This is a genomic window from Sphingobacterium micropteri, from assembly GCF_014692515.1.
In the GTDB taxonomy this organism is placed as follows: Bacteria; Bacteroidota; Bacteroidia; order Sphingobacteriales; family Sphingobacteriaceae; genus Sphingobacterium; species Sphingobacterium micropteri.
In genome coordinates this window covers 115,344-346,029 of the sequence record NZ_JACOIK010000004.1, presented here as the reverse complement: position 1 = coordinate 346,029, position 230,686 = coordinate 115,344, and the positions used below count along the sequence as shown (strand labels likewise).

Sequence of the window (230,686 nt, the reverse complement as noted above, 5' to 3'; positions counted from 1 at the left end):
TTGGATGATGAATATAAAAGGGATTTGGAGAAGGGGCTAAATATTGATATGCCTTTAGACTATTATGTCGATAATAATCCTGATAACCCCCCGTTGGTGCGTTGGACAAGCCATGCAAACTTGTTGTTCAATAACTGGTTGAATTATTTTGTATACCAAGAAACACCGTTTGACTTGAAAGATGTTCCGAATCTGGGCGAAATAAAGTTAACGGTTTAATATATACTTCAAAGAACGGTCGCGAACGAAACGAAAAAGGAAGTAAAGTCAGGCTTGCATCGCCCGGTAAGCAATACCTGACTTTTTTTTACTTCCACATGAGATGTTTCTATAAGGATGCCTAATCTCCAGATTCATAATCCAGTCTTCGCCTGTTTTGGCATCAGAAACTACTGAATAGCTTTGTTCCGCGATGTCGGCAAATTGGATAATTATATTTTTATCGCCAAAAAAAACTGTAGAAAGCAGGTTTTTCGGGGTGAAAGGTTAATTTTTGGGGGTGAAAAATGTCGTGATGTCCAAATTTGCTACATTTACGGTTAGGACAAGTAGTATAGAATTAGTGACTAAAAGCCTTTTTTAAGGTACATATTATTTTGTCGCGTTCTTTTATACTTTCATCACGAATGTCATCTTCATTATCCCTAGATATCTTTATCTTCAAAATATTTATTTAATTTTTTGCCATATTTCATGGAACTCTGATCCGGACGGAGATATGGGCATAGGAACTGACCCTAGCATGAAAGCTTAATAGTTAACATTTAATTTGAAAAACATGAAGATTTTAAAAGTATGGTTACGTAAAGTACAAGGGCTTACAGGACGTCGTACACAAGTGGCTTTGCCCACTATGGTCGCATTTTGGGATTTTGAAGCTTCATCCAGGAAAGAGCCTAAATGTTTTTTTAGAACGTTCTAGACTTGAAATAGAAAGCCTGCTCTCGGCCAATTCAGGGCAGACTTTCTTTTAATGATTAAATTTTGGATCTTTAAAGAATCTCTATGATCATGGATTTTTTGGAAAGAAGTACTGCAAGCGACAGCGATGTCGCCACATCTTGGCTTTATGCTTTATTCGCCGCGAATCTGTATAGATTCTGTCCACAGATAGATACGGTCAGTTATCCTGATATTTATCGTCGTTTAGTTACTTCTAGATACCGTGCTTCGGACGATCAATTAGCAGACGTGTTGCCAGTCAAACAAGAAGTTCTGACCAGTCTGACATCATGCATTCAACAAATAAAAGATCGACCGGGTATTGTGGCTACCTTTCACACCGGTTCGTATCGTTTGCTCAGCAGAGTGATGTATATGCAAGGATTAAACGTGGCGGTGGTCATGTCTCGGGAGATCTTAGCTGAGCAGGGTGAGTATCTGTTTGCACAACATGCGAAAATGGAAGACGTAGGGGGATTACAGTTGATTGATGCCGACGCAGGTAACTGCCTTCTTAAAATGTTAGTTGCGTTGCGCGATGGCTATCATATTGTTGTTTATATGGATGGTAATCATGGTGCAGCGCCTACCAAGGATGAGTCGGATCATGAAGAAGTTTCCTTTTTCCATTGTAATCTTGTCGTACGTAAAGGTTTAGCGGTATTGTCCCATAAACGGAATATTCCCATTTATCCTATTCTTTCTTCCTTGGATGAAGCAGATGATACGTTTTATAAAAGCTATCCTACTATCTTTCCCAATAAGGAGGAGCAATTGGAAGATTATACAACGCGTGTATTTCGAACATTATATGATCATTTACAAGAAGTTATTTCTGTAAAGCCGGAGATGTGGGAGGGATGGCTATATGTCCATACGATGCCAGGAAAGAGAGAACGGAGCAACAAAAGAAGACGAAATCAGTCATACTGGCCTTGTCGTGTCGGGACTCGATATTATATGATGATCAGTCCGCGGTACACCTGTCAGGAGATTGGTAAATTGTCTTTTTTGTGTATGCGTAAGTGGAAACGTTTAACAAGACAGATGAAGAGTTAAATTTTTTTTAGTAATTTTAGCGGGAGAAGCACTACCTTATTCAACCGCGATGAAGAAAATTGCTGAACTTAAAGTTCCTACCAACGTCCTTATCCATCTTTTAGGGTGGGTTGCCCATTATTGGCTAACCGCTTCACGTAATCAAACGAGCGAATTCGAAGGCAATATATACTTGGCAGCTGCGAGTTTCTTTTTGCTTTACATTCCACTTTTTTATACCGTGTGGTTTATAGTAGGCTACTGTGCTGTCCGACGTGCATGGAAATTCTGTTTTTTGCTATTGCTTTTATTCTATCCCACATTGGTGAGTATCACGTACCTTATGATTTATAAGATGTTCCCATTGTACGATATTGTGTTCTACAACAGTGAGTATAGACTTACATGGATCGATCTCTTTTCTACCTTAATTGTAGAATATTGTAAATTATTGGTACATGTTTTTCTGTTTAGGTTAATCCTGTGGGGAATCCGGTCCATTGCGATCCTCAAAAAGCAAAAAAATGAAAATAGTGAACTCAAAGAGCAACAATTACGCTTTGTTTTGGATGGACACTTTCAATACAATGTCCTTTCTTCGATTGCGAATCAACTGGCGTTGAAAGGGAATTGGGAATTCGCAAGATCATTGGGTAGATTGGGAAGTGTTCAGCGTTATAGTTACGAGAAAACGCACGCTCGGCTGACAATGATCAGCCTGCGGGAGGAAGTTAATCAAGTGGAAAGCTTAATCGATGTCTTACGTCTCCAATATGGAAATAATGATGTGGTAGAATATGTGAAAAAGGGAACAGTGGATGGACATAAGGTGCCTCCTGTTTTACTCTTGAGTTTCATGGATAATGTCTTAAAATATGCATCCGTGAACGATACTGGACGCTCCATTAAAATAAAAATAGATTGTCAAGACGATGTGTTCACCTTTGTTGCTATCAACAAATTCGAAAACAAGCGTGGATTTAGACGTAGTAGCGGTATTGGATTATCTAGTGTCCAGGAGCGTTTAGATCTTTTAGCACAGCAACGTTATAGCTTGCGTTACGGCGCGCGCTTAGGGTATTTCTTTGTAGAATTAACCATTAAAAAAAGCGAACATGGATCAGCCTAGCGCTAGATTACGTGTGTTTCTTTTGGATGACGATCCCGTCATGTTACGTGTATTATATGCTTATTTACAGACGGATAGCCGTTTGATCGTGGTAGGTACAGAAACGGATAGTATTCGCGCCCTTCATTATATGCGAAATAATCCCGTAGACCTATTGATTTCAGATATCGTTATGGAAGGGTTTGACGGTATTTCTTTAATTAGGACGATCGATCCTCGTCCGGCAGTCATTTTGGTAACTGCATATGGCGAACGCGCTATGGATGCGTTTAGTGCAGAGGCAGATGATTGTATTCCCAAACCGGTTGACTATGCCCGCTTAGCGGAAGCTATAAACCGGGTGATAAAAAAAGCGAATCAATACGAAGTGTCTGGAAGTGATTTTATCTTTGTGAAAGACGTTAAGGAAGGTTTTGATGCAAAGATTATCTTTTCTGAGGTAGGTTTGGTGAAAAGTGACAAAAATTATGTCTGTTTTTACTTATCCGATAAGCGTAAGATAAGAGCTCGTACCACACTCAGAGAATTACTGTCGATATTGCCATGCAATATATTTATCCAAGCGCACCGTAGTTATGTTGTTAATATCCACAAAGTCATGAAATTTTCCCGTGCGATGAAACAGTTTTATCTGCTGGATGATGATACACCTCTTCCTATTGGTGCCGAATACCTAGACGATTTTGTCAACGCGTACTATCCTTCGGAAAAGTCTAGTATTTAAGGTCTGTACTGACTCGGATTTTAATTTTAAAAAATATATAAACTTTTCCTGTTTTTGGTTACATTTGTTTATACTTCAATTTATAAACCGTTCCAAATATTATTATGCACGTTAACAACACGTCTACAGAAAAAGAAAGTCTGACCAAGCGAAAATCCATTCTGGGTATACGCTTATTTTTTATTTATCTGATTTGCTATGCAGGTTTTGTATTGATTGGTGTTTTCCAATACGAATTGTTGGCCTTCCAGGTGCTCGGAGGGCTTAATCTGGCTTTGGCATATGGGATTGGGCTTATTATTTTTGCCGTTATTCTGGGTGTCGTATACAATTATTATTGTACAAAATATGAAGATGAGGCAGAAATCGAACAGTCCGATGAGGCCAAAGAGGGAGGTACTGTATGATTTATGAAATTTCGTACATAGCACTGTTGTTCTTTTTTATTTTTGTTGGGTTGGTTGTAGGACTTTCTTTTTATTTTGGAAGGAAGACCCGTTCGTCCGCTTCTTATTATGCAGCTGGCGGGCAGATCCATTGGGGAGTCAACGGAATTGCTTTTGCCGGAGATTATTTATCGGCGGCCTCTTTTCTAGGGATATGTGGGATGATTGCCATATCGGGTTTTGATGGCTTTTTGTATGCTATCGGTTTTCTGGGGGGCTGGGTTGTCGCTTTATTTCTTATTGCCGAACCATTCAAACGCTTGGGGAAATACACCTTTACCGATGCGCTAAATGCCAAGTTCAATTCGCGGGCAATAACGTTGTCCGCATCCATCGGAACCTTGATTGTATCTATATTTTATCTTATACCTCAAATGGTAGGAGCGGGCGATTTGGTGATGCCTCTTCTTGGTATGCCACATTGGGCAGGCGTGCTGTTGGTCGGTGCTATTGTGATTGTTATCGTAGCTAGTGCCGGGATGGCTTCCACGACCTATGTGCAGTTTTTAAAAGGAGGGTTATTAATTGTGCTATCATTGGTGCTAACATTCTTTATCCTCAAAAACGGATTGACCTTAACACCGGATTTCAAAGGCAGTAGTAGCCATTATACCTTCATGGAACTTACCCCGCAAGTGGAAAATGAAAAAGTGACGACCGTATCCGGTTGGGATGTCGTTACCCAGCAGGCCGTAGGTGATAAAACATTTGTCAAGCTTTCGCAAGATGGAATCGAACGGTGGTTTGATTGGACCCAAGATCAGAATGGGCATCGGTTGAAAGAGGCACTGACGGTTACACAGCAGGGGAATGGACAAATATTATACAACGGAGAACCAAAAGAAAACCGTCGTTTTTATCAAGTGGGGCACATGAGCAAAATTGTGGTCAATGGGCAGGAAGTGCAAAAAACGGGATCAGTCAGTCCATTTGAGTTCTTATCTGCATTGCAAGAAAGTGAGATTGTTCGGTTTCTACAAGTCAAATTTTCGGATGGAGAGGATCAAGTATCCCTTTATTATCAAGAGCCTACAGCTGGTGCAACCTTTATGCTTCCAGGACTTAAATATAAAATTGGTCGTGATGCGAACCTGTGGAGTAAACTGGATTTCATATCCTTGATGTTAGCGTTGTTTTTGGGCACAGCCGCTTTACCACATATTCTGATACGTTATTATACCGTTAAAACACCTCGTGATGCCCGGAAGTCGACTATCTTGGCGATAGCTGCTATCGGAGGTTTTTATATCTTGACACTGTTTATGGGACTTGGTTCGGCGGTGAATGGTGTTTTGGACGTGGAATCCAGTAATATGGCGGCACCGCTATTGGCACGTGCATTTGGTGCCGTGCTGTTTTCCATTATCTCGGCGGTGGCCTTTGCTACTGTATTAGGTACGGTAGCCGGATTGATTGTAGCCTCCTCCGGCGCGATCGCACACGATTTTATTGATGTCTATCTAAAGAAAAACCTAAGCGACCACCCGAAAGTTCAAGTTGGAAAAATTGCGGCATTTGCCGTTGGGATTTTTGCTATTCTGTTGGGGATGGCATTCAAAGGAATAAACGTTTCTTTTTTGGTGGGATGGGCATTTGCCATCGCAGCATCAGCCAATTTACCGGCGATTTTGTTTTTACTTTTTTGGAAGAAAACCTCCGAAACAGGAATTGCCGCGTCTATTATTGTCGGTATTGTCTCCTCTTTATTGATCATTCTTACTTCGCCCACCATGTGGGATAAATATGGGTTAGATGCTGCGGGCGCATGGCATCAATTGGAAAATCCGGCGCTGATTTCTTTTCCGCTGGCAGTACTGACTGTATATTTGGTGTCGTTATGGTATCCGAAGCGGAATGGAGGAAAGGCGATCGAAAACAATGTCGCTAAGTAAGGCGTGATATGGGAAATAAAAAAAGCTCGATTCTATTTTAATGGGAATCGAGCTTTTTTTTATATAAAATTTTAGGTCAGATTTGTGCCGATTATTTAATTAACCCCGCCCGCTTCAATAAAGCGTCTACGCTAGGTTCTTTTCCGCGGAACCGCTTATAAAGCGTCATGGGATGTTCGATCCCTCCTTTAGAAAGGATGTTCTCTTTGAATTTGTTGGCTACCGTCTCGTTAAAAATCCCTTTTTCCTGAAAATAAGCAAACGCATCAGCATCTAATACCTCTGCCCATTTATAGCTGTAATAACCTGAAGAATATCCACCATTAAAAATATGTGAAAACGAAGGACTCATGGCATTTTCTGTAACATCGGGAAGCAGTTGTGTAGAAGCAAAACAGCTACTTTCAAATGCCTTGATATTGTCGACAGGTGTCGGGTCTTGCGCATGCCAGCCCATATCTAATAATCCGAATCCAAGTTGACGTAAAGTGGCCATGCCTTCCATAAACGAGGCCGAAGCCTTAATCTTATCAATGAGCTCCATGGGGATCGTTTCACCTGTTTGATAATGTTTAGCAAAAAGTTCGAGCGCTTCTTTTTCGTAACACCAGTTTTCCATGATTTGGCTCGGTAGCTCCACAAAATCCCAAAAAACCGATGTTCCGGATAAAGTAGGGTAGGTGGTATCGGCTAGCATCCCATGTAGGGCGTGGCCAAATTCGTGGAAGAGCGTCGTAACCTCGTTGAACGTCAGTAAAGAAGGTTTCGTAGCCGTGGGACGCGTGAAATTGCATACAATAGATATATGCGGTCGCTCATGCTGACCATCCTTACGATATTGTGGTTTAAAAGATGTCATCCAAGCACCGTTACGTTTACCTTTTCTCGGAAAGAAATCTGCATAAAATATAGCCACTAAATGTTGGTTATGATCGGTGACTTCAAATGTGCGAACCTCTTCATGATATTTATCGATATGCTGCACTTCATGAAAGTGCAGGTTATAAAGTTTCTGGGCGATGGTAAAAACACCATCCATTACTTTTTCAAGCTGGAAATAAGGTTTTAATAACTCATCATCTAAACTAAATTTTTCCTGTTTCAACTTCTCGCTATAATAGGCTGTATCCCATTTCTCAAGTTGTGCTATGCTATGCATATTGTTTGCAAAAGCACGGAGTTCCTGAAGCTCTTGTTCGGCAGCTGGTTTTGCTTTATGTAGCAAATCATTTAAGAAAGCTTCTACATTTTCGGGTTGCTGTGCCATGCGCTCTTCCAATACAAAATGGGCGTGTGTATCATACCCCAGCAATTGGGCACGTTGGAAACGTAAGCGCACTATTTTAAGGATATTCTCCGTGTTGTTGTATTCGTTATCTTGAAACGCTTTACGTCCGGCAGCAATGGCAATTTCACGTCGAAGCGTCCGGTTGTCTGCGTAGGTTATAAAGGGGATGTAACTTGGATAATCCAGTGTAAATATCCAGCCCGTTTTTTCTTGTATTTCAGCTAATCCTCGTGCAGCTTCTATTGCGCCTTCCGGTAAACCGACCAAATCCTGTTCATTGGTTATGTGTAATTGATACGCGTTAGTTTCCGCCAATACATTTTCTCCAAATTTTAGCTTTAATACAGAGAGTTCTGCATCGATCTGACGTAATATTTCCTTTTTCTCCTCCGCTAACAAAGCGCCGTTTCTAACGAAATCACGATAAGATTTTTGTAACAAAGTATGTTGCTCGGCATTTAACGAAAGCTGATCTTTTTGATCATATACTGCTTTTACTCGCTCGAATAGTTGCGGATTCAATGTGATGTCGTTAGCGAGTTTGGATAGCTTCGGAGCGACTTCCTGGGCTATCTTGTCAAGTTCATCGTTTGTTTCTGCGGAGTGCAGGTTGAAAAATATGTTGGATATGCGATCCAATTCCATACCGGAATAGGCCATTGCCGCGATGGTGTTTTCGAAAGTCGGCTTATCGGAATTGTGGATAATAGCATCGATTTCGGCCTTTGTCTTTTCGATGGCGATGTCAAATGCCGGAATATAATCTTCGTTTTTTATTTGTGAAAATGGCGCAGTATCATGCGCCGTATTGAAGTTTTGATTTAATATAGACATACGCAAAAATACGCGTTATTTTTTTCCTTTGGGTGTTTTTTTCTTTTCGGCATCTTCAAAATCCCGAAAAATCAATCTTTCCATAGTCTTTTCGATGCGTTCCCGGCCTTCGTCTTCGTTAATATCAATGCCACCGACTGTACTGCCATTATTTTTGGCATGTAATGTCAAATAGTAAATTCCACCAAGAATAATAGCCAGTGTAGCTTGAATATCTACATCGGTATTTTTAAACTGGGTGGAAATAAGGTCAAGGGCATTCTTACCAACTTCTTCGCGTTCGTCTGCAATTTTTCGCAATAGCTTATTTTTTACACCCATTTCCCAGTGGATAATACGCTGCATGGATTTGTCTTTCAGGAAGGAATCAAACTGTAACTGGAATAAATCATTAGCGTCTTTTGCACGAAGCGATTTTGAACTTTCGACAAGCTCGGTAATCTGTGTTTTAAGCTTTCCTGCCCAAAAATCCTTTTCTAGGATATATTCCTCTATCAGCCCATCTAAATTTCCAAAATAAAGATAGATAAGCTTAGGGTTCAGACCAGACTCTTTCGCTATATTGGTAATGGTAAGCCCTGCATACGTATACTTTTGCAATACCTTGCCTACGGTCGCTATTAATCTACGCTTGGTTCGTTCTTTATCGCGTATGGGGCCAGCTACAATTTTACGTGTTTTTTTTGCCGGAATAATTTCTGATTCTTCAATCACTTTATTTTTCTTTTTCGCCATGGGTTGGTAGGTTTTTTTTAATCGATTGTTATACTCTATTTTTGTAAAGTTGGCTATTTATATTGGAAATATCAAATAGATAAAATTCTTTTTTACGTATTTTTTTAATTGTATATTAAGGTGTTATTGCAATTATTTAGATAAAATTTGATGTATTAATTCTCAATTTATTTCTTCTATTGGCAAGGGGCAGCGCATAAAAAATAAGAAAGGCAGTAAGAATGATGATCCTACTGCCCTTATCTATTTATTTAATAAATTTTTAGCTAGTCTTTAATACTGGGTATGTTGACGACTTCCTGGGTATCCTTATCGTAATCTACCGCGTCGAAATTAAAACCAAACAAGTTAAAGAAATCGTTACGGTAACCGGCGATGTCAGATATCTGCTCTAAATTTTCGGTCGTAATCTGTTCCCACAGTTTAGCCACTTCTGCTTGCACGTCTTCCCGCATTTCCAAATCATCTACCCGAATACGTCCTTTTTCATCTAATGGAATTTCGCGGTTCGCATAGAGACGGTCAGCAAATAGCCGTTGCATTTGTTCGATGGTGCCCTCATGGATGCCTTTTTCTTTCATGACTTTATAGAGCAAGGAGATGTAGAGTGGAACAACGGGAATAGCCGAACTTGACTGCGTTACTAAAGCTTTATTTACCGAAACATAACTAATACCACCTATATCCTGTAGTAGATCGTTGAGAACCGGTACAGTACCTTCTAAATCATCCTTTGCTCTACCGATTGTGCCATTTCTATAGATCGGATAGGTAAGTTCTGGGCCGATATAAGAATAGGCTACTGTTTTCACGCCATCTGCTAATACACCTGCTTCTTTCAGCTGCGCTATCCAAAACTTCCAGTCTTCACCGCCCATTACAGCGACAGTGTTATGGATATCTTCTTCACTTTCTACAGGTTGGATGGAAATATCTGAAACAACACCGGAATGGAAATCTACCGTTTTATCCGTAAAAGTTTGTCCGATAGGTTTCAAAACGGATGCGTGGGCTACTCCCGTTTTTGGATGAGTACGACGTGGGGAAGCTAATGAATATACCACCAAATCCACCTGTCCAAGGTCTTCCTTTATAAGATCAATGGTTTGTTTTTTGATTTCATCTGAAAAGGCATCTCCATTGATACTTTTTGCATAAAGTTCAGCAGCAGAAGCTTCCTTTTCAAAGGCGGCAGTATTATACCAACCGGCCGTACCTGGTTTACCAGGAGCAGCGGGTTTTTCAAAAAACACACCAATGGTAGCGGCATCTGAACCAAAGGCCGCGGTAATCCGTGAAGCCAAACCAAAACCGGTGGAAGCACCAATTACTAGGACTTTTTTAGGGCCATTCTCGATTTTACCTTTAGATTTTACATAATCTATTTGCTGTTTAACATGTTGAGCTGTTCCTTCCGGGTGGGAAGTCAAGCAAATAAAACCTCTTACACGTGGTTGTATAATCATATCGTTTTTTTATCTTTCCAAATAATGATGCAAACCTAAATAAATTCATTTTTATATGCAATTTAATTGCTTATAATATAAAATGAACTTATTTCGCTCTCCTCTGCCATCAGGGCTATTTTAGAGAGGAAATATAACAATAATTAGCTATTGCTTCCTACCAACACCGATGCAGGAATAACGGATCCAAAAAGGACTATCGAAGACAGTTATAACAAATTAATGTTTTGCGATGCCAATATATCTCGTTGCTCATTATCCCATATACTTACTTGTACTTCTCCGATGTGGGCTTTTTTGAGCATAAACATACAAACACGCGACTGGCCGATACCACCGCCGATAGATGGCGGCAACTGATCGTTGAGTAACATATTATGAAAGGAAAGCTGTGTTCTTTCCATGCTTTGTCTTAGCTCCAACTGATGTAGCAGCGCTTTTTTATCGACGCGGATCCCCATAGAAGAAAGTTCAAAAGCAGTGTGTAGAATAGGATTCCACACGAGAATATCTCCGTTCAACCCTTTGTATCCATTTTCGTTATCGGTGCTCCAGTCATCATAATCGGCTGCACGACCATCGTGTGGAAAGCCGTTACTTAGTTCTCCGCCGATGCCATAGATAAAAACAGCGCCATATTCTTTAGCTATTGCGTTTTCGCGTTCCTTTGGTGTAAGATCGGGGTATTTTGCCAGTAGCTCTTCTGAAGCGATGAAGTGTATATCTTTTGGTAAAACGGCCTGTTTAGCCGGATATCGTTGTTCTACTTCGCGCTCAGTCTCATAAAGAGCCTGATAAATCTTTAATACGGTGTCTTCTAGATAAGTGAAGGTTCGGTTTTCACTATTTATATGTTTCTCCCAGTCCCATTGGTCAACATAGATCGAATGAATAGGACTGTAGTCTTCGTCAGGACGTAAAGCCCTCATATCGGTTAAGATACCCTCTCCCGATTCAATTTCTAGTTCTTTCAAACGTAGTCTTTTCCATTTTGCGAGCGAATGGACGACTACAGCACGTTGCTCATTTAATGATTTGATCGGAAATCCAACCGGACGTTCGATGCCATTTAGGTCATCATTAATGCCTGTTCCATCCAGTACAACAAGTGGTGAAGAAACAGGAATAAGGTTCAATGCCTGAATTAATTTCTGTGAAAAAGTATGCTTAACAAACGTAATCGCTTGTTCTGTCTTTAGTAAGTTACGTCCCATAAAAATGCTAGCCCTCAAAATACCATAATCCAGATTTTGAAGATTGATATTTTTTTAAATTTTATCAGCAAAAATAAAGGTTTTAATAACAAAACAAAGGATGTTTTGAAAATTTTACTAAAAAATAGCTTAGGATTTTGTCACCCGTTTATACACAGGCGTTTATTATTCTTTTATACAGAGAAGCTTTCACCACAGGCGCAGGTACGTGACGCATTCGGGTTATGAAATTCAAACCCTTTTCCGTTAAGTCCATCGGAGTAATCTAACTCTGTTCCTGCTAGATAAAGATACGATTTGATATCCAGACAAATTCTTACGCCTTTATCTTCGCAAAACTGGTCTCCTTTTTTTTCTTCATTGTCAAACGATAACTTGTAAGAAAGACCGGAACATCCACCACTTTCTACGGCAACCCGCACAAAGTAATTGTCGTCATAATTTTCTTTTTGCATGATCTGTTTGATGCGTTGCTTTGCTTTATCTGTGATCGTTACCAATTCGTTCATCGTTTTTCTTTCTTGCTTTTACAAAAATCGTTATTCTTTTGTAGACTTCCAATTTTTCGTGGTTTGCTGAATGTCAAAAAATACACTCTTAGAGCAATCCCTTGTTAAAAAGCTGCCAGATGGGCGAGGAGGAGCGTAACTTTTGGACGACATCAACCAGGCTGTCCGTGGTTTGTTGGATATCTGCTGCCGTAGTATATTTACTTAAGCTGATACGGATACTGCTGAATGCATCTTCGTCGCTAACAGCCATCGCTTTTAATACATGCGAAGGGTCTAGAAAACCCGAAGTACAGGCAGAACCAGAGGAGAGTGCAATATCGGGAAGGCTGGTCATGATTTCCGCAGCTTTGATGTGCCGGAAAGCAATGAAACTAGTGTTATCTAATCGTAGAGCCTGCTCACCATGGATGATGACTTCGGGTATCAGCCGCTTGATTTGCCTTTCAAGGTCGTCACGGTAATGCCGGGTTTCTGGATGTGTGCCGGCAATCTCCAACGCTTTTCCACAGCCTATAATACTCGGTACATTTAAGGTTCCACCGCGAAAACCGTTTTCCTGTTGCCCGCCGGATATTAACGGAGGTATCTGTATGGGTTTACGTTTACGACGCACATATAGTGCACCTACACCTTTGGGACCGTGGAATTTATGTGCGCTAAAGGTTAAAATGTCAATAGGGATCTGCTGTAAATTGATATCTTGTTTACCGACCAATTGTGTAGCATCGCAGAAAAACAGCACATCTTCTTCTTGACAGATTTGCGCTATCGCCGAGATGGGGTGAACCACGCCTGTTTCATTGTTAGCTGCCATGATACATACCAAGATGGTATCAGGCCGAATACTGTCTTGGAGAAGCTGTAAATCTATTGCGCCGTTATGGTCAACAGGCAAATACGTTATTTCTATACCAGCTCGTTCCAATTGAGCACAAGTTGCCAAGACCGCCTTGTGTTCCGTTTGGCAAGTAATTATATGTTTTCCCTTTCGGGCATACGCGTAGGCAATTCCTCGAAGTACCGTGTTAATACCTTCCGTTGCACCGGAATTAAAGAAAATTTCGCTTTCCTTCACCTGAAACTTCTGTGCCACCTGTTGTCGTGCCAACGCGACGGCTTGATTCGCTTCACGCCCAATCCGGTGCTGTACACTGGACGCGTTTCCGTATGACTCCTGTAGAAAAGGAAGCATAGCGTCCAAAACCTCGGGGGTTATCTTTGTAGTAGCATTATTGTCCAAGTATATCCATGACATAATTTAAAGATAGCGTAAAAAAGATAAAAACGAGGCTTTGTAAAAGCTATTTTTGTTTAGGATACCAGAATTCGGAACCGACAATTAATCGAGGGAGCGTGTAAGGACATAATAGCGGTAAGCAAGTATAGCTTGTTCCCATTTAGTCAATTTACCAGGATCCTTGCCCGACAATTTCGGCAATATAGTTCTGTTTAGTTTGTTCAAAAGACGGAATATGCTTTTTGTCATGGCATTTTCTTTATGGAGTACTACATATAGTATAAACACACCACCCGACAAAACGTTTTATCGGACGGTTTTAAACGTCTTACCGTTGTAAAAGAACTTTCTCCCTGTTCCAGGTAAAGGCCGTGAACAAAATAGCCAATCCACAGGATAATAATACAATTTCAAAACTCGCATTCCATCCGCTGTGATCCACGACAGCACCTAGAGCTGCATTCGCCAATAGGTCGCCGATAAAATAACCAAACAATCCGGTTAAACCTGCTGCGGTACCTGCTGCTTTTTTAGGAACAAGGTCCAATGCCTGAACACCGATAAGCATAACCGGCCCGTAGATTAAAAAGCCAATAGCCCATAAAGAACCGTTTACCAGCCAAGCTGTTTCTCCGGGCGTGATCCAATAAAGAAATACGGCCAGGAATGTCGCGGCCATATAGATGATCGTGACAGGTGCGCGACGTCCCTTAAAGAGCTTGTCGCTCATTAATCCACATAGGATGGTACCCGGTATAGCTGCAAGCTCATAGATAGAAGCCGACCAAGTTGCTTCGGACGCGGTAAAGTGCTTGGCTTCCTGCAGATAAGTAGGTGCCCAGTTGATAATGCCGTTGCGGACCAGATAAACAAAAGCATTGGCAACAGCAATAAACCATAGCATTTTATTGTTAAAGATATACTTGAAAAAGATATCTTTCGCGCGAAATTCTTTTTCCTGCGATTTGTCATACGTTTTCGGGTAATCGTTGTTGTATTCCTCAATAGGGGGAAGGCCACAAGATTGCGGTGTGTCGCGTACCAGTAAAATCGATATAAAAGCGACCAATATAGCCGCTAAGCCTGGAAAATATAAGCGGGCCTGCCAATCTACAAATAATTCAACCCCCAATATAGCTAACGGACCGACTAGAAAACCGCCAACGTTATGCGCAAGATTCCAGATAGACATTGTTGTGGCTCTTTCCTTGATAGAGTACCAGTGTACCACCACGCGGCCACAGGCTGGCCAACCCATACCTTGTACCCAGCCGTTTATAAATAGAAGTGCGAATATAATGCCTATAGATGATGTGGCAAAAGGGGAGAAGCCCATGAATATCATGGTTAATGCAGAGAGGGTTAGACCCGTGGCCAGAAAATACCGGGCATTACTTCGGTCCGAAACATTGCCCATCAGAAATTTGCTCAAGCCATAGGCGATTGATATGGCAGACATGGCAAAACCCAATTCGGCCTTACTATAGCCCAGCGAATCCTGTAAATCTTTGACGGCAAAGGAAAAATTCTTGCGAACAAAATAATAAGCAGCATATCCTATAAATATGCCTATGAATACCTGTAGACGTAATTTTTTATATTCTGGGTCTATTTTATCGGCCGGTAGCTGAGGCTTGTGTGCCGCTGGCTTGAAAATATTAAACATAGATTTTTCGGTGCTTGTTAAAATAAATTAGGGTAATCACTGATGATGCCATCCACTTGGAAAGTTCCCAATTTTTCTATTTCTTTTTGATCATTCACTGTCCAGGGGACGATCTTGATGCCAGCTTTATGAGCCTCTTTGACAAATTTAGGTGTAACCAACGAATAATGCGGGCTAATAATGAAAGGACGGTAGCCTAGCTCGGCTACCAGTTCCGAGATCGACTTCTTGTTTTCTCCTCCAATCAGAAACGATGTTTTTATCTGGGGATAGACCCGATTAATATATTGGATGGTGCGTTTATCAAAGGATTGTATAACGGTTCTCGATGCGATTCCTTTATCGATGATGACCTGCAATAAGAGATCCGAAAATTCCCGTGGATCCGGATGGTAATCGCCATCTTTTCCTGCTTTGCTCTTCGTCTCGATGTTATAGAACATGGGGGTATTCCTTTTTCCCTGCGCGTAGTTTTCCACTTCGTCGATAAGATCGGACAATAAGGCGATGGTCGTGGGCACTTTCTTTTGCTGAGGAAAGTCCTCATAGAATTTACTTCCAATATCAAATTGTGCTAATTCGGCATAGTTGTAATGATAAATTATTCCCTTATAGTCTTTCCCAGCAAGTGGTTTCCCGTTGGTATATTGGACAAACTTTGGATTCAAATAATGGTCATGATAGACCACAACGCGATTATCTTTCGTGATGTGGCAATCCATTTCCAGGGTTGTGACTTTTGGTAGGTCAATTGCCGTTTTCATAGCGCCAATGGAATTTTCCGGATAAAGTCCACGTGCCCCGCGGTGCCCTTCGTAAGAGAATGTGGGAAACGTATCGTTATACTGCGCTGGTTTATTCCAGGAAGATAAAGAACCACAAGCGCTGGATAATATTAGTGTACTCATAGCAAGAATGGTCTTGAAATAGGGCTTTTTTATTGTCATACTGAAGAATATTTAGATTGATATGGATATGTTGCCCTAATAAATAGTAAGATACAGCGTAGCGGCTATAAGCGCACCGATGATAGGTCCGATGACGGGTACCCAGGCGTAAGCGGCATCAAAAGACGCTTTGTTCCGGATAGGCAATATAGCGTGCATGATACGCGGCCCTAAATCGCGGGCCGGATTGATCGCATAGCCCGTTGTACCACCCAGGGAGAGGCCAATTACCCATACCAGAAAGGCAACCGGAATAGCGCCTATAGAGCCTAAACCGATAGGTGTACTGTCGTCCGCTCCACCCAAGGAGGCATCAGTGAAATGCAAAATGGTGAATATAAGAACAAATGTGCCCACTATTTCACTGATTAGATTAATAGGGAGGTTTCGGATAGCCGGTGCCGTACAGAACACCGCCTGTTTTGCTCCGGCATCTTGTGTTTGAGCGAAATGATCTTTATATACGACCCATACCGTAAAAGCACCGACCATGGCACCGATTATCTGTGCGGCCATATAAGATAAAGAAGTAGCCAGATCAAGTTTTCCTAGGGCGAGGTTTGCGATGGTAACCGCCCAGTTCAAATGTGCGCCGCTATACGGGCCAGCAATAGTCACGCCGACAAATACCGCCATGGCCCAGGCAGTCGTAATGACCATCCATCCACTGTTATTGCCTTTGGTGTCTTTCAACACGACATTTGCTACAACGCCTCCACCTAATAAAATCATGGACGCTGTACCGATCAACTCTGCTAAAAAAGGTGTCATAATAATGATGTTTATATTTTAAAAAAGTGAGAAAGTTAAGAAGTGAGAAAGGCTCTAACTATATAACCTACTCTAACCTTATAACTATTACCTTTTATAATCTGCCCAGAATTTTACGGTGTCTGTCGCTCTTTTCCACGCTTGAAGTAGCGGTTTATATTTCTTTTTCTTGTTAGCAACAAACGTTCTTTCCTCTTGCCACAAAGATTGCAATTGGTCAATGTCTTCCCAGAAGCCGACCGCCAAGCCCGCTAAAAATGCAGCTCCCATAGCCGTTGTTTCGGTGACGGCTGGGCGAATAACATTGGTTTTTAAAATATCAGCTTGGAATTGCATAAGAAAACTATTCTGTGTGGCACCTCCATCCACCCGTAGTTCCCGGATTTTAGATTGGGAATCTAATTCCATCGCTTTGAGTATATCGTAGGTTTGGTAAGCAATACTTTCTAATGCGGCTCGTGCAATATGTGCATTATTTGAGCCGCGGGATAGTCCGAGAAGTGTTCCTCTCGCGTCGGGATTCCAATGCGGTGCACCTAAACCCGAAAAAGCCGGGACGAGGTACACGCCGTCTGTACTCTCTACACTCATGGCCAATTGCTCAATATCACTTGCCTTTTTGATAATGCCCAACTCATCGCGTAACCATTGGACAACTGCTCCGCCGATGAAGATACTTCCCTCTAACGCATAATTAACTTCTTTGCCAATTTTCCATGCGATGGTCGTTACCAATTTGTGCGTGGAGATTACAGGCTTTTTGCCAATATTCATCAATAAAAAACAACCTGTTCCATACGTGTTTTTTACCATACCTTTTTGGGTGCACAGTTGGCCAAACAAGGCAGCCTGTTGATCGCCGGCAATCCCCGCAATAGGGATTGGTCGAGCCCCTAATGTCGTGCTGGTTTCTCCATAGACTTCCGAGCTATCACATACGGTAGGCAACATGGGTGCCGGAATATCAAAGATATCTAGGAGTTCTTCGTCCCAAGCTAACGTATGTATGTTGAAGAGCAGTGTACGCGATGCATTGGTGACGTCTGTAATATGTTTGTTGCCGTCGGTCAGGTTATAGACGAGCCAGGAATCTATTGTACCAAACGCCAATTCCCCCTTTTCGGCCAATTTGCGAGCACCTTTGACGTGGGTAAGGATCCAATTGATTTTGGACGCAGAAAAATAAGCATCGATTAAGAGACCAGTCTTCTCTTGTATCGTTTTTGCCAAACCTTTTTCCACGATCGACTGGCAATAGGCTGCGGTACGCCTGTCTTGCCAAACAATAGCATTATGGATAGGTTCGCCGGTTTTTCGATTCCAAACAACCGTTGTCTCGCGCTGGTTTGTAATACCTATGGCTTTGATGGCGTCTAGTTTTATGTTGGCTTTTGCAATAACCTCCGTTACGACACTAAGCTGTGAGGACCATATTTCCTGCGCATCATGTTCGACCCAGCCCGACTGGGGAAATAATTGTGTAAATTCCTTTTGGGCGATGTTTTCAATTTCACCTTTCTTATTGAAAAGGATAGCTCTGGAACTTGTCGTACCTTGATCTAGCGCTAAAATAAATTCTTTTTTCATTCGAATAACATGTTTAAGGCTTTATCCCCGTGTGGGGCTACTATGGTTGCTTATTTCGGAAGACAATGTATAATTTTTTACTAAGAGTTCATAATCTACCAACTCACTATGTAACCATTCATTGTCTTTATCTAATTGTTCTGCCATGATTTTAGCGACCAGTGGAGCAGCTTCTAAGGAAGCCTGTGCGTCCAATAGTAATAATCGGATCCGTCGGGCAAGAAAATCTTCCACTTTTACAATCATCTCATTTTTGCAAGCCCAGATTACTTCGGCAACGGTGAAATCGTAGTCTTTATGGAGCTTTTCGGCAAAGGCAGGGTTGTTGTCCATTAATTTTTGAATAGCCACCATGTCGGAACCATACACTTGCCAATGTCCGGCATGTTTATCTTCCGTGTATCCATGCAGCGGTAGTTGATTAGTCTTGCAAGGACTTTGGGGTAGTTTCCCTGTTTTAATAGCCAAATTCACCGTTTCTTCTCCCATTTTTCGATAAGTAGTCCATTTACCTCCCGTGATGGTAATAAGTCCCGAATCACTTTTGATGAGTTTATGATCTCTCGAAATTTCTTTTGTACTGTTGCCGTCGCCGTTGGTAGGAGCCGCAAGAGGTCTTAAACCGGCAAATACACTACGTATGTCTGCGCGAGTAGGGGCATCTTCCAGGTATTCGTTGGCGGTAGAAAGGATAAATTCGATTTCTTCTTCCAGCGGTCGAGGTTCAATTTGATGCTCGTTTAATGGGGTGTCTGTGGTTCCCAGTAAGACTTTTCCATGCCAAGGAACGCCAAAAAGAACACGCCCGTCACTTGTCTCCGGTATCATAAGCGCATCTTCATTTCCCAGAAACTTCTGATCAATGACAATATGGGCACCTTGGCTCGGGCGTACCAGGTTTTTATGCGTGGGCGTATCCAATTTAAGAATATCGTCTACAAAAATTCCGGTAGCATTAATAACTACCTTTGCATGTACGTCATATGTTGTCCCGCTTACGCGATCTACGAAAGAAAGCCCGTTTACCTTTCCGTTCGCATCTTTCCGTATGGCAGTTGCCTCTGCGTAGTTAAGTGTAACCGCATCGTATTCGGTAGCTGTTTGGGCGAGGTTTATAGCTAGACGAGCATCATCAAATTGTCCGTCGAAATACTGTATGCCCCCGCGTAACCCTTTCGTTTTTACCTTAGGAAGTTTCTCCACTACTTCCTTTTTACTTAACAACGAGGATTTGCCGATGCGTAGACCACCTGCCATCCAATCATATAGTTTAAGGCCGACAAGAAACTTAAGTTTGCTGAACAAACTATACGACGGGATGACGAAACTCTGTACAAAAGAAACATGAGGTGCGTTTTGGAAAATCAAACCACGTTCTTTCAATGCCGAATATACCAGTTTGATGTCGCCATTCGCTAAATACCGTACGCCTCCATGTACTAATTTCGTGCTTTTGCTTGACGTGCCTTTGGCGAAATCGTACTTTTCTATCAAAAGTGTTTTATAACCTCGAGCGGCGGCATCGACTGCAATGCCTAGTCCAGTTGCCCCGCCACCGATGATGGCGATATCCCATGTACTGCTGTTTTCTATTGTATGTATCGCTTCGGTTCGTGTGAATATCATTTTGATTTGTTTCGTTGGTATTTTTATTTAACGGTAAAAATAATAAAAAACGTAAACAAACGAAACTTTTTGAAGTTTTTATACTATTTTGATTTACTATTCGGATGGAATGCGTATCTTGGGACTATGAATAATGTAGAACGCCACCAGTTTATAATCAAGCAAATTGAGAAAAATGGTCATGTTTCTGTAGTTGATTTATGTGAAGAACTGAAAGTTTCTTCTGTTACTATCCGCAAAGACCTACAGTTTTTAGAAGATGAAGGTATGGTATTTCGTACCCATGGCGGAGCAACCAATGTGAATCCCTATCAAAAAGACCGTACCATAAATGAAAAAGCACTCTTATATTCGGAAGCAAAGAAATGTATAGGGGTGGTCGCTGCCAAATTGGTAGAACCAAACGATTCCATTATTATCGCTTCGGGTACAACGATGCAATATTTTGCACGAGAGATTGTACCGCAAGAACGATTAACGGTGATCACATCTGCTATCAATGTAACGATGGAACTGATCAAGCACGAAAGTGTGGATATTATTCAGTTAGGAGGCCCGGTGAGAAAGACATCTTCTTCTATTAATGGACGTTATGCAGAAGACTTATTGGGAGACTTCTTTTGTTCTAAGTTATTTATAGGTGTAGATGGTATCGATGCGGAATTTGGAATTACGACAACAAACGCGCAAGAAGCTTTATTGAATCGTAGGATGATGGAATCAGCACATAAGGTCATCGTTTTGGCCGACTCTTCGAAATTCGACCGAAAAAGCTTGGGTAAGATTTCCGCCTTATCCAAAGTAGACATGATTATCAGCGATAGCATACCTGCTAAATATCAACAATTGTGTGAGAATCTAGGGATTGAATATAAAACATGTTAAGCTTAGCTACTTGCTTTCTTCATCTGTGCTTCTAGTATGCCGTCGATCACAATGTAGATGTTTCCTGTTAAACTTGCATCGCGCCGTAGTTCCGAAAGCGTGACTTTCGTGTCTTCTCGAATCTTCGCCATGCTATACGTGTTGATCGATTGGATAATGGGAATCGTAATGTACTGCTTGGCCTCTGCAATTTTCCCGCCGAGTATGATTACTTCTGGATTGAACAGCTGTATAAGGGTAGCAATACCTTTGCCCAAGCTGTTTCCGAGTTTGGACAACATGCTTATCGCAAATTGGTCGCCCTGATTAGCAGCTTCGATAACGATATGTGGCTCTATTTCATTGATTTCCTGCCCCGATAAGCGGTTTAGCAGAGAGTGCTGTCCCGACTTGATGCCTTCTTTTACCATTCTGGCAAGTGCGATTCCAGAGGCTACAGTCTCCAGGCAGCCTCGCTTCCCGCAGTAGCACAAAGCGCCGTCATCTACAAAAGGCATGTGGCCTATCTCACCGGAAAATCCTTTAGCTCCCTTTCTGATTTTTCCATCCATGATAATGCCTAAACCAATTCCCCAATCCAATAAGACGACCAGTGCGTCTTTTCGGTCCTTGGCCAATCCGTGACGAGATTCTGCAATGGTAGCTGATTTGACGTCGTTTTCAATAAATACCGGATAGGGAAACATTTGTTCGAGATTCTCTTTCAAGTTAAAATCCCCTTCGGAAAGATAGGTGTAATTGATGTATTCCTTGCTATTAATCAAGCCGGGCATACTCATTCCGATTCCAAGTATTTTGCTGGTATCAATGTCTGAATCCCGGATCAGCGCATCAATAAAATCTCGAATCGTATTTAGGACGGATATATCTTTGGAAATGGAAAGCGGCAGTTGTCTAATGCCGCTAACATTATTGTTGTTGTTGTCAAAAATGGCCGCCCGTACGTGGAACCGCTCCATGTCTATGCTAACAACATAGTAAGAGTCATCCTTCAATCCATAGAGGTCCGGTTTTCTTCCGCCGACAGATGTACCCTTCCCTTTTTTTTCTATGAGGCCAAGATCGATAAGTTCTGCCACTAGATTTTGACACGTGGGATGGCTTATACCCAGTTTCGTAAAAAGTTCTAGTATAGAGGATGCACCATTTTCGTATAACTGTTTTATTAAATTGATTTTTTGAACATATTTTTTCCGGTCGACATTCCCCATGTCAACAATGTCTTGATTAATAGTACCAAGTATAGGGTCGGCTAGTGACATCTGATGTAATTAGAAGTTATTGTTCTTTAAAATTTTTAATAAAGATAGTTCTTATTTTTAAATTTTGTGTTAACTGGGTAATTTTTCTACAAAAAATAATTTATCTTTTTGTTTTAGTGAAAAAAATAGCATAATTTGGCTTTTAAGAATTCAAAATATAGCAGTTGGATATCAAAGCATAGAGAATATTTAAGACCTAATTTAATCAATAAACAAGCATGAGTGAAAACAAAACATCAAGACGTAATTTTCTTAAGAAGACGTTGATTGGTGCGGCAGCTTTTACCATAGTCCCTCGACACGTGCTCGGCGGTAGTGGCTTTTTGGCGCCCAGTGACCATTTAACAAAAGGAATAATCGGTGTAGGGGCTATGGGAAGAGGGCATTTTAAGTATGCCGGTACAAAAACCGTAGCCATTTGTGATGTGGACACCAGGCACTTGGCATTGGCGCAGAAAGCTCTCGGTGGTGGCGTGACAGAACATCATGACTTCCGGGAATTAATTCAAAACCCCGAAGTGGACATTGTACATATTGCGACACCTCCGCACTGGCATGGTATCATGGCTGTGGAAGCAGCCCGTTCGGGTAAAGATATCTGGTGTGAAAAGCCGATGACGCGTACCATTGGGGAAGGCAAAAAAGTGAAAGAAGCTGTAGCGCAACACGGAAATATTTTTAGGTTAAACACTTGGTTTCGTTTTGATGCTGACTTTTACGGAATGAACGTGCCTGTCAAAAAGATCAAGAAACTAGTGGACACGGGTATGTTGGGGTGGCCATTAAAAGTAACGATCAGTAAACATACAGGGTTTGACTGGAAGTTCTATTGGGTAGGACGGGAAAATCTACCTGTAGAACAAGCACCTCAGGAATTGGATTATGAGATGTGGTTGGGGCCAGCTCCATATAAACCTTATAGTACGCACCGCGTACATACCACATTCCGTGGATATTGGGATTATGACGGAGGCGGGTTAGGTGATATGGGGCAGCATTATCTGGATCCTGTGCAATATTTTTTAGGCAAAGATGAAGAAAGTCCGGTAACGATCGAAGTGGATGCACCTCAACAGCATTCGGACGCTGTAGGAACCTGGCGAAAAATTACCTACACCTATGCTGATGGATGTCAGATTGTATTGGATGGGGCTGGCACAGAAAAAGGATTAGCCTATATAGAAGGACCGAAAGGGAAGTTGTATAAAGGTTTCGTTTCAGACATCCCAGATATGGAACGAAAACTAGCACAATATCCAGATCCTGCTCCGCAGATGACCGATTTCGTCGAGGCTTGTCGGACAAGACAGAAATTCGCATTGAATGAACAAAACGGTTATTATTCGGCTACGTTGGTAAATCTAGGGTTAGCGGCATTACGCCTAAACCGTACGTTGAAATTTGATTCCGACAAACAAGCGTTTGTGGATGACGAAGCAGCGAACAGATTAATTGATCAACCTATGCGTGGCCCTTGGATTATTTAGATTAACCTATCGGAAAACAAATGAAGAAAGTATTTAATACATTATCAGCACTGTTGGTTATACAGATTGCGGCATATGCCCAGCAACCGGCAAACAGAACTTCCGCAACAAAAATTGCAGATGTGTTGGCGCAACAACCTGCTGACGAAATAAACAAATTTACCGCTGCCATGAAGGAACTCCAAAACTTCACGGCCGAGGATATAGCAAATCTACTCACCGGCTTGAAACCGCAGGGAGGGAGCAACGCGGCAACGGAATATGCCGCCAATTCTTATTCCTTTTATGTGATGCAACCGGGTATGGAAGCGCAACGCGAAGTCTTTTCTCAGGGATTGATATTAGCGTTGGATAGGCTGCAAGATAAAGACAACAAAGGTTTTGTATTGCAATTGATGAAGCAGGCGTCAAAAAATGAAGCGATCGAGGCGCTTGTTCCGTACTTAAAAGACGAATATTTGGTTGATAAAGCAGCGATAGCGTTAAACGGTATCCGCACGCCGGAAGCGGCACAGGCATTGTCCAATGCCTTGGCGTCTTCGGCATCTGAAAAAACAGCGACAGCTATCGTGGGCGCCTTAGGCGATTTGCGTTCAAAGAGCGACGAAGAAGCTATTATTGCTACGTTAGCGCAATATACCTCAGAGAATTACCAACGCAATGCTTATACCGCATTAAGTAAAATTGCGGGAACGAAATCGGCTCCAGTGTTTCTGACAAAGCTGAAAGAAGTCAATTATCAATTTGATAAAACCAATATCGGGGGACTCACATTAGACTATGCCAATAACCTGTTGGATCAAGAGCAGCAAAAGCAGGCAATTTCGATAGCGAATACCGTCGCTAAAGAAGCCGCAAAAGCAGAAGCTCCAACGTTACAAGTCGGCGCATTAACACTATTAACAAGAGCGAATCCTGCAAAGGCACGTAAACAGCTTATGAAGGCTGCAACAAGCAGCGAACCCTTATATCGCGCAGCTGCGTTGGATCTGTTGGCAGAAAATGGAACAGCCGCAGATACCAAGAAACTCATCGGTACGTTGCGGAAATCTTCACCAGAGGTACAGGAGAGTATCCTCCATTACCTGGCAGCGGAAGGTACGGAAGCACTGGTGCCCGATATCGAAAAATCACTAGGCAACTTAAAATACACAAGAGCAAAAATTGCGGGTTTAAATACACTCTCTAAACTGTCTAATGACGGTAATACAGATTATCTGATTTCTGAGCTGTCAAATGCCGATGAAGCGACGATACAAGCTATTGAAGCGTTGCTCCGTTCGTCAAAAGATCGGGAGATAGTTGATAAAATAAACAGTGCGATTCCCGGAGCTGATACAAAAACACAGTTGGCACTACTTAACGTCTTGGCGACCCGAACCAATGCAAATTCATCTAAAGTGGTTTTACCGCTGTTGACGGCCAGCGATAACAACGTGAAAGTCGCTGCATTGAAGGCATTACCCAATGTGGTGAATCCCGAAGACGTAGATGTGTTGATTGACGTATTGGCAAATACACCAGAAAGTGATGCGCGTTATGTGCAGGAGGCCTTGGTCATTGCCTTGAACACACGCAGTGACAAGGATGCGAAAATAAGTCAGTTAGCGGTAGAGACATCACAAAATCCTTTGCCAACTTCCGCTAAAATTTTCCCGGTATTTGCAGGTTTAGGTGGAGCGGAATCATTGCGAACTGTCGAAAGCTTTTTGAAAAACAAAGAACTCAAAAATTCGGCCCTGCTCGCATTGGCGAATTGGTCTAATCCGGAAGTATTACCGACATTGATCAAGTTATCCCGGTCGGAACGTGTTAGTGAACATTTTGGTGCTATTTTTAACGGTCTCGTCAAGCAGATCAATGCGAGCGACCATACCAATGAACAGAAAACGCTGCTGTTAAAAGATGCGTTTGAGTTGGCGGAAAATGCGGCACAAAAGCGTACCGTATTGAGCAACCTCCAAGCAACTGGTACTTATCAGGCGATGATGTTTGCAGCCCAATACATGGACGACAAAGACTTGAAAGGTGCCGCCACCAATACCGCATTGAATATCGCTACGGATAGTTATGCGTTTATCGGAACAGACGTCCGTAATATCCTAAATAAAGCGATGGAGAATTTGACAGGGAACGAAAGCTCTTATTTACGGGAAGCTATTATCCGCCACCTCACCGAAATGCCGGCAGGAGAAGGCTATTCGTCTATCTTTAACGGGAAGAACCTTTCCGGATGGAAAGGATTGGTTGAGGATCCTATTAAGCGTGCAGCGATGACTCCACGGGAGCTGGAGCAAAAACAAGCAGCGGCCGATAAAAAGATGCGCGATAGCTGGAGTGCTATAAATGGTGAACTGGTTTTCTCGGGAGAGGGGGATAATATCGCTACGGTAAAGCAATATGGCGATTTTGAGATGTTGGTGGACTGGAAGCTGGATCCAAATGGGAGAGAGCCTGATGCCGGTGTTTACCTGCGCGGTACACCGCAGGTACAGATATGGGATATTTCACGGACTGACGTCGGTGCGCAAGTTGGATCTGGTGGTTTGTACAACAACCAGAAAAATCCATCTACGCCATTGAAAGTCGCCGACAATGCATTGGGCGAATGGAATACCTTTAAAATCCGTATGATAGATGAGGAAGTGAGTGTATGGTTAAATGGTGAATTAGTGGTCGACAAAGTCATCCTTGAAAATTATTGGGATCGCAACCAATCTATTTTCCCGGTTGAACAGATCGAGCTCCAAGCACACGGTTCCCGGGTATGGTATCGGGATATCTATGTAAAAGAATTAGCCCGTAAAGAAAACTATACGTTAAGCAATGAAGAAAAAGTAGCGGGTTTTATGATGCTATTCGACGGGCGTGATCTTGATCAGTGGACAGAAACATCGGCTTACGAAATAACGCCCGAAGGCTATGTTAGGGCAAATCCGGATGCGAAGTTTGGTAAAAATCTGTACACCAAGGAGGAGTACGGTGATTTTGTCTATCGTTTTGAATTTAAACTGACCCCTGGTGCCAATAATGGTGTCGGTATCCGTACACCGTTAGAGGGAGATGCCGCCTACGTAGGTACCGAGATCCAGATTTTAGATAACGATGCAGCGGTTTATAAAAATCTAAAAGAACACCAGTATCATGGATCTGCTTATGGCATCATCCCGGCGAAACGCGAAGGTATGAAGCCGGTGGGGGAATGGAATACACAAGAAATCCGTGTCCAAGGGGATAAAATTAAAGTAACACTTAACGGTGTCGTTATCCTCGATGGCAACCTTGCGGAAGCTTCAAAAAATGGAACGTTGGATGGTAAAGATCATCCAGGATTAAGTAGAAAATCTGGTCATATCGGTTTCCTCGGCCATGGTTCGGAAGTTTTTTTTAGAAATATACGGGTAAAAAGACTTTAATAGAGCATATTTGTTAACCCAAGAGAAGGAGCTGTTCTGTTGCAGCTCCTTTTTTTGTGCAAACTATTTTGTATCTATGTTGTCTTATTGATAATAGTAAATAATATATGTTTGGTATTGACTTCAAAAACATGCTTATAGGAAGTAGTGAATGGCTTTTTCTTGCGGAAATCATCGTACGTACCGCCATCATGTTTTTAATGATTTTATTAGTGCTCCGTATCTCGGGAAAACGAGGTGTACGCCAACTTACCTTATTTGAGGTGGCGATTATATTAGGGTTAGGATCGGCTGCGGGTGACCCGATGTTTCAAGAAGATATTCCTATTTTTTACGCTTTAGTTGTTTTTGCGGTCGTCATCGCGATCTATAAGATATTGACGTGGTTAGCGGCGAGATCAATTTCTGTGCATCGAATTTTGGAGGGTAAAGAGATGACGGTGGTTAAAAACGGCATGTTTAATGTAAAAAGTGAAAAAGATGACGATTTTTCTACCATGGAATTTTTTGCGGAATTACGTAATCAATCTATCGAACATTTAGGACAGGTCAGAACGGCGGTATTGGAAATAGATGGTACGATGAGTGTGCTGTTTTATGCCGATGCGGAAATGAGGTTTGGTTTGCCATTATTTCCAGATGCTTATCAGGAAGTCGATATAGCGACCTTTGGCGGCGGAGTATTGGCTTGCATGCACTGTGGGTGTATACAGCAGCATGGTACTGTTCTGGAAGATCCGGTATGCCCACGTTGTAAGCATGATAAATGGGCTATTGCATTGAATACAAAACGGATAGCATAACGCTAGTCATCTTGTATAGCTTTTTTTAGGTAAATACGTAAACTATTAAGGGCGTTTAGTTGTTGATGAAGCAGTATCCATAAAAAAGCGATGAGAAGTAAAGGTTTAAATTAAAAATGGAAAAGACGAAAATTTTATTGGCCGAAGATCATTTGGTGGTTCGAAACGGGATTAAGCTTCTTTTGGACGCGCAAGCTAATTTTGAAGTCGTAGCAGATGTAGGCAGTGGTAGGGAAATATTGGATTTGATAGCAGCTGGTGTAGAAGGGGATATTTTAATTACGGATTTGACCATGGATAATGTGGATGGATTGCAGTTGATTAAAGAATTGAATCAGCGAGGTATAAAGATGTATGTGATTGTATTGTCTATGTTGGATGAGGAACACTATGTCGCACAAAGTTTCCAATATGGGGCGAGAGCCTATTTGGTGAAAAATGTCACAGCAGACGAAATGCTTTTTTGTATAAATCATGTGGCTAAAGGTGGACGTTACTTGTGTGAGGAGCTTACGATGAAACTGGTGGATAAACTTATTAATAAGGAAGAAGCCCAATCCTATAAAATGGATCCAGCAGAGTTGTCACTCTCCTCACGCGAGATGGAAGTGTTGGAATTGCTGGGTGAAGGATTAACTAATCTGGAGATATCAAAAAAATTGTTTTTGAGTAAACGAACGGTGGAAGGGCATCGCCAAAGTTTAATTGATAAAACAAAATCGAAGAATACACCTGCCTTAATCAAATTTGCTATTCAAAACGGATTACTGAAATAGAGTTATGGTGGATATAATAGCAAAGCCGGTTATGCAAATAGACGACGAAGCGCTGGCGGCGTGTGGAGAATTTCTGCAAGCCCATGGTTTGAAACTCTTGTGTGCGGAAAGTATGACTGCAGGATATTTAAGTTCACTATGGTCATTGGAGTTTCACAGCGGCGATTATTTTTTGGGTTCGCTGGTCTGTTATGATGATCAATGCAAAACACAATTACTTGCTGTTCCAAAAAATAAAATCGAAAAATATTGTGCTGAATCGGCCGTGATAACCTTGCGGATGTTAGATGGATTAACAAGAACTTCCATCACCAATGCCGATGTATTCATTAGTATAACAGGCTTGGCTTTTAAAACAAACAATCCAAAACAAAAAAGAGAAATAGGAACTGTTTATTATGCATTTCGGTATCAGCGGGAAAAAAGAATCTATAAAAAGAAGTTTTCGGGAGATCCGAGCGCTATACTTATCCAGACCTGTAACAGCCTGTTTCGGGATTTAATTACTTGGCTTCCTCTTGTAACATCTAAAAGATAAATACATAACGTAACGAAAATTGGTAAAGGGGTAAAATTGAAAAGGTAATTTTTAAAAATTCCAGAACAAAAACAAGATATGTTGGTTCTATAAATAGACAGTAAATTTAAAAGGAGGAAACAATGAATAAATTAACATGGAAAGGTCGTTGGAACGAAGTAAAAGGAAAAGTTAAACAGCAATATGCCGATTTAACAGACGACGATTTGTTATATGCAGAAGGTAAAGAAGACGAATTGTTAGGGAAATTGCAGAAGAAAACAGGCAAAACAAAAGAGGAAGTAGAGGATTGGTTAAATAATTTGGATTAATACACCATCCTGTTTTTAATTGCAAAACCAACAGTAAGTTGGATGAAAAGAGGCTGTCTCTCAAAAGGGACAGCCTCTTTTTGTATAGCTACATTATCAAAAAATAATGGAATTACGCGTTTATACGGTTGGTTCTAAACTTTTTACGTTTTTAGCCGGGAATTCTACGGGAAATAAAAAAACAAGGAACTATCGCGTTTATGAGCTGTTATATTGACAAATAAACAATAAACGTTATGGCACAGACAAAAGAAAACGGCAACATGCCAAATGCACACCTACACGAACTTTTAGTTGATGAAATGCGGGACATTCTGGGCGCAGAACGTCAATTATTAAAAGGATTGAAGAAATTAGCAAACGCTGCTGAAAGCCCTACACTTAAGAAAGCCTTTGAAGAACATTACGGACAGACGGAAAACCATATTGAACGTCTAAAGTCTGCTTTTTCAAATCTGGGACTCAGCGGTCGAGGAAAAAAATGCAAAGCCATGGAGGGTCTTCTAAAAGAAGCGGAGGAGATTATCGAAGAGTTTGAAGATAGTCCCGAAGTGGTAGACGCCGCCTTGATCGCCGCTGCACAAAAAGTAGAGCATTATGAAATCGCGAGCTACGGCTGTATTGTTACCTACGCGAAATTAATGGGACACGATGAAGTAAAAGAGTTGCTGGGACAAACGTTAGCGGAAGAAAAAGAGACCGATGAATTGTTGACGGAAATAGCAATGTCCGAGGCGAATGTCGGTGAAACCGCTTAAAATTTTTAATAAAAAAGCCAGTAGAAACTGGCTTTTTTATTCCCTTAGCAATTTCATTAACCTGTTTAGTACCGTTTTTCCATTGATCTCAGGTTTCCGCTGCAGCGTCTTTATCCACTTATCTAAGGCCGAATCTTCGTAGGCAGCAAGGATTTTTGGATGGATATAATAATTACGGGTGACCGTTCTCGTATTGCCCAACTCTTGAGCAACCTGATCGATAATATGGATTGTATTCTTTTTCCGTTCTGTAACATTGCGAGGAAGAGGCAATGCGGCCATGTAGGACAATGCCAATAGGCAACCATTCCAAGTCCGAAACGTTTTACAACTAACTTCTGCTAGCATAGCCTCCTTTAGGTATTCGTTGATTGTGCCGGAGTCCAGAGGCCTTATATTACCTTCCTCGTCATAATATTGGAAAAGTACTTGTCCGGGGATATCTTTGACTTTCGCCAAAGCCTTAACTAAAGCTTTTTCCCGTAAATAACATTGTTGTGCAACACCTTTTTTGCCGACAAATTTAAAGAATATTTTGTTCGCCGAGATTTGTTGAATATGCTTATTACGTAAAGTTGTCAACCCATAAGAACCATAGTTTTTTTCATAATATTTATTTCCAGTGCGGAAAGATGTTTTATCCATAATAGCTATAGCCAGCGCACACACTTTATCGCAAGATAATTTCTTTTTTCGTAAATCTTTTGATACCCGTTTTTTCAAAAGGGGGAGTTTATTACCGAATGTGAATAGGTCGGCGAATTTTTTTTCACTGCGTAAAGCCACCCACTTGGGGTGGTATTTGTATTGCTTGCGGTTGTTAAGGTCGAGTCCGGTTGCTTGTAAATGCCCATTTGGAGATGCACAAATCCAGACCTCCCGCCAAGCAGGAGGTAATACCAAGGAACGGATACGGGATAATATCTGCTTATTTCTAATCGGATGACCTTGTTTGTCTAAATATATAAAAGAGTCCCCCTTAGCCTTTCGACTATATCCTTTTTCTTGAGAGGAGGAATAGCGAAGACCCGATTCTGCTAATTCCTCCAATAACGTCTCCTGTTTTGTATCCATTGTAGTCCGTCAATGGTTTCGAATAGCATCAATGAGTGCAGACTTGTTCATCTTATGACGGCCTGAAATACCAATTTTTTTTGCTTCTTGCAGTAATTCTTCTTTTGTACGGTCATCCAAAGGATTTGCTTTGCCACCTTTTTTACTCGCATTTGGTGTATTGGCAATACGTGCGGCTTTTTCTTTACTCATTCCTTCATCCCGTAATGCCTCATACTTCTTGTCGTCTTTAATAGACTTTCCGTGATTTTTTGCCATAACAATTTTATTTTATGCTTATCGTTGAGATCTTTTAGATTGAACCGCTGTAAATCTGAATATGTTTTGGGTTTTTATACGGTTTGGATCGATAAAAATACGTGTTATGCATATCTAAATATGTTTATAAAGGGTATAAATACTCGTTATCCTGTCGTTTTCAAACCTAAATGTCCAACTGTTTGTTTTTATATCAACGAACAAAAACAATCTTATGGAAGATAACAGAGATCAAAATGAAATGGAAATGGATGAATCCATGCACGGCGTGCCACGGAAAGAGGTGCCAGAAGTTGCAAAAGAGGAACCTGATGATAAGCCCGCGGCTCGGACCATTCAATGGACAATTGTTATTGCCGTCATCATCCTCGCCATCATTTATTTTGTGTTTTTCTACTAATGCCTTGTAGAAAAGTATGAACACGAAGATACAATGTAGAACTAAAAATTAAACAGATGAACGGCATGAATTTCTATGCATAAAAGACAGTATAATCCATGCAGCTTCATCGCCATTAAAACAAATCCTCATGAAACAGCTTATTTTTTATACACAGTTATTTGTAGCGGCCGGCTTGTTATATGCTTGCGGTGGCAACCAGCGGGAAAATATCCAGGATACACCAATAGAGCAAGATATGCCATTAGATGAGGGTATTGTGCCTATTGATTCGCTGGAACGAGATAGTTTGGATACCATGCAACAGATGATGCCCACACCGCCACTAAATTAGGAATGTTTAAACGGATAGCATATGAACACATATAAAAAAGGTAATCCAAAGGACTTATATCCTAAACCGCCTTTTCCCAAACAAGATCAACAGCCGCCGGGTGTGACTTCGGCTATGCAGCCGCGGCCTGATCACGGGGAAGAGAGTTATATAGGATGTGATACATTAATAGGAAAAGTAGCGATAATAACCGGTGGAGATTCTGGAATTGGTAAAGCGGTTGCGATAGCGATGGCGCGTGAGGGAGCAGATGTCGTTATTTCTTATAAAGATGATATCGAGGACGAAGACGCATTTGATACACGTGATTGGGTAAGACGATCGGGACGTACCGCATTGCTTTTTAAAGGAAATATAAGGAATGAATTGTTGTGTAAACGAATCGTTGACGAGACAGTAGCGAAATTCGGTAAAATCGACATATTGGTTAATAATGCAGCTTATCAAATGAGTTACAATGGTGTGGAGGATATTTCCGAAGAAGAATGGAATAAAACCTTTCAAGTCAATATGAGCGCCATGTTCTATTTTGTGAAATATGCAAAAAAGCATATGCCTCCTGGCTCGTCGATTATTAATACAACATCAGTAAATGCGTATAATCCCAACCCTAGTTTGCTGCCTTACGCCGCGACGAAAGGAGCTATTCAAAATTTTACGTCCAGCTTGGCCCAAATGTTTTTACAGGATGGGTCCGGGATACGCGTGAATGCCGTGGCTCCCGGACCGGTGTGGACCCCCTTAATTCCAAGCACCATTCCCGATCATGAGAATTTTGGACAGGATACCCCGATGGGGCGGCCAGGACAACCAGCGGAAATAGCTCCGGTATACATATTCTTGGCATCCGATGCGGCTTCCTACGTTTCGGGAGCAACTATACCCGCAACTGGAGGACGAGCAACGATTTAAATAAATTGTTAGGTAGTTAGAAGAGGTTAGAGCGTTAGAATAGGTTAGGGAGTTAGACTTTTCTCACTTCTTAACTCTTTAGCTATCTAACTTTTTTAAAATAAAATTTTGAAAATAAAACGAATAACTATGATCAAGACGATAAAATACAGCATCACATTTTTGGCCGCAGCCCTGTTTTTCTCCTGTTCTGGGGGAAATGGAAGTTCTACAGATACCGATACTGTACCCACTCCAGGGCCAGTGGGTGAGATGGACCGTTCGCGCTATAACCTCAATGAACCCGATGAAATGCTGCATGAAATGCAGGATTCGGTAGATATGGGAGCGGATACATCGGGTTTGCCAGCAAACAAAAATAAGGTAGATTCGCTGATCGACTAACATATAGAGCCTAAGCGGTGGCTGTTGTTATCCTTTACGGAGGTATTTGGTTAAGATAACAATCGTCTGCCCTTCTATTTTACCTTCGATTTGTTCGGGATTGTCAGGTACTAAACGAATGTTTTTAACGACAGTTCCCAGCTTAGCCGAAAGAGAAGATCCCTTCACATCTAGCGTTTTAACAAGAACAACGGTATCTCCCTCGTAGAGGCGGGTACCGTTACTATCTACATGAAATTGTACGGTTCCTTCTTGTTCGTGATCGCCCGTTTTTTTTGCCCATTCCAGGTTTTCATCATCGAGGTACAAAATGTCAAGATTGTCGGAGGCCCAACCCTCATGCCGTAACCTACTCAACATGCGCCACGCCACGACCTGTACCGCTGGGTATTCGGACCACATCGTTTCAGAAAGTACTTTCCAATGTTCTGCGTCCAATTGCTCTCTCTTCTCAATTTGATCTAAACAAGTATTACATAGATAAATAACGTTATCTGCTGTTTGCTGATCGGTTGGCGGTACGGTATATATCGTTAATGTTGCTGTGCTATTACATAGTTCGCACGTATTGTTACTTCTTGCTATTAACTGTTGTTCTAAAGACATGATAATCGGGTTGAGCCGCAAAAATACGAAGATTTTCTTTATATAGCTTTTTATCCATTCGTTTTTGTTTTTTTAGGTATGGATGAGCACTCCGTGGTTTTAGAAAAAAGTTGTGCAAAAAATCGTCCTTCAAATGTTTTACATATGGGATAATACTAAAATAAGTTTGTGCAATTGTAAAACATTTGGATGCGACATCGAGTGTTAAGGGAAGGGTTGATACAATTGTACAGCCTCTTCCTTAACTTTTTAAGGCCGCATCCGGATGGTTGAGGTAGATAGAATTGTTATGTTAGCACTATATTTTGCCTCAATTATCCGAAGCGGCGAGGTTTTTGCTTAGTGTTCCCGGAAAAAGAAGATAAAAAATTATGAAGTGGCAAGGCGGCCGTAGAAGCGGCAATATCGAAGATAAAAGAGGTATGAGTGGTGGGCAGAAACTGACACTCGGCGGCATTGGTGGTGTCATCGTACTGATTATTGGTTTTTTATTAGGGGGAGACCCCGAGCAGCTGTTGAATCAGATGCAGCAAACTGCTCCCACCGAGCAGGGAGAATACCAGTCTACGCCCGAAGAAGACAGGCTAATGGATTTTGCCGATGTCGTTTTAGGCAGTACGGAGGATGTATGGAAAAGCATTTTTGCAGCCAATGGATCCGATTACCCCGTCACCAAGTTAACCGTTTATAATGGTGCCGTGGAAACAGCTGGTTGTGGAGTGGGACAAACGGCTTTTGGACCATTTTACTGTCCGGGAGATCAAAAGATTTATCTAGATTTAAGCTTTAATGAAGAGCTGTCAAAAAAATACGGTGCAAAAGGAGAATTTGCTTTAGCCTATGTTATTGCCCATGAAGTGGGACATCATATACAAAATGTACTGGGGGTATTAGAACAGACCAACGCTATGCGAGCAAAAATGAGCGAGCGAGAGTATAACAAGATCTCCGTCATGACGGAATTACAGGCGGATTTTTATGCTGGTGTTTGGGCGCACCATGTCAAAAATTATTCTGATATCGAACTGACCTATGACGATATCGTAGATGGTATGCGTGCGGCGGCGGCAGTAGGCGATGACCATTTGCAGGAGCAAGCACATGGACATGTTAATCCCGAATCATTTACCCATGGCTCTTCCGAACAACGTGTGCAATGGTTTAAAAAAGGTTACGACACCGGAGATATGGAAGCGGGGAATACGTTTAATGATCCGAGTTTGCAATAATTTTAATCACTGTACCAATAAATTGCATCCGCGGATATCACTATTGTCGAAGCGTCCCAAGATTTCAAAGGAACTGTCTGTATACAATTTCCCGAGGTCTTGTGTAGCAATAAAGGAGCAAGAATAATAATTGGCGAGGTCAATCACATTGATGGCACCGGTTTTTCCGTGCTCTACAAGGCTAAGCGGATCGTCTGTATCCCGTATCAAAACTTTCATCCAAGGCGGTGTTTGAAAAATTCCTCCTCCAAAAGAATAACCCTGTGAGAGCAGTTCGGTCATGCCGTATTCGGAATGTACTTTTTCTACGCCAAAACCCCTGGTTAAGATTTGATGTAGCTCTTCCCGAATCATTTCTTTTCGTTTCCCTTTCATGCCGCCGGTTTCCATCACCATAAGTTCAGGAAAATCGATTTGGTACTGCTCGCAAAAATCTAGCAAAGCGTACGTCACGCCGATCAACAATGTTTTTATGCGCTTCTGTTTTAGTTCATGAAGCGTGTTATATAGGTCTTCGTGGTTGTATAAAAAATAACCCGATGAAGGATGCTGACTTCGAGTGATGAGATCGTCAACCATATAGATGAGTGAAGATCCGGAGCGCTCCAAATAGGAGGGGAGAAGTGCTAACACAGCGATATCTTGTATCTCGCCATAAAACTGTTGGAAACAAGCGCGAAAGCTCTTTTCATACCAAGAGATGTCTGCGACATGGTGCTGACTTGTAACCATACCGGTTGTACCCGAACTGGTAAACGTAATTTCAGTTTGACGCCCTTCTGCAAGTATCTGTTGCGTTTTAAAAAAATCGATCGGTAAAAAAGGAATTTGTGTGTAGTGGCTAACGCTTGCTTTTCCTTTGCCCAGCAGGTCTACGTATTTGCCATATACCGCACAATGATCTTTTTGATAGTGGTATACTTCTAAACAAACCTCGTTAAATGCTGCCTCGCTATCAATCGAAAAAATACGTTCTTGTATACCCATATCGTTACGCAAATATACGTATCACTTATAACTTATCCCTCATCACCCCAAATACTATTCAGCTTTTGCGTAGCTTTCATCAGTTGTTCTATTTTTTGTAGGCTTGCGCTATAATGCTGGGAAAATTCACTGTATAGTTGGACGTATTCGTCCAAAATAGCATATACCGCGTTAAGCGTTTGGAGAAATTCCTGTAAATCTTTATCTAAGGATTTTATATTCGTTTCCCGGTCTTCATGGAATTTAAAAATATCGTCTAGTATGCTAAAATTGAGTGGGTCGATGGGTTTACCCGATCTAAAGTAAGTGTCAATCAGTTCGTTGTATTCGGATTCCAGTGCAGCTACATGATCGTAGAATTTGATGATGCGTTGATGCAGTTTACGTACCTGGAGATAAAAGTCTCGCAGTTCCACTTGAAACCGGATTTCTATGGTATGGGCGATGTCGACATCCGTGAGATCAATCTGTGTCGTGTAATATTCCAACATCTCTTCCAGCTCCTCTCGATCATAATCGATATCATGCAGTAGGTTTTGTGTCAGATGTACATCTCCTCTTGCCTTTTCGAAGCGTAGTTTCATCCGCCAGGTGTCGTCGTGTGCCGTGCGGTAATCCAGTAGTGCCTGTCGCTCCGAATCCATGAAATAACGTTCGTTCTTGGATTTGTAGGTGATGTCACGTAATGGATGATGTATATAGATGGTTTTCATGTCGGTTGTTTGAGTTTTAAAAATACGTAAATAAAATCGAAATAGGAATATGCTAACCTTTAAATAAGGTATTCTGGTGCATGTCTGGCACCAGAATACCTTATTTACGTACTAAACTACGAAACAACGTACCGTTTCGCTGTAATTGGGCCTAGGATCGGTACCCAGATAAGTCACACGGAACTCATACTCTTGTCGTTCTTCCAGACCCTCGATCACGGTTCTGGATTTGGTGCTTAAAATAGGTGTCCATCCATTCATGCTTTCGGCCTTACGAAATTCAAATTGATAAAACCTTGCCGGTTTCCAGGGATCGACACGAAGATTTACCGAGTTTGTACCGGTGTGTTTCACTTCGGCTCTTAAGTCGTTCGCTTTGGGCGACATACCGATTGCCGGCTGTACGGTACTTCTGTTGGGTACAAATCCCGAAGCCAAAATAAGGTTCGGATCGCCATTGGCTACTGTTTCCACATAGAGCGAATAGCGGTAAAGCACCTGTTTCAGTACCTCTGCCTGTTGATTTTTGATGACCACCTGCCGCATATCGCGGTAAGCAGATTCGGTTAGACCATTTCTGTAGGCTGCTATTGCGGCTTCCAGTTCGATAATAGTTTCTGCAGCATCTGTGAAAAGATCCGCATTGTCTTTGGATTTTTGGAGTACGTTTTCTGCGTACGTCAACAGCTTTGTCGCTGTTCCAATTTTTGAAGATAAAGTTGGCTTTGCCATAGTCATAAAAATTAAAGTGTTAAAAAATTATTGTTTACAGCGTCAAATATAGAACAGGTGCTCAGTGAACTTGGGGTCTGTGTGTGCAAACTTTTCCGCACAGGTGCACTTTTTGCTTGCACAAATAGTCACCTTGAGGCAAAATCCGTTCAAAATATTTGTTTAAAGCTTTAAACGGCTGTTTTTATGGTAAGTATATACTTACTGTTAAGTATACCTGATGAAGCAAAAGTTATACTTGATGAGATAAAAGTAATACCTAGTGAGACAAAAAGTATACAGCATGCGTTAAATGGAATACTTGAAGCAGCAACGCATATACCTGATGTTCTTACTGGTATTCGTGATACCGTAAAAAGTAGATGCAATCGGCTAACGGGTATACCTTTCGTGATAACGTTTGTTCCCCATGCGATAAACAGTATACGTTCTGGTTGGGGAGATATACACGACGAAGGAACAGTTGTTCTTTGCGACTTAGCGTATATACGTGATGTGATAAATAGTATACCGGACAGAACAGAAGATATACATAACGGTTGGATAGGTATATCGAATGTGATAATCAGTAAGCTTTAACCCGGGATCTGCGACGATTTATCGCTTATATTTAAAGGAAATATTGCCCTGAATAGCGATGCGGTATTCGTTTGGCCCCTTGCCAAACCGCTTTTTGAATAGGCGGCTGAAATGTTTGTCAGAAGAAAAATGACAGACGAAGGCGATGCTCGCGATCGTTTCCTGCGAATCTGTCAGGATATTGCGCGCGAGTACAAGGCGCAGTTCCTGCACATAGCCCATGACAGAAAAGCGTCTGTTTTCAAAACTACTGTACAATTTCCGTACGCTGACATGCATAGCGTTTGCAATCATCTTGACACAGAGTTCCTCTTCCCGAAAATTTTCCCGGATATAATTTGTCGCTTTATGGTACAATGTAATTAATGTGTCTTCTTGCGGCTTCTCGGGAGCTTTCAACTCCTGGAAAACGAGGTTGAACAAACGCAAATTCCAAGCGGCCAAGCGGAAGGAAAGACTGAAAGAGCGGAATTCAAAGCGACGCAGGGAATCCAACGCTGCCATTAATTTGGCTTGAATAGCGGTCTGACCGACTAATTGTTTATGTTCCATTCCATCCGTCGTTTCGAGCTTGCCTATATCTTGCAGTAATGGATACTCGGCAGCTAGGTCGGGCCAATGGTGTTCAGCGATACCAAGCAGGAAGAACCAATTCTTGCCGGGGTCTAACGAAAGAGCTTTTGTGCGGTTCGGTGCGTAATAGCAATAGACGATACCGTCTTTTACATAAAGGGTAGGTGTTATCTCGATTTTTCCGCTACCTAAAAGTTGAATGAGGATCCACAGATAGTTGTCTTTTGTTTCGATTTTAAATGGGTAGGGTTGGTCGGTAAGGGCATGCTTAAATTCAAACCAGCAAAAATCACGATTGTGGTATTTTCTGTAATGGTTTTGCGAAGCTTGATCTATGTGTATCGTAAGAGGCGATTCTTCTTGCGATATCGTATCCGAAGGAGGTAAAAAAGAGAGGTAACCATTGTATTTTTTAGTTTCGACGTTTTTTCTTGCTGAAGAATCGATCATGCACGTATACGTTTTTCAATTGTTCGTTTTGCGTTCGTTGCTTATAGTTGTTAAGTAAGTTTTCTTGGCTTATTATTTCCTAATATAGAGAATATATTTTATTTTTAGAGTAGGTAAACGAAAATTATAAACTTTTTATAGCAAAGGGGGAGATTCCCCCTTTTTAGCACCGAATTTCCTTACGCATGAAAAAATAATAAGAAGCCGCAAAACACACAATAGTACAGGCGATCAACGCTACCATCTGCGACCAGGCCACTTTAATACTTTCCCAGATAGGCAGCGGTGATGGAATGGCTCCCTGCAATTGCTCCATGTGCAAAGGACCAAGACTTCTGATGGATGGCATGAGCAACATATTGGTGCCATCGCTATAGAGCTGGCTAGGCGCAAAGCGCATGAGTGTCAGCATAAAATGTTGATATTGCATGATTTCGGCCTCCGAAGCATACGGATTCGGTTGTACCGCTTTTGCTACGATATTGATAATGATCGGATAGAACACCGTGAAGAACAACCAAATCGCAATGGCTACTAAAGCAGATGTTGCGGTGTGTCTAAAACGAACTGAAAACAGGATAGATAAATTGAGCCAAAAAGCAACATATACGATGGTTAACAGCGTGAAGAGGAAAAGCCTGTTGCATTCCATAAGGGTTGGTGGAAAACCGACCAGTAACGTTGCCGTCCCTATGGTTAGAAGAACAAGGGAAGTAAATAAAACACCTATCACCGTTAACGCACCAATAAATTTAGCGTTGAGGAAATAATCCCGGTGGATAGGTTGTGACAGGATGCGACCCAAGGTACGTCCGTTAAATTCGGAGTTGACAGCGTCAAACCCCAAACAGATACCGAGCAAAGGCCCCAAAAAACCAACGAATAGATGGAACGATGGCATCGTACCATCAGATGTGGTAAAAATCTTGAGGAAGAAAAATGCTGCATCCGGATCGTTCGGACCAGGCGCCGTGTTTTTCAATGCCTGCAAAGCCGTGTATAAAGAGGCTACACACGTCAACAGGATGATAGCCAACAGGATAATAAATTTCCAGCTTCGAATATGATCAGCAATTTCTTTCTTCACTAAAATGGAGAAAGCATACAGATTATTATTTTTATTTAGCGTCATTTGTAGACCCTCCTTCGAAATAATGTGCATAAATATCTTCTATACCATAGGTGCGCTGCTGCAGCTGTATTATATTAATATCGTGTTCAACCAGCTTCTTGGCTAGATGATGTACGATGATTTCATCGGCATCGATATGGAACAGATCATTTTGTTGTTCGATTGTCTTGACATCTTGCGTCTCTTCCAAAATCTCGCGGGCTCTTTGTGTATCCGTTTGATGTACTTTGAGTTGGATATGACGTGGTTTGTCTTGAAACAGGCGTGAAGCTAAATCTTGAATAGGACCGTCGGCAACCAATCTACCTTGGATAAACAAGCCAACCCGATCACAAATCTGTTGTACTTGATAAAGCTGATGGCTGGATAGCAAGACCGTCAGCTTCTCTTCACGGCTCAAACGCAATATCAACGAAGTAAAATCTTTGACGCCCATGGGATCTAAACCTAATGTAGGTTCGTCTAGAATTAATACTTTAGGGTCTTTGATCAAACTGTCTGCTAAGCCGAGGCGTTGCCGCATCCCTCTGGAAAATTTACCTACTTTTTTTCCAGCAACGTCTTGAAGCCCCACTTTTTCCAATAAGGAAAGGGAACGTCGTTTAGCTTCCGTATAAGAAATTCCATTCAATTGTGCTGTCAAGATTAAATTTTCGAGTGCAGTCCAACTCTCATAAAAGCCGATATTGTCGGGTAGATATCCTACCAAGTGCTTGACGGCGATGGGTGATCGTACGGGATCGGTACCGCAAACTTCTATTTCGCCTGATGTTGGTTCACTTAGACCGAGAAGCATCAAGATCGTGGTCGATTTTCCGGCGCCGTTTGGTCCCAGTAAACCAAAAATCTCACCGGTGGCTATTTCGAGATCCAGATGATCTACTGCCGTGAAGTCCCCATACTTTTTCGTCAATTGCCGTACACGAATAATAGGGTTATCCATTTTATCTCCTTCCATATTTGCGGATCAAAAAATACACGAGTGCCACGGCGATAGCGATAATAAAAATACCCACCCATCCCCATAATAATGAAGTTTCAACGGTTACGCGGAATTTAACACTGTCGCTTGTTTCGTTATTTTTTACATCCAATGTAATTTGGTAATCGCCGGCAACGGCTTTCTTAGCGGGTTTAATGATCGCCGTAACGGTTTGGCTCTCGCCGGCTTTAAGGCTGCTGATCCGGCTAGGCTCAAAATGAGCTTCCCATTGCGAAGGAGCGGAGGCATGGAGATTGATTTGATTCAGATCGGAACTACCGTTATTTTTAACCAGAAATTGGATCGATTTGTTTCGGTTGGCCGTTGCGGTTGTACTCAATAACCCTTCCGGCGTGGTCAGTTGTATTCCGTAAGAACCAGTAATGACGACTTCCAAAGAAAGATCCGATTGATTGAGTGGACTTTGAGCAAATAATGGAATTGTATATTTTCCTTTTTTAATGTTTTCCGGAGGAAGGATTTCGATTAAGATATCTTTTCGTTGGTTACCTTCTATATTAACCGAGGATACCTGCTTTCCGTCTACTTTGAATGTCGCTCCCCATCCCGGTTGGAGATTGGCACCCAAGCGATACACCTGTGCATCCGAAGAACGGTTTAACAGAGAAGCATTGAAGGTAAAAGTTGATTTTGCTGAACCCTCCATATTTGTTTGCGGACTGTTGAATTCAGATGATGATTTCCCATCTGTGGTGACATCCACGGTTAGTGGTAAGGATGATTCGCCTTGTGCAACCAGTCGGAATCGATACTGCCCTTTCTCTATTTTAGACGGTACGATAACTTTTAGATTAAGGGATTTCCGTTCTTTGGGTAAAACGGAGATTTCTTCTGCACTGTAGTTTCCAGATTTCATTTCATAATCCCAGTCTTTTGGGAAGTTTTGCAGACTGATTCTTCCGTTCCGTGTAACTGAGCTATTGTTGATCAGTTCTACATTGTAGTCAATGACTTCTCCCGGAGATACTGAAATCTTCGGATAGGTCGTGTACAGTTGCAAATGTTGAGCAAAGGCAATGTTAGATGCCAAAATTATGCCCAATAAACAGATTATTCGACTTTTTAGCATAAAGTAAAAATTTTAAAAAGAGTTGGTTTTATTAATTATCGGCATAAAAATAAAAAGCCCTCGACATTCCTGTCAAGGGCTTTAACATTTTTTTACAATTCTTATAATTCGTAATCCGGAATAGATTGTCTTCGGTGAGCACTTACTAAAGCATTCCGCCATCAACGGGTAGAACCTGCCCATTGATGTAGGTAGATAAATCAGACGCTAAAAATAAGCAAGCATTCGCAATATCTTCTGTTTCGCCGGCACGTTTTAATGGGATATTTGCCTCCCAGCCTGCAACAACTTTTGGATCAAGCACATCTGTCATTTCTGTACGGATAAATCCGGGAGCAATTACATTGGTACGAATATTCCGGGATCCCAGTTCTTTTGCGACAGATTTCGAGAAACCGATAATGCCCGCTTTAGAGGCTGCATAGTTTGCTTGTCCGGCATTTCCCTGCACACCGACCACCGAACTCATGTTGATAAACGAACCTTTACGGTTTTTCATCATAATTTTCGAGGCGGCTTTGGTCACATTGAAAATGGATTTTAAATTGATGTTGATGACATCATCCCAATTTTCTTCCGTCATACGCATTAACAGGCCGTCTTTTGTAATCCCTGCGTTGTTGACAACGACGTCGATTGTTCCAAATTCAGCGACAATATCTTCGATTAATTTTTCTGCTTGGTCAAATTTTGAAGCGTCGGAGCGAAAACCCTTTGCCCGTGCACCAAAAGCCTGTAATTCTTTTTCTAGCGCTTCTCCCTTTTCTACAGAAGATAAATAAGTAAACGCAACGTTTGCTCCCTGTTGCGCAAAAACTTCAGCGATTTTTCTGCCGATGCCTTTTGATGCTCCCGTAACTAGAGCTGTTTTGCCTTCTAATAATTTCATCTCATTATTTTTTGTTAAATTTTAATTCCACTGTTCAATATTCAACAAAGATGTTAAATATCCTGAGGTATCGCAATTTTTATAATATTATAACCCCAAGAATTTCATAAAGTCCGTATGATTGACGACGGATGTTTTGTGACTGGGGTATGCGGCTCCATCGGCTGTACGCAAAATAGCGATTGAGGTAATTACAAAATATTATCGCTTATCGCACATTCCCTAAAAGATGTTAAATACGTGCAGCTCGTCAGTACCGTGGCTTATTTTTTGTGTATTCGTTATAGATAATTGAAATTTTAACGAAATACGAGTGAAGATGAATTTAAACACATTTATGATGCAGAAACTGAAAGTAATGTTATTAGCCGTTGTGATGATAGGTAGCTTAGGCGCTATGGCGCAAGCTCCGGATGCCGCGCAGACACCAAAATTGAAAGAAGATTTCAAAAAAGACGAACTAGTATCATTCGTGAAAGCAAGCTCTAACGTGGAGGCTATACAGATGAGCGTACAGCAGGATATGGCCAAAGCGATTAAAGACGAAGGAATGACGGTGCAGAAATTCAATGAGATGGCACAGGCGCAGCAAGCTTCTGAAGAGGGGCTGTCGGCCGAAAGCGCCGAAGACCAGCAGATGTTTGCTAAAGCTTCAGAGAAAATTATAGCTATCCAGCAAGAGATCGGAGGCGATATCGAGGCTGCGATAGAAAAAGAGGGATTAGATGTTCAAAAATTTGAGCAGATTGTATATGCTTATCAAAATAGTGAAAAGATAAAAGGTGAGTTAGATGGTGTTGTGTTAGAATTACAACAGGAACAAAGTACGCAACCTCAGCCATAAGATTTACCAGTCAACAACACGAACATCACAAAGCCCGTGAATATCAAATATTCATGGGCTTTTTTATTAAGCAGTAGATTATCACGCTCATGATCTTACAAAGCTCTAGAAATCGAACCGGAATATTCTCCGCGGCACTTTAATTACCCTATTATCTCTACTTTAAAAAAATATCAACAATAATGAAAGAATTTTGACATTTTCATTCGGTTATAACCGATTTGAATGTTAATTTTGTACGCAATTTTGAAACTATGGGTAAAAAAGCTAAAAAATCTGAAGTCGATGTCGTATTGATTGGTGCAGGTATTATGAGCGCTACATTGGGAACCTTAATCAATGAGTTAAGTCCTGACATCAATATCGAAATCATCGAGCGGTTGGACGTTGTCGCGGCCGAAAGTTCAGATGCCTGGAATAATGCCGGTACAGGACATTCCGCTTTATGTGAGTTAAATTATACGCCAGAACAACCCGATGGCAGTGTTAAAATAGATAAAGCAATTAATATTGCGGAGCAATTTGAGATTTCTAAACAATTTTGGGCTTATTTAGTTGAAAAGGGTATCTTAAAAAATCCTACTGAATTCATCCGCCAAGTACCACACATGAGTGCCGTGTTCGGCGAAAAGGATGTTCAGTTTCTGAACACGCGTTATAAGGCGATGGAAAAAGAAAACTTATTCAAGGGAATGGTGTATACAGAAGATAAAGCTGTATTACGAGATTGGATTCCCTTGATGATGGAAAATCGTGCCGATGACGAGGTGATGGCTGCTACGCGTATGGAGATTGGGACTGACGTGAACTTCGGTGCGTTGACGCGTGATTTGGTTCGCCATCTGCAAACAAAAGATAATATTAACCTTTCCCTCAATCAGGAAGTACGTGATATCGAACGTGAAGACGATGGACGTTGGGAAGTGGAAACCAAGGACTTGAACACCGGCGAAAAGCGAAAAATAAAAGCAAGATTCGTCTTTATTGGTGCGGGAGGTCGCTCACTGCTTCTTCTGGAAAAATCTGGTATTCCGGAAGCAAAGGGATATGGTGGATTCCCCGTTGGCGGACAATGGTTGCGTTGTACCAACAAGGAAATTATTGAAAAACATCATGCTAAAGTATACGGAAAGGCTTCGGTAGGTGCGCCTCCAATGTCTGTTCCGCACTTAGATACACGGTATATTGATGGTGAACAGGCTTTGTTATTTGGTCCATATGCAGGTTTTTCGACGAAGTTTTTAAAGAAAGGTTCGTATTTTGATCTGCCGGCTTCTATTAAACTATCGAATATCAAACCGATGATTTCTGCGGGTTTACATAATCTGGATTTGACAAAATATCTGATTACTGAGGTAATGAAAAGCCCGTCGGATAAGTTGGATTCCTTAAAGCAATTTATGCCAACGGCAAAATTGGATGATTGGAAAGTAGAAGTTGCCGGACAACGCGTACAGGTCATCAAAAAAGACCCGAAACACGGCGGCATCTTAGAATTTGGTACAGAGGTCGTATCCAGTGCTGATGGTTCTATAGCTGCTTTACTGGGTGCATCCCCGGGAGCTTCCACATCTGTGCCTATTATGATCAATCTGCTTAAACGTTGTTTTCCGGAAAGAGCAAAATCAGACGAATACCGCAAAAAGCTTCGTGAACTTATCCCGTCATGGGGTAAAAGCTTGAACAATGATCCGGCCTTGTGCGAAGAGGTTAGACGTCGCTCAAAAGAAGCTTTGCAATTAGCGTAAGCTGAAAACATAATTTATGGGGTGCTTTCAAGTGATTCATGAATCACTTGACTTACAAGGCTGAGAATATACCCGATCCCGTTATTTTTCGGGACGAACCTGATCCAGGTAATGCTGGCGTAGGAAGGATAGCATATGCAGATAGCTGAGTTTATTGAACAAATACAAAACGGTTTTCTTCAAACCTCATGGTTAGAGCGGCTTGCGGTGCTTTTTGGCATTGTACAGGTGCTGCTATCCCGTAAAAACAAAATATCTAATTATTTCTTTGGTATCATCGGCATTTGCCTGACTATTTCTGTGCTATATCATGCGAGACTCTACGCCGAGATTTTACTGAATGCGTATTATCTGATTATGAGTGTTTATGGTTTATGGTATTGGAAATTTCGAAACCAAAGTCAGCAACAGGTTTCTATTACTCGGTGTAGTAAACAAGACTGGTCTGTTGTTGCTGGGATTGTCATAGGTGGCTACGTTCTCCTGTTCGTTTTTTTGACATACTTTACCGATTCTGATGTACCCATAATGGACGCGTTTGTGTCCAGTACCGCGTGGGCAGGAATGTGGCTGCTTGCTAAACGTAAAATCGAAAACTGGATATTATTGAACATAAGTAACTTTGTAGCCATCCCGTTGTTGTTCCACAAAGAATTATATCTTTTTGCCTGTTTAACCATATTCCTGTTTATCGTCGCTATATCCGGCTATATCAAATGGAAGAAAATAATGTCTACTCAATTTTAATAGCATGATGCTTCATACCGATATCCGATACATTATTAGAGATAACGTACACGCCAGCATCGAAAGAAAGGCGTTGACGCCTGAATTGCTGGAATTGATATATCAGCAAAATTGGTTTAACTTATGGGTGCCTCATGTTTATGGAGGATTAAATGCTGCATTGAAAGAAGGTTGCCAATTATTGGAGGAATTGGCATACGTCGATGGTGGATTCGGATGGACGGTAACCCTCTGTGCCGGTGCTAATATGTTCGCGGGATTTATTGACCCTACATTAGCAGAAATAGTTTTTAAGCAAGCTAAAGTGTGCTGGGGCGGAAGTGGTCAGCCTTCCGGAAGGGCCGATAAAGTCGGCGGCAGCTTTATGATCAGTGGAACATGGAAATACGCTACGGGCGCCCCTCATTTAACGCATTTTACCTTGAACGCTTGGGTATACGAAGACGGAGAACCGGTCTTCGATGCAAACGGAAATCCGATCTATCATTCTTTTTTTGTAGATCGGAACGATGTACTTATACACTACGATTGGGCTACCTTTGGATTAGAATGTACAGCAAGCCATAGTTTCTCTATTAACGAATTGACAGTTTCTAAAGAACGCGCATTTGACCTACGTCCCGAAAGCCGTACAAGTCATGAACCTGTCTTTTATTACCCGTTTATGACCTTCGCCGAATGCACATTAGCCGTGAATTATGTCGGCATGTTTCGACGTTTTCTTGACCTGTTCGAAAAACAACTTCTTGTGAAGTCTTCCGATCCGGAATGGGCGACGGAGAAAGGAAAAACATTATTTAAAAAAATCGATGTTGTAAGAAGTGCCTTTGAAAAGAAACGTGATCGTTTTTATGAACTCATAGACGAAACATGGGATAAGATAGAGCCGGATGCAATACTATTGTCTGAAATAGCTAATTTAAGTAGGGAGCTTGTGCGTGATATTCGAATAGGAACAGTGGATTTGTTTCCTTATGCTGGCATTGCCGGCGCACAGCGTGATAACGAGTTGAATATTGTTTTTCGTCATATTTTCACGGCTTCGCAACACGCTTTATTAAATATTTAGTCTTCTACATTTCGCATATAGAAATTATCAAAACAACCTTTTCCCGTGTTTGTTCTTTAATTGATAGGTGGGGTAAAGATAAATAGTGACGAAATAGCTATATGATGCAAAGACGGACATTTTTAAAGCATACAGGTTTGGCAACAGCCGGAATGGCAGCTTCTGCACTGCTCCCTGTATTTGCGACAGATTTAGGTATTAATAGTAAGAATAAGACAATGGAACAAGTTCAAAATTCAGGATATCATAAACGATTTAGACCGAACAGTAAAGTAGGATTTGGTGGAGTAGCATTGGGAAATGGCTTTAATGTCAATCCCGATGTGGAGTGTTTGCAATCCATGGAAGCGGCGTGGGATGCTGGCGTTCGTTATTTCGACACCTCGCCGTGGTATGGATTAGGTATAAGCGAACGCAGAATGGGTTTGTTCTTGAAGGACAAACAAAGAGAAGACTATGTAATTTCTACCAAAATCGGACGAATCCTGCATCCGCATGATGACTTTAAATTGGAAGAGAACTGGAAAGGGCAATTGAATTTTTCCTATGAATACGACTATACGGCTGCGGGTGTCCGCAGAAGTGTGGAAGCTAGTTTGCAACGCTTAGGTATCGGCTCTTTGGATATTGTCTTTATCCATGATCTGTCTCCCGACAATGGCGATATGAAAGATGATTGGTTAACATATTTCGAAATAGCCGCCCGAGGTGCCATGCCGGAATTGACAAAGATGCGGGAAGAAGGACTAATTAAAGGATGGGGATTGGGGGTCAATATGATTGAGCCTATTTTGAAAACAATCGAAGTTGCCGATCCCGATATCTTTCTTTCAGCTTGCCAATATTCCCTTATTCATCATCGGGATGATTTAAACCAAGTATTTCCGAAAGCCGTAGAGCGCGATATTTCAATTGTAGTAGGCGCTCCGCTTTGCGCGGGATTTCTGGCCGGTAAAGATCGTTACCTATATAGCGGTGATTTTCCGGCTGGGGTAAAAGAAAAGCTTGCTGCTTTGCAACGCGTAGCAGATAATCATCGGGTAGATTTACGTACAGCAGCATTACAGTTTGCCGCTGCTCCAGAGGTTGTCTCCGCTGTTATTCCAGGCGCACATACCGTTCAGCAAGCCCAAGAAAATGCGGCATCTTTTGAAGAAAAGATATCGGCCGCTTTTTGGGAGGAGTTGAAACAGGAAAGATTGATCGAAGAAAATGCGCCTGTACCGAAATAGGTAATAGGCGCACTATCTAAAAGACATCTTTAAGGTGTTTATAGTTACTTTTAATGATATTGGCAACATCTTTAAAATCACCATGGAGCATCATTTTACCCATGGAAGAAGCCATTCCTTTCAACTGTTCAAATTCTATTTTTGGAGGCATAGCGAGTGAATCGGGGTTAGTGTATACATGAATCAAAGCAGGCCCGTTAATAGTGAATGCATGCTGTAATGTTCTTTCCACGTCATCGGGTGAATCTATAGTAAAGCTATGCATCCCCATGGCATCACCTATTTTAGCGAAATCAGGGTTGTACATATCGGTTTCGCCATCGGGCAATCCCTCTACTTGCATTTCCAATCTTACCATGCCTAATGATCGGTTATCGAATACGACAATTTTTATTGGCAGTTTATATTGCACGACGGTAGCCAGATCGCCCATCATCATGGATAGCCCACCGTCACCACAAAGTGCAATAACCTGTTGAGCGGGTCTGGCTAAAGCAGCTCCTATCGCATGTGGCAAGGCATTAGCCATCGATCCGTGTGTAAACGACCCTAATAATACCCGTTTCCCGGTTGCGTGTAAGTATCGCGCTCCCCACACACAACACATTCCGGTATCTACGGTGAAAATAGTGTCGTCATCTGCTAACCGATTAATGGTGTCCGTCAAAAACTCAGGCGATATGGCATGGTGCTTTCCTGTATCTTCTACGTAGGTTCGAAGCGATTTTTTAACATCTTTATATTTCTCCAATTGTTTTTGTAGGAATGCATCATCCTTTTTTTCTTCAACTAAAGGGAGTAGTGCTTCCAACGTGTCTTTTATGTTTCCGGCTAAACCTAATGATACCTTAGCCTTCCGTCCGAGACGCTCTGCGCGTTTGTCCACTTGTATAATTTCGAGATCATCTGGCATAAATTCCTTATAAGGAAAATCTGTTCCCAATAGCAACAACAGCTCGGAATGATGCATGGCATAAAAAGCGGAAGGTAACCCAAGTAAGCCGGTCATGCCTACCTCAAACGGATTGTCATACTGTATGCCCATCTTGCCTCGAAAGGAATAAGCCACCGGTGATTTTAGCAGGCCTGCCAAGGTGATGATTTCTTGATGTGCTTCTGTTGCACCAAATCCACAAAAAATAGTGATTTTAGACGCTTTATTTAAGCGTTCGGCAAGTTCGCGAAGCTCACTGTCCGAAGGTCGGAAAATAGGCTGTTGTTTAAGTAAATAGGGAGAGGTGCTACTTTCTTCGGCTTTTTCCTTCGTGAGATCCCCTGGAAGTCCCAAAACGGCTACTTCTCCATTGGTATGGGCATATTGTAAGGCCGCCTGCAACATACGGGGAAGTTGTTTCGGCGTGGTGGCGATCTCGTTATAGCCACTGCAATCGGCAAAAAGCTTTATCGTGTTGGTTTCTTGAAAATAGCCTGTGCCAAATTCTTCCGTTGCACAGGTTGAAGCGATCGCTAATACAGGCACATTGTTTCGTTGTGCCTCATACAGCCCGTTAATAAGATGTACATGTCCGGGACCGCTGCTTCCTGCACAACAGGCAATTCCATTGAGCTCCGCTTCTGCAGCAGCGGCAAATGCACCGGTCTCTTCATGCCTTACGTGTATCCATTCGATATCACTAGATCGGCGGACGGCGTCATTTACTTCATTTAGGCTATCGCCGGCAACGGCATAAATACGTTTAATGCCCGCCTGCGCGATTGTTTCTACGAGTTGGTCTGCTATAAGTTTTGCCATAGTATTTCTGTAAAAGGGTTGACTATAAAACACGATTTGCAGCAAATGGTTTTTTTCTAAAAAGTGTCGTTGTAATTTTTTGTTCCCTATTTCTTATGGAAAAATGTCGCGGAATACATGTCATATACAAGACTTTTGAGTAGTTTTGTTAGTGTAGATAAAATTTTAACCTTTAACGTGGCATTAATATTTAAAGATGGACGCCCGGTAGTCCGACTCAGAGCATTCCGAGCTATTGATGATCCTAAAACGTGTGAACGTTTTATTGAAGGACATGAGCACGTATTGACGGCAATAGGCGTAAAGAAAGTAACCTCTTCAAAAAATGACTGGATGTATAATCCGGCTGCTTTCGTGTTAATTGTAGAATCTTTGGACGGAGAGCGTGTGTATGGTGGTGCGCGGATACATGTGTCTGGAGGTACGCAACCCTTGCCTATTGAGGAAGCAACGGGAAAAATGGATCCCAAAATTTTCGACCTGGTGTGGGAATATGCACAGGAAGGAACGGGTGAGGGTTGTGGCTTGTGGAATTCCCGGGAGATAGCCGGATATGGCATCGGAAGTATCTTTCTTACACGAGCAGCGATTGCTATTGCGCCTCGGATAGGCATAAAATCACTATTTGCACTTTGCGCACCCTATACTATAAATTTAACGAAAAGTGTGGGGTATCGTCAAGAAACCAGCGTGGGAAATAATGGTACTTTTTATTATCCGAAGCTCGATTTGGTGGCAACAACTATGATCTTGGACGATGTACAGCATCTACCGTTGGCATCGGAGATGGATAAAAATGCTATTATGGACTTAAGGGCACAAGGTGAGGTTATACGTATAGAAGAACTACGTTCTAAAGAAATTGAGATTCACTACAGTCTGCAGTTAGATAGTTTGAAAAATTGGGACATTAAAAAACTGATACAAGGCATGTCCCGTTACAATATCAATGATCAATCGTTTAACGACACGGAACCAAGTATATTCTGAAAATAAAACAATGGCTGAAAAACACTATAACATAGATTATTTATCGGAAACGATGAAGCTACTTCAGGGGGTCAAACATAAATCGTATACCTATTTTGAATCCACACCTGATGGGGGAACGATTGTTGACTTAGGGTGTGGAACGGGACAAGATTTATGCCATATGGCTCGTGCTTTCCAGGGGAACAATCTCCATTTTATCGGTATAGACCATGATCCAAAGATGATAAGTAAAGCGAAGGAGCTGATTGAAATATATAATAATGTAGAGTTCTTTGTGGGAGATGCTCTTCATCTTCCATTGGATGACGAGGCCGTTGGTGGGATACGTATGGAGCGATTAGTTCAGCATATTGCCAAACCCGTCGCACTTTTTAAGGAAGTATATCGTGTAGTGAAGATTGGCGGTAGGGCGGTGATCGTAGAATCTGACTGGAAAAGTATTTCGTTTTATAATGGAAATTTATCCGTGTCAGATAAGCTTAATAATTATCTATCAACAAAAAAAGTAAATAATGGAAAAGCAGCACAATCTTTAACAACCTATTTGAGAAACATAGGTTTTCGGGAAATTACGCTGGAAGTTACGCCTTTTGTCCTAAGCAGCTACAACGATGCATGTACTTATTTGTGGATCGATAAGATGATCGCGGAAATGTTGACGCTTGATTTGATTACGCAAGCCGAACATGACGATTTCGTGGCTGCACAGAAATATGCGGATGAACAAGGCTTTTTTTCTTGTAGTATGAATATAGTGGTGGTATCGGGTGTAAAATGATATGAATGTTCGGCTCTTTATTCTTTTTATACTATTTCCGTTAGGGATATTTGGTCAAATAAGATTAACAGATGATGTTACATTAGTTGGACTGGATTCCGGTCTTTATATCTTGAAGCCAGATCGACAGATAGGTGCGGAAGAGATCAGTTCGCTGCGTGACGAATTTATACACAGCCAAGTCGTAAATCCGAATCTTGGCTTGAGTCGTCACAACACTTGGGTGCGGTTTGAGGTAAAAAACGAGAGCCGACGGTCACGTTTTTTATTAAACGTTGCGTATCCGTTGTTAGATGATGTGGAACTTTATCAAGTGGACGCAATGGGGCGTTTAAATTCTATCGCCCATTTAGGAAGCTTTAAAAAATTTGCTGATCGACTTTATAAACATCCTAATTATGTCTTCGATGTGTATGTTCGTCCATTTGAATCGAAGGAATATTATCTGCGTGTTAGAAGTGCTGAACAAATTATCCTACCACTTTCGTTAGGTGTACAAGAGCATGTTTGGCAAGAAATACGTGTGACAGATATTTTATTGGGACTTTATTTAGGTGTTGTGCTCATCATGGCACTTTACAACTTTTTCTTGTTTCTTTCTGTCCGTGACTATTCGTATCTACATTATGTAATTTATGTCGTCTTTTTAGGCTTGACACAATGCGGTATTGCGGGATTTAACTTTCAATTCCTTTGGCCCAATAACCCCATGTGGGAAGAAATAAGTGTAATTCTTTTCGCATGTATCAGTGGGATCGCGGTACTCTTTTTTGCCGATCATTTCTTAAATCTCAAGAAAAATTCACGACTCTCGAGGTTAGCACTATTTGGTCTCTTTTTGTTGTTCGCTACAGGTTTTATCGCTACAATAGCAGGGTTTGAACGATTGGGGTTCCAAATCATGCAAATCGCAACAACGTTAGAAGCCGTGACGCTATTCGCGGTTTCCATGTATCTTCTCCTGAAAAGGTACCGACCAGCCGTATACTTTTTTATGGCCTGGGCGATCTTGTTGATAGGTGCATTAATTTTCCTTTTGAAAGACTATGGTGTTCTACCTTACACAACGTTTACGAGCAATTCCTTTAGACTGGCATCTATCATAGAAATGGCTTTACTTTCTTTTGCCCTAGCAGCGCGTATCAATATCTTGAAGAAGGAAAAGGACGCCTCTCAAGCACGGGAATTGGCAATTTTGCTTGAAAATGAGCGGCTAGTCCGTGAGCAAAATATACTTCTGGAGCAGAAAGTAGACGAGCGGACGCAAGAACTTACAGCTTCCAATGTGTCCCTTCAAGAAACATTACTCCATTTAAAAGAAACGCAATCGCAACTTGTAGAGGCAGAGAAGATGGCTTCGTTAGGTCAACTTACAGCTGGAGTCGCTCACGAAATTAATAACCCGATCAACTTTGTGACGTCCAACGTTGCTCCACTTAAACGGGACATAAAAATGATCTGGGATACATTGGATGAGGTGGAACGGATAGCTTTTTCTCCGAACTTGTCCGTCGAAGACAAGCAAGAGCGTATTCAGGCATACAAAGAAGATATCGATATTGTGTATTTGAAGACTGAAGTCGACTTTTTACTTAAAGGCATGCATGATGGTGCTCACCGAACGGCCGAAATCGTCAAGAGTTTGCGTATTTTCTCCCGAGTAGATGAAGGCAGCTTCAAATTTGTCGATATAAATGAAGGCTTAGAGTCGACTATGGTTATTTTGAATACACTAATCAAAGAAGGGATAGCCGTAGAGAAAAGATACGGAGATCTACCAAAAATAGAATGCGATGCAGGGAAGATGAACCAAGTATTCTTGAACATTTTAAATAATGCTATTTTCGCTATCAATCAGAAATTTGACAGCAAACCGGGTGGTCAGCTAAAAATCGAGACGGGTATTCATCAAGAACCTACAAATATTTATATTCGAATAGCTGATAACGGTGTTGGTATACCTGAAGATATTCGGGAAAAGATTTTTGAACCGTTTTTCACCACTAAAGACGTGGGTGAGGGGACTGGTTTGGGCATGTCCATTACGTACAATACGATTGCAAAGCATCACGGAAAAATTGAAGTCGAATCGGAAGAAGGCAAAGGAACAGTATTTACGATCATTATTCCCATTCAACAAAACTTTATTGAAAATAGCCGTTAATTGGTAGAATATCGCTAATTTCGTTGTTAGGGTTATTCCCTTTATTTTTACGCTACCAAATCATGCTAGAAGAAGCAAAAATATTATATATCGATGACGAAGTAAACAATTTGATTAGCTTTAAAGCTAACTTTCGGTATCGTTATGAGATTTTTACAGCCTTAGATACGACAGAAGGCTTACAGATTCTGCGTCAGCATCCGGATATACGTATCATCTTTTGTGATCAACGAATGCCGGGTGAATTGGGAACGGACTTTTTCAATCGTATAAAAAGCGATTTTAACCGACCAATTCGTATTTTGTTGACAGCTCATGCTGACATGGAAACGGTGATAGAGGCGATCAATAAGGGGCATATCTTCCGATTTGTCCGCAAACCTTGGATGGAAGAAGAGATTATTTCTGCTATTGAAGAAGCGAATAAATTTTATATTGCCACCTCCTTGCTGGATATCCGAAATGAGGAATTGGAAAAGGCCTACGACGAGCTGGATAAGTTTGCATACAGTGTAAGTCATGATCTTCGGGATCCGCTTACGGGCATTTTATCGGCTACCCAGTTGGCATCGACTTTAGATAGCATAGATGAAATACGCGAGTTGTTAGGCTTGATGGAAAGTTCTGTGTCGATGCTTGATGATTATATCAATAGTTTACGCGACTATTACCTGCTGCGAAGAGGAGAGCTTACTATTTCTCCGATTAATTTTAAAGAGCTTTCTGAAAATATCCGACAATTCTATAAGATATATACGCAGAATGATGAGACGATATTTAATATTACTGTTAGTCAGCAGGAGACTTTTCGAGGGGATAAAGCGGTGTTGGAATTAATTTTCCATAACCTGCTATCGAATGCCTTTAAATATCAAAAAAAGGATGCTAAAGTAAAAGAAGTCGATCTTTCTGTGGAAGTTACGGATGGTTATGCATTTATAGAAGTAAGTGATAAAGGCATTGGTATTTCTCCTCAAAATATACATAATATTTTTAAACTTTTCTTTAGAGATAGTGATCAGGCAGAGGGCATGGGCTTCGGTCTTTATAATGTACAGGGGGCTGTTTCAAAAATACAAGGTTCTATTGAGGTGGAATCGCAGCTTGGCGTAGGCACTTGTTTTAAAGTGAAAATCCCCAGTAAATAATTAAGGGATCTAAAAACAGATATCTGCGTTAGGAAAGTAACTTTTGGCGGAGTAAAAATTCTAATTGTTCGTTAGAAACCTCAAGTTTAGAATATGTTTCTAGTATCTTTTTCTTCTCCGCATAAATATCGTAAGCTCGTTGTATGGTTTCATCGAGCTCTTCTTCGCTCCAAGGTTTGTTGAGGTAGTGAAAAATCTTTCCCTTGTTGACAGCGTCAATGACAGCACTCATATCTGTATAACCCGTCAGTAGAATACGCATCGAATCGGGATTAATTTTAATGATCTCTTCCAGAAATTCTACTCCCGTCATTCCAGGCATACGTTGATCAGTAATGATGATGTCAATGGGTTTTGTTTTCACAATGTCTATGGCTTTTGCTCCACTAATAGCCGTATAAACTTTGTATTTTATCCGAAAAGTCGCCTTAAAAGAAATTAAGTTATTTTCCTCATCATCAACGTATAGTACAGATATTTTACCGCCTTTGTCTTCCATTTTTTGTCTTTTTACACAGAGAAAAATATATGTAAAATTAGCGAAAATATTGAATAATAAAAATGTCGGTATTCCATTTTTGTTACAACAGCGTTATTCGGGATGGTGTTCTCTAAAAAAAACATAAATGTTGCTTTTCCGATAAATGCAGAATTTGATTTGTAAATAAAAATATTTAATATTGCCTTTACAGTTATAATCCTGTTCTTAATGGAATATTTAAACGGCATTAATGCGCTTACCCTAGTATTTGTAGCACTATTACTATTTGCAATCGCTTACCGCTTTTATGGCATTTTTATGGCGAATAAAGTGTTACGCCTCAACGCAAAGAATGTAACCCCCGCGATAGAATTTGCCGATGGTAAAGATTATGTGGCAACCAACAAGAATGTCCTTTTCGGGCACCATTTTGCGGCCATTGCCGCGGCTGGACCGCTTGTGGGTCCGGTGCTTGCTGCACAGTTTGGCTATCTTCCCGGAACATTGTGGATCTTGATAGGTTGTGTATTAGCGGGGGGAGTACACGACATGGTGGTGCTTTTCGCATCCGTAAGGCATAAAGGGGAAAGCTTGGCTACGATAGCAGGAAAGGAAATTGGCAAGGCCACGGGCTTGATCACAGGTTTTGCTGTACTGTTTATTTTGATTTTGACCCTCGCCGGACTGTCGCTGGCTTGTATCAGCGCGATGCACGAAGCTTCCTGGTCGCTGTTCACCGTCATTGCCACCATGCCGATAGCTATCCTCATGGGATTAATTATGCGTTATCGCAAAAATAGCGTCACGTTTGCCAGTATTATCGGTGGGGTCTTACTGATTGCCAGCATCGTGGGCGGACACGAACTCATGCAGATTGCTTCCATCAGTAACCTGTTTCATTGGCGGGTAGAGACGATATCGATTGCCATCACCGTGTATGGTTTTTTGGCATCGGTTCTGCCCGTATGGTTGCTCTTGGTTCCACGGGATTATTTGTCCACCTATTTAAAGATCGGTACAATCCTGATGTTGGCTATCGGGATTATCTTTGTACAACCAACGATTGAAATGCCCGCCGTTACGGCATTTATCCATGGGGGAGGTCCGGTAATCGGAGGTCCCGTTTTGCCTTTTATCTTTATCGTTATAGCCTGTGGAGCGATTTCGGGTTTTCATGCGGTAATCGCGACAGGTACGACACCTAAGATGTTGACCAATGAGAAGGAAATTCTTTTCGTAGGATACGGCGCGATGCTTGTGGAAGGGTTTGTGGCATTGATGGCATTGATAGCTGCTTGTACATTGGTTCCCGGCGATTATTTTGCCATCAATACCCCAAAAGAAATGTACGAATCGTTTATTGCGGCCAATCCCCATCTTCAGCCTGTAGATTTAGCACATTTTAGCGAGAAAATCGGTGTAGACCTGCAGGGTAGGACAGGAGGGGCAGTTTCACTGGCAGTGGGTATGGCCCATATATTCAATAAAATACCGTTTATGGATGATGTGATGGCGTATTGGTATAACTTTGCCATCATGTTTGAAGCGGTTTTTATTTTAACAGCAATAGATGCGGGTACGAGAGTAGGCCGATTCTTCTTGCAGGAAATGTTGGGTACGGTGATGCCGAAGTTTAGTGACAAAACCTGGATGCCGGGCATCATTATCAGCAGCTTGATGTTTACATTTGCATGGGGATATTTGGTTTATACGGGGAATGTCAGTAGTATATGGCCGTTATTTGGTATTAGCAACCAGTTACTGGCAGCTTGCGGACTTATCGTTTGTACAACGATGTTGATCCGTATTAATCGTGGAAAGTATGCACTTTGTGCGGCAATTCCTGGTGTATTTATGGCGATCATTACCTTTTGGGCGGGTTATGAACAAATCCGATATATCTACCTGCCAGAAGGTCAATATTTATTGGCATCACTAGCATTGTTGGCGATGGTTTTAATGCTCATTGTTTTTTTGAACACCTTTAAAAGATGGCACCGTTTAACCAAAATGGAAGCTGATAAGGTAGATAGTTACGGTGATACCGTGAAGGAACTGGTGGAACGTTAAATAAAATAAATCTGTAGATAAAAAAACTAATATTTTTAGTATTTTTGTCTATGGACTCAAATGAAGAAACATATTTTAAGGGGCGGGGCGCACAGGTAAATCCTAATAACAAATTTTTTGAACAACGCTATGTGCAAGAATATATAGAGGGATTGGATGAAGTCTTTCTATCGTCTGCGTCCACAAAAATTATAGCGACCTATCCGAAAGCGATTTTGTCTAAGGTAAATAGTCCGGATCTAGGGTTTTACCGATCTTTAAATCCATATCAGGGTTGTGAACATGGCTGTATTTATTGCTATGCCCGGAATTCACATGAGTATTGGGGATATAGTGCAGGGTTGGATTTCGAACGAAAGATTTTGGTGAAGTATAATGCGGTGGAGTTGTTGGAAAAAGAATTTGATCGAAAGAGCTATGTTCCAGAACCCATCTTCATGTCGGGAAATACGGATTGTTATCAACCTGTCGAAAGAAAATTGAAGATCACCCGCCAGCTGTTAACTACTTTTCTAACCTATAAGCATCCTGTTTCTATCATCAGCAAGAACGTACTGATGCTGCGTGATTTGGATATCTTGGCAGCACTTGCTGAGGCGGAGTTAGTTAGCGTATCGGTCACGATCAATAGCCTGCGCGAAGAGGTGAGAAGGAGGATGGAACCACGGACTGCGACGGCAGCAGCAAGATTAAAGCTGATTGAAAAATTGGCAGAGAAGAATATACCCGTCTCCTTGATGATTGCCCCCATTGTGCCGGGAATAAATAGCGATGAGATGCCAGCATTGATAAAACGCGCAGCAGATGTAGGCGCCAAATGGGCTAGCTATACCATTGTACGACTAAATGGGGCGATAGCCGATATCTTTACAGACTGGGTTTACAAAAATTATCCTGATGGGGCGGAAAAGATCATACATGGTATAGAAGCTTGCCATGGTGGTAAACTCAACGATAGTCAATGGGGCAGGAGGATTCGAGGGGATGGTGAAACCGCAGAAGGAATACGGCAATTATTCAAGGTAGCAGTTAAAAAGTATATGGGACTACAGGCTTATCCCGTTTTACGTACGGATTTATTTGAAAGGCCCAATCGCGATGCACAAATGCGGTTATTTTGATAGTAGTGGAGACGCATGGTTGCGCCTCCAACTTATTTTTTATTGCTGAATCGGTTCCGGAGCGTCCTCATTAAATAAAGGAAGCTCTTTGATGATATTGTACCAAGATATAATTTTCTTCATGTCAGAGGCATATACCCTCGACTCATCATGTCCAGGCGCTACTTCGCGAAAGAATGCGCGTAAAGCTTTCCCGTCTTTAATATCGGGCATATCTCCACCTTTTTCTTTAATGGTTTCGAATACATCCAATAGCCGTATTTCGTCCTCCTCACCATAGATGGTAATATCTTCCAAAGTGGCCATCTTGGTTGTGGATAGGTTGACCGTGGATTTGATTTTCTTATCGTCTAATGTTTCTAAGATAAATCCACTTTTACTTTGTCCGATCAATTTAAAAAGACCTGGTTTTCCCGTAACTGATACTAAAGCTCTTAAGTTCATGTCTATTTAGGTTATTATTCTTCAATAACTTCCACTCCTAAAATGCGATCTCCCTGACGGATATCATCCACAACATCTACATTCTCAATAACTTTGCCGAAACATGTATGGTTGCGGTCTAGATGTGCCGTGTTGTTGCGGCTGTGACATATAAAAAATTGTGAACCACCTGTATTTCTACCAGCGTGTGCCATCGATAATACACCCCGATCATGATATTGGTTCTCGCCGGTCAATTCACAGTCGATTTTGTAACCAGGACCTCCCGTGCCGGGCACACCGGTTGCTCCCTCACGTGTGTTGGGACAGCCACCCTGAATCACGAAATCGGGGATAACCCTATGGAATGCTAAATCGTCATAATAACCTGATTTTGCTAATTTGATAAAGTTGGCTACCGTATTAGGAGCGTCTTCCGTGTAAAACTGCACGGTCATGTCGCCTTTTTCTGTCTTGATAATCGCTTTACTCATTGTTTTGATATTTATATGGAATTGCAAAGATAAAATTTCTCAACGAAATGCGGGCTCGAATCGGTTAAGAATTGTTAATGCGTTTTATATGAATGGATTTGTTTTTACTAAAAAAAGTAGTAATTTTAACATACCGTTATATACTTGTTGACATGGAAAAACTAATTATTCGGGAATGGTCAGAAGCCGACCGTCCACGTGAAAAATTATTGGAACAAGGTCGAAGAGCCTTGTCAGATGCGGAACTGATGGCGATACTGATCGGCTCTGGTTCAAGAAAAGAAACTGCTGTCGAACTCTGTCGGCGGATACTATCCGATGCCCAAAACAATTTAAATAATATCTCCAGATTAGAGGTGCCAGATTTATGCCGTTATCGCGGCATAGGAGAGGCAAAAGCTATTAGTATCATTGCCGCCTTGGAATTGGGCCGCCGCCGAAAAGAGATGGAACCCGAAGCGATTCCCGTCTTGAATAGTAGCCGGAAGGTTTACGATTATTTTGGAGCCTATATCCAGGATTTGCCCCATGAGGAGTTTTGGGTACTTTATTTAAACACGGGCTGCAAATTGTTAGATAAGAAAATAATAGGGCGCGGAGGCAATGATGCGACACCAGTAGATGTGCGGGTTATTCTACGATTTGCTTTGCAAGTACAAGCTAACTCCCTTATTTTGATTCACAATCATCCATCGGGTACGCTGCGGGCCAGCAATGCGGATAAAATAATTACAAAAAGAATTGTTGCAGCCGCAGAGTTGATGGAAATCCGGGTGAACGATCATATTATCTTCACGGATACTTCTTATCTCAGTTTTCGTGATGAAGGATTGTTGTAAAAATGTTGGGCTAAAATAGCCCGAACATTTCCGCTTCTATTTTTTGGATAATATGGCCTAAGTCTTCAGGCTTGCTAGCGAAGTCGAGGTTGTCCTTGTCTAAAACTAACAGCTTTCCATCGTTATAATTGCCTATCCACTTTTCATATTTTTCATTGAGTTTGGATAGGTAATCTAAACGGATAGCCGATTCATAATCGCGTCCCCTCTTTTGGATATTGCTGACCAATGTCGGTACAGAAGCCCGTAGGTAAATCAATAAATCAGGAGGTTTGATGTAATGAACGATACTTTGGAAAATATTGCTATAGTTCTCAAAATCACGCGCACTCATCAGCCCCATGTCATATAGGTTCTCTGCGAAAATATAGGCATCCTCATAAATTGTCCGATCTTGAACCATATGAATGCCCCGGTTCTGTAAATCCACAATATGCCTAAAACGGCTGTTTAAAAAGAATATCTGCAGATTAAATGCCCACCGTTTCATATCCGCATAGAAGTCCTCTAGATAAGGATTGTCTTCCACAGCTTCAAATTGTGCTTCAAAATTAAGATGACGTGCAATCAATTCTGTTAAAGTGGTTTTTCCTGCTCCGATATTTCCTACAATTGCTATGTGCATGTTGAATGAATGACGAATTATAAATTATGAGTTTTGCATGATGAATCATCAAGTTCCTCGTTACAAAAAATGAACCAAGAATCGCCGAACTCAACTTTTAATACAACTTCTTGATCCCAATGATTTCGCGCACTTCCCTAATTGTTTTACGTGCGCTTTCACTTGCCTTCTCCGCACCCATCCGAATGACTTTTTTGACGTATTCGTCGTCGTTTGAAATTTCATGGATGCGTGAACGAACGGGTTCGGTTGCCAGCACCATATCTTCGGCAAGCTGTTTTTTGAAATCTCCATAACGAATTTCACATTTGTTGTACAGATCTTCGAAATGTTGTAAAGTGTCCGGTGTCGATACAACTTTCATCAAATCAAACAAATTCTGTATAGGCTCTGGCTTTACTTGATTCATTTCGGTAGGTCCAGCGTCAGATACCGCTCGCATCACTTTTTTACGGATAACCTCAGGAGAATCACTTAGATAAACGCAGCTAGCTTCACCATTTGATTTTCCCATTTTTCCGTTACCATCCAGCCCTGGAATTTTAACCAATTTATCACTGTAAGAAAAAGCAAAAGCCTCCTTAAAATATTCTACGTTATATAATCTGTTAAAACGGTTACCAAACGTACGTGTCATTTCTAAATGCTGTTCCTGATCTTTTCCAACGGGAACCTTGGTGCCATGATGAATTAAGATATCACATGCCATAAGCACTGGGTACGTTAAAAGTCCAGCATTAACATTGTCCGGATTAGCACGAACTTTATCTTTGAATGCAGTAGCTCTCTCCAATTCGCCCAAATACGCATTCATATTCATGTATAGGTAGAGCTCCGCTACTTCCGGAACATCCGATTGTACATATATGGTGGATTGTTCGGGATCGATACCTGCTGCTAAATATTCTACCGCAACTTCTCTTACCGTACGGTTGAGGTGTTCGGGAGTAGGATGTGTCGTTAAAGAATGTAAATCAGCTATAAAAAAGAAGCAGTTGTATTCGTGCTGCATTTTGACGAAATTACGCAATGCTCCATAGTAGTTGCCCAAATGTAACTTACCGGTACTTCTGATACCGCTAACAACAGTTTCTTTCATGTCGCGAATTTACGGATTAATTGGTAATTAAAGGCAAGGTCAGTATATTAGTTTTTTAAATGGAGATTATGCGGATTAAACGAATTTCAATAGGAATGTTCATGTTAATGTCTGCGATAAACGGGGCATTAGCACAAACCAAAACGTGGACATTCGACGATGAGTTGTGTACATATAAAGGCTATTACGACAACCAAAAATATACCGAGAAACAACTCGCCGATACGTACAATCTTTTTCGTACCAGTCATTATGTTCATGATAGCGGTACATTCGAAGAGTTAACTGCCCGATATGATAGTGCGATACATTATGTCAAAGATTTACAGATTGTTCAAACACATTATTTCCAAGGTTTAAAGAAAGACGTATTGCAGTATCTGCAAGAGACGTACGCGTTAAAGAAGGTACAAAAGAACGCGAAACAAGATACTAAATCTTTAATAATGGCCGTGAAGGAAGATACGAAAGCCCGGCAATATGCGGAAGCCTTGCACAAGGGAGGAGATGATTTACTGGAAGCCTACGAACAAGTGATAAAAATGCAGATGGAAAATAATAGTACACCGGAATATTTATGGCATAACTATGAAACGACCATGAAACATGCAGATAGACTAGATCGTGCGTTTGATTATGTATTGGTGTACGGTTGGTGGAATAGTGCGAACAACTTAGTGCATCATATCAATTATGATGGTACACAAATGAAACAGTTTCAAAGACTGTTTATTAAAACAGAGACGTTAGACTGTGACGAGCCTTGATATCTCCAATTTATAATTTTTTCGCTTCGTTCCAATACACGTCCATTTCATCCAAAGTCATTTCTTTGAGATGCTTTCCATTTTCAGTGGCCCGTTTTTCCAAATGACTGAATCGCTGTATAAATTTTTTATTTGTACGTTCTAGTGCATTTTCAGGATTAATGCCGAGGTGCCGTGCGTAATTAATTAAGGAAAATAGCAGATCACCAAACTCCGCTTCCGCCTTTTCCTGATCAACGATCACGTCTTCTGTGAGGTTGAATTCGTTTTTAAATTCGGCTAGTTCTTCTTCTACTTTTTTCCAAACTTCTGTTTTATCATCCCAATCAAAGCCGACACCGCGGACTTTATCCTGTATACGATATGCTTTAACAAGTGCAGGTAATCCCTTTGGTACACCGGATAGTACCGATTTACTACCTTCTTTTAATTTGATGGCCTCCCAGTTGTTTTTAACATCGTCCTCATTTTCGACCTGTGTATCAGCATAGATGTGCGGATGCCGTACCACCAGCTTGTCACAGATTGCGTTCAATACGTCTACTATATTAAACTGCTGTTGCTCATCGGCAATCTTGGCGTAGAAAATAAGATGTAGCATCACATCGCCAAGCTCTTTTTTTATCTCATTATAATCTTTTTCCAGAATCGCATCGGTAAGCTCATAAAGCTCTTCCATAGTGAGATGTCGTAGGGATTCCATCGTTTGCTTGCGATCCCAAGGGCAGGCTATACGGAGGGTATCTAAGATAGTGATTAACCTTTCGAAGGCTTTTCCAGAAGTGTATTGCGGTTTGGGTACAGGGTATGCCATAATTGTTTTTTCGACCTAATTAACAATGCTGCTCAAAGCTAGCCAAAAAAATACGAAAACAGAACAGCCCTTTGGCGTGTTATCTTAATAGATGTTATAAAATAAAATTCGTTAAACCGCGAAGCAGTTAAAAATAGATATTATGGAAACAAAACACAATTATGAAACAACAGATGTTGCATTGGCCAAATTAAAAGAAATGGGGTATAGTGTAGATTTTAATGTGGAGTTTGACGAAATATTAGCGGACGCCGAAAATTACCAAATTGATCATCTTTATCGTTATGAAGGAGAATCCAATCCCGATGATGAGTCAACCGTATATGGTATTTCAAATAGTAACAATGGCAAAAAAGGGGTGTTTGTTGCCGGAAATCTGTCCTTAATAGAAGGTAAAAAAAGAGATATTATATTAGCCTTAGAAATTAAATATAAAGCCGGGCAGCAAGTATAGGTTTTTTTATACAAAAAACCTTATTTTAGGGAATGCAGTTAATTCCCTATTTAAAGACTACGTTCGGGCTGACAGATGATTTGCTGGAACATCTTGAACAGGTGTCAATCACGAAAACATATGTTAAAAAAGATATTATTTTAGATGCGGGGCACTATTCGCGGAATATCTTTTTCATTGAGCAGGGGCTTGTCCGGATGTTTTATTATAAATCAGGTAAGGGTATAACCCATTATTTTTTTTCAGAACATACTTTTGCCGCAGGTACCGAAAGTGTATTCTATCACAAAAAATCAATGTATGGTATGGAAACGCTCGAACCTTCAACTATTACCCTGATCCCCTTTGACGCCATCGAGAAGCTCGCATCTCATTCCATAGCCATGAATAGATTGATACAAACGATACTGTTACAGGCATTGATTGGATTCTCTACCCGATTACAGAGTCTGCAATTTGAAACAGCACAAGAACGTTATCAAAAATTGATGGAGCAGCATCCCGATATACTCTTGAGAGCCCCATTGGGAGATATCGCTTCTTATTTAGGGATTTCCCAACCGACACTCAGCGTCATTAGAGCACAGCGTTAGTTTGATACCGCGTGTTGATCTTTTTTTAAGATATCTTAAAAAAAGCAAACCGTATTAACCGGATATTTGTTTCGCAATAAATACATAAAGGTTATGCACAAAAAATGGGTATGGATCTTTATCCTGTCTAGTGTGATTTTTCAGCAAACAGGACGAACACAATCCAATATAGATCCAAAAGTTAAAGAAATTATCCAGCAGTCGTTCCAGACCAATAAGGATTTGCAGCTCAAAAGTTACGAAGTTGACAAAGCCAATCTGGAAGCGGAAGGAGTGAAGGCCAATAAGCTGCCGCATGTTTCGGCTACAGGCTTGTATGGCTTCATGTACAATAATGGAAGTCTCGACATTCCGACATTAAATCTACCGGTATTAAATCTAGGGCTGTTTGAAGGGGCAACAGATTTCAATCTCCGGTCGCAGGCAGCGTATGCAGGTGTGTCTGTAAAACAGGTTATTTTCTCGGGATTGCAGATTCCTAACGGCGAACGGGCTTTGAAAGAAAAGGCCCGCGCACAAAGCTATCTAGCGGAGGCGGGAAAAGAGGGAATGGCTAAGGAAATTGCGACTACGTTTGATCAATTGATGTTGTTGGACGAAGTGGATAAGCTAATTGAAGATTCCGAGCGGAGGTTGAAAAAAGAGCAGGCGAAAGTGAATAGGGCTATCGAAAATGGTTTGGCTATTCCGTATGATCGCGATAAGCTAAAACTTGCCCTATTAGAGTTGGAAGAAAAGAAAGTTGAGCTTACTGGTAATCGTGCATTACTGGTTAAAAAAATACAACAGGAAACAGGATTACGCGCATCAGCGGTGGAAGAAGTCGGGTACGACCTTTTGCCCATCTACTTATCGGATGTGCCAGCAGGCGTAGAAGAACGGTCCGAATTAAAAGCATTGGGTGCGTCATCTAAAGCCTATGAATATTTATATAAAAAAGAAAAAGGAGCTTCGCTACCTACCGTTTTTGCTTTTGGTTCAGCCAGCTATTTAAATCTCCACAATACAAGTTTAACGATTAAAGACAGACCCGTAGTCGGTGATATAGGCCTTTCTACCAACTATTTAAAAGGTAGACCTAACTTTATGGTTGGGGTAGGCGTAAGATGGGATATCTTTAATGGTGGGGAACACCGAAATAAAGTTAAGCAAGTGCAGTTAGACCAAACTATTAACGACATGAAGCTCCTTGATGCAACGGAAAAACTGAATTTATTATTGGATAAAAACAAAGTTAGCTATACCACTGCAAATCAGAAATTAAAAGTAGGAAGCCAGCAGATAAAGGTTGCCGAAAATAATTTACAGATAGCTGCAAAACAGTACGAGGCCGGATTGATTGACGTAACAGAACTATTGGCTACCGAAAATGAATGGTATAAAGTCAATCTCAATTTTTATAGCCATGTTTTGCAGCAACGTGCTGTAGCATTAGAACTATTACACACATCCGGAAAACTATTACAAACCTTATACGAATGAGTGATGAGTAGTGGGATGTTAGACATTAGAAATTTGTAGCTTATAGGGCAGTTTGAGACAGATTATCGATTTTTATAAATACTTGAAATGAAAAAGTTATATTTTTTTCCGCTGATGTTTTTATTTTTTGCTTGCAAAAATGAAATTCGGGAAAAGCCCTTGGAGGGAAAAGTAGAACGCGAGCAGCTAACGATCGTGACCAAAGTTCCCGGAAAAGTAGCAGAAATCCGTGTTCAAGAAGGGGATTTCGTACAGGCCGGCGATACATTGGCAATATTGGATATACCCGAAGTGGATGCAAAAGCAGAACAGGCGCAAGGGGCACTCCAATCTGCAGAAGCACAATATCATATGGCAACAAAAGGTGCTACACGCGGACAATTAGTGCAGTTACAGGCTAAAGTAGATGGCTTAAAAGAGCAATATGATTTCGCTGAAAAATCCATTAATCGGTTGAAAAATCTATTAAGGGACAGTTTAGTATCGCAACAACAATATGATGAAACGTATGCCAAATACCAGGGGGCAAAGAACCAATATCTTGCGGCGCAAGCGGAAATGGAAGAAGCGCGAAATGGTGCTCGTTACGAGCAACAGATAATGGCATTGGGGCAAAAGGAGCGGGCTTTAGGTGCCGTCGCGGAGGTTAAGGTAGCTGCGAGGGAAAAATACCTTATTGCTCCACAGGATATGAGTGTGGAAACCATTAATTTAAACGTTGGCGAGCTGGCTACCGCAGGATATGCTATTATCAATGGTTACATTCATAATAGCACTTATTTCCGCTTTACCGTACCGGAAAATAGAGTGGGTAAATTAAGTAGAGGTAGTGAAGTTACCCTACATGTTCCTTATCTAGATAATAAGGAGATTAAAGGCAGGATAGTAGCCCTGAAAGCACTGAGCTCTTATGCCAATATTTCTACTGCTTATCCCGATTATGATAACCAACTGACCGTATTTGAGGTTAAAGTGGTGCCGTCAGATCATGCAGCCGTACGCGATTTGTTAACGAAAACGTTGGTTGTTCTTCAAATACAATAGAAAGGATTAGAACGTGAAAAAATTTATAAAACTCATTCAACGCGAGTTTAAGCTGTTTTTCAACAATAGCGTGCTGATGATGCTTTTTATTGGGGCGCCGATTCTATACGGCGTATTGATAGGGCATGTATATCAACAAGGGAAAGTAACCGAAATGCCTATCCTCGTTGTAGATGAGGACAATAGCCCACTAAGTGCCACCTTTGTCGACATGATGAACGATAACGAAAATATCAAGGTTATACGTATGTTGCCGTCGCTGTTTGATTCAAAAGAGATTGCCATCGAACACGATGCCACGGTTATCGTGCATATTCCCAAAGGTTTTGCGGCCGGTGTCCAGCAAAAACGGGTTCCGGAAGTGACCATTTTTGTGGATGGATCGAATACACTGACGTCTAATACAGCAGCCATGGCGGTGAATGTTTGTGCGATGACGCTGAAAGCCGGAGTACAAATCGAAACGCAGATGAAGCAAGGTGTTCCTGCTAAGATTGCGTCCGAACAATACGAACCTTTTAAAACGACCATGGTCAGGCAGAATATACGAAGTGGAAACTATCTGTATTTCATGCTGCCAGGCGTGCTAATTATAGTGTTACAGCAGGTGCTGTTATTAGGGTTGGCGTTATCTTTTTCTTCCGAGTTTGAAAATGGAACCTTCGTCGAATTAGCACAGCAAATGCGAAATCCTGTCGGGCTTATTCTTGTAAAGATTATTCCCTACGTGCTCATGTCTATTGGTATCCTTGTTCTGTATTGGGGTTTTGGAAAATGGTATGATATGCCGCTACATACAGATTTTTGGTGGTTTGCCTTATGTACGTTCGTGTTTATGTTGGCCGTATGTTTTATCGGGATTCTGGTGAGCATTGTTTTGCCATCCCAATTGAAAGCTACGGAAATATTGATGGTGATTGCCACACCCGCCTTTATACTCAGCGGTTTTACCTGGCCATCTAGTTTGATGCCGACATGGGTACAGTTTATTGCGGATGTCATTCCATCTACGCATTACTTACGCATTTTTAGAGTTATGTTTATCCAGCATGGTGAAAATTACCATACCTATAACGGTTTGATAGCGATGGCCATTATAGCTATAGTATGCTTTATTGTAGCGACCGTCGTGCTAGCCGTGAAGATACGGAAAGTAAAAGCTGTCAAATTCCCATTTCCTTCAAAATAAATTGCGCATCATCGATTTTGTCCGCTATCCACAACACGTAACGGATATCCACGCCAATAGAACGACTGTAATCTTCACTCCAGGCAAAATCGTTGATGGTTGCGTCATAAGCGCGGTCAAAGTTGACTCCGATTAATTCGCCATGGGCGTTCATAATCGGTGAGCCTGAGTTTCCGCCAGTGGTATCCATATTATAGAGGATATTTATCGGAACATCATTCAGGTCTTTTTTTAGGTATGCCCCGAAATTTTTTGCCAACCAAGCCGTTTTTATACTTTCGGGGTATTCATATTCAGGTAATCCCGAATTTCCTTTTTCTATAAGTCCTTTTATTGTTGTAAAAGGACGCATATAGGTGGCATCAGCTGGACTATACCCTTTAATGTTTCCGAACGTAAGACGTAGCGTGGAGTTGGCATCTGGAATAAAGTTTTTTGCTTGATATTGTTCTTTGACCACCACATAATCCCCCATAAGTCTGTTCAGCATGCCCTCACGTCGTTTCTGCTCCGCATCGAATGTCTCCCGCTCAACCGCCAACCCTTTTTGCGTCGTTAACAGCTCATCTTTATAATTCTTTAGCGATTGTATATCTTTTAAGATCGTATCGTAGAGCGTCTCTTTACGGTTTAGTTTGGATTTGTCTAATGCGGCAACAATATAATCTCCTGCTTCCTCTTTACGGGTGAAGTTTTTCTTGACAAAATAGTTAAGTTGGTTCGATCCATCCAACTGATAGGCATCTTCAAACATCCGACGAGCTATATTTTTATCGACCGTAAGATCATAACTCCCGTAGATGTTATCCAGGTATTCCTTTACCTGATTGATGTTTAATGCGAATACCTCTTCCTGTGCTTGAAGTCCATTTTGTTTAAGAATGGCTTCTTTAAAATCTTGTATCGTATAGGCTATGCGGAGTAGGGACATACTGCTATAGATATTATTAAACCAAAGTTCTTTGGGGGCCATTTCAAAAACAACCTGATAATGCTTGTCGATATCAGCCATCAATGTACCGTATTTCGCCTGGAGATCGGGTTTGCTCGCAATGAATTTCGTCAATGCCTCATCTTCTTTTCTTTTGCTACCCACTAGATCCAGATTTTGCAGACCTTTTAGTTTCCCGCGATAGTTTTTCATGACGTTCGCATTTCGTTTGATGCGTGTTGCGAGTGCTAATTCTGTTTTTGGATCCTCTTTTCCTGCCGCAAGCATTTGTTGATTTTGAAAATCATAGAGTTCTGAGGTATAGGGTAATAAATATTTTTGTTGATATTCTACGTACTGGGCAGGGCGGTGTCTAAAGGTTTTGCCGGGATATCCCAATATGAAAACAAAATCATTTTCATTGACGCCTTTGGGATTCACCTTAAGGTGTTTTTTAGGTTGGTATGGCACATTCTCTTTTGCATATTTCGCCGATGAGCCATCTGGGGCTACGTAAGCTCGGAGAAAAGAAAAGTCTCCCGTATGTCGAGGCCACACCCAATTATCTGTTTCCCCTCCAAACTCTCCAATATCTTGCCGGGGAACGTAGACTAAACGTACATCTTCAATAGTTTGATATCGGAAAAGCACATAACTTTTGCCGATAAACATTTCGGATACTTCGGCCTTAATGGTCGGATCTTCCGCTTCCGCCCGCTTGGCAATTTCAGATCGCATTTTATGGATGACATTGATGCGTTCTGCCGGATCGTCAATGGAAGCTACCGCATTTAGTATTTCTTCAGATACATCTTCATAAGATTTTGTAATTCGGATAGTTAAGCCTTGCGCTTCAATTTCTTGTTCGTATGTATGCGCAACAAAACCATTTTTTAAGTAGTTAAATTCTGGTGAACTCGCAAGCTGCACCGCACTAAATGCGCAATGGTGGTTCGTAATGATAAGACCGTTGGGGGATACAAAGGATCCTGAACAACCACTTACCTGCACCAATGCATCTACCAGTCCAATTTGTCCCGGGTTATAAATGTCTTTCTCCGCTATTTTTAATCCAGCTTTTTTTAATCCTGCACGGCTAAGCTCGCTAAGCGGAAACATTCCTTCATCAGGAATGGATGCCGAAAAGTTAAATACGCTGGCACCCAATAAAAGAGCACATAACAGACTGCCTTTTGCTTTTAGTTTGATCATAAACTTCTAAATTTTAGCGTTCTCTGCAAAGTTAACAAACATTTCCAATTAGGGTTCTACAGCATAGGAGATTCCCGAACAAGACCCCGCTAACATTTTTTGAAAAAGACTGTTCATTGTCGGATTTCGCTCTCGAAATGACTACCTTTGCATAATTAAAATTGATGGGATGACACTTGTGCAATTGGAATATGTTATAGCTGTAGATACTTATCGTAGTTTTGTTTCCGCAGCGGAGCACTGCTTTGTAACACAGCCTACATTAAGTATGCAGATTCAGAAATTGGAAGAATCGTTAGGAGCGAAAATATTTGATCGGAGTCGGCAGCCTGTTATACCTACTGAAATAGGAGAGAAGATCATCCGACAGGCGCGTTTGGTGCTAAATGAGAGTAAAAAAATAGAAGAGCTATTGCAAACGGAAAGAGGGGTGATTTCTGGTGAATTGAAGCTAGGGGTTATTCCAACGGTGGCACCTTATCTGCTTCCTGACGTGCTAACCAGTATATTGCAACGATATCCTCAATTGCAATTACAAATTTGGGAACATACGACCGAACGAATCATTCAGGATCTTAAAACGGGACGTTTGGATTGTGGGATTGTTTCTACTCCTTTGCAAGAGACAGGTATTGAAGAAACACCGCTATATTACGAGACTTTTGTAGCCTATGTTTCGGAAAAGAGTCCGTTGTTTGAAAAGAAAGTTGCAACGGCCGATGAAATCGCTAATGAAAAGTTGTGGCTTCTTAATGAAGGGCATTGTATGCGCGGACAAGTGCTTAATATTTGTCATTATAAGCATAATCAAGCCGCGAATGGGACATTTGAATATAATACCGGTAGTGTGGAAACACTGAAGCGGATGGTGGATATCAATGGAGGCGTTACTATCCTACCCGAAATGAGTGTGTTGGGCTATGATGAGGACCAGCTTAATCACGTTAGGTATTTTAAGGCACCGGAGCCCGTTCGGGAGATCAGTTTGGTAACGACATCCAACTTTGTACGAAAGCAGGCGGTGAATGCCTTGAAAAATGAAATTTTAGAGGTTATACCTGAGCGTTTTAAAACAAAAAAGAAAAGAGAAGTAATGGGTTTTGACCTCTAGAGGAGGCCATATCGATATGAAGATAAACATTAGGAAGAAATTAGATGAATTAAACCGGTGGCGGATGCAGAAGATTTCAAATCGAAATTTTTTGATCATACTCGCTTTTATCGTCGGAATTATAGGAGGGCTGGCCGCGGCCCTATTGAAGGGTTTGACACATTTTATTGCAGCTACGTTACAGAATGATATTGAGTGGCATTATAAGTATTCTTTTTATCTGATCCTTCCGCTTCTTGGTATTTTGCTGAGTGTGCTGTATGTCCGCAAGTTTCTCAAAAATAAAAAAATGGAACACGGCATCACACCGATTATTTATGCCATATCAAGAAAATCCAGCCGTATAGAACCCCATAATGTTTATTCCCAAATTGTGACAAGTGCGATCACTGTAGGTTTCGGTGGATCGTGTGGCTTGGAAGCACCAATCGCATACAGCGGTTCCGCTATTGGTTCCAATACCGGCCGTTTCTTCGGGCTGCAATACAAGGAAGTTACGATGTTGTTGGCCTGCGGTGCTGCGGCTGGAATAGCAGGAGCATTTAATAGTCCTATAGCCGGGATGATTTTTGCCATTGAGATTTTATTGCCCGAGTTTTCTATACCTGTGTTTATTCCGTTGTTGATTTCTGCGGCATTGGCGTCCGTCGTTTCTCGGTGGCTATACAGCGAACCTCTTTTTCATACAGCGAGTACCGAATGGGAGATAGGAGCACTTATTTTCTATATATTATTGGCGGTCGTTGTTGGGTTGTATACCGTTTATTTTGCAAAAGTAAGCACAACGGTAAAGTCCTGGTTTTCGAAAATCCGTAATCCTTATAACAAAGTGTGGTTTAGTGGTGTATCACTGGGATTGATGATTTTTATTTTTCCAGCGTTATATGGAGAAGGGTACCTTACCATTCAACAAATGTTAGATGGGCAATTTGATGCTATCGTAAAGAACAGCCTTTTTGCAGATTATAGACACATGGGGGGGGTAATTGTATGTTATACCGTATTGACACTATTTGCAAAATCTTTTGCTTCCCTTTTCACATTGAATGGAGGTGGAAACGGTGGGATATTCGGTCCGAGTTTGGTAATGGGGGGGCTTCTGGGGTTCGCTTTTGCCTATGGTATTAATCAGACTGGTATTGTGATGCTCAATGTGCCTAATTTTGTGGTGGCAGGTATGGCAGGGGCATTGGCAGGCATTATGCATGCACCGTTGACAGGTTTGTTTCTGATAGCAGAAATTACCGGAGGATACACACTCATGGTGCCGTTGATGTTGGTGGTGTCGATATCCTACCTTATCAACCGTTCGATACTTAAACATTCTGTTTATACGAAAGTACTGGCTGACTCGGGCGATTTGCTTTCTTATGAAGATAAGGATCGAACGGTACTGAGTATGATGAAGCTTCGGTACGTGTTGGAGACAAATTTTATCATATTGCGACCGCAAGAAACGCCATTAGATAAGAAATCGGATATTATTCATTCAAAACGGAATATATTCCCTATCGTAGACGGCGAAGGAAAGCTGGTCGGGACTATTTACAGCGAACGGCTTTTTTCTATTCTATTGGGAGAAGAAGAAGGAGTTGATAAAACTTTCGACCAATTGGCTCAAAAGCCAAACGACGTGGTACGCGACAAGGAGAATATGGAAATCGTGATGACGAAGATGAATAAAGACGATGTATGGATATTGCCCGTTGTGGACGAAAATGATCGCTATCTGGGATTTATTTCAAAATCCAGCGTATTCAACAAATATAGGGCCTTATTAGTTCGGCAAGGGCATTATTTGGAATAGGAAGTTAAGGGGTTAAGAAGTTAGACTTTTCTAACTCTCTAACATTTAACTCTCTAACCTCTTAATATTTTCGCTACATACTTTCCTATAATATCAAATTCCAGATTAACGGTGTCACCCACGTTAACCTGTTGCAGGTTGGTATGTTCAATTGTGTATGGAATAATAGCTACAGAAAATTGATTGATTAATGAATTGACCACAGTCAGACTAATTCCGTTTACCGTAATGGAGCCTTTTTCCACCGTGATGTTTTGTTCTTGAGGTTCATAGGTAAAGGTGAAAAGCCAGCTACCGTGTTGTTCTTCCTTTGCAATACATCGTGCTGTTTGATCTACATGTCCCTGCACAATGTGACCGTCGAATCGACCATTAGCGGGCGTACAACGCTCTAGATTAACCAAATCACCAATTTTTAACGCACTTAAATTGGATTTCAGCAATGTTTCCTGTATCGCTGTTACTTTGTGAACGTCCTCTTCGATTCCTACAACCGTTAAGCATACACCATTATGAGACACGCTTTGGTCAATCTTCAGTTCATTAGAAATATGGGATTGTACAAAAAAGTGCAGATTCCCTAATTCTTTTTCGATCTTGGTAACTGTTCCTACAGTTTCAATAATGCCGGTAAACATAATCTTCGTCTTTTTGCAAAGGTAACTTTTTTATATGGGATGTTGTAGAAACTTGGCCTCCTCAGCGACAAGATTCTTCTTTCTCGGAAAAAAAGAAGCAGAAAATTTGGGAGGTATAATAATTATATTATACCTTTGTGACAGGTTTAGGTTGATTATCCCGTTTACGGGATCATATTTTTAAAGCTTGGGAAATCGCCAGATTATTCCCAGGCTTTTTTATTTTATAAAGTGAGAAAGTTAAATAGTTAAAAAGTGAGTAGAGTTCTAACTTTATAACCTACGCTAACTTTATAACTCTTTTTAAAAAAGCTAAAAAATGAAAATAACGTTATTGTGTATCGGAAAAACGGATGAGAATTTTGTCAAAACAGGTATAGAAAACTACGTGAAGCGGCTAAAACATTACATTCATTTTGATATTTCCGTTATTCCCGACATTAAAAATGCTAAACACCTCACGCAAGAGCAACAAAGGGCTAAAGAAGGGGAGCTTATCTTAAAACAATTGAACAATGGAGATTTTGTGGTACTCTTAGATGAACGTGGAAAAACCTTCAGTTCTGTGGAGTTTGCGAAATTTGTGGAACAAAAAATGATTGGTTCGGTTCAGCATATCGTGTTTATTATTGGCGGGCCTTATGGTTTTTCGGAAGACCTATATCATCGGGCAAATCAACAATTATCGTTGTCGAAAATGACATTTTCCCATCAAATGGTTCGTCTGTTTTTTGTAGAACAGCTTTATCGGGCATTTACTATCCTGCGAGGCGAGCCCTATCATCACGAATAAATAATTTTTTATGTAAATTTACGTTCAATATCATCATTGTAGAAAAAGGAGGCTGTTATGGATATGGATAAATTCAAAAGAGACTATAAATTTAAAAGTGCGGAATCGGAGACGGATAGTAAGCGAAATCTGATTATTATTATTGTCGGTATTGTCGTCGTTATCGCACTGGCGTATTTTTTAAGATAAAGTAGATAGACGCGATTATCTTTTATGAACCCGCCAGGGGGTCGGCTAATTGCGTCTCTACAAAATCAATTCTCTGAATTGATGCCATGCCATCTTGTCTGTTTTGAATGTGAGATCTGCCTCCCGTAGACTATCAACTGGCATAAACCGAAATACTTCCATTTTTTCCTGTTGTTTTTCTTTGGAGAAATCAAACGGACTTGTTTTGATATCAAATAAAATAGGACTTTTTGCTTGTACTTGATAATAGATAGAAATAATCTGGCTGTCATTAAAGCTGGACTTTTCGTAGAAATCCGTCGTGTATATATGACGAACGATATCTATTTCTAATTGGCATTCTTCCATGAACTCCCGTTTTAGCGCATCGATTAATCCCTCGCCATATTCAAGTCCGCCCCCCGGAAATTTAGTGAAGGAAACATTAAGCGCTTTTTCGTCACTAATTAAAATTTCCTTGGTATCTGTAGTCAATAAGCCGTAAACACGTACGTTAAAATACATCTGCGTTTTTTTGTTAAAGGGGTTGAAATCCATTTTCGATAGCAAGCTCATCTACGCCAAAAAAGGAGTAATGTTTGGGTAAAAACCATCGTATGGTATTCATGATCGTTGTGAAATCTTTTTCCGACGGAAACTGTATCGGCATGATGTTGAACACTAAATCCTGTGACGCGCGCTCTTCGTCCGTATAATTGCGGGCAATTAACATGATTTTCGGGTTTTTGACCCCGGAATAATGTAAAAACTCGCGAATGTGTCTTCGGAGAAAATTGGGGAAAATCTCTTCAGAAGGTTGCCCCACTAAAATTTCCTCGTCTTTATCGATACCCATGTAGTCTTCCGGATTGGAAAAAACGCTGTTGTCGGTGTAAAAAGAGCCATTTAATTTAAGGTTTACTAAATCGCCGTATGAAAAAATCCAATCCGGTCGCTCCAAATGCGCATTGATTGCAATGCCAAAGCCTTGTTCTAATATGATGTCCAGTTGGTTTTTAATAACGAAAGCCTGAAAACTCTTACCGGTGGTTACCGTTTGAAGTTGAATATAGGGGAAGCCATCTTTATTAATAGCCACTTCTGGCTCACCAAGCTCAAGATTTGCACCATCGATATGATTCAGAAATTGATCGCGCCACTGCGCATCGCGCGCTGAAAAAGGCGTACGCATCAATTGGTTGATGGTGATGGTTTTTTCGAGGTCCCCCAATAAACTCTCCTGCTGATTGTTGTTGCTTATACTCATTATTTCTCTACCTCTAAAAAAGAGCCTAAAAGTAAGGATTAAATTTGATTTTACTATATTGCTACGTAATTCTTCACCCAAAGATGAAAATGTAAGCGTTAGATAATACCGTATGATTACTAAAGAAAAAGCGATATCTTATATCCAGAAGCATCAAAGGATTGAATGCACCGAGGAGAGTTTCAAAGACTTCAGCAACCTGTATCAAACATTGGGTTTACTCCTCAGCAACCAGTACCAAAATCATTCACACGGAGAGATCGCCTGGGAAGATTATTATCGGCAACTGCAGGAGCATACGGCAGGTAATCCGTGGACAAGTGACGAGGGGAAGAAGCTTGCCGAGATACTTTTCGGTTCGGTTATCGCCCCTTTGGTTGCTGACATTTGGACACTGATGGATCAGTTGCCTTATCAAAACGGTTATTACCGCCGTCCGTTCCGGATAGATCCTAAAAATGGTTATATCACGACTAAAATCCAACAGTTGGTCAACCTATATTACGGTGGTGGAAATGGGTTCAACTCCATGTCGATTACCGATCAAATACAATATGCCGTTTATTCTAACCACGGTGGATTGTCGCTGTTTTTAGCTACGGTTTTGGCAAAAGATCAAACTATATATTATCCGTTATTGGAGGAAATCTTTTTAGGCGAACATGAGATTGGAGGCGTTTCGGGCGAGTTGATTAAAGCACTGCTTATCTCGGAAGATAGCGTCAACCACGAGTTGGTCGAAAAGCTGCTGTTGGCAGCCCAACAGCAGGAGGGACTGCGACAAACTATTTTGGAAGCACTGGATTTCACTTCGGTGAAAGCGTTAAAGCGGTTTATCAACGTTATACTGGAACATAACCTGGTGCGGTTCAGTAGTGTCGTCAGAGCGGTGGATACTTGGTTTGGGTTTTCTTGGGATGCTCCCAAAGCTAGCACTATTCGAAGGGTTTTGGAATTGGCTGACAAATATCTGAATAATCCCGGTGAAATAGAACAAGGTCTCAAAAGCCAGGACAATATGGAGGTGTATATCGCATTGTGGGCAAAAGGGATTGAGGAAGTAGATGCAGCAAATTTATTGGCTTTCCAGCTTGTTTTTGATGAAAACACAGAACATATAAAGAAACTTATTGCGCTGTTCTTTGTTTGCGAGACCCAAAGAACACGACATGATCTTGTTCCTTATGCAGAGAAAAACTTGGGTAAAGATATTGAATTGGATTATTGGATGACCGTGAATTTCCCTGCATTTGATCTGAGCGAAAGCCTGTTTCAAAAAATATTCGCGATAGCACAACAGTTGCCATCAGCGGGCAAAACTTTTGAAGGGCGTGGTTTTTCATGGAAGAGTTATGTCATCAAACCGGAATATTTCTTCGATATATTGATAAAAAATGCGAACCCTGCGCAAGTAATAGCATTGTCTAAAGAGCTACACACTATTCCCTCTAATTCCAGGGAGCAGTTGATGCGGAAGGTATTTCCGGACCATTATACGTACAGTTGGTCTAGCCGAACGGGTAATAACAAGAGTGCAAAGACGTTCGATCTGGAAAAGGATGCCTGGCAAAGACAGGTAGCACGGCAAGCGTTTACGGATCGGAACGCGAGTGTTGCCGCTACCGGGATGACGGTATTGAGATCCGTCACCTTATACCCGGAAGATATCGATGTGTTGGAAAATGTGCTTAGCCGGAAAGGTAAGGACCTCCGGAGTACAGCTATCGGACTTTTAGCAGATCAGGCAGATGAAAGGGTAAAGGAAAGTGTTGAAAGGTTGATCCACTCGGGAAATATCGACCAGCGATTGGCAGCCTTAGAAATATTAGTGCTGTTGCATGAATCAGAACGTGTGTCCGATTTTGTACATACGCAAATCGAAACGTACAAAACCCGTCAGCTGACGAAGAACGAGCGGATATTTGTGGAGAAGTTTTCTGATAAGACCACTGCGTATGGTTTCGAGAACGGATTCGGAGCGATAGACTACAATCAGTTAACGAACTTCAAATTGCCCGAGGAAAAATTCAAAAGAAAGAAGAAAAATATACTCAAACGCTTAACGGGAAATAAATCTGCGTTCCTATTTGAAGAACTCATCGATACCAGAAAGACCGTTGAGGCAGTGAATAAATTATTTGAGCTGTTCGATAAACATAAGGACTATGAATATCAGCATGAGGGATATAGGAGCGAAACAGCAACGTCCATCTTGGTCAATAATTTACGTCCGTTACGTTTGCTTGAGCGCGAAGCTGAAGCGGAAGCACATTTAGATAATTTGCCGTTGGCAGAAGTTTGGAAACAATGGTATCATGACGCCGGGTTGAATGACTTTGAAATTTACTCGGTTATCCAATACTGTTATGATCACTATTATAATCATCTGGACTACGAGGGCTTGCGCGATTTCAAAGCACAGTATCTACCAGACTTTAAAAGCATAAACTTTGGAGACGAACCTTATTATTACCAGAGCCGTACAGAAAAAATATCGCGCATATTGACCTGTCTTGCGGATGTATACGCGGACAAGAAAATGTGGACAAGCTATAAACTGGATGTCTTGGAAGATTTGTTTTTCCATTTTCCGAAAGAGTTAAAAAATAAACCTTTCAAACAGTCGAGCTATTATTATTCGAACGACGTATATTGGTATAGCTTCGTATTAAATCTGGCGTATAGTATCTATGAACCGGATTTGGAATTTTTAGATGAAGAACAGCAATTCCGTCTTTGGAAATTGCAATACTTTGTATTGGCAAATGAGTTGTCAAAAAATGCGGATATTCAACATATCAAAGAATGTATCCCACATTTACCGAAAGTACTGGCGCCGGAAACTTCCACCAAGTTCATGACACCGTATACCGAACTAACGCTTTCTCTATTCAATCAAGGTAAGCTCAATAAGGACGACCTGTTGTTTCTCGGCTTGTTAGACAATGATTTGTTCTACTTTCTGGACGGCGGACAGAATTACCATACCAAGCGATTTGAGCATATCAGTATTCCGCGGATAACAGAAAAGTTGAAAAACAACCTGCTACAGATCGAATTGGAAAGGGGAGACTTACCTACGGAGGCTTCCCGTTATATATCAAATTTTGCTACCGTAGAAGGAGCACGCTTCTTTTTTGAGGTATTGCAACGTATGGGAAAGGATAAGTTTGATCGAGGATATTCCTATGGTATCAACGTCAGCAAAAAATATACGTTCAGTCAGATACTGAAACGCAGTACACTTGCCGATGGGGATACCTATGATACTTTTGCCGAAACCCTCCAGGAGAATAAGTTTGACAAAAAGCGCTTGGTAGAAGTATCCTGCTACGCTACCCAATGGGCGGAGTGGTTAGGCGATTATTTAAAAATCAACAAGCTACAAGAGGCTGTTTGGTGGTTTTTAGCCCATACGACGGATTATATGAATGCCGAAAAGGAAACTGTTATTTCGAGGTATTCTAATGTGCCCAAAGATGATTTTCAAAAGGGCGCTATCGATATTGAATGGTTCCAACGAGTATACGGTAATCTAGGTAAAGCGAACTGGAAGCTGGTGCACGAAGCGGCGAAATATCTTTCGGATGGTATGGGCTACCGCCGGGTGAAGCTCTATTCATCTGTGCTATTGGGAGAAACCAAGATTACGGAAACATTAAAGAAAATCACAGAAAAAAGAGATAAGGACTATGTGATGGCGCTTGGTCTGATTCCGATTAGTAAAGCTAACCCCGAAGCCGACTTGCTCAAGCGGTATAATCTCCTGCAAACGTTCTTACAGGAAAGCAAACAATTTGGTGCGCAGCGTCAGGAAAGTGAGAAACGGGCAGTCGAGATTGGATTGGATAACCTCGCCCGGAATGCGGGATTTGACGATAGTGTCCGCTTCTCGTGGGCAATGGAAGGAAAAGCCACGCAACAAATTATGGAAAATGCAAGCGTGGAGATTGGAGACACGATGCTGGAGCTGGTTATGGATGAAATGGGAAAAGCGGATATCGTGGTCAATAAGAATGGTAAGGTTCTAAAAACTATTCCGGACAAGATCAAAAAAGATAAACGTGTAGAGCAACTTAAAGAGGGTAAGAACTACCTACGCAAACAATATGCGCGTACACGTCAATCTTTGGAAAATGCCATGTTGCGCCGAGATGAGTTTAGCGTGGATGAGTTGGCTAAAATCATGGCCCATCCGGTTGTTCATGCTATGTTGGGCAAACTGGTGCTGATAGATGGACGTGCAGGAATTTCGGGATTTTGGAAAGATGGTCAGTTATTGGGGGCAGACGGTAAATTGCAGTCTCTTCATTCCGAACGACGTTTTGTGATTGCTCACCCGGCGCATTTGTACGAAGCCGTTCAGTGGGATCTGTATCAACGATATATCTTTGATAAACAAATTCAACAGCCATTTAAGCAGATATTTAGGGAATTATATGTATTAACCGCGGATGAACAGGAACATCGTAACCGATCGGAACGTTATCAAGGCCATCAAATTCAGCCGAATAAGACCGTTGCCCTGCTGAGAGGGAGAGGCTGGACGGTGAACTACGATGAGGGCTTGCAAAAAGTGTATCATAAGGAAGGTTACCTGGCGACATTATTTGCCATGGCGGATTGGTTCTCACCATCTGACGTTGAGGCTCCCTCGTTGGAGTACGTCTGTTTTTATTCGTTAAAGGATGGCAAGGTAGTCCCACTGACAGATATCGATCCTGTTATTTTTAGCGAAACGATGCGGGATGTGGACCTAGTGGTTAGTGTAGCCCATGTGGGTGAAGTAGATCCCGAAGCGAGCCACAGTTCGATGCAGATGCGCGCAGCGTTGGCAAAAGAAAGCGCCCGTCTGTTCAAGCTGGATAATGTGGAGATCAAAGAAAGACATATATTGGTTAAAGGCAAGTTGGGCAGCTATAGTATACATCTGGGAAGTGGTATGGTTAGCAAAAATGGATTGCAGCTATCGATTATTCCGGTGCATAGCCAACATCGCGGTCGGATGTTCCTTCCGTTTGTGGATGATGATCCTAAATCAGCCGAAATCATTTCGAAAATGCGGTTGTTAGCACAGGACGATAAAATCAAGGATCCGACCATTTTGGCACAAATCAACAAATAGCAGCACATGGAACAAGTTGTTTTGCAATTAAAACGTTTGGGAAAAAAGAAAATCCTAACCGTCCCCTTTCATGTCTCTAAAAAACCGGATACCTTGCGTGCATTAATAGAGGAGTGTGTAAAGCAGGAGGTTCAGCGTTATAACAAAGAGCGTGTGGAAAGTCAGTTGATTTCCTTTCTCACGCCCAGCGAAATACAGAAGCAGTCCGAAAGTGGAAAGATCGGGTTTGGTGATATCGAAAACAAAACACCGGCTTATGTGGATGAAGCACTTGAAAACGCGTTTTTGGCATTTCAGGACGGACTGTTTGTGGTCTTAGTCGATGATACGGAAATTAAGCAATTAGATGATCTGCTTCATCTCAACAATAAAAGTGTAATATCGTTTATACGACTAACGTTTTTATCGGGAACGTATTGGTAAAAGGCTATCTTTGTATAAGGTTAAGTTAAGCCTATGATTATGCAAACATGAGAAATTAGAGTTCAGGAAGAAAAAGCCCCTTTGATTAAAGCGTTGTTAAAAGAATTAGGTATTACTGTAAAAACGAAGAAGCAGAAAATCCTTATCTTGGATTCCTATGTCGGAAAAAAAACAGGAACTCCTTTTGCATCGGGCGTGCACGTATATACTAGCGCATTATATGGAGCCCGATCTGGATCGCAACCGTATTGCTACTGCGCTTGGCTGCTCGACAAGAAGCCTGAGCCGTGCATTTGAAGGGGGCGGCATTAAACTTCACGGATATATTCGTGTGCTCCGTTTGCACAAAGGTCGGGAGTTGTTGCGTAGAAAACCGAACCTCACTATAGAAAAGATTGCCGATAGATTATATTTTTCCAGTGCCCGGCACTTTGCTACTCGATACAAAGAATTGTTTCGGCTTTCTCCTAGTGATGAACGGAAAATGATCCGTAGACGACAATAACGAGTGCTCTCTTTTGTGTAATAAATAATTGGTTTTTAGCGCATCATGTATGTGTTCTATCTTACCATGTATGTGTTTTGGTTCATCAGGTATGTATTCTAACTTACCATGTAGGTGTTTTGGTTCATCAGGTATGTATTCTAACTTACCATGTAGGTGTTTTGGTTCATCAGGTATGTGTTCTAGCTTATCATGTAGGTGTTTTGGTTCATCAGGTATGGATTCTAACTTACCATGTAGGTGTTTTGGTTCATCACGTATGTATTCTGGCTTATCATGTAGTTGTTTTGGTTCATCATGTATGTATTCTGGCTTATCATGTAGTTGTTTTGGTTCATCACGTGTGTGTGCTAGCTTATCATGTAGTTGTTTTGGTTCATCACGTATGTGTTCTAGCTTATCATGTATGTGTTTTAGTATAACACGTATGCGTTCTAGCTCTTACTGTTTCCTGATTTTTTTAGTGTAAAAAGGCGGTTCAAGAACTGTAGATGCCGATTTTGAACTAAAAATGAGCTGAAATTTAGGCTATATACGTCCATATTTTCGCCAAAAAAAAGACTGTTTTCAGCGTCATCAACAGAAAACGTTTTACCGAACACGCCAAAAAAACTATCTTTGTGCCTAAAATTAAGATTCCAAGAGATGAATATTTCCTATAATTGGCTGAAGAACTATATAAACATAGAAAAAACACCGGAAGAGTTATCCTTGATTTTGACGGATATCGGACTGGAAGTGGAGTTATTAGAAACGGTGCAGAGCATTCCAGGTGGTTTAGAAGGTCTGGTTGTAGGAGAGGTGAAGACATGCGGACAGCATCCCAATGCGGATAAATTGAGAATCACAACAGTAGATGTCGGTGGACCGGAGCTATTGCATGTTGTGTGTGGAGCACCAAATGTGCGGGAAGGACTAAAAGTGATTGTAGCCACGGTGGGAACGTATTGCCATCCCACGAATGGTGAGCCTTTTAAAATTACAAAATCGAAGATTAGGGGAGAAGTTTCGGAAGGAATGTTATGCGGTGAGGATGAGATAGGTTTAGGAACTTCACATGCGGGCATTGTAGAGCTGAACGCTGATGCGGTCGTAGGCTCTCGGGTAAAAGATTATTATAACATACAAGACGATTTCCGATATGAAATCGGGTTAACACCGAACCGAGCAGACGCTGCGTCTCATTTAGGCGTAGCACGTGATTTAGCCGCGTATTTCCGTCAACCTTATACGGTAAATGATGTTTCTACTTTTCAAGAAGGGAAGGACGCAGGTGTACAGGTAGAAGTAAAAGCATCGACGGCAGCCCCTCGCTATGCCGGCGTGACTATTTCCGGTATCACCGTAGGAGAGTCGCCTGATTGGCTGAAGGAAAAATTGAATGTAATCGGTGTGCGCCCGATCAATAATATCGTGGACATTACGAATTATATATTGCATGACTTAGGGCAACCTCTGCATGCATTTGACGCGGCAAAGATTGCAGATAGTAAAATAATTGTACGTTATGCTGATGAAAATGAGCCTTTTGTGACATTGGATGGTGTAGAAAGAAAACTTTCGTCAGAAGATCTGGTTATTGCAGATGCCGAAAAACCGATGTGTATCGCCGGAGTTTTTGGAGGTGAATATTCAGGGGTTAACGAGAAAACGACAAGCATTTTCTTGGAATCGGCTTACTTTGATGCTGTATCGGTGCGTAAAACGTCGAAACGTCATGGATTAAAAACAGATTCTTCTTTCCGTTTTGAGCGCGGTACAGATCCCAATATGCCCGTGTATGCATTGCAAAAAGCCGCCTTGATGATTCAGGAGATTGCTGGAGGTAAGGTAGTCTCTTCTATAACGGATAGTTATCCGGCTCCTGTTTCACCATTTATATTCCCCGTCCATTATGGTCGCGTACGTCAATTGATTGGTAAGGAAATACCCGATACGGAAATTAAAGCAATTATTGAAGCCTTGGGAATTGGGGTTTCGGAAGAAAATGGTGAAGAAATTACGGTCAGTGTGCCTGCTTATAAAGTGGACGTTACGCGAGAGGTAGATATTATCGAAGAGGTATTACGTATCTACGGTTATAACAATATCGAACTAAAGCCGCAGATTAAATCTTCGTTGAATACAACGGAAAAGCCGGATAAGGAAGTTGTGTTAAACCAAGTTGCAGATTTATTGATCGGAAATGGTTATCGGGAGATATTGAACAATTCACTAACGAAACTATCGTTTGTCGAAGATGAACAAACAGCGGTTCGTTTGGTTAACCCATTGAGCTCGGATTTAGATACCATGCGTCAAAACCTGTTGTTCTCGGCGTTGACGACCGTAGCCTACAATCAGAAGCGTAAAAACCCGAACGCTAAGTATTTTGAGTATGGTAAAACGTATTTCAAAACCGAAGAGGGGTATCAAGAGCGGCAAAACCTATCGTTGTGTATAGCCGGCGATCAAATAGAAGAGCATTGGAGTTCGAAGAGCAAAAAGACGAATTTTTATCATTTGAAAGCGGCTGTTGATACGCTTATCAAGCGGTTAAATATTCCGGGTTTGCAAGTACAGGAAGCCGATGGGCCGTATTTTGATTATGGCTTGAACTACATGAAAGGACAGAAGACATTGGTGACACTAGGCAGCGTTTCGACGGATAACCTAAAAAAAGCCGATGTAGATGGAAAAGTTTATTTCGCTCAATTTGATTGGGATCTTGTTATAAAGGTAATACGTAAGAATACAATCAAATATCAAGAGGTATCCAAGTTCCCCGCCGTACGACGCGATTTATCGTTATTAGTAGGTGATGCGGTGACATTTGAAGAACTTACGCGGATAGCAACGAAAACCGAACGAAAATTACTAAAAGAGATCAACATCTTTGACGTTTATAAAGGCTCGGGCCTTCCGGAAGGAAAAAAATCCTACGCATTAAGTTTTACGCTGCAGGACGAAGAAAAAACGTTAAATGACAAACAAATTGAGGCTATAATTAAAAAATTAATGCTTAACTTTGAACAACAGATTGGTGCGATAGTGCGCTAATGGATACGTTTAACGATTAATTGCGAGAAAAGATTATATGGCTGGACTATCTACACAAATGAATGTTATCGTCGAGAAGACGAAGAATCTTATTCAGTTGTGCGATGCCTTACAGGAAGAAAATGATTTGTTAAAACTAGAAGTACAATCTTTACAGGTAGCATTCCAGACGAGTACAAATAAAGTACAACAACTGGAGGAAAAGGTTAAGGCTTTGGCAGTTGCGAAAACATTGGATGAATCCGAGGTAGATAAAGAAGCTATAAATGAAAAAATACTTGACACAAAGCAAAAAATTAACGATTTTGTGCGAGAAATAGACAGATGTATAGGCTTGTTGAAGTAAAGGGAAGAGAAGAAACAGAAGCCTGTTACGTTATTTAAGCTCAAAAAACATGGGAGAAATTTCCATAAAAATAAATATCGCAGACCGTGTTTATCCACTGAGAGTGGCGACGGAAGAAGAAGAGGTAATTAGATACGCTGCGAAATTAATTAATGAAAAAATAAAGGAATTGCAGGAAAATTATGCAGTTCGTGATAAACAAGACTTATTGTCGATGTGTGTATTGCAATATGCTACCGGAATGATAAAGGCGGAGCGTAACGCACAACAACAGGAGGATGGATTGGAAGAGAAGGTTCACGAATTGGATGCTATGTTAACGGATTTCTTTAGAAAATAAATATATCGTTCTTTATTTCAGAGCTTTATAACGACGAATTTGCCGCAATTAAATTCGGGTTGTCACTATTTTAAACTTAACGCTTCAATATCACGAGCGAAAACAAGATGTAGGCCATTTTGCGAAAGCCATCTAGGTCATGATCAATTGCTCAAATCATGTGTAATCGAAGTTTAATAATACATGGGACCTGTTACATTTAATTGCGGTTTTTTTTTAAATAGTGATCAGTAACCAGTGGTTAGTTCCTGGTCACGAGTAACAAATCGCGAACCCCGAAGGGCTCAACAAAGTTAACGGGGCTTGCGAGCTCAACGAAGTTAATCACACATAATAAATAAATATATCATAAATAAACAATGGATTTAATTACTATTATTTCGATTATAATTTCGCTTATCATAGGTGTCGTTATTGGTCGTTTTTTGTTGCAGGGGGTCTTCAAAAAACAAGAACAAGCGGCTCGGGAAAAGGCGGAAAGTATTATTAAAGAGGCTGAAAAACAGGCTGAACATCACAAAAAACAGCGTAATCTCGAAGCAAAAGAGAAGTTCTTGCAACTGAAAGCAGAACATGAGAAAGAAGTTACCCAACGCAACAGTACGGTGGCGCAAAAAGAGAATACGATTCGGCAGAAAGAGCAATCGTTGAATCAAAAGCTGGAAAGTTTAAATCGTGAAAAGCAAGAGTTGGACAATAGAAATAAAAAGCTGGATCATTTGATCGAACTCAACGAGCGGAAATCAGAAGAAGTAGATCAACTGAAGAATCAGCACATCAAACAATTGGAAACAATTGCCGGTCTATCTGCTCAAGAAGCCAGAGAGCAATTGGTCAACTCGCTACGTGAGGAAGCACGGTCGCAAGCGATCATGCAAATCAAAGATATTGTGGATGAAGCGAAGCTGACGGCATCAAAGGAAGCGAAAAAGGTGGTTATCCAGACGATTCAACGGACAGCAACAGAATCTGCTATCGAAAATACGGTATCTATTTTCAATATTGAGAATGATGAAATAAAAGGACGTATCATTGGTCGTGAAGGACGAAATATTCGTGCGTTGGAAGCGGCAACGGGTGTTGAAATCATTGTAGACGATACACCGGAAGCGATTATATTGTCCGGATTCGATCCCGTACGCCGTGAGATTGCCCGTTTGTCATTACACCGATTGGTTACCGACGGACGTATTCACCCGGCGCGTATCGAAGAGGTCGTCGCAAAGACACGTACGCAAATTGAAGATGAAATCGTTGAAATTGGCGAGCGTACGGTAATCGATTTAGGTATACATGGTCTTCATCCGGAGTTGATACGTATGGTTGGGCGTATGCGCTATCGTTCTTCTTACGGACAAAATTTGTTGCAACACTCCCGCGAAGTTGCCAATTTTGCGGCGACAATGGCGGCAGAACTTGGCCTAAACGTGAAACACGCGAAACGTGCAGGTCTTTTACACGATATTGGAAAAGTGCCCGACGATAATCCGGAATTGCCACACGCTATTTTGGGTATGCAATTGGCTGAAAAGTATAAAGAACATCCGGAAGTTTGCAATGCTATTGGTGCACACCACGATGAAATAGAGATGACTTCGTTGATTTCGCCTGTTGTCCAAGCATGTGATGCGATTTCGGGTGCGCGTCCTGGTGCACGTCGCGAAGTGGTAGAAAGCTATATTAAGCGTTTGAAAGAACTAGAAGAGCTTGCTCTTTCTTATCCTGGAGTGGAAAAGACGTTCGCTATTCAAGCGGGTCGCGAATTGCGCGTCGTCGTCGAATCAGAGAAAGTGTCTGATGCCCAGGCAGAGATTCTGGCAGCGGATATATCCAACCGTATCCAAACAGAGATGACGTATCCGGGTCAAGTCAAAGTAACGGTTATTCGCGAAACCAGGTCTGTTGCCTACGCGAAATAGTTAATTGTTAAATAGATCAAAAGTATAGCTGCCTCGAAAAGGCAGCTTTTTTTGTATGTTAAAGATAGATTAGAAAAGACATCCTTTTAAGACTTCTTTATGCAAATTCCTTATTTTTGGGTAAATATCAGCTTATGCAAATTCTTGTAGTAGAAGACGATAATCGAATCAGTAATTTTTTGGTAAAAGGGTTGGAGGAATGTGGTTATCTGGTTACGTTATGTAAAAATGCAGAAGATGTATTGAAGCAATACATCAATATCGAGTGGGATCTGATCATTTTGGATATTATGTTGGCCGATATGGATGGCGTACAACTTTTGCAGGCCTTGCGTTACAAAAAAGTTTATACGCCTATCTTGATGTTAAGTGCATTGAACAGTGTGCAGGACAAAATATCGGCATTGGACTATGGTGCTGATGATTATCTCACGAAACCTTTTCATTTTGATGAACTGATCTCTCGTATCCGGGCGCTTACACGTAGACGGCAATATGAGCAATTGGAGACGCCCAAAGCCGAGCTACAATTTGGTCAATTACACATCAATCGGGAGCAATATAAAGTAACATGGGCAGGAGAGCCTGTGGAGCTATCTCCCCGGGAATATAAATTGCTTATCTATCTGGTGGAGAATATAGGAAAAACGGTGAGTAGGGTACAGATGTTAAATGCGGTGTGGGGAATTACGTTTGATAACCATACAAATGTAGTCGATGTATATATTTCCTATCTACGAAGCAAAATCGAAAAACAGGATGAGAAATACATCTTCACGGTGAAAGGTGTAGGTTATATGTTTAAAGGGTAGCATTATGAAGCTAAGACATCGGTTATCCCTATATGCTGTTGTAATATTTGGTGTTATCATGCTGATTTTCTCGGTCGTGATCTACTTTTCGTACTATGCACAGATGGAACGGAAAGAACGTCAATCGCTGGAAAGCAAATCATTATTGGCTGCGATTTATTATTTGGAACAAGATGAACTATCGCTTCCAGAACATACCACCATTAAAAATCAGTTACATCGTACGATCTCCAGACGGAATATCGCGATATTTGATAGTACAGGCCGTGTATTTAACGGGGATATGCCAACGACTGAACAGATTTCTCCCGATTTTTTGACCGAGGTACGTCGTGCTGAAAATAGTTTTTTCAAAACCGACACTTTTTTTTACCATGGAATTTTCTATCGGGATAATCAGGGAGATTTCGTGGTGATCACCCGCGAGCCGAAAGATGCGTTTAACGCACAGATGCTTTCGCTCTTTCACATCCTCATCGCCGTATTTCTATCGAGTGTTGCATTTATCTTTCTGTTTTCTCGGTATTTAAGTCATATTGCCTACCAGCCCATTATAAAAATTATAGATCAAATTCGGGAACGGGACAGTAAAAACTTTAATAAACCCCTGTCACTGACGAAGACGTATGCGGAAATCGAAGATCTCGTGAACACCTATAATCACTTTGTAAAACGTATTGCGGAGACATTCCATGTACAGAAGAACTTTATTGATTATGTGTCACACGAATTGCGTACGCCGATAACGGCATTATTAGGTACACTGGAAGTAACCGAGAGTAAGCCGCGCTCAGTCGAAGAATATAAAAATACGATTGCCCAATTAGAGCAATATACATTGGATTTGCAGGATACGCTCGAACAGATGATGCTTCTCTCCGGCGCAAAGACGAACTTTGAATTAAAACCCATCCGTGTAGACGAGGTGATGTGGCAGGTGATTGAGAATATGGTACTTTATCATGACGCGCGTATCGAGGTGGATATCCAAGTGAAAAATAGTAGCCTGCTAACCGTGGAAGCAAACGATAAATTGTTGGAACTTGCTTTTGGAAATATATTGGAGAATGCTATTAAATATTCGGATAACCAAATGGTTCGCGTTCTTTTTCAAGACCAAGCGGGGAAACTGGTGATAGCGATTATCGATCAGGGAATCGGTATACCCGAAGATGATATGCAGTATATCCGACAGAATTTTTATCGTGCTAACAATGCACGAAAATATCAAGGGAAAGGTATAGGCTTATCGATGGCGAATATTATTTTTTCGTTGCATCATATAGAAATGTATATTATATCAAAAGAGAAAGGTACAACCGTCCAATTGTATTTCTAATCAAACTCTAATCTATCTCAAAGTTTACCTTAATACTGTCCGCATAACTTTGCCGGAAATAGATTTGAGGTGAGATTTTATATAGTTATCCTATTCTTTTTCGTGGTATCGCTTAGCCACGCACAATTTTATAGTCTATCACAGCTGGAAGCGAGTTTTCTGAAGGAAAATTATCTGTTATTGGCAGCCAAGTTTGAAGTCAGCAAAGCAGAAGCAGAGATTGTGCAGGAAAAGGTATGGGCAAATCCTAGTTTGGCAGTTAGTGAAGTAAACCTTTGGGCAAACGCGGGTAGTGAGGTGTTATCGCCTCTTTTAGGACGGTACGGCAAAACTCAGCAGGTATCCGTAGAATTGGAGCAGTTGATCGAAACGGCCGGAAAACGAAAGAAACGGGTCGCGATCAAACGCTTGGAACATCGTGTGGCCGTCTACGAATTTGAAGAACTCGTCCGTGAACTAAAAAAGGAGCTTCGCCAGCATTTCCATCATCTGGTATCCTTAAAACACAGCCAAACCCAGCTTGTCGGTATGGTGAAGCTATTTGAGCAACTGGAAAAACAATACCTAAGGCAGGTTCAGCAGGAAAATGTGTCCAAAGTAGACTATAATCGTATACATAATGAATTACGGCGCATGCAAAAAGATTTGGCAGACCTAGAGGCAGATGCCGAATCAAGTCTATCCACTTTACGGATCCTGACGGGAATAAATGGCTTGGAAATAGAGAAGTTATTGGTAGAGGAATCATTTGTAAGCCGCACGCTGCTGTTGCCCAAAGATGTAACCAGTTTGATAGCCGACCAAAATATCGGGATGAAGAAGCAGTCAACAGCAATCGAAATGGCGAAACAGCAATTGGAACTGGAGACGGCCCAAAGAACTCCGGATGTAATACTGCAATTGGGATATGATCGTGGTGGAAATATTATGCAGGATTTCATTGGTTTGGGGATACAGATAGATTTACCGGTTTTTAACAGAAACAAAGGGAATATACAGCGCGCCAAACATCAGATAGACCAAGAGCAGCTAACGTATACGGCATTGCAATGGGAGTTGGAACAAACCGTGCAACGCTATAAAAGTCAACTTTTAAAATACGAGAACGTGCTAAATCAATGGTCAAGTGAAATGGAAGGCGAACAGGATACCATGGTGGAAAGCTATCGGAAACACCTCGAAAATCGTCAGGTTACGTTGTTGGAATTTATAGACTATGTACAGTCGCATCGAGAGGCAAGACAGTCATTTCTGGAGTTGTGGCAAAATTACAATAACACGTTTGAGGAACTACAATATCTAATCGGTAAAGATTTTTAAGAAGTTATGCGGAAAATAATTTACGGACATATCATCGGGATATGTTGTGCATTTGTCTCCTGCTCCCCGAAAGCAGAAGAGAAACAATCAGAAACGACAAAACCAGCAACGTTTTGTCTGCATGAAGGATTACGCCAATCGACGGAAATAATTGCTGTAGAAGAACGTCCAGTTACCGAACAGTTGACTTTGTCAGGAAAGATAGAATATAATGAAAATGATAGGATGGCGTTTCGTAGCTTGTTATCGGGTGTGGTAGAACAGGTAGACTTTGAATTGGGCGACCAAGTGCATAAAGGACAAGTATTGGCAACCATAAAATCCACACAGATTCAGGAACTCTATCAGCAACAGCGCTACCAACAAAATCAAATTAGTCTGTTGGAAAAGCAAGTTAAAACTAAGAAAGAACTTGCTGCAGACGGACTGTTGGCGACGCCCGATGTACTTGCGGCCGAACACGAATTGGAGAGTGCTAGGATAGAATTCGACCGGGCAACGGAAAGCCTATCGCTATATCGGGCAGCTGGAAAAGATGCTTTTCATATTCTGGCGCCGAAAGATGGTTACATTATCCAAAAGTCGATTAGTCCGGGCCAAAATGTGGCCGAGGACAGTGCACCGCTGTTTTCTATCTCCAATTTGAAAGAGGTATGGGTGATGGTTAATATCTATGCCAGTAATTTACGTCATATTGCATTGGGTAATTCTGTGAAAGTCCGCACGATTGCCTATCCGGATAAGTTTTATGCTGGAAAAATAGATAAAATATACAATGCCTTTGATGATAACGAACATGTGCTCAAAGCTCGGGTGGTGTTGGCTAATCCCCATTTGGATTTGATGCCGGGATTGAGTGCAGATATTATTATTGATTTAGAAAATAAAGCGGGAAACGCATTTGCGATTCCAAACACCGCGAAAGTGTTCAGCAATAACAAAGAGTACATCGTGATATATCGGGATAGCTGTGATATGGAAATTAGACCCATATCGACCGTTGGACGTAACGAAGAATATACGTTTATAAAGGAAAAACTTAAGCCAAACGAGCAGGTCATTGCCTCAAATGCCTTATTGATTTTTGAGCAGTTGAATAAATAAAGCATGAAGAAGTTAGTACAAAGCATCGTTACGTTCTCGTTGCAGCATACCACATTGGTCCTATTTGCTGTGATGATCTTGCTATTTGGCGGTATTTATGCCCTGCGTCACACAGCGGTGGAGGCATTCCCCGATGTAACAAATACGCGGGCTCGTGTTATTACGCAATGGGCTGGACGTAGTGCAGAGGAAATGGAAAAATTAATCACGCTGCCCATTACCAAGGAATTGAATAGTATTCCGCATAAGTCTAATATCCGGTCTATTTCACTTTTTGGGCTATCCGTTGTCACCGTGCAATTTGAGGATGGGGTAGCGGATTTCTATGCGCAGCAATATGTGTCCAGCAAATTGTCGGGTGTGGATTTACCGGACGGAGCAAGTGCGGAAATAGAGCCGCCCTCCGGCGCAACGGGGGAAATCTTTCGCTATGTGATAAAAGGAAATCTGCCTATTAAAGAAATCACGGCCTTACAGGACTGGGTTATCGAACGCGAACTGCTCAGTGTTCCCGGTGTCGCAGATATTGTCAGTTTCGGAGGGGAAGAGAAGATTTATGAGATCAAAATCCACCCTGCAGAACTAAAAAATTATGATTTATCGCCTTTAGATGTGTATGAAGCGGTATCAAAATCGAATATCAATGTAGGAGGGGATGTCATCGAGCAGGGTGACCAAGCTTATGTAGTACGTGGTGTCGGGTTACTGGATAAGCTGGAAGATATCGGTAATATCACCATTAAGCTTAACGGTGCGACACCGATTTTGATAAAACATGTAGCCGATGTGGATATTTCCCATAAGCCACGTTTAGGGCAGGTAGGTCTTGGGCACGAGGATGACCTGGTACAGGGCATTGTCGTGATGTTGCGTGGCGAGAACCCATCCGAAGTCATTACCCATTTAAAAACCAAAATCGAAGAGTTAAATCAGCGGACATTGCCGGAGGGGGTACACATCGAACCGGTAATCGATCGTACGCTTTTGGTCGACAACACCGTCCGTACCGTCTCTCACAATCTGATAGAAGGTATTCTACTGGTTTCTTTAATTGTTTTTATTTTTCTGTACAATTGGAAATCAACCTTTATCGTAGCTTCCGTTATTCCGTTGTCTTTCCTCTTTGCTATCATTATGTTGAAAATTCAAGGTTTACCCGCAAACTTGATTTCGATGGGGTCTTTGGATTTTGGTTTGCTGTTAGAGGGGACATTAGTGATTGTAGAGACCGTATTCGTCGCCTTGGCGGGTTTATCGCATCGTGTGGGACCGGAACGTTTTGCTAAAATGAGTAAACTGGGCGTGATTAAGAAAAGTGCTGGAAGTGTCGCATCCTATATCTTTTTTGCCCTCGTTATTCTGATTGTCGCCTTGCTTCCGATTTTTTCTTTTCAAAAGGTAGAAGGGAAAATGTTTACACCGCTGGCGTTTACATTGGCATATGCTTTATTGGGGTCGTTGATTTTGAGCTTGACCTATGTCCCTGCGATGTGTAAACTGTTGTTCACGAAACATATAGAAGAGCGTGAAAATATCGTGACCCGATTTTTCCAGCGAACCATTTTCGGGTTGTTTAAAACCAGTTTTCGCTATAAAAAGACCACCATTACTGTTTTTCTGGGGATTCTGATACTTTGTTTATTCAAATTTTTGCATTACGGATCGGAATTTTTACCTAAACTAAATGAAGGTGCGATCTATATACGTGCGACATTACCGAATAGCGTCAACCTCCGCGAATCTACTAGATTAACAAAAGAGATGAAGGCAATCATGGAAGAGGGTTGTGAAGAGATTGATTTTATATTGACCCAAACCGGACGGCCAAACGATGGAACAGATCCTACAGGTTTCTTTAACATTGAGTTCAATGTACAACTGAAAGACGAGAAGCAATGGGAACGGAAGGTGAAAAAGGATGATATCATCAGGGAATTGCGGGAGAAGCTTGCACATTATCCCGGCATTAACTTCGGTTTTAGTCAGCCGATACAAGATAATGTGGAAGAATTTGTAGCGGGCGTGAAAAGTTCGTTGGTTATCAAAATATTTGGTGATGATTTGTACGATCTGGAAAATTATGCGGATCAAGTTGCGTCCGCTATCGGAAAAGTACGAGGTATTACGGATATTAACGTCTATAAAAATATCGGGTTACCGGAATTACGCATTCAGCTCCATGATTCAGAAATGGCGAAATATGGATTGTTTACGGCCGATGTACAGGCGGTCGTCGCCATGACAATTGGTGGACAGGCTGCCACAAAATTTTATGAAGGAGATAGGCAGTTTGATATTGTGCTGCGTTTCGATGAACACTATCGCGATACCCCCGAAAAGATCAGCAATATTTTAATTCCGAGTAGTAGTGGTCGCGGCATCCCGCTGCAAGAGATTGCTACGATCAGTTATGAAACGGGAGCCGCATTTATTTACCGTGAGGGGAATAGCCGCTATATCGGCATTGGGTTTAGTATCGACGGACGTGATTTGGGCAGTACGATTGCCGATGCAAAAGAAGTGGTGGAACAGGAAGTGTCTTTACCTAAAGAAAATTATATGGAATGGGCAGGTGAGTTTGAAAGTAAAGAGCGGGCAGCTAAGCAGCTATCGTTGGTTGTTCCGGTGAGTCTCGCGTTAATATTATTGTTGCTCTATTTCAATTTTGGGAATCTCAAAGACACTTTGGTGTCTTCTTTAACGTTGGCATTTGCATTTATTGGTGGATTTGTTTCGTTATGGGTAACGGGTACGATCTTTGGTATCTCGGCAGGAATCGGTTTTATTATTCTATTTGGTGTAGCCACGATTGATGGTATTGTTTTACTTGGCGTGATACGAGATAACCTCCGCCAACGGATGGAACTTTTGCCGGCTATTTATGCCGGTGTTAAAAGTCGGATACGCCCGGTGGTTATGATTGCACTCATGGGATCTATGGGGTTATTACCCGCGGCTATGTCGACGGGCATGGGATCGGAAATCCAAAAGCCGCTCGCTATTATGATCGTCGGAGGGTTACTGATCTGTCTGCTCTTGAGTTTTACGGTGCTGCCAGTGGTTTTTTATTGGATGAATAGGAAGCAGCAGCAACATAAAGGTTAGATCAAATATTTGTACCTTTGAAGTATGAACAAAAAACAGAGGAAAGCTCCTAACAAACCGACATTTGAGAGACCTGTAGACCGTATTTTCTACGAAATGGACCAAAAATTTGCAACGGGCAATAAAATTGTATATGCGGTATTTATTGCGTTGGCATTCTTTGGCGTGATGGGGTTAATCTGGATGATTCCGTTTCCTAAACTTGGCTTCTTGGTTCGGACGAATATGGATACCTTCTTGAACTGGGGTTCTTTTTATATCGCCATTATCATCTATTTGTATTTGCGGCTGGCGCCCACACTATCATACGCCATGCTTTTTACCATTGGGGTGATGAGCTTCTGTATTGTTCAGTTGGAATATGTGGAACGTGATGGTGGCCCTGCGGTATGGTTAGTATGCACCGTGCTCACGCTTATCGGCATCGTGGGGGCTACCTTTCAAGCGAAAAAAGAACCTACGGCAATTCCTCCTGCGGCGATTTGGCGCTTGCTGACGGTAGGTCCGATTTGGTTATGGTCTAAAATCTTCACTGTACTCAAAATAAAATATTAACAACATATTTTTTCCTTTGGTTCTTTCATTCTATCTTCAATAAAGCAATATATGTTTATATAAAAACATAATGCGTAAATTTGGGGTCATATAGAATAGGTAACTTTATCTCAAATTTAAAAGAGCACAGTTATGTTAAAAGGATTTTTTAATGTTCCTACACCAGTTAATGAGCCCGTTAATTCGTATGCTCCTGGTACAAAGGAAAGGACCTTGTTAGAAGCAGCGATAACGGAAGCGAGAGCACAGGAGGTGGATGTTCCGATGTATATCGGCGGAAAGGAAGTGCGCACTGGGAATAAGGCGAAGTTAACACCTCCACACGATCATCAACATGTTTTGGGATACTACCATGAGGGTACAAAAAGTCATGTAGAAGATGCTATCCATGCTGCGCTGACTGCAAAAGAAAAATGGGAAAACCTGCCTTGGGAGCAACGTGCCGCTGTTTTTTTAAAAGCTGCAGAATTGATATCTACTAAATATCGCTATAAAATTAATGCAGCCACGATGTTGGGGCAATCTAAAAATGCTTATCAAGCTGAAATTGATTCTGCCTGTGAACTTGCAGATTTCTTGCGTTTTAATGTAGCCTATATGACCGAAATCTATAGCCAACAACCTCCTGCGAATGCAAAAGGCGTTTGGAATAGGGTCGAACAACGTCCGTTGGAAGGATTTGTTTTTGCATTGACACCCTTCAACTTTACGGCAATTGCTGGTAACCTACCTTCTTGTGTGGCGATGATGGGAAATGTCGTGGTATGGAAACCGTCGAATACACAGATTTATTCTGCAAATGTCATCATGGAGGTCTTCATCGAAGCGGGTCTTCCTGCAGGTGTAATTAACTTAGTATATGTGTCTGGCCCGGACGCGGGTGATGTGATCTTTAAACATCCCGATTTTGCAGGTATCCACTTTACGGGTTCTACGGGTGTTTTCCAGAATATCTGGAAAACGATAGGGGAGAACATCGACCGTTATAAGACCTATCCACGTATCGTAGGGGAGACAGGTGGCAAAGATTTTATCTTAGCACATCCATCGGCTGACGTTGAAGTATTAAATACGGCATTGCTTCGTGGTGCATTTGAATTTCAAGGACAAAAATGTTCTGCAGCTTCACGTGCTTACATTCCGAAATCGTTGTGGAATGATCTTCGGCCGCGTATGGAAAAAGATATACAATCGTTCAAAATCGGTGGAACGGAAGATTTTAGCAATTTTATTAATGCTGTTATTGATGAAAAGGCATTTGATAAGATTACGTCTTATATAGATTCTGCAAAAAACGCTGCTGATGCGGAAGTTGTCATTGGTGGCGAATACGATAAATCGAAAGGTTATTTTATTCATCCTACCGTTATCTTGGCTAAAAAGGCAGATTATGAGACGATGAGTGAGGAGTTATTCGGGCCGGTGTTGACAGTCTATGTTTATGAAGACGACAAATGGGCAGAAACGTTGGAATTGGTCGATAAAACATCTATTTATGCGTTGACGGGCTCTATTATATCACAGTGCCGTTATGCAATTGATGAAGCTGCTTATGCATTGCGGAATGCGGCGGGTAATTTCTATATTAATGATAAATGTACTGGAGCGGTAGTTGGCCAACAACCGTTTGGTGGTGCAAGGGGATCTGGCACAAACGACAAAGCAGGTTCGATGATCAACTTATTACGTTGGGTTTCTCCACGTACCATTAAGGAAACATTCCATCCGGAAATGGATTACCGTTATCCGTTCTTAGGTTAATTATTACTATAGCCCACGATTTAAATCGTGGGCTGTTTCATTATGAAGACTTCCGAGCATAGAAAACCAATTGAATTTACGGTGCCTGTACGGGGTGACGAAGCTTTTTACGTCATGGACAACACCGATACCAATTTTTACGAATATTACCACCGTCATCGGGAATTTCAGATTACCTATATAGTGGAGGGTGGTGGTGCTTTTATGTTGGGAAACTTGATACGTCCTTGTTTGGAAAACCAGATATTTCTGGTCAAACCGAATGACCCGCATATGTTTTTTAAAGATGAACGTATTACCGCGCCTTCCCAAATACATGTTATTCATCTTTTTTTCTCATTGGAAAAACTACATCCGTTTTTTGATATGACGGAAATGCAGGCAATCAAATCACTTTTTTATAACCTAGATGCTAGTAAACTCTTGCCAGAACAATTTGCTAAACCGTTGAAAGAATTGTTTCTGCCGCTGGGTACGGATGGTGGCCCATCGAAACTGATTAAGGTTATCCAGATATTTAAAGCGTTAGTGGTTCATCAAGATCATTTTATATCGATGTATTCGGGTGTGAGCAAAGTGAATTTTCACGATGCCGATGGTCTCCGTATTAACACGGTAATTAAATATGCCTTGGAAAATTATAAGAGAAATATCTCTATCGAAGAAATTTCGGCACTCATCCACTTAACACCAACGGCTTTTTGTAAGTTTTTTAAAAAGCATACCCAAAAAACATTTGTCTCTTTCCTTAACGAAATACGGATTGAAAGTGCCTGTCAGCTGCTTGTCAATAACAAAGTGGAGAGTATTGCGGAAACGGCATATCAATGTGGATTTAATACGGCGGTTCATTTTAACAGGGTGTTTCTGCATGTCATGAAAGTCTCTCCTAAAGAGTTTATTGCGACGCATACTCGAAAAAGATAGCCTAATCTAAAGAAGTTTGTATTCTGTTGCAATACGAACCAATTCAATCATATTTTTTGCTTTGAATTTTTGGAGCAGATTTCGTCGATGTGTTTCGATTGTCATCGGACTTACAAAAAGCATTTCTGCTATTTGTGGCGTGGTGTATCCGGATGAGATGGCTGTTAATATTTGCTTTTCCCTTTTGGTTAATTTTGGTATCTCCAATGCATCATGGGGTTGGCTTAGAATAATTTGCTGAACTTCGTTGCTGAATGCTACTTTTCCGTTTAAAGCCTCCTGGATACAATCGATGATTTCTTGTGCGTCAGCATTCTTAAGAATATAGCCATTGGCTCCATTTTGAAGAAATTGAAAGATAATACTCCGTTCCGCTTGGTTGCTTATACCGATGACGACCGTTTTGGGCCAATTTTTTTTAATTGTTTTACAAAAATTCAGACCACTCCCGTCATTTAATACAATATCCAATAGTACGATGTTTACGGTATTTCCGCGTATAAAATCCAGAAAGGCTTCGCCCTTTGTAAAGGTAAAAATCTCCAACGTCGTGTCACTCTGTAACAATGATTTCAATCCTTCCAATATCATTGGATGATCGTCCACAATGGCCAACTTTATCTTATCACTAAACATAACATTCAATATTTATGGTTGTACCTTCTCCTTGCGATGTCGCCATCTCCAATGTGCCATTAATAAGATTTACCCGATTTTTGATATTTTTTATACCGAGACCATGCGGTGTTTTGTTTTTTTCGAAGCCTCTTCCGTCGTCTTCTATGGTGAGGTTGAGTCTGTTATCATCTTGACTGATCTGCACAATAACCATAGTGGCATGCGCGTGCTTTAGCGTATTGCTGATACATTCCTGGGATATACGATAGAAAGCCAACGCTGTTTCAAATGGAATATCACGACTTAGGTTATATGCTTCAAACTGCACTTTTAGATTTTTATTTGCCATACTTTCACATAATTCACGTAAGGCAATTTCCAAACCTAAATTTTTGAGTGTTTCCGGCATTAAATTACGCGATATTCTACGCATTTCAACGATTGCCTGATCCAACTGCTGAACAATGGTATGTCGTTTTTCCGTTGAGGGCAGCAGATCTTTTGATAGTTGCATACGGATACTTGCCAACATACCGCCCATGCTATCGTGCAAATCCTGTGCGATGCGATGCCGTTCTTGCTCTTCTCCTTGCAGAATAGATTGACTTGCTTCAAACCGGCGTTCATTTTCAATCTGTAGGAGTTGTTGTTTGTGGTTAATTTGTATTTGTTGGTTTAACTTTCGCTGTTTGCTATAATTTCGGTAGATCAAAAGGGAAATGATAAGGAGGAGCGCCAAAGTAACAGCCAGAATGGTTATTTTGAAATTTTTATCGCTGTTTTCTATGCCAGCTTCGATTTTCTCCAGATTTAGTTTATCAATGGTCCTTTGTTTTTCTGTTGTGGTATGTACGATTTCCAACTCGTTCATTTTCTCCAGCAAATTCGCTTCTTGTAAGCTGTCACTGAGTACCGAAGCCTGTTTTTGCCATTGGAAAGCAGTTTTGTAATTGCCTAATGCTTCATTTACAATAGCCAATTGCTGAAAGACAATTTTTTTATTATTGGCTTCCCGTATTAGCAGACCATCTTCCACGATGTTTTCCAATACATCTTTAGCCTTTGTATAGTCCCGTTGCATCAGATAATTATTATAGATGCGAAATTCGAGCATTTGTAAAATCTGCATCTGTCCATATTTTTTTGCCAGTTCCACTCCCTTACTTAAGCTTTCCAATGCTTTTGTAGCATTGGTCGTAGTCGTATAATACATCCCCTCCTGGTAATAATAATTTGGATAATGTGGAGAATTGGGGTAAGGTTTTAGAATGTGAGCTGCTTTGTCCAGATATATTTTAGCACGTTTACTATCGGGTTTATAACAATAATTGCTAACTAGATTAAAATAGGTATGGAGGTGTATAATGCCTTCATCTTCGATGTTCTTTAAAAGTTCCAAAGCCTTGAAATGTTGCTCTTCGGCTTTATCGAATTGACCTACGGACATAAATACTAAACCCAATTGCGAATAGTAGTGCGCTGTAATTAACGTATCTTTTAATTCAGATGCTAGGGGTATTGCTTTGTTGGTCAGGATGCCAACAACATAATCATAGCCCTTTTTGCCAAATTGATTTAATGCCAAATTGTACCAGGTAGCAGCTAAGATCTTCTTATCTGCTGGATGCTCGCTTTTCTCCAATGCGGATATAGCTGCTTCATAAGTTTGTTTAGCCCTGTCTTTTTGATTTTGCTGATTATAATATTGTGCTTCGTAGAAGAGCGTTCGACCCCATAAAACGGAGTCTTTCTTTGCAAGTCGTTGTGCATGGCGCAGCGCCTCTTTTGATTTTATGCTATCTTTCTGTAGCCAGTATTCGGATAACAGTAAATAGTTGTCGATTCTTGTACTATCATGGTTATGGTACACTTCTTTTTGTATCTTTTCATAATAGGCGTCTTCATCCAGAGGGAGAAGCTGTTGAGCGCTAGTTGTTCCTATGAACAATAGCATGTGGAAAATAAGGGCTACATAACTGGATTTACGCATTACCTAATTATTTGAATATACAAATATGTGAATATTTATGAAAGATAATTTGACCAAATGAAATATCACGGTAAACCGGTAGAACAAAAATCATGGTTTACATCGATTGTGTTGTATATCATTCTTTTTCAATTTTGTTTAGTAAAATTTGAATATAAAATGATGGAAAAAATGAATGTAAAACGGATAATGCAACATTTGTTGTTTTTATTGCTGGTCGGAATGGTGACATTAAGTGGTTGTAGTAAAGACGACGATACAGAACAACCAGATGGTAAAAGTATTGATATCGCCGTAGGAACGTATAAAGGCAAGTTGACGGTGTGGGGAGATTTGCCGAATACAGACCAAAATGAGTTTTTTGATGCGGTGATTACGGTTACTAAAGCAGACAATGAGCATTTAAAAGTTACGGCAAAGACCGGTGAACCGTATTCGGCCGTTACAGAAAAAACCATTAAGGTGCAAGCAGAGGAATATCTAGGGGATATTTATCACGTTATTGGGGATTTGCAAGGTTCGTTTTGGTATCACACGGATACAAAAACAGTCGATATCAGTACCAACAAACAGCGTGAAACTGATGTCCACTATACATTCGAGGGAGCAAAGCAATAATAATAAAGCTTTTCTTTCAATCTTTTCCAAAGGTTGAAAGAAAAGCTTTATCGGAATTTATTCTTTGTCAGATCCTGTTCGTTTAAGAATCATCACCGCCTCATATTGATTTGTATCATAATGGGGTGGTTCGATTGTCAAATTGGTGGGAAACGGCTTTGATTTATCGAAAAAATAAATTTTCGTTATACTGCCGTAATCATTTGTGGGAAACATATCAGCGCAGGCATCATATTTTGCATTTACCATGTCGCCTACTGTCACCGCATAAACGCGCATAATGCCACCTTTATTCTGTTCGTTTCGAACGAATGTTACTTCTTCAAAATCGCCTGGTAAATCTTTAATAGACGGTTGGTTATAGGCTTCCCAAATTCCGTATCCCAATAGGACAATTAAACCGACGGCAATTATCCAAAATTTTTTCTTTCCTTTCATCTGTATTGTCGGGCTCGTTATATACTTATCGTAATACCCAGTAATGTATAGAACTCTTTCAAAATCGCCTGATGTCCGGGCCATGCTGGGGAAGTAACTAGGTTGCCGTCTACAACAGCTTGATCTGCCGGAATATTTTTCCACGTTCCGCCTGCCAATTCAATATCGGGACCCACGGCGACATACGCCGTTAAAGTTCTACCTTCCAATACGCGGGCAGTCGTCAATACTTGAATACCATGACAAATTGCTGCTACTGGTTTATTTTGTTCGAAGAAATGCTTCGTGATTTCGATTACGCGGTCATTTAACCGAATATATTCCGCCGAACGTCCACCGGCAATATATAAACCATCATAATCTTCCACGTTTACACTGTCAAAATCTTTGTTAATAGCAAAATTGTGTCCACGCAATTCCTTATAGGTTTGGTCGCCGGTAAAATCATGTATGGCGGTTGGAACGGTATCACCGCTTTTACGGTCGGGTGCGATAGCATCGACTTTTATTCCTACCGATTCCATCGCCTGAAAAGGAACCATGGCTTCGTAATCTTCGACATAGTCGCCTACTAATAATAATACTTTCTTTGCCATAATATTGTGTTTTTGTTGTCTATTTATTTTGTTCAATTTTTTGTTTTAATATCCTTTTTGTTTTTCGGACTTTAGCTTCTAGTTGACTTCTTAATATTACGTTCGTAACGCCTTTGCCTTCTTCGAAATTTTGCGAAAACTCCGGGAGACTATAGTTTTCCAATACCTCTGCACCATCAAAAGGTAATCTGTTGATAGCAATTTCCAATACCGATTGTCCTCCTCTTTTTCCGTTTGACGTAGCCATTACAAAAACTGGCTTGTTCTTGAAAATTTTTCGATTTGGTATCCTAGAGACCCAATCTATTATATTTTTATAGGCGACATTATAGTTGCCGTTGTTTTCGGCAAAAGAAATCAGCATAAAATCTGCCTGATCAATCTTCTCCGCGAACGTATAAGCCAACGATGGAATACCCAATTCTTTTTCTCGTTCTTTCGAGAAAAGTATCATATCAAAATCGTTCAAATCCAATATCTCTATAACGTCATCAGACTCTTTGTAGTATTTGCTAACGCTCGTTACCAATTTCTTGTTAATAGACTGGGCGCTATTGCTTGCGGCGAATGCTAAAATGTTCATAGAATTGAGGTGTTTTGTGGTATAAATTTAACGATTATTTTTAGAACCCTTTGTAAGAGGAATGTAGATTGTTCACATAAAAAGTTATGTTTGTAAAAACTGTTTTTAAATTTTGATTATGAGACAAAAACGAATGATAAATAGAAAAAATTTATGGATATATATAGCTAGTATGCTAATGGTGCTTGTATGCGGGCGGCCTGTGCAAATTAGTTATGCCAAAGATGATAAACGAACAGATAGTCTTCAACTGGTTATCGACAGTGTACTGACCATTTTTAAGAACGACCAACCTTTACTTACTTACCATTTCAATACGGTTTACCCACCTAAAGACCAAGATAGTAGTTATCAACGCAGCGGCTTTATCCATCCGGTTTACACCTTAAAAGGACAGCAACTCACACGGATACAACCGAAAGATCATTATCATCACTACGGTATTTGGAATCCTTGGACCCAAACAATATTCGAAGGGGATACGGTTGATTTTTGGAATTTATATAAGAAGGAAGGAACGGTTCGTTTCGTGCGATTACTGGACAACAAAGTCAGTGCACACGATGCGGAATATACTGCACTTCATGACCATGTGGTCTTTAAAGAAAATGGAAGCGAAGAGGTTGCACTTCATGAATGGCAAACGGTTAAGGTACACTTACCGGAGAGGCAGTCTGACTATTATTGGATTGATATAACCATTAAAATGCGTTGTGCTACTTCCAGTCCGTTGCGGTTGCTTACCTACCGATACGGCGGCTTGGGATGGCGGGCAGTAGCGTCCTGGGGTCGTGATAATAGTAATGTGCTGACCTCCGAAGGCAAGACGCGGGATGATACAGATGGTAGTAGGGCGCGTTGGTGTATGGTGCAGGGAAAGTTGTCACAAAATGAATATGGCGGTATGGCCATTTTATCTCATCCTACTAATTTTAATCACCCCGAGCCTTTACGTATCTGGGATGCAAATGCCAACGGCGGAAAAGGTAATGTATTCCTCAATTTTTCGCCAACAAAAGACCGGGACTGGCTTTTGGAACCCGGTCAGACTTATACACTTAACTATAGATTGGTCGTGTTTGATGGTAAACAAAATGCAGCACTTATTGACAACAGTTGGCAAGATTTTGCGGAAGAAAAAAAATAAAAAAAGGCACTCAGTTTTTCGCTGAGTGCCGCCTTTATTATTGGAGGGCTAGTTAGTCGTATTATCTTAAGAATAAAAGCTCTCTTAATTTTGGAAGAGGCCATTTATTGTCATCAATGATTTTTTCCAATTTGTTCACATGATAACGAATCTCATCAAAATAAGGCTTGACAATTTCGTCATAAGCAATAGCAAGTTCACGTGTATCTTCAATCGTATTAGCGCGTTTCCGTGCTTGGCGCATTTCCTCGGCTTTCTCCAAAATCAAGTTGGTGTGTTTAGAAATACGTTCTACTAAATTAATTTGGGAGCTGTAGGATTCTTTTGGTAAACCTAAGTCTTTCAAGCCTCTTACATTCTCAATAAGTTCATTTTGGTAAATGAAGCATACTGGAGCAATCTGGCTCGTTACCACTTCGCCAATTACACGCGCTTCGATCTGAAGTTTCTTAAAGAAATTTTCCAATAAAATCTCATGGCGTGCTTCTGACTCACGTTTTGAATATATGCCTAACTTTTCAAATAAGGCGAGATTTTCTTCTTTAACATATACGTCTAACGCCTTAGGTGTTGATTTGATGTTTGAAAGTCCACGTGTCTCGGCTTCGATTGCCCATTCTTCGCTATATCCATTTCCTTCAAAACGAATCGCTTTCGATTCTTTGATGTATCTCCGGATAACATTAAGCAATGCGAGGTCTTTTTTCGTGCCTTTTTTGATTTGTTTGTCTACCTCTGTTTTAAACTCGATAAGTTGGTTGGCAACGATAGCATTGAGTACTATCATCGGCAACGCAGAGTTTGCAGACGACCCTACCGCACGGAATTCAAATTTATTGCCCGTGAAGGCAAAAGGAGACGTACGGTTACGGTCTGTATTGTCCAGCTTCAAATCTGGAATTTTTGGAATACCATGCCATAAGTTAGCATCGTTTTTCACTTTTTTCGCTACACGAGCAGATTCTACTTCTTCCAAGATCTCATCTAATTGAGACCCTAGGAAAATAGAAATGATTGCCGGAGGAGCCTCGTTTGCACCTAAACGATGATCATTACTATGACTGGCAATGGATGCGCGAAGCAAATCAGCGTGTTCATATACGGCTTTAATCGTATTCACGAAAAACGTTAAGAACATCAAATTGTTTTTCGGTGTCTTGCCCGGTGATAGTAGGTTGACACCTGTATTGGTAATTAATGACCAGTTGTTGTGTTTACCTGATCCGTTAATTCCGCTATATGGCTTTTCGTGCAATAATACTTTAAAGTGATGACGTACTGCTACTTGTTCCATCAAATTCATTAGCAATTGATTGTGATCGATAGCTAAGTTGATTTCCTCGTACATCGGAGCACATTCGAATTGTGAAGGTGCAACCTCATTATGGCGGGTTTTCAATGGAATACCAAGTTTCAATGCTTCATTTTCCAAATCGACCATATACGCCAATACGCGCTCTGGAATAGCGCCAAAATAATGGTCTTCCAATTGTTGTCCTTTTGCAGACATGTGCCCGAAAAGGGTACGGCCGGCAATTTGAAGATCCGGACGTGCATGAAATAAAGAAAGGTCTACTAGAAAATATTCTTGTTCGATACCAAGAGAAGCGTTTACTTTCGTTACAGACTTGTCAAAATATTGTACCACATCAGTAGCAGCTTTATCAATTGCTTCTATTGCTTTTAATAGGGGTGCTTTATAATCTAAGGATTCACCTGTATAAGATACAAATACGGTTGGAATACATAATGTTTTGCCTGCTGCGGTCTCAAAGATAAAAGCAGGGGAGGAAGGATCCCAAGCCGTGTAACCACGTGCTTCAAAGGTGTTCCGGATACCGCCACTTGGAAATGAGGACGCATCTGGTTCTTGCTGTGCAAGGGCATCGCCTGTGAATTTTTCAATTGCTTCACCATTCTCGTCAGGTTCAAAGAAAGCGTCGTGCTTTTCTGCTGTAGTTCCTGTCAACGGTTGAAACCAGTGGGTGTAATGCGTCGCTCCATTACTAATAGCCCATGTTTTCATTGCTTGTGCAATCTGATCGGCGAGTTCTCTTGAAATCTTTGTACCCTCGTCGATAATCTGAACAAGTTCTTTGTGTGTACTTTTCGAGAGGTAATCTTTCATCTTCGCATTAGTAAATACATTCTTTCCGTAAATACTAGTTGCCTTTAATGATTCTACTTTTTCCATATCTTCCATCGGACGAGATATGGCTAACTCTGCTGCTTTAAATCTTGGGCTTGACATTTTTTTATGTTATTTTTATAGTTTCGGTTGTTTTTTCGATGTAAAAGTACATCATTTTTTGTAAATAGTGTAAAAAAATGAAAAAAAATAGATTATTTTTATGTTTTAGGTGTTTTATTGTTGAAAATATAGATTTTTTTTAATCAAATCCCCAGTCTATTCCTTTTTCTGTAGCCGGAACACCATATTCGATCCATTTGGCGGCAGGTTTGTCTTTTAGGAAGTGGTCAAAGAACTGCGCTTGCCGAATTTGGATATCTTTTCGGTTTTGTCTTTTCATAAGGTTGTGCTCGTCCCCATTATAATTTAATAACCAAACGGGCTTCTGTAAACGTCGTAATGCCGTGAACATCTCGATACCTTGATACCAAGGCACCGCACCATCACTGTCATTGTGCATAATTGCAACAGGTGTAGTTACACGATCCAAAAAGAATAGCGGAGAATTTTCTATATAAAGGTCACGATCTTCCCATAGTGTTTTTCCGATTCTCGATTGTGTCCGTTCGTACTGGAACTGTCTGGACATGCCGCTCTGCCAACGGATGCCACCATAAGCTGATGTCATATTGACGACAGGTGCGCCACTCCATGCTGCAGCATACATATTCGTCCGCGTGATCAGATGCGCTACCTGGTAACCACCCCAACTTTGTCCCTGAATGGCCATTTTGGTGGAATCCACCCAAGAATTCTCTGCCAAATAACGCATGCCAGAATTTACATATTCCTCCGCGGATTTTCCTGGATATCCGATTTCATAACGAATATCGGGTGCAAATACCAAATATTCGTTACTTACATAATAAGGAATATTCAATCGGGAAGGCGTGGGAGCAGGAGCTTGATACGTATATAATCCGTTGCTTAGCTTTTCATAGAAATAAGCTATAATGGGATATTTCTTGTTCGGATCAAAGTTCTCAGGTTTATATAAAATACCCTCAGCCTCAAAGCCAGAGGGTGTCGTCCATCGTACCAGTTCTGCTGTTCCCCAGTTGTAAGTTGTTTGTTGTGGATTTATATCGGTAAGACGCGATTCGTTTTTGAATCGTTTGCTTACATATAAATCGGGCGAATAATTATAATTTTCTTTCGTATATATAATGGTTTCTCCATCTGATGTACTCTTGAAGTTTCGAAATGTATATCCAGCACAAAAGATTTCATTTGGCTTTCTACTTTTAGCGGTGTTTATGGTATACACCCCGTTATATTTGGTGCTTTCGTTAAATCCCGTGATAAAAACATGTTGTTTGTCAGGAATAAGTGTTGTCTTGTATCGAGGATTATCGCTCCGGTTTAAATCGATATAGCGGAAAATGGTTTGGATTGCACGACCCTCACCGATGGTGAGGAGTTCTTTTTGTTTTCCTGCTAAATCAAATTTCCATATATCATATCGGTCATAAATGTATACATCTTTTCCATCGGTAGACCAGCCGGCTATACCATAAGCGCCGGGTAAGGTAGGTGAATCGTTTTCTTCGTCAACGAAATTCACCGGCAAACCATCATTTAACAGAACCATTTTTCCGGAGGAAATGTGATAGCTATGCCAATTACCTGTTTCACGATTAAAATAGAGTACAAAATCTCCTTTTGGTGATAAATAGGCATAACCATTTAGATTCTCCTTTACAGTTCGCTTTTGGCCGGATAGCGTGGATACGACATAGATATCGGTTGGCGCAAAACCTTCCCATTGTGTGGCTATGCGTTTGCCAAAATCAGATGCTGCCAATACCCATTCGTTATCGCCTTCGTCTGTAATATGCGTGCGATTGAATGTCTCGTCAACAAGTGGCACGATACGATTACCATTATTGGGATAAATTACGGACAAGAAATTTTTCCTTTTATCCTGTTTTAGATTGGCGAGTTGCTGCGGTTGAATATAATCATCTTTCCAATGCCAGATGTCTATCTGTGCATGTTCGAAATCGACTAAGGTGGTATCTTTTATTTTGGGAATCGGCGCTAGCCCAAAAAATAGCTTTTTGCCATTCGCGCTGAATTTAAGTTCCCCGTCACCACTCACATACCATTGGGAGGGCATGCCGACACTTTGTTGACTAGCGATAATACGAGCCGTGTCTAATTGAGGGGTATAATAGTAAAGCTTGAAATCTTTGAGGAGTGATTTCTCCGGCGTTTTGTCTGCGAGAAAGGCAAGCTGTCTGCCGTTATCATCAAAAAGCAGTTCTTTATAGTTGCCTTGACCGTTACTGATTTTCTTCAATTTTTTGTCCGTCATATCAAAGAGATAAAGTCCAGCATCGGTCGAAAGAGAATCCTTTGGTTCATTTTTCTTCGAAAATAAAAGGAAATCTTCGTTCGGACTCCATACAAATTGATCGACTTTACAAAAATTTAGTGTATCGCCAGTGAGAAGGTTGCGCACGTGCAGTATAGAAATGGAATCAGAAGTCGAACTCAAAAACGCTACATACTCATTTTTATTCTGGGCGAGTTTGTAGACCTTCACAGCTGGGATTTTCCATTGATCTCTATGTTGAATGTCGACGATAATTAAAGAATCCTTCGGCATATCCGCATTTTTTTTCTTTTTGATTTTTGCCTGTCTTGTTTCTTCGAAAAGAGGTTTTATCTTACCAATGAGGAAAGATTCCTCCTGTGTGAGTTTTGCGTCGGTAACACGGGGTAAAGAAAAAAGGAGATCATTGTCCTTATTTTTGAGTTCAAAAATTGCATCGCCTTCTTGTGGCGTAATCTGATATTGGATAAATTTTCCTGTCTTACTAACGTCTGCATTGACAATACTTTTCCAACTATCATAAACGCGGTGATCTAATGGTTGTTTTTGTGCAAATAAACCGGTGGATAGGAGTAATAAGATACTTAAAGTAGAAGCTATACTAATTTTCATTCGTATAAATTATTTTTGATAGTGACGAAGCTTGCATAGACTGGATACGTATTGATATCCTTCTTGAGGTAGTGGTCCAGCAGGTGTCATCGGGGATGAACGAACTAATTTGCGTTGAAAGTAATAATTAAAATGTAAAAAGTCAATTTATTTAGGCATGGAAATTGGTATACAATTCCATCTAACATCTAAAAAACAAAAAATAAACAGATGAAATCAACTAGTATAATTGCAGCTGTAATTGGAGCGTTGGCGATCGTGATTTTCGCCGCGGTATTAGCGAATGCCTATAAATATAAGTACAAAATTAGTAATACAATAAACGTTACGGGAAATGCCAAAAAGGATTTTGAATCGGACATTGTAAAATGGTCTGCTTCATTTAGCCGGAAATCCATGGATTTAAGTTCAGCTTCAGAGCAATTAAAAAGAGACCGGGATTTAGTACGGCAATTTTTGGAGCAGCAGGGCATTAACCCGAAAGAGATTGTATTTAATGCGGTAAATATCAATAGGGAATTTTCCTACCATTCAGACGGACAAGGTAACAGCTATAATACATTTACCGGCTATAATTTGTCGCAGAACGTGAGCATCGAATCAAAAGATTTGGATAAAGTAGATAACGCATCGAGAGAAATTTCGACGCTCATCTCGCAAGGTATTGAGTTGAGCTCAAATTCTCCTAATTACTACTATTCGAAATTGGAAGATCTAAAATTGGAATTGATTTCCCAAGCTTCCGAAAATGCGAAACAACGTGCTTCAAACATCGCTACTGAGGCAGGCTCGTCGTTAGGCGATTTGATTAAAGCGGATTTAGGGATTTTCCAGATAACGGGACAGAATGATAATGAGGAATATTCGTATGGGGGCGCATTTAATACTACTGCTCGAAATAAAACAGCGAATATTACGGTAAAGACAAGTTATACAGCGAAATAATATTTCTATATTGTTGTTTCAAACACCGTATCAATCTTCCAATTAGCTTTATCTTTTGAGGCTTTTACGGCTAGTTGATCACAACGTTCGTTTAACGGATGTCCGGCATGACCTTTTACCCAAACTAACTTAATTTGATGCTGTTTGTACAAATTCATCAACCTCATCCAAAGATCTTTATTTTTTTTGCCCTGAAATCCCTTTTGCATCCAGCCGTATACCCACTTTTTATCGATGGCGTCAATAACATATTTGGAATCGGAATATATAGTGACTTTTTGATTTGTATTTTTTAGGGCTTCCAGGCCTACTATTACCGCCAAGAGCTCCATACGATTGTTCGTGGTTTTTCTAAAACCGCCGAAAAATTCCTTTTCAATAAGTTTGCCTTGAAATACGGGATTATTGCCTTGATAAACCGTTCTTAATATCGTACCGTACCCTCCTGGGCCTGGATTGCCGCTTGATGCGCCATCTGTATAAAGTTCAATCATTGATTCCAAACGTAAATAAAATGCTTTGCATTCACGACTTTCTAAAAAAGCCCGCTTTACAATGTGCGGGCTTATGGGATTAATTTGTATTTGTATGATTCAAATCCTTCGGACGCTTAACTTGCTGCTTTAAAAGCGCAATATCGATGACTTCAGACATTTTGGTTACATAATGGAATTGTAAATCTTTAACATAGTCTTCCTTGATTTCCAAAACATCTTTCTCATTCGTTTTACACAATATGATCTCCTTAATGTTTGCACGCTTGGCAGCTAGAATTTTTTCCTGTATACCACCAACAGGAAGTACGCGGCCGCGTAAGGTAATCTCTCCAGTCATAGCCAGTTTTTCTTTCACCTTTCGTTGTGTGAAAAGAGAGGTCAGTGCGGTTAACATGGTTACACCTGCCGAAGGACCATCTTTTGGCGTGGCACCAGCAGGGACGTGGATATTGACATCCCAGTTGTCAAATACACGATAGTCTATCCCGAATTCTTCCGCATGGGATCTTAGATATGCCATTGCAATAGTAGCCGATTCTTTCATCACGTCGCCGAGATTACCCGTTAGGTTTAGCTTTCCTTTTCCCGGACTTAAACTCGATTCTATAAATAGAATATCACCACCTACTGCCGTCCAAGCAAGCCCTGTAACAACACCTGCAATCTCGTTGTCCTCATACAGATCTTTATCAAATAGAGGTGCACCAAGGATTTCCTCTGTCATGTGCGGGTTTATTTTCGGGTTGTATTGCTTTTCCATAACGATGCGAGTTGCTATCCCCCGTACGATAGAACCGATTTTCTTTTCTAAACCGCGCACGCCAGATTCTCGGGTGTATTCCTCAATGATTTTTTCAATCACTTTGCTTGTGAGCGAAATATCCTTTTTTGTCAATCCATGTTGTTGAAGTTGTTTAGGAAGAAGGTGTTTTTTCGCGATTTCTATTTTCTCTTCGATCGTATAGCCATTTACTTCGATAATCTCCATACGGTCCAATAAAGCTGGTTGGATACCGTTTAATGAATTTGCCGTAGCAATAAACATGACTTTAGAAAGATCATATTCCATCTCTACATAATGGTCGTAAAAATTCGTGTTTTGCTCTGGATCCAATACTTCCAACAGGGCCGATGACGGATCTCCTTTAAAATCTGCACCTAATTTGTCTATCTCGTCCAAAACAAATACAGGGTTGGATGTTCCTGCTTTATTGAGTGATTGAATAATACGTCCGGGCATAGCACCGATATAGGTTTTTCGGTGCCCACGGATTTCTGCTTCGTCGCGGATTCCACCTAATGCCATACGCGTATATTTACGTCCTAATGCCTTTGCAATGGATTTTCCAAGGGATGTCTTTCCGACGCCCGGAGGCCCTACTAAACAAAGAATAGGTGCCTTCATGTCATTTTTTAATTTTAATACGGCTAGGTATTCGATAATACGTTGCTTAACTTTCTCCAATCCATAGTGATCCTTATCCAGGATTTTTATCGCTCTGTTTAAATCAAAGTTGTCTTTCGTATATTCTCCCCAAGGCAAATCGAGCAATAATTCTAAATAATTAATCTGGACAGAATAATCGGCGGCAGCCGGATTGATGCGCCCGAGCTTTTCGAGTTCTTTATAGAAATGCTTTTGTACTTCTGCCGACCATTTCTTCAATTTAGCTCGACCTTCCAACTCCTGCATTTCCAAGTCTGGTGTATTGCCTCCAAGCTCTTCCTGGATAGTTTTTAATTGCTGGTTCAAGAAATAATCTCGTTGCTGCTTATCTAAATCTACCCGAACTTTGTTTTGGATTTGATTTTTTAGCTCCAACATTTGGATTTCGGTAGTGAGGTGTTCCAATAGGATTTTGGCGCGCTTCACAAAGTCTTTTGTCTCTAGAAGTTCTTGTTTTTGATTTATTTCCAGAGACATATTCGACGAAATAAAATTCACAAGGAAGGTTGGACTTTCAATATTTTTGATCGCCATACCCGCCTCACTAGGAAGGTGTGGGGAGAGCTGAATAATTTGAAGTGCCATCTCTTTAATGGAAGAGATTAGTGCCTTAAACTCCCTGCTAGATACTTTTGGTTTATCCTCCGCAACCCGTTCTACCTTAGCTTTTAGATAAGGATCTTCCGCAACCATTTCGGTTATTTTAAATCGCTGTTTGCCTTGGATAATGACCGTTGTATTGCCATCGGGCATTTGCAATATTTTAATGATATTGGCCGCAGTACCGATTTTATAGAGTTGGTCTAACGTAGGCTCTTCAATATTCATGTCTTTTTGAGACACGACGCCGATGGTCCGGTCCCCCTTGTACGCTTCCTTTACTAGTTTAATAGATTTGTCGCGCCCCACGGTAATAGGGATGACAACACCCGGAAAAAGTACGGTGTTGCGTAAGGGGAGTATAGGTAATATTTCGGGTATATCTGCTTTGGTCATCTCTTCTTCATCCTGAGAGCTTAACAACGGAAAAAACTCCGTGTCCTCATTTATGACAGAAAATACGTGTTTGATATCAAATGTGTCGTTTTTATTCATATATACGTTTGTTCTTCCGACAATATGTCAGAATTTTTGCTAATTTCTGAGATAGTAATAATGGAATCAATACGTGCAAGAGAAATGCCAACTTTAAAATTTGGTATCATTTATGTTAATAAACAATAAAACCTGTTAAATCGGCAGCATTGGGCAGGTAATAAAGACATTTTGTTTAGTTATAAATGTGGAAATGTTTATAACTTCGCATTGTGTTGTTAAACTATTTAATGGAGATTTATTCCAAACGAAAATAGTGTTTAATAAAAATTAGCATAGAATAAAACAAATTATATGAAACGGAGATTTTTGAGTAACCCATGGAGAGCAGTGAAATTAGGCTTAGCTTCAGCTACACTTGCTTTGTTTACATTAACAGTTCAGGCGCAAGAACAAGCTCAGCATAGCAATCCAAATGTTCGTTTAGGTCAGAAAGCGTTATTGGAAGGCGATTTTAAATCAGCATCCTCTCATTTGCAAAAAGCACTTCCTGCGGAAGCAAACGATCCGGATGTACAGTATTTATTGGGATATTCGCAATTCCATAATGGCGAATATAATAAAGCCATCGAAACGTTTAAGAAAGTTATTTCTTTAGATCCAAAACATACGTCTGCGTATTATTATAAAGCTAAAGCTAGCAGTAATTTAGCAGTTGCGGGTGCGAGTAAATTAGATAATGCAGCAAAAGAGCAATTATTAAAAACGGCGATCGAAGATTACAGTAAAGCTGTCTCGATCACGCCAAACGATGCAAAACTCTACCAAAATAGGGCAATAGCATATCGTGATCTCGGTATTTTGACGGGTACAGCAGGTGTAGCTAATTACAATAAAGCAAAAGCGACAGATGCCTATAACAAGGCCGTAGCTGATTATGAAAAAGTACTTAGTTATGATGCTTCTCGTAAGGATATCCAAACGGAAGTGAAAAAAGCAAAGGTTTATCGAGATAATTTAAAATAGCGATAGCTATCCCTAAAATTTTCTAAAGCTAAAGGGCAGTCCATATTGGACTGCCCTTTTTCGTAAGCTAACCGTGTGTTTTAAGTTGAACCTTATGGATGTAAAGTTCGCTATGCAAGTGTTATCTATGTTCATTATCCTGCTAATGGACAATACTCCATTGTAACTATATCTTCGTTTGCAGGACTTTCGGAAACGTTGCCGGTAACGATTGCGCTTTTTTAATAGGAGATTAATTCGAGAATTATAGGTGAGTTCGCTATCTTCAACAAGCTAATACTATAAATCTAGTTGTTTATCTTTCTTCTTTCAGAGAAGGATAAATGGCTGGCCAAGTTAAATAAACATATAATAAAACGTTATGATATCTATTTGGTATTTATCTTCAGGTCATTTCTTCTACGACTAGCCTAATCACTATTGCAACACAATCACAATTACATCATCTTACTTAAACAAATCATTTATGAGGAAATTCATATTTTTATTTTTTGCCTTTCTATCCAGTGTGTACGTATTTGGACAAAATCGAGAGATTACTGGTATTGTGAAGGATGAAGACGGGATTCCATTGGCCGGTGTAAGCGTTCGGCTCGCAGAATCTACGATAGGTGCCAGCACCGATGCCGATGGTACTTTTAGATTAACTATTCCGCAAGAAGGAACGCATACCCTTGCCGTCGATCTGATGGGGTACAAGTCCAAAGTTTTATCTGTAGGAATGGAGACAACATTGGATATCGTTCTAATCGTGGACGAAGCCCAGATCTTGGATGAAGTGGTAGCAGTAGGATATGGCAGTGTTCGTAAAAGAGATCTCACGGGGGCAGTAGGCTCGGTTGGCGGTAAGGAACTACAGGAGCGCGGAACGACCTCTGCCATGGAGGCATTGCAAGGTACGGTGCCGGGAGTTGATATCAGTAGTACATCTACACGTCCCGGGAGATCGTTCAATATCCAGATTAGAGGGCAAAACTCTATCGCTGGTGGTAATCCCTTGTATATCGTAGATGGTATTGCTACTGGAAATATAGATTTTCTGAACCCCGCCGATATTGAAAACATTGATGTTTTAAAAGACGCCTCTTCGACAGCTATCTATGGGTCAAGGGGATCAAACGGTGTTGTTATCGTGACCACCAAGAATGCCGGCAGACCGGGAGATACGCGAACAACAGTGACGTATGATGGCTATTACGGTGTGCGGCAATTGGCCAGGATCCCGAATTTTATGGATGGCCGGGAATGGGTTGATTTTCGTACCTCCGCATTTTATACCTATGCTAATGATCAGTATTCTTTAGGAACGCCAAACACTATTTTACAGAACAGTCCGCTGTTGGAATCACGCCTATACAATGAAGAGTATGAAGACTGGTTGGGCTTGGGGACGAAGACAGGGCAACAACAAAACCATTACCTGGGCATTGCTGGGGCTTCCGAGAAATTAACCTATAATTTGGGCGTAGGATATCAACAGGAAGTCGGAAATTTTCTGAAGGAAGATTTGAATCGATATACATTGAAACTTTCGGTAGAGCATAAAACATCTGATTATTTTAGTACCGGAGCAAGTATCAATTTTGTGCACGGTGTGAATAATGCCGGAAGTGAGTACGGCTACCGCGACATCCTGCGTATGCCATCAATATTGTATGCCTACGACGATAATGGTAGTCTAATTGCACAACCCGGTATTGCTGCGTCGATTCAAGGGGAAGGAAATTTTACCAGCTCGCCCAATCCGTTGAACGAAATCAACAGCGGTACGGAGGAAATTCGTCAATACGATCTATTGTCTAATATTTTTGCAGAATTGCGTCCGATGGAAAATCTATCGATCCGTAGTACCTTCATGCCTAGACTTAACCGCACGCGGACAGGCCGGTACTATGGTATCGTGCCCGGAACGCGAAATCAGGATGTTTCTTATCAGAATAATATCGAAAGTTTAGAATGGACTTGGGATAATGTCATTAATTATAATACGCTTTTTGGCGACGATCATAAGATAGACGTCTCGTTGATCCAAAGTGCTTACAAGACCCGAATAGAGGGGATTCAGGCCGGTGCAAACGATTTGCCTTACCCATCGCAGTGGTATAACCTATTTAGTGGTTCATTTGCGCCCAATCAATCCGGAACATCCTACGCGGAAACAGCTTTGCTTTCTTTTGCCGCACGTGCGAATTATGACTTTAAAGGACGTTATCTGTTAACCGGTACGGTGCGGTACGACGGCAGTTCCAAGCTGCGTAATAAATGGGCTGCATTTCCATCCATGGCAGCAGCATGGCGTATATCCGAAGAAAACTTTATGCAGAATGCCTCGTTTGTCAACGACCTGAAACTACGGGCGAGCCTTGGGTATTCTGGTAATAATAATGGTATTGAGGCATTTGGCTCTCAGTTGACGCCGCAAACGGGTTCGATCATCTGGTATGATTTTAATGGCGATGCCGTGAGAGGCTTCCTGTCAGGACCTCCAATCAATCCGGTGATTACGTGGGAAAAAACGAGAGAATTAAATGTAGGGGTGGATTTTAGTTTATTTAATTATCGCGTACGCGGTAATATCGAGTTGTACGACAAGCTTTCTGATGGTTTATTGATGCAGCGTACGCTGACGGTTGAATCAGGTGTGCCGTATATGATGGATAATATCGGTTCAGTCAATAACCGAGGCGTGGAAGTAGGGTTGCATACAACAAATATCAGTCGGAACGACTGGGAATGGACAACCTCTTTTATGTTTTCCCACAATAAAAACCAAATTCGCAGTTTATATGGAAAGAAAGAAGATGTCGTAGGAGAAGCACGCTTTATCGGTCAGCCTATAGAAGTTATATACGATTATCGGATTACGGGTTTATGGCGTATGGATCAGTTAGCGGAAGCTGCACAGTATGGTCAACAACCCGGTCAGGCTATTGCTGCTGATACGGACGGTAACGGAGAGATAACACCAGCCGATCGGGTGATCTTAGGTTCTCCTTATCCGGATTGGATTGGTAGCGTGACCTCCAACCTTCGTTACAAAAACTGGGATCTTTCTGTTAACTTATATACCCGTCAAGGCGTTTTTGTTGCGGATAGCTTCCTAGAAGAATTTGGCCCACAAAATACACAACGCGGTCGTCCAAAAATTAATTATGATTATTATATTCCGCCAGGCGTGCCACGTTATGATTGGAATAATTGGAGAGCGCATGTCGATGGAAGCCCGCAAGCTGTTTGGGGGGATAGCGGTGTAGGTAATGAGAACGCAAAATATCCACATCCGCAGAATGTAGGGCCTTATTACGGTAATAACGGACGTTATACCGATGCCTCTTTTGTTAAGATTCGGAATATTGTGATGGGCTATTCATTGCCAAGTGAAATAGTTTCGAAATGGAAGATGTCGTCCATGCGTATATATGCCAATATTTTGAATCCTTTTGTCTTTACCAAATATGAAGGTTGGGATCCGGAATATGCTACGACAGCGTTGAGTAACGGAAATGGGCCGAGTAACGTGACGTATCAATTGGGGGTGAATGTTAGATTTTAATTAAAAGAGAAAGAGATGAAAAAAATAGTATATACATTATTTGTTGGGGTACTTATGCTATCGGGATGTGCTAAGTTTCTCGAAGAGGATAACCGGGGAGGTATTACCAATGACGAGTTTTATCGAACAGAGGCAGGATATCGGTCTATCGTAAATTCTTCGTATGCTACATTGCGGACTACGTTCGGTACGGAAGCTCCATGGCTTTTATTGGGTGGGACGGATATCTATCAAATGAACAGAGAGCAGGCCAACCGTGCGTTGATGGAGTATACGCAGCTTTTTGCTGATAATGGCGATGTGCTAACATTTTATCGAAATTGTTATGAAGCTATACAAAACATCAACGTGGCGATTTTTTATAACGATATCACGGAGGTGGATGAAGAGCAGCGAAAAACCTGGTTAGCCGAGTTGAGATTTTTGCGCGCTTTCTATCATTTTACCCTGATTGAGCAGTTTGGGGGCATCGTTATCAATGACGAACCCACCTTGGAAGGGCCGCGTTTAAATTTGCCTCGGCAATCGTTAGAAGCGTCTTTTGATTTTGTTATCCGTGAAATGGAAGCAGCATTGCCCGATTTGAAAGATGATCGCGCCCGGGTGAGCAAGGCTGCGGCAAATCATTACCTTGCCAAAGCTTATTTAACAAGGGCTTGGGATTTAGGAGAAAGTGCTGATTTTACAAAGGCACAAGCGTACGCAGAAGCAGCAATCGGTGGTTATAATATCAGTATTCCGTATGAGGCGTTATGGTCTCCATCGAATGAAATGAATGACGAAGTACTGTTTGCTGTACAATACGATGGAAAATCGATCGGCGATGTTAGCGAAGGAAACAACCAGCAGTCTTTATTTGGACCCTACCTAGGCGGAGCAGAGTTAAATCATAAGTATATGTCTTCGCCGTTGATTCCTGCTTGGAATTTACATAAGTTTTATGAAGAGAACGATGCTCGGTATGATGCGACGTTTATGTTGACGATCTACGATCAGTATTTTGATTACTATGATGGCAATAAGGACAAAAATGAAATATTAATTCGGGCTTATTATCCACGGGTATGGGATCGGGAATACACGCGTGCGGATTCCTTAGCTTGGGTTGCTGGAAAAGAACACCAGATTGCTCCAAATTTTCGCTACTATCCGTTCAAATATGATGAGCAAGCATATCGTGCGGCCTATCAGATAGATATGAGTACGCCGGTTATCAAAAAATTTGATAGCCCAAGTACGAGACAAGTCTTCAGTACACACGCCAGTGTACGGGATATTGTATTGGCTCGTAAAGCAGAAACTTATTTTCTATATGCAGAAGCCAGTATCGGCTTGAATGATTTTCCGACGGCAGAACAATACGTACAACGGGTTTTGGACCGCCCTGAAAATGCCAAAGACGGTAGTACACTTACGCCTTCACAAAGTATTGCAAATGCATCAAGTCAAAGTGAAGCGTTGGATGGATTGCTGATCGAAAGTGCTAAAGAGTTTGCTGGCGAATATTTGCGTTGGGCGGAACTACGTCGCACGGGAAAATTAAAAGAGTTGTGCGGACGTTATAACTTTGACATACGACGGGTTGGTGTGGACGCGGCATTTCGTGGTCAGGATGGACAGGATAAGATCTATCGTCCCATTCCGCAAGCAGCAATCGATATCAACGAAGCTGAAGTTTTGCAAAACCCGGGCTATAATTAAAAAAAAACACTAGATCGCTAGAAATAATAAGTCTCTTTGCGTTGAAGTAAAGAGACTTATTTCTTTTTTACGTAACGTTTGATGTTGCCTTCTTTAATGTATTCTAATTCTCCTTCTTTGCAGTAAGCCGTGAGATAAACCGAGAATTTGTTGCTCTCACTTTTATCAGATTCCAGCTTTTCAATAACTTCTGCAACTCGTTTAGGGGTTTGGAAGAAGTCACTGTTATTGACTAGTTCGTCTAGCTTTTTGGTGATATCTATTCTATGTTTTGTTGATGGAGGAAGTGTGTAGAGCGGTGTGAGGTCTATATCATTTGCAAAAACGTCCTTGGGTTGTATTTTTAGGGCACGACAAATAAGTAGGAAGTTATTCAATGTAGAGCCTTTGCCCTTTTCTAAGGCTGAGACCGTATTGACGGTAAGCCCTGTCATATTTGCGATGTCATTCTGTGAGAAAGACAATGCTTCGCGTCGTGCGCGAAGTTTAGCGCCGATGCCAATAAGTATATCCCGGTTGATATGTCGCACATCGCAAATAGAATCATTGTTTGCGCAAATTTTGTATAAATAAAATTTAATAAATATTTGCTTTTAGTAAAAGATGTTGTATATTTGAAGTGGAAACCATATATCTTAGCTTATGCAAACCGAATTTTTATTTTTATAAGCAAAATAAGGGGCTAAGAATTGATCTTGACATAATTTATAAGAGATTTTGATTGTTCTTTAATATAGTGGGATTGAAAGCCTGAAAAAAATATTTGGCAATAGGTGGTGGTGGTCTATGTGTCCGTTTATAGTGTGTTTATAATACAAATTTTAAGACACACAGCCCGGTATGAACGGGAAACACATGGACTTCTTTACCACCGCCGTAACCAATAAGATCCCCAACTTACGCAGCCTCGTAAAAAATCCGCTAAGTATACACGTCATACGGGGCTGTCGTAAGTTGTTTTTACAAAAAAAAATAGGGAGCAAGGCTCCCTATTTTTTTGTAATTATTTTTAACCTATTTTTTCTTTCCCTTTTTAGGTGCATCTACGGCCTCTTTAAGAGCCTTACCTGCCGTAAATTTAGGAAGTTTTTTCGCAGCTATTTTGATAGTAGCACCCGTTTGCGGGTTTCTACCGTTGCGAGCAGCACGATCAGATATACCAAAAGTTCCGAAACCAATTAAGGTCACGTTTTCGCCCTTTGCTAAAGATGAGGATACGGCTCCTGTAAAACTGTTAACGGCTTTCTCTGCTTGTGACTGCGTAATTCCAGCCTCGCTGGCAATATGCTTAATCAAGTCTGTTTTGTTCATTATTATTCAAGTTTAAGATTTATAGTTTAATACACTAATTCTATGCCACAAATACAAATTTTAGATAATAATCTAATTTTTTATCCGACCCTCCCTAGCAGCTTATCTTATTAGGCTTACGTGCTTCCGGTTCGAATATAAATATAATATCGTTTAAACCAAAATTAATCCTAAAGAATAATAATTTTTTTTCTTTCTTCTTAAAAAGAAATCTTTAAAGACTCAAGTTTATCGATTACTACATTGTTTTATTGCCTTCGTAGTGAATCATCCAAGTGATGCCAAACTGATCTATGAAGGAAGAGAACAATTCAGCGAAGAATGTTTCACCCAGATCCATTTCCATGGTTTGTGCATTTACGCTGAGTTTATTATGCAGTTCCTGTGCCTGTTCTGCTGAGTCGGTGTCCAGCATAATATAGTTAGCTGTACCAAATACAGCTTTTTGACCAAAACTCTCGACGCAGTCCGAGCCCATAATCATCGCATGCTCGTTAATACGCAAAGCTGTGTGCATGATTTTGTTTTTGTCTGTTTCGGAGATGCTGAAATTTGGATCTGCGGGCATATCTCCAAATCGATGAAGCCCTTGTAGCGGGCCGCCGAAAACAGTTTGGTAAAACTGAAAAGCTTCTTCACAGTTTCCATTAAAATTGAGGTAGGCGTGTAGTCTTGTCATGATTTTAAATTTTTTCAATAAACAGCTTGCTAGCCATGTTATCGTTAACCAAAGATAAGCGCTTGCAAAAAGTGATATCTTGCCATAAGACAAGAAACGAATTTAAAACGTAATGGGTGTACCGGTATCTAATCCATTGTTTTTTGCTAACACACCACACAGGTGGAATAGTAGGCGTGCGCCGACATTCCCGTCCCATTCATCCGTCTCCCCGGGTGCTACCTCGACTAAGTCAATACCAATAATATTCTTGTTGGAATTCGCTAAAGTATTCAGCATATAGGTCGCTTGTTCATAGGATAGTCCACCTGGTACCGGTGTTCCAGTGTTTGGGCAATACCATCTATATAAGGCATCAATGTCGAAACTCACGGCAACGTTGTGGGGAAGTAAGTCGATCATTTCATCGACTTGTTGCCGCCATGTTTTACCTTCAAATTGTTTTGCTTTGAGATCGGCATCAGTAAAAACGTGGATTTTATCAGAAGATTTTACAACAGAAACCTCTTGTTCACAAAAATCACGTATCCCTACCTGAATCAATTTGCTAACTTGAGGTAATTGAATAGCATTGTACATAATAGAAGCGTGTGAATAGGTAAAACCTTCGTAGGCGATGCGAAGATCCATGTGTGCATCGAAATGAAGAATACCAAAATTATCATATTTATCAGCTAAAGCCCGGTAGTATCCTAACGGAGTAGAATGATCACCACCGAGTAGGATGACCTTTTTGCCTTTGGCAAACCAATTTGATACGTGTTGATGTAAAGCATTATTCAAAGATTCACAAGCTTCGTTGATGATTGCTAAATCTGCTTGCAGTTCGGGGCTTTGTTGAATATCCTTTCCCGCTTCTAAGGCTTCTATAATAGGTTGGGCCAGCTCTTTGTATCGTTCGTTATTGGATACCCAATGCGCTGGAGCTTCGTCCATGTATATCCCAAGTTTCCATAAATCGGGAAACTCCTGATGAAGTAAGTCTACTTGAAAAGATGCTTCCATAATGGTTTCTGCACCTAGTGATGCTCCTTCCCCATAGCTCACGGTTACTTCCCACGGTACAGGTACGACGATAATTTCACTTTCGTCGGCAGTAAACGGTAGGCCGTAGATGCTAGCATCAGCCAAGCCGGGCTGCGATGGATCAAAATTTGCTATTTTTTGTTCTTTTGTAGACATGGTGTAATGATTTAATTTTGGTTGTAAAGATAATAGAAAGATAAAAATAAAATAGATACATTAACTTAATACAATATTAATATTGGATTTGTTAATATTGTACTTATTAAAAGGTATAATCAACACCATCAAAAATATTATTTGTGAGATACGGAGCCATAGACATCGGATCTAACGCGGTTAGATTATTAATTGCGGAAGTCAATCCTGAAACTAAACCTGTCCAGTTTAAAAAAGAAGCACTTATTCGCGTACCTTTACGCTTAGGCGATGATGCGTTTATAGATCATCATATTTCAAAATCTAAATTTGATAATATGGTGAAAACGATGCAAGCTTTTCGGAATCTAATGGATGTTTACCGTGTTTCTGATTATATGGCTTGTGCTACTTCCGCCATGCGAGAGGCAGACAATGGCGGAGATATTGTGAAGGCTTGTCAAAAAGTAGGTATCGATATTCAAATCATAGATGGCAGTAAGGAAGCGAAAATTATTTATAGCAGTCATCTTCAAGACAAGATGAATGCAGATAAAGTTTATCTTTATATCGATGTGGGAGGTGGAAGTACAGAGATCTCGCTTTTTGCAGATGGAACGTTGGTGGCTTCCAAATCTTTCAATTTAGGAACTATCCGAATATTGGATAACCAGGATAAACCCGAAACCTGGGATGATATGAAACAATGGATAAAGGAGCATACCAAAAAATATAAACACATATACGGGATCGGAACAGGTGGGAATATCAATAAGCTTTCACGGATCGCTAATGATAAAGCCGACAAGCCAATGTCTTATGCTAAGCTTCGGGCTATTTATCAACATTTAAATGCCTATTCGCTGAAGGATCGTATTCATGTGTTGGGGTTAAAGCAAGATAGGGCTGATGTTATTATCCCAGCTGCTGAGATTTTCCTAACCATTATGAAAGTGGGACGTTTAAAAAACATTGTTGCTCCTAGGGTGGGGTTGGTAGATGGAATTATTCAGACTTTGATAGACAATAACTTACAGAAATAATCTTAAAATTGCTTGAAATCTTTTTCAAATGTCCTAAAAAGCATTACTTTTGCTAACGCAATGCCCAGGTGGCGAAATTGGTAGACGCACCATCTTGAGGGGGTGGCGCTCGCAAGGGCGTGGCAGTTCGAATCTGCTCCTGGGCACAACGGAAAAGACCTTGCGAAAGCAAGGTCTTTTTATTTAGAAGTGGCATCAAGCTGGCTTTACACCGAAACTTCCTTAATTTCTTTCAATATCACCGTCTTTTGTCTTTCCTTAAATTTAAAATAGGAAGCTATCATGGCTTTTGCCAATCGCTTTGTTGATAGGGGTTCATACCTCTTAAACAGACCGATAGCATTGAATGCTTTTAGTAATTTGATCATAGCTTTTTCTCCTTTTCGATCGGAGTCAGGCCTTTCGATACCGCCGGGATGAAGAATAACCAACTGGGTGAAATTTAACTTTTTAATATTTTCCTCTAAGGAGCCTTTCATTTTATTATAAAATAAAGAAGACTTAGCGTTAGCCCCGAAAGCCGAAAGCAGCAGAAAACTTTCCACTCCACTCGCTTTGGCTATCGATGCAAATTCTAGTTGGTAATCGTGATCTACCCGCCATTGTGCATCTTTACTACCTGCATCTTTCAAGGTTGTGCCGAGACAGGAGAAAGCGACATCGCCCTGAATATACGCTTTATAATCGCTGAGTTTTTCAAAATCAACAACAATCTCGGTCAATTTAGCTTGCTGACTAAAAAAATCCCTGCGAACCAATACGGTCACTGCATCAAACCGATTGTCTTCCAAAAGTTGCGCGACCAGTTCCTTTCCCGTAGCTCCGGTACCGCCAATGACGATTGCTTTCATCCGTTTTTCTTTTTTAATTTATTTCAATTTAAATTCTTCTAAAATAAAATATTTCCACCATCTAACAGAATTATTGACCGCCATTGTCGTTTTTCTATGTCTTCAGACGTATTCCGATGGACTAAGTTGGTACATATTATTCGACAACGTTGGTGGAATATATATTGTCCTTAATAGAAGGGTACGAAAGCAAGGTATTTGGATGAATTGGTGTATGAACTGGCGAAAGGCAAAAAGATTAACACACTAATTAGGATTTCTTGTCTTATGGAAAGTTATCTCGCAAAATATTTCTATAACTTGTTGTTGTCATAACGGCTAAACTTTTAGCAAGGTTGAAAGTATATTTTATATGAAAATTAAAGACGTATTTCATCATGAAAAATAATATTTATCCCTGCATCTGGTTCGACAAGGACGGAAAAGATGCCGCCCAATTTTACATGGACACATTCGGTGACGGAAAAATCACGACAGACACAAAAATGGTGGTGACGTTTGAACTAAGTGGGCAAAAATTTCTGGCGCTTAATGGCGGACCGGAAATCAAGCCTAATCCTGCTGTTTCGTATATGGTTGTTTTGGAAGATAAAGCTGAACTGGAAAGCATCTGGAACAGACTATCGGATGGCGGAAAGACGTTGATGCCACTTGATAAATATGACTGGAGTGAAAAATACGGCTGGGTTCAGGACAAATTTGGTGTTTCTTGGCAACTGTATTTTGGGGAAGTAAATGACGATGTGCATGGACAAAAATTCATTCCGACTTATATGTTCACCCAAGAATACAATGGCAAGGCAGAAGAAGCATTGAATTTTTATGTAAAGCTGTTTAAAAACAGCAAATTGGACGGTGTGATGAAACACCAGGAAGGGCAGATGAAAGGTTTAGTGATGCACGCGCAGTTTGTACTGGACGATTATGTTATGGCGGCAATGGACGGTGGAAACGGGCATGATTTTCATTTTTCGTGGGGAAATTCCATGTTCATTGAATGTGAAACACAGGAAGAAATTGACCACTTCTGGAATGCTTTTGCAGCGGGTGGGGAAGAAAGCCAGTGTGGATGGATCAGGGATAAGTTTGGGGCGTGGTGGCAAGTGATTCCGAAGCAATTAGTCGTTTGGATGACCGATCCGCAGCTTGCACCTAAAGTAAGCGAAGCTTTTTACAAAATGAAGAAAATCGATATTGAAACACTGAAAAAAGCTACAGAATAGCAAAAAATCAATATGTGCTGTTTATAATATGGCCAGCAATTTGGGGCCGAAGATATAAACAGCAATAACGACCGACATAAGAGCGCTTATCAATACGGCTGCTGCGGCTAGATCTTTGATTATTTTGATTTTGTGATGGTACGTCGGTGATATATAATCACAGATATTCTCTACCGCTGTATTGAGTATTTCTGTTGTGAAGACAATTCCGATGCATAAGATTACCGCTAACCATTCACTTTTATCAATGTCAAAATACCATCCGCAGATTATTGCGATAATACCGGCAACAAAATGTATCCTAGCATTAGGTTCTTCACGGATAAGATGAAGTAATCCTTTAAAAGCATATTTGAAACTTCGGATTCTTCTGCCTAAGGTAAATTTTTTATTATTCGGCGGCATCATAGCAGCGTGTTTGGGGTCTGTCGGTCATAGCTTGTTCGCCTTAGCAGTAATTTCGGCAACATCTAGTACCTGAATCTCTTGCTCTTTTTCTTTCGCTTTAACACCGTCCCGTAGCATAGTCATACAGAATGGGCAAGCGGCAGCGACTATAGTTGCCCGCGATTCAATAACATCTTCCACACGTTCGACATTGATATCTTTTCTTCCCGGCTCGGGTTCCTTGAACATTTGTGCGCCACCTGCGCCACAACATAGGCCATTGCTCCTACAACGTTTTAATTCAACCAGATCTGCATCAAGTACCTCTAATACTTGCCGGGGGGCTTCATATACTTCATTGGCGCGACCTAAATAACAGGGATCGTGGTAGGTGATGCGCTTTCCTTTGAATTCATTTCCATCAGCAGGTTTGAGCTTTCCTTCGGCTATCAACGATTGGATTAGTTGAGTGTGATGGATAACTTCGAAATTTCCGCCTAAATTCGGATATTCATTTTTTAGCGTATTGAAACAATGGGGACAGGCCGTGACAATTTTCGTTATTTCGTATCCATTTAGGACCTCTATATTCATCATCGCCTGCATTTGAAAAAGAAACTCGTTTCCCGCTCTTTTTGCGGGATCACCGGTGCAATTTTCTTCTGTACCTAAAATGGCATATTTGATGCCTACATGGTGCAGAATTTTACAAATAGATTTGGTGATACGCTGGGCACGCTCGTCAAAACTGCCTGCACATCCAACCCAAAACAAAATATCCGGACGTTCGCCTTTGGCTATCATTTCTGCTACCGTAGGGATATGAAGTTGATTTTCCATAAATCGTTGTTCGTTTTTCGTGACTCGTGATTTGTTTTTACATTTGCTTCACGTGTTACTCTTTACTCCAATTAGCACGATCCGCCTGTGCGTACTTCCAGGGAGCTCCGTTATTTTCTAGATTGCCGAACATCGCGTTAATGCTCGCGGGTGCCTGTGATTCCTCCATTACCGCATATTGGCGTAATCCAATAATAATCTCTAAAGGGTCAATATTCACGGGGCATGCTTCTACACAGGCGTTACACGTTGTGCACGCCCATATTTCTTCTCTTGTGATATAGGTATCTATTAGTGATTTGTTGTCATCTTGAAAAGCGCTGTTTTTTGCTATATTTTGTCCTACTTCTGCTAGTCGATCTCGCGTATCCATCATAATTTTACGAGGTGACAACAGCTTACCGGTAATGTTAGCAGGACAGGCAGCCGTACAACGGCCGCATTCGGTACAGGTATAGGCGTCTAATAGGTTTTTCCAAGTGAGATCTTGTACGTCCTTCACACCAAACCGACTAACTTCTCCTGTAGGGGGGGGAAGTGATGGATCTAGCATCGCTTTTACTTCTTCGGTTACAGCAGGCATATTGTTGAATTTACCTTTCGGTTCCAATTTCGAAAAATAGGTGTTCGGGAAAGCCAGAATAATATGTAAATGCTTCGATATCGGGAGGTAGTTTAAGAAGGCTAACACGCCGATAATATGAAACCACCAAGCGAATCTTTCTATTCCTATCAAAATAGAGGTAGATTCCGGCAATAAGGGAAGTAGAAACTGGCTGACGGGAAATGCGCCTGCATGATGATAGGCTGGATGATTAAGTTGTTGAAGTTTAAAGTCGGCGGCATTCATGAAAAGAAACGCCGTCATGAGTAAGATTTCCGCAATTAGGATAAGATTGGCGTCTGTTTTTGGCCAGTTCTTGAGCTCTCGGCCGCTAAAACGATAAATATGTAGGAAATTTCGTCGAATAAGAAAGATCACACAACTGAATAGTACGGCGAAAGCCAGCCACTCAAAAGCGTATATAAGCCCATCATAAAAAGATCCTAAAGACGAAAAAATACGATGTGTGCCGAATAATCCATCGATAACGATCTCCAGCATCTCGATGTTGATAATACAGAAACCCACATATACACCTAAATGCAATAAGGCAGGAAGTGGCTTCTTGAACATCTTTTTTTGTCCGAAAGCAACCAGAAACATCAATTTCAAGCGTTCAACCGGTCTGTCGCTTCGATTTATTGCTTTGCCAAGCTTTATATTTTTGTAGATACGGCGAGCGTTTCTAGCGAAAATTACTACGGCGAGTGCGAACAAACAAAAGAAGATGATTTGACCCATCATAACTATTTTAGTTGGTTTCTACACAAATATAGCGATACGGTTTAATACTATGCTAGCATAACACATATTTGGAAAGATTAAAAATAGCGGGCTTACAGTTTGCTCTCTTTTTTCACCTTGCGTTTGGTGTTTACGGCTCTTGCGGCCTGTGTGATAGCATATTGCCCTTCTAGGTATTTCACAATCTCGCAGGCAATGTCTTTTCCTGTGGCGGTCTCAATACCTTCTAGCCCCGGCGATGAATTGACCTCCAGGATGAGGGGGCCACGTGCGGAGGGGAGCATGTCTACGCCTGCTACGGTGAGTCCCATGGCTTTGGCTGCGGACACAGCCGTCTGCTTTTCTGCACGTGTCAGCTTGACAATTTCGGCGCTCCCGCCGCGGTGGAGATTCGACCGAAACTCTCCCTCTTTAGCCGTACGTTTCATAGCGCCTACTACTTTGCCATCCACAACAAATGCCCGGATATCCGTTCCTTTTGCTTCCTTAATATATTCTTGTATCAGAATGTTGTTGCCTAGGCCATAAAAGGCTTCGATAACCGAAGAGGCAGCTTTCTTTGTCTCTGCCAATACGACGCCTATACCTTGTGTTCCCTCTAATAGCTTAATCACCAGCGGTGCACCACCGACCATACTGATCAAATCGTCTACATCGGAAACAGAACGCGCAAAACCGGTGATTGGGAGACCGAGACCAGCACCCGACAAAATTTGCATGCAACGTAGTTTATCCCGAGAACGTGTAATAGCCTGGCTTGGGTTGGCAGATACGACACCCATCACTTCAAACTGACGCACGATGGCCGAACCATAGAACGTCAGTGACGAACCGATCCGTGGAATAATGGCGTCGATATGGGATAAATCTTGCCCTTTATAATGAATAGTAGGTTTTCCCTGTTGAATACCCACGTAGCATTTGCTATGGTCGATGACGACGCAATGGTGCCCACGGGATTGAACGGCTTCGACTAAACGTTTGGTCGAATAAAGATTTTTATTTGTAGATAATACAGCAATATTCACGGAGCGTATTTTTTATAGGTAAAACAGATGAGTCTAGGATAAGTTTGGCGTATCATTTATATATTCTTTGCCAGATGGTCTTGTGATACATCGACTAAGAACTTGCCACTAATGAAATTTCTCCCCAACAGCATGGGATAAGACATGGTAGAACGATCTCTTACCGATAGTTTGATGTCGAGTAGTTTGTTGAATAATTTGATCTTCGTTATAAAAATATGTCGTGTTTCGGACTGTCCGAAAGAGCTTTTTACTACGCGCTCCCGGTGGATAAGAAAAGTAAAGTCCGGGTGTCCTTGGATAGTACATCGGATATAGCGATGTCCATCCTTTTCGAAAATTTCAAATTGATTGCAATGTAATACAGAGGTTTCCGCACCCGTATCCACTTTTGCACAAATATTATAGAGTCCCAACTCGGGTAGATCTACTATTTCTATGCGGCCAATGATACGTTTCTCTTGCATTTATCTCTAATTAGAGGGTAAGGATGCTCCCTGCTCTTTATTCATAAATAAACTCTCCGTGTGGCGAGCGAATAGTAACTTTCTTTGAAGTGGCCTCTTCTACATGGCCGATAATTTGTGCCGGAATACCAAACGATTCGGATATGTTGATGATATCTTCAGCAATCTCCTGTGGAACATACAGCTCCATACGATGCCCCATGTTAAAGACCTTATACATCTCTTCCCAAGCCGTGTTCGATTGTTTTTGAATCAGATCAAACAGGGGAGGAACAGGAAATAAATTATCCTTGATAACATGCACATCTTCAACAAAATGTAATACCTTGGTTTGTGCCCCTCCCGAACAGTGAACCATGCCATCAATTTGCGGACGATACTTGTCGAGAATCGTTTTGATGACGGGAGCATATGTACGTGTAGGAGAGAGGACAAGCTTTCCGGCCGTCACTTTTTCATGCTCATTTACGCTTATCGGATCTGTTAAATTGCAGCTGCCTGAAAATACCAATTCATAAGGGACAGCAGGGTCATAGCTTTCTGGATACTTTTCAGCTATATATTTATGAAAAACATCATGGCGGGCTGACGTCAAACCATTGGACCCCATGCCGCCGTTATATTCTTTTTCATAACTAGCTTGTCCGTATGATGCTAATCCGACAATAACATTTCCGGCTTTGATACGGTGATTAGAAATAACATCTTCCCGTTTCATTCGGCAGGTTACGGTGCTATCCACAATAATGGTGCGTACTAAATCACCGACGTCAGCAGTTTCCCCTCCGGTTGAGTAGATGCCAATACCCAATTGTCGCAATTCCGCAAGAATATCTTCTGTGCCGTTGATGATTTCAGCAATTACTTCACCCGGGATGACGTTTTTATTACGTCCAATGGTAGAGGAAAGCAAGATATTGTCAATTGCACCCACACAAAGAAGGTCATCTAGGTTCATGATAATGGCATCTTGGGCGATACCGCGCCAAACAGAGCTGTCACCGGTCTCTTTCCAATACACATAAGCCAGCGACGATTTTGTGCCCGCACCATCCGCATGCATAATGTTGCACCAAGCTTCATCGCCTCCCAGTATATCGGGTATGATTTTACAGAAAGCTTTCGGGAATAAACCCTTATCAATGTTCTTGATCGCGTTGTGTACATCCTCTTTGCCGGCGGACACACCCCTTTGGTTGTATTTTAAGTCTGACATCGTATGTGCAAAAATAATAAACCCAATGATATTCCTATAACGGAAAGATAAATTATTAAGCTGTGCTTGCCATTTTACGAACGACTTCCCAAGCGCCTAACAACCGTTCTTGATTAAAACTGGCGTTCGCGGGGCTCGTGCTCGGAAGTGTGATATATTGAATGCCAGCAGTCCGTTTAAAATATTTGTCGAATAGCTTTTGTGCTTTTTGTCCGTTAAAGCAAACAGTCCTGATATCGGGATTATCTTGAAGCAATTGGTCTATTTTGTTAGGACTTTCCGCTAAAATGTCTGTATCCATGCTACCTTTTCGAATAGCTGCTTCACAGACATCCCACAATGCAATATGATGTTGATGTAACAAGTTGACTCGACTAGCATAGTCCATCGGAACCGGTACGGATAGGAGTAAAGCCAATATCTTCCAAAAGCGATTTTGGGGATGCGCATAATATTGGTTTTCCTGCAACGATTTGTCGCCCGGTAAGGAGCCTAAAATCAGAAGTTTGCTCTTTTCGGGAATAATAGGGGCGAATGATTTTTTGAACATAATTCTAATTTAGTTCTTTTTTTAGAAAAAAGAACGAAAAAATCGCCGCTTCGAATGTTTTACATTGGGGGGACTACTAAGGATGAGTTTGTACAGTTGTAAAACATTCGTATGCGGCATTTTAATGTTAAGGGAGGGTTCATACAATTGTACTGTCCCCTCTTTAACACCTAAATGCCACATATAAAATTTTGAAATATGTAGAAATCTAATTTATGCACTATTCCTCCATTCAAAATTTTAAAGTGGCGAGTTTTTTTGCATACTTTTTTTGCGGAAAAAAAAGTATGAGCCATGCCACGGCTTGAGCGACACAAAAATTGTATAAAATAAACCTTATTTTTTGATAGCTTTGTCTAGAACGTTATGAAACAAAAAAAGAAAATAATCGTTGCAATTACCGGCGCTAGCGGGTCGATATACGCCAAGGTACTATTGGATAAATTAAGCAAGCTGAATGATCAAGTGGCGGAAGTGGGTGTGGTGATGTCTGACAACGCGAAGGACGTGTGGAAATTTGAGTTGGGAACGGAGGATTACCAACAGTATCCTTTTACATTTTACAATAAAAACGATTTTATGGCCCCGTTTGCTTCGGGTTCCGCTCGCTTTGAAACGATGATCGTATGTCCCTGTTCTATGGGTACATTAGGACGCATTGCGCACGGGATATCCTCTGATTTGACTACCCGGGCAGCAGACGTCATTTTGAAAGAACGTAGAAAACTGGTGCTGGTTACGCGCGAAACCCCATTAAGCGCTATCCATATACAAAATATGCATTTAATAACGCAAACTGGAGGGATTATATGCCCGGCAAGCCCGTCGTTTTACAGTCTTCCCAAAACGTTCGAAGAACTAGCTGCTACAGTAGTAGACAGGGTACTTTCGCTCTGTGATCTTCACGTGGATAGTTACGCTTGGGGCGATCAGTAATAAAAACCACATTTTCAATATCGGGGTTTCGATATATTTTGTACATTTGTTTTTCAATGAAACAACGTATAAAATTGGATAATTACATTCCATATTTCATTGGTTTATCTCCAGCAAAGCAGCATTGGTTTGTTCCTGTATATGTTTCGTTTACCTTCCGATTAAACACACACTTTTTCTTATTACCTTTTTGTTTAAATACTATTCATGGATAATATATTGATTTCTTCTGCGCAGCTTATATTGCCCGGTCATCCGCAGAACGGAAAGATAGTTGACATACTTATTGAAAAAGGACGTATTAGCCGTATCGCGCCGAACATCAAGCCGACAACTAAAAAATTACATATTGTAGATGGAAAAGGAGCGGTGGTTTCAGCCGGTTTTTTCGATTTGCATGCTAATTTTGGTGAACCAGGCTTAGAAACCAAAGAAGACATCACGACAGGTATTGCAGCGGCGGCGGCGGGTGGATACACGGGAGTAGCTGTTTATCCGAATACAAACCCACCTATTCACAGTCGCTCGGAAGTTGCATTGGTCGTCAATTCCGCTAAAGGAAATATAGTAGATGTATATCCGGTGGGTACGATAAGCAAAAAGCGCGAAGGAAAGGAACTTGCAGAGTTATATGACATGCAAAAGGCGGGAGCAATAGCTTTCAGTGACGGAAATCAAGCCGTTCAGCAAGCAGGTCTAATGGGCCGGGCATTGTTGTATGCCAAAGGATTTGAAGGATTGGTCATCTCTTTTGCAGAAGACGAAACTGTAGCTGGCGGGCATCAAATGAACGAAGGACAGATGAGCACGTATTTAGGCATGAAAGGGAAACCAAATTTAGCGGAATCACTCATGGTCTCTCGAGACTTGTTCTTAGCTGAATATAACGACGCTCGTGTTCATTTTACATGTATTTCTACGGCAGAATCAGTAGATTTGATAAAAAAGGCTAAAACAAAAGGACTAAAAGTGACCTGCGACGTTGCGGCGCATAATCTCGTGTATACGGACGAGGAAGTGGTGGGGTTTGACAGTAATTTTAAGGTCAATCCACCTCTGCGCACTAAGAAAGATATAAAAGTACTTTTGAAAGGGTTGAAAGAGGGAACGATAGATGCTGTTGTTTCACAGCATACACCACACGAAGTAGAATATAAGAATGTGGAGTTTCATATCGCACAAGAAGGTATAGTAGGTTTGCAAACAACATTGCCGTTTTTAATAAAGGCTGGGCTCACTCCCGACGATATTATTCGGTATTTGGTTGTACAACCCAGACAAGTCGTCGGTAAAGATATTCCAACACTTGAAGAGGGAAGCGAAGCTAATCTGGTGCTGTTTGATATGCATGCAAAATGGCGATTGACGGCGGATACGAATAAATCGAAATCGGAAAATAGTCCTGTTTTTGGACAAGAATTAATAGGTAAAGTAAAGTTAGTAATTAACCATAGTCAATTGGTTGAAAATAAATAAGATATGGATGCAAAAGTAAAAAAGGCGTTTGACGCCGGTATGCACACGTATGCACAGATCGAAGGAATTGATGTAGGAGCATTTGAGATAGCCTTGCAACAGGCTTTTGATAAAGAGGCGCCTTTCATCGATAAAGTGGAGGCATTGGACGAAGCTTTCAATGAACACCAACGTTTCGAAGAACTTCGGGAGATTTACTTCGATTTATTGATGGTCAACTTCTTTGCAGAAGATGTGCAGAAATTGGAAGAAGACTATTTGGATTCCCCAGAATGGGAAGCCATTGAAGAAGAAACCATTGATAGAGGCACCGAGTTATTAAACATGTTTCTCTATTTGCAGGAGTGTGAGGATGACGATATAGATCCCTCGCTGGACGACTATTTAAAAGAATTTCTTTTGGTCGAAGAAGATGAGTTTCAGGATGAATATGCTATTTATGAAAAGGTAATCGCTAATCAGATTTTGGTGGAGAGTACCTTTGCTGAAATACATAAAGTAGCTTCGTCATTATCTCCGCAAGATGAATTGAAGGAGCTGTTCTATCCGGTAATGTCTTTCTTCAATGAGCCACATCCCGAAAAGGAACAAGTAACGGAATATCTCGATGTTTCCGACAATAAACCGTTGGATGGCGCTATTTACCAGATTATTGTAAATTTTAATAAATAGATTATGAATCACGATTTTAATTCAACTTTTCCTACGGAAGAAGTAAAAAAAGAAGGTATTAAATATGGGATTTATTTAGGCGTTATCTCTTTGGTTATAAGCATTGTGTCCATGTATGTGCTAGTAAACAGCGCAGACTTTAAGATAAGCTCGATGGTGACAGGGGGCATTTCTTTTGTGCTTATCATTGCATTGTCTGCTTATTTTGCGGTACTACTGAGACGAGTGGCAGGAGGGTTTTGGAATTTTAGCCAAGCGTTGAAAGGAATTTTTGTGATGTTGGCCATTACGGTTATTATCTCCACGGTAGGCGGTGCTTTGTTCAATTTAGCGAATCCCGAACCACAGCAAATCGTTTTTGATAAAACGATCAATTTAACCATCGAAACCATGGAAAGTATTGGAGCAGATGATGACCTTATTGATAAGCAAGTGGCTGATTTAGAAAAGCAAAGAGATGAATTACGGGAGTTTTCCATTGGGCAAAATCTTAAAGGATTGGGCGTGGCATTGATTATGTATTTCATTTTTGCGTTGATTCTTGCGGCGATCTTAAAACGTGAAAGACCAGTCTTTTTGCCTGTACAGAATAATTTAAACCAAGAAGACAACGAAAGGCAAGATAAGCCCGAGGAAGAATAATATGGATATATCGGTTGTTGTCCCTTTATATAATGAGGAAGAATCTTTACCTGAATTAACGGAGTGGATTCGCCGGGTGATGAACGAACGCGGCTTTTCCTATGAAATTATTTTGGTGGATGATGGGAGCAATGATGCGTCTTGGAAAGTAATTGAGGAGCTAAAACTACGGCATGAACAGATTATAGGCGTCAAGTTTCGTCGGAATTATGGTAAATCAGCAGCCTTAAATGTGGGATTCAGTGCAGCCCAAGGAGATGTGGTGATCACCATGGATGCTGATTTGCAGGATAGCCCTGATGAAATCCCCGAGTTGTATGACCGGATAAAGAACCGTGGTGCCGATTTGGTGTCGGGCTGGAAGCAAAAGCGTTACGACCCATTAACCAAAACGATTCCTACAAAGCTGTTTAATTCTGTAACGCGTAGCATGTCGGGAATATATAATCTACATGATTTCAATTGTGGGTTAAAGGCCTATCGCAAAGATGTCGTGAAAAGTGTTGAGGTGTATGGGGAAATGCATCGTTACATACCGGTCTTGGCAAAATGGGCAGGATTTAGGAATATACAGGAACAGATAGTTAAACATTATCCGCGTAAATACGGAACGACAAAATTTGGTCCAGGTCGATTTGTTAAAGGCTTCTTGGATTTACTTTCCATCTTTTTTGTTGGAAAGTTTGGTAAACGTCCGATGCATTTTTTCGGAACTATCGGTGTCTTGAGTTTTATGATCGGTTTTTTTATTACCTGTTATTTGATATTCGAAAAATTGAGAAGCATTGCGGAAGGGACCGTATACCGAAATATAACAGACCAACCCCTGTTTTATCTTTCTTTGGTTGCTATTCTAATTGGAACGCAATTATTTCTGACTGGTTTTATAGCCGAACTTGTTTCCCGTAATTCTTCTGAACGAAACCAATATCATATCGAAAAAGAAATTTAGCATATGTTTTTCTCGATTGTGATTCCTGTGTATAACCGACCACAGGAAATTGACGAGCTTTTGGAATCATTGACTCAACAAGAATATTCACCTTTTGAGGTGATTGTGGTGGAGGATGGCTCGTCTAAACCGGCTAAACACGTTGTGGAAAGCTACCGCGACAGGTTGGATATTCGCTATTATGAGAAAAAAAACGAAGGGCAGGGGTTTGCACGTAATTTCGGCTTCACCCATGCAAAGGGCGATTATTTTATTGTTTTTGATTCAGACATTATCGTGCCGGAGGATTATTTACAGCAAGTAGCCATCGGCATACAACGTGATGGTTGGGATGCTTTTGGCGGGCCAGATGCCGCGCATCCATCCTTTACCGATATTCAAAAAGCTATATCCTATTCGATGACCAGCCCGTTTACGACAGGAGGGATCCGGGGAAATAAACAACACGTAGGAAAGTTTCATCCACGGAGTTTTAACATGGGGATATCTAAAAAAGTTTATGAGCAAACACGGGGATTCAAATTAGCTCGTCGTTCAGAAGATATTGAATTTAGCATCCGTATGATGCAGCAAGGCTTTCGCGTAGGATTAATTCCCGAAGCATTTGTATATCATAAGCGTAGAGCTACTTTTAAGCAGTTTTTTAAGCAGACTTATGGTTTTGGCAAGGGACGTATAGATATTTATAAACTTTTTCCGCAAGAGTTGAAGCTGGTACATGCCCTGCCTGCCGTTTTTGTGCTGGGTTTATCCGGATTGATATTATTGAATCTGGTTAATTGGGGAAGTATGAGCGAAATCCCTGTATTACCGATAATTTGCAGTATTGGCAATATAGTGCTGCTGATTTATACATTCTTGTTGTTTTTACACGCTTGGTTTAGCACAAAAAGTATTCGTGTTGCCGGATTGGGGATTGTGGCTGCCTATACACAATTGATAGCCTACGGGTTAGGTTTTATAAGTAATTATATGGAACGGGTCGTGTGGAAAAAATAGGACGTATTACGACCAGATAATAGGATAAAGTTTTATAATTTAGAATCGTGCTAGCATTCACTCAACATAATTTAGGAAAACTAGAAGACCTTTTTGCTACATTGGGTTATCGGGTTCGGTATGAAAAGGGCTCTTTTCGTACAGGTGCATGTGTACTTCAAAATACACGGGTTATCGTTGTTAACAGATTTTCAAACCTCGAAGTTCGAATTCAGTCGTTAATACAATTATTACGTGATATGGAAGTTGACATAACACTATTAGACGAGAAGAAGATAGCATTATACAAAATGATAAAGAAAGAAGAGGTAGCACGGTGAAGGTAACTTTTTTAGGTACGGGAACTTCACAGGGTGTACCCGTCATCGCCTGTCAATGCGCGGTATGCCAGTCTGCCGATACACATGATAAACGCCTTCGTACGTCCATCATGATCCAATTGGACGATGATACGAATATTGTCGTCGATACCGGTCCTGATTTTCGTTACCAGATGTTACGGGAGGATGTACGTCGCTTGGATGCGGTATTGGTTACACACGCACACAAAGATCATATAGCTGGCATGGATGATGTTCGTGCTTTTAATTATCAACAACAACAATCCATCCCTGTGTATGGAACCGTTATCACACATGAGTCGTTAAAACGTGAGTTTTATTATGCTTTTGGCGAACAGAAGTATCCGGGTGTGCCTCGGTTGGAACTTCGGCCGATTTTGGCAGGAGAGACCTTTCGCGTAGGGACACAGCCTATTATACCTATTGAAGTGATGCATTATAAGATGCCTGTGATGGGATTTCGTCTCGGAAATTTCGCGTATATTACAGATGCTAAAACTGTTTCGGACGAATCAAAGGCGTTATTAAAGGGTGTTGACACATTAGTTATAAACGCTTTGCAAGAAGAACCACACATTTCACATTTCACCAAAGAAGAAGCAATTACCTTTGCTGAGGAAATACAAGCTAAAACGACGTATTTGACGCACATCAGCCACCGATTTGGAAAGCATGAAGATATAGAAACGAAACTTCCCGAAGGTATTCGGGTCGCATATGATCGGCTTGTTATTGATGTTCAATAAAGCAAAACGTTATTCTTGTTAAAACTTTTCTGATTATTCCCTGTTCTATTATTGAAACATGGTATTCATTTAATTTCAATAAGTCATGGGAAATATTCTTTATTTAATCGCGGTTATTCTGGTTATTATTTGGGCTGTTAGCTTTTTTGGCGGATATGCTTCAGGAGGTATTATTCACATCCTGTTAGTGATTGCCATTATTGCTATTCTTCTACGTGTTATACGAGGGGCAGCCTAATTGGTCAATGTTTTTAAATAGAATTGGGCTATGTAAATATCTTCCGGAAAGGTGATTTTTATATTTCGATGATCACCTGGAATAAGATGTATGCTATAGCCCAATTTTTCTACCACGGAGGCATCATCTGTAAACGATGGTAATTCCTCCTGTTGGAATGCCTGATACAGTATATGCCCTTGAAACGTCTGGGGGGTCTGTATAATCCATACTTTCTCTCTCTCCACAGCTTTATTTTCTACTTCATTTCCTTGTCGGATAGAATTTGTACTCGGTACTGCCAATACGGTGGCAGCATAGAGGACGGTTTGTTCAAAGCATGCGTCTATCGTTTCTGATGTAATAATAGGACGGGCGGCATCATGAATGGCGATGAGTGTATTTTCCAGAAACTGATGTTGTTGTTCGGCAATATATTGTACCCCATTTCGGACACTTTGGAAGCGCGTTTCTCCACCGCTAATGACGATATGAGGTGTCTGAAAATCATGTTTTTCGCACAACTCTTCCCAAACAGCGAACATATCGGGGTGCAACACCAATATTAATTGAGGTTTATGCTCGGCATTGGCGAACCTTTCCAGTGTATGCATGACCACGGGTTTTCCATCAAGCAGTAGAAACTGCTTCGGCAAATCACTTTTCATCCGGCTTCCCGATCCCCCAGCAACAATAATAGCGTATCTGTTTTGCATATTTTTTTATTAAATTTTTAAGAAAGGGACTCTGCAATTGTACTGTCCCCTCCTTAACTTCTGAATGCCACATGTAAAATTTTGAAATATGTAGAGATACGATGTATGCAATATCCCTCCATTCAAAATTTTAAAGTGGCGAGTTTTTTCTCCCTTTTTTGCGGACAAAAAAGGGAAAATTAATATAGCCTACTTCCTTTTTCAGTATCATTCACTACGGTAATAGCTCGCGGAATACGTTCTTTCAGTTCCTCCACATGAGAAATAATACCGACGATTCGATTATCTTTATTTAAATATTGCAATGTTTCAAATACCGTATTCATACTTTCGGGGTCTTGCGTGCCAAATCCCTCATCAATGAAGAAGAAGTTCTTGTCTGCTTTGTTCATGGATTGGATGTTTTCTGCCAATGCGAGGGCAAGACAAAGTGACGCCTGAAATGCTTGCCCTCCCGAAAGTGTTTTTACCGAACGTTTAAAGCCATTGTTTAAGAAGTCTATCACCTCAAATTCATTATTTTCATTGATGGTGAGGCTGAGATTATTTTTTGTGAGGCGGTGAAAACGTTGATTGGCAATTTCGCACAAGCGTTGTAAATGTATGCTGGATACATAGTTGACAAAGCCAGATCCGCGGAAAAGATTTTCCAAAGTGGTCAAATTACTTTTACGAAATGTTAGCTTCTCGTATTCTTCCAATAATTTTTCTTTTTTATCAAATTCAACGCGTAAGCGCGCATATTCTTTTTCCAATGCTCCCGTGACACGAATTTGCAATTCCATTTCCTCGCGCTTTAATGTATAGAGTGTCGTCTTTTCCTGATAGATCGATTCCTCATACGCATCATGGACTATACGTTTTTCCAGATCAGCGATATGCCGCAACAGGATTTGTAGGTTTAGGTTGAACTCCTGTATAGTTTTACGGTTATGCTCCACATTCAGATTCTTTTGCAGGATATGCTGTACCTGCACAATATCACTATAGCCATGTTCTTTGAGCAAAGCAGAGATTTCCGCTTGTTTATTGTTGAGTTGTTGGTAGAGCTGTTGAAACTGTTCTTTTGAAGCGGTCCGCTCGCCATTAATATGGGCAAATTCGGTTCTTAAGGACTGAATAGATTCAGAAAGACGTTTGTGACCTTCCTCCAGTAATTTAATCTTATGTAAGGTTTCCTGTTTCTTATTGACAAGTATCGTTTCTTCAAACTGCCCAAATTCATCTATTTTTAAAATATTGATTTGTGCTGTATTATGTTGGTTTAACTGATCGAGTACAATAATACGTTGTTCAAATTCCGCGAGGGAGCTTTTGTATTTTTCTATTTTTGATTGCGCGCTTTGCCACTGCACGCGGAACTCCTTCAAGGATGTTTCCGCCAATTTGATATGGGTTTCCGCAAGATGGTTTTTATCTTTATACGAAAGATAGGTCGTTTTGTCAGTAGGGGAAAATTCTTCCCAGCGGAATTGCTCACGATGGATGTTAAGCTTTTCCGCCATTTTTTGGAGGTTAGATTCCTGTTGAGCGAGTTGTGTGTTCTTCTCCCGTTGCCGTATGGATGCTGCTGTTAGTACTTGATGATTCGCTTTGAGTTGTTGTAAACGCTGTTTTATTTCCGTTTGTTTGCCGAGAACCTCTTGTATGTTGACCGCCACATCATGGTTTATCATAGGATAGGGGTGGTCTAATGCGCCACATAGCGGGCAAGGTTGCCCATCGGCTAGGTTATCAGCAAATTCCGATAACTTTGCTTGCACTTTTAAATGGGTCTCCTCCTGTTGCAGCGAAGTAAACACGGTATTTAATTCCGCTTCTTGCTGAAGTAAGGCCGATTCCCAGTCGTCAATGGCAATTGACTGTTCTTCAAAAACTTTCGTTGTTTGTGTTAATTCGTCGCGGAGTTGTTGGATTTGCGTTTTTAATTCGTTTATACTGCTATGGATATTCTCATCAGTTTGATACCAAGCCTCTAATGCTAATAATACCGACGTGTCTACCCGCGTATTTTTGAGTTCATCCAATCGCTTTTCCTCGCTTTCTATTGACGATAAAAGCTTTTTTTCTTCTTCCTGCGCTTGTAGGAGATAGGGCTTCCCGTCTTGCAGGCGTTTGTGGAGTGCCTCTTGCTGTTTTTTATTTTGGACGATGCTAATAAGCAATTTTAAATCTTCGCTTTCCGCTTTAAATAAATCCAACCGTTGAAAATCAGGGGCTATTTTTTCCCATTCCGTCTCTTCTTTTTCCAAACGACTTAAAACGTCAAGCTTGCGCGAGGTCAGTTGTTCAATTTTATGCGTCAGTTGTTCTTTTTCTTTGTTTAAGCTATGTGTAGTATTTAAGATTTCCCGAAATGCCAGCTGGGTAGTTTCGTATGTCTGTAGTTCTTTTTCCAACTGAGAAATTCGTGGCTGTTCTAGCAAGTATTCTTGCAGCTCTTCTTTTTTATGCGCTAATTCCTCCCGTATTTTTTTGCTCTCCGTAAGTCGGCTGACCTCTTTTTCCAGTGATGCGGTTTCCTCTTTCACCAAGGTCAATTGTTGTTGTGCCGTGTCAAGCTCCTGTTGTTTGCTATGTAGTATTTCCGTACTGACGGCATCGAAGCCTGAGAGTGCGCCGTTTAATTGTTCGAGTTTGCTGTTGTTTTGTTTTTGCAATATCCCAACTTTAGAGCCCAAGTCAAAACGATCGAGGTTAAAGATATCTTTCATCATCTCCGATCGGTCTTTACCTCGCAATTCTAAAAATTCTTTAAATTGTCCTTGTGGAATAATGATAGTCCGTCGGAAATTGGGATAGGTAAGTTGGGTTACGCTTGCTCCATCGTTAGAATCTAATGGTATCCATGAACCATTTTTCCATTCGTAAGCATAACGTTCTAAGGAGGTCGTGTCCTCAAATTTCTTTCGTCGTTTCCATTGTGCCGTGAATCGGAATCTTCGTCCTTCGTAATTTAAGAACTCAAACACGATATTAGCTATATCCGAGCGAAGATTGAGCATATTATAGGCTCTTTTCTCTTGTTTATTGAGTCTTTCCGTTTCACCATATAGCGCAAAACTAATAGCCTCAAGTATCGTTGATTTACCAGAACCTACTTTGCCAAAAATGCCAAATAGTCCGGCTTCTGTCAATTGGGTAAAGTCAATTTCTTGTTTATCTTGATAAGAATATAATCCTTCGATACTTAAATAAAGTGGTAGCATGTTTAATCCTCTGTTTCCGTTTCACAATTAATAACTTCATTTAATAAATCCATTAGTTCTGGATTAGGTTCCTGTCCAAGCCGATGTTGAAAGTAATCCTTAAAAAGGACATCAATATCCTGATCGAGATTGATGGTCGGCGTTTGTGCAGAATTCAATGCTGTTTGTCGTACAATAGGGATGATATGAATGATACCATCGTGTGCTTCATGAATGCGCTTCATGTCGGCAGAATTAAGGAAAGTATTACTGACCAACGTTAGCTCGACCAATGTGCCTGGATTTTCATTTAACCATAACACGGCGTCGTCAACATCATCAAAACGCTTGCGATATAGTTTTCTCCCGGCGATAAGTGGAACAAATCGGTATTGTGCGGGATGTTCGGGAACAGCCTCAACGATCACGACGCCTTTTTTCTGCCCCGCTTCCGAAAAAGAGTAAGCGAGTGGGCTACTGGGATAAACAACTGGACTTTGTTGGTCTCCAATATTCTGAAACCGGTGGAGATGTCCCAATGCCGTGTATTGAATTTGTGACGGGATAGCATCGGAATACACGAGGTCTGCATGCCCCACTTTGAGCGGCTTTTCGCCTTCCGGTTCTTCCAATATTTCTCCGCCACGTTGTAACATATAGAGGTGAGTTGTCAGCAGGTTTACGCCTTGATTGTCACAATGTATGTTTCCGATGGCGAGCCAGTGTTTTCTTAAAAGCTCGTGGAGTTGTTGCGCTTTATCGTCCATGCCCAAGAACTGTTTTAACCGAAGCTCGTTGGCAAATGGCGTATGAATGATACGCAATGGGTAGTTGTATTGCGGTAGGGATATTTCCAGAAATCCCGCAGTTGACACACGGATAGCGAATCCGTCTTTGATTTGAAAGGGTCGAATAGTTGCTTGGGGATATCCGATAAAGATAATTCCACACTCACGCGCAAGTATATCAGGTGCATCGATTCGGTCTGCACTATCATGATTGCCCGCAATGGCGATGACAGGACGTCGCCCTTCCTGACTAAGCCGCCGCAACGTTTTGTATAATAGTTCCACGGCTTCAACTGGTGGATTGAAGGTGTCGAAAAGATCTCCGGCCACAATAACGGCATCTACACTTTCTGCATCTGCTATCTCACATATCTCCGTTAATACGGCGCGCTGTTCTTCTAATCTCGAGAAATAATCCAATCGTTTACCTAAATGCCAGTCGCTCGTATGTAATATCTTCATCCACGTATTTTTTATGCTGTCTTGTGTTTTGGGGATTAAAATTAATGAAATTAATGCCAGAAATACGTTAAGAAGTGTGAATTTACTTTTATTTCTTATCTGAATGTCCTAAATCTTTGCTTGGATTGACTGCATCGCGAACCAGTTGTTTTAATTCTTTGATTTCCGGAAATCGACCTTCTATTTTCCTGTCAAAAAGAACTTCTCCGTCAATTGCGACAGAGAAACGGCCACTGATTTCGCTTGGTACCAGTGTGACACCATAAATGTCATCTACAAAGGTTGTTAACAATTCCTGCGCCATGTAAGCAGAGCGGAGCATCCATCCGCATTTTGGACAATATAAAATAGTAATCGTGGGTTTCATTGTGTTGGGATTATGTATTAAATCGATTTTTTTTAAAAATATAAAAAATCTCTTGCATAAATGTAAAGTAGTTTTTAAATTAGTGGTTCATAATTCAGGCCGCTAGAGCATGGCGGTAAGTTATAATTGGTTTTACAAAGGTTTCTACTCGCCCGGGTAGAAACCTTTATTTTTAGTCGATTATTTTTCTTAATTTTACCGCTACTTTTTGTTAGTGCTTGTCAAAAAAATTAGGAGAAAATTTGGATTATTTAGCAGGATTAAACCCTTCGCAACGGGCAGCGGTGGAGCAGACAGAAGGGCCAGTAATGATCGTTGCCGGTGCGGGTTCGGGAAAGACGCGCGTTATTACCTTCCGTGTGGCACATTTGATTCGCAAGGGCGTGGATCCCTTTCATATTTTGGTGCTTACCTTTACCAACAAAGCAGCAAAGGAAATGCGGGAACGTATTATGAGCGTTGTGGGCCAAGAAGCAAAAAATATATGGATGGGAACCTTCCACTCTGTATTTGCCCGCATTCTTCGTGTAGAAGCAGAGCTTATCGGATATCCTAGGAATTTTACGATTTATGATACGGATGATACAAAAAGTTTGATTCGTGCCATCTTAAAAGAAATGAACCTCGATGATAAGTTGTATAACGCCAATCACGTATATGGACGTATATCTTCCGCTAAAAATAACCTGATCTCTCCGCAAGAATATAATAAAAACGAAGCCATCATGGCGGAGGACATTGCAAATGGACGTCCGCAGATGGGGCAAATTTACATGACCTATGCACAACGTTGTTATCGTGCAGGGGCAATGGATTTCGATGATCTTTTGTTTAAAACAAATGTATTGTTGAATAAGTATCCAGAAGTGTTACACAAATACCAGCATCAATTTAAATACCTGATGGTGGATGAATATCAGGACACGAATTTTTCGCAGTATCTTATTGTAAAAAGGTTGGCTGCGGTCAATGAAAATATCTGTGTGGTAGGGGATGATGCACAAAGTATCTATGCATTCCGTGGGGCAAATATCCAAAACATCCTAAACTTTCAAAAAGATTATCCGGACGTTCAAATTTTTAAACTGGAGCAGAACTACCGCTCCACGAAGATGATTGTCAATGCGGCAAACAGTGTGATCGAAAAGAATCAGAATCAGTTGGAGAAGAATGTTTTTTCGGAAAATGAGGATGGAGAGAAAATAAAGGTTGCCCGTGCGTTTTCTGATAATGAAGAAGGGAAAATTGTAGCAGAGGCTATTACGCAGGAGCGTGCATTAAAAAATCTGCGTTATAAAGATTTCGCTATTTTATACCGAACAAACGCACAATCTCGTGCGATGGAGGAGGCACTGCGAAAAATCAATGTTCCTTATAAACTGTATGGCGGTACATCTTTCTATCAACGTAAGGAAATCAAAGATTTGATTGCGTATTTCCGTTTGACGTTCAATCCTAACGACGAAGAGGCATTAAAGCGGGTCATCAACTATCCACGTAGAGGGATAGGGGATACGACAGTAGAGAAAATTTTGGTGGCTGCCGATCAGCAACAATATCGATTATGGGATGTGGTCGTTAATGCCCACACGTTTCTCGATGGACGAAGTGCCAATGCGGTAGGTAATTTTGGGCTGATGATTCAAAGTTTTCAAGCGGTGGCAAAAACCAACTCGGCGTTTGATACAGCGATGCATATCGCACAACATTCCGGTATATTGAAAGACCTCTATGAAGATAAATCAGTAGAAGGGCTTAGTCGTTATGAAAATATCCAGGAATTGTTGAACGGTATCAAGGAGTTCTCCGAACGTGAAGACATTGAAGAAAAAGGTTTGGATGTGTTTATGCAAGATATCGCCTTGTTGACCAATGATGATAACGACAAAGATCCAAATGCAGATACGGTGTCTATGATGACGATACATGCCTCAAAGGGGTTGGAATTTCCGGTGGTATTCATTGTAGGTCTGGAGGAAAATTTGTTCCCTTCGCAACTCTCTCTAAATTCCCGTTCGGAGCTAGAGGAAGAAAGACGGCTTTTCTATGTTGCGGTGACGCGTGCAGAGAAAAAGTTACATTTGTCTTATGCTACGTCCCGTTATCGTTGGGGAACGCTCAACAATTGTGAGCCTAGTCGTTTCTTGGATGAGCTCAATCCAGCTTGTCTGGAGCTTGATTTTAAGCAACGGCCAGCTACTTTGGAAACAACGGGCGGTTTTCAGTCGGAACGTATGGCTTGGAAGCAGAAAGACACGGAGTCTTACTCGAAACCCAAGCCAAAAATGGTTAAAACAACGTCGATATTGCCGAAGGCGCACGTGCCCACGCCGGGCTTTGCACCGTCGGATACATCCGCGCTGCAGGTCGGTATGGAAGTAGAGCATGAACGGTTCGGGTTTGGAAAAGTAGTAAACTTAGAAGGTAACCGGCCGGATATAAAAGCAACTATTTTCTTTAAAGAGTTGGGACAGAAACAATTGTTGCTTAAATTTGCAAAACTTAGAATAGTACAATAATAAGATAAGATAATAAACTACGCTTATAGAGCGTTTTCTAAGCGTAAAACTACACTTTATGGATTTCGACTACAACAGTACCCGGTCAAAATTAATTTTGGCAGAATATGGAAGAAATGTGCAAAATATGGTAGACTATATCTGCACGCTTCCTACAAAAGAGGAGAGAAACCGATATGCGCAGGTCGTGATCGACATGATGGGCGTATTGAACCCGCATTTGCGGGATGTTTCGGATTTTAAGCATAAACTATGGGATCATTTGCATATCATTTCTGATTTTAAGATTGATGTGGATTCCCCATATCCTATTCCGGCGCGTGACGCTATTCACAAGAAACCGGATCTATTGGATTATCCGCAACATTCCATTCGTTATAAACATTATGGTCACACCATCGAGCGTATGATTGAAAAGGCGCTCGCTATGCCTGCTCCAGAAAATAGGGAGCGCATGGCGTTGTCCATTGCCAATTTCATGAAGATGGCTTATATGACCTGGAATAAGGATACGGTGCAAGATGATCATATTATCCAGAATTTAGCGGAACTTTCTAATGGACTATTGACATTGCCTGCGGATACGGTGCTAACTAAGCTGGATTTTAAAACACCTCCTCCGGGCAGTCGGACAAAAATTGGAACTACGCCTACTAATAACAATAACCAAAAAAATAACCAGAAAAGTAGCGGTAAAAAGAATATGGTGAAGAAGAAAAACGGGCCTAAAAAAGTTTCGTACAGAAGGTAAACTTATTTGACTGTTTAAATAGGAGGGCAATTGTGTGGCGAGAATCGTTATTCAGTTGCTCTCTGTTTTATTTTAAAGTTAGAAAGTGATGGGATTAGGAAGTTATACATATACTATATAATAAGGTATGAACGCATTTGAAATAGTTGGTGGAAAGAAATTAAAGGGGGAGATTATTCCTCAAGGAGCAAAGAATGAAGCATTACAGATTCTGTCCGCTGTGTTGCTCACGGAGGAGAAAGTGACGGTGAGTAATATTCCCGATATTAAGGACGTAAATAAATTAATTGACCTTTTAGTAGCGCTGGGTGTTTCGGTCGATCGGATCAATAAGGATACCTATTCATTTGAAGCAAAAAATATCAATATCGATTATTTTCAGTCAGAAGAGTTCAAACATAAGGGAGGGGGATTGCGGGGTTCCATTATGATTGTCGGGCCGCTGTTGGCTCGCTTTGGAAAGGCAGCGATTCCCAAGCCGGGGGGAGATAAGATAGGCCGACGCCGGTTGGATACGCATTTTCTGGGATTTGAGAAACTGGGGGCAAAATTCGTTTATGATGCCGAAAAGAATTTCTTTCATGTAGATGCATCGGAATTAAAAGGTGCGTATATTTTGATGGATGAGGCTTCGGTAACGGGTACCGCAAATATTGTTATGGCAGCTGTATTGGCCAACGGAGTCACTACAATTTATAATGCTGCTTGCGAACCTTATTTGCAGCAGTTATGTAAAATGTTGAACCGTATGGGCGCCAAAATATCGGGTATCGGATCAAATTTGTTGACGATTGAAGGAGTAGATCGATTACAGGGAACGAGTCACCGCATGTTGCCAGATATGATTGAAATTGGATCTTTTATAGGTATGGCGGCGATGACGGGATCGGAAATTACGATTAAAGATGTCTGTTTTTCAGAATTGGGAATTATCCCCACTGTATTTTCTAAACTGGGAATACAATTTGAGTTGCGCGAAGATGATATTTTTATTCCTGCACAAGACTCCTACGAAATTGAAACCTTTATCGATGGCTCTATATTGACGGTTGCAGACGCACCATGGCCAGGCTTCACGCCCGATCTATTAAGCATTGTTTTGGTGACGGCTATTCAAGCAAAAGGAAATGTATTGATTCATCAAAAGATGTTCGAAAGCCGATTGTTCTTTGTAGATAAACTGATTGATATGGGCGCGCAAATTATTCTTTGTGATCCACACCGCGCAACGGTCATTGGCCTGAATAAGCAGGTGAAATTAAGAGGTATTGAAATGACTTCACCGGACATTCGAGCGGGTGTTTCTCTTTTAATTGCTTCGCTCTCGGCTCAGGGGAGGTCTATCATATATAATATAGATCAGATCGAACGTGGGTACCAAGATATTGAAGATAGATTGCGGGCCTTAGGGGCTGATATTCGAAGAATAGAAGTGCCGCAAGTATAAGTTGAATATTGAATAATATGGAAAGGGTAAACATAAAGTTTGCCCTTTTTTGTTTGTGTAAATGGTTTTTTTTGTGTGGTTTTTGTGGTTTTGTGTGGTAAGAATATATTTTTTATATATGTATTGGTGTTTTTCTGGGTTTTTGTTGTTTTTATTATGCATATTTCATGTATTTGTGTGTTTTAGTTTTAATTTTTTAAATAAAAAGCTTGTTTTTTGTAAATTTTTCATATTATTGCATTATAAAAATTGTGAAATATGTCTATATATCAGAAAAAATCATTTTTACCATTCTTATTGATGGTTGCTTTAGTGGTTATTGCATTTTTTAACCCCGCTTTGCCGACAGGATCCGCTGAACATGAGTACAGTTCTGCAGATGTGGCCTGGATGTTAACTTCAACGGCATTGGTTTTAATCATGACTCCCGGTTTAGCCTACTTTTACGGTGGAATGGTTAAAAAAAGAAATGTTATTTCTACCATGCTCCAAAGCTTTATATGCATGGCAGTTGTAGCTGTTATGTGGTTTGCATTTGGGTTCAGTTTAGTATTTGGTGACTCTATCGGTGGAGTTATTGGAAATCCAACGACATTCTTTATGTTTAACGGCGTATTAGATCGCGAACCTTGGGATGGCGCTCCTACTATACCATTCGTATTGTTTGCTATGTTTCAGCTCAAATTTGCTATTATAACACCGGCGCTTATAACGGGGGCTTTTGCAGAACGTATTCGTTTTACATCCTATATTCTTTTCATTTGCTTATTTTTTATTTTTATTTACGCACCGCTGGCACACGCAACATGGCATCCAGATGGTGTATTACTTCAAATGGGCGTTTTAGATTTTGCTGGTGGAACAGTGGTGCATATGTCTGCCGGATTAACAGCATTAGCTTCCGCCATCTACTTGAAACAAGGTAAAACAGCTAAAGAACATACGCCAGCAAGAATAACGTATGTCCTTTTGGGTACAGGGTTATTATGGTTCGGTTGGTTTGGTTTCAATGCAGGGTCAGCTTTTGCGGCGGACGCCTTGGCGGCAACGGCTATGGCTACCACTACAGCAGCATCTGCTGCGGCAGCGATTATGTATATCTTGTTTGATGCTGCTAGAGGCATTAAACCCTCTGCTATGGGTACATGTATTGGGGTTGTTGTTGGTTTAGTAGCTATTACGCCCGCTGCGGGATTTGTTAGCATTCCACATTCTATCGTTATAGGTGCTATCGCAGCTATCATAAGCCGATTACTGATCGATTGGCGTACGAAATCGAATATTGACGATACATTGGATGTATTTCCTAGCCACGGTGTCGGCGGTATGGTCGGTATGATATTAACAGGCGTATTTGCGCATTCTGCTATCAACGGAGCCGTGGAAGTGAATGGTCTGTATTACGGCGAAACAGGACTGTTTACCGCACACCTTATGGGTCTTGTCGGAGCCTCTGTATTTATTCTCGTGGTCGCATTTATTCTTCTAAAAGTGACGGATGTGATAACGCCGTTGCGTGTCAGCGAACAAGAGGAGGAAGAGGGACTGGATTTATCGCAACACGGCGAAAGACTTTCGTATGATGCTAATAATTAATGGACATTAAATTTCCTCGATTACTAAATAAATAATGGAAAAGGCCGATGCAAATCGGTCTTTTTTTTTATCGTAACCTTTTGTTTTTAGTATGGATATCCTCATGATAGCACCAGACAGGAAATAAAAAAAGATGTAAATTCTTATTTTAGCGTTTATATAAATTGAAAAATATACTATACTATAATTGTTGGTTAGCATGAGAAGATAAATGGCTGAAAAATTAAATTTGCTTTATGAAGAAGCGAAGGTGTACGTCAGGGCACACTACGGCGAGAAAGATCTGAACCATTTGGGCATCGCTAAGGCACTTGGATGCTCTACCAGGCAACTTAGCCGGGCTTTCGAAGGTAAACCGGAAACGTTGCACGCTTGGATTATAAAAATCCGATTGCTTGTAGGTCACAATCTGTTGGCGAGCGAACCTAAATTATCTATACGGGAGGTAGCGCGTCGGTTACATTTCTATGATGACAAGCACTTTAGGCGCGCGTATAAAAAGCAATTTGGTTGCCTGCCACGGCAATCGTAAAATCTGCTTAACGCTTGCGGGATTTGTTTCCGGAATAAGGATTATTTGTTGGTGAATAAAGATCGTTTGTTGGTGCTTCTAAACTTTATTTCTGGATTAAGAACGATATGTTGGGGAATAAAGAAGTTTTTTAGGGATTTAGCACTTTGTTTCTGGATTAGGAACAGTATGTTGGGGAATAAAGGAGTTTTTTAGGGATTTAGAACATTATTCGTGGATTAAGAACAAATGTTGGGGAATAAAGAAATTTTTTGGGGATTTAGAACATTATTCGTGGGTTAAGAACTTTTTTTAAGGAAAAAAGACTTTTCTTTTTGTGAAAAAATAGCACAATATGTTTCGTTTAAATGGCTTTAAAGGCTGTTTTCTCAGTTAAAAAGCGGTTTTGGGGTAGGGTATATTTCCGCCAGAAAAAGATAGGTTGAAGGACAATACCAGTAGGCAGACCTTGTAATTGTTGCTTGCTTTTTTATATCAATATCTGCTTTAAAAAAATTATCTTTGCCAATTAGAATATTGGATAAGGACCTGTATGAAGCATATACGTAATTTTTGTATTATCGCCCATATCGACCACGGGAAGAGCACATTGGCTGATCGCCTGTTGGAGTTTACGAACACCATTACACAACGGGAGGCTCAAGCACAACTGTTGGACAACATGGATTTAGAGCGTGAACGTGGGATAACGATAAAATCGCACGCTATTCAAATGGAATACACGCAAGATGGCGAGCAATATATTTTGAACCTGATTGATACGCCCGGGCACGTCGATTTCTCCTATGAGGTCTCGCGTTCTATCGCGGCATGTGAGGGGGCATTGTTAATTGTGGATGCTTCGCAGGGTATTCAAGCACAGACCATATCCAATCTCTATCTCGCTTTGGAGCATGATTTGGAAATCATTCCGATATTAAATAAAATGGACTTGCCCGGTGCTATGCCGGAGGAGGTGAAAGATCAAATTATCGATTTGATCGGTGGTAAGCGCGAAGAAATTATACCCGCTTCGGGTAAAACCGGAATGGGAGTGCCGGATATTTTACGCGCCATTGTGGAGCGTGTCCCCCCGCCGGTTGGTGATCCGGACGGACCGTTGCAAGCCCTAATTTTTGACTCTGTATTCAATTCTTTTAGAGGAATTATGGCCTACTTTAAGGTGGAAAACGGAGAAATTCGAAAAGGCGACCGGGTGAAATTTGTAGCTACCGGAAAAGAGTATTTTGCGGATGAAATCGGTACACTTAAACTTAACCAAGTCGCTAAAAATGTTATAAAAACAGGTGATGTAGGCTACATTATTTCCGGTATTAAAGAAGCACGCGAAGTGAAAGTGGGCGATACCATTACGCATCGTGATCGCCCTTGTACAGAAGCAATTAAAGGCTTTGAAGAAGTCAAGCCCATGGTTTTTGCGGGTATTTATCCGGTTGATACGGAAGATTATGAAGAACTCCGGGAATCTATGCACCGTTTGCAGTTGAATGATGCTTCCTTGGTTTTCGAACCAGAATCTTCGGCTGCATTGGGCTTTGGCTTCCGCTGTGGTTTCTTGGGCATGCTTCATATGGAGATTATTCAGGAACGTCTGGAGCGTGAATTTAACATGACGGTTATTACGACGGTACCAAACGTATCCTACCGTGCATTTCTTACCAAAGATAAAACGGAAGTCGTTGTGCACAATCCATCTGATTTACCTGATCCGAGTAAATTGGATTTCATAGAAGAACCTTATATCAAGGCGAACGTGATTACCAAAGCTGATTTCGTAGGTCCGGTAATGTCGCTGTGTATTCAAAAGCGTGGAACGATTATTAATCAATCTTACCTAACCTCCGATCGGGTAGAGTTGACTTTTGAAATGCCTATGGGCGAAATCGTTTTCGATTTCTATGATAAATTGAAAACAATCTCTAAGGGATATGCTTCATTTGATTATCATCAAATTGGATATCGACAGTCGGATTTAGTAAAGCTGGATATTAGGCTGAATGATGAGCCGGTCGATGCTTTGTCGTCTCTTATCCACCGAAGTAATGCCTATGATTTTGGAAAGAAAATTTGTGAGAAATTAAAGGAACTCTTGCCGCGTCAGCAATTTGAAATCCGTATACAAGCCTCCATCGGCGCAAAAATCATCGCACGCGAAACGATTTCGGCTTTACGGAAAGACGTAACCGCAAAATGTTATGGGGGCGATATTTCCCGAAAGCGTAAATTGTTGGAAAAACAGAAAAAAGGTAAAAAGAGAATGCGTCAGGTAGGAAACGTAGAGATTCCGCAATCCGCATTCATGGCCGTTTTGAAATTGGATTAGTAAGCAGATAATACGTATATAAATGAATTTATTAGACGGAAAGCTGGTATCGGCGAAAATAAAGGAAGACATTAAAAAAGAAGCGGCAGCATTTACCGCGCAATCAGGACGTAAGCCGCATTTGGTGGCTATTCTCGTTGGAAACGATGGAGGAAGTGAAACCTATGTCGCCAGTAAGATGCGTAATTGTGAACTCGTAGGCTTTGAGTCAACGAATATCCGGTACGATGTGGATGTTACCGAAGACGAGCTGATTGCGAAAATAGAAGAGATTAACCAAGATCCGAATATTGATGGTCTGATTGTCCAATTGCCCTTACCAAAGCATATCGATCCAGAAAAGATTACCGAAACGATCGATCATCGTAAAGATGTAGACGGTTTTCATCCGATCAATTTAGGCAGGATGCAGCGTAATTTACCGTGTTTTATTCCGGCTACACCTTATGGTATTATGCTCATGCTGGAACATTATGGTATTGATACAGCAGGTAAGAAAGCGGTAGTTGTTGGTCGTAGTAATATTGTTGGATCACCAATGAGTATATTATTGGCCCGTAACAGTAATCCGGGAAACTGTACCGTGACATTAACCCACAGCCGTACTGCAAATCTAAAAGAAGAGGTATTGGCGGCAGATATTATTGTGGCAGCCATTGGCCGTAAGCATTTTGTAACAGCCGATATGGTGAAAGAAGGTGCTGTTGTAATTGATGTTGGTATTAATCGAGAAGAGTCTACCGAGACGAAATCTGGTTTTAAGCTGTATGGCGATGTAGATTTTGAAGAGGTATCTAAGAAATCATCTTGGATTACGCCTGTTCCGGGGGGCGTAGGATTGATGACAATCGTAGGTTTGTTAAAGAATACGCTGGAGGCTGCAAAGGGTACAGTCTATCCGAAATAGGGTGAGTACTCTTTTGGTATAGTAATTGTGTATATACTGTAATTGACTCTGTTATACTTAAATAAAAATTATTGAGATGAAAAAAATAATGTTAATGGCAGCAGTTGCAGGTACGATCGTTACTGCATCGTGTAATAACAATCCTAAAAACAACGATACAGATAGTGAAATGACGGCCGGTGAAAAGCTGGATCAAACACTGGAAACGCTAGAGGATCATAAAGACCATGCACATGCTACGTTGCAAGAAGAATTGGCTAAAGCAGAAGAAAAGGTAAATAAAGCGAAAGCCGATTTGGACGATGCAATAGAAAAGGGAGATAAAAAAGCAGAAGAGAACGCCCGTAAAACATACGATGAGGCGAATACCCTGTGGGAAAAAACAAAAGCTACCGCGCGAGAAGCTGGTGTGAAGGTAGAAGAAGGCACAAACAAAGCGGTTGATGCAACCAAAGATGCAGCTAAGGCTACAGGAAATGCACTAGATAGGGCATACGATAAAACGGTTGATGCGACAAAAAATGCCGCAGATGCGACTGGGAAGGCGATTGATAATGCCGTAGAAAAGACCGGAGAAAAGGCAAATAAAGTTGCTAAAGACGCGGAAAAAAAAGTTGAAGAGATGAAAAATCGCTAGTAATTTTTAGAATATATCTTTGAACCTCCCGATTATTCGGGAGGTTTTTTTATAAGCTTTCTATATAATATGGATATTGGTATAAAAAAGGAATTGTTAAACAATTGTCTTAGGCAGATTGAAGGGCGATTGGAAGAAACGGCGTTTGCCATCCAACAGGCACAGGAGGCAATAGAAAGTGAAACGAAAAGTAGTGCTGGCGATAAATATGAAACATCGCGTGAGATGATACAACAAGATTTGAACCGCTATCACACACAACTATTACAATCAAAAAAAGATTGGGTTGTGCTGCAAAAAATGGAAACAGAAATTAAAGAAAAAGTCGAAATAGGGGCTATCGTTGTGACGGAGAAAGTAACATATTTTATGGCCGTCAGTTTGGGTCAACAACTAGTTGAAGGGATGAACTTTATGGTGATTTCGCCCTCTTCACCGATCGGAAAATTGTTGTTGGGTCGCGAAGTGGGAGACCAGATTGTTTTTAACGGAACGAAACAATCGATAACAGCAGTTTATTGAAGATAGTAATCGATAGTAATTTCAAACAATCCTACCTTATTTATTGTTTCCTTAATAAGTAACTCTTTCCATACAATGGCACTACTCGATAAATATAAAACGCTTTTAGCTACAGCCGAGAATTTAATCACCGACGGTTTCCAGTTTATGGAGCAAAATGGTGTTTTAATTATTCGAGGCACAGCACCCAATGCAGAAGCAAAAAATAAACTGTGGGATATGTATAGCCAAATTGATCCTAATTTTATTTCAGGAGAAGTTTTGTTAGACATCGATGTAATATCTAACGTAAAAGGATGTAGGGCACGGTTGGTGGTGAACGATCCTATCTTAAATATTCATAAAGGTCCTGGCGTAGAGCTACCTACTATAGGCAATGTACAAAAAGACGAAATAGTTACCGTCGTTAGTCGCGCTAATGTTTATTGGTGGCTTATTCGCACAGACAATATCGAAGGATATTGTTATGCCGAGAATATCGAACTTGTGTAGATAACTATATCTTAACGTGCAGCGAACTTAGCCAAACATTTCTTCTAATCGGAACGTATCTTTCAATCGAACACCTTTCTCCGTGTGCTGCAATGTACAGCAGGCGTTAACGGGATCATGTTCTAGAAATAAGATATATTCGTTATCGACGATTTCGTGCCAATAATCCTGTCGTTCTTCCATGGTGATGAGCGGACGTACGTCGTACCCCATAACATAGGGAAGAGGAATATGCCCTACGGAGGGTAATAAGTCTGCCATATACAGGATAGTTTTTCCTTGGAAACGAATTTGGGGTAGCATCATTGCTTCGGTATGCCCGTGTGCATAGCGGATGTCAATGTTAGCGGAAAAGGGTGTGCCTTGTTGTATAAAATGCAATTGTCCACTTTCCTGTATGGGGAGAATGTTCTCCCGGAGAAAGGAGGCTTTTTCTCTCGGATTTGGGTGTATTGCCCACTCCCAATGTTTTTCATTGCTCCAGAAACGTGCATTTTTAAAGGCGGGCACGAGCTGATCACCTTCCCGTTTTATGGCACCACCACAATGGTCGAAATGAAGGTGCGTAAGGATAATATCGGTAATGTCATCGCGGTGAAAACCATATTTCGCTAGTGAGCTATCCAAGGTGGCGTCGCCATGTAGAAAATAGTGGCCGAAAAACTTTTCGTCTTGTTTATCGCCTATGGCGGTGTCTACTAAAATCAATTGTTTACCGTCCTCAATAAGCAGCAATCTATTCGTCCAAGTACATAGATTACGTTCGTCAGCAGGATTGGTGCGTTGCCATAATGATTTTGGTACCACACCAAACATGGCGCCGCCGTCTAACTTAAAGAATCCGGTGTCAACAGTATATAGTTTCATACAGTGTTTAAAGTTCGCCTTTATCGTAAAGATAGCAAATTTAAACGTGTTGGCATTTTATCTATAACAATGCTTGTTACTCATAAAAAAAATGGACTTCTTGACAGCTTTATATAATATTAGTATTATTGACAAATTAGAAAACTTTGTCAAAAAAATCAGCAAGATGAAATCAACCATTCAGGAAATCGAAGAACGCTTTGATAAAGATGTAGAGCGGTTCTCACAATTGGAAACAGGCCAACAGACAACCCTCGATGCAGCGCTCAATATAGAACTCATAACGGAATCGATTGCACGTTGCTATCCTCCATGTCGTTCGGTCTTAGATATCGGCTGTGGCGCAGGAAATTATACTGTAAAATTATCACAGAAGATGAGCAATATCGATATTACATTGCTAGATTTAAGTCAGCCGATGTTAGATAAGGCATTGGAAAGAGTAGGTGAAGTAACGTCAGGAAAAGTGAATACGCTCAAAGGTGATTTTAGAACAATTGATTTTGGTACGGAGAAATATGACGTGATTATTGCGACGGCAGTACTGCACCATCTTCGAGACGATCATGATTGGGAAACGGCATTTAAAAAGTTATTTAGCCTGCTAAACGATGGCGGTAGTCTCTGGATATTTGATTTAGTGCATCAGACGGACACTGTTTTACAACAGTATATTTACTATGATTTGTATGGCAAGTATTTAGTGGGATTAAAAGATGGGGAATATAGAGACCATGTATTTGCTTACATCGAGAAAGAAGACTCACCCCGCAGTTTGATGTATCAACTACAACTATTGGAAAAAGTTGGATTTAAAAAAGTTGATATACTACATAAACACTTATGCTTTGCATCTTTTGTAGGGTTTAAATAGGGAAAATGTCGCAACTCCCTTTTTCTACGGACGAATTATAGAACATTTTGAGTTAAATATTATTTAGTGTTATACAGGTTCAGACCTTTTATAAATTTAAAGTCACGTACATTGTAGGTAAAAAGTTTAAGCCCAGTTTCAAGAGAAGTAGCGGCTATCAAGGCATCGGGAATTGCCAAACCATGGCTAAGATGATAGGTGTTTAATAGTTCGATTGTTCGGATGGTTATTTCTGGACTCAAGAGGATGGTGTCCAACCTTTTTAATTTCTTTGCAACCTGTTGGCTATGTTCCTTATGGCGAGTTCCCTTAATCAGTTCCATTTTACTGATGGCTGAAATCAGCATGTTATTTATCCCGATTTTTTCTATGGTAGCAGCAGTTTCGGAATGACGATTTTTATTCTCATCAAAAAACTCAATAAGGACATCTGTGTCGCAGATTACTTTTTGCGTTGCCATGCAGATTCTCTTAATGTTTTAGCATCAATATCCTCACCTGTGAAAATAGTGGTCAAGTCCTGCATATCAATCTTCGGATCCCCACTTTCAACAGGAATACCATTAATATGGTAAATTTCTTTCTTTTCTTCTTTTTCGGAGTCGGCAATGCTAAAGCCTAAGTATTCACCCAAAGCAGTCAACGCCTTTAACGTTTTCTGATTTTTATATTTTATAACCACTTCGTGCATAACCTTTTCTTTTTCTATTACCAAAGATACCAATTTTTGACCAAAAAAGAAGGTGCCTCTTTTTAGGAGACACCTTCTTAAAGTATTTGTTTACTTTATTAATGTTAATGTGCACTTAAATTCTTCGCTTTTTCTTCATCAAAATTAGCTTCCAGTTCCGCAAGCTTTTTCTTTCCATAAGCCATTTTGGTAATCACGTAAAACAGCACGGGGATGACAAATATACCTAGTAAAGTAGCTGCAGTCATACCGCCGAATACGGTCCAACCAATTGTTTGACGTGAGAAAGCTCCTGCGCCGGTGGACAGCATCAATGGAATAATTCCTAATATAAATGCAAAGGAGGTCATAATGATCGGTCGTAATCTTAGTTTCACAGCATCCAAAGTTGCCTCCAATAAAGGCATTCCGATATCTACCCGTTCTTTTGCAAACTCTACAATAAGGATCGCATTCTTGGATGCAAGACCAATAATGGTTACCAAACCGATCTGTGCATAAATATTGTTATCCAATGCAGGAATAAACAATAACGTCAAGATGGCTCCGAATACACCAATTGGTACGGACAGCAAGATAGAGAATGGAACCGACCAGCTTTCGTACAGCGCTGCCAGTAACAAAAATACAAACACCACACACAACGCAAAAATCATGACCGTCATGTTGCCGGATTGTTTTTCCTGTAGAGATATTCCCGAAAAGTCATATCCATATCCGTCAGGTAGTGTTTCTGCGGCAACCTCTTCCAAGGCTCTTAACGCATCCCCCGAACTGTATCCTGGAGCGGCACTACCACTCACTTCAATACTTCGGAAGATGTTATAGTGGTTGATGATGGACGGGTTTTGTACAAGCTCCCAACTAATTAAGGAACCTAAAGGTACGGATTCTCCCCGGGCGTTGTTAACAAACAACTTATTGATATCCTCAATATTCATCCGGAAATTTTGATCAGCTTGTGTCACGACACGGAAATTACGCCCATAGCGCGTGAAATCATTGACATAAGCTGAACCTAAATAAGCCGATATGGTACTGTAGACGGAAGATACGGGAACCGACATCCTTTTGGCTTGTTCTCTATCTACCGAAATTTTAAAGTTCGGCGAATTCGAGTTAAATAAAGTATAAGCCATACCAATTTCCGGCCGTTGGTTAACGGCACCTAGAAACTTTCCTACAACCGCTTCAAACTGTTTGATATCGACCGTTTGGTGATCTTGTATCATCATGGAGAAACCACCAGATGCACCTAAACCCGGTATGGCAGGAGGGGTTACGGCTAATATACTGGCTTTAGCATATCCCCTATATTTACCCATAATTGCACCAGTAACCTCGGCAGCCGTACGTGTACGTTCTGCCCATGGTTTTAAAGATACGAACAGTGTGGCACCGTTAGATTTAAACGACCTATTCAGTATATTGATACCGGAAATAAGGGTGATATGTTGAATTTCGGGAAAATCTTTGCGTAAATCGGCTTCAATTTCATCTAATACAGATGCGGTACGACTCGCAGAAGCTCCTTCAGGTAACGTAACGCCTGCGAAAAACATACCATTATCTTCGGTAGGAATAAACCCGCTTGGCTTTACGGTGAACATATAGCCCGTACCAACGAAAAGACACAGCAAAATAATTAAAGCCAATGGCGCTTTTCTTATCATGGTTTTGACTCCTCGAGCGTATTTATGTGTTACGCGATCGAACCAAAGATTGTATTTATAGAAAAACTTGTTTAGGCCTTTGGCATCTTTATTCACCGAGGTAGGTCTCAACATGATGGAACACAATGCTGGTGTCAGGGAGAGGGCTATAAAAGCGGATAACAATACCGAAACAGCAATGGTAATGGAGAACTGTTGATAGAGCTGTCCAACCATTCCTGGAATGAAACCGACGGGTACAAATACGGCAGCCAAGATAAAACCAATGGCGATAACCGGAGCTGTAATATCTTTCATCGCATGACGAGTAGCTTCTTTCGCATCCATCTTGTAGTGATCAATATAATGTTGCACAGCTTCTACCACGACAATCGCATCATCTACCACAATACCGATAGCCAATACAAATGCTAATAAGGTCAGGTTGTTGATGGAAAATCCAAATAACGTAAAGAAGATAAATGTTCCTACAATAGAAACTGGAATAGCCAGTACAGGAATTAAGGTCGCTCTCCATGATTGTAAGAAAAAGAATACCACAACCGTTACCAAGATCAATGCTTCCACTAGGGTATGGATAACCGATTCAATAGATGCTTTCACGACCGAAACGGTTTCATATCCTACAACGTAATCGACATCTTCCGGGAATGATTTTTTTAGATTGTCCAATGCGGCATAAATACCTTCCGCAGTCTCTACAGCATTACCGCCCGGTGTTTGGGCTACCATCATACCGGTAGAACGCATGCCATTGACACGAGTAGTAGTCGCATAGTTAAATTGACCAAGTTCCACGCGTGCAACATCCTTTAACTGCACAATAGAACCATCGACAGGATTTGTTTTGACAATGATCTCTTCAAAATCTTCTTCCGACGATAAATCCGAATCCGTGATGACGGGATATTCAAATACTTGCGAATTTTGTTGTGGAGGCGCGCCTACCGAACCACCTGGCATACGTAAGTTCTGCTCTGCAATAGCATTGGAAACCTCTGCCGGCGTTAAATTTAACGCCGCTAATTTGTTAGCATCTAGCCATACACGCATGGAGAAGGGTTGCCCAAAAGCAGTCACGTCACCCACACCTTTTACCCGCATAATAGCGTCCCTAATATATAAGTTAGCATAATTAGCTAAAAATTTATCATCGCGTGTTCCATTAGGTGATACTAACGATACAAGCATCAAGATGTCTGTATTTGCTTTACGTGTGGTCACACCTAAACGGCGTACGGCCTCTGGTAAAGCCGGTTCAGCGATACCGACCCGATTCTGAACGTCAAGTGTAGCGACATCAATATCAGTACCTACTTCGAAGGTAACCGTTATAGCGGATTGACCGTTGGACGTACTGTTAGAAGACATGTAAATCATGCCCGGCGTACCATTAATCTGACTTTCTATCGGTGTTGTCACCGTCTGTTCAACGGTTTGTGCATCAGCACCCGTATAGTTTGCCGTTACTGTAACGGTAGGAGGGGCGATCGATGGATATTGACTGATAGGCAACGTCATAATGGAAATCGTACCTATAATCATGATCAAGATAGATATAACGATCGCCGTGACGGGCCTTCTTATAAAAACTTCTGATATCATACTATTTTTTCTACTTATTTAAGTTTTCAACAACTATTTCTGTGGCGTGTCTTGTGCTGTTGGTTGTTCAACAACTTTTGCTCCACTACGTACATTCAGGATACCATCTACAACAATTTTGTTTCCCGCTTCTAAGCCTGAATTTACAACGACTTTATCTTCGAACTTTAAACCGAGTTCTACAGGACGTATCTCTGCCTGGCTGCTGTCGTTTACGACGTATACATTATAAACACCCAGTTGATCTTGTACAGCTTTAAGCGGGATAACCAATTGTTCTGAAGCCGAAGTACTTTTCACATTCATGGTAAGGTTCATACCTGCACGTAGATCATTTTGCGGATTACTGAACGACGCACGTACTTTTAATCTTCCTGTAGTAGGGTCAACAGCTCTATCCATGGTTGCGATTTGTCCGACATGTGTGTAGGTGGTTCTATCAGGTAAGGAAACACTAATTTCGGTCGACGATTTACCGGACTGATAAGCTGCAAATTCAGAAATTTCTCTCTCGCTAATTTGAAACTCAACAGCAATCGGATCGATTGCACTGATGGTGTTCAAACGTGTTGTACCAGGGGAAACCAATGCACCGGTACGTACTTGTGAAATCCCTAGGGCACCGCTGAAAGGAGCGCGTATAATAGAACGTTCCAGGTTGGTTTGGGCCGTGGTCAATGCGGCTTGTGCTGCTTGGATCTGTGCTTTTTGATTATTGACATCTGTTAGGGCGTAATCTAACGTCTGCTTTGCAATTGCGTCTTGTTCCGCAAGCGTTTGATAACGTGTTAAATCTTTTTCTACACGTTGTAGATTTGCTTTAGCGATCTCCAAATTTGCTTTTGCTTGATCAACAGCCGCTTGATAACGAACACGATCGATTTCATACAAAGGTTGTCCTTGTTTTACGGCAGCGCCATCCGCGACATATATTTTAGTCACATACCCTGATACTTCCGCCATTAGATCGGCTTCTTGGAGCGGAACAACACTGGCCGGATAGCTTTTGATGCCAGAAACTATCTGTTTCTCTACCATCGTTGTCGTCACAGGAGTGGCCATTTGCCCTGGGGCAGCTCCTTGCTGTTGCTGTGCTCCGTCCTTGGAACCGCAAGATTGCCAGAACAAAGCAGAACCTATAATTAGTGCAGAAAATAAATAATTCTTATTCATGTTTTCGTGTATTTCGTGGTTGATTGTTAAGGGTTGTTTTATCGTGTTGTTTCTACTGTTCCTAATGCTTTCTGAATGTCTAACTTGCTAGAAAGAACAGCATATAATGCATTGAGATAATTTAACTGCGTGGTTTTAAGATCGGTTTCTGCCGTCATCAACTCTAAATAGGTTTTCACACCCGCATCGTATTGCAACTTTATCGTATTATATACTTCTTCCGATAAATTCATATTTTCTTTTGCATTTCTCCACTCGTTCATATTAGAACGGTAGCTGGCCATGGCTGCAGAATACTCCGCACTAATCATATTCTCTAAATTCTGTAGATCCCACTCGATTCGCTCTTCTTCCAATTCCGATCTACGGATTTCCTGTATACGTTTTGTACCGGTAAAGATTGGTAGCGATAGGGATAGCCCTACAGATGAACTCGGAATGTTATTTCTATATAGTTGACTAAATTCATTGTTGAAGTAATTCATATTATAGTTGGCATATGCACCCAATCGCGGCATAAAACTCCATTTTTGATATTGTGTATTCAGCTTCTGAATCTCGCGTAATGTTTCCAGTTGTTGAAATTCTACACGATTGGCAATATGAAGCAATTCTGTCGTATCCAGCAAGATATTGGATTCCAGCGACTGATTGACGAAAGACAATGAAATTTCTTCCGCTGTAGGAATATTTAAAAGGGATTTCAAATAATCATATTTAAACTTCCGGGCTTCATTGGCTGATTTTAATTGTGCATTAGCGTTGTTTAACGATATTTGTGCACGCTTATAATCGATTTTATCTACCAATCCAGTTTCATAACGCGCATTAGCTTCTGTATACTGCCGTTTTAGACGAACGATATTTTCATTAATAATCTTGATTGTTTCTTCTGATGTGAGGATATCATAATAAGCTTTGCTCACATCGACTACTGTATTAATCTTCGTATCTTCAATATTCAGATTATTTTGCTCACGTATGTATTTGGCTGCACGAGATGCCTGAAATAATTCTGGACTAAGAATAGTCTGATCCGCTTGAAACCCTATTGTACTGGTATTATTTTGCCCCATGCGTATCGTCTCGCCACCAATTACCATGGCGGGCAATTGGATGTTATGTACCAAGGAAGCAGAGGCATTAATTTGAGGAAACCAACCCGATAATGCCGAAGCAATTTGTCGTTCGCCGATTTCCTGATCTATATGCGCTTGTTTTAATTCGATCTTATTGCGTAAGGCATACTCGATAAGCTCATCCAGCGTAGCCTTGCTGTTTAGTTTTTCAGTCTCTTCGTTATTAGCTATCTGTGCCTGTGCGTATCCTGTGACACAGCACGCAAGAAGTAACGATAAAGCAACTTTTTTTAACTTCATATTATTGATTTTTAACACCATTCCAAATTATTTCAATTAACTCCTCGCGGCCTTTCGCCTGCATTTTACAAAAGCCATAAGTAACCATTTTCACATGGGATGTCGCTGCTCCTATGTATACCGATATTAACGTGTAGAAACTGACGTTTCGGAGAATACCGGATTTTATGCCTTCTTCAAAAAACAGATGCATTTTGTCAACACCATAATAGGTAGTCTTTTTTTGTTTTATCAGTTCATAATAGGGTGACGAGTAGAATTGTTCTATAAACCAAAACGTTTCTCTATGTGCCACATAGTATTCCACCAAACGATTCCAAATGTAAAAGAACTTCTCCTTATAGGGCAGATCTTCCTCAAAGCTGAAAATATGCTCGTTTGTTTTTTCCCGGCAATATTTAAAAAGTTCTAAAATCAATTCATCCTTGGAACTGAAATAATGGTAGATTGTACCGGTAGCGACATTAGCGTGCGCAGCAATCTGACTCATTGGCGTACCATGAAAGCCATACTCATTAACAAGTTTGAGCGTGCTTTCGAAAATAGCCTCTTTTTTATTTAGCAATTGAACGTTCATTCGGGTGCAAATGTAGCAAAAAAATGAAGCCTTAAATGTCAAATATTTGTTATAAATCGAGTGCTAGATAGTGTATTTAGAACACTAATGTTAATGTTTTGTTAAATATGGTTTTTTAGGAGGGAATTATTTGCATAATCAACTAATCTGGCTTATCTTTGTAGTATCATAATTTAGGTTTATAATTGGTTAGTTTAGAAAGGTTTCCATTCTCCCCGTTTGGAAACCTTCTTTTTTTAAACTGCTATAAACTACATTTACATACGACAATCCGCTAGACTTTTTTTAACTTCTTCTTGTGTATATGTTTCGGTATTATTACCAAATGTAGTGGTGATATACGTCAATATATAGGCGATATCGACGTTAGTCAATTCGGCATTTGCGGGCATATCGCCCTCAAATATTTTTCCATTAACCTCGACAGGGCCTGTCATGCCGTTCTTAACAATACACGCTAGTTTCGATCTGTTTTTCTGTAAATAGGTGGTATCGGTCAATGGGGGATAGAGCATGCCCAATCCCTCGCCTTTTGCACCATGGCAACTCTGGCAGTGGGTAACATAAAGTTTCTGCCCATTTATGGCATATTGTGCGGTTTCGATACTTACATGGGGTTGACAAGAGAGAATAAGCATGCCGATAAGCATGCTTATTGCTATCAACGAAAATATCGTATTTCGCATGGCTGATCTATTGTTCTTTTAAAAGGATCTCCAAGTCGACAAAGAGCTGTGCAACCTGATCATCATTTGTTCCGTCATATGCGCCGCGGATACGTTTTTGCGGATCAATTAACACGAGGTAACTTTGGTGATCATAACCACCTGGTGCATTTTCATCTTCTTTTGTATAAACCAGATATTTATCTGCAATGCCATAAATAGCCTTTTTATCACCCGTTACAAATTGCCATTGTTTATTGGTGACACCTAATTTTTCTGCATACGATTTAAGTACGCTTGGCGTATCGTATTTAAAGTCTATACTGTGTGATAAAAAAGCGACCTGTTCGTCGTCTTTGTATTTTTCATATACTTTTAACAGGTTTCGTTGCATGGTAGGACAGATACTTGGGCAATGTGTAAAGAAGAAATTAGCAACATATACCTTGTTGTCGAAATCTTTATCGGTGATTTCTACGCTGTCTTGATTAATAAAAGCAAAGCTTGGAATCTGGTGATAAATCGTGTCTACGACTGTTTTACCATCTACGACTCGCTCTTCCGTCTCCCGCTCCCCGATGATGGGTAATTTCTTTTCGCTTGTTCCCGAACAGGCGAATAAAGCAGAAGAAAGTGCAACTGCGCTTAGGTATGTTGTTAGATTACGTTTCATGCTTACTTTTTAAAAGGAGCCAATAGGCTCTCCGCTTCGTATTTTACTTGTTCAAATTCTGTTTTCAATTCAGAAATACGTTCTACTTCTGCTTTTTGATAGTTCACGTCTGTGCTATCCATTGCATATTCTTTCATCCAAACCATCATTTTATCGTTAGCTGATTCTAGATTTGCTTTTAAAGCGTGGAACTTTTCACGTGTTTCTGTCGTGTCGAGATCGACATCCGCAGTTTTTAATACAGAAAGATTTTCTAACAAAGAATCGATCAAAATGTCGTGTTTGTTGAAAGTAGAAATTTGAGGCATGATTTCATCATGTATTTCAATAGCCTCCTTTGCTAGCTTTTCGGCTTCTTCGTTTTTTCCGTTTGTGTTTTGGCAAGCACCTGCAAGGAATAAACCGAATGCTAAAGTGCCCAAAGTGAGCTTTTTCATCATGTTCGTTTTTTATTTAGTGATGTTCAATATTACAAACCTAAATAAATTCACTTTTATATGCAATATAATTGCTTGAGTGTATAAAATGAATTTATTTCGCTCTCCTCTGCCATTTAAAATTTGCTTTATAGAGGAAATATAGGACTCCGCCCATATTTAAAGCGGATTATGATTGTTTATTTCTTGTAATAAATAGAAAAGATTGTAAATTGCGCGCCTCAACGCTAAACTATTATGGAAAGTAATCCTAAACCCGGTAAAGTATGGCTGCTGGTCTTGGTCGCATCGCTTGGCTATTTTGTGGATATTTATGATTTAATTATTTTCTCCATCGTACGGGTACAATCGTTTAAAGATATCGGTATTCCAGAAGGGCAGATGCGTTCCGAAGGGGAGTTTGTGTTGAATATGCAAATGGCAGGATTACTGCTTGGTGGAATTATTTGGGGTGTTATTGCCGATAAATTCGGACGGTTAAAAGTGCTTTTTGGATCTATCGTCCTGTATTCGCTGGCCAACCTATACAATGGCTTTGTTCAAGATGTAAACACCTATGCCTGGATTCGTTTCGTGGCAGGTATAGGCCTTGCCGGTGAGCTGGGAGCAGGCATTACATTGGTTAGCGAGAGTATGGATAAGGGAAAACGTGGATATGGTACCATGATCGTGGCCGGGTTAGGTGTATTGGGAGCGATTTTGGCGTACTACGTTTCCGAATGGTTTGACTGGCGGACAGCTTATTTTGTTGGTGGTGGAATGGGGCTTTGTCTGTTGTTACTGCGTGTCGGAACATTTGAATCAGGATTGTTTAAGAAACAAGACAACCAGAATGCAGTTAAAGGAAATTTGTTGATGTTATTCAACAAAAGAGAACGTTTCCTTCGATATCTATATTGTCTTTGTATCGGGTTGCCTATTTGGTTTGTGGTGGGGGTTTTGGTTACGCAGGCTCCAGAAATTGGACAGGCTTTGCAGAGCGAAACGCCGCTGAGTGCAGGAAAGGGCGTAATGTTCACCTATTTAGGTATTTCGCTGGGCGATGTTTTTGCGGGATTGTTAGCGCAATGGTTCAGATCCAGAAAAAAAGTAGTCTTTATATGCCAGGTGCTCATTATCTTATTCTCGGTGTGGTATTTATCCAGTACCGGTATTTCCGAAAATAAGTTCTTGGTGCTGGCATTTTTATTAGGACTTGGTGTGGGTTACTGGGCCACGTTTGTCACTATTTCTGCCGAGCAGTTTGGTACAAATCTCCGCGCGACAGTGGCTACGACGGCTCCAAATTTTGTGCGGGGGGCATTGATCCCGTCCACACTTTTATATGGTTGGTTGGTGCCAAATATGGGTATACTCCACGCCGCAATGGCAGTCACCATACTATTATCTATTATTGCTATTTTCGCCTTGACGAGACTAGAGGAGAGCTTCGATAAAGATTTAAACTATATGGAAGAATAGTGCATAAGACTATCTTTTGGGGCACTTTTTACAGCGTTTGCCCCGCTTATATTTTTTACAACATTTTTTAAAAACACAACATCCCAAATCTGGGTTGCAGTTTATCCCTTTTTTGATTTCGTCAAGAAAGGGGGTCCCATCTTCTATATAGATTAATGGGGTTATTATCTTTTCCATCTCAATTACAAAGATAATTGTTTAGATTGAATTTAAATAGCTATTCATTTTTTATTTGTGGTAACTTACATAGGTTTAAGTCCAACTGAGATTTCACGAGCGGCATTATCAATGATTTTGGGATCATTCGTGTTATTGATGATTACTAAATCACATGCCGATTTAAATGGAACCAAATATTGTTCATAAGCCGGAACAACGTGGTTTATCCATTTGTACATCACATCGTCATGATTATATCCTCTTTCCATTAGGTCTCGTTGCAGCCTCCTTTCTAACGCAACTGATTCCGAAGCATCGAGGAAAATCCGATAATCTAATAGTTTGTTAACCTCCTCGTAATGAAAAATAAATAAACCTTCTACAATGAGGATGGGGGCAGGCTTAATTTCAAGTATTTTGGGGGTAATATTGGGATTATTAAAGGTATATTCCTGTCGGTAAATGGTATGCCCGTCGAAAAGTTGTTTTATATCGTGGAAGAAAGATTCTCGATTAATAGCCGTGGGTAAATCAAAGTTATATAGCCGATTTTCTTCTTTTGTTTTGGTATTTGCGGGGATATAATAATCGTCTTGCGAAATGAGCGTAACTTGATCGGGATGAAAATGATCGAGAAAACGTCTTAGAAAGAACGTCTTGCCTGATCCACTACTGCCCGCAATACCGATAACGTATGGTTTATCCATTTATACCTTCCTAAATTTATTTATTGCAAAGGTACACCATATGCTATTTCTATCAAAAACCTTCTGTCAAGGGCACCGATGTAAGCCGCCGCAGATTTTGATAAGACGACAATAGCGTCTTTTGTCTCGGCCGTATCCGTGAATTTTCCGACTACTTTGGCGTAGGTAACATTCCGCGTCATTGGATTCGTGATTTTTAAAATGGTGCCTATGGGGGCAGTTTTGTGAAGGGCGAGATTACTTTTACCGTCCGTCTCCAGATCATTAATCCATACGCCAATGCCCTTTTCTTGTTTTTCGCGAATACCATAGCGATTTGCGGCAATGATTTGTTCCGGGGTTAACTCCGGAGTGGACGACGTATCGATCAGGATAGGCTGTTGGGGGATTTCTGGAATGGGCTCTCGATAATCCGCATTTGGGATTTTCAGCGTGATGCCCTCCCGGAGAGAATCTGATTGGAGATCGTTCATTTTTTTAATCGCCTCTACCGTTGTGCCAAACCGTCTAGAAATAGCATATAGGGTTTCGCTTTTACCCACTTTATATTCGGTTAACACCTTGGGTTGTTCCTGTTGCTGGGTTTGCGGAGCCGGAGACGATGAAACAGTTGTCATCGACGCCCCTTGTCTGCCCGTAGGAACTTTTACGGTGTCACCAGGTTTAAGGGTCTTTTTATTATTCACCTCCATGATACGGTTTACGGGGATATTATATCGCCGGCTCAATGCATAATACGTTTCTTTTCGATCGATACGGTGGATAATATTTATTTCGCCGTTTACCACTTCCACACCGATTGAATCGGGTGCAATCGAAACAGAAAAGGATTTATTAACCGAAACAGAAAAGGGTTCATTAACGTTATATTCAGCGGATTTAGCAGTCAGAAAAAGAGGGTAGCATAATACCCCCAGAGCACCTAATTTTATCGTGGTCGAAAAAGCTTTTGTTTTTCCCATATGTTTGCAATTATACTAAATACGAAACAATTTTCCGTTTATTATATGACATTAAAAATATTTGATTTTCTATTTGAAAATATGGCTGCGGAATCATTTTCGGCATATCGGATAATAAACATTGTGTTACTAGTAATTTGGATGCATCGGCGACCGAAAGGTTTAAATGATAATGCCCATGCTCCTTTGTATGGTATGACCAAAGTATGCGGTCTGCTGCACGACTAATCCAAGGTAGATCTTGTATAGCTACATGTTGTAGATAGGGGGGTAAGTTACCGCTATAGGGAACAGGCATTTTGATAGCACTGCAATATTCTTGTTCTTGCCCTGTGTTAGCTTTCTTTTCGAGCGTTTTTACATCAATATATTCTTCAAAACCGCTTTGGAAATTACGGTGCCGCACCTTTACCACATCACGATAGGTGTCTATCCAGGTATATTCTTGCCATAAATGACGGGGGGTACCTTGCATATCTAAAAATAGAATACCCTCTTTCACCGGCTGCGTGTCGCCCACACGTTTCAAAATAAGCGTATGATGCTGGATGGATTCCAGTGTCCATTCTTTTTCATCTATTTCTTTATGTTTTAGCAGCTCGTTGCCATCAAAGTCAAAGATATAAAGTATAGCGCAGGTAGACTCCGTGTCTCGGAGTTCCACAGCAATTTGTCGTGAAGCTGCATCTGCTACAATTTTCCATATTTGATACGGAAAGTTTTTTTCAAATGTTTTAAATGTTGTATATTTAGTCATTACTATAGCAAAAAACATTAATCCATGGAGAACAAATTTACGAAATCCTTTTTTGCTTTTCTTTTTACTTTTTGTGTTATGCTTTTCACTGCATCGGCACAAAAAATATATAAAGTGGATATCAAAGAAGATATTGGCCCAAACGCATGGCGAACTGTGAATTTGGCGCATCAGAAAGCAGCAGAACTACAGGCTGAAATGTTTTTGATAGAATTGAATACCTTTGGTGGAGCCGTAAATTTTGCAGATTCTATACGTTCCAAGCTCTTGGGCTCCAGTATGCATACCGTAATCTATATTAACAACAATGCTGCTTCTGCAGGAACATTGATTTCATTGGCTTCGGACGAAATTTTTATGCAAAAAGGTGGAAGTATGGGGGCGGCGAGTGTTGTTAACCAAAGTGGGGAGATTATGCCGGAAAAATATCAATCGTATATGCGGGGACTGATGCGCGCGACAGCCGAGGCTAAAGGGCGGGATCCGAAAATAGCAGAAGCCTTTGTAGATCCTGAAGTTTCCGTGCCACAATTGAAGCCTGATGGTAAACTGTTGACGTTAACAGCTACAGAAGGTGTAAAAGCGGGTCTTGTTCAAGCGGTGGTGACAGATGTGGGAGAAGTCTATAAACAGCTTGAAAAAGGTGATTTAGAAGTGGTGCAACATCACATTAGCGTGGTGGATCGTATCATTGCATTTTTGATTAATCCGATGGTCAGTGGTTTCTTGATATTAGGGCTTATAGGCGGTATTTATTTTGAACTACAAACACCCGGAATTGGATTTGCACTCGTAGTTGCCGCAATATGCGGGGTACTGTTTTTCGCACCGTTGTATTTGCAAGGGCTGGCAGACCATTGGGAAATTGTCCTATTTATCGTAGGAGTCGCCCTATTGTTGTTAGAAGTGTTTGTTATACCAGGATTTGGTATCGCCGGTATATTGGGGATTATATGTGTGCTTTGTGGCCTTGCTTTCTCCATGGTAGACAACAACTTTTTTGATTTTAAATTAGCCCAACCAGGATTATTGATGGAGTCATTTTTAATTGTAACGGGAGCGATGGTGCTCTCTATTATCTTAATGGTTATTTTCGGAAAAAATATCCTGAAGTCGTCTGCCTTTAGACGATTGGTGCTTCATGATGAGCAGAAAGCGGACGTCGGGTATACCTCGTCGCCACAGAAAACAAATCTGCTTTATCAAAATGGTGTTGCCCGAACGGTTCTAAGACCGGCAGGCAAGATTGAGATTGATGGCGTGTGGTACGATGCAGTTGCTTTAGATGGTTTTATCGAGGCCGGAGAAGAAGTGTATGTCGAAAAGCATGAAAACTATAATCTTTTTGTCCGGAAGCTCAAGGATAAGCCCGAAAAAGGTAATGTGTAAGGCGTAACGCTCTTACACTACCATTTCCAAGCTAAAATACGGATCGCTTTTTGACCTTGTGCTATATTGATGATTTCAACTTTAGCTGCCTTGTTATATTCCAATACAGCAATAAGGGGTTCTAGATTTTCTTTATTCGAGATCAAGCTTGTGACCCAACCTAATTGTGCTTTGAAACGCATACTCTCGTTGATCATATCGCGAACGAATTTTCGTTCCCCTCCCTCGCACCAAAGTTCGTTGGGATGTCCGCCGAAGTTTTGTACGGGAAGTGCTTCTTTGTTTTTATGAAGGGCATGAAATTTTTTACTGGTCTTTTGCCAGTTTTCTTCCCTTGATTTATAGAAAGGCGGGTTACACACAACGAGATCAAAGTAATCATCTTTATGCAGGATGCCCTCGAAAATATGTCCTTTGTGTTCTTGTAGCTGGAACACGATCTTTTTTGCGAGACCACTATTTTTTTTAACGAGCGATCTGGCGTGATTTAATGCCGTAATGTCGATATCGGTGCCGAGAAAACGCCAACCATATATCCGTTCTCCTAAAATAGGATATATCATGGAAGAACCTGTGCCGATATCTAAAACATGAATTTGAGGACCGGTTGGAATAATCCCGTTGTTATCCGCCGCTAGGAGGTCGGCAGCATAATGTATATAATCTGCCCTTCCGGGAACAGGAGGGCAGAGGCTGTTTTTTAAAATAGACCAGTTTTGTACGTTATAGTAAGCCATCAGGAGTGCTTTATTGAGTTCGATGACGGCTTTAGGATTCGCAAAATCTATGGATATCGTGCCGAATGCTGTTTCAATGATATAATCTTTCAATGCTGGGTTTGCTTCCGCTAGCTTCGGGAAATCATAACCAGATTGATGGATGTTTCTGGGATGCAATACGTTCTTCTTCTTTTTAGAATCCATATATGTGTAATTTAATGCAAAGGTAATGCTTTTATATATTCTTTTATCCATGCGTATTTTGTTTTTAATAATCCCGTCGTTGGTCGGATAATAAACGCGAAAAAGGTATCTTTATACGCAAATTAAAGTATAGATATTCAAGTGTATGGCAGACTTCGACATGAAGCAATTTTTAGACGAGAAAGTAGCGTCGTTTAACCAGCCCACATTTATTGAGAATGATCCAATATGCATTCCCCATTTATTTAGCAAGAAACAAGATATAGAGATTATGGGCTTCTTCGCTGCTATTTTGGCTTGGGGGCAACGGAAAACCATTATTAACAAATGTAAAGAATTGATTGAGCGCTTTGATGGCGAGCCCGCAAATTTTATTATAAAGCATAATGAAGTGGATTTGAAGAATCTTTTAGGGTTCAAACATCGCACTTTTAACGATACGGACTTGCTATATTTTGTTTCTTTTTTGCGTTTCCATTATCGTCGTTTCACGTCATTAGAAGATGCATTTTTGATTGATAATCAGCAGCATATACCCTTTTCTATGGAACGAAGCTTGAATGAATTTAAAGCGTATTTTTTTTCTTTGCCCGATTACCCTATTCGTACGAGAAAGCATATCAGCTCTCCATTACAAAAATCCAGTTGCAAACGATTAAATATGTTTATGCGTTGGATGGTTCGCCAAGACAATAAGGGCGTGGATTTTGGTATATGGGATCGAATAAAACCCCGTGATCTTATCTGTCCATGTGATGTGCATGTAGAACGTGTCGCCCGTAAGTTCGGGCTGATTACCTCGGATAAAGTTAATTGGAAAACAGCCGTTGAACTGACAGAAAATTTAAAACGCTTTGATCCAGATGATCCCGTTAAGTACGATTTTGCACTGTTTGGTATCGGTGTAATAGGTGAACTTTAACCAATAAATCCACTAATCTATTGGAATAGCCAAATTCGTTATCGTACCATCCGACCACTTTTACTAGCCCACCAACGATGGAGGTTAGCTGTGCATCAAAAATACAGGAGTACGGATTGTTGATAATGTCCACGGAGACAATAGGGTCCTCTGTATAATAAAGAATTTCCTTTAGGGAGCCCTCCGCAGCTTCTCTAAATTTGGCGTTAATTTCTTCTACTGTTGTCTGGTTTTTTAATGTACAGGTGAAGTCGGTTAGAGAGCCGTTCAGGACGGGAACGCGTATACCCGCGCCGCCAAGTTTTCCTTCGAGGTGCGGAAATACATTTGTAATTGCTTTTGCAGCACCTGTTGTCGTTGGTATAATGGACGAGGATGCCGCACGAGCTCTGCGCAAATCTCGATGAGGTGCATCATGCAGGTTTTGATCACCAGTCATCGAATGTACGGTTGTAATATAACCATCATTAATACCCCAGTTTCCATCTAAGATCTTGACTAAAGGAGCAACATTGTTGGTTGTACAAGAGGCATTTGAAAATAGGGGAGTCTGCCAATCAAATGTCGTATCGTTTATACCTAAAACAACTGTGGGCACCTCTTTGTCTGGTGAAGGTGCCGATATAATAGTTTGTTTTGCACCGGCTTTCAGATGCAGGGCGGCCTTTTTTTTCGTCGTGAAAACTCCAGTTGATTCGATAACGACATCCACGTCCAACACACCCCAAGCGAGTTGTAAGGGATCTTTTTCTGCTAATACCTTAATAGATTGCCCTTCGATATAAAGATGCTCCTTATCATAATGTACGGTAAGGGGAAATGGTCCGTGAACCGAATCGTATTTCAGTAAATGGGCTAAAGTCGCCGTATCCGTTAAATCGTTGATAGCAATAATCTGGATTTCCTGTTGAAGGCCCCGCCGATATATATTACGCAAGGTATTGCGTCCAATCCTTCCAAACCCATTGATGGCAACGTTCATTATTTTATAAACTCAGCTATAACAAAATCAATACTTTTCTCGCCGTCCCAACTGTTTTTTAAAGTACCATTCGCACCGTAAATATAGTTCGCTGGAAATTGCGCCGGTACATGAAATTTTTGAATAAATTCTTGGTTTCGATCGTAAAGTACTTCTACATTCGGCTTGTCGACAAGTTCTTTACCGAAAGTTTCCAAAAAAGAAGCCATAAGTGATGGGTCATTCATGGAGACAAAATATAGGTTGACATCTTTTAGCTTTTCATAATTTTTAGCCAAAAGCCCCGTTTCTGTTTGACAATGACCACAGCTTGGATCAAAAAGGATAAATACCGTGTTTCGGTTGGCAGGTATATCCGCATTGGTAAATCCTATACCAGATTTGACTTTATAAAATTTAAAGTCTGGTAATTGCTTGGCAGCTTCTTTAGCCATGGGTACTGTTGGTTGTGAGGTTGTAGGATCTTGTTGTTGATCCACGTTGTGTTCAACCGGGTGCTGTGCATTTTCTGCATTATTGTTATTTGATTGACAAGCACTAAAGATCGTGAGAACGCCGAGAGCAAGACTAGTGAATATATATTTCATTCTTATATTTTGTTTTTTATGGCAATGAAGCTTACATAAATTATTCACATCCTTTTTGTTTATGGGAATTTATGCAGGTTTCATCAGATGAACTTTTTTGAAGTCCAAAACTAGGAAAAATTATAGCAACCAGCTAACCCAAACGATTAAATGATGAAAAAATGATGATGCAAAAGAAAAGGTCTCTGATTTCGCAGAGACCTTTAGGTTATTTGTTAAATTGTTGTACCATGTTATGGGGTCACAACTTTTACTTTTTCTGATTTTTCTTCGACGACACTTTCGCCTTTCCGTAGATCGTAAACCGATGGTGCGGCAAGGAAAATCGAAGAATAAGTACCTACAACGATACCGATTAATATCGCGAAAGAAAATCCTCTAATAACTTCACCGCCGAAGATGAATAATACGGCTAACACGAAGATAATCGTTAGAGACGTAATGATTGTACGGCTCAACGTTGAGTTGATCGCACTGTTAACCGTATCACCAAAGTATTCTTTGTGTGCATTGGGTCTGTTCAAATATTCTCTTAAGCGGTCAAATACAACTACCGTATCATTTACGGAATAGGCGATTACCGTTAAGATCGCCGCTACAAAATGCTGATCAATATCTAAAGAGAATGGAACAATGCCATCTAGAATAGAGAATAGACCCAATAGGATAATCGCATCGTGAACAGTTGATATAGCTGCCCCGATAGAATATTGCCATTTGCGGAAACGTACTAAAATATAGCCGGCGATAATCAATACCGAAAATATTCCTGACCATATAGCTCTGTCTTTTATATCTGTTGCGATACTCGGACCAACTTTTTGTGAAGAGAGAATCTCGTAACCATTCCCTTCGATCTTCGAAAGACCTTCGTTCAATTTAGCTAATACCTCTGCGTCTGCCTCGTCACTCGTTTCTTCTACATGATACGTTGTCGTAACACGCACTTGGTTTTCACTGCCAAAGGTTTTTACCTCGGTTGTTAAACCAAATACTTCGTCTAAGTTTTGACGTACGTTTTCCAAATCAACAGCTTGTTCGTAGGCTACTGTATAACTACGCCCTCCGCTGAAATCTACACCTAAGGTAAAACCTTTCGTGAATATAGCCGCCAAAGCAATAATGGAGGCGATGACGGAAATACCGTAAAATATTTTCCGTTTTTTAATAAATTGGAAATTTGCGTTTTTCAATGTATTTGCAGACCAAGGAAACGATACCGATACTTTCCAGTCTTTCGATAGCATATATTCGAAAATCAAACGCGAGATAAAGATTGACGTAAACAATGACGTAATAATACCAATCATCAACGTCGTGGCAAAACCTAAGATCGGACCACTACCAAAGAAGAACAACACAAGCCCTACCAAGAAGGTCGTTATTTGTGAGTCTAAGATAGAAGGCATCGCATTTTTATAACCATCGGCAATTGCTTGTCGGATAGATTTACCCAATCCTAACTCTTCCCGTATGCGTTCGTATATCAGAACGTTAGCATCTACCGCAGTTCCCATCGTCAATACGATACCTGCGATACCTGGCAAGGTGAGAACGGCGTTTAAGGATGCCAAGATTCCCATTAGGAAGAACACGTTAAATAATACCGCGATGTTAGCCGCGATACCAGCACGATTGTAATAAGCAACCATAAATATCATCACCACGATAAGAGCGATAACCGAAGAGTTGATACCCGCATCAATAGCAGCTTGCCCTAACGATGGGCCTACGATCGCTTCCTCTACAATTTTTGCCGTAGTTGGAAGACGACCTGCTTTTAATACATTCGCTAAGTCTTTGGTGTCTTCAATCGTGAAGTTACCGGATATAGAAGAACTTCCATTCGGAATTTCTTCGTTTACACTTGGTGCCGAATACACGACACCATCCAATACGATAGCAACAGCGGCTCTGTTATTCTGTGCTGCTTGCGCTGTAATCTTACGCCATTGACGAGCACCTTCCGTGTTCATGCTCATCGATACAACAGGACGGTTGTTTTGGTCAAAATCATCCCGTGCATCGGTAATAACATCACCAGTTAACACAGCGCCATTTTCCGGACCAGATGTTTTGATAGCATATAAAGAAAGGAAGTTAGGTGTTCTTTGTTCCGGCTTCACCGACCATAAGAATTTCAAATTCCCTGGAATGTTAGCTTTTACTTCCGGACGATTTAAATACGCGTTAACACGAGCGGTATCTTTTAGGTTGGCAATACCAACCATAGCACCTGGAGTTAGGTTTGGCTGACCATTTTGCTCCATATAAGTAGCCGGATTCAAAACCGCAAACAAAGGATTGCTTGCCGCAAGTTCTGCAGAGATTCCGGCAGTGTCTGTACTATCCTTAGGAGCAGCCCCTAAATTAGCCAACAAATTGTCGTCATTGGCAACGCTGTCGCTCGCCGTCGAATCATTTGTAGCCGTTTCAACCGGAGTCGAAGTCGAAGGTGTTGCCGATTTCAATGAACTGGCTAAAATATTGTTGAGGTTCTCTAATAATGGATATACCTGATAGTTGTCATGTGTTTCATAGAACTCCAACTTAGCCGAACCTTGTAGGAGATTACGTACACGCTCTTCGTCATTAACACCAGGAAGCTCTATTAGAATACGGTTTGTTCCTTGTTGAATCTGGATATTTGGCGAAGCCACACCAAATTTATCAATACGCGTACGTAATACTTTGAACGAGTTTTCGATAGCATTATCCGCTTCTTTATTTAAGAAGCTGCGTACCTCGTTATCTGAGCTGGTTCCTTTAATAAGGGAAGCATTATCTGTTGTTGCAAAGAAAGTGGCCAATGGTGTACCAGCCCCAGAAGCTTTATATTCTTCGATGAAGAGCTCTACGACGCTTCTGTTTACGGATTTACTCTTTTGAAGAGCGGATTCAAGTGCCTTATTGAAGTTTTCATCTTTCGGGTTATTTGCCAAATTTCTGATGAGCTCATCCAAGGATATCTCCATCGTGACGTTCATCCCACCTTTAAGGTCTAAGCCTAATGCTAATTCATGTGCCTTCGCCTCCCGGTAGGTGAATTTAGCCAGCCCCAAATTGTAAACTTCCTCACCAGCTATGGAATCCAGATATGCCTTTTCTTTGGCCATATCGCCTTTCGCATATTCCGCAGCGTCTCGTTCTACTTTTCTTGTAACAAATGTGAATGATAGGGAATAGAGGCATGCTATTGACACCACTACTACCAAAAATTTAATCAGCCCTTTACTCTGCATTGTCTGTCTTCGTGAATTTGTTTGTAGTTTATATAATCTTACTTACGATTTAGCTTAATAATACTTAACCAAGATTCGCAAAGGTATAAAAATTTTGTAGAAAGAAAATAAATTCGAACACTTATGCAAACAAAAATTACAATTGTGCTGTTTGTACGATTTCCCATTAAAAATATATTCGGATGAAATGACCCCGTTAATCAGTAACAAAATATGGTTTGTTTGGTATCTTTTTTGTTACGTATACCGCGTAGGCTTTCGAAGATATTCGAAGAAACTTGCTCTTGTTCCATGGTGATTAATAAGTTATTAGGATGAAAAGGATAGTGCTTATTTTTGCAACTTGTATAGGTTTGCTTTCCTTGTTTTTTTGGGGATGCTCTAAAGATAATGACGATGGTGAGGGGTCCGGAATGGGCGTTCTTCCAGGACATATATATCATCAATATACAAGTGATGTGATGAAAATAGATATGCATAGTGGGGAAGAATCGGCTTTCTTTTCCTATAATGCGTATAGCACGGTGGGGTGGGGATTAAGCCGTGACGGTAGTCTACGCATGGTGTCAACTAGAGAGCCAGGTACATATGATCGTAATCATTTTACGATTGTGAATACGGCTGATGAGACAATTATGAAAGAATTTGACTTTGTACCTCGTTATGGAAACAGTACAAACAACCTAGGCAAGATTTCTTATGATAATTCCCTTATTATGGTGGCGCCTGACGGGGATAACGGGATCGTTATTCTAGATATTGACGGAAATGTCAAATATGAGATGTCCGGTATCGGCGAGGAGTTTTTCACATCAGAAGATGATGCTGTTTGGTTGCCAAACAATAGTATTTTAATACGTTTTAAAGATCGGTTATTATTGCGTTCTGATCCACCCTACACAAGTTTAAACTTGGTAAAAGAAATGAATTACGAGAATTGGGGAAATATACGCGTGAGCAATAGCGGCCAAAAGATAACTTTCTATATCAATAAACATATCCATATGATGGATATTACGGGGGAGAATCTGGTACAAGTGACAGATAGTAATACCGATGAGGCATTTGCTGAATTTTCACCGGATGATAAATATTTGCTGATCGCAGCAGACTATGCGCATTTACCTGCTTCGCAAAATAGCCATTGGTTTCTGAAAATTATTCCTGCCGATGGCAAAAAATACAATTTAGATTCTAGTCCAGAAGTTATATCGGTTATACCCAAGGGGAGCTCAAGCATAATACGTGCGAATGGAGTTACAGCATGGCGGTAGTTAAGAGCGCAGGTTAAGGCAATGAGCTTGTTAGAATAACGAAAGCTGATAACCCGACATATGTGAAGAATGCTTTTTGGCCTTCCCAAATACCGTCCTTCCACCATATTTCCATGAATCTCTACGCTCTTGCTCGATAACTTGCTGTACATCAAATTTCGGTGCGAAATTAGCTTCCGCTTGCAGCACGATTTCGTGCAGTTTGTTGATGGTCTTTAATTTGTCCGCATTCCCAAGTTTAGATTTTTCAATGCCTTTCCGCAATATCTGTATGCTATCGTCATAGATATCGATTGGTACGGGGAAAGGATGTCCGTCTTTACCCCCATGTGCGAACGAGAAACGAGCAGGATCCTTAAACCTTGAGGGGGCACCATGAATTACCTCACTCACTAACGCCAAAGACTGTAGCGTTCGGGGGCCCACCCCTTGTAGCATTAAAAGATCTTCGAAGCTGTCAGGTTGCAATTCCCGTGTCATATACAACAATGCGCCTAATCTTTTAAGGTCGACATCAGCGGAACGTATATCATGATGCGCAGGCAAAATTAAACGTGTAAAATCCTGTATGGTTTTTGTCGAGTTTTCACGCGAAATATGGAGGATACCTTGGCGATTGGCGGCAGCTTCCGTCGCCGTTAGATTCAAGATATGTCCTTGCGAGACACCGTTGATTCCAGTATGAGGTTCTTCTACGAACGACCTTAAATTGTCTGAATGCCAATGATATCTTCTGGCAGTTCCGTCATGATTATGCATACCCTGTTGGATTACCGCCCAGCTGCCGGTGTTGGTTACGATAAAATTGTGTAGGTATAGTTGATAACCATCTTGAACAGCTGTATTATCCACTTTAGCAGATAATTTACTGGCATGCACCAGCTGATTTCCCGGCAGTCCGGTTCGGTCAGCTAGTCGCAATAGCTCTGTCGGAGTCTCCCGTGAGTGTTTACCTTTTCCACCGCAGATATATATTCCAAGCGATGAAGCGACGGGATTTATTGACCGTTTTAGTGCTCCCATCACCGAAGTAGTGATGCCAGAAGAATGCCAATCCATCCCCATTACCGCACCAAAACTCTGAAACCAAAATGGGTCGGCTAATTTCCGTAAAACTTCCTCCTTACCATAATCGATCAAGATTGCTTCGATTATTGACAACCCCAAAGAGGACATGCGTTCATATAACCAGGGGGGAACTTTACCATAATGTAATGGGAGGTCTGCTGTTCCAGATCGCTTCATTTTGCTAAATTATTTAGTGCGAATTTAGGTAAAATAACGCATGGCGATATGTCGTATCAACATTTTGACACAAAAATGCTTTTTTTTGAATAGCGTTGGTGTTTTTTTGTCAAAAACAATTTTTTACTTTGTCACAGAACAATTTTAAACCCTAGTAGAATGTACATGTATTTACGTTCCAAATTGTTATTATGCGGATTACTTCTATTATCTGCTTCTAACGGAATCGCGCAAGAAAACCGGAGTCCCCATATTATTTTGATTTTGTCTGATGATCTGGGAATAGGAGATATCAGTTGTTATTTTGGGAAATATAATACGCCTAACATTGATAAGATTGCTGCTGAAGGAGGGCGATTGACAAATTATTATAGTGCGTCTCCGGTTTGTTCACCATCGCGAGCAGGTATTCTTACCGGAAAATCACCTGCAAAGCTGCATTTCACGACGTTTTTGAATACACGCGAGGATAACAAGCGAAAAGAACAGGTGGATTTTTTGGATCCTAATATCACGACGCTTGCTAAATTGTTAAAAGCGAAAGGATATGCTACCGGGCATTTTGGTAAATGGCATTTGGGTGGCGGACGTGATGTTACCAATGCACCAAATTTTGATCAATATGGATTTGATGCTTGGGCGGGTACCTATGAAAGTCCGGATCCAGATCCGGCTATAACAGCGACAGACTGGATTTGGAGTGATCAAGATAGTATAAAACGCTGGAATCGTACAGCATATTTTGTCGATAAGACGTTATCTTTTCTTAAAGAAAATAAAGATAAGCCTTGTTATGTCAACCTTTGGACGGATGATGTGCACACGCCTTGGGTAGCGGGAGATGATGAAACCGGACGCTATCCTGGTAAGCCGGGAGAGGAGCGGAGTTTTGAAGCGGTTCTAAAAGAATTTGACAAACAACTGGGAAGATTAATGGATGGTTTAAAAGAATTGGGCGTTGACGAAAATACCTTGGTAATTTTTACGAGTGATAACGGTCCGCTTCCTAATTTTAGACAAGATCGATCAGCAGGTCTGCGCGGAACCAAGTTATCATTATATGAAGGTGGGATCAATATGCCTTTTATCGTCCGATGGCCAGCGAAAATAGCGCAAAACTGGGTCGATAGCTCGTCCATTGTTTCGGCCCTAGATCTCTTGCCCTCATTGGTAGAAATTGCAGGGGGCAATCTAGAGGTTGATGAGTCGTTTGACGGTGAAAATAGAGCGATGGTTTTGCGTGGCGAGGCATCCCCGCGGAAAAATCCACTCATATGGGAGTATGGTCGTAATAATGCATTTTTTAACTTTCCGCAAGCGCCAAACCGTAGCCCCGCCTTAGCCTACCGGGAAGGATCATGGAAATTTCTGATGAATCAGGATAAGTCCAATATAGAGCTCTACGATCTCGCGCAAGATCGAAGTGAATCCAACAATATTGCCGAACAAAACCCTGATCTGGTTGTAAAGTTTAGCGAAAAGCTGTTGTCATGGTGGCAAGCATTACCTCGTTTTTAACCTTATCGCCATCCGAGTCCAGGAGCCACATGTTCTAGGATGGAAGAAAGCACGTGCACGTTGTAATCAACTCCCAAGGTATTGGGTATGGTCAAGAGCAACGTGTCCGCTTCCTGAATAGCTTCGTCCATGGCCAGTTCTTTAATCAGTTGATCCGGTTCCGCAGCATAACTTCGACCAAAAATAGCCCGTTTGTTGGGTTCAATCATACCGACTTTGTCTTCTCTGCTAGCTTCATGCCCAAAATAATATCTATCTTGATCGTTCACCAACGCAAAAATCGAACGACTTACGGAGACTCTGGGATCCCGCGTATGTCCAGCTTCTCTCCACGCTTCTTTGAATAGCCTGATCTGTTCTGCTTGTTGTATATGAAACGGTTTTCCACTTTCGTCATCTTTCAGCGTAGAGCTTTGGAGGTTCATGCCTTTTTGAGCGGCCCAGATGGCAGTTGCGTTCGATCCTGCTCCCCACCAGATACGGTCGCGAAGACCTTCCGAATGAGGTTCTAGCCGTAACAGACCCGGCGGATTTGGGAGCATGGGGTTCGGATTAGGCTGTGCAAACCCCATTCCTTTTAGCTTTTCAAGGAATTCCAAACCTTTTTGACGGCCCATGTCGGCATCCGTTTCACCGTCGGCCGGTTCATATCCGAAATAGCGCCATCCGTCGATGACCTGTTCGGGCGATCCTCTGCTAATACCCAATTGTAAACGACCACCTGAAATTAGATCGGCCGCTCCGGCGTCTTCGATCATGTATAACGGATTTTCGTAGCGCATGTCAATCACCCCAGTACCAATTTCAATTTTATGGGTTTTGGCGCCTATCGCGGCTAATAGGGGAAAAGGCGAAGCCAACTGTTGGGCAAAATGGTGTACACGAAAATAAGCCCCGTCTAGACCAATTTCTTCCGCTGCTATGGCAAGATCAATGGACTGCAGCAAAGTGTCGCCTGCAGTACGCGTATTATATCCCTGAAGGTCGGCCCAATGACCAAAAGATAAAAAGCCTATTTTTTTCATGACGCTATAACGGATTGATGACCTACTAAAATAAGAAAAATAAACGGGTTCGATCCGACTCATTATCAAGATTTGGCAGTTTTAAATACATGTTTGCAATTTATTTTCTTTTTTTACTAAGGTCCTTCCTTTTCTACCGTTTCTATCCTGTAACCTATAGAATATTGTATAATGACCAATAGAGAGGAAATAACAGATCTTATTAAAAAAATGTTAGATGGTGATATTACGCCGCAAGAGCGGGACGATCTGCATTCTTGGGCAGAAAAATCAGAACAGCGTAGTAAGTTTCTGCACCGTGTTCTTCACGAAGACCTCTTGTGGGAAGATATTTGCATTTGGTTTGAATTAGAGTTTTTAGATCAGGAAGTATGGAATAGCCGTCTAGAAGATAGCGTGTTACAAAAGATATCTCAATCTAAAAAATCCCGTCGTCAGATCAATTTAAGGTTATACAGACATCTGGTTCCGTATGCTGCGGCTATACTAATTATTACACTATTTAGTATAGGGGTGTATCACTATAGAGATAGCGTGACTTCACCGACGAACAGAGAAAACATGGAAGCAATGATAGATATTGAACCCGGTAAAGATAGGGCCTCCCTGACGCTGGCAGATGGACGCATTGTTGAATTGAGTGGCGAGAAAGAAGGAATCGTTATGGGAAGTCAGCTTACTTATGCCGATGGTGCAGCAGTTACAGCGGGGCACCTACAAAATACCGATGTGGTAACCATATCAGTTCCTCGCGGAGGAAAATACCAAGTCACGTTGTCAGACGGTACGGCTGTATGGCTTAATGCTGATTCAAAACTTAAATATCCAATTAGATTTACCCCAAAGTCACGCGTTGTTGAGTTGGAAGGTGAAGCCTATTTTGATGTTGCAAAAATGGAAAGCGAATCTGGGCATGTCCCATTTTTGGTAAAATCTGCAACACAGACGATTGAGGTGTTAGGAACCCAGTTTAATTTAAAAGCTTACGGCGATGAAGTCAGCTGTACGACGACTTTAGTGGAAGGATCGGTTTTGCTCAAAACATCCCAAGGAAATATGAAATTAAAACCAGGAGAGCAAGGTATTTACGAAGCCAATGAATTGAAAAAGACAAATGTTAATGTAGAAGAGTTTGCCGCTTGGAAAGACAATAAATTTGTATTTAATGAGACACCTCTATCGGACGCTATGGCACAAATCAGTAGATGGTACGACATCGAGGTTATTTATAAGGGGAGTAATAAGCAAACCTATTTTTACGGGGAAATTAGTAGAACAAAAAAAATATCCGAAGTGCTCGCCATACTTAAAGAAGGAGGCGTAACATTCAACATAGAAAAAAATGGAGATCAAAAAAAGCTAATTGTTTCGCTTTAATTCCACCAACTCACAACCGAATTACTCAATTTATTCACCCATATAATATAATTATGATGCTATACACACATTTTTGATACTGGATCACATCCTTTTTGATAGCTTAAAAAAAACGGATAGAGCGGCCACTCTATCCGGAAAGTTTGATAAGCTAATCAATCAGTTTAGTCACCTTATTTTTTAACAATATCAAACGATACAAACTTATGATTTTTTATGAATATGTTAAAGACCGAGTTTGGCCTTTAGCATTCCGATGTATTCTGGTTATGAAACTAGCAGTATGTATTACGTTTTTAACTGTTTTCCAGGTTCTAGCTCATCACAGCTCAGCCCAGAAAATTAATATTAGCGCACATAATCAGCCTTTAGCAAAGGTTATGAAGAGTGTGCAAGATCAATCGGGATATCCCTTTTTCCTGTATGGAAAGGAGCTTGCAAAATTGTCTGTAAATGCCAATGTGCAAAACATGGAATTGCAACGCGCTATGGAAGAAATTTTACGAGATCAACCAGTAGGCTGGGTACTTAGTGCCGGAACGATCATCCTAAAACCACTTCCGGTAGATCAAAAGGTTGCTTCCAAAACATCACCTCTAACGACAACGATGCAAAAGCAAGAACGTATTATTAACGGTAAAGTTACTGATGCGCACGGGCAGCCCATTCGAGGGGTAACGGTTAGTACAGTACAAATCTCCAAAGTAACTTCCACGGATGAAGGAGGGAATTATAGCATTCCTGTATTATTTGAGAGCGAGATTCTACTCTTCAGCATGGTCGGATATGACAAACAAGAAGTCCCTGTAGAGGACAGTAATATAATTGATGTGGTGTTGAAAGAATCTATGGATAATATCGATGAGGTGCTTGTCGTTGGATATGGTACCATAAAAAAGAAAGATCTAACGGGCTCGATGACCAATGTAAAAACCGAGGATATCCAAGATATTCCCGCAAACTCCATCGAAAGTTTATTGCAAGGACGAGCCGCCGGCCTTCAAATAGTCAAGACTTCCCAAGATCCTGGCGCAGGCACTACTGTCCGCATACGTGGTGGAAGTTCTTTGCGGGGCTCTAATTCACCATTGATTGTGGTAGATGGATTTCCTATCGGCGATGCCGGTAACCTCAAGCAGATTAACCCAGCTGATATTGTATCGATCGAGGTGCTAAAAGATGCTTCCGCATCATCCATATATGGATCTCGGGGAGCGAATGGCGTCATTATGGTCACAACGAAGAAGGCTAAAAACGGGCAGACCGATATTAGTATTAAGCACCAGACGACTTTATCCCAATTCACATCCGAGTTTATCCAATGGACAGATCCCGCGCTAATGGCCCAATTGGACAACGAGGCCAAGATTAACGGCAATATGCCACCGCTTTACGTTGGAGCAGTGAACTCAACAGGCATATACTTTCCCGCTGTTGATGAAATTCAGAGCGGTGCATGGCCACATTTTACAGATTGGTCTAAAGTTGTATTCAGGGATAATCCAGTAAACAACACATCGACGATATCGCTGGCAACCGCAAATGACAAAACTTCATTTAACCTGAGTGCAAACAACCTTTTACAACAAGGGTCCTACATCAGAGATAACTACGGTAAACAGATTGTGAGTTCGAATATTAGACATCAATTTAATAAATATTTAAATATCAGTGCGTTTAACAATCTTTCTAAAGACAATCGTCGTACCAATACCGGATTAGCTTATTGGCGGAACCCGCTATGGCCAGTATACAACGAAGATGGAAGTTATTTTTTGGAAGGAAATGCGGATTACAGTCATCCTATGGCTTGGACAGACAATCGTAAAAATACCGCTAAAGGAACTGACATCATTTCCTCCTGGCTGTTGGACCTGCAGCTGATCTCAGGTCTGAGTCTCAAATCGCAGCTTAATTATAAATACGGTGCTTCTATACAGGATCGTTTCGAGCCGGATAGATATACCGAAACCGGTACAAATAATAAAGGTGCAGCATATTTAGATAATTGGATGGGGCAGGTGTATACGGCAGATACCTATCTGACTTATCAAAAATTAGTTAAGCAAAACCACGATCTCACCGCTATGCTTGGGCATTCCTACGAATATTCCCTTGCTCGTAGCTCGGCAATGGAGTCGTATAATTTTAAGAATGGTGCCTTGAATAACGAAAATATGGCATCGGGCTCACCGGAGCTCAATCGACATCGTAATGGGCAGACTGAGACGAAACTACTCTCGTATTTTGGACGCTTAAACTATGCATTCAAAGACAAGTATCTTCTTACGTTAACGATGCGTTCGGACGGTTCTTCCAAATTCAGTACAAACCATAAATGGGCCTATTTCCCATCTGGAGCAGTGAGCTGGAAGCTGCATCAAGAACAGTTTATAAAAGATTTAAATCTATTCGATGAATTTAAACTGCGAGCGAGTTATGGTATATCCGGTAATCAGGGTATTTCTCCCTATCAGACATTGAGCCGTTATGGCATTGAAACATTTTATACCGATGGAGGATGGAGTACAGCGATAGGACCCGGATATGTTATCGGTTATACTGGCGTAGGTGGGCGATATAAGGAATGGGGAGGTATACCCAACAAAGATTTGCGTTGGGAGACGACGGCACAATACAATTTCGGTGCAGACTTTTCATTTTTTAATAATAGGCTAGCGGTGACGGTAGATTATTACAGTAAAAATACTTTTGATCTGTTGCGGGAACGCTACTTAACACTGAGTTCAGGTTATGATCGTATGTGGGTCAATGACGGAGAAATTAATAATAAGGGTATAGAACTTACACTTCATGGAGATATCATCCGCAAGCAGGATTGGGAGCTGTCGGGTACATTTATATTCTCCAGAAACGTCAACAAAGTAGTCAGTCTGGGAAATGCTATCAGTTCCGGGCTTAATCGAGACTTTTTATCAGACACTTATTATGAATATTACGGTGGCGGTATGGATCCCTTTAGAGAACCTTCACCAAATATTTTGGCGGTGGGCTTACCGGTAAATGTATTTTACGGATATCGTGTGCATGGCATTGTTCAATCGGATAGGGAAGGGGAAGCTGCAGGATTAGTCGGTGCGGAAGCACGAGCAGGTGAGTTTCTTTACACAGACCTTAATCAGGATGGTGTATTCGATACCAAAGATCGAACGGTGATAGGCGACCCTAATCCCGATTTTATGGCGAGTTTAAATCTCAATCTCCGGTATAAAAACTTGGATATGAATGTATTTCTTAACGGCGTATTTGGTAATGACGTTTTATGGAGTGGTATGTACAATTCCGCATTGTATGTTCCCCTGAGGTGGACACCCGATAATCCAAGTAATGAATATCCAAGCGTGAGACAGGGGAGATTACATTATACGTCCGATTGGTTTATAAAAGATGGTAGTTTTCTGCGTATCCAAAATATTAACGTTGGCTACCGTATTCCATTAGAAAATCAAAAATGGGTAAAGCAGGCGCGGATTTCTATTAATGCAGAAAACCCTTATACATTCACAAAATTCGAGGGATACGATCCAGAGGTAGGGCTCAATGGACGCTACGGCGGAGGGTATCCGAAGTTGAGAATGTTCTCTTTTGGTGTTGATTTTACATTTTAAAAATTTTTGATATGTACAGATATTTAATATTATTGATCATATGTTCCATGTTTACGGGATGCGATCTCGAAGAAGAACCCTATGGTTTCTATTCAGAAGAAAATTTTTACAAAACAAATGAAGATGCCGAATCAGCTCTTTTTTATGCTTACAACACCTTTTCCTATAATGAGTACGTACGGGCTATATTCTATATCAATGAGCTAGCTACGGAAAGCTGTGATGTAAAAGGCGAGGAGGGTTTTGGTTCGCAAGAGATCAATCGTTGGGATTATGCGTTATTTCGGGAGAATGAGCAATTGGAACTTTATTACAAATATTGCTACATTGCGATAAATAGAGCCAATGCAGTCATCGACAATGTTATACATAGTAATCTTAGCGAAGACTTTAAATCCAGTATATTAGGCGAAGCCTACTTTCTACGGGCGTGGAATTACTACCATCTTATACAAATCTATGGATTAGTACCCCTTCATAAAGCGTCTATTACATCTGCTTCACAGGCAATAGCACCTATGCCTAAAGATTTTGATGAATTATATGATTTTATTATAAATGACTGTTTGGAAGCCGAAAAGAGGATGTCTATCAGACGGATAGTAGGGAGAGTAGACAAAGTAGCAGCACAGGCTCTGCTTGCCAAGGTATACCTCAGCATTGCTTCTTCCAAGGAAAATCAGGTCGATGGTTATAAGGAAATGAACAAGGATATTGCGCAGATGTATCAGTACGCTGCAGAATGGTCCCGAAAGGTGCTCTATGATCAATCTACATATGGCTTGTCGCCAGATCTGATTAGTATCTATGATACCCGTAAACCGGATGGTCCTGAACATATTTTTATCATGTCTATGGACAAAAGCGGCGTAGACGAGGGTAATTTCTCTTCCATAGACAAGATGTTTATTCCCTACAAAAACGGTACAAGTTTGTGGTTTGCCAATCCAGATGGAACCTATACCAAATCGACTAATATGGGATGGGGCGTATTTATGACCACCGAATTGTTTGCAAACAGTTTCGATGCTTCCGATAAACGTAAGACCGAACTAATGACGAAGCGTTTCTATACGAAGGAAGACGGAAGTACTTCAGAACTAAATGATTATTTTTTGACGCGAAAATATATAGACCCAGACTTTGTAGGCGTCAAATCCAGTACACGGCCATTTTTAATTCGATTTTCAGAAGTTGCACTTATCTATGCCGAAGCAGTTGGTCCTACACAGGAGGGATATCATTGGATCAACGCGATACGTCATCGTGCAGGACTGGACGATTTGTCATCAAGTTTAAATCTCGCTGATTTTCGTAATGCGGTGTTCAACGAGCGAAGCTTTGAGCTTGCATTTGAAGGCAAGAGGTTGCACGATTTAAGACGCAAGGCAGTGGTTGTTAGTACAGATCCGCGCGCCGCCGCTTCAGGGATTTCAGAAGAGCAAGCGGCTTATTATCCTATTCCGCAAAAAGAACTAGATCTCAATCCCAACATACCAAGAATTTAGATTATGAAAACACAATTGATAATAGTTTTGATGATGTTTACGCTCGTTTCTTGTAAAAAAGATTTAATGAGAGAGATACGTAACGAAGAGTGGAACAATGAGCGGGCTATTCTTCTTATTACCTTTGAGAATCAAGTTGGAAACGCAACAATCAGAAGAGATGAGAATCAGAATGGTCTGATTACCTTCATGTATAACCAAACTGTTGGCGATTCCAAAAGCATAAAGATAAAAGAGCTCGAATTGTCCTACGGTGCATCGTCAGATGTAATCAAGGACCAAGTGTTGACTTTTGACGATCAGCAGACCGCCCAGATCAAAGTGACTTCAAAATCAGGGGAGGATAGAGTTTGGAAAATATCTTATATTCCATTCTCTGATGAGTTGGTCGGTACTTGGCAAATATCGACATTATCCGTGTATGGCGGCGCCTGGCCGGAGTATGGCGGTGCCGCAGCCCATGCCAGTATGGCCGAGCGCAGCTGGAATTGGAAGACGGATGGAACAGGACCTATTGCAGAGTATGATAATACACTGACTTTTACGTTAGAAGGCATCACCGAAGATGGAGATGCTTATGGTAAGGTCATCAATCATGCTGGCTCAGATCAAGAGTATGCTGATTTCATTTTTATAGATGACCCTGATGGTGCCAAGATTCCTATCGATGTCAATAATAAGTACCGGAAAATCCCGATTGGTGAAGGTAACTGGAAACGAAATTCCAAACAAGGAACGATTAGTTTCTCTTCCGCATCATTAGTATCAACGGCGAAGTTAATAAGCAGCGGGACTATTACACTTGACGATTATAACAATTCCATAACTATACAAGACAAAGCTTTCGAATTCGAACTCGAACCGACGTTCATATGGATCGATATCTATAAAGACAGAGAAAGATTTGTCGAGAATGCAAAAAAGTACTGGGTACAGATTAAGAAAATTTCAGAATAGACCACAAATCTCAAAAACGAAAATCAAATGAAAATACATATCGTTATCTGTTTAGTCATGTTTATCAGCGCAACATTTGGTTGTCAAGATACGTCGATGAATCCAAAGAATATAAACAATGATCTCATCATCCGGTCTACACCGGTAAGTGCTATTCCTTTTGTTGGTATCGGCCCACAGTGGGGCGGATATGATAATATCTTACGTTGGACAGGATCCTCCACCTTTAATACAAAAGATTGGGATGTACTAGAAGAACGGGTACAATTTCTACGGCCTGGTTTAGTGCGGATCATGGCTTCCCAAGGATGGAATTATTACCAAAATGGGGCTTATTCCCCAGCGATAAGCGAGGGCGTATTATTTAGGATTCTGGATTTCTGCCAGGAGAAAGGTATACAGGTTATGTATGGCGAATGGGGAGAAGAGGCCCTGCCAAATGGTGATGTCGATGCAGCTTGGTTGGAGCGCTCTACAGATTTTCTAAAATATTTGCTCGATACACGAGGCTATACTTGCCTGAAGTATTACAATATGTGCAATGAGCCCGCGGGAGATTGGTCTTCTATTGGAGGAGATTATAGCCTTTGGCAACGAACCTACGAACAGCTATTATCCTTGATGGAGGCCAAGGGACTGAACAATCGCATTGAAGTCATTGCCCCAGATGTCGCTATCTGGAATGATACGAGCTTAAGCGATTGGATTACACGTCCGGCGGCTTATTTCGGAGACAAGATACATGCTTATGATATCCATTCGTATCCCACCGACGATCAAGTCAAAGGTGGTTCCTATCGCAAAGTGATTGCGCATTATCGCAGTATTGTTCCTGATGGCAAAGCGATGATCATGGGCGAACTCGGATTCAAGTACAACCCAAATTCGGCACATGGAATAACCAATGCAGCCCGGATTGCAGATGACCCTTTTGCGGGAGATGACTCCAACATGATGATCTATGATGCTTTTTATGGCGTGGATGTAGCTGATGCCGTTGTACAGAATATGCTGGCTGGATACGATGGCGTGATCCTATGGAATATGGATGATGCCATGTATAGTGATAATGGTGATAAATTAAAGCGTTGGGGCTTTTGGAATATATTCGGCGAAGAAAAATTTGGTAGCTCGGCAGACGAGGCTATTCGTCCATGGTTTTATCCTATGTCTTTATTATGTCGATATTTTCCAAACGGAAGCACGATTTATCCGGTTGATATTCCTGAAAAGAAAGGTTTACAGGCTGTCAGTGCCAAGAAAGATGGATGTATGACTATTGCTTTGGTAAACTCTCATGCATCAAATTATACCCTTCATCTGAAAGCCGAAGAACGTTTACATCTTCAAGGCGCAAAAGTATATCAATATATAGCGGGAGATGGGGCCAATTTTGAGGGAGCGAAGGATGGCAAAGGATTTGCGATCCCTAGCAGCGTTGAGGACATCGATCTGCATCAAGATGATGCTTTCACGGTTCAGTTACCAGGTCGTTCCGTTATATTGATAACCACGATGCCATAACAAGCGAAAAGATGATAAATAGAAAAATTTTCTTTGGGTTATGCTGTTGGATGTTTGCTTTCGGGTGTTCTGATTCAGGCGGACAGGATATCCCTACACCATCTGACAAGACTGCGTCTGCTATATTGGAGGTTAATAATAATCTTCAAAAGAATATGGTCTTACAGCAAAATAGCACCTTTATGGTAGCTGGACGGGGTACTCCAGGACAATATGTTACGATTACTGCAAGCTGGAATAAAGCGAATGTAGATGAGGTTGAGGTCGATCAAGAGGGAAGGTGGTCCAAATCCATTCGGATACCTGCTGGGAGTTTTGAAGCACAGGCGATCAAGGTGTCTGGAAAAAATAGTTTCGAATTTAATGACATTTTGATTGGAGAAGTGTGGTTATGTTCCGGGCAGTCCAATATGTGGTACCCGATGAAAGAGGTATTAGGCGGGTTGGATGAGATAGTCAAAGCAGATGCTTCCAATGGAGTTCGTTTGTTGAATCTACCACAGGTGCAGGCAGATGCTCCTACCGATAAATGGAATGCCACCTGGCAAAAATGTTCACCCAGCTCTTTAGAGTGGTTTAGCGCAGTCGGATATTATTTCGCTAAGCAGTTGCGTCAATCTCTTCAGGTGCCAATAGGTATTATCAACGCAAGTTGGGGTGATACTACCGGAGAGGTATGGGCCGAACGTAGTGCTGTACTCGCCACCCCATCGGTAAGGGAATTTGCATTGCAGCAAGACAAACAACCGCGGGCAGATCCATTCTCACCTTACAAAATCGGTGCTGCGTATAATGCGATGATTTATCCAATACGCGATATTCCTATTGCAGGGGCTATTTGGTACCAAGGAGAGGCTAACATGGACAACCCCTCTTATTATCCTGACTTGCTGGAAACAGTAGCCGATAGCTGGAGAGCCTTATGGAACAAAGAAGCCAACGACTTCCCTTTTTACATCGCACAAATTTGTCCATACAAACGTATGTATAATTTCCAAACCAATTATGCCAACCCAAATATGCGCTTTGCACAGCTGCAAGCTAGCAAACGCATAGCAAATAGTGGTATCATCTGTAATGATGATATAGCAGATTTAGATGATATCCATCCTAAGAATAAAAAGGACGTGGGGTTGAGGTTTGCATATCTGGCATTAGCAGCACATTATAAAAAAGAAGACGGCGACCGTTCACCTATTTTTGATGGATTTACCGTTGATGGCAACAAGTTGATCGTCGATTTTCAATTTGCTTCTACAGGATTGAAAACAAAAGATGGTTTAGCCCCATCACAGTTTGAAATAGCGGGTGTGGATAAAGTATTTTATCCCGCTGATGCGGTGATTGCAGGTAACAAAGTCCTATTGACATCATCTCGTGTACCTCATCCTATAGCGGCGAGGCTGGGGTGGAGCTACACCAAGATAAGTAATCTGGTAGGCAGCAGCGGATTACCCGTTAGTGTTTTCAAAACGTATGCTTGGGCAGATCCCGAGGAGGAGGGATAGACGCAGAAAATAACAAAGAAAAAATTTGATTGGAGTCCAATACTTCCAATCAAATTTTGCTATATTTAGCAGTTAGCTCATTGTGAACCTAGATTACGCTTTCCATGAAAACCAACATTGGATATTTTGAAGATTTTAAAAATGGCAGGGAATCTGCTCTAAAATATCTGATGACTAGATATGGTAAGGAACTGCGCTTCTTTGCCCATTCCATCATCCGGAATAAGGAGATGGCCGAAGAAATTGTATCCGATGCATTTTTTAAACTTTGGCAGCGAAGGGATAAGGTGGTAAAGGAATCTAATATAAAAGCCTTTTTATTTATTGCAACGCGCAATGCCTGTTATGATTATCTTGATTCCCCGCAATATAGGCGATCTTCGGATGTAGAGATAGAAGAAGAAATGGCAATGGCAGACGATGATGTCATGACCAGGATAATCCGCGTTGAGCTGATCCAGTTAGTGATTGCTGAATTAGAAAAATTACCCGAGCAACAGGCTGCAATATTCAAAATGACTTACTTAGAGGGACTACATGTGGATGAAATCTGCACCCGCCTCCATACGACACAAAGCAATGTTTATTTTGCAAGGTCGAAAGCGATATCCACCTTAAAGCAAATTTTTAAAAATAAGAACGTTCTTATTTATGTATTTTTCTGCTGCTTGGTATGCCAATGATTGGTGTTTTTTTATAAATAATTTGCCAAGAGTACAAAAATCATCGCGAGTATAGCAGGCAGTCCTTGTTTAACGATAATGCTTTTTGATGAAGTAGCTCCGCCGTAAACAGCTGCTACAATAATACAGCCTAGGAAAAATACCCGTATGTTGAACGACCACACCGGATCATTGATTAAAAAAGACCATACCAATCCTGCTACCAAAAAACCATTGTATAGTCCCTGATTTGCAGCCAATCCTTTTGTTGGTTTGAATAACTCAGGAGGTAGTGACTTTCCGAAAGCTTTTTTGCCCGCGGTTTCCCACGCAAACATCTCCATCCAAAGAATATATACATGTTCTATAGCGACAAATACGGTCAAAATTATGGCAATTGTATGTGACATATTTTCAAAGAATTAACACCTCTAATTTATAGTTTTTTTTCTATTCTTCCATCCTTTTCACGTTGCCAAAATGTTTAAAAAATGTTTAATAAGTTGTGATGTAGCCCTAGTTGGAGTTTACGCAGACTAAGTCATATGAAAAAAATCCTGAAGCGGGGAGCTTCAGGATTTCTACTAACTAACCAATTATTAACCTAAATTATGAAGTACTATTATAACAGCATTTTACGTGCCTTTCGTATTATCGCGATGTGTATTTAACATCTCTTAACAAAATGACCTTAATTTTTATGCGTACTACCGTTTCCTGAAAAGTCGACCTATCAATATCGCTCCCAAAGTGATCATCGCAATTTTTTTGAATGATAGTTGTACTTTGGCCTTCGTCTGGCCATCTTCAGCCGAGACCCATTCGATAGCTTGTTTTAATTGATGATGCCGGAATCCACGGGCTTCTCCGGGAGCGACTACACTGAACATATCGGTGAATTTCCGAACACCTTTCTGGTCAGTCACAACACCTATTTTTTTCCACTCCGAAAGATGTTTTATACCGGCCAGCATATCCTGTATCCATGCTGATGTGGTAAAGTTTTTTACATCGGTATCCAATACGAGAAGGTAATGGATCTTATTAAACTTATCTGACAGCTCTTCCAGACCAGGTAGTAGTACCGTTTTGAGGTCTTCGCCTGTCACTTCGCCCTTAGCTCTCACGCCGAAAACATGTTCGGGCAGATCGTTTATTTTTTCTAACATATTGATCCTTTTGTTTTTAAGTTAACAGTTGGGAAGGATAAAATGTTTCGGTAAATCAATTACAATTCCGATTCCCATGTTTTTAATTTATACGCAGCATCCCAAAATTTATATTCCATACGCGAAGCCGTAATAAATGCTTCGGTCATTCGTGCCCGAGTGGATGCTGTTGCACTTTCAGCTACTCTATCACAAATAGCCATGGCATTTTTTACAGCCAAGGCAAAATCTTCCCCACCATAGGTTTGGATCCATTTCTGGTAAGGATTATCGGAAGAGCGGTGATTCGCTATGATATAATCGCCGACATTTTTATAAATCCAAAAACAAGGAAGAGTTGCCGCCATTGCAATTTCAGCGACTTCAAATGCAGCCGTACTCTTTAAGAAATGAATATAATGATGACAGGCAGGTTCAATACCTCCTTTGTCAGATATTCCAAAATCCATGAAGTAAAACTCGTGCAATGCATTCTCCACTACGATAGCATTTTCTGCAAATCGCATATAAGCTAAGGCATCAGTAATATCTTCGGCTTTCGCTCCGATCAAGGCAAGTGCCCTTCCAAAATGCTCCAGATATAAGGAGTCTTGCATCATATAAAACTGAAACTTGTTTTTAGGAAGTGTACCATTGGATAGTTCTTCTATAAAAGGCATTTTGAGGATAGACGAATAAATTGCTTCTATTGATTGCCATGCCTGTTCAGACCATTTCATTTTTAATGAGTTTTTGAGGATTAAAAAAGTGATTCAAAGGACCGTTTCCTTTTCCAGTTTGCGTATCTGCACCGGATTGAATAGCGTTAAAAACATATTGTTGTCCGAGCGTTACGGCGTCAAACAACGCTTTACCTTGCGCTATATACGATGCAATGGCGGAGGATAAGGTGCATCCCGAACCATGCGTGTTGTCGGTTTTAATCTTATTGAACGCAAAGGAATGATAGTCGTTTTTTTCATCCAATAAGAGGGAGGTAATCCTTTCCGTTTTTTGATGACCTCCTTTTAGCAGAATGTTTTTACCGCCCAATTGCTTTATGATCTTGCCGGCGAGTTCCATGTCTTTTAAGGTTTCGACCTTCATTTTAGCAATAATGGCTGCTTCGTCCATATTGGGGGTAATAACCGCTGAAAGCGGAAGAAGTTTTTCAATGATCGCGTCAATGGTTTGCTCTTCGATAAGACGGTGTCCGCTGGTAGCGACCATTACAGGATCAAAAACCACAGGGATGTCTGGATATTTCTCCAATACAGCTACGATGGTATCAACAAGGTGAGGAGTATGTACCATTCCTATTTTTATGGCATCTGGCACGATGTCTTCCATTATCGTATCTAATTGCTCCGCTACGGCTTCGATGGGAATCGGAAATATACTTTTAACGCCCTGTGTGTTCTGTACCGGCAGTGCCGTTAACACAGATGTAGCATAACAACCTAAGGCAGAAATAGTCTTAATATCTGCCTGAATTCCTGCACCGCCGCTGCCGTCAAATCCGGCAATCGTTAATACACTTGGATATTTGTATTTTTTCATCTTAAGATTTCATTTTTTAATTCATAAGCCGCTTTTTGTGGATTCGCCGCACCGCATATTTCGGAAACCACGGCAATACAATCCGCACCGGCATGCACTACCGACTTTACATTGTACAGATGAATATTGCCTATTGCCACCAACGGTTTATCGGTTAGTCGCCTTATCTCCGCAACGCCTTCAAGCCCCCATTCCGTAACAGTATCTGTTTTGGTAGGTGTGTTGAAAACGGGACTGATACCCAGATAATCTGAAACAGCTGCTTGTTCATTTTCCAATTGTTCCAGAAACTCTATGGAGTACCCTACACATTTGTTGTCATCCCATTGCTTTCTGATTTCGACAGGAGGTACATCATTGTTTCCTACATGTATTCCCGCCGGATCAACCTTTTTCGCAACTTCAAGATTGTCATTAATGATAAGCGGAATTCGGTATTTATCGGTTATTTCTTTTAGTTGGCAGGCCTTGCGGATAAATGTATCTGTGCCATCATTTTTTTCTCTCACCTGGATGATATCTACCCCGCCCAAAATAGCCTGTTCTGCTACTTCGAGGAAATTCCGACCCTTGCAATCCGACTCGGAGATTACCAAATAAAGTTTGTAGGGGAATGAGCATTGTCTTTTCATGCTCTTGAAACGTTAAGCTGTTCGGCAAATTCCACGTCTGTCATAGCATATAATTTGTCTATTATATTCATTTGTAGGGTTCCCGGACCATGCGATTGTTTTTCTGAAAGTTCTCCCGCTATTCCAAGTAAAGCCATTGCAGCAACTGTAGCTTCTGTTTTATCTTCTATTACGGCCGCAAAAGCAGCCGTCAATGCCGATGCCGTGCATCCGAGACCGGTAACCTTGGTCATCATAGGATGACCATTTTTTAGGAGTAGAGTTTGATTTTTCTGATCTACAATAATATCGGTTTCTCCCGAAATACAGACAACTGAGCCGTATTGACCCACGAGATTACGGGCAGCCTGAACAGCATCCATGCTCGAAGCAATACTGTCTACCCCTTTAGTTGCAGGAGCGTTGGATTTCGCTATAGCCAAAATTTCGGAAGCGTTTCCCCTTATTATCGTCGGGCGGTACTGCAATAATTTTTGGATGATTTGATTTCTGTAAGGAGTTGCTCCCGCACCAACAGGGTCGAGCACCCAAGGTTTATTCAGTAAATGTGCTGTTTCGGCAGCTATCAACATCGATTCTGACCAATATTCGTCTAAGGTACCCATGTTGATCAATAACACATTTGCTATTGTCGTCATGTCCTTAACTTCGGCTTTGGCATGAGCCATTACAGGTGAGGCACCTATCGCCAACAAAGCGTTGGCTGTACTGTTCATTACAACGTAATTGGTGATGTTATGTACCAGGGGAGACAGTTCTCTTACTGTTTGAATGTGTTTCCAGAGTGTTTTTTCCATTAGACTTTATTTTGAGATAAAAACAGCTTTAGGAAAACCGAAAACAAACAAGAGGCGACTTATAAAAGAAGTCTTTATTTGCTTTTCCCTACGTCGGTGTGATCCGCATCAGGTTCAAAGGGACTCTCTCAACTCTTTTCAGAATACCCCTAAAGCACATACAAAGGTACGACATATTATTATATTATTTAAAAATTATGCTTGAACCGTAATTTGGGTTATCATTATAAATCTTAACCTAGATCAATGCACAGTCGAATAGATTGAGCTATATTTGTTTCATAAACTAAAATGCAAATTAAACTTCGTATAATATGCAATCAAACGTAGGACTCATATTAGAGGAAAAAGCAGCCGATATCGGCAACTTTATGGTAGGTAGACTCCTGCCATTTCGACAAAAGAGAGCAGTAGGACCTTTTGTGTTTATCGATCACATGGGCCCCGCCTGTCTTAAAGAACATCAAAACATCGATGTTCCCCCTCATCCGCACATTGGGCTTTCGACGCTTACCTATCTGTTCGATGGATCGATATTCCATCGGGACAGTCTTGGCTATGCCATCGAGATCAAGCCAGGGGAAGTCAACTGGATGACCGCAGGCAAAGGTGTGGTACACTCCGAGCGGACGCCCGAATATTTGAGGAAGGACGACAAGTATTTGCACGGCTTTCAGATCTGGATCGGATTGCCCAAACATGTAGAACAAGCAAACCCCTCCTTTGTGCATATTGGCAAAGAAGATATCCCCAGTTGGGAAGACAATGGTATTTACTATAAACTCATTGCCGGTGAGCTAGGAGATCGTAAATCTCCCGTGCCGGTGCATAGTCCATTGTATTTTATAGAGATAAAAACCAAGGCCGCACAAAAAATCAATATCGGGCCACAGCTCTTTGGTGAAGTGGGTATGTACGTTCTCGACGGTACCGTGAAGATTGAGGGCAACGATTATGGATCCAAGCAACTGTTGATAGCTAAGAACGCATCCTTATGTGCATTCGAAACAAATGGCGATACCACGCTTTACCTATTTGGAGGGGAGCCCTTTGAAGAGGAGCGCTTTATGTTTTGGAACTTTGTCAATTCCGACAAAGCCGTTATTGAAAAAGCAAAAGAAGATTGGAAAAATCAAAATCTCGAAGCCTTTCCTAAAGTACCGGGTGACGATAAAGAGTACGTTTTACTTCCAGGAACCAAACAGAAAAAAAACGTGATAACATTTACACAAGAAGAAGATCAACGTAGAGGAAAGTTTGTCATTTTAGAGGACGACGTTCCCGCAGGCGAGATGACCTATGTATGGGCTGGGACAAATAAATTTATTATAGACCATACCGAAACATACGAGGCATTTAATGGTAAAGGCTATGCAAAGCAGCTAGTTATGAAGGGGATTGACTACGCTCGAGAAAAAGGGGTGAAAATTTTGCCACTATGTCCCTATGCGAAAAAGGTCATGGAAGGAGACGAAAACCTGCATGACATGATCTTCCGCTAGTGGCGAAAACTTACAAAACATGCGCTTAAATGTCATACTACGGGTTATCGACAGCTAGACTATTGGTAGGCGGAATATCTACAATAATTTTATCGTTTAAGTGGTTGCTGGTTTTAGTTAAACGACCATCTACCCAGATACGCAATGCACTTTGATTTCCCGCTTTTTGCGTGTCCCAATCTTTTTTCCAGATGATGTCGATTGTTCTGCCGTGGTACGTGATATTGCCTAAGTAGAAATACGACCAAGCGTCTTCAGGCAGTAAGGGTTGTACAATAAACTGGTTTTCGTGTAAAGCCTCAAACCCTAACAGATCCGCTATGATGATATCCGGAAACGTTGAGTGGAAATAATCTTTTTCGCCACCGAATGTACCCTTTTCACTCGGAATGTACCATTCCCCTATATTCGGTTTTTCACCATGCGTAGCGACTAATTTCTGCACATAGTCGTAGAGCAATTGCCTGTCGCTCTCTGTAACCTGCGATTTATAATTTCGCAGATAGTTGGCATAGGCTTTATATACAACTGAATTTTGAAACGGCCATCCACGCCCGTTCCAGGCGTAAGCTTGTTCGTTATAATAGGGGTGTTGCTGTTCGGCAGTTGTCATGCCACCAGTATTGTAAAATCCTTTTTCCGCGGCGAACATATGCCAAGCACCCTCATATTTTTCGTTATCCGAAAACGGGATCATGTTGAAATACCAAGGAGTATAACCCACTGATTCGCGAACACGTGATTCAAAGTCGCGTATGCCAAATTTATTGTCCCCAGCGGTATAACTATAAAAAAATTGATCTTCTTCATTCCAAAGCAGATTGAGAACGGTTGTTTGAAGCTCTTCCGCTCTTGTTTTGTATTTCATTGCCTGATTTTTAGCTTTTAAATCAGCAAAATTACGATACGCTAAGCTGTTTAGATTAGATAGCGCAAGTAGGTTGGCATAGGCGTAAGCGTTTAAGGTAGGTCTTACCATGTGAAAGTCGGGATACCCACTCCGATAAGCTTTAGGATACTGTTTGGCTTGTTGAGATTGAGCTGCATTGCCAGTCGTTTCCCACCCTAAATAGTAGTTACGCCAATTGTCATCGGTATAGAGACTATAAGCACCATCACTAGCTATAAGTCCGAGTACGGTGGATAGACTGAATTCCATACCATCATAGAGGTCAAGAAATTTATACATACCTGCAGTTTTTGCCGCTGGTTCGTTTACTGTAAATAGGCTATCCCAGACCTGTTGGTGAGCACCCAAGTGGGGCAGGACATCATGTAGCCAGTCGTTGTCGGGATGCACTTTGAGAAAAGCCTCTATACCATCAATCATCCAACTAGAGAAATGGTGACTTTCCGGGCGCGACGTATAGGTCAGGAAGTTCGCATTTTCCCGCTGATTTAAACGGGAGGCTGACCCGCGCATGTAGTAATCCGCATAAGATTTTAGAAATTCCGGATTCCGAAGCCAGCGTACGTCATAAAACTGATGTCCAGCCGGGCAGGGGATAGCTCCACTGAGCGTAGCCCAAGGTTTATCGCCGAAGAACTCTGTAAATACCCAGTATGTCTGTTCGTCATAAGGATCAGCGTATGCCTTTAGATGTTTGGAAATCATCCACCAACGGTAATTGTATACTTTTGTTATGCTACTGTCCGAACACAAAAACAAGGGGATATTCTCCTGGAGAAACGCTTGGTTATTCTGTTTGTCGATATGTCCATCAGAAGCAGGTCGGTCATCGTAATGATTAAATTCGTCGACCTGCTTGTTTAGCGTGTTGACCGCTGCAGCTCTCGTATTTGCTAACTCCGCATATGTTGATTGTTTAGCTGTCGAACAGGCAGACAGATATAGTACAAAGAATATATATAAAAGATAGCCGTTCGTCCGTCTTAATGCTTTAAAGGTTTCGCTCATCGTGTTTAAATACTTCCTGAAAACAGAGATATTTCTAATATATCAATTCTTGGAAAGATACGCAAATACCTTGAATTTCTTTATTCATATGTCGTTTCTCGTCTAGGCATAGAGAATGGAATTGTATTGTTGTAAATCCACTTTTTTACATAAAAGCCGATTTTTAAATCATATCAGATTTCAACATATAAATCTCAAATGCTATATTGGCATTCCAAAAAAATCCGTATGCAAATTTTTCAAGTTTCGTTGAACATCGCACCAAAAAAAAGAGGTTTTCATCTGATCACCTCAGATATCATTCGGTCGTTGCCGGAAATAAGCAGCATTAAAACGGGAATCTGCCAGGTTTTTATTCAACATACATCGGCATCGTTAACGATTAACGAAAATGCCGATAATACGGTGCGAGCTGATTTTGAAACTTTTTTTAATAAATCGGTACCCGAAAATGACCCCGACTACCTCCATGATTACGAAGGATCTGATGATATGCCTGCCCATTTGAAGAGCTCGTTATTGGGCAGTTCGGTAACTATACCCGTCACCAATGGCCGACTCAACTTAGGAACTTGGCAGGGTATTTATCTCTGTGAACACCGCGATCATGGCGGGAGTAGACGTTTGGTCATTACGGCATGGGGATTATAAGAAAGACAGCAGTAGATTTTCCTACTTAATACATTCCTTTTTACCTGAGGTCGCTTATATACATATGTAAAGATGGCAGGGATAAAAAGATGGATCGAAATTTGGTCTTAAAGATTAGTATTAATTAAAGTTATTCGATCAATGGTACTGAAAAAATTGAAGTATTTGGGAAAAGCGTTGGCGCTTTTCAAGGTTTTCAAAACATATAGTCTTACTAATAAAGACATAGCCGATGCCGATAATTTAGCGGATCATCTTTCCGATAGAAAAGCGGAATTTAAACTTATTCTAGCGATGGCTAACGATTCGATTAAAGGCCGTTATAAAATAGGTAAGCTAAATCTTGGGATTATCGTAGCAACTGTTGTATATGTTATCTCTCCACTTGATGCCGTTCCTGATGTCGTACCGATTTTGGGATGGGTGGATGATGTAGCTATTATTGGCTACGCCCTCAGCAGGTTGAAATCGGAAGTGATCAGGTACCAAAAATGGACCGCAAGTATGAAGACATAGTGCTGAAAGCTGAGAAAATTTCTTATTTCTGGTTGTTCATCGGCGGAAAGTGGCTGTCCGATAATAAACAAAAAAATCCTGAAGCGGGGAGCCTCAGGATTTTTAACTAACTAACCAATTATAAACCTAAATTATGAAGTACAAATATAACGATAAGTGCGGCAATTTAGTGTAACCTTAGTGTATATTTAACACATATTAACTATTCTTGATATCATCCCGATTTGACATGTGCACCTGCGAAATCTAATGCCGATAAAAATGCACCTCATGTAGTAAGACGAAACAGAAAACGGGAAAAGATCAATGAAACCAATAGGACATTACATCTCCACTTGGCTACACGGTGAAATCGGGTACAGCTTAATCGATTCGCAGGCTACGTAGTTTGGCAAGGATCAAAAAGCTGATGCCGATTAGGAAGAAGATCCATGAGAGAATAGGAATCCCTAAGATGCGGTATTGCTCGACGGATATCACCAGACAGCCACTGACGAAGAATAGGCAGCCCAATGCAAGAGAACGGTTGGTAGATTGGTTTTTTCGGTATTGCCGTTGCAGGTGCTGCAGATCGGTATTGTCTACCTTGACGGTCAGGTCACCCTGTTCGAGCCGTTGGGCAATATTTTTGAGGGTGTAGGGCGCTTGGCTCAGCAATTGGTAACTATCCATCAGTTTCCGTTGACTCTCTTTTTTTAGGTTTTCAAAAGAGAGCCGTTTACGGATGATCTGCTCAATGTAAGGCTCAATCTTCTCCACAATATTCAGTCCGGGCATCAATTCACGCCCTATGCCCTCCATCAGGACGACCCCCCGCACCAGCAGGTAAATATGTTCGGGCATGATGATGTTGTTCTGGTAGAGGATATTCGAAAACTTGGAGAAAAAAGCCTTGATGTCTATGTTTTCCAATGTGTTAGTGCTAGCCATGTCAAACAGTTCGAGAATTTCCCGTTTGATATTCTTTTCGTTTTCGATCTGTATATAGACAGCCATTTTTTTGATGATGTACAAAAGGCTATCCGCATCTTTGTTGATAAAAGCAATGATAAAATCCTCGAGGATTACCTGATCGGACAGCAGCATACGTCCCATAGCACCAAAGTCCAGAAAACTGAGTTTGCCATCTGGTGTGACCAAGATATTGCCAGGATGAGGATCGGCATGGAAAAAGCCATGTTCCAATACTTGTGTGAGGAACAGTTCCAGTCCGCTGTCTACAATGTGCTCGAAGTTTAGACCGTAGGTCAGTAGCCCATCCTTATCAGTGATTTTCACGCCATCGATCCACGACACGCAAAGCACGTCGTCGTTACATAGCTCCTCGTAAGTATGTATGCAGTGGATCTTGTCCACTCCCCGAAAATTCTGTTCAAACTGGACGATGTTCTGCGCTTCATGGACGAAGGAAAGCTCTTCTACCAAGGTTTTTTGAAAGGTTGCCAGGATATACTTTAGGTTGATCTGCCGGATAGTGAGGGAATAGTCCGATAGAAATTGGACGATATCCCGCAGGATCAGCAGGTCGGAGTTGATCGTCGTACGGATGTTTGGTCGCTTTATCTTTAGGATAACGGGCGTTCCGTCTGCCAATACGGCTTTGTACACCTGTGCAATGGAAGCCGAAGCGATTGGCTCGGTCTCGATTTCCCGGAAAGATTCCGACGCGTTTATGCCCAACTGTTCTTCGATATAGGGTACGATATCGATTTCCTGCGGCGGCACGCGGTCCTGCAGTTTTTTGAGCTCGACGATCAGCAAAGCTGGCAACAGATCCTCACGGGAAGAAAGCGTCTGTCCAAATTTTACAAAAGTAGGACCCAGCTCCTCGATAGCCAAACGGATACGTTCATATACTGTAGGATCAGTGGGCGGGAGGGATATGCCCTCCGTTGAAGGACGTTTGGATGGTGATCCCAACAGATCCTGAAACCCATACTTTACCAATATCTGGGTCAGCTTGGCAGTTCTTCTAAGCTTTAGTACTTGGTTCTTAAAAGGGTTTTCCATGATATATCCATTTTATGGACTATCGCTGTCATTGTTATGTACGCAATAGTTTCTACAAGATACGGATTTATCAATTATTTGATCACCTACTTCCTCTTAAATAAAAACACCAAGTATCCCAAGCCATTGCCTGTTGGAATAGCAATCCCCAACTTCAACCTATCTTTGTTTAATTCGAATACATCAATAACGGCCACATCATCCCCGCTGCCGATGGTCAATTTCTTTGTCGCTGGGTTATAAGAGTAAGCTTGGTTTTTGGTGTTGAAAATGAGATCTATTCCGTCTTCACATGCAGTTGCGTTATCGTTAATCGTTAATCGATCTTTTAAGAAAATAAACGAGTCATCCATATGGCAATCCTTCCACGGATAATATACATTGTTGCCATTCATGTCGAATGCGCCGGGTGGATTGGTGTTCGGATTGTCATCGGTCTTTGTAGCAACCCAAGTGCTATTTTCTAGCCCGTCTCCGTCGCTTTCTTCGTTGTCGTCCTTGCTACAGTTACTGAATAGCAGGACGAGCATGCTTAAATATGCTCCATATTTTAGTTTCATTTTATACAATTTCTGAAAAATGTTATAAGTACTTATAAGTCTAGTTTATGTTATCTGACGGCATACGTCTAGTAAATGCTAAAGTTAAGAAGAATAGGCTATCGTTGCATTGACAATATATTTTTATTAAAAATATATTTGTAATTGGATACGAATATAACAAAAAATCAAAGCCTGCATCCGCAGGCTTTGCTAACTAAACTAAACATTGGGAGATATCTCACGACATGTCTCCCTATTGAAACAAAAATTTAAAGCCTTCTACGGATAAGTCGTTTCCACTTTGCTTACTTTCCAGCCGTCCTTTCCCTGGTTCAGGGTAATATAGTCTACGCGGGTGAAGTTGTCGAATGCCATCGTTGCCTTGGCTACGCATACCTTTCCATCCTGTGATAGGATCTCGTAGCTGCTCCTGCAGTCATATTTGTTACCCTTGTTGGCCTTCAGGTATTTGATGTATTCCTTTTTGCCTGCACGGTCGTTGTTGTTCACGTTGCTGTACTGGAAATCATCTGCAAAAAGAAACTTGTTCAGGTCGATGCTACCCACGGTAACAGCATTCACATAGGAGCCAATTACCATGTCCGATTCTACGTTTTTCAAAGGATTGGCCTTCTCCGAAGCAAAGGAGCTTAGGGATGTAACCATGATCAATGCTGCTGCGATAGTTTTCAATGTCGTTCTCATATCTGTAGTTTTTAAGGTGATGTGTATATTATTTTTTCTATTTCTTATTTGATACTTCAAAGGTATAGCGAGATGCAGATTTACCGAATAACGATTAGACCAAGCTCCGGCATTTCTCGGTAACTGCGGTAAAAAAATCGGTGAATGCATTATGCAGATATCTACTTGTTTGTTCATGCCAAAAGCATTGCAAGCCAGCTGCCAAAGTATTCAATGTATTGTTTTAAAGGTGTTTGTGTTTTTTAGGGAGATTTCCGGATGTTCACCGTCGGACAGCAGGTGTCCGGTACTGAACAAAAAAATCCTGAAGCGGGGAGCCTCAGGATTTTTAACTAACTAACCAATTATAAACCTAAATTATGAAGTACAAATATAACGCCAATTGCGTGCATTTCGTTTATAGTAAGTGTATATTTAACATATATTAACAGGAACCTTGTCGTATCTGTCGTATTTCCTTTACTATCGGCACATCTGCCTCTGTCCAATCGTAGTTTTTTTAAGTCATTAGTAAAAAACCTAGATGGCCTGCGCTGTTCGGCAATAGTTAACGAATCGCCTTTCCATTTACAACGTAATCCATACCTTATTTTATAGAGATTTTATGAAGTGTTTTTACGATATGACGTTTTTGATACCAGTCGTTGTACACGAGTTCGATCTCCTTCGGTTTAAAAGAACCAAAATCAACATCTCTGTAGTTTTCCAACCGTTCTGCAAACTTCTGAGGAGTCCTTATATGCTCCCGGAACCGAACGGCCGTAATATGCGCGGTAGTTAACCTGTATCTTGCGTCGATTGTCTGCTGTAATGCAGAAGCTTTAAAGTTTTCTCTCAATTGATCCCTGAATCTCTCAAGGCCTTCGCTCAGCGGAAATCCTTGGATCATCACTGCCTCGGGAGAGGCGGATATCCCTTGAAAGTGGAGACCAATATCCATTATATTTCTGGCACTTTGCTCAAAAAGGCGGATATATTTTGAAGTCTCTATCTGCCCAAGATTAAAACCGTCATAACACGAAATAATGGATAATACCGTTACGTGCATATCGGGGAGGGGTTGATAATACTGATCTTTGTCGATAACCATCAACTCCTGTTGAAAGCGAGTAATCGTTCGCTGAATATTATCGTTGGGTCTGATCAAGACTGTTAAGCCTCGTCTTTTGTCATTTTTGTCGTCTATTAACCGATCGATTTTATTGTTCCCATTTCGAATGTCGTCAATCGATCTTGTATAGAGGTTATTGTAAAGCGTTGTCAAGTTCATGCAAAATCAGTATTCTGTTTGCTAATATACTATTCAATTAAAGGAATTAGGTAATCGATTCGGATATTGTTCTCTGATATCTGTTGACATAAAAAACCTGCATGTGCAGGCTTTTCCAGCGGTATATATAACTAATCTCCTTATCATATTTTATTTCCTATTTATGTTATCTGATGGCATAGGTCTCATAGTATATGCTAAATTAGAAGAATAGGCTATTGTTGCATTGTCAAATCTCCAATAACAATTCAATCTAGTTCATCAATTTTTCGATATTTATATTTGTAATTTTACCGATCGCTGTTCGTAAAACAATCATCAGAAAGGAGACCTTATGCAAAGTAGACAGTTCGCCATACCCTTTTTCTTATGCCTTGTCCTGTTTTTTATTTCCTGCGAATCCTCAGAAAAGCAACGGGAAGAAGAACGCGAGCCGGATATTGTCAAAGTAGAGCAACGGGCTTTAGATGCGGTAACCGCAAAACGTATTTTTGAGCTGCCTATACACTGCTTAACAATCGAATACCCCAATAAGCTGGGGCAGGTATTGGGGAGTGGGGCCGACCTAAAATCTCCTAAAACACTACGCCCCATTTTCTACGGCTGTTTTGACTGGCATTCGTCTGTACATGGCTATTGGTCTATTGTGCGGTTGTTGAAGCAATATCCAGAACTTGATGCGGACGGTAAGGTATTGCAGCTTTTAAAAGACCATATTACAAAGGAAAACCTTGCTGTTGAATTAGCTTTTTTTGAAGATACAAACAATTTAAGCTTTGAGCGTACCTACGGCTGGGCTTGGCTATTTAAGCTACAAGAAGAATTAATATCCTGGCGCCATGCGAATGCACAGGAGTGGGCGAAGATACTGCAACCCTTGGTCGATTTGTTATCCGAGCGCACACAGCAATATTTATCTAAACTGGTTTACCCGATCCGTACCGGGCAACACGACAATACGGCCTTTAGCCTTACGCTGATGTACGAATATGCGGAAGCGGTGGGAGATACGGCTCTGTTAAATGCGATAAAGACAAACAGTATACGCTTCTTCGAGGCGGATAAAAATTGTGATCTGGCTTATGAACCCAGCGGTTACGACTTCCTTTCGCCCTGTCTAGAGGAGGCTTACCTCATGAGTAAGATCATGCAGAAAGAAGAATACAAAAAATGGCTGCTGCATTTTTTACCGGTCTTGTTTGAGGAGAAAATCGAACCCCTGCAACCGGCTTTGGTAAGCGACCGTACGGACGGCAAGCTGGTTCATCTGGATGGCTTGAATTTCAGCCGGGCAAATTGCCTGTATGGCATCGCCGATTTATTGCCGGAGTTACAGCATACCTTGGTGCCCCTTGCCAATACGCATATCGATTTCTCGTTGAAGAATATCTCCGATGATGATTATATGGGGAGCCATTGGTTGGGTTCGTTTGCGCTGTTGGCGCTGTCGAATCGCTGAGTAGCTTTGTCGATGGCGCCGTTGGTAGGAGGCTCCCTCGCTCGCCTTCGATCCATCTTTTCCCTGGTTCAAGATAATATAGTCTACGCGGGTAAAGTTGTCGAATACTATTGTTGCCTTGGCTATGCACACCTTTCCAAGAGAATTTGTCACTATTTATAAATTCCTTATATTTATCGATAATCGATGCCAACTATCTCATGCCAAATAACGATTAGACCAAGCTCCCACATTTCTCGGTAGCTGCGGTAAAAAAATCGGTGAATGCGTATCTCTATTTGTTTGTCCAGGCCAAAAGGATTGCAAGCCAGTTGCCGAAATGCTCAATGTGTTGTTTTAAGACATTTAAGTCTGGACGCGTCGAGGGGGGGCGTTTTATATGGGATGGTACGGTGCTTACAAAAGTAATACGTCCAGATACAACGATGACTGAAACATCAAGTATTCAAATTTATGTTAATTATAGTCTAGATTCGGCAACAAATAGTCCGCTTCACGGTTCTCCGGTTTTTTCCTTTGGTCACCGCAATCCGCAAGGGCTTTCTTGGGCCAAGTCGGCTAATTTTTCTTATCTGTATTCTTGTGAGCATGGACCGATGTCTGATGATGAAATTAACTTGATTGAACAAGGTAAAAATTATGGACACCCCTTGATAGTAGGCTATGCTGATGGTAATTACAATGGGCTTGCAGCAGCCGTTTCCGACGATGAGAAGATGCAGGGAGAATGGAATACTATGCTTCCTCTCATTGAGGATGAAGCGGCTACGGCAACCTTATGGGGAGCTGAATATCGCGATCCACTCTACAGTTTTATGCCAACGGGCAATGACTCGCTACGTGTAAAGATGGAAAAAATAAGATCAGGCGAAAACCAAGACTGGCAGTCCATCGCGCCCAGCAGCCTCATATATTATAATCACAGGGGAATCCCGGCGTGGCAGAACAGTCTGCTCGTTACCAGCTTAAAACAAGGAGCTGTATATCGGATAATACTTACTGCGGATGGAAGAGGTGTCCAAGGCGATCCAGAAAGATTATTCGCAGCGGATGTCCGTTATCGGGATATCTGTCTCTCGCCAGATGGAAGCAGGATTTATCTTATCACAGACCGATCAGCAGTAACCTCTGGTCCTACGAAAGAAAACCCCGATCATGCTGATCTTAGAGGTTGTTTGATCGAATATAGACTTAAGCCAATGTAAGCAACTTCAGTTACGAAATTTTTGTGTGATCATCAAACCATATACACCACCATCGAGGACACCGATTCCTACACGGCCAAATGTCTTTCGAAGGATATTGGCACGATGGCCCGGAGAATTCATCAGTCCTTCATGAGCCAAGGGAAGGGTTTGCGCAAGTGCCAAATTCTCGCCTGCGATGAGAAAACTAATATGAGCGGCGCGTATGCGATCAAAAGGTGTCTTTCCTTCTGGTGAGATGTGTGAAAAATAACTTCTTGCAAACATATCTTCTGCGTGCTCGCGAGCTACTGGTGTTAATTCTTCATCGCGCGTGAGTGCCGACAGGTTCGCTTTGGCCCGCTCTTCGTTAATAAGTTCGAGCATTTGGACTTCTAAGTCTGGCCTCGGCTTTGGATTTTCCACCACAAAGGGAAGGTTTACGCTTTCAGAGGATTCAGGCGCGATGGTCATTTTATTGATGGAACGGTTTACGGCCTCAAGCGCTGGCGTGAAGGGTTGCTCGATCCATACCAATCCGTTTGTCAACCGCTCTGCGATTTTGCTTTCCCGTGTTTGTAACGTCAAGGTTTCCGAAAAGGGCATTAAAAGTAAAAGGGTGGCCGTGATAGCGGCATAGAGCAGTCCCGTCACGACACCGGGTATGAAACCGAAAATATTGTTCAAGCGGTGTTTCTGTATTCTTAGCGGAATAGCGTTTAACGCTTTAGTAGTGAACAGCGCCAACACGGAACCAACGATAAGCAATGTGAACAGGAAGGACAAGGGCATTACCCATACACCGGCTGTGATATTTGCCTCAAAAAAATGAGCGACATGTCTATATAATGCGAATGTAATTAGTAAACTTCCCAACCAAGATACCAACCCCGCCATCCCAGCAAAGAACCCCCTAGTTACCCCATTCCATATGGCAGCTAAGAAGATAAGCAAAAGTATTATATCGATCATATTCATACAGTTTCAATAGGACAATTAATACGATTAAATGTTTTTATCATAGAATAAAACAAACTTTTAAAAGGAATAAACTACCAACTTTTTAAGGGTAACTTGCAGAATGCCACTACAGAATTAGAGAGTCTCACGTGCATTGCATGCTCTTCTTTTGTAACTTCGTAAAAATAGCGAAGTAAAAATAGGGGATAGTGTTAAGTAATAAACAACAGAATGTAAAGTAAAAATATTATTATAATGGCGCACAAACATATATATGATGCACAGGGTAGACAACTTTGTTGCACGCGGGAAGAAGAAAAAATATATACCAAAGCAGGTGCGAAAGAAATTATTCATAATGATGGTTGTTGTAGTGGCGATGATCATGGACACGATCATTCGAACGTTAACGACAGCGTTTCTAAATTGTTTCTGCCTGCTATTATTTCCCTCGTATTATTGTTGGCGGGTATAGCTATGGACAATTGGTTCCTGCAGACCTGGTTTACGGATTGGATAAGGATTATCTGGTATGTAGCCGCCTATGTTCCAGTAGGGGTACCGGTACTCAAAGAAGCCTTAGAAAGCATCGGCAAAGGGGAAGTTTTTTCGGAGTTCTTTTTGATGGGCATTGCTACTATTGGGGCATTTGCCATTGGAGAATATCCAGAAGGCGTTGCCGTAATGCTGTTTTACAGCGTCGGCGAAGTATTTCAGACCTTGGCGGTCTCAAGGGCGAAATCTAATATCAAATCGTTGCTTGACCAAAGACCCGATGAAGTCACTGTTTTAAGAGATAATGAGCCACAGATAGTCAAAGCAGAAACCGTAAATATCGGTGAAACCGTACAGCTGAAACCTGGAGAAAAATTGGGGCTGGATGGAGAATTGTTATCGGTTTCGGCGTCGTTCAATACCTCAGCGCTAACGGGAGAAAGCAAACCCGATACAAAAAATAAGGGTGAAACGGTGTTGGCAGGAATGATAAATTTAAATACCGTATCACAGGTAAAAGTAACCACAGCCTATAGTGATAGCAAGTTAAGCAACATTTTGGAACTGGTACAAAACGCCACTTCTCAAAAAGCACCTACGGAATTGTTTATCCGCAAGTTTGCCAAAATCTATACGCCCATTGTTGTATTCCTCGCTATTGGAATTTCGCTCCTGCCAGCTCTGTTTGTTTCGGATTATGTTTTTGCCGATTGGTTATACAGGGCACTGATATTCCTGGTAATTTCTTGTCCTTGTGCACTGGTGATCAGTATCCCTCTGGGCTATTTTGGTGGAATTGGTGCCGCGAGCCGAAACGGAATATTATTTAAAGGAAGTAACTTTTTAGATGCGCTTGCCAATATCCAAAACGTCGTGATGGACAAAACAGGGACAATGACCGAGGGCGTTTTCAAAGTACAGGAGGTGAATTTTAATGCAGCATTTGACAAAGAGGAAATACTTCAGATGGTTAATGCTTTAGAAAGTCACAGCACGCATCCTGTAGCAACGGCTATTCATGAATACGTTGGAAAACCTAGTAATGAAATTAGGTTGAAAAACACAGAAGAAATTGCCGGACACGGACTAAAATCGACTGTCAATGGAAACGATATATTGGTCGGAAATTTCAAACTGATGGATAAATTTGGAATTCAATATGATTTAGATCCTAATAGCATCGTTTATACGACTATTGCCGTTGCCTACGATAACAAATTTGTCGGTTACATCACCATTGCAGATACGATAAAAAAAGACGCGCAGGAGACCATCAATTTACTGCATAGACTCCATGTTAAAGCGACGATGCTAAGTGGAGATAAAAGTACCGTGGTAAAGCATGTAGCGGAGCAATTGGGTATAGATAATGCTTTTGGTGATTTATTACCGGAGGACAAGGTGAACAAAGTAAAAGAAATCAAAGCCAAGGGCGGAAGTGTTGCTTTTGTCGGAGATGGTGTGAATGATGCCCCTGTAGTGGCGCTAAGTGATGTTGGAATCGCGATGGGCGGGCTAGGAAGCGATGCGACGATCGAAACAGCTGATGTCGTTATACAGGACGATAAGCCTAGCAAAATACCTATGGCAATCAACATTGGAAAACAGACAAAGAAAATCGTTTGGCAGAACATCGGATTGGCTTTTGGTGTGAAAGCGATTGTACTTATCCTGGGAGCAGGGGGATTAGCTACGATGTGGGAAGCGGTGTTTGCCGATGTCGGTGTGGCGTTATTAGCTATATTGAATGCTATACGGATACAACGGATGAAGTTTTGAAATCTAGGGAATTTAGGTGCTACTTTATCTCTTAAAACGAAAAAACCGCTTCTATAGAAGCGGTTTTGAAGTACCTAGGGCGGGAATCGAACCCGCACTCCCTTAACGGGAACAGGATTTTAAGTCCTGCGTGTCTACCAGTTCCACCACCTAGGCAACTGAGCGAAAGACGAGATTCGAACTCGCGACCCCAACCTTGGCAAGGTTGTGCTCTACCAACTGAGCTACTTTCGCTTGCGACGATGCAAATATAGAGAGAAAATCTTATTCCAAAAATTATTTTTGTGCTTTTTAATACGATCCACGCTAACCATCTAAAAATGTGCGTAATATTTTTCTTACCAAAGACTATAAAATAGACGATGATAGTTAAATGGTGCAATATTTGCTTATTTTTGTCGAAGATCAATATTTGTTATGAAGCAATTTTATTTGTTTGTTCTGGTATTAGTTGGTATAATAGGCACTGGGGAAAGAGGATACGCCGATACTTATCCCGAAGTTGTCTTCGACAATAGTTTAGTAAAAGGCATTTATGCCAAAAGTAAAGTAGAGTATCAAGGACGTTCTTGGGTGGAGAATCTGAATCATCATCTATTAGTGTCTGATACTTTGTTTTTCACACCAGGTAATGCACTTTCTTTGCAATATAAATCCGCTAAAGATGGCGATTGGCAGGTCGATTTACAATATAGCCGACAAAAGCTCCATTATCAGGTAGAACGTTCAGATTATCTCGTGCTCAAATTGTTCATTAAGTCCGAGAATACAAAAGCAGATAACTTACCTAAAATAAGCATTCAGCAGAAACATTCGGAAACGAATCAATTGGAGTTGGCGTCGTATATAAAGAATCTCGACTACAATAAATGGATCGACGTTCGGATTCCGATAGCCGACTTTAAAAACTTATATGTCAAAGAATCTATTACGACACTGCGTTTTGCGCAGAACGGTACAGACGATGGGATGCATTATCTTTTTATTGACCAAGTCGAGTTTCTCGCAAAAGATGTCTCGCGGGTAAAACTTTCTTCGCCCGCTATACTTTCGTCAGCGACAGCGTATGATAAACAAGTCCATTTGCAATGGCAATTGCCCTTAACCCCCTCCATCCGCTATATTAAAATATATCGATCTGAGGATAATCAGAATTTTCAAGCGGTTGGTATACGCCCAATATCGATGCAGGGATGTTTGGATTATGTGTCTGAAGTAAATAAAACGTACCATTATAAAATTACATGGGTAGACTATAATTACGAAGAATCACCTTTTTCCGAGGTAAGGGAGATAAAGACGAAACTATTGCAGAAAACGGAGTTGTTGGATCTGGTACAGGGAGCACATGTTAATTATTTCGCGGAAAACTACGATATCAATAGCGGCATGTATCTACCATTTCGTATGAAAGAACGTGCTGTTGTATCGGTGAAGGAAAGTGGGAATGCCATATTGAGTCTCCTTGTGGGAGTGGAAAAGCAGCGAATTAACCGGTCGTTAGCGGTAGGACGCATTTCACGTATGGTCTATTTCTTGGCCAAAGCTCAGAATCATCTCGGCGTCTTTCCCGCTTATTTTGATGGTCGCACAGGTTTGCCTGAACACCGAGATAATGAAGCAACTTACGATATTTTAGCTACGTCTTCGATGATAGAAGCGTTATTGGTCGCACGTCAATATTTTTCAAAAAATGATGATGTAGAAGTGGATCTGCGAAAAAGAATAACGGCACTTTGGGAAAATATTAAATGGAATCAGCTGCTGGCGGAAGGTTATAGCGATGTATTGGTGGAAAAAATATCTGTAGTGGACACGTCGTATCATTATCCAACACTTGGCGGGATTAATGAATCCATGAATGCGTATTTATTGGCAATGAGTTCTCCAAAGTATGCGATTCCACTTTCGGCTTACGAAAATGGTATTAAAAATATAGATCTGACCTATTCATCAGATTATAATAAGATGGACAGTCTGGCCAAAGATACCGTTATGGCTCTTATGCGGAGCTTCCGATTAGCTATTAATCCTCTTCAAAACAGACCGGAGAATATGGCTACCAGAGTTTCTGTATTCCAAGATACCATGATGTATGGCGAACATCTCCTATTTGGGTTTTCGGGATCGACTTTACTAGACTTATACAAACCGTTTTTTACGATTGATCCGAAGTTACTTCGAGACAGCGCGATTAATTATGAAGAAGCGATACGTAATTATATTAAAGTACGGAAACGCCGTGATAATGAAATAGGAGTAGGGTCCACCAATTCTGATGTATGGGGCTTTTATCAGCGTATGGATAGTATAGGAAGCTATCGTATTAATCCTGCGATTGCTCCCGCTTCCATGTTTATGTTAAATGAAGAAGGAGAGAAAGCAGTGCTGGCATTGTACCATAACTATGGTGAAAACTTTTTTACAGAATATGGATTCCGTGCGTGGCTTGATTTACGGAACAACGATGTGTCGGACGAATATTTCGCCACAAACCAAGCCGCAATCACGGTTTGTCTCGAAAATGCACGCTCAGGATTGATATGGAATCTATACAAAGAGATACCGGAGATCAAAGCATTGTTAACAAAACTATTTGGGGAGGACAAATAAAAATCAGCTCTAGGCTTGAATATTGAAAATTACTATCTTTACAGCATAACTTAAAGCAAATTTCATGAAATATCTAGGTACTGTGGCATTTTCCGTTATCGTTGCTCTTGGCGTAACGTCTTGCAAGCAACAAGCTATTATGGTCAATCCTGGCGCGGTTGTTTCCAAGGATGGAACGGACGACGGTTTAAAAAATGTAAAAGGTGAGTTTAAAGATGCTACTCGTACAGACGAAGGAATTAAATTTACGCTTTCTTCGGATGTCCTGTTTCCGACCAACTCTTCTTTTCTAACCGATAAGGCGAAGATAGAGTTGAGTAAACTATCGAAATTGTTGATTAACGAAACAACGAAAAAGGTGCGTGTAGATGGGCATACTGATGCTACTGGCGAAGCAGGCTACAACCAATGGTTATCTGAAAAAAGAGCAGCTTCGGTTAAAAAGTTTTTAGAGGATGCAGGAGTTTCGTCGTCGCGCATCAGTACGCAAGGTCTGGGGCAAACGATGCCAGTCGCCGATAATAAAACACCAGAAGGTCGTCAACAGAACAGACGGGTTGAAGTGGTGATTTTAAATTAATAAGTACTAGCGGATATATAATAGTTTTTGTATCGGATGATATCACGGGAGTTGGTGATATATTTTACAGTCGCGTTTTTAAATAGGTAAGCAGTTGCACGTTCTTCCATCGTACGGAGAAAAAACTCAAATTCTTTATAGAGTTCTTTTCGTATTTCGCTTGTGAACTTACTGTTTTTGACAATATGTAAAAATTGATCATTATCAATTTTGAATGTTATACTGTCTATACCATCTCGGTAGAAATAGAGTAACGGGGTCGGCAACTCATCGATGAAAATAGCAAAACCGACCTCGTCTTTTTTTATTTTAATGACAAAAGCATGGAAATCAACAGTGCCAATTTTTTGATTATCTACAGCGATTAGTTTAGTAAACATAAAAACACGTCAATAGGTTTGGTTTAAATATACAACTTATTATTTTTAGTTTGTCTGCAGCTGGTAAATAAATTTGTTCTCCAAGTGGATCAAAGCGCTAATAACGATTAAACAAAAACGCCCTTCAAAATATTGAAGGGCGTTTTTGTTTAATAAGACACAATGACAATTCAACGTGACTATTTTATTTAGCATTTTTTCGTTTCTCAATCTGTTTCTCTACATCATCTAATACCAGCCCCACAAAGTCTACGTCGTTAAGTTTAGATGCTAAATTGAGTGCGCCGGGACTAAAAACGTTTATTTCCATTATTTTATCGCCAACAATATCAAGTCCCACGAAATACATGCCGTCTTCTTTAAGTTTCCCCGTGACTTTTGAGACCGTAGCTAAAATGGTATCGTCAATATTTGCCTGTTGGGCGCTTCCCCCTTGATGAATATTGCTCCGGATATCTCCTTTTTGCTGTACACGGTTGACAGCAGCATATTTTCCATCTACTTGTATCGGGTCGCCATTTAATAGAAAAAAGCGAATATCGCCATTTGCTGCATCCGGCAAATACTCCTGTGCTAGTAGATAGCCATCACGTGTGATGACTTCGACCGTTTGTTTTAAGTTATGCCGTTCATCTTCTTTGACCAAGAAAACATTTTTACCTCCAGATCCCGTTAACGGCTTAAGGATAATCTTATTGTTTTGTTGATCTAAAAAAGAAACTACATCCTGATAGGAGCGGGTAATTATGGTTTTTGGGCGAATTTCTTTTGGAAAATACTCCAAATAGAATTTGTTTGTCGCTTCCACTAATTTATCGGGGTCGTTAATAACCCATGTCCCTCTCCGTTTGATAAGTTGCGCAAATTGGAGTGCTGTCGGAGATGCCCATGGACGATTGATCATATCGACAACGGGGTCGTAACGAAGCCAAAGTACATCCATATCATAGGCATCGACGTACTCTTTTTCCCGGTCGCGGAGCATTTCCAGTAATTCTTCTGGGCCTTCTACTTCTTCCGTTGGTTTTAACACACGGCAATATGCTCCTACGTTATCTTCATTGTGATAAGTGAAGTCAGCTAAACCGATATAAAGCACGGTATGTCCGCGCTTATGCGCTTTAAAAGCTAACAAAGTGGTTGTAAATACGGTTTCCTCTTTGTGAGTTTGGTTGATTACGAATGCGATGTTCATATATCTTCTTTAATATTAGTAATTAATCATTTTAAAAATGCTGGCAAATTGATTTAAATCTTTTAGTTTTTCCGTATAGGGCTCATGTAAGTAACGCGGCTTAATGCGTGGAGGCCGCAATACACCACGTTGAATCAAATCGTGTACGATAGGCAAGTAATCCTCTCTTATCTTTCCGATTGTCAACAAATTCAGATCTTTTCCTTCTTGTATATATTGAATGAGCTCTTTAAATCCCTGTAAGTAAGCGGTGTCTTTTGTGAGTCCTCCTGAGCGATATACGCGCATGGTCATGGTAAAAGAAGTGTTGGTACTAAAACCATACTCTTCGTGCAACATATCAAATGTTTCCACAAATGAATGCCCCAATAACATATGCTGTACAGCGATAACACGTCCTGCCAATATGCGTAACCGTTCATTCGTAAGCCCTCCAACCAAATATTCAGCAAGAACCGCAAGTCCTTCTTGCAACTGTTCATATCCCGGAACCCCTAAACGAAAGAAACTAAAAGGTTGTTCTTTTCCGTTGAAATACGTGATAATATGGGTGCCCACTTCATGCTGGATGAGTGCAAGTGCCCGCCGCTTACTTATTTTATATTGCTTACTGATATTGAGAACTCCGTGGTTCACCATAACACCAGCGATGTCATCCCGTACACGTACACTGGTTTTGAAGGTAGGGGATTGTTGTTGAAGAAAAGATATTTCCTCCTCTGCTAACTGTGCAAATGCTTTGGCATCTAGATATTCTTCTTCTGGTTTTTGTCGATCCGGTTGTGCAATACTATCGATGGCCGTGAGCACGGCTTTTGCCAAATCGTATAATTGTTCGTCTACATTACCAAAAACCATCAAGCTTCCATATTTGAAATCCGATGTACCTCGCGAAGCTAACATGGTCATCATATCGTCGAGTTCCCGCCGCTTATCTCTAAAAAGATAAGCTATTGTAGGGTCGTAGATATCTTCAATACGTAGGTTATACAAGTTTCGCTTCACGATATCAGGATCGATCGGAATAGGACGATAATGAAAGATAGGCGCTTTTCGGTATTTATCTTTCTTGAACTGTAACCATGCATCATGTGAATTGGTCGGCGTAACCAGCAACAGAAAATCAAATTTTTGGCTTTCCTTCGCGAGTGCACGGTCGATATCGTATATTTCGGAATAGAGTTTTTCTTGGCCTTTCATTTTAAACTCTGTCGCCTTGGCCGTGGTATACAGTCGTACAAATTCAAAGAATGAGCGCGAGAGACCTTTTGCTAAAGATTCCCGAAAAACTCGCGCCAATAATGGTAAGTGTACGCCATCGATGTCTTCATATGTTTTGCGAACGGAGATACCAAGAGAAAGGACAATGTTACTTTTTGTATCGTCCGTGTTGACCAAAAGCGGAAGCCGGGGCGGTCTTGGCAGTTTCGTTTCTTTCTTGAGTTCAACCGAGATCTCCGGTGCTTCCGTTTCTATATTTTTCTTTAAATACTCCGCTAATATCAATGCGTTTTTTTGGGAAAGGTGAATTGCGATATCCGTATCTTGATCTATTGGAGCATTCCAAACCTCGATGAGTAAACAGGTACCAAACTCATTTGCGAGTGCTGTTGCCAACTTTGGAATCCAGAGGCTTACTCGATCGTCATCATTATTTGGCAAAAAGATAACACTGGCCAATTCCGATTTTGTCAATTCCGACAACATGCGGTCTTTGCCCGAATCGGGTACGCGATAAATAAATAAATAGGGGACTATTTTATTAAAGATAATTTTTCCCTTATTGGGGATTTGTTTATGTATGGGCGTTCGGTTTTTAATTGCCCGTAGTAGTTGAGGCAATATTTTGTCTTTAAACTCCATATATATCTATTTTTTGCAAATCTTTTAATGTGTGAAGCAACAACTGTTTGTATTCAAGAATAACAGGTTGATAAGGAAGGCCCGTCCATTCATTCATGAAATCTTTTCGATATTCGACCGATAATACACAACCGCGGTCACCGAATTTCTGAAGAATATGTTGGGCTAAATATCCACCTTTAAATTTCACGTTCTCCCGTATATCGATAGCTTCACCCAAAAGTTGTTGGCTCTGTACACTCTCTATAAATTTGTCGATTACCAATCGCCATTTTTCATCATTGTAATGTGTACCTAAGTTTATCTGTGGATTAGCTTTTTTATCTATCGGTTGTTCTTCGCTGATTCGTCGTGCGTTATAGGAATGAATATCCAAAGCTACAAAAAAGCCATGCTTATCAATGGTGTGTTGGATATAGTTGTCCAGCTGTTGATAGAATTTCTTGTGCTCCTCATAGAGCTTTTGTAAAACGGTGGAGGGTAATGTTTCTTTCCAAACATTCAATCCCCAAGCTTGTTCTGGACGGAGGTATACCGAATCTTCTTCTTTACGGTTAACATCCAATTGAAAGCGTGAGGTAGCTACAAAAAGTTGGTTGATCGGCAATTCTGCCATCGAGGCAGTATAAGGGTCTTCTTCTCTTAAACGTTGGGTTTCATCTAACAGGATAAATTGCTCGACAGCCGGATCTACCTGATGTCCATCGTGGATAGCAAATGCCCAGAATGGGCTGTCGACAAGCTTTACACTGTATTGAAATAATGGCGTCATAACTATTTTATCTTTTGTTAAATAATAACATGTTAATCGACAAATAGTTTTATGCGGTGCGTATAGGGAAACGGAGCGAAATGGATTAGATAAAATTAAAAATTATGCTGCTGGAAAAGAAAGAGCGGAAACAAAAGCGAAATAAAGTAGTTTTATAAAGTAGTTTCGAAAACATACTTTTGTGAAGGAGAGATACTTTTAATTTAATAAAAAAAACAGCATGACATTTCAAGAGATCATAAATCAAGATAAACCTGTATTAGTCGATTTCTTTGCCGAATGGTGTGGTCCTTGCAAGACGCAAGCGCCAATATTGAAGGAATTGAAGGAACGAGTAGGCGAGAGCGTCTCCATTATAAAGATAGACGTAGACAAAAATCCCCAAGTAGCATCCATGTTGGAAGTACGAGGGGTGCCCACGTTGGTGCTCTTCCGAAAAGGAGAAATACGTTGGAGGCAATCAGGCGTATATCCCGTAAATGAGCTCGAGCGTTTAATTAAAGAAAACCTTTAGTATGCTGTTCCGCAAATTTTGTATAAGAATCCAATACTTGTCTTAAAAAATTAGCCGTATCTTCATTAGTCAGACGACCGTTGTCATCGAACAATTTTTGTACGTTCGCAAGATAAACCTCGGGTTGTTGCAATGTAGGCATATCCAGAAAAACAAGTGATTGCCGTAAATGGTGGTTCGCACCGAAACCACTTAAATTACTGATAGACGAAGAAATGACTAAAGTTGGTTTCCCTTCCCATGCATTTTGACCATAAGGTCGGGAACCAACATCTATCGCATTTTTTAATACGCCCGGTACAGAACGATTATACTCCGGTGTAATGAAAATAACCCCATTTAAAGATTTGATTTTTTCACGGAAAGGCCCATAAGACGCAGGGCTTTCACCTTCGTCGTAATCTTGATTATACAAAGCGAGATCATCAATTTCGACACGTTCCAATGCGTAGCCTTCCGGCGCATTTTCAATAAGAAAATTTGCAATCTTTTTACTGAAGGAACCTTTTCTTAAAGATCCCACGACTATACCTATTGTTTTTGCTGCCATAATATTTTGGATTATGTGTTATATACCCATAACAAATACGCAAAGCAGTTGGTTTTGAAAACTTGCTTTTACTTAACCTCGATAATGGTGCCTTCTCCCTGTAATGGCTCTTCAGTTGGTGGTTGGTTCGAAGGAGGAACGTCGTCATCTTTTCGTTTTTCCACCGTGATCTTACATTCGGTAAGAAGTGCTGCTAGAGCACCTATAGCAGCGAATATAGGGGCAAATACGACACCCACTACACCAATTGTAACAGGAAAGCTCATGATTTCTTTTCCAGATTTATCGGAGATACTAATTTTCGTTACGTTGCCCTCGGCAATAATCTCCTTGATTTTCTTTAACAGGTTTTCACCGTTGACGATAAATGTTTCTTTGAATGACATAATGTGCTTTTTTTAAGATGTTTAATATAATGAATAACAGTTTTTGGTATCGCTTTGTTTACGGTATGCGAAGCTTCTCTAGCATCTGCACCCGAATATCTGTTTGATGTCGAAGTAACTTGTCGTAGTCCGAATCAGTGTCGGTTAATTTCATGACCAGTACGAACAATTCAATGGCAAGAAAAAAGAATAAGAAAAGCAAATACACAAATAATCCGATCGAGGAAGAAGTTACTACATCGTGTAGTAGTGTCAGTTCATCCAAAAAACCAGTCGAGGCGTTTAACTCCTGTTCTTTTCGTTCTTTAATGGACATGATGGAAGCTGCAAGTGCAAACTTTTTGTTTTGTAGCGTTTCGATCTGTTTGTGCAGTTGTTCCATCTCTAGTTTTTTAGGATTCTCCATGACGGATTTGTTCGTCGATTGCGTACTGTTCACTTCCTTACCTTCACTATCCCTGGTAACACTGCGATTGGTATAAGACGTTATAATAACCGGATTCTTCTTAAGATCTTCGCTTACCGTCTCGTATCTTGAATTAGCGGTCGCAATCATCGTATCCAAGTCTTGAATTTGTTTCTGTATATCGTCTTCTGATTGTTTGACTGCAATTTTTACCCGCTCATCCATTACTTGTGCTTTACGCAAATCGATATCGTCTTTGAAAGTGATCTGATCCATGATGAAGGCACCCAATATGGACATCACCAAGGCAAGCAGTATACGGAATAGGCTAGACCACGTACTTACGCGTGTAGACAGAATAATAATGCGTTCGATCTGAATAACCACGAAACTCATTAATACGCCTCCGAAAACACCGCCCCAACCCGATAAATGCAGGTAGCGTGTAGCAAAGCTATAGCCGATAAAGAACCAGACCAAAATGATAAGCAACATGGCAGACGTGTATTTTTTTACATTTTTCCGCGATTGCTCACTAGAGTTTTTGACGAGATTGTAATTGAAACCTGTTAGGAAGCAACCGAATTTTAACCACCACTCCTTCATACGCTTAAAATTTCTTCGTTAATAAATAAGCTTGGGTAATAGAAGCCATCCCTTTCATAAAGCCTCGTTTGTAAGAAAGGATAGCACGTTCGCATAAACCTGTACCTGTCTGTAATGCTTGTTCGAATGTCTTGACTTTTTCGATGTGATCCCCTAAATCCGTTTGTTTGATTCTTAGTTCATCCACCAGATCCACTAATCCAGCCCGTTCGCGGGAATGAATGTGAAATTCAATATCTTTCATGAGCGAATCATGGTATGTTTTAACCTGATGGACCAGAATCTCGAGATCATATTTTATCAGTTTAATATTGTCATTTCGATAACCCTCATCGGGGCTGGTCAGTGCATCGTTATATCCCCGTGTTTCAAAATCCTGCTGCAGATAATTATAAATGAGGAAAATACCTTGCCCATCGTGTATGGATGCGCCATTAAGTTGAGATTTGCTGTCCACAGATGCTGGCGACGCGTTAACCGGAACGGATGGCGTTTCCGTTACATGCTGCGTATCTTTGTTCTTTTTAAAAATTGTAAACCATCCCATTTGTTTTGTGTTATGTTACAACAAAATAAGGAGGAAAGGAAAAAAGATGGGAAGAGATTTAGGTAAGTAAGTCGAAAAAATAGGTGAAAGCTATTATATAGTCGGTAAAAGGGTGGGGCATTATCTGCCCCATTCATATTTTATACCCAAACTATACCATCGTCCAGGCATGGGAATAGCACTTGTTTCGATATACGTAACATCAAAGATGTTTTGTGCATCTGCATACACCGAAAGAAACGGAAAATTGTATCCAATTCGTAAATCCGTTAAGAAATAGGATTTATCTGATATACGCTGATGGAAGCGATTAGCTATAGAAGCATTCCAAATCCTATTGTTTGCCATGAAGAGTAGTTTTCCCTGGTGTTTTAGATTTTCTAGACTGTATTTGGATATAACCCCCTCTGTTTGCTCCAGAGAGGCATCCAGGTAGTTGTATCCGAGATTCACCCTATAGCGGATATTGTTTACTTGAAAAGTATATAGAAAATTAGTATTTATCCCATGTACTTTGTTTTTGCCGATATTAAATGGTTGGTAAGGATCGTTTACATCCGTTTTTATCCAATCGATAAAGTCTCGGATGTTCCGATAAAAATATCCTCCATGTGCAATAAAATTTGTGCTTTGAAATTTAATCGCTCCTTCGGTTTGCCAGGCATCTTCCGAAAATAAATCCGGATTGCCGATATTTCCCGGGCGTTGGTTTAAATAAAGGTCTGTAAACGAGGGGATACGCTGACTTGATCCGGTGTTGAATACGACTTTCCAATTCCGTGTAATGTTATAACCTAGATCTATACCCGGATAAACCTGCCAGCCATACTGTGTATTGTAGTTTATATATGCACCTGCATTGACGGTCAGGTTTTTTAGCTGTTCGGTTCTAAATTCTGCGTAGGCACCGTGGTTGTTTCGGTTGTGATCACCCATATTAGAACTTGCGATACGGTCGAGACGGGATTCCAAACCTAGACCAACATCTCCGAATGTAGTGTGATATCGACTGTTCAGCTCCATGGAGAACGCATTGGTATAATGCCGTGAACGTGCGGAGGAAAGGTTATGCTTAAAATAGCGGTAATCATCTTCGTTATAACGGTTGGTTATGCGCGGGCTAAGATAGAAACGTTCGGAAAGCTGATGTTTGGAGCTTATAGAAGCAAATATCGTTTCTACAATTTCTTCGGATTCTCGATCACCTGGAGCCGCATAAAAGCCATTAGCCCCGAAACGGTTGTACATATAGCTGCCTAACCATTCTACCTCGTTATTACCATCTAGCGCTAGATTTCCTTGATAGAAGATTTTATCGTTTTGGGATGCCGTATTGTAGCGTTGTCCGTTGGATTTTTCTTTGTTATAGTATAGCTGATGTTGATGTTTATCTTCAAACCAACCCGCTCCGATTTGCGTACCGGTGTGATAGTAAATGCCATCTTTGTCCTCTTCATCCCGGTTTTTAAACGAACTACCGGTATAGACGTTGGCTTGTATAGAGGTTTTGTCTACTGTCTTTGTAATGATATTAATCGCCCCGGTCAATGCGTTGATCCCGTAAATGCGTGCTGCTGCACCCCGAAGTACCTCTATTCTTTCGATTGCATCTAGGGGAATAGGTAGATTTAGACTATGATGCGCGGTCTGCGAATCGGAAACCTTCGCTCCATTGACCAGTATCAGCGTTTGCTCAAAGCTCCCTCCATCAATACTTACATCTGCCTGTGTACCAAACGGCCCACGTTGTCGCAAATCAACCCCGTTTAAGAGACCGAGCACCTCGTTCAAATTTTTGACCGGTAATTGTTTAATTTGCTCCGCATTCAAAATCTCCACATTCCTGTTGTCTTTACTAAATGGAATCTGTAATCGGTTTGCATGAACGGTCACTTCCTGAATACTGTCTTGTTTTGCTTCTTGCGCGTATCCCCATAACGGCAAAAATGCTACGGCTAATAATATCTGGTGATTATTTATGAATTTCATGCGGCAAAAGTATTATCTTTCCGGATTGTTATATGGTTCCAATTTTAATAAGATGAGTAGTCCGGTTTTAGATTTGTTCTCCAGTTTTGTGTTTATTGACCGAACATCGGCACAACCTATATATTTACAGGTTTCCCAACAGATGATTAATGCTATTCAGCGTGGATATTTATTGGTAGGTACAAAATTGCCGGGAACGAGAGCGCTAAGTGAAGTGTTAGGGGTACATCGCAAGACGGTGATTGCGATATACGATGAACTGGAGGCACAGGGATGGGTGGAGGTGCGACCGAACAAAGGTACGTTTGTCATCAATCAATCTCATCAGGTTAAGATGGACAAACCATACGAAAAATTGGTTTCACTGGCAAAATACCCTGTTCGCACCGGCTTTACATTTCGGCAATCTACCATTCTAGATAATCCCTTTGAATTCTCCAACAACCAATTGGTTTTTAATGACGGACAGCCAGACATACGGCTCACACAAATGCAGAACCTTTCCCGCTGGTATAGTGCGTCAATGAAACGTAAGCACAACTTGAAACGTCTTAGGGGCTATAATATGGAAGGAAGTGAATATTTTAGAGAGCAACTGAGCAACTATTTGAATTTTTCGCGAGGCCTGCACATTTCCAAAAATAACTTGCTTATCACCCGGAGTGTGGAAATGAGTTTATATATAATTTCGCAAATTTTGCTTTCGAAAGGTGATCAGGTTTTAGTCGGTGATTTGAGTATGTTTTCCGCCAACATGGTTTTTCAAAAAATGGGGGCGAGGGTAAGTACAATTCCAGTAGATGAAAGCGGTATCGATGTAGATTATATCCGCGCACGTTTTAAGCCGGGCGAGGTACGTGTGGTACATGTCACACCCCATCATCATTATCCGACCACCGTTACCCTATCTGCCCAAAAAAGAATCGCTTTGTTGCAGTTGGCTCAGGAATACGGTTTCATTATTGTAGAAGATGATTATGACTATGATTTTCAATACGACCAGACCGCAGTGATGCCCTTAGCAAGTGGCGATATCGATGGAATGGTCGTATATGTAGGATCGTTTGGAAAATCGCTTGCGCCTGCTTTTCGGAAAGGTTTTGTTGTAGCACCTGATAACTTTATTGTTGAAATGCGTAAATATTTAGGTATCATCGACAGACAGGGCGATGTGATTATGGAACAAGCTTTGGGAGAAATGATAGAGGAGGGTGAGATATATCGACACCTCAAAAAATCGATGAAGATATATCGTGAACGTCGGGATCTGTTCTGTGAAATTTTAGAAAAACGCTTTAATGGTATAGTCAAGTTCCAAAAGCCTTCGGGCGGTTTAGCGTTATGGACGACGTGGGATAAGCGGCTATCCCTCTTTAAGTTAGCGAATTTATGTAAAAAAGAGGATCTATTTATTCCAAAGAATTTATTATACCAAAACAATACGATATCTGGTATGCGGATAGGTTTTGGCCATTTAAATGAAGCCGAGATGGAGGAAGCGCTGGAGATACTACGGAGGGGGATGGTGAAAATATCCTAATGCCATTCCTCCCGTCCGATAATTTTTCCTTGTTGTATGTCCGATGTTCCTTCGTTTTGATCGGCTTTGAATTTGCCTTTTAAAGAAGGTTGTCCGGCATCTACCCAAGCAGAAAACCAATAAGATCCCGTACGCTGAATAGATTTTCGCATGCGATCTTCAACCATACCCTGCATGCGCTGATGGTATGCATTGGCATACGCGTCGGAATAGGTGGAAATAAGTATATTGTTCCGGGTAATATAACTTCGTTGTAGATGTTTGGGGAATGTGCTGGAAAGCTCTTTCTCGAATAATAATACCGAATCAACTAAGGCATTGCTTTCCCGTATAATGGCCCACGCCGAATCGAGTGGACTATCGAGATAGCGAGCTTTTCCGACGAACAGGTTATAATCATCGGCAAACATTTCCGGTAATCTGCTCTCCCAAAACGCATGAATACCGATTTGCCCGGTTAGCTGCCCATTATAGTTACGTGTTGTATGTAGCGGTACATGTGCATCTGAAACATAGTGACCGAGGTCGGCCGAATGACGAATAATGGCGTCTGTGTTTTTTTCCCGAAAAGCTTTCACCAATTTTTGGTAAGTGAAATAGATCTGCCATGGCACGATACCGTTGGCACGTAACTTACGCTCCTGAAATTTCTCCACCGCTTGGCTCCAATGTATGGGGATGGCGTCTACATGACCGTCTTCATATTCCTCTACGTCAATAAAATGTCTTGGTGATTCCAAAGAATCTACATAACATCGTTTATCGGCGTCCACCGCCTTTTCTGTAATCACATCAATGTGCTTTTTGTAGAACGCGGCAAGTTGTGTGGGTAGTGTAAACACGGCTGCATGATTAATTTTTTTGTGTGCATAAAATCCCCATGAAC

Annotated in this window: 209 protein-coding genes, 3 tRNA genes and 1 riboswitch (2 of these 213 only partly in view); of the genes, 109 read left to right on the top strand and 103 right to left on the bottom strand. The window is 41.0% G+C overall.

From position 1 onward, the window contains the following. The 7 genes from metA to H8B06_RS07490 form a co-directional block, all read left to right on the top strand. Nucleotides 1-219 carry the 3' end of a homoserine O-acetyltransferase MetA gene (gene metA / locus H8B06_RS07520; protein ID WP_190993668.1) on the top strand. It extends 726 nt beyond the left edge of the window, so only the last 219 of its 945 coding nucleotides appear in the window; its start codon lies off the left edge, out of view; its stop codon occupies nucleotides 217-219. A 559-nt stretch (nucleotides 220-778) separates the two neighbouring features. Further along, nucleotides 779-922, top strand: a complete 144-nt coding sequence (locus tag H8B06_RS07515) for a hypothetical protein (RefSeq protein ID WP_190993667.1) — start codon at nucleotides 779-781, stop codon at nucleotides 920-922. Nucleotides 923-1,005: 83 nt separating this feature from the next. Then, a complete protein-coding gene (locus H8B06_RS07510) occupies nucleotides 1,006-2,001 on the top strand; it encodes a hypothetical protein (protein ID WP_190993666.1) in 996 nt (331 codons plus the stop codon). Nucleotides 2,002-2,050: 49 nt separating this feature from the next. Then, nucleotides 2,051-3,109, top strand: coding sequence for a histidine kinase (locus tag H8B06_RS07505; RefSeq protein WP_190993665.1), 1,059 nt, complete (start codon nucleotides 2,051-2,053; stop codon nucleotides 3,107-3,109). Further along, entirely contained in the window at nucleotides 3,096-3,833 is a 738-nt protein-coding gene (locus tag H8B06_RS07500; RefSeq protein ID WP_190993664.1) for a LytR/AlgR family response regulator transcription factor, read from the top strand. Before H8B06_RS07505 ends, H8B06_RS07500 begins: the two co-directional genes overlap by 14 nt. Nucleotides 3,834-3,937: 104 nt before the next feature. Then, the gene (locus H8B06_RS07495; RefSeq protein ID WP_190993663.1) at nucleotides 3,938-4,240 is read left to right on the top strand and encodes a DUF485 domain-containing protein; all 303 of its coding nucleotides are present in this window, start codon (nucleotides 3,938-3,940) and stop codon (nucleotides 4,238-4,240) included. Then, nucleotides 4,237-6,171 (top strand): solute symporter family protein, encoded by a 1,935-nt coding sequence (locus tag H8B06_RS07490; protein ID WP_190993662.1) that lies wholly within the window; start codon nucleotides 4,237-4,239, stop codon nucleotides 6,169-6,171. The genes H8B06_RS07495 and H8B06_RS07490 overlap by 4 nt, the downstream gene beginning before the upstream one ends. 91 nt (nucleotides 6,172-6,262) lie before the next feature. Here H8B06_RS07490 and H8B06_RS07485 read toward each other — a convergent pair whose 3' ends face one another. The 12 genes from H8B06_RS07485 to H8B06_RS07430 form a co-directional block, all read right to left on the bottom strand. Beyond that, a complete protein-coding gene (locus H8B06_RS07485; protein WP_190993661.1) occupies nucleotides 6,263-8,293 on the bottom strand; it encodes a M3 family metallopeptidase in 2,031 nt (676 codons plus the stop codon). A 15-nt stretch (nucleotides 8,294-8,308) separates the two neighbouring features. Next, entirely contained in the window at nucleotides 8,309-9,028 is a 720-nt protein-coding gene (locus H8B06_RS07480; protein ID WP_190993660.1) for a TetR/AcrR family transcriptional regulator, read from the bottom strand. A gap of 266 nt (nucleotides 9,029-9,294) precedes the next feature. Continuing rightward, the gene (gene fabV / locus H8B06_RS07475; RefSeq protein WP_190993659.1) at nucleotides 9,295-10,494 is read right to left on the bottom strand and encodes an enoyl-ACP reductase FabV; all 1,200 of its coding nucleotides are present in this window, start codon (nucleotides 10,492-10,494) and stop codon (nucleotides 9,295-9,297) included. Between the two features lie 209 nt (nucleotides 10,495-10,703). After that, complete coding sequence (gene asnA, locus H8B06_RS07470; protein ID WP_190993658.1) at nucleotides 10,704-11,708, bottom strand: aspartate--ammonia ligase; 1,005 nt, start codon at nucleotides 11,706-11,708, stop codon at nucleotides 10,704-10,706. 173 nt (nucleotides 11,709-11,881) lie between these two features. Then, nucleotides 11,882-12,208, bottom strand: a complete 327-nt coding sequence (locus tag H8B06_RS07465; protein WP_190993709.1) for a HesB/IscA family protein — start codon at nucleotides 12,206-12,208, stop codon at nucleotides 11,882-11,884. A 97-nt stretch (nucleotides 12,209-12,305) separates the two neighbouring features. After that, nucleotides 12,306-13,475 (bottom strand): cysteine desulfurase family protein, encoded by a 1,170-nt coding sequence (locus H8B06_RS07460; RefSeq protein ID WP_190993657.1) that lies wholly within the window; start codon nucleotides 13,473-13,475, stop codon nucleotides 12,306-12,308. An 84-nt stretch (nucleotides 13,476-13,559) separates the two neighbouring features. Next, nucleotides 13,560-13,706, bottom strand: a complete 147-nt coding sequence (locus tag H8B06_RS07455; RefSeq protein ID WP_190993656.1) for a hypothetical protein — start codon at nucleotides 13,704-13,706, stop codon at nucleotides 13,560-13,562. Nucleotides 13,707-13,785: 79 nt separating this feature from the next. Next, a complete protein-coding gene (glpT, locus tag H8B06_RS07450; protein WP_190993655.1) occupies nucleotides 13,786-15,123 on the bottom strand; it encodes a glycerol-3-phosphate transporter in 1,338 nt (445 codons plus the stop codon). Between the two features lie 17 nt (nucleotides 15,124-15,140). Further along, the gene (locus H8B06_RS07445; RefSeq protein WP_190993654.1) at nucleotides 15,141-16,031 is read right to left on the bottom strand and encodes a glycerophosphodiester phosphodiesterase family protein; all 891 of its coding nucleotides are present in this window, start codon (nucleotides 16,029-16,031) and stop codon (nucleotides 15,141-15,143) included. A 75-nt stretch (nucleotides 16,032-16,106) separates the two neighbouring features. After that, complete coding sequence (locus H8B06_RS07440; protein ID WP_190993653.1) at nucleotides 16,107-16,841, bottom strand: MIP/aquaporin family protein; 735 nt, start codon at nucleotides 16,839-16,841, stop codon at nucleotides 16,107-16,109. Between the two features lie 87 nt (nucleotides 16,842-16,928). Continuing rightward, the gene (gene glpK / locus H8B06_RS07435) at nucleotides 16,929-18,428 is read right to left on the bottom strand and encodes a glycerol kinase GlpK (RefSeq protein ID WP_190993652.1); all 1,500 of its coding nucleotides are present in this window, start codon (nucleotides 18,426-18,428) and stop codon (nucleotides 16,929-16,931) included. A 21-nt stretch (nucleotides 18,429-18,449) separates the two neighbouring features. Further along, nucleotides 18,450-20,054, bottom strand: coding sequence for a glycerol-3-phosphate dehydrogenase/oxidase (locus H8B06_RS07430; RefSeq protein WP_190993651.1), 1,605 nt, complete (start codon nucleotides 20,052-20,054; stop codon nucleotides 18,450-18,452). Between the two features lie 126 nt (nucleotides 20,055-20,180). Here H8B06_RS07430 and H8B06_RS07425 point away from each other — a divergent pair, with 126 nt between their 5' ends. Next, complete coding sequence (locus H8B06_RS07425) at nucleotides 20,181-20,939, top strand: DeoR/GlpR family DNA-binding transcription regulator (RefSeq protein ID WP_190993708.1); 759 nt, start codon at nucleotides 20,181-20,183, stop codon at nucleotides 20,937-20,939. A gap of 2 nt (nucleotides 20,940-20,941) precedes the next feature. On the opposite strand, the gene H8B06_RS07420 is transcribed toward H8B06_RS07425, so the two are convergent. After that, nucleotides 20,942-22,201: an ROK family transcriptional regulator gene (locus H8B06_RS07420; RefSeq protein ID WP_223857522.1), complete on the bottom strand. Its 1,260-nt coding sequence runs from the start codon at nucleotides 22,199-22,201 to the stop codon at nucleotides 20,942-20,944. Between the two features lie 218 nt (nucleotides 22,202-22,419). Between H8B06_RS07420 and H8B06_RS07415 the strand changes: the two genes are divergently transcribed. The 7 genes from H8B06_RS07415 to H8B06_RS07385 all read left to right on the top strand — a co-directional run bounded on the left by H8B06_RS07415 (nucleotide 22,420) and on the right by H8B06_RS07385 (nucleotide 30,290). Beyond that, nucleotides 22,420-23,688, top strand: coding sequence for a Gfo/Idh/MocA family oxidoreductase (locus H8B06_RS07415; RefSeq protein WP_190993650.1), 1,269 nt, complete (start codon nucleotides 22,420-22,422; stop codon nucleotides 23,686-23,688). Between the two features lie 20 nt (nucleotides 23,689-23,708). After that, the gene (locus tag H8B06_RS07410; protein WP_190993649.1) at nucleotides 23,709-27,104 is read left to right on the top strand and encodes a family 16 glycoside hydrolase; all 3,396 of its coding nucleotides are present in this window, start codon (nucleotides 23,709-23,711) and stop codon (nucleotides 27,102-27,104) included. A gap of 131 nt (nucleotides 27,105-27,235) precedes the next feature. After that, on the top strand, nucleotides 27,236-27,907 hold the full coding sequence (locus H8B06_RS07405) for a DUF421 domain-containing protein (RefSeq protein ID WP_223857521.1): 672 nt from the start codon (nucleotides 27,236-27,238) through the stop codon (nucleotides 27,905-27,907). 116 nt (nucleotides 27,908-28,023) lie between these two features. After that, the gene (locus tag H8B06_RS07400) at nucleotides 28,024-28,683 is read left to right on the top strand and encodes a response regulator (RefSeq protein ID WP_190993647.1); all 660 of its coding nucleotides are present in this window, start codon (nucleotides 28,024-28,026) and stop codon (nucleotides 28,681-28,683) included. Between the two features lie 4 nt (nucleotides 28,684-28,687). Continuing rightward, complete coding sequence (locus H8B06_RS07395; RefSeq protein WP_190993646.1) at nucleotides 28,688-29,221, top strand: CinA family protein; 534 nt, start codon at nucleotides 28,688-28,690, stop codon at nucleotides 29,219-29,221. 122 nt (nucleotides 29,222-29,343) lie between these two features. Then, the gene (locus H8B06_RS07390; protein ID WP_130140620.1) at nucleotides 29,344-29,532 is read left to right on the top strand and encodes a CsbD family protein; all 189 of its coding nucleotides are present in this window, start codon (nucleotides 29,344-29,346) and stop codon (nucleotides 29,530-29,532) included. A 236-nt stretch (nucleotides 29,533-29,768) separates the two neighbouring features. Then, nucleotides 29,769-30,290, top strand: coding sequence for a YciE/YciF ferroxidase family protein (locus tag H8B06_RS07385; RefSeq protein ID WP_190993645.1), 522 nt, complete (start codon nucleotides 29,769-29,771; stop codon nucleotides 30,288-30,290). Between the two features lie 36 nt (nucleotides 30,291-30,326). Here the strand turns inward: H8B06_RS07385 and H8B06_RS07380 are convergent, their stop codons facing one another. Both H8B06_RS07380 and H8B06_RS07375 read right to left on the bottom strand, forming a co-directional pair. Next, entirely contained in the window at nucleotides 30,327-31,364 is a 1,038-nt protein-coding gene (locus H8B06_RS07380) for a DNA topoisomerase IB (protein WP_190993644.1), read from the bottom strand. Nucleotides 31,365-31,373: 9 nt separating this feature from the next. After that, on the bottom strand, nucleotides 31,374-31,622 hold the full coding sequence (locus tag H8B06_RS07375; RefSeq protein WP_190993643.1) for a DUF7218 family protein: 249 nt from the start codon (nucleotides 31,620-31,622) through the stop codon (nucleotides 31,374-31,376). A 214-nt stretch (nucleotides 31,623-31,836) separates the two neighbouring features. Between H8B06_RS07375 and H8B06_RS07370 the strand changes: the two genes are divergently transcribed. The 4 genes from H8B06_RS07370 to H8B06_RS07355 all read left to right on the top strand — a co-directional run bounded on the left by H8B06_RS07370 (nucleotide 31,837) and on the right by H8B06_RS07355 (nucleotide 33,652). Beyond that, nucleotides 31,837-32,022, top strand: a complete 186-nt coding sequence (locus H8B06_RS07370; RefSeq protein WP_190993713.1) for a hypothetical protein — start codon at nucleotides 31,837-31,839, stop codon at nucleotides 32,020-32,022. Nucleotides 32,023-32,152: 130 nt separating this feature from the next. Continuing rightward, nucleotides 32,153-32,356: a hypothetical protein gene (locus H8B06_RS07365; protein ID WP_190993642.1), complete on the top strand. Its 204-nt coding sequence runs from the start codon at nucleotides 32,153-32,155 to the stop codon at nucleotides 32,354-32,356. Between the two features lie 21 nt (nucleotides 32,357-32,377). Further along, a complete protein-coding gene (locus H8B06_RS07360; RefSeq protein ID WP_190993641.1) occupies nucleotides 32,378-33,268 on the top strand; it encodes an SDR family oxidoreductase in 891 nt (296 codons plus the stop codon). 129 nt (nucleotides 33,269-33,397) lie between these two features. Then, entirely contained in the window at nucleotides 33,398-33,652 is a 255-nt protein-coding gene (locus tag H8B06_RS07355; RefSeq protein ID WP_190993640.1) for a hypothetical protein, read from the top strand. Between the two features lie 27 nt (nucleotides 33,653-33,679). Here H8B06_RS07355 and H8B06_RS07350 read toward each other — a convergent pair whose 3' ends face one another. Further along, nucleotides 33,680-34,258, bottom strand: a complete 579-nt coding sequence (locus tag H8B06_RS07350) for a PhnA domain-containing protein (protein WP_190993639.1) — start codon at nucleotides 34,256-34,258, stop codon at nucleotides 33,680-33,682. A gap of 371 nt (nucleotides 34,259-34,629) precedes the next feature. Between H8B06_RS07350 and ypfJ the strand changes: the two genes are divergently transcribed. After that, entirely contained in the window at nucleotides 34,630-35,487 is an 858-nt protein-coding gene (ypfJ, locus tag H8B06_RS07345; RefSeq protein WP_190993638.1) for a KPN_02809 family neutral zinc metallopeptidase, read from the top strand. Nucleotides 35,488-35,493: 6 nt separating this feature from the next. Here ypfJ and H8B06_RS07340 read toward each other — a convergent pair whose 3' ends face one another. The 3 genes from H8B06_RS07340 to H8B06_RS07330 all read right to left on the bottom strand — a co-directional run bounded on the left by H8B06_RS07340 (nucleotide 35,494) and on the right by H8B06_RS07330 (nucleotide 37,919). Continuing rightward, complete coding sequence (locus tag H8B06_RS07340) at nucleotides 35,494-36,474, bottom strand: LuxE/PaaK family acyltransferase (protein ID WP_190993637.1); 981 nt, start codon at nucleotides 36,472-36,474, stop codon at nucleotides 35,494-35,496. 32 nt (nucleotides 36,475-36,506) lie between these two features. Beyond that, nucleotides 36,507-37,187 carry a RhoGEF domain-containing protein gene (locus tag H8B06_RS07335; protein WP_190993636.1) on the bottom strand — a complete coding sequence of 227 codons (681 nt, stop codon included), beginning with the start codon at nucleotides 37,185-37,187 and terminating at the stop codon, nucleotides 36,507-36,509. Between the two features lie 111 nt (nucleotides 37,188-37,298). Further along, nucleotides 37,299-37,919, bottom strand: coding sequence for a fibronectin type III domain-containing protein (locus tag H8B06_RS07330; RefSeq protein WP_190993635.1), 621 nt, complete (start codon nucleotides 37,917-37,919; stop codon nucleotides 37,299-37,301). A gap of 186 nt (nucleotides 37,920-38,105) precedes the next feature. On the opposite strand from H8B06_RS07330, the gene H8B06_RS07325 reads away from it, so the two are divergent. Next, on the top strand, nucleotides 38,106-38,498 hold the full coding sequence (locus H8B06_RS07325) for a hypothetical protein (protein WP_190993634.1): 393 nt from the start codon (nucleotides 38,106-38,108) through the stop codon (nucleotides 38,496-38,498). An 18-nt stretch (nucleotides 38,499-38,516) separates the two neighbouring features. Here H8B06_RS07325 and H8B06_RS07320 read toward each other — a convergent pair whose 3' ends face one another. The 5 genes from H8B06_RS07320 to fabG all read right to left on the bottom strand — a co-directional run bounded on the left by H8B06_RS07320 (nucleotide 38,517) and on the right by fabG (nucleotide 43,614). Then, on the bottom strand, nucleotides 38,517-39,521 hold the full coding sequence (locus H8B06_RS07320; RefSeq protein WP_190993633.1) for a helix-turn-helix domain-containing protein: 1,005 nt from the start codon (nucleotides 39,519-39,521) through the stop codon (nucleotides 38,517-38,519). Nucleotides 39,522-39,684: 163 nt separating this feature from the next. After that, on the bottom strand, nucleotides 39,685-40,653 hold the full coding sequence (locus H8B06_RS07315) for an ABC transporter permease (protein WP_190993705.1): 969 nt from the start codon (nucleotides 40,651-40,653) through the stop codon (nucleotides 39,685-39,687). Further along, complete coding sequence (locus H8B06_RS07310) at nucleotides 40,640-41,611, bottom strand: ABC transporter ATP-binding protein (RefSeq protein WP_223857520.1); 972 nt, start codon at nucleotides 41,609-41,611, stop codon at nucleotides 40,640-40,642. The genes H8B06_RS07315 and H8B06_RS07310 overlap by 14 nt, the downstream gene beginning before the upstream one ends. Beyond that, nucleotides 41,598-42,686, bottom strand: a complete 1,089-nt coding sequence (locus tag H8B06_RS07305; RefSeq protein ID WP_223857519.1) for a COG1470 family protein — start codon at nucleotides 42,684-42,686, stop codon at nucleotides 41,598-41,600. The genes H8B06_RS07310 and H8B06_RS07305 overlap by 14 nt, the downstream gene beginning before the upstream one ends. A 184-nt stretch (nucleotides 42,687-42,870) precedes the next feature. Continuing rightward, nucleotides 42,871-43,614, bottom strand: a complete 744-nt coding sequence (gene fabG / locus H8B06_RS07300; RefSeq protein WP_190993631.1) for a 3-oxoacyl-[acyl-carrier-protein] reductase — start codon at nucleotides 43,612-43,614, stop codon at nucleotides 42,871-42,873. A gap of 319 nt (nucleotides 43,615-43,933) precedes the next feature. On the opposite strand from fabG, the gene H8B06_RS07295 reads away from it, so the two are divergent. The 5 genes from H8B06_RS07295 to H8B06_RS07275 all read left to right on the top strand — a co-directional run bounded on the left by H8B06_RS07295 (nucleotide 43,934) and on the right by H8B06_RS07275 (nucleotide 49,254). Continuing rightward, nucleotides 43,934-44,458 carry a DUF4168 domain-containing protein gene (locus H8B06_RS07295; protein ID WP_190993630.1) on the top strand — a complete coding sequence of 175 codons (525 nt, stop codon included), beginning with the start codon at nucleotides 43,934-43,936 and terminating at the stop codon, nucleotides 44,456-44,458. Nucleotides 44,459-44,712: 254 nt separating this feature from the next. Further along, complete coding sequence (locus H8B06_RS07290; protein ID WP_190993629.1) at nucleotides 44,713-46,206, top strand: malate:quinone oxidoreductase; 1,494 nt, start codon at nucleotides 44,713-44,715, stop codon at nucleotides 46,204-46,206. 135 nt (nucleotides 46,207-46,341) lie between these two features. Then, a complete protein-coding gene (pnuC, locus tag H8B06_RS07285; RefSeq protein WP_190993628.1) occupies nucleotides 46,342-46,953 on the top strand; it encodes a nicotinamide riboside transporter PnuC in 612 nt (203 codons plus the stop codon). A gap of 4 nt (nucleotides 46,954-46,957) precedes the next feature. Further along, nucleotides 46,958-48,022 carry an acyl-CoA dehydrogenase family protein gene (locus tag H8B06_RS07280; protein ID WP_190993627.1) on the top strand — a complete coding sequence of 355 codons (1,065 nt, stop codon included), beginning with the start codon at nucleotides 46,958-46,960 and terminating at the stop codon, nucleotides 48,020-48,022. A 101-nt stretch (nucleotides 48,023-48,123) separates the two neighbouring features. Further along, a complete protein-coding gene (locus H8B06_RS07275; RefSeq protein WP_223857518.1) occupies nucleotides 48,124-49,254 on the top strand; it encodes an aldo/keto reductase in 1,131 nt (376 codons plus the stop codon). 16 nt (nucleotides 49,255-49,270) lie between these two features. On the opposite strand, the gene H8B06_RS07270 is transcribed toward H8B06_RS07275, so the two are convergent. Further along, nucleotides 49,271-51,007, bottom strand: coding sequence for a thiamine pyrophosphate-dependent enzyme (locus H8B06_RS07270; protein WP_190993626.1), 1,737 nt, complete (start codon nucleotides 51,005-51,007; stop codon nucleotides 49,271-49,273). A gap of 177 nt (nucleotides 51,008-51,184) precedes the next feature. Between H8B06_RS07270 and H8B06_RS07265 the strand changes: the two genes are divergently transcribed. From H8B06_RS07265 to H8B06_RS07250, 4 genes are all read left to right on the top strand, one after another. Then, complete coding sequence (locus tag H8B06_RS07265; protein WP_130141150.1) at nucleotides 51,185-51,997, top strand: hypothetical protein; 813 nt, start codon at nucleotides 51,185-51,187, stop codon at nucleotides 51,995-51,997. A gap of 10 nt (nucleotides 51,998-52,007) precedes the next feature. Beyond that, nucleotides 52,008-52,778, top strand: coding sequence for a methyltransferase domain-containing protein (locus tag H8B06_RS07260; protein WP_190993625.1), 771 nt, complete (start codon nucleotides 52,008-52,010; stop codon nucleotides 52,776-52,778). Nucleotide 52,779: 1 nt separating this feature from the next. Then, nucleotides 52,780-54,942, top strand: coding sequence for a sensor histidine kinase (locus H8B06_RS20805; RefSeq protein WP_190993624.1), 2,163 nt, complete (start codon nucleotides 52,780-52,782; stop codon nucleotides 54,940-54,942). A 62-nt stretch (nucleotides 54,943-55,004) separates the two neighbouring features. Next, a complete protein-coding gene (locus H8B06_RS07250; RefSeq protein ID WP_190993623.1) occupies nucleotides 55,005-56,090 on the top strand; it encodes a sensor histidine kinase in 1,086 nt (361 codons plus the stop codon). A gap of 28 nt (nucleotides 56,091-56,118) precedes the next feature. On the opposite strand, the gene H8B06_RS07245 is transcribed toward H8B06_RS07250, so the two are convergent. Beyond that, nucleotides 56,119-56,589: a response regulator gene (locus tag H8B06_RS07245; RefSeq protein WP_130140595.1), complete on the bottom strand. Its 471-nt coding sequence runs from the start codon at nucleotides 56,587-56,589 to the stop codon at nucleotides 56,119-56,121. Between the two features lie 210 nt (nucleotides 56,590-56,799). Here H8B06_RS07245 and H8B06_RS07240 point away from each other — a divergent pair, with 210 nt between their 5' ends. After that, nucleotides 56,800-58,641 (top strand): carbon starvation CstA family protein, encoded by a 1,842-nt coding sequence (locus H8B06_RS07240; RefSeq protein ID WP_190993622.1) that lies wholly within the window; start codon nucleotides 56,800-56,802, stop codon nucleotides 58,639-58,641. A gap of 50 nt (nucleotides 58,642-58,691) precedes the next feature. Beyond that, nucleotides 58,692-59,762 carry a PA0069 family radical SAM protein gene (locus tag H8B06_RS07235; RefSeq protein ID WP_190993621.1) on the top strand — a complete coding sequence of 357 codons (1,071 nt, stop codon included), beginning with the start codon at nucleotides 58,692-58,694 and terminating at the stop codon, nucleotides 59,760-59,762. Between the two features lie 39 nt (nucleotides 59,763-59,801). Here H8B06_RS07235 and H8B06_RS07230 read toward each other — a convergent pair whose 3' ends face one another. Together H8B06_RS07230 and H8B06_RS07225 are read right to left on the bottom strand one after the other, a co-directional pair. Continuing rightward, nucleotides 59,802-60,206, bottom strand: coding sequence for a DUF5606 family protein (locus H8B06_RS07230; RefSeq protein WP_190993620.1), 405 nt, complete (start codon nucleotides 60,204-60,206; stop codon nucleotides 59,802-59,804). Between the two features lie 14 nt (nucleotides 60,207-60,220). Continuing rightward, nucleotides 60,221-60,679 (bottom strand): peptidylprolyl isomerase, encoded by a 459-nt coding sequence (locus H8B06_RS07225; protein WP_190993619.1) that lies wholly within the window; start codon nucleotides 60,677-60,679, stop codon nucleotides 60,221-60,223. Nucleotides 60,680-60,831: 152 nt separating this feature from the next. Here H8B06_RS07225 and radC point away from each other — a divergent pair, with 152 nt between their 5' ends. Then, on the top strand, nucleotides 60,832-61,518 hold the full coding sequence (radC, locus tag H8B06_RS07220) for a RadC family protein (protein ID WP_190993618.1): 687 nt from the start codon (nucleotides 60,832-60,834) through the stop codon (nucleotides 61,516-61,518). A 10-nt stretch (nucleotides 61,519-61,528) separates the two neighbouring features. Here the strand turns inward: radC and H8B06_RS07215 are convergent, their stop codons facing one another. Together H8B06_RS07215 and trpS are read right to left on the bottom strand one after the other, a co-directional pair. After that, nucleotides 61,529-62,143: a deoxynucleoside kinase gene (locus H8B06_RS07215; RefSeq protein WP_190993617.1), complete on the bottom strand. Its 615-nt coding sequence runs from the start codon at nucleotides 62,141-62,143 to the stop codon at nucleotides 61,529-61,531. A 97-nt stretch (nucleotides 62,144-62,240) separates the two neighbouring features. Beyond that, nucleotides 62,241-63,242 carry a tryptophan--tRNA ligase gene (trpS, locus tag H8B06_RS07210; RefSeq protein WP_190993616.1) on the bottom strand — a complete coding sequence of 334 codons (1,002 nt, stop codon included), beginning with the start codon at nucleotides 63,240-63,242 and terminating at the stop codon, nucleotides 62,241-62,243. 68 nt (nucleotides 63,243-63,310) lie between these two features. Here trpS and H8B06_RS07205 point away from each other — a divergent pair, with 68 nt between their 5' ends. Next, nucleotides 63,311-64,009: a hypothetical protein gene (locus H8B06_RS07205; protein WP_190993615.1), complete on the top strand. Its 699-nt coding sequence runs from the start codon at nucleotides 63,311-63,313 to the stop codon at nucleotides 64,007-64,009. A 10-nt stretch (nucleotides 64,010-64,019) separates the two neighbouring features. Here the strand turns inward: H8B06_RS07205 and mazG are convergent, their stop codons facing one another. Then, nucleotides 64,020-64,823 (bottom strand): nucleoside triphosphate pyrophosphohydrolase, encoded by an 804-nt coding sequence (gene mazG / locus H8B06_RS07200; protein WP_190993614.1) that lies wholly within the window; start codon nucleotides 64,821-64,823, stop codon nucleotides 64,020-64,022. Between the two features lie 142 nt (nucleotides 64,824-64,965). On the opposite strand from mazG, the gene H8B06_RS07195 reads away from it, so the two are divergent. From H8B06_RS07195 to H8B06_RS07175, 5 genes are all read left to right on the top strand, one after another. After that, the gene (locus tag H8B06_RS07195; protein ID WP_190993613.1) at nucleotides 64,966-65,277 is read left to right on the top strand and encodes a hypothetical protein; all 312 of its coding nucleotides are present in this window, start codon (nucleotides 64,966-64,968) and stop codon (nucleotides 65,275-65,277) included. A gap of 32 nt (nucleotides 65,278-65,309) precedes the next feature. Then, nucleotides 65,310-65,870, top strand: a complete 561-nt coding sequence (locus H8B06_RS07190) for a Crp/Fnr family transcriptional regulator (RefSeq protein ID WP_190993612.1) — start codon at nucleotides 65,310-65,312, stop codon at nucleotides 65,868-65,870. A gap of 93 nt (nucleotides 65,871-65,963) precedes the next feature. Next, nucleotides 65,964-67,352 (top strand): TolC family protein, encoded by a 1,389-nt coding sequence (locus H8B06_RS07185; RefSeq protein ID WP_190993611.1) that lies wholly within the window; start codon nucleotides 65,964-65,966, stop codon nucleotides 67,350-67,352. Nucleotides 67,353-67,439: 87 nt separating this feature from the next. Further along, nucleotides 67,440-68,396, top strand: a complete 957-nt coding sequence (locus H8B06_RS07180) for an HlyD family secretion protein (RefSeq protein WP_190993610.1) — start codon at nucleotides 67,440-67,442, stop codon at nucleotides 68,394-68,396. A 13-nt stretch (nucleotides 68,397-68,409) separates the two neighbouring features. Next, nucleotides 68,410-69,585 carry an ABC transporter permease gene (locus H8B06_RS07175; RefSeq protein ID WP_190993609.1) on the top strand — a complete coding sequence of 392 codons (1,176 nt, stop codon included), beginning with the start codon at nucleotides 68,410-68,412 and terminating at the stop codon, nucleotides 69,583-69,585. On the opposite strand, the gene H8B06_RS07170 is transcribed toward H8B06_RS07175, so the two are convergent. Continuing rightward, nucleotides 69,560-71,728 carry a S46 family peptidase gene (locus H8B06_RS07170; protein WP_190993608.1) on the bottom strand — a complete coding sequence of 723 codons (2,169 nt, stop codon included), beginning with the start codon at nucleotides 71,726-71,728 and terminating at the stop codon, nucleotides 69,560-69,562. The genes H8B06_RS07175 and H8B06_RS07170 overlap by 26 nt on opposite strands. Before the next feature lie 169 nt (nucleotides 71,729-71,897). On the opposite strand from H8B06_RS07170, the gene H8B06_RS07165 reads away from it, so the two are divergent. Together H8B06_RS07165 and H8B06_RS07160 are read left to right on the top strand one after the other, a co-directional pair. Next, the gene (locus H8B06_RS07165; RefSeq protein ID WP_190993607.1) at nucleotides 71,898-72,839 is read left to right on the top strand and encodes a hydrogen peroxide-inducible genes activator; all 942 of its coding nucleotides are present in this window, start codon (nucleotides 71,898-71,900) and stop codon (nucleotides 72,837-72,839) included. 64 nt (nucleotides 72,840-72,903) lie between these two features. Then, the gene (locus H8B06_RS07160) at nucleotides 72,904-74,646 is read left to right on the top strand and encodes a chloride channel protein (RefSeq protein ID WP_223857517.1); all 1,743 of its coding nucleotides are present in this window, start codon (nucleotides 72,904-72,906) and stop codon (nucleotides 74,644-74,646) included. A 53-nt stretch (nucleotides 74,647-74,699) separates the two neighbouring features. On the opposite strand, the gene H8B06_RS07155 is transcribed toward H8B06_RS07160, so the two are convergent. After that, nucleotides 74,700-75,284 carry a riboflavin synthase gene (locus tag H8B06_RS07155; RefSeq protein ID WP_190993605.1) on the bottom strand — a complete coding sequence of 195 codons (585 nt, stop codon included), beginning with the start codon at nucleotides 75,282-75,284 and terminating at the stop codon, nucleotides 74,700-74,702. Between the two features lie 319 nt (nucleotides 75,285-75,603). Between H8B06_RS07155 and rlmH the strand changes: the two genes are divergently transcribed. Then, the gene (rlmH, locus tag H8B06_RS07150; protein ID WP_190993604.1) at nucleotides 75,604-76,077 is read left to right on the top strand and encodes a 23S rRNA (pseudouridine(1915)-N(3))-methyltransferase RlmH; all 474 of its coding nucleotides are present in this window, start codon (nucleotides 75,604-75,606) and stop codon (nucleotides 76,075-76,077) included. A 57-nt stretch (nucleotides 76,078-76,134) separates the two neighbouring features. Then, complete coding sequence (locus tag H8B06_RS20800) at nucleotides 76,135-76,266, top strand: hypothetical protein (RefSeq protein WP_262708726.1); 132 nt, start codon at nucleotides 76,135-76,137, stop codon at nucleotides 76,264-76,266. A 57-nt stretch (nucleotides 76,267-76,323) separates the two neighbouring features. On the opposite strand, the gene H8B06_RS07145 is transcribed toward H8B06_RS20800, so the two are convergent. Further along, a complete protein-coding gene (locus H8B06_RS07145; RefSeq protein ID WP_190993603.1) occupies nucleotides 76,324-76,770 on the bottom strand; it encodes an NUDIX domain-containing protein in 447 nt (148 codons plus the stop codon). A 13-nt stretch (nucleotides 76,771-76,783) separates the two neighbouring features. Then, nucleotides 76,784-77,512, bottom strand: coding sequence for a hypothetical protein (locus tag H8B06_RS07140; RefSeq protein WP_190993602.1), 729 nt, complete (start codon nucleotides 77,510-77,512; stop codon nucleotides 76,784-76,786). A gap of 112 nt (nucleotides 77,513-77,624) precedes the next feature. Between H8B06_RS07140 and H8B06_RS07135 the strand changes: the two genes are divergently transcribed. The 15 genes from H8B06_RS07135 to H8B06_RS07065 all read left to right on the top strand — a co-directional run bounded on the left by H8B06_RS07135 (nucleotide 77,625) and on the right by H8B06_RS07065 (nucleotide 100,132). Continuing rightward, nucleotides 77,625-82,637 carry a DUF4132 domain-containing protein gene (locus H8B06_RS07135; protein ID WP_190993601.1) on the top strand — a complete coding sequence of 1,671 codons (5,013 nt, stop codon included), beginning with the start codon at nucleotides 77,625-77,627 and terminating at the stop codon, nucleotides 82,635-82,637. A 6-nt stretch (nucleotides 82,638-82,643) separates the two neighbouring features. Further along, the gene (locus tag H8B06_RS07130) at nucleotides 82,644-83,060 is read left to right on the top strand and encodes a hypothetical protein (protein WP_190993600.1); all 417 of its coding nucleotides are present in this window, start codon (nucleotides 82,644-82,646) and stop codon (nucleotides 83,058-83,060) included. A 157-nt stretch (nucleotides 83,061-83,217) separates the two neighbouring features. Further along, nucleotides 83,218-83,565, top strand: coding sequence for a helix-turn-helix domain-containing protein (locus H8B06_RS07125; RefSeq protein WP_190993599.1), 348 nt, complete (start codon nucleotides 83,218-83,220; stop codon nucleotides 83,563-83,565). A 645-nt stretch (nucleotides 83,566-84,210) separates the two neighbouring features. Further along, complete coding sequence (gene pheT / locus H8B06_RS07120) at nucleotides 84,211-86,604, top strand: phenylalanine--tRNA ligase subunit beta (RefSeq protein WP_190993598.1); 2,394 nt, start codon at nucleotides 84,211-84,213, stop codon at nucleotides 86,602-86,604. A gap of 37 nt (nucleotides 86,605-86,641) precedes the next feature. Then, nucleotides 86,642-86,950, top strand: coding sequence for a hypothetical protein (locus H8B06_RS07115; protein ID WP_190993597.1), 309 nt, complete (start codon nucleotides 86,642-86,644; stop codon nucleotides 86,948-86,950). A gap of 49 nt (nucleotides 86,951-86,999) precedes the next feature. Beyond that, nucleotides 87,000-87,290, top strand: coding sequence for a cell division protein ZapA (locus tag H8B06_RS07110; RefSeq protein ID WP_130140564.1), 291 nt, complete (start codon nucleotides 87,000-87,002; stop codon nucleotides 87,288-87,290). A 359-nt stretch (nucleotides 87,291-87,649) separates the two neighbouring features. Continuing rightward, entirely contained in the window at nucleotides 87,650-89,209 is a 1,560-nt protein-coding gene (gene rny / locus H8B06_RS07105; protein ID WP_190993596.1) for a ribonuclease Y, read from the top strand. A gap of 134 nt (nucleotides 89,210-89,343) precedes the next feature. Further along, nucleotides 89,344-90,021 carry a response regulator transcription factor gene (locus H8B06_RS07100; protein ID WP_190993595.1) on the top strand — a complete coding sequence of 226 codons (678 nt, stop codon included), beginning with the start codon at nucleotides 89,344-89,346 and terminating at the stop codon, nucleotides 90,019-90,021. Between the two features lie 4 nt (nucleotides 90,022-90,025). Then, nucleotides 90,026-91,360 carry a sensor histidine kinase gene (locus H8B06_RS07095; RefSeq protein WP_223857516.1) on the top strand — a complete coding sequence of 445 codons (1,335 nt, stop codon included), beginning with the start codon at nucleotides 90,026-90,028 and terminating at the stop codon, nucleotides 91,358-91,360. A gap of 69 nt (nucleotides 91,361-91,429) precedes the next feature. Then, complete coding sequence (locus H8B06_RS07090) at nucleotides 91,430-92,680, top strand: TolC family protein (RefSeq protein WP_190993594.1); 1,251 nt, start codon at nucleotides 91,430-91,432, stop codon at nucleotides 92,678-92,680. Nucleotides 92,681-92,686: 6 nt separating this feature from the next. Continuing rightward, entirely contained in the window at nucleotides 92,687-93,784 is a 1,098-nt protein-coding gene (locus H8B06_RS07085) for an efflux RND transporter periplasmic adaptor subunit (protein ID WP_190993593.1), read from the top strand. Nucleotides 93,785-93,787: 3 nt separating this feature from the next. Beyond that, nucleotides 93,788-96,889, top strand: a complete 3,102-nt coding sequence (locus H8B06_RS07080) for an efflux RND transporter permease subunit (RefSeq protein ID WP_190993592.1) — start codon at nucleotides 93,788-93,790, stop codon at nucleotides 96,887-96,889. 24 nt (nucleotides 96,890-96,913) lie between these two features. Further along, nucleotides 96,914-97,444 (top strand): DUF962 domain-containing protein, encoded by a 531-nt coding sequence (locus H8B06_RS07075; protein ID WP_190993591.1) that lies wholly within the window; start codon nucleotides 96,914-96,916, stop codon nucleotides 97,442-97,444. Nucleotides 97,445-97,576: 132 nt separating this feature from the next. After that, nucleotides 97,577-99,205, top strand: coding sequence for an L-glutamate gamma-semialdehyde dehydrogenase (gene pruA / locus H8B06_RS07070; RefSeq protein WP_190993590.1), 1,629 nt, complete (start codon nucleotides 97,577-97,579; stop codon nucleotides 99,203-99,205). A 42-nt stretch (nucleotides 99,206-99,247) separates the two neighbouring features. Then, nucleotides 99,248-100,132, top strand: coding sequence for an AraC family transcriptional regulator (locus H8B06_RS07065; protein ID WP_190993589.1), 885 nt, complete (start codon nucleotides 99,248-99,250; stop codon nucleotides 100,130-100,132). Nucleotides 100,133-100,138: 6 nt separating this feature from the next. Here H8B06_RS07065 and H8B06_RS07060 read toward each other — a convergent pair whose 3' ends face one another. Next, the gene (locus H8B06_RS07060) at nucleotides 100,139-100,768 is read right to left on the bottom strand and encodes a response regulator transcription factor (RefSeq protein WP_190993588.1); all 630 of its coding nucleotides are present in this window, start codon (nucleotides 100,766-100,768) and stop codon (nucleotides 100,139-100,141) included. Beyond that, nucleotides 100,761-102,740: a tetratricopeptide repeat-containing sensor histidine kinase gene (locus tag H8B06_RS07055; RefSeq protein ID WP_190993587.1), complete on the bottom strand. Its 1,980-nt coding sequence runs from the start codon at nucleotides 102,738-102,740 to the stop codon at nucleotides 100,761-100,763. Before H8B06_RS07055 ends, H8B06_RS07060 begins: the two co-directional genes overlap by 8 nt. 159 nt (nucleotides 102,741-102,899) lie before the next feature. Here H8B06_RS07055 and H8B06_RS07050 point away from each other — a divergent pair, with 159 nt between their 5' ends. Continuing rightward, nucleotides 102,900-103,358, top strand: a complete 459-nt coding sequence (locus H8B06_RS07050) for a hypothetical protein (protein WP_223857515.1) — start codon at nucleotides 102,900-102,902, stop codon at nucleotides 103,356-103,358. A 57-nt stretch (nucleotides 103,359-103,415) separates the two neighbouring features. Here H8B06_RS07050 and H8B06_RS07045 read toward each other — a convergent pair whose 3' ends face one another. From H8B06_RS07045 to H8B06_RS07035, 3 genes are read right to left on the bottom strand one after another with little or no spacing between them, the layout of a single operon-like run. Continuing rightward, nucleotides 103,416-103,796, bottom strand: a complete 381-nt coding sequence (locus H8B06_RS07045) for a hypothetical protein (protein ID WP_190993585.1) — start codon at nucleotides 103,794-103,796, stop codon at nucleotides 103,416-103,418. Nucleotides 103,797-103,813: 17 nt separating this feature from the next. Then, entirely contained in the window at nucleotides 103,814-104,392 is a 579-nt protein-coding gene (locus H8B06_RS07040) for a DJ-1/PfpI family protein (RefSeq protein ID WP_190993584.1), read from the bottom strand. A gap of 19 nt (nucleotides 104,393-104,411) precedes the next feature. After that, nucleotides 104,412-104,975, bottom strand: coding sequence for an NADPH-dependent FMN reductase (locus H8B06_RS07035; RefSeq protein ID WP_190993583.1), 564 nt, complete (start codon nucleotides 104,973-104,975; stop codon nucleotides 104,412-104,414). 133 nt (nucleotides 104,976-105,108) lie between these two features. Here H8B06_RS07035 and H8B06_RS07030 point away from each other — a divergent pair, with 133 nt between their 5' ends. Next, nucleotides 105,109-106,122, top strand: a complete 1,014-nt coding sequence (locus tag H8B06_RS07030) for a DUF6807 domain-containing protein (RefSeq protein ID WP_190993582.1) — start codon at nucleotides 105,109-105,111, stop codon at nucleotides 106,120-106,122. A gap of 61 nt (nucleotides 106,123-106,183) precedes the next feature. On the opposite strand, the gene H8B06_RS07025 is transcribed toward H8B06_RS07030, so the two are convergent. Both H8B06_RS07025 and H8B06_RS07020 read right to left on the bottom strand, forming a co-directional pair. Next, nucleotides 106,184-108,373 carry a glutamine synthetase III family protein gene (locus tag H8B06_RS07025; RefSeq protein WP_130140546.1) on the bottom strand — a complete coding sequence of 730 codons (2,190 nt, stop codon included), beginning with the start codon at nucleotides 108,371-108,373 and terminating at the stop codon, nucleotides 106,184-106,186. Between the two features lie 139 nt (nucleotides 108,374-108,512). Next, the gene (locus tag H8B06_RS07020) at nucleotides 108,513-111,263 is read right to left on the bottom strand and encodes a S9 family peptidase (protein ID WP_190993581.1); all 2,751 of its coding nucleotides are present in this window, start codon (nucleotides 111,261-111,263) and stop codon (nucleotides 108,513-108,515) included. Nucleotides 111,264-111,473: 210 nt separating this feature from the next. On the opposite strand from H8B06_RS07020, the gene H8B06_RS07015 reads away from it, so the two are divergent. Next, nucleotides 111,474-112,208 (top strand): SIMPL domain-containing protein, encoded by a 735-nt coding sequence (locus H8B06_RS07015; RefSeq protein WP_190993580.1) that lies wholly within the window; start codon nucleotides 111,474-111,476, stop codon nucleotides 112,206-112,208. Between the two features lie 5 nt (nucleotides 112,209-112,213). Here H8B06_RS07015 and rnhA read toward each other — a convergent pair whose 3' ends face one another. Together rnhA and lon are read right to left on the bottom strand one after the other, a co-directional pair. After that, a complete protein-coding gene (gene rnhA, locus H8B06_RS07010) occupies nucleotides 112,214-112,702 on the bottom strand; it encodes a ribonuclease HI (RefSeq protein ID WP_190993579.1) in 489 nt (162 codons plus the stop codon). 79 nt (nucleotides 112,703-112,781) lie between these two features. Continuing rightward, nucleotides 112,782-115,247: an endopeptidase La gene (lon, locus tag H8B06_RS07005; RefSeq protein ID WP_190993578.1), complete on the bottom strand. Its 2,466-nt coding sequence runs from the start codon at nucleotides 115,245-115,247 to the stop codon at nucleotides 112,782-112,784. Nucleotides 115,248-115,541: 294 nt separating this feature from the next. Here lon and H8B06_RS07000 point away from each other — a divergent pair, with 294 nt between their 5' ends. The 3 genes from H8B06_RS07000 (at nucleotide 115,542) to H8B06_RS06990 (ending at nucleotide 121,467) form a co-directional block, all read left to right on the top strand. Continuing rightward, a complete protein-coding gene (locus H8B06_RS07000; RefSeq protein ID WP_190993577.1) occupies nucleotides 115,542-116,213 on the top strand; it encodes a tetratricopeptide repeat protein in 672 nt (223 codons plus the stop codon). A 466-nt stretch (nucleotides 116,214-116,679) separates the two neighbouring features. Then, a complete protein-coding gene (locus H8B06_RS06995; protein ID WP_190993576.1) occupies nucleotides 116,680-119,766 on the top strand; it encodes a SusC/RagA family TonB-linked outer membrane protein in 3,087 nt (1,028 codons plus the stop codon). 15 nt (nucleotides 119,767-119,781) lie between these two features. Continuing rightward, a complete protein-coding gene (locus H8B06_RS06990) occupies nucleotides 119,782-121,467 on the top strand; it encodes a RagB/SusD family nutrient uptake outer membrane protein (RefSeq protein WP_190993575.1) in 1,686 nt (561 codons plus the stop codon). 56 nt (nucleotides 121,468-121,523) lie between these two features. Here the strand turns inward: H8B06_RS06990 and H8B06_RS06985 are convergent, their stop codons facing one another. The 4 genes from H8B06_RS06985 to H8B06_RS06970 form a co-directional block, all read right to left on the bottom strand. Continuing rightward, the gene (locus H8B06_RS06985; protein WP_190993574.1) at nucleotides 121,524-121,997 is read right to left on the bottom strand and encodes a helix-turn-helix domain-containing protein; all 474 of its coding nucleotides are present in this window, start codon (nucleotides 121,995-121,997) and stop codon (nucleotides 121,524-121,526) included. A 484-nt stretch (nucleotides 121,998-122,481) separates the two neighbouring features. After that, nucleotides 122,482-122,778 (bottom strand): HU family DNA-binding protein, encoded by a 297-nt coding sequence (locus tag H8B06_RS06980; RefSeq protein ID WP_130140537.1) that lies wholly within the window; start codon nucleotides 122,776-122,778, stop codon nucleotides 122,482-122,484. 238 nt (nucleotides 122,779-123,016) lie between these two features. Further along, nucleotides 123,017-123,457 carry a VOC family protein gene (locus H8B06_RS06975; protein WP_190993573.1) on the bottom strand — a complete coding sequence of 147 codons (441 nt, stop codon included), beginning with the start codon at nucleotides 123,455-123,457 and terminating at the stop codon, nucleotides 123,017-123,019. A 102-nt stretch (nucleotides 123,458-123,559) separates the two neighbouring features. Continuing rightward, the gene (locus tag H8B06_RS06970) at nucleotides 123,560-124,639 is read right to left on the bottom strand and encodes an agmatinase family protein (RefSeq protein ID WP_190993572.1); all 1,080 of its coding nucleotides are present in this window, start codon (nucleotides 124,637-124,639) and stop codon (nucleotides 123,560-123,562) included. A gap of 143 nt (nucleotides 124,640-124,782) precedes the next feature. On the opposite strand from H8B06_RS06970, the gene H8B06_RS06965 reads away from it, so the two are divergent. Both H8B06_RS06965 and H8B06_RS06960 read left to right on the top strand, forming a co-directional pair. Then, the gene (locus H8B06_RS06965; RefSeq protein WP_130140534.1) at nucleotides 124,783-125,661 is read left to right on the top strand and encodes a Ppx/GppA phosphatase family protein; all 879 of its coding nucleotides are present in this window, start codon (nucleotides 124,783-124,785) and stop codon (nucleotides 125,659-125,661) included. Nucleotides 125,662-125,723: 62 nt separating this feature from the next. After that, nucleotides 125,724-125,807 (top strand) — tRNA-Leu (locus H8B06_RS06960). A 60-nt stretch (nucleotides 125,808-125,867) separates the two neighbouring features. Here the strand turns inward: H8B06_RS06960 and H8B06_RS06955 are convergent. Continuing rightward, nucleotides 125,868-126,512, bottom strand: a complete 645-nt coding sequence (locus H8B06_RS06955; protein WP_190993571.1) for an NAD(P)H-binding protein — start codon at nucleotides 126,510-126,512, stop codon at nucleotides 125,868-125,870. A 377-nt stretch (nucleotides 126,513-126,889) separates the two neighbouring features. Here H8B06_RS06955 and H8B06_RS06950 point away from each other — a divergent pair, with 377 nt between their 5' ends. Then, entirely contained in the window at nucleotides 126,890-127,735 is an 846-nt protein-coding gene (locus tag H8B06_RS06950; protein ID WP_190993570.1) for a VOC family protein, read from the top strand. A 21-nt stretch (nucleotides 127,736-127,756) separates the two neighbouring features. On the opposite strand, the gene H8B06_RS06945 is transcribed toward H8B06_RS06950, so the two are convergent. The 7 genes from H8B06_RS06945 to H8B06_RS06915 all read right to left on the bottom strand — a co-directional run bounded on the left by H8B06_RS06945 (nucleotide 127,757) and on the right by H8B06_RS06915 (nucleotide 133,571). Beyond that, nucleotides 127,757-128,143 (bottom strand): diacylglycerol kinase family protein, encoded by a 387-nt coding sequence (locus H8B06_RS06945; protein ID WP_223857514.1) that lies wholly within the window; start codon nucleotides 128,141-128,143, stop codon nucleotides 127,757-127,759. A 24-nt stretch (nucleotides 128,144-128,167) separates the two neighbouring features. Then, entirely contained in the window at nucleotides 128,168-128,962 is a 795-nt protein-coding gene (locus H8B06_RS06940; RefSeq protein ID WP_190993569.1) for a (Fe-S)-binding protein, read from the bottom strand. 55 nt (nucleotides 128,963-129,017) lie between these two features. Further along, the gene (locus H8B06_RS06935; RefSeq protein ID WP_190993568.1) at nucleotides 129,018-130,310 is read right to left on the bottom strand and encodes a (Fe-S)-binding protein; all 1,293 of its coding nucleotides are present in this window, start codon (nucleotides 130,308-130,310) and stop codon (nucleotides 129,018-129,020) included. A gap of 92 nt (nucleotides 130,311-130,402) precedes the next feature. After that, a complete protein-coding gene (gene rimK, locus H8B06_RS06930) occupies nucleotides 130,403-131,338 on the bottom strand; it encodes a 30S ribosomal protein S6--L-glutamate ligase (protein ID WP_190993567.1) in 936 nt (311 codons plus the stop codon). Nucleotides 131,339-131,394: 56 nt separating this feature from the next. Next, nucleotides 131,395-131,805 (bottom strand): ATP-dependent zinc protease family protein, encoded by a 411-nt coding sequence (locus tag H8B06_RS06925; protein ID WP_190993566.1) that lies wholly within the window; start codon nucleotides 131,803-131,805, stop codon nucleotides 131,395-131,397. Nucleotides 131,806-131,842: 37 nt separating this feature from the next. Beyond that, nucleotides 131,843-133,021, bottom strand: coding sequence for an AIR synthase related protein (locus H8B06_RS06920; protein WP_190993565.1), 1,179 nt, complete (start codon nucleotides 133,019-133,021; stop codon nucleotides 131,843-131,845). Between the two features lie 55 nt (nucleotides 133,022-133,076). Continuing rightward, nucleotides 133,077-133,571, bottom strand: coding sequence for a DNA-deoxyinosine glycosylase (locus H8B06_RS06915; RefSeq protein WP_190993564.1), 495 nt, complete (start codon nucleotides 133,569-133,571; stop codon nucleotides 133,077-133,079). A 366-nt stretch (nucleotides 133,572-133,937) separates the two neighbouring features. On the opposite strand from H8B06_RS06915, the gene H8B06_RS06910 reads away from it, so the two are divergent. From H8B06_RS06910 to H8B06_RS06870, 9 genes are all read left to right on the top strand, one after another. After that, nucleotides 133,938-134,507 carry a UbiX family flavin prenyltransferase gene (locus tag H8B06_RS06910; protein ID WP_190993563.1) on the top strand — a complete coding sequence of 190 codons (570 nt, stop codon included), beginning with the start codon at nucleotides 133,938-133,940 and terminating at the stop codon, nucleotides 134,505-134,507. Between the two features lie 207 nt (nucleotides 134,508-134,714). Further along, complete coding sequence (locus H8B06_RS06905; protein ID WP_190993562.1) at nucleotides 134,715-135,983, top strand: dihydroorotase; 1,269 nt, start codon at nucleotides 134,715-134,717, stop codon at nucleotides 135,981-135,983. Nucleotides 135,984-135,986: 3 nt separating this feature from the next. Further along, a complete protein-coding gene (locus tag H8B06_RS06900; protein WP_190993561.1) occupies nucleotides 135,987-136,655 on the top strand; it encodes a hypothetical protein in 669 nt (222 codons plus the stop codon). A 3-nt stretch (nucleotides 136,656-136,658) separates the two neighbouring features. Beyond that, nucleotides 136,659-137,297, top strand: a complete 639-nt coding sequence (locus tag H8B06_RS06895; protein ID WP_190993560.1) for a DUF4199 domain-containing protein — start codon at nucleotides 136,659-136,661, stop codon at nucleotides 137,295-137,297. Between the two features lies 1 nt (nucleotide 137,298). Next, the gene (locus tag H8B06_RS06890; protein ID WP_190993559.1) at nucleotides 137,299-138,249 is read left to right on the top strand and encodes a glycosyltransferase family 2 protein; all 951 of its coding nucleotides are present in this window, start codon (nucleotides 137,299-137,301) and stop codon (nucleotides 138,247-138,249) included. Between the two features lie 3 nt (nucleotides 138,250-138,252). Then, on the top strand, nucleotides 138,253-139,248 hold the full coding sequence (locus tag H8B06_RS06885) for a glycosyltransferase (RefSeq protein WP_190993558.1): 996 nt from the start codon (nucleotides 138,253-138,255) through the stop codon (nucleotides 139,246-139,248). Between the two features lie 47 nt (nucleotides 139,249-139,295). Beyond that, nucleotides 139,296-139,568: a hypothetical protein gene (locus tag H8B06_RS06880; RefSeq protein ID WP_190993557.1), complete on the top strand. Its 273-nt coding sequence runs from the start codon at nucleotides 139,296-139,298 to the stop codon at nucleotides 139,566-139,568. Beyond that, the gene (locus H8B06_RS06875; RefSeq protein WP_190993556.1) at nucleotides 139,565-140,335 is read left to right on the top strand and encodes an MBL fold metallo-hydrolase; all 771 of its coding nucleotides are present in this window, start codon (nucleotides 139,565-139,567) and stop codon (nucleotides 140,333-140,335) included. Before H8B06_RS06880 ends, H8B06_RS06875 begins: the two co-directional genes overlap by 4 nt. A gap of 85 nt (nucleotides 140,336-140,420) precedes the next feature. After that, nucleotides 140,421-140,573: a lmo0937 family membrane protein gene (locus H8B06_RS06870; protein WP_130140517.1), complete on the top strand. Its 153-nt coding sequence runs from the start codon at nucleotides 140,421-140,423 to the stop codon at nucleotides 140,571-140,573. Here H8B06_RS06870 and H8B06_RS06865 read toward each other — a convergent pair. The 4 genes from H8B06_RS06865 to H8B06_RS06850 all read right to left on the bottom strand — a co-directional run bounded on the left by H8B06_RS06865 (nucleotide 140,570) and on the right by H8B06_RS06850 (nucleotide 146,073). Beyond that, nucleotides 140,570-141,268: a 2-C-methyl-D-erythritol 4-phosphate cytidylyltransferase gene (locus H8B06_RS06865; RefSeq protein ID WP_190993555.1), complete on the bottom strand. Its 699-nt coding sequence runs from the start codon at nucleotides 141,266-141,268 to the stop codon at nucleotides 140,570-140,572. The two genes, H8B06_RS06870 and H8B06_RS06865, sit on opposite strands and share 4 nt — an antisense overlap. Before the next feature lie 179 nt (nucleotides 141,269-141,447). Next, nucleotides 141,448-144,477 (bottom strand): AAA family ATPase, encoded by a 3,030-nt coding sequence (locus tag H8B06_RS06860; protein WP_190993554.1) that lies wholly within the window; start codon nucleotides 144,475-144,477, stop codon nucleotides 141,448-141,450. A gap of 2 nt (nucleotides 144,478-144,479) precedes the next feature. Further along, nucleotides 144,480-145,706, bottom strand: a complete 1,227-nt coding sequence (locus H8B06_RS06855) for a metallophosphoesterase family protein (protein WP_190993553.1) — start codon at nucleotides 145,704-145,706, stop codon at nucleotides 144,480-144,482. An 88-nt stretch (nucleotides 145,707-145,794) separates the two neighbouring features. Then, on the bottom strand, nucleotides 145,795-146,073 hold the full coding sequence (locus tag H8B06_RS06850; protein ID WP_190993552.1) for a SelT/SelW/SelH family protein: 279 nt from the start codon (nucleotides 146,071-146,073) through the stop codon (nucleotides 145,795-145,797). A gap of 242 nt (nucleotides 146,074-146,315) precedes the next feature. Here H8B06_RS06850 and H8B06_RS06845 point away from each other — a divergent pair, with 242 nt between their 5' ends. The 10 genes from H8B06_RS06845 (at nucleotide 146,316) to H8B06_RS06800 (ending at nucleotide 157,799) form a co-directional block, all read left to right on the top strand. Next, nucleotides 146,316-148,592, top strand: coding sequence for an ATP-dependent helicase (locus tag H8B06_RS06845; protein WP_190993551.1), 2,277 nt, complete (start codon nucleotides 146,316-146,318; stop codon nucleotides 148,590-148,592). 58 nt (nucleotides 148,593-148,650) lie between these two features. Continuing rightward, nucleotides 148,651-149,343 carry a DUF4290 domain-containing protein gene (locus H8B06_RS06840; RefSeq protein WP_190993550.1) on the top strand — a complete coding sequence of 231 codons (693 nt, stop codon included), beginning with the start codon at nucleotides 148,651-148,653 and terminating at the stop codon, nucleotides 149,341-149,343. Between the two features lie 127 nt (nucleotides 149,344-149,470). Then, nucleotides 149,471-150,790: a UDP-N-acetylglucosamine 1-carboxyvinyltransferase gene (gene murA / locus H8B06_RS06835; protein ID WP_190993549.1), complete on the top strand. Its 1,320-nt coding sequence runs from the start codon at nucleotides 149,471-149,473 to the stop codon at nucleotides 150,788-150,790. A gap of 258 nt (nucleotides 150,791-151,048) precedes the next feature. Beyond that, nucleotides 151,049-152,386, top strand: a complete 1,338-nt coding sequence (locus tag H8B06_RS06830) for an ammonium transporter (RefSeq protein ID WP_190993548.1) — start codon at nucleotides 151,049-151,051, stop codon at nucleotides 152,384-152,386. 211 nt (nucleotides 152,387-152,597) lie between these two features. Continuing rightward, the gene (locus H8B06_RS06825; protein WP_190993547.1) at nucleotides 152,598-152,918 is read left to right on the top strand and encodes a helix-turn-helix domain-containing protein; all 321 of its coding nucleotides are present in this window, start codon (nucleotides 152,598-152,600) and stop codon (nucleotides 152,916-152,918) included. A 532-nt stretch (nucleotides 152,919-153,450) separates the two neighbouring features. Next, the gene (gene lepA, locus H8B06_RS06820; RefSeq protein WP_190993546.1) at nucleotides 153,451-155,241 is read left to right on the top strand and encodes a translation elongation factor 4; all 1,791 of its coding nucleotides are present in this window, start codon (nucleotides 153,451-153,453) and stop codon (nucleotides 155,239-155,241) included. Nucleotides 155,242-155,263: 22 nt separating this feature from the next. Next, nucleotides 155,264-156,148, top strand: coding sequence for a bifunctional 5,10-methylenetetrahydrofolate dehydrogenase/5,10-methenyltetrahydrofolate cyclohydrolase (locus H8B06_RS06815; RefSeq protein ID WP_190993545.1), 885 nt, complete (start codon nucleotides 155,264-155,266; stop codon nucleotides 156,146-156,148). Nucleotides 156,149-156,224: 76 nt separating this feature from the next. Then, nucleotides 156,225-156,785 carry a hypothetical protein gene (locus H8B06_RS06810; protein WP_190993544.1) on the top strand — a complete coding sequence of 187 codons (561 nt, stop codon included), beginning with the start codon at nucleotides 156,225-156,227 and terminating at the stop codon, nucleotides 156,783-156,785. A gap of 69 nt (nucleotides 156,786-156,854) precedes the next feature. After that, the gene (locus tag H8B06_RS06805) at nucleotides 156,855-157,307 is read left to right on the top strand and encodes a GreA/GreB family elongation factor (protein ID WP_190993543.1); all 453 of its coding nucleotides are present in this window, start codon (nucleotides 156,855-156,857) and stop codon (nucleotides 157,305-157,307) included. A 75-nt stretch (nucleotides 157,308-157,382) separates the two neighbouring features. Continuing rightward, complete coding sequence (locus H8B06_RS06800) at nucleotides 157,383-157,799, top strand: SH3 domain-containing protein (protein ID WP_190993542.1); 417 nt, start codon at nucleotides 157,383-157,385, stop codon at nucleotides 157,797-157,799. A 27-nt stretch (nucleotides 157,800-157,826) separates the two neighbouring features. Here H8B06_RS06800 and H8B06_RS06795 read toward each other — a convergent pair whose 3' ends face one another. Further along, the gene (locus H8B06_RS06795; RefSeq protein ID WP_190993541.1) at nucleotides 157,827-158,666 is read right to left on the bottom strand and encodes an MBL fold metallo-hydrolase; all 840 of its coding nucleotides are present in this window, start codon (nucleotides 158,664-158,666) and stop codon (nucleotides 157,827-157,829) included. Nucleotides 158,667-158,832: 166 nt separating this feature from the next. Here H8B06_RS06795 and H8B06_RS06790 point away from each other — a divergent pair, with 166 nt between their 5' ends. Continuing rightward, nucleotides 158,833-159,540 (top strand): class I SAM-dependent methyltransferase, encoded by a 708-nt coding sequence (locus H8B06_RS06790; RefSeq protein ID WP_190993540.1) that lies wholly within the window; start codon nucleotides 158,833-158,835, stop codon nucleotides 159,538-159,540. A 59-nt stretch (nucleotides 159,541-159,599) separates the two neighbouring features. Here H8B06_RS06790 and H8B06_RS06785 read toward each other — a convergent pair whose 3' ends face one another. The 9 genes from H8B06_RS06785 to H8B06_RS06745 form a co-directional block, all read right to left on the bottom strand. Continuing rightward, on the bottom strand, nucleotides 159,600-160,001 hold the full coding sequence (locus tag H8B06_RS06785; RefSeq protein WP_190993539.1) for a type II toxin-antitoxin system VapC family toxin: 402 nt from the start codon (nucleotides 159,999-160,001) through the stop codon (nucleotides 159,600-159,602). After that, nucleotides 159,983-160,255, bottom strand: coding sequence for a hypothetical protein (locus H8B06_RS06780; RefSeq protein ID WP_190993538.1), 273 nt, complete (start codon nucleotides 160,253-160,255; stop codon nucleotides 159,983-159,985). Before H8B06_RS06780 ends, H8B06_RS06785 begins: the two co-directional genes overlap by 19 nt. Nucleotides 160,256-160,335: 80 nt before the next feature. After that, nucleotides 160,336-163,509, bottom strand: a complete 3,174-nt coding sequence (locus H8B06_RS06775) for an efflux RND transporter permease subunit (protein ID WP_190993537.1) — start codon at nucleotides 163,507-163,509, stop codon at nucleotides 160,336-160,338. 33 nt (nucleotides 163,510-163,542) lie between these two features. Then, entirely contained in the window at nucleotides 163,543-164,682 is a 1,140-nt protein-coding gene (locus H8B06_RS06770; RefSeq protein WP_190993536.1) for an efflux RND transporter periplasmic adaptor subunit, read from the bottom strand. Between the two features lie 38 nt (nucleotides 164,683-164,720). Then, entirely contained in the window at nucleotides 164,721-166,061 is a 1,341-nt protein-coding gene (locus H8B06_RS06765) for a TolC family protein (protein WP_223857513.1), read from the bottom strand. Nucleotide 166,062: 1 nt separating this feature from the next. Beyond that, on the bottom strand, nucleotides 166,063-166,638 hold the full coding sequence (locus H8B06_RS06760; protein WP_130140497.1) for a TetR/AcrR family transcriptional regulator: 576 nt from the start codon (nucleotides 166,636-166,638) through the stop codon (nucleotides 166,063-166,065). Between the two features lie 257 nt (nucleotides 166,639-166,895). Then, nucleotides 166,896-167,324, bottom strand: coding sequence for a c-type cytochrome (locus tag H8B06_RS06755; RefSeq protein WP_190993534.1), 429 nt, complete (start codon nucleotides 167,322-167,324; stop codon nucleotides 166,896-166,898). A 7-nt stretch (nucleotides 167,325-167,331) separates the two neighbouring features. Beyond that, entirely contained in the window at nucleotides 167,332-167,976 is a 645-nt protein-coding gene (locus H8B06_RS06750; protein WP_190993533.1) for an SCO family protein, read from the bottom strand. A gap of 2 nt (nucleotides 167,977-167,978) precedes the next feature. Beyond that, the gene (locus H8B06_RS06745) at nucleotides 167,979-168,416 is read right to left on the bottom strand and encodes a transposase (protein ID WP_190993532.1); all 438 of its coding nucleotides are present in this window, start codon (nucleotides 168,414-168,416) and stop codon (nucleotides 167,979-167,981) included. Between the two features lie 234 nt (nucleotides 168,417-168,650). Here H8B06_RS06745 and H8B06_RS06740 point away from each other — a divergent pair, with 234 nt between their 5' ends. After that, nucleotides 168,651-169,874 carry an MFS transporter gene (locus tag H8B06_RS06740; RefSeq protein WP_190993531.1) on the top strand — a complete coding sequence of 408 codons (1,224 nt, stop codon included), beginning with the start codon at nucleotides 168,651-168,653 and terminating at the stop codon, nucleotides 169,872-169,874. Nucleotides 169,875-170,116: 242 nt separating this feature from the next. Here H8B06_RS06740 and H8B06_RS06735 read toward each other — a convergent pair whose 3' ends face one another. The 3 genes from H8B06_RS06735 to H8B06_RS06725 are packed head-to-tail and all read right to left on the bottom strand — an operon-like array spanning nucleotide 170,117 to nucleotide 172,459. After that, entirely contained in the window at nucleotides 170,117-170,740 is a 624-nt protein-coding gene (locus H8B06_RS06735; protein ID WP_190993530.1) for a uridine kinase family protein, read from the bottom strand. A gap of 20 nt (nucleotides 170,741-170,760) precedes the next feature. Further along, nucleotides 170,761-171,702: a DPBB and LysM peptidoglycan-binding domain-containing protein gene (locus H8B06_RS06730; RefSeq protein WP_190993529.1), complete on the bottom strand. Its 942-nt coding sequence runs from the start codon at nucleotides 171,700-171,702 to the stop codon at nucleotides 170,761-170,763. Nucleotides 171,703-171,712: 10 nt separating this feature from the next. Beyond that, the gene (locus H8B06_RS06725) at nucleotides 171,713-172,459 is read right to left on the bottom strand and encodes a hypothetical protein (protein WP_190993528.1); all 747 of its coding nucleotides are present in this window, start codon (nucleotides 172,457-172,459) and stop codon (nucleotides 171,713-171,715) included. 24 nt (nucleotides 172,460-172,483) lie between these two features. On the opposite strand from H8B06_RS06725, the gene H8B06_RS06720 reads away from it, so the two are divergent. After that, nucleotides 172,484-173,848, top strand: a complete 1,365-nt coding sequence (locus H8B06_RS06720) for an NfeD family protein (protein ID WP_190993527.1) — start codon at nucleotides 172,484-172,486, stop codon at nucleotides 173,846-173,848. Nucleotides 173,849-173,865: 17 nt separating this feature from the next. Here H8B06_RS06720 and rlmF read toward each other — a convergent pair whose 3' ends face one another. Next, entirely contained in the window at nucleotides 173,866-174,822 is a 957-nt protein-coding gene (rlmF, locus tag H8B06_RS06715) for a 23S rRNA (adenine(1618)-N(6))-methyltransferase RlmF (RefSeq protein WP_223857512.1), read from the bottom strand. A 109-nt stretch (nucleotides 174,823-174,931) separates the two neighbouring features. On the opposite strand from rlmF, the gene H8B06_RS06710 reads away from it, so the two are divergent. Continuing rightward, on the top strand, nucleotides 174,932-175,693 hold the full coding sequence (locus H8B06_RS06710) for a TIGR02757 family protein (protein ID WP_394370018.1): 762 nt from the start codon (nucleotides 174,932-174,934) through the stop codon (nucleotides 175,691-175,693). Here the strand turns inward: H8B06_RS06710 and gap are convergent. The 3 genes from gap to secDF form a co-directional block, all read right to left on the bottom strand. Beyond that, nucleotides 175,644-176,675 carry a type I glyceraldehyde-3-phosphate dehydrogenase gene (gene gap, locus H8B06_RS06705; RefSeq protein ID WP_190993525.1) on the bottom strand — a complete coding sequence of 344 codons (1,032 nt, stop codon included), beginning with the start codon at nucleotides 176,673-176,675 and terminating at the stop codon, nucleotides 175,644-175,646. The two genes, H8B06_RS06710 and gap, sit on opposite strands and share 50 nt — an antisense overlap. Next, nucleotides 176,675-177,262, bottom strand: a complete 588-nt coding sequence (locus tag H8B06_RS06700) for a TlpA family protein disulfide reductase (protein WP_190993524.1) — start codon at nucleotides 177,260-177,262, stop codon at nucleotides 176,675-176,677. The genes gap and H8B06_RS06700 overlap by 1 nt, the downstream gene beginning before the upstream one ends. 233 nt (nucleotides 177,263-177,495) lie before the next feature. Beyond that, nucleotides 177,496-180,504: a protein translocase subunit SecDF gene (secDF, locus tag H8B06_RS06695; protein WP_190993523.1), complete on the bottom strand. Its 3,009-nt coding sequence runs from the start codon at nucleotides 180,502-180,504 to the stop codon at nucleotides 177,496-177,498. A gap of 314 nt (nucleotides 180,505-180,818) precedes the next feature. On the opposite strand from secDF, the gene H8B06_RS06690 reads away from it, so the two are divergent. Beyond that, on the top strand, nucleotides 180,819-181,778 hold the full coding sequence (locus tag H8B06_RS06690; protein WP_190993522.1) for a TolB-like translocation protein: 960 nt from the start codon (nucleotides 180,819-180,821) through the stop codon (nucleotides 181,776-181,778). Nucleotides 181,779-181,808: 30 nt separating this feature from the next. Here the strand turns inward: H8B06_RS06690 and H8B06_RS06685 are convergent, their stop codons facing one another. Continuing rightward, nucleotides 181,809-183,023 (bottom strand): DUF763 domain-containing protein, encoded by a 1,215-nt coding sequence (locus H8B06_RS06685; RefSeq protein WP_190993521.1) that lies wholly within the window; start codon nucleotides 183,021-183,023, stop codon nucleotides 181,809-181,811. A 159-nt stretch (nucleotides 183,024-183,182) separates the two neighbouring features. Between H8B06_RS06685 and H8B06_RS06680 the strand changes: the two genes are divergently transcribed. Then, nucleotides 183,183-184,541 carry a sulfatase-like hydrolase/transferase gene (locus H8B06_RS06680; RefSeq protein ID WP_190993520.1) on the top strand — a complete coding sequence of 453 codons (1,359 nt, stop codon included), beginning with the start codon at nucleotides 183,183-183,185 and terminating at the stop codon, nucleotides 184,539-184,541. A 2-nt stretch (nucleotides 184,542-184,543) separates the two neighbouring features. Here H8B06_RS06680 and H8B06_RS06675 read toward each other — a convergent pair whose 3' ends face one another. After that, complete coding sequence (locus H8B06_RS06675) at nucleotides 184,544-185,566, bottom strand: LLM class flavin-dependent oxidoreductase (protein WP_190993519.1); 1,023 nt, start codon at nucleotides 185,564-185,566, stop codon at nucleotides 184,544-184,546. Between the two features lie 171 nt (nucleotides 185,567-185,737). On the opposite strand from H8B06_RS06675, the gene H8B06_RS06670 reads away from it, so the two are divergent. From H8B06_RS06670 to H8B06_RS06640, 7 genes are all read left to right on the top strand, one after another. Beyond that, nucleotides 185,738-186,943, top strand: coding sequence for a FecR family protein (locus tag H8B06_RS06670; protein WP_190993518.1), 1,206 nt, complete (start codon nucleotides 185,738-185,740; stop codon nucleotides 186,941-186,943). A 380-nt stretch (nucleotides 186,944-187,323) separates the two neighbouring features. Next, on the top strand, nucleotides 187,324-190,572 hold the full coding sequence (locus H8B06_RS06665) for a SusC/RagA family TonB-linked outer membrane protein (RefSeq protein WP_190993517.1): 3,249 nt from the start codon (nucleotides 187,324-187,326) through the stop codon (nucleotides 190,570-190,572). Between the two features lie 11 nt (nucleotides 190,573-190,583). After that, nucleotides 190,584-192,080 (top strand): RagB/SusD family nutrient uptake outer membrane protein, encoded by a 1,497-nt coding sequence (locus H8B06_RS06660; RefSeq protein WP_190993516.1) that lies wholly within the window; start codon nucleotides 190,584-190,586, stop codon nucleotides 192,078-192,080. Between the two features lie 66 nt (nucleotides 192,081-192,146). After that, nucleotides 192,147-193,037 (top strand): hypothetical protein, encoded by an 891-nt coding sequence (locus tag H8B06_RS06655; protein WP_190993515.1) that lies wholly within the window; start codon nucleotides 192,147-192,149, stop codon nucleotides 193,035-193,037. 27 nt (nucleotides 193,038-193,064) lie between these two features. After that, nucleotides 193,065-194,561: a hypothetical protein gene (locus H8B06_RS06650; RefSeq protein WP_190993514.1), complete on the top strand. Its 1,497-nt coding sequence runs from the start codon at nucleotides 193,065-193,067 to the stop codon at nucleotides 194,559-194,561. An 11-nt stretch (nucleotides 194,562-194,572) separates the two neighbouring features. Further along, nucleotides 194,573-196,069, top strand: a complete 1,497-nt coding sequence (locus H8B06_RS06645; protein ID WP_190993513.1) for a sialate O-acetylesterase — start codon at nucleotides 194,573-194,575, stop codon at nucleotides 196,067-196,069. Between the two features lie 104 nt (nucleotides 196,070-196,173). Continuing rightward, nucleotides 196,174-196,752: an RNA polymerase sigma factor gene (locus H8B06_RS06640; RefSeq protein ID WP_190993512.1), complete on the top strand. Its 579-nt coding sequence runs from the start codon at nucleotides 196,174-196,176 to the stop codon at nucleotides 196,750-196,752. Nucleotides 196,753-196,763: 11 nt separating this feature from the next. Here the strand turns inward: H8B06_RS06640 and H8B06_RS06635 are convergent, their stop codons facing one another. From H8B06_RS06635 to thiM, 6 genes are all read right to left on the bottom strand, one after another. Next, entirely contained in the window at nucleotides 196,764-197,141 is a 378-nt protein-coding gene (locus H8B06_RS06635) for a DUF1304 domain-containing protein (RefSeq protein WP_190993511.1), read from the bottom strand. Between the two features lie 297 nt (nucleotides 197,142-197,438). After that, nucleotides 197,439-197,900, bottom strand: a complete 462-nt coding sequence (locus tag H8B06_RS06630) for a SpoIIAA family protein (protein WP_190993510.1) — start codon at nucleotides 197,898-197,900, stop codon at nucleotides 197,439-197,441. A 59-nt stretch (nucleotides 197,901-197,959) separates the two neighbouring features. Beyond that, nucleotides 197,960-198,619 (bottom strand): thiaminase II, encoded by a 660-nt coding sequence (tenA, locus tag H8B06_RS06625; protein WP_190993509.1) that lies wholly within the window; start codon nucleotides 198,617-198,619, stop codon nucleotides 197,960-197,962. Beyond that, on the bottom strand, nucleotides 198,606-199,439 hold the full coding sequence (thiD, locus tag H8B06_RS06620) for a bifunctional hydroxymethylpyrimidine kinase/phosphomethylpyrimidine kinase (RefSeq protein WP_190993508.1): 834 nt from the start codon (nucleotides 199,437-199,439) through the stop codon (nucleotides 198,606-198,608). The genes tenA and thiD overlap by 14 nt, the downstream gene beginning before the upstream one ends. Continuing rightward, nucleotides 199,436-200,071, bottom strand: a complete 636-nt coding sequence (thiE, locus tag H8B06_RS06615; RefSeq protein WP_190993507.1) for a thiamine phosphate synthase — start codon at nucleotides 200,069-200,071, stop codon at nucleotides 199,436-199,438. The genes thiD and thiE overlap by 4 nt, the downstream gene beginning before the upstream one ends. Continuing rightward, nucleotides 200,068-200,868 (bottom strand): hydroxyethylthiazole kinase, encoded by an 801-nt coding sequence (gene thiM / locus H8B06_RS06610; RefSeq protein ID WP_190993506.1) that lies wholly within the window; start codon nucleotides 200,866-200,868, stop codon nucleotides 200,068-200,070. Before thiM ends, thiE begins: the two co-directional genes overlap by 4 nt. A 68-nt stretch (nucleotides 200,869-200,936) precedes the next feature. After that, a riboswitch (TPP riboswitch) is annotated at nucleotides 200,937-201,029 on the bottom strand. A gap of 153 nt (nucleotides 201,030-201,182) precedes the next feature. On the opposite strand from thiM, the gene H8B06_RS06605 reads away from it, so the two are divergent. Further along, the gene (locus H8B06_RS06605; protein WP_190993505.1) at nucleotides 201,183-202,370 is read left to right on the top strand and encodes a bifunctional pirin family protein/GNAT family N-acetyltransferase; all 1,188 of its coding nucleotides are present in this window, start codon (nucleotides 201,183-201,185) and stop codon (nucleotides 202,368-202,370) included. Nucleotides 202,371-202,407: 37 nt separating this feature from the next. Here the strand turns inward: H8B06_RS06605 and H8B06_RS06600 are convergent, their stop codons facing one another. Further along, entirely contained in the window at nucleotides 202,408-204,288 is a 1,881-nt protein-coding gene (locus H8B06_RS06600) for an MGH1-like glycoside hydrolase domain-containing protein (protein ID WP_190993504.1), read from the bottom strand. Between the two features lie 228 nt (nucleotides 204,289-204,516). Between H8B06_RS06600 and H8B06_RS06595 the strand changes: the two genes are divergently transcribed. Continuing rightward, complete coding sequence (locus tag H8B06_RS06595) at nucleotides 204,517-204,939, top strand: secondary thiamine-phosphate synthase enzyme YjbQ (protein ID WP_190993503.1); 423 nt, start codon at nucleotides 204,517-204,519, stop codon at nucleotides 204,937-204,939. 141 nt (nucleotides 204,940-205,080) lie between these two features. Next, nucleotides 205,081-205,455, top strand: coding sequence for a YkvA family protein (locus H8B06_RS06590; RefSeq protein WP_190993502.1), 375 nt, complete (start codon nucleotides 205,081-205,083; stop codon nucleotides 205,453-205,455). Between the two features lie 363 nt (nucleotides 205,456-205,818). Here H8B06_RS06590 and H8B06_RS06585 read toward each other — a convergent pair whose 3' ends face one another. The 4 genes from H8B06_RS06585 to H8B06_RS06570 all read right to left on the bottom strand — a co-directional run bounded on the left by H8B06_RS06585 (nucleotide 205,819) and on the right by H8B06_RS06570 (nucleotide 209,982). Beyond that, the gene (locus tag H8B06_RS06585) at nucleotides 205,819-207,465 is read right to left on the bottom strand and encodes an ABC1 kinase family protein (RefSeq protein WP_190993501.1); all 1,647 of its coding nucleotides are present in this window, start codon (nucleotides 207,463-207,465) and stop codon (nucleotides 205,819-205,821) included. Between the two features lie 86 nt (nucleotides 207,466-207,551). After that, the gene (locus H8B06_RS06580; protein WP_190993500.1) at nucleotides 207,552-208,025 is read right to left on the bottom strand and encodes a hypothetical protein; all 474 of its coding nucleotides are present in this window, start codon (nucleotides 208,023-208,025) and stop codon (nucleotides 207,552-207,554) included. A 261-nt stretch (nucleotides 208,026-208,286) separates the two neighbouring features. Next, nucleotides 208,287-208,712: a nuclear transport factor 2 family protein gene (locus tag H8B06_RS06575; protein ID WP_190993499.1), complete on the bottom strand. Its 426-nt coding sequence runs from the start codon at nucleotides 208,710-208,712 to the stop codon at nucleotides 208,287-208,289. Between the two features lie 586 nt (nucleotides 208,713-209,298). Beyond that, on the bottom strand, nucleotides 209,299-209,982 hold the full coding sequence (locus H8B06_RS06570; protein ID WP_190993498.1) for a 2'-5' RNA ligase family protein: 684 nt from the start codon (nucleotides 209,980-209,982) through the stop codon (nucleotides 209,299-209,301). 334 nt (nucleotides 209,983-210,316) lie between these two features. Here H8B06_RS06570 and H8B06_RS06565 point away from each other — a divergent pair, with 334 nt between their 5' ends. After that, nucleotides 210,317-211,441 carry a DUF2891 domain-containing protein gene (locus H8B06_RS06565; RefSeq protein WP_190993497.1) on the top strand — a complete coding sequence of 375 codons (1,125 nt, stop codon included), beginning with the start codon at nucleotides 210,317-210,319 and terminating at the stop codon, nucleotides 211,439-211,441. Nucleotides 211,442-211,866: 425 nt separating this feature from the next. Further along, nucleotides 211,867-212,646: a PQQ-dependent sugar dehydrogenase gene (locus H8B06_RS06560; protein WP_190993496.1), complete on the top strand. Its 780-nt coding sequence runs from the start codon at nucleotides 211,867-211,869 to the stop codon at nucleotides 212,644-212,646. A 6-nt stretch (nucleotides 212,647-212,652) separates the two neighbouring features. On the opposite strand, the gene H8B06_RS06555 is transcribed toward H8B06_RS06560, so the two are convergent. Further along, on the bottom strand, nucleotides 212,653-213,597 hold the full coding sequence (locus tag H8B06_RS06555) for a CvpA family protein (RefSeq protein WP_223857511.1): 945 nt from the start codon (nucleotides 213,595-213,597) through the stop codon (nucleotides 212,653-212,655). 243 nt (nucleotides 213,598-213,840) lie between these two features. Between H8B06_RS06555 and H8B06_RS06550 the strand changes: the two genes are divergently transcribed. Further along, on the top strand, nucleotides 213,841-215,859 hold the full coding sequence (locus H8B06_RS06550) for a heavy metal translocating P-type ATPase (protein ID WP_190993494.1): 2,019 nt from the start codon (nucleotides 213,841-213,843) through the stop codon (nucleotides 215,857-215,859). A gap of 71 nt (nucleotides 215,860-215,930) precedes the next feature. Here the strand turns inward: H8B06_RS06550 and H8B06_RS06545 are convergent. Together H8B06_RS06545 and H8B06_RS06540 are read right to left on the bottom strand one after the other, a co-directional pair. Then, a tRNA-Leu gene (locus tag H8B06_RS06545) sits at nucleotides 215,931-216,015 on the bottom strand. 5 nt (nucleotides 216,016-216,020) lie between these two features. Then, nucleotides 216,021-216,093 (bottom strand) — tRNA-Gly (locus tag H8B06_RS06540). A gap of 183 nt (nucleotides 216,094-216,276) precedes the next feature. Here H8B06_RS06540 and H8B06_RS06535 point away from each other — a divergent pair. Together H8B06_RS06535 and H8B06_RS06530 are read left to right on the top strand one after the other, a co-directional pair. After that, nucleotides 216,277-218,472 (top strand): glucoamylase family protein, encoded by a 2,196-nt coding sequence (locus H8B06_RS06535; protein ID WP_190993493.1) that lies wholly within the window; start codon nucleotides 216,277-216,279, stop codon nucleotides 218,470-218,472. Between the two features lie 64 nt (nucleotides 218,473-218,536). After that, nucleotides 218,537-219,052 carry an OmpA family protein gene (locus H8B06_RS06530; protein ID WP_190993492.1) on the top strand — a complete coding sequence of 172 codons (516 nt, stop codon included), beginning with the start codon at nucleotides 218,537-218,539 and terminating at the stop codon, nucleotides 219,050-219,052. On the opposite strand, the gene H8B06_RS06525 is transcribed toward H8B06_RS06530, so the two are convergent. The 4 genes from H8B06_RS06525 to H8B06_RS06510 form a co-directional block, all read right to left on the bottom strand. Next, nucleotides 219,049-219,432, bottom strand: coding sequence for a hypothetical protein (locus H8B06_RS06525; RefSeq protein WP_190993491.1), 384 nt, complete (start codon nucleotides 219,430-219,432; stop codon nucleotides 219,049-219,051). The genes H8B06_RS06530 and H8B06_RS06525 overlap by 4 nt on opposite strands. Nucleotides 219,433-219,616: 184 nt before the next feature. Continuing rightward, nucleotides 219,617-220,627: an ATP-grasp domain-containing protein gene (locus H8B06_RS06520; RefSeq protein ID WP_190993490.1), complete on the bottom strand. Its 1,011-nt coding sequence runs from the start codon at nucleotides 220,625-220,627 to the stop codon at nucleotides 219,617-219,619. Nucleotides 220,628-220,642: 15 nt separating this feature from the next. Beyond that, nucleotides 220,643-222,490 carry a flavohemoglobin expression-modulating QEGLA motif protein gene (locus tag H8B06_RS06515; RefSeq protein ID WP_190993489.1) on the bottom strand — a complete coding sequence of 616 codons (1,848 nt, stop codon included), beginning with the start codon at nucleotides 222,488-222,490 and terminating at the stop codon, nucleotides 220,643-220,645. Continuing rightward, entirely contained in the window at nucleotides 222,480-223,262 is a 783-nt protein-coding gene (locus H8B06_RS06510) for an N-formylglutamate amidohydrolase (protein WP_190993488.1), read from the bottom strand. Before H8B06_RS06510 ends, H8B06_RS06515 begins: the two co-directional genes overlap by 11 nt. A gap of 220 nt (nucleotides 223,263-223,482) precedes the next feature. On the opposite strand from H8B06_RS06510, the gene trxA reads away from it, so the two are divergent. Further along, on the top strand, nucleotides 223,483-223,776 hold the full coding sequence (gene trxA, locus H8B06_RS06505) for a thioredoxin (RefSeq protein ID WP_190993487.1): 294 nt from the start codon (nucleotides 223,483-223,485) through the stop codon (nucleotides 223,774-223,776). Here trxA and H8B06_RS06500 read toward each other — a convergent pair. The 5 genes from H8B06_RS06500 to H8B06_RS06480 form a co-directional block, all read right to left on the bottom strand. Next, the gene (locus H8B06_RS06500) at nucleotides 223,760-224,326 is read right to left on the bottom strand and encodes an NADPH-dependent FMN reductase (RefSeq protein WP_190993486.1); all 567 of its coding nucleotides are present in this window, start codon (nucleotides 224,324-224,326) and stop codon (nucleotides 223,760-223,762) included. The two genes, trxA and H8B06_RS06500, sit on opposite strands and share 17 nt — an antisense overlap. Nucleotides 224,327-224,394: 68 nt before the next feature. Next, complete coding sequence (locus tag H8B06_RS06495) at nucleotides 224,395-224,712, bottom strand: DUF4342 domain-containing protein (protein ID WP_190993485.1); 318 nt, start codon at nucleotides 224,710-224,712, stop codon at nucleotides 224,395-224,397. A 58-nt stretch (nucleotides 224,713-224,770) separates the two neighbouring features. Beyond that, nucleotides 224,771-225,724, bottom strand: a complete 954-nt coding sequence (locus H8B06_RS06490) for a DUF4407 domain-containing protein (protein ID WP_190993484.1) — start codon at nucleotides 225,722-225,724, stop codon at nucleotides 224,771-224,773. 4 nt (nucleotides 225,725-225,728) lie between these two features. After that, the gene (locus H8B06_RS06485) at nucleotides 225,729-226,271 is read right to left on the bottom strand and encodes a hypothetical protein (protein ID WP_190993483.1); all 543 of its coding nucleotides are present in this window, start codon (nucleotides 226,269-226,271) and stop codon (nucleotides 225,729-225,731) included. A 120-nt stretch (nucleotides 226,272-226,391) separates the two neighbouring features. Then, a complete protein-coding gene (locus H8B06_RS06480) occupies nucleotides 226,392-228,260 on the bottom strand; it encodes a TonB-dependent receptor plug domain-containing protein (RefSeq protein WP_190993482.1) in 1,869 nt (622 codons plus the stop codon). A gap of 52 nt (nucleotides 228,261-228,312) precedes the next feature. Between H8B06_RS06480 and H8B06_RS06475 the strand changes: the two genes are divergently transcribed. Continuing rightward, nucleotides 228,313-229,800: an aminotransferase-like domain-containing protein gene (locus tag H8B06_RS06475; protein WP_190993481.1), complete on the top strand. Its 1,488-nt coding sequence runs from the start codon at nucleotides 228,313-228,315 to the stop codon at nucleotides 229,798-229,800. Here H8B06_RS06475 and H8B06_RS06470 read toward each other — a convergent pair. After that, nucleotides 229,797-230,686: the 3' portion of a zinc dependent phospholipase C family protein gene (locus H8B06_RS06470; RefSeq protein ID WP_190993480.1), read on the bottom strand. 52 nt of this gene lie beyond the right edge of the window; the window shows 890 of its 942 coding nt (coding positions 53-942); the start codon falls outside the window, past its right edge; it ends in the stop codon at nucleotides 229,797-229,799. The two genes, H8B06_RS06475 and H8B06_RS06470, sit on opposite strands and share 4 nt — an antisense overlap.

Excerpts from the sequence above, each read along its gene's own strand:
- H8B06_RS06600 (WP_190993504.1), bottom strand. The coding sequence starts at position 204,288 with ATGAGCGAAACCTTTAAAGCATTAAGACGGACGAACGGCTATCTTTTA.
- H8B06_RS07425 (WP_190993708.1), top strand. The coding sequence starts at position 20,181 with ATGAATAATGTAGAACGCCACCAGTTTATAATCAAGCAAATTGAGAAA.
- H8B06_RS06590 (WP_190993502.1), top strand. The coding sequence starts at position 205,081 with ATGGTACTGAAAAAATTGAAGTATTTGGGAAAAGCGTTGGCGCTTTTC.
- secDF (WP_190993523.1), bottom strand. The coding sequence starts at position 180,504 with ATGCAGAGTAAAGGGCTGATTAAATTTTTGGTAGTAGTGGTGTCAATA.
- H8B06_RS07335 (WP_190993636.1), bottom strand. The coding sequence starts at position 37,187 with ATGAAAACCATCTATATACATCATCCATTACGTGACATCACCTACAAA.
- H8B06_RS07140 (WP_190993602.1), bottom strand. The coding sequence starts at position 77,512 with ATGAGTATAAGCAACAACAATCAGCAGGAGAGTTTATTGGGGGACCTC.
- H8B06_RS07015 (WP_190993580.1), top strand. The coding sequence starts at position 111,474 with ATGAAATCAACTAGTATAATTGCAGCTGTAATTGGAGCGTTGGCGATC.
- H8B06_RS07385 (WP_190993645.1), top strand. The coding sequence starts at position 29,769 with ATGGCACAGACAAAAGAAAACGGCAACATGCCAAATGCACACCTACAC.
- H8B06_RS06525 (WP_190993491.1), bottom strand. The coding sequence starts at position 219,432 with ATGTTTACTAAACTAATCGCTGTAGATAATCAAAAAATTGGCACTGTT.
- H8B06_RS06725 (WP_190993528.1), bottom strand. The coding sequence starts at position 172,459 with ATGACTAAATATACAACATTTAAAACATTTGAAAAAAACTTTCCGTAT.
- H8B06_RS07495 (WP_190993663.1), top strand. The coding sequence starts at position 3,938 with ATGCACGTTAACAACACGTCTACAGAAAAAGAAAGTCTGACCAAGCGA.
- H8B06_RS06740 (WP_190993531.1), top strand. The coding sequence starts at position 168,651 with ATGGAAAGTAATCCTAAACCCGGTAAAGTATGGCTGCTGGTCTTGGTC.
- H8B06_RS06865 (WP_190993555.1), bottom strand. The coding sequence starts at position 141,268 with ATGCAAAACAGATACGCTATTATTGTTGCTGGGGGATCGGGAAGCCGG.
- H8B06_RS07505 (WP_190993665.1), top strand. The coding sequence starts at position 2,051 with ATGAAGAAAATTGCTGAACTTAAAGTTCCTACCAACGTCCTTATCCAT.
- H8B06_RS07460 (WP_190993657.1), bottom strand. The coding sequence starts at position 13,475 with ATGTCATGGATATACTTGGACAATAATGCTACTACAAAGATAACCCCC.
- H8B06_RS07490 (WP_190993662.1), top strand. The coding sequence starts at position 4,237 with ATGATTTATGAAATTTCGTACATAGCACTGTTGTTCTTTTTTATTTTT.
- H8B06_RS07410 (WP_190993649.1), top strand. The coding sequence starts at position 23,709 with ATGAAGAAAGTATTTAATACATTATCAGCACTGTTGGTTATACAGATT.
- H8B06_RS06995 (WP_190993576.1), top strand. The coding sequence starts at position 116,680 with ATGAGGAAATTCATATTTTTATTTTTTGCCTTTCTATCCAGTGTGTAC.
- H8B06_RS07160 (WP_223857517.1), top strand. The coding sequence starts at position 72,904 with ATGCAGAAGATTTCAAATCGAAATTTTTTGATCATACTCGCTTTTATC.
- H8B06_RS07420 (WP_223857522.1), bottom strand. The coding sequence starts at position 22,201 with ATGTCACTAGCCGACCCTATACTTGGTACTATTAATCAAGACATTGTT.
- H8B06_RS07130 (WP_190993600.1), top strand. The coding sequence starts at position 82,644 with ATGGAACAAGTTGTTTTGCAATTAAAACGTTTGGGAAAAAAGAAAATC.
- H8B06_RS06550 (WP_190993494.1), top strand. The coding sequence starts at position 213,841 with ATGGCGCACAAACATATATATGATGCACAGGGTAGACAACTTTGTTGC.
- H8B06_RS07205 (WP_190993615.1), top strand. The coding sequence starts at position 63,311 with ATGCGGATTAAACGAATTTCAATAGGAATGTTCATGTTAATGTCTGCG.
- lon (WP_190993578.1), bottom strand. The coding sequence starts at position 115,247 with ATGAATAAAAACGACACATTTGATATCAAACACGTATTTTCTGTCATA.
- H8B06_RS07310 (WP_223857520.1), bottom strand. The coding sequence starts at position 41,611 with ATGGAAGGAGATAAAATGGATAACCCTATTATTCGTGTACGGCAATTG.
- H8B06_RS06575 (WP_190993499.1), bottom strand. The coding sequence starts at position 208,712 with ATGAGAACGACATTGAAAACTATCGCAGCAGCATTGATCATGGTTACA.
- H8B06_RS07330 (WP_190993635.1), bottom strand. The coding sequence starts at position 37,919 with ATGGCAAAGCCAACTTTATCTTCAAAAATTGGAACAGCGACAAAGCTG.
- H8B06_RS06640 (WP_190993512.1), top strand. The coding sequence starts at position 196,174 with ATGAAAACCAACATTGGATATTTTGAAGATTTTAAAAATGGCAGGGAA.
- H8B06_RS07135 (WP_190993601.1), top strand. The coding sequence starts at position 77,625 with ATGATTACTAAAGAAAAAGCGATATCTTATATCCAGAAGCATCAAAGG.
- H8B06_RS06770 (WP_190993536.1), bottom strand. The coding sequence starts at position 164,682 with ATGAATAAGAATTATTTATTTTCTGCACTAATTATAGGTTCTGCTTTG.
- H8B06_RS07245 (WP_130140595.1), bottom strand. The coding sequence starts at position 56,589 with ATGGAAGACAAAGGCGGTAAAATATCTGTACTATACGTTGATGATGAG.
- H8B06_RS07280 (WP_190993627.1), top strand. The coding sequence starts at position 46,958 with ATGATGCTTCATACCGATATCCGATACATTATTAGAGATAACGTACAC.
- H8B06_RS07170 (WP_190993608.1), bottom strand. The coding sequence starts at position 71,728 with ATGATCAAACTAAAAGCAAAAGGCAGTCTGTTATGTGCTCTTTTATTG.
- H8B06_RS07340 (WP_190993637.1), bottom strand. The coding sequence starts at position 36,474 with ATGGGTATACAAGAACGTATTTTTTCGATTGATAGCGAGGCAGCATTT.
- fabV (WP_190993659.1), bottom strand. The coding sequence starts at position 10,494 with ATGATTATACAACCACGTGTAAGAGGTTTTATTTGCTTGACTTCCCAC.
- thiE (WP_190993507.1), bottom strand. The coding sequence starts at position 200,071 with ATGAAAAGACAATGCTCATTCCCCTACAAACTTTATTTGGTAATCTCC.
- H8B06_RS07085 (WP_190993593.1), top strand. The coding sequence starts at position 92,687 with ATGCGGAAAATAATTTACGGACATATCATCGGGATATGTTGTGCATTT.
- H8B06_RS06825 (WP_190993547.1), top strand. The coding sequence starts at position 152,598 with ATGGCTGAAAAATTAAATTTGCTTTATGAAGAAGCGAAGGTGTACGTC.
- H8B06_RS06510 (WP_190993488.1), bottom strand. The coding sequence starts at position 223,262 with ATGACGCCATTATTTCAATACAGTGTAAAGCTTGTCGACAGCCCATTC.
- H8B06_RS06800 (WP_190993542.1), top strand. The coding sequence starts at position 157,383 with ATGGCACTACTCGATAAATATAAAACGCTTTTAGCTACAGCCGAGAAT.
- H8B06_RS07515 (WP_190993667.1), top strand. The coding sequence starts at position 779 with ATGAAGATTTTAAAAGTATGGTTACGTAAAGTACAAGGGCTTACAGGA.
- H8B06_RS06850 (WP_190993552.1), bottom strand. The coding sequence starts at position 146,073 with ATGAAACCCACGATTACTATTTTATATTGTCCAAAATGCGGATGGATG.
- H8B06_RS06560 (WP_190993496.1), top strand. The coding sequence starts at position 211,867 with ATGACTGAAACATCAAGTATTCAAATTTATGTTAATTATAGTCTAGAT.
- H8B06_RS07275 (WP_223857518.1), top strand. The coding sequence starts at position 48,124 with ATGATGCAAAGACGGACATTTTTAAAGCATACAGGTTTGGCAACAGCC.
- H8B06_RS06860 (WP_190993554.1), bottom strand. The coding sequence starts at position 144,477 with ATGCTACCACTTTATTTAAGTATCGAAGGATTATATTCTTATCAAGAT.
- H8B06_RS07125 (WP_190993599.1), top strand. The coding sequence starts at position 83,218 with ATGTCGGAAAAAAAACAGGAACTCCTTTTGCATCGGGCGTGCACGTAT.
- trxA (WP_190993487.1), top strand. The coding sequence starts at position 223,483 with ATGACATTTCAAGAGATCATAAATCAAGATAAACCTGTATTAGTCGAT.
- H8B06_RS06720 (WP_190993527.1), top strand. The coding sequence starts at position 172,484 with ATGGAGAACAAATTTACGAAATCCTTTTTTGCTTTTCTTTTTACTTTT.
- H8B06_RS06635 (WP_190993511.1), bottom strand. The coding sequence starts at position 197,141 with ATGTCACATACAATTGCCATAATTTTGACCGTATTTGTCGCTATAGAA.
- thiD (WP_190993508.1), bottom strand. The coding sequence starts at position 199,439 with ATGAAAAAATACAAATATCCAAGTGTATTAACGATTGCCGGATTTGAC.
- H8B06_RS07370 (WP_190993713.1), top strand. The coding sequence starts at position 31,837 with ATGGAAGATAACAGAGATCAAAATGAAATGGAAATGGATGAATCCATG.
- H8B06_RS06975 (WP_190993573.1), bottom strand. The coding sequence starts at position 123,457 with ATGACAAGACTACACGCCTACCTCAATTTTAATGGAAACTGTGAAGAA.
- murA (WP_190993549.1), top strand. The coding sequence starts at position 149,471 with ATGAACGCATTTGAAATAGTTGGTGGAAAGAAATTAAAGGGGGAGATT.
- H8B06_RS06810 (WP_190993544.1), top strand. The coding sequence starts at position 156,225 with ATGAAAAAAATAATGTTAATGGCAGCAGTTGCAGGTACGATCGTTACT.
- rlmF (WP_223857512.1), bottom strand. The coding sequence starts at position 174,822 with ATGGATAAAAGAATATATAAAAGCATTACCTTTGCATTAAATTACACA.
- H8B06_RS06605 (WP_190993505.1), top strand. The coding sequence starts at position 201,183 with ATGCAATCAAACGTAGGACTCATATTAGAGGAAAAAGCAGCCGATATC.
- H8B06_RS06980 (WP_130140537.1), bottom strand. The coding sequence starts at position 122,778 with ATGAACAAAACAGACTTGATTAAGCATATTGCCAGCGAGGCTGGAATT.
- H8B06_RS07110 (WP_130140564.1), top strand. The coding sequence starts at position 87,000 with ATGGGAGAAATTTCCATAAAAATAAATATCGCAGACCGTGTTTATCCA.
- H8B06_RS06955 (WP_190993571.1), bottom strand. The coding sequence starts at position 126,512 with ATGAAAGCAATCGTCATTGGCGGTACCGGAGCTACGGGAAAGGAACTG.
- H8B06_RS06585 (WP_190993501.1), bottom strand. The coding sequence starts at position 207,465 with ATGGAAAACCCTTTTAAGAACCAAGTACTAAAGCTTAGAAGAACTGCC.
- H8B06_RS07075 (WP_190993591.1), top strand. The coding sequence starts at position 96,914 with ATGAACAAAAAACAGAGGAAAGCTCCTAACAAACCGACATTTGAGAGA.
- H8B06_RS07060 (WP_190993588.1), bottom strand. The coding sequence starts at position 100,768 with ATGTTTAGTGATAAGATAAAGTTGGCCATTGTGGACGATCATCCAATG.
- H8B06_RS06475 (WP_190993481.1), top strand. The coding sequence starts at position 228,313 with ATGAGTAGTCCGGTTTTAGATTTGTTCTCCAGTTTTGTGTTTATTGAC.
- H8B06_RS07035 (WP_190993583.1), bottom strand. The coding sequence starts at position 104,975 with ATGAACATTTTAGCATTCGCCGCAAGCAATAGCGCCCAGTCTATTAAC.
- rny (WP_190993596.1), top strand. The coding sequence starts at position 87,650 with ATGGATTTAATTACTATTATTTCGATTATAATTTCGCTTATCATAGGT.
- H8B06_RS07500 (WP_190993664.1), top strand. The coding sequence starts at position 3,096 with ATGGATCAGCCTAGCGCTAGATTACGTGTGTTTCTTTTGGATGACGAT.
- H8B06_RS06680 (WP_190993520.1), top strand. The coding sequence starts at position 183,183 with ATGTACATGTATTTACGTTCCAAATTGTTATTATGCGGATTACTTCTA.
- H8B06_RS06520 (WP_190993490.1), bottom strand. The coding sequence starts at position 220,627 with ATGAACATCGCATTCGTAATCAACCAAACTCACAAAGAGGAAACCGTA.
- H8B06_RS06595 (WP_190993503.1), top strand. The coding sequence starts at position 204,517 with ATGCAAATTTTTCAAGTTTCGTTGAACATCGCACCAAAAAAAAGAGGT.
- H8B06_RS06630 (WP_190993510.1), bottom strand. The coding sequence starts at position 197,900 with ATGTTAGAAAAAATAAACGATCTGCCCGAACATGTTTTCGGCGTGAGA.
- H8B06_RS07050 (WP_223857515.1), top strand. The coding sequence starts at position 102,900 with ATGATGGAAAAAATGAATGTAAAACGGATAATGCAACATTTGTTGTTT.
- H8B06_RS06870 (WP_130140517.1), top strand. The coding sequence starts at position 140,421 with ATGGGAAATATTCTTTATTTAATCGCGGTTATTCTGGTTATTATTTGG.
- H8B06_RS07485 (WP_190993661.1), bottom strand. The coding sequence starts at position 8,293 with ATGTCTATATTAAATCAAAACTTCAATACGGCGCATGATACTGCGCCA.
- H8B06_RS06795 (WP_190993541.1), bottom strand. The coding sequence starts at position 158,666 with ATGAAACTATATACTGTTGACACCGGATTCTTTAAGTTAGACGGCGGC.
- H8B06_RS07025 (WP_130140546.1), bottom strand. The coding sequence starts at position 108,373 with ATGTCAAGCCCAAGATTTAAAGCAGCAGAGTTAGCCATATCTCGTCCG.
- H8B06_RS06935 (WP_190993568.1), bottom strand. The coding sequence starts at position 130,310 with ATGATGGGTCAAATCATCTTCTTTTGTTTGTTCGCACTCGCCGTAGTA.
- radC (WP_190993618.1), top strand. The coding sequence starts at position 60,832 with ATGGAAAAACTAATTATTCGGGAATGGTCAGAAGCCGACCGTCCACGT.
- H8B06_RS07415 (WP_190993650.1), top strand. The coding sequence starts at position 22,420 with ATGAGTGAAAACAAAACATCAAGACGTAATTTTCTTAAGAAGACGTTG.
- H8B06_RS07045 (WP_190993585.1), bottom strand. The coding sequence starts at position 103,796 with ATGAAAGGAAAGAAAAAATTTTGGATAATTGCCGTCGGTTTAATTGTC.
- H8B06_RS07405 (WP_223857521.1), top strand. The coding sequence starts at position 27,236 with ATGCTTATAGGAAGTAGTGAATGGCTTTTTCTTGCGGAAATCATCGTA.
- H8B06_RS06895 (WP_190993560.1), top strand. The coding sequence starts at position 136,659 with ATGAATCACGATTTTAATTCAACTTTTCCTACGGAAGAAGTAAAAAAA.
- pheT (WP_190993598.1), top strand. The coding sequence starts at position 84,211 with ATGAATATTTCCTATAATTGGCTGAAGAACTATATAAACATAGAAAAA.
- pruA (WP_190993590.1), top strand. The coding sequence starts at position 97,577 with ATGTTAAAAGGATTTTTTAATGTTCCTACACCAGTTAATGAGCCCGTT.
- H8B06_RS06515 (WP_190993489.1), bottom strand. The coding sequence starts at position 222,490 with ATGGAGTTTAAAGACAAAATATTGCCTCAACTACTACGGGCAATTAAA.
- H8B06_RS07295 (WP_190993630.1), top strand. The coding sequence starts at position 43,934 with ATGAATTTAAACACATTTATGATGCAGAAACTGAAAGTAATGTTATTA.
- gap (WP_190993525.1), bottom strand. The coding sequence starts at position 176,675 with ATGAACGTTGCCATCAATGGGTTTGGAAGGATTGGACGCAATACCTTG.
- H8B06_RS07100 (WP_190993595.1), top strand. The coding sequence starts at position 89,344 with ATGCAAATTCTTGTAGTAGAAGACGATAATCGAATCAGTAATTTTTTG.
- H8B06_RS07115 (WP_190993597.1), top strand. The coding sequence starts at position 86,642 with ATGGCTGGACTATCTACACAAATGAATGTTATCGTCGAGAAGACGAAG.
- H8B06_RS06885 (WP_190993558.1), top strand. The coding sequence starts at position 138,253 with ATGTTTTTCTCGATTGTGATTCCTGTGTATAACCGACCACAGGAAATT.
- H8B06_RS06840 (WP_190993550.1), top strand. The coding sequence starts at position 148,651 with ATGGATTTCGACTACAACAGTACCCGGTCAAAATTAATTTTGGCAGAA.
- H8B06_RS07350 (WP_190993639.1), bottom strand. The coding sequence starts at position 34,258 with ATGTCTTTAGAACAACAGTTAATAGCAAGAAGTAACAATACGTGCGAA.
- H8B06_RS07240 (WP_190993622.1), top strand. The coding sequence starts at position 56,800 with ATGGAATATTTAAACGGCATTAATGCGCTTACCCTAGTATTTGTAGCA.
- H8B06_RS06970 (WP_190993572.1), bottom strand. The coding sequence starts at position 124,639 with ATGTCTACAAAAGAACAAAAAATAGCAAATTTTGATCCATCGCAGCCC.
- H8B06_RS06500 (WP_190993486.1), bottom strand. The coding sequence starts at position 224,326 with ATGGCAGCAAAAACAATAGGTATAGTCGTGGGATCTTTAAGAAAAGGT.
- H8B06_RS07395 (WP_190993646.1), top strand. The coding sequence starts at position 28,688 with ATGGTGGATATAATAGCAAAGCCGGTTATGCAAATAGACGACGAAGCG.
- H8B06_RS07355 (WP_190993640.1), top strand. The coding sequence starts at position 33,398 with ATGATCAAGACGATAAAATACAGCATCACATTTTTGGCCGCAGCCCTG.
- H8B06_RS07250 (WP_190993623.1), top strand. The coding sequence starts at position 55,005 with ATGCTAGAAGAAGCAAAAATATTATATATCGATGACGAAGTAAACAAT.
- H8B06_RS07180 (WP_190993610.1), top strand. The coding sequence starts at position 67,440 with ATGAAAAAGTTATATTTTTTTCCGCTGATGTTTTTATTTTTTGCTTGC.
- H8B06_RS07225 (WP_190993619.1), bottom strand. The coding sequence starts at position 60,679 with ATGAGTAAAGCGATTATCAAGACAGAAAAAGGCGACATGACCGTGCAG.
- H8B06_RS07230 (WP_190993620.1), bottom strand. The coding sequence starts at position 60,206 with ATGAACTTAAGAGCTTTAGTATCAGTTACGGGAAAACCAGGTCTTTTT.
- rnhA (WP_190993579.1), bottom strand. The coding sequence starts at position 112,702 with ATGATTGAACTTTATACAGATGGCGCATCAAGCGGCAATCCAGGCCCA.
- glpK (WP_190993652.1), bottom strand. The coding sequence starts at position 18,428 with ATGAAAAAAGAATTTATTTTAGCGCTAGATCAAGGTACGACAAGTTCC.
- H8B06_RS07510 (WP_190993666.1), top strand. The coding sequence starts at position 1,006 with ATGATCATGGATTTTTTGGAAAGAAGTACTGCAAGCGACAGCGATGTC.
- H8B06_RS07320 (WP_190993633.1), bottom strand. The coding sequence starts at position 39,521 with ATGATCGATTCTTCAGCAAGAAAAAACGTCGAAACTAAAAAATACAAT.
- tenA (WP_190993509.1), bottom strand. The coding sequence starts at position 198,619 with ATGAAATGGTCTGAACAGGCATGGCAATCAATAGAAGCAATTTATTCG.
- H8B06_RS06665 (WP_190993517.1), top strand. The coding sequence starts at position 187,324 with ATGAAGAGTGTGCAAGATCAATCGGGATATCCCTTTTTCCTGTATGGA.
- thiM (WP_190993506.1), bottom strand. The coding sequence starts at position 200,868 with ATGGAAAAAACACTCTGGAAACACATTCAAACAGTAAGAGAACTGTCT.
- H8B06_RS06690 (WP_190993522.1), top strand. The coding sequence starts at position 180,819 with ATGAAAAGGATAGTGCTTATTTTTGCAACTTGTATAGGTTTGCTTTCC.
- H8B06_RS07315 (WP_190993705.1), bottom strand. The coding sequence starts at position 40,653 with ATGACGCTAAATAAAAATAATAATCTGTATGCTTTCTCCATTTTAGTG.
- H8B06_RS06915 (WP_190993564.1), bottom strand. The coding sequence starts at position 133,571 with ATGTTCAAAAAATCATTCGCCCCTATTATTCCCGAAAAGAGCAAACTT.
- H8B06_RS06495 (WP_190993485.1), bottom strand. The coding sequence starts at position 224,712 with ATGTCATTCAAAGAAACATTTATCGTCAACGGTGAAAACCTGTTAAAG.
- H8B06_RS06530 (WP_190993492.1), top strand. The coding sequence starts at position 218,537 with ATGAAATATCTAGGTACTGTGGCATTTTCCGTTATCGTTGCTCTTGGC.
- rlmH (WP_190993604.1), top strand. The coding sequence starts at position 75,604 with ATGAAAATAACGTTATTGTGTATCGGAAAAACGGATGAGAATTTTGTC.
- H8B06_RS06485 (WP_190993483.1), bottom strand. The coding sequence starts at position 226,271 with ATGGGATGGTTTACAATTTTTAAAAAGAACAAAGATACGCAGCATGTA.
- H8B06_RS06745 (WP_190993532.1), bottom strand. The coding sequence starts at position 168,416 with ATGATGAAAAAGCTCACTTTGGGCACTTTAGCATTCGGTTTATTCCTT.
- H8B06_RS07040 (WP_190993584.1), bottom strand. The coding sequence starts at position 104,392 with ATGGCAAAGAAAGTATTATTATTAGTAGGCGACTATGTCGAAGATTAC.
- H8B06_RS06950 (WP_190993570.1), top strand. The coding sequence starts at position 126,890 with ATGAAAAATAATATTTATCCCTGCATCTGGTTCGACAAGGACGGAAAA.
- H8B06_RS06910 (WP_190993563.1), top strand. The coding sequence starts at position 133,938 with ATGAAACAAAAAAAGAAAATAATCGTTGCAATTACCGGCGCTAGCGGG.
- H8B06_RS06660 (WP_190993516.1), top strand. The coding sequence starts at position 190,584 with ATGTACAGATATTTAATATTATTGATCATATGTTCCATGTTTACGGGA.
- H8B06_RS06925 (WP_190993566.1), bottom strand. The coding sequence starts at position 131,805 with ATGCAAGAGAAACGTATCATTGGCCGCATAGAAATAGTAGATCTACCC.
- H8B06_RS06675 (WP_190993519.1), bottom strand. The coding sequence starts at position 185,566 with ATGAAAAAAATAGGCTTTTTATCTTTTGGTCATTGGGCCGACCTTCAG.
- H8B06_RS06490 (WP_190993484.1), bottom strand. The coding sequence starts at position 225,724 with ATGAAGGAGTGGTGGTTAAAATTCGGTTGCTTCCTAACAGGTTTCAAT.
- ypfJ (WP_190993638.1), top strand. The coding sequence starts at position 34,630 with ATGAAGTGGCAAGGCGGCCGTAGAAGCGGCAATATCGAAGATAAAAGA.
- H8B06_RS07190 (WP_190993612.1), top strand. The coding sequence starts at position 65,310 with ATGCAGTTAATTCCCTATTTAAAGACTACGTTCGGGCTGACAGATGAT.
- H8B06_RS06760 (WP_130140497.1), bottom strand. The coding sequence starts at position 166,638 with ATGAACGTTCAATTGCTAAATAAAAAAGAGGCTATTTTCGAAAGCACG.
- H8B06_RS06650 (WP_190993514.1), top strand. The coding sequence starts at position 193,065 with ATGAAAATACATATCGTTATCTGTTTAGTCATGTTTATCAGCGCAACA.
- H8B06_RS06480 (WP_190993482.1), bottom strand. The coding sequence starts at position 228,260 with ATGAAATTCATAAATAATCACCAGATATTATTAGCCGTAGCATTTTTG.
- H8B06_RS20805 (WP_190993624.1), top strand. The coding sequence starts at position 52,780 with ATGAATGTTCGGCTCTTTATTCTTTTTATACTATTTCCGTTAGGGATA.
- H8B06_RS07440 (WP_190993653.1), bottom strand. The coding sequence starts at position 16,841 with ATGACACCTTTTTTAGCAGAGTTGATCGGTACAGCGTCCATGATTTTA.
- H8B06_RS07365 (WP_190993642.1), top strand. The coding sequence starts at position 32,153 with ATGAAACAGCTTATTTTTTATACACAGTTATTTGTAGCGGCCGGCTTG.
- H8B06_RS06535 (WP_190993493.1), top strand. The coding sequence starts at position 216,277 with ATGAAGCAATTTTATTTGTTTGTTCTGGTATTAGTTGGTATAATAGGC.
- H8B06_RS06900 (WP_190993561.1), top strand. The coding sequence starts at position 135,987 with ATGGATGCAAAAGTAAAAAAGGCGTTTGACGCCGGTATGCACACGTAT.
- H8B06_RS06905 (WP_190993562.1), top strand. The coding sequence starts at position 134,715 with ATGGATAATATATTGATTTCTTCTGCGCAGCTTATATTGCCCGGTCAT.
- H8B06_RS06830 (WP_190993548.1), top strand. The coding sequence starts at position 151,049 with ATGTCTATATATCAGAAAAAATCATTTTTACCATTCTTATTGATGGTT.
- H8B06_RS07375 (WP_190993643.1), bottom strand. The coding sequence starts at position 31,622 with ATGGCAAAAAATCACGGAAAGTCTATTAAAGACGACAAGAAGTATGAG.
- H8B06_RS07020 (WP_190993581.1), bottom strand. The coding sequence starts at position 111,263 with ATGAAAATTAGTATAGCTTCTACTTTAAGTATCTTATTACTCCTATCC.
- H8B06_RS06580 (WP_190993500.1), bottom strand. The coding sequence starts at position 208,025 with ATGAAACTAAAATATGGAGCATATTTAAGCATGCTCGTCCTGCTATTC.
- H8B06_RS07400 (WP_190993647.1), top strand. The coding sequence starts at position 28,024 with ATGGAAAAGACGAAAATTTTATTGGCCGAAGATCATTTGGTGGTTCGA.
- trpS (WP_190993616.1), bottom strand. The coding sequence starts at position 63,242 with ATGAAAGAAACTGTTGTTAGCGGTATCAGAAGTACCGGTAAGTTACAT.
- H8B06_RS06750 (WP_190993533.1), bottom strand. The coding sequence starts at position 167,976 with ATGAAACGTAATCTAACAACATACCTAAGCGCAGTTGCACTTTCTTCT.
- H8B06_RS06855 (WP_190993553.1), bottom strand. The coding sequence starts at position 145,706 with ATGAAGATATTACATACGAGCGACTGGCATTTAGGTAAACGATTGGAT.
- H8B06_RS07445 (WP_190993654.1), bottom strand. The coding sequence starts at position 16,031 with ATGAGTACACTAATATTATCCAGCGCTTGTGGTTCTTTATCTTCCTGG.
- H8B06_RS07095 (WP_223857516.1), top strand. The coding sequence starts at position 90,026 with ATGAAGCTAAGACATCGGTTATCCCTATATGCTGTTGTAATATTTGGT.
- H8B06_RS07390 (WP_130140620.1), top strand. The coding sequence starts at position 29,344 with ATGAATAAATTAACATGGAAAGGTCGTTGGAACGAAGTAAAAGGAAAA.
- H8B06_RS06990 (WP_190993575.1), top strand. The coding sequence starts at position 119,782 with ATGAAAAAAATAGTATATACATTATTTGTTGGGGTACTTATGCTATCG.
- H8B06_RS07455 (WP_190993656.1), bottom strand. The coding sequence starts at position 13,706 with ATGACAAAAAGCATATTCCGTCTTTTGAACAAACTAAACAGAACTATA.
- H8B06_RS07165 (WP_190993607.1), top strand. The coding sequence starts at position 71,898 with ATGACACTTGTGCAATTGGAATATGTTATAGCTGTAGATACTTATCGT.
- mazG (WP_190993614.1), bottom strand. The coding sequence starts at position 64,823 with ATGGCATACCCTGTACCCAAACCGCAATACACTTCTGGAAAAGCCTTC.
- H8B06_RS06685 (WP_190993521.1), bottom strand. The coding sequence starts at position 183,023 with ATGAAGCGATCTGGAACAGCAGACCTCCCATTACATTATGGTAAAGTT.
- H8B06_RS06945 (WP_223857514.1), bottom strand. The coding sequence starts at position 128,143 with ATGATGCCGCCGAATAATAAAAAATTTACCTTAGGCAGAAGAATCCGA.
- H8B06_RS07215 (WP_190993617.1), bottom strand. The coding sequence starts at position 62,143 with ATGCACATAGCAATTGTAGGAAATATCGGAGCAGGAAAAACCACTTTA.
- asnA (WP_190993658.1), bottom strand. The coding sequence starts at position 11,708 with ATGGGACGTAACTTACTAAAGACAGAACAAGCGATTACGTTTGTTAAG.
- H8B06_RS06940 (WP_190993569.1), bottom strand. The coding sequence starts at position 128,962 with ATGGAAAATCAACTTCATATCCCTACGGTAGCAGAAATGATAGCCAAA.
- H8B06_RS06765 (WP_223857513.1), bottom strand. The coding sequence starts at position 166,061 with ATGAAGTTAAAAAAAGTTGCTTTATCGTTACTTCTTGCGTGCTGTGTC.
- H8B06_RS07260 (WP_190993625.1), top strand. The coding sequence starts at position 52,008 with ATGGCTGAAAAACACTATAACATAGATTATTTATCGGAAACGATGAAG.
- H8B06_RS06565 (WP_190993497.1), top strand. The coding sequence starts at position 210,317 with ATGCAAAGTAGACAGTTCGCCATACCCTTTTTCTTATGCCTTGTCCTG.
- H8B06_RS07030 (WP_190993582.1), top strand. The coding sequence starts at position 105,109 with ATGATAAATAGAAAAAATTTATGGATATATATAGCTAGTATGCTAATG.
- H8B06_RS06645 (WP_190993513.1), top strand. The coding sequence starts at position 194,573 with ATGATAAATAGAAAAATTTTCTTTGGGTTATGCTGTTGGATGTTTGCT.
- H8B06_RS07380 (WP_190993644.1), bottom strand. The coding sequence starts at position 31,364 with ATGGATACAAAACAGGAGACGTTATTGGAGGAATTAGCAGAATCGGGT.
- H8B06_RS07055 (WP_190993587.1), bottom strand. The coding sequence starts at position 102,740 with ATGCGTAAATCCAGTTATGTAGCCCTTATTTTCCACATGCTATTGTTC.
- H8B06_RS07325 (WP_190993634.1), top strand. The coding sequence starts at position 38,106 with ATGGTAAGTATATACTTACTGTTAAGTATACCTGATGAAGCAAAAGTT.
- H8B06_RS06890 (WP_190993559.1), top strand. The coding sequence starts at position 137,299 with ATGGATATATCGGTTGTTGTCCCTTTATATAATGAGGAAGAATCTTTA.
- H8B06_RS07430 (WP_190993651.1), bottom strand. The coding sequence starts at position 20,054 with ATGATATTCACACGAACCGAAGCGATACATACAATAGAAAACAGCAGT.
- H8B06_RS06920 (WP_190993565.1), bottom strand. The coding sequence starts at position 133,021 with ATGTCAGACTTAAAATACAACCAAAGGGGTGTGTCCGCCGGCAAAGAG.
- H8B06_RS06730 (WP_190993529.1), bottom strand. The coding sequence starts at position 171,702 with ATGGGAAAAACAAAAGCTTTTTCGACCACGATAAAATTAGGTGCTCTG.
- H8B06_RS07290 (WP_190993629.1), top strand. The coding sequence starts at position 44,713 with ATGGGTAAAAAAGCTAAAAAATCTGAAGTCGATGTCGTATTGATTGGT.
- H8B06_RS07480 (WP_190993660.1), bottom strand. The coding sequence starts at position 9,028 with ATGGCGAAAAAGAAAAATAAAGTGATTGAAGAATCAGAAATTATTCCG.
- fabG (WP_190993631.1), bottom strand. The coding sequence starts at position 43,614 with ATGAAATTATTAGAAGGCAAAACAGCTCTAGTTACGGGAGCATCAAAA.
- H8B06_RS06710 (WP_394370018.1), top strand. The coding sequence starts at position 174,932 with ATGAAGCAATTTTTAGACGAGAAAGTAGCGTCGTTTAACCAGCCCACA.
- H8B06_RS06815 (WP_190993545.1), top strand. The coding sequence starts at position 155,264 with ATGAATTTATTAGACGGAAAGCTGGTATCGGCGAAAATAAAGGAAGAC.
- H8B06_RS06805 (WP_190993543.1), top strand. The coding sequence starts at position 156,855 with ATGGATATTGGTATAAAAAAGGAATTGTTAAACAATTGTCTTAGGCAG.
- H8B06_RS07185 (WP_190993611.1), top strand. The coding sequence starts at position 65,964 with ATGCACAAAAAATGGGTATGGATCTTTATCCTGTCTAGTGTGATTTTT.
- H8B06_RS07270 (WP_190993626.1), bottom strand. The coding sequence starts at position 51,007 with ATGGCAAAACTTATAGCAGACCAACTCGTAGAAACAATCGCGCAGGCG.
- H8B06_RS06735 (WP_190993530.1), bottom strand. The coding sequence starts at position 170,740 with ATGGATAAACCATACGTTATCGGTATTGCGGGCAGTAGTGGATCAGGC.
- H8B06_RS06570 (WP_190993498.1), bottom strand. The coding sequence starts at position 209,982 with ATGAACTTGACAACGCTTTACAATAACCTCTATACAAGATCGATTGAC.
- H8B06_RS07195 (WP_190993613.1), top strand. The coding sequence starts at position 64,966 with ATGGAAACAAAACACAATTATGAAACAACAGATGTTGCATTGGCCAAA.
- H8B06_RS06775 (WP_190993537.1), bottom strand. The coding sequence starts at position 163,509 with ATGATATCAGAAGTTTTTATAAGAAGGCCCGTCACGGCGATCGTTATA.
- H8B06_RS06700 (WP_190993524.1), bottom strand. The coding sequence starts at position 177,262 with ATGAAATATATATTCACTAGTCTTGCTCTCGGCGTTCTCACGATCTTT.
- lepA (WP_190993546.1), top strand. The coding sequence starts at position 153,451 with ATGAAGCATATACGTAATTTTTGTATTATCGCCCATATCGACCACGGG.
- glpT (WP_190993655.1), bottom strand. The coding sequence starts at position 15,123 with ATGTTTAATATTTTCAAGCCAGCGGCACACAAGCCTCAGCTACCGGCC.
- H8B06_RS07000 (WP_190993577.1), top strand. The coding sequence starts at position 115,542 with ATGAAACGGAGATTTTTGAGTAACCCATGGAGAGCAGTGAAATTAGGC.
- H8B06_RS06655 (WP_190993515.1), top strand. The coding sequence starts at position 192,147 with ATGAGAGAGATACGTAACGAAGAGTGGAACAATGAGCGGGCTATTCTT.
- H8B06_RS06755 (WP_190993534.1), bottom strand. The coding sequence starts at position 167,324 with ATGCGAAATACGATATTTTCGTTGATAGCAATAAGCATGCTTATCGGC.
- H8B06_RS07360 (WP_190993641.1), top strand. The coding sequence starts at position 32,378 with ATGAACACATATAAAAAAGGTAATCCAAAGGACTTATATCCTAAACCG.
- H8B06_RS06670 (WP_190993518.1), top strand. The coding sequence starts at position 185,738 with ATGACCAATAGAGAGGAAATAACAGATCTTATTAAAAAAATGTTAGAT.
- H8B06_RS06790 (WP_190993540.1), top strand. The coding sequence starts at position 158,833 with ATGAAATCAACCATTCAGGAAATCGAAGAACGCTTTGATAAAGATGTA.
- H8B06_RS06785 (WP_190993539.1), bottom strand. The coding sequence starts at position 160,001 with ATGGCAACGCAAAAAGTAATCTGCGACACAGATGTCCTTATTGAGTTT.
- H8B06_RS07235 (WP_190993621.1), top strand. The coding sequence starts at position 58,692 with ATGGACTCAAATGAAGAAACATATTTTAAGGGGCGGGGCGCACAGGTA.
- H8B06_RS07145 (WP_190993603.1), bottom strand. The coding sequence starts at position 76,770 with ATGTATTTTAACGTACGTGTTTACGGCTTATTGACTACAGATACCAAG.
- H8B06_RS06555 (WP_223857511.1), bottom strand. The coding sequence starts at position 213,597 with ATGATCGATATAATACTTTTGCTTATCTTCTTAGCTGCCATATGGAAT.
- pnuC (WP_190993628.1), top strand. The coding sequence starts at position 46,342 with ATGCAGATAGCTGAGTTTATTGAACAAATACAAAACGGTTTTCTTCAA.
- H8B06_RS07065 (WP_190993589.1), top strand. The coding sequence starts at position 99,248 with ATGAAGACTTCCGAGCATAGAAAACCAATTGAATTTACGGTGCCTGTA.
- H8B06_RS07080 (WP_190993592.1), top strand. The coding sequence starts at position 93,788 with ATGAAGAAGTTAGTACAAAGCATCGTTACGTTCTCGTTGCAGCATACC.
- H8B06_RS07155 (WP_190993605.1), bottom strand. The coding sequence starts at position 75,284 with ATGTTTACCGGCATTATTGAAACTGTAGGAACAGTTACCAAGATCGAA.
- H8B06_RS20800 (WP_262708726.1), top strand. The coding sequence starts at position 76,135 with ATGGATATGGATAAATTCAAAAGAGACTATAAATTTAAAAGTGCGGAA.